This is a genomic window from Labilibaculum euxinicum, from assembly GCF_963678175.1.
GTDB lineage: Bacteria > Bacteroidota > Bacteroidia > Bacteroidales > Marinifilaceae > Labilibaculum > Labilibaculum euxinus.
In genome coordinates, this window is the sequence record NZ_OY782756.1 from 4,613,714 (window position 1) to 4,844,399 (window position 230,686).

Annotated in this window: 186 protein-coding genes, 10 tRNA genes and 2 other RNA genes (2 of these 198 cut by a window edge); 68 read left to right on the forward strand and 130 right to left on the reverse strand. The window is 36.0% G+C overall.

Annotated features, from left to right (window positions below):
* From purL (ACY0M5_RS18160) to ACY0M5_RS18175, 4 genes are all read left to right on the forward strand, one after another.
* Positions 1-874, forward strand: the end of a protein-coding gene (purL, locus tag ACY0M5_RS18160) for a phosphoribosylformylglycinamidine synthase (RefSeq protein WP_461630147.1). Its footprint begins 2,816 nt before the window's first position; 874 of the gene's 3,690 nt are visible here — the last part of the coding sequence; its start codon lies beyond the left edge, outside the window; the stop codon is at positions 872-874.
* Positions 875-993: 119 nt separating this feature from the next.
* Positions 994-1,407 (forward strand): hypothetical protein, encoded by a 414-nt coding sequence (locus tag ACY0M5_RS18165; RefSeq protein ID WP_156196339.1) that lies wholly within the window; start codon positions 994-996, stop codon positions 1,405-1,407.
* A gap of 197 nt (positions 1,408-1,604) precedes the next feature.
* Complete coding sequence (locus ACY0M5_RS18170) at positions 1,605-5,786, forward strand: PKD domain-containing protein (protein WP_461630148.1); 4,182 nt, start codon at positions 1,605-1,607, stop codon at positions 5,784-5,786.
* Positions 5,787-6,225: 439 nt separating this feature from the next.
* Positions 6,226-6,597: a hypothetical protein gene (locus ACY0M5_RS18175; RefSeq protein WP_101310568.1), complete on the forward strand. Its 372-nt coding sequence runs from the start codon at positions 6,226-6,228 to the stop codon at positions 6,595-6,597.
* A 72-nt stretch (positions 6,598-6,669) separates the two neighbouring features.
* On the opposite strand, the gene ACY0M5_RS18180 is transcribed toward ACY0M5_RS18175, so the two are convergent.
* The gene (locus tag ACY0M5_RS18180) at positions 6,670-8,481 is read right to left on the reverse strand and encodes a glycoside hydrolase family 15 protein (protein ID WP_461630149.1); all 1,812 of its coding nucleotides are present in this window, start codon (positions 8,479-8,481) and stop codon (positions 6,670-6,672) included.
* A 102-nt stretch (positions 8,482-8,583) separates the two neighbouring features.
* Between ACY0M5_RS18180 and ACY0M5_RS18185 the strand changes: the two genes are divergently transcribed.
* The 5 genes from ACY0M5_RS18185 (at position 8,584) to ACY0M5_RS18205 (ending at position 16,805) form a co-directional block, all read left to right on the forward strand.
* The gene (locus ACY0M5_RS18185) at positions 8,584-10,791 is read left to right on the forward strand and encodes a bifunctional alpha,alpha-trehalose-phosphate synthase (UDP-forming)/trehalose-phosphatase (RefSeq protein WP_461630150.1); all 2,208 of its coding nucleotides are present in this window, start codon (positions 8,584-8,586) and stop codon (positions 10,789-10,791) included.
* A gap of 182 nt (positions 10,792-10,973) precedes the next feature.
* Entirely contained in the window at positions 10,974-12,557 is a 1,584-nt protein-coding gene (nadB, locus tag ACY0M5_RS18190) for an L-aspartate oxidase (protein WP_461630151.1), read from the forward strand.
* Positions 12,558-12,567: 10 nt separating this feature from the next.
* On the forward strand, positions 12,568-13,416 hold the full coding sequence (nadC, locus tag ACY0M5_RS18195) for a carboxylating nicotinate-nucleotide diphosphorylase (protein ID WP_461630152.1): 849 nt from the start codon (positions 12,568-12,570) through the stop codon (positions 13,414-13,416).
* A gap of 584 nt (positions 13,417-14,000) precedes the next feature.
* Positions 14,001-16,133, forward strand: a complete 2,133-nt coding sequence (locus ACY0M5_RS18200) for a tetratricopeptide repeat-containing sensor histidine kinase (protein WP_461630153.1) — start codon at positions 14,001-14,003, stop codon at positions 16,131-16,133.
* A gap of 105 nt (positions 16,134-16,238) precedes the next feature.
* Positions 16,239-16,805, forward strand: a complete 567-nt coding sequence (locus tag ACY0M5_RS18205; protein WP_156196346.1) for a manganese efflux pump MntP — start codon at positions 16,239-16,241, stop codon at positions 16,803-16,805.
* On the opposite strand, the gene ACY0M5_RS18210 is transcribed toward ACY0M5_RS18205, so the two are convergent.
* Together ACY0M5_RS18210 and ACY0M5_RS18215 are read right to left on the reverse strand one after the other, a co-directional pair.
* Complete coding sequence (locus ACY0M5_RS18210; protein ID WP_156196347.1) at positions 16,802-17,350, reverse strand: FMN-binding protein; 549 nt, start codon at positions 17,348-17,350, stop codon at positions 16,802-16,804. The two genes, ACY0M5_RS18205 and ACY0M5_RS18210, sit on opposite strands and share 4 nt — an antisense overlap.
* A gap of 85 nt (positions 17,351-17,435) precedes the next feature.
* Positions 17,436-18,608, reverse strand: a complete 1,173-nt coding sequence (locus tag ACY0M5_RS18215) for a hypothetical protein (RefSeq protein WP_461630154.1) — start codon at positions 18,606-18,608, stop codon at positions 17,436-17,438.
* A gap of 240 nt (positions 18,609-18,848) precedes the next feature.
* On the opposite strand from ACY0M5_RS18215, the gene ACY0M5_RS18220 reads away from it, so the two are divergent.
* From ACY0M5_RS18220 to ACY0M5_RS18240, 5 genes are all read left to right on the forward strand, one after another.
* Positions 18,849-20,180, forward strand: coding sequence for an SO_0444 family Cu/Zn efflux transporter (locus ACY0M5_RS18220; protein ID WP_461630155.1), 1,332 nt, complete (start codon positions 18,849-18,851; stop codon positions 20,178-20,180).
* Positions 20,181-20,622: 442 nt separating this feature from the next.
* Positions 20,623-22,146, forward strand: coding sequence for an acetyl-CoA carboxylase biotin carboxylase subunit (gene accC, locus ACY0M5_RS18225; RefSeq protein WP_124991177.1), 1,524 nt, complete (start codon positions 20,623-20,625; stop codon positions 22,144-22,146).
* A 23-nt stretch (positions 22,147-22,169) separates the two neighbouring features.
* On the forward strand, positions 22,170-22,679 hold the full coding sequence (locus ACY0M5_RS18230; RefSeq protein ID WP_124991178.1) for a biotin/lipoyl-containing protein: 510 nt from the start codon (positions 22,170-22,172) through the stop codon (positions 22,677-22,679).
* Positions 22,680-22,778: 99 nt separating this feature from the next.
* Positions 22,779-24,314 carry an acyl-CoA carboxylase subunit beta gene (locus ACY0M5_RS18235; protein ID WP_461630156.1) on the forward strand — a complete coding sequence of 512 codons (1,536 nt, stop codon included), beginning with the start codon at positions 22,779-22,781 and terminating at the stop codon, positions 24,312-24,314.
* Between the two features lie 287 nt (positions 24,315-24,601).
* Positions 24,602-24,874, forward strand: a complete 273-nt coding sequence (locus tag ACY0M5_RS18240; protein ID WP_461630157.1) for a hypothetical protein — start codon at positions 24,602-24,604, stop codon at positions 24,872-24,874.
* 54 nt (positions 24,875-24,928) lie between these two features.
* Here the strand turns inward: ACY0M5_RS18240 and tilS are convergent, their stop codons facing one another.
* The 6 genes from tilS to ACY0M5_RS18270 form a co-directional block, all read right to left on the reverse strand.
* Entirely contained in the window at positions 24,929-26,251 is a 1,323-nt protein-coding gene (gene tilS / locus ACY0M5_RS18245) for a tRNA lysidine(34) synthetase TilS (RefSeq protein WP_461630158.1), read from the reverse strand.
* Between the two features lie 60 nt (positions 26,252-26,311).
* The gene (pabB, locus tag ACY0M5_RS18250) at positions 26,312-27,622 is read right to left on the reverse strand and encodes an aminodeoxychorismate synthase component I (protein WP_461630159.1); all 1,311 of its coding nucleotides are present in this window, start codon (positions 27,620-27,622) and stop codon (positions 26,312-26,314) included.
* A gap of 288 nt (positions 27,623-27,910) precedes the next feature.
* Positions 27,911-28,366 (reverse strand): cupin domain-containing protein, encoded by a 456-nt coding sequence (locus tag ACY0M5_RS18255; protein WP_124991182.1) that lies wholly within the window; start codon positions 28,364-28,366, stop codon positions 27,911-27,913.
* Positions 28,367-28,452: 86 nt separating this feature from the next.
* A complete protein-coding gene (locus tag ACY0M5_RS18260) occupies positions 28,453-28,971 on the reverse strand; it encodes a hypothetical protein (protein ID WP_124991183.1) in 519 nt (172 codons plus the stop codon).
* A gap of 57 nt (positions 28,972-29,028) precedes the next feature.
* The gene (gene dcm / locus ACY0M5_RS18265; protein ID WP_461630160.1) at positions 29,029-30,255 is read right to left on the reverse strand and encodes a DNA (cytosine-5-)-methyltransferase; all 1,227 of its coding nucleotides are present in this window, start codon (positions 30,253-30,255) and stop codon (positions 29,029-29,031) included.
* A 276-nt stretch (positions 30,256-30,531) separates the two neighbouring features.
* A complete protein-coding gene (locus ACY0M5_RS18270; protein WP_156196357.1) occupies positions 30,532-31,530 on the reverse strand; it encodes a YhdH/YhfP family quinone oxidoreductase in 999 nt (332 codons plus the stop codon).
* A gap of 136 nt (positions 31,531-31,666) precedes the next feature.
* On the opposite strand from ACY0M5_RS18270, the gene ACY0M5_RS18275 reads away from it, so the two are divergent.
* On the forward strand, positions 31,667-31,981 hold the full coding sequence (locus ACY0M5_RS18275) for a winged helix-turn-helix transcriptional regulator (RefSeq protein WP_124991186.1): 315 nt from the start codon (positions 31,667-31,669) through the stop codon (positions 31,979-31,981).
* Positions 31,982-32,027: 46 nt separating this feature from the next.
* On the opposite strand, the gene pepT is transcribed toward ACY0M5_RS18275, so the two are convergent.
* The 3 genes from pepT to proS form a co-directional block, all read right to left on the reverse strand.
* The gene (pepT, locus tag ACY0M5_RS18280) at positions 32,028-33,254 is read right to left on the reverse strand and encodes a peptidase T (protein WP_461630161.1); all 1,227 of its coding nucleotides are present in this window, start codon (positions 33,252-33,254) and stop codon (positions 32,028-32,030) included.
* 130 nt (positions 33,255-33,384) lie between these two features.
* Complete coding sequence (locus tag ACY0M5_RS18285) at positions 33,385-34,068, reverse strand: hypothetical protein (protein ID WP_461630162.1); 684 nt, start codon at positions 34,066-34,068, stop codon at positions 33,385-33,387.
* Between the two features lie 96 nt (positions 34,069-34,164).
* Complete coding sequence (gene proS / locus ACY0M5_RS18290) at positions 34,165-35,640, reverse strand: proline--tRNA ligase (protein WP_124991189.1); 1,476 nt, start codon at positions 35,638-35,640, stop codon at positions 34,165-34,167.
* A gap of 101 nt (positions 35,641-35,741) precedes the next feature.
* Here proS and ACY0M5_RS18295 point away from each other — a divergent pair, with 101 nt between their 5' ends.
* Positions 35,742-37,274, forward strand: coding sequence for a hypothetical protein (locus ACY0M5_RS18295; RefSeq protein WP_461630163.1), 1,533 nt, complete (start codon positions 35,742-35,744; stop codon positions 37,272-37,274).
* Positions 37,275-37,444: 170 nt separating this feature from the next.
* Complete coding sequence (locus ACY0M5_RS18300; RefSeq protein WP_461630164.1) at positions 37,445-38,902, forward strand: OmpP1/FadL family transporter; 1,458 nt, start codon at positions 37,445-37,447, stop codon at positions 38,900-38,902.
* Between the two features lie 112 nt (positions 38,903-39,014).
* On the opposite strand, the gene ACY0M5_RS18305 is transcribed toward ACY0M5_RS18300, so the two are convergent.
* The 10 genes from ACY0M5_RS18305 to ACY0M5_RS18350 form a co-directional block, all read right to left on the reverse strand.
* Positions 39,015-40,289, reverse strand: coding sequence for a sulfate adenylyltransferase subunit 1 (locus ACY0M5_RS18305; RefSeq protein WP_461630165.1), 1,275 nt, complete (start codon positions 40,287-40,289; stop codon positions 39,015-39,017).
* 55 nt (positions 40,290-40,344) lie between these two features.
* Positions 40,345-41,250: a sulfate adenylyltransferase subunit CysD gene (cysD, locus tag ACY0M5_RS18310; protein WP_101310541.1), complete on the reverse strand. Its 906-nt coding sequence runs from the start codon at positions 41,248-41,250 to the stop codon at positions 40,345-40,347.
* A gap of 82 nt (positions 41,251-41,332) precedes the next feature.
* The gene (gene cysC, locus ACY0M5_RS18315; protein ID WP_461630166.1) at positions 41,333-41,941 is read right to left on the reverse strand and encodes an adenylyl-sulfate kinase; all 609 of its coding nucleotides are present in this window, start codon (positions 41,939-41,941) and stop codon (positions 41,333-41,335) included.
* 173 nt (positions 41,942-42,114) lie between these two features.
* Entirely contained in the window at positions 42,115-42,954 is an 840-nt protein-coding gene (locus ACY0M5_RS18320; protein WP_461630167.1) for an enoyl-ACP reductase FabI, read from the reverse strand.
* Between the two features lie 118 nt (positions 42,955-43,072).
* Positions 43,073-44,728: a DNA repair protein RecN gene (recN, locus tag ACY0M5_RS18325; RefSeq protein WP_461630168.1), complete on the reverse strand. Its 1,656-nt coding sequence runs from the start codon at positions 44,726-44,728 to the stop codon at positions 43,073-43,075.
* A gap of 58 nt (positions 44,729-44,786) precedes the next feature.
* Positions 44,787-45,692, reverse strand: coding sequence for a type IX secretion system protein PorD (porD, locus tag ACY0M5_RS18330; protein ID WP_461630169.1), 906 nt, complete (start codon positions 45,690-45,692; stop codon positions 44,787-44,789).
* 59 nt (positions 45,693-45,751) lie between these two features.
* Entirely contained in the window at positions 45,752-46,345 is a 594-nt protein-coding gene (locus ACY0M5_RS18335; RefSeq protein ID WP_317163300.1) for a phosphopantothenoylcysteine decarboxylase, read from the reverse strand.
* Between the two features lie 53 nt (positions 46,346-46,398).
* Positions 46,399-46,956 (reverse strand): flavoprotein, encoded by a 558-nt coding sequence (locus ACY0M5_RS18340; RefSeq protein WP_225441296.1) that lies wholly within the window; start codon positions 46,954-46,956, stop codon positions 46,399-46,401.
* Between the two features lie 64 nt (positions 46,957-47,020).
* On the reverse strand, positions 47,021-47,356 hold the full coding sequence (locus ACY0M5_RS18345) for a DNA-directed RNA polymerase subunit omega (RefSeq protein WP_124991196.1): 336 nt from the start codon (positions 47,354-47,356) through the stop codon (positions 47,021-47,023).
* A 23-nt stretch (positions 47,357-47,379) separates the two neighbouring features.
* Positions 47,380-48,183, reverse strand: coding sequence for an outer membrane protein assembly factor BamD (locus ACY0M5_RS18350; protein WP_124991197.1), 804 nt, complete (start codon positions 48,181-48,183; stop codon positions 47,380-47,382).
* A 167-nt stretch (positions 48,184-48,350) separates the two neighbouring features.
* On the opposite strand from ACY0M5_RS18350, the gene ACY0M5_RS18355 reads away from it, so the two are divergent.
* A complete protein-coding gene (locus tag ACY0M5_RS18355) occupies positions 48,351-49,601 on the forward strand; it encodes an aminotransferase class I/II-fold pyridoxal phosphate-dependent enzyme (protein ID WP_461630170.1) in 1,251 nt (416 codons plus the stop codon).
* Positions 49,602-49,712: 111 nt separating this feature from the next.
* Here ACY0M5_RS18355 and trxB read toward each other — a convergent pair whose 3' ends face one another.
* Positions 49,713-50,705, reverse strand: a complete 993-nt coding sequence (gene trxB, locus ACY0M5_RS18360) for a thioredoxin-disulfide reductase (protein WP_197092578.1) — start codon at positions 50,703-50,705, stop codon at positions 49,713-49,715.
* A gap of 180 nt (positions 50,706-50,885) precedes the next feature.
* On the opposite strand from trxB, the gene ACY0M5_RS18365 reads away from it, so the two are divergent.
* Positions 50,886-50,961 (forward strand) — tRNA-Pro (locus ACY0M5_RS18365).
* An 83-nt stretch (positions 50,962-51,044) separates the two neighbouring features.
* Here ACY0M5_RS18365 and ACY0M5_RS18370 read toward each other — a convergent pair.
* The 3 genes from ACY0M5_RS18370 to hutI form a co-directional block, all read right to left on the reverse strand.
* Positions 51,045-51,302 carry a hypothetical protein gene (locus ACY0M5_RS18370; protein WP_461630171.1) on the reverse strand — a complete coding sequence of 86 codons (258 nt, stop codon included), beginning with the start codon at positions 51,300-51,302 and terminating at the stop codon, positions 51,045-51,047.
* 334 nt (positions 51,303-51,636) lie between these two features.
* Positions 51,637-53,328: a glutamate formimidoyltransferase gene (gene ftcD, locus ACY0M5_RS18375; RefSeq protein ID WP_461630172.1), complete on the reverse strand. Its 1,692-nt coding sequence runs from the start codon at positions 53,326-53,328 to the stop codon at positions 51,637-51,639.
* 331 nt (positions 53,329-53,659) lie between these two features.
* A complete protein-coding gene (hutI, locus tag ACY0M5_RS18380) occupies positions 53,660-54,913 on the reverse strand; it encodes an imidazolonepropionase (protein ID WP_461630173.1) in 1,254 nt (417 codons plus the stop codon).
* A 401-nt stretch (positions 54,914-55,314) separates the two neighbouring features.
* Here hutI and ACY0M5_RS18385 point away from each other — a divergent pair, with 401 nt between their 5' ends.
* Entirely contained in the window at positions 55,315-56,910 is a 1,596-nt protein-coding gene (locus ACY0M5_RS18385) for a YfcC family protein (protein WP_461630174.1), read from the forward strand.
* A gap of 114 nt (positions 56,911-57,024) precedes the next feature.
* Here the strand turns inward: ACY0M5_RS18385 and ACY0M5_RS18390 are convergent, their stop codons facing one another.
* The 4 genes from ACY0M5_RS18390 to ACY0M5_RS18405 all read right to left on the reverse strand — a co-directional run bounded on the left by ACY0M5_RS18390 (position 57,025) and on the right by ACY0M5_RS18405 (position 63,726).
* The gene (locus ACY0M5_RS18390) at positions 57,025-57,894 is read right to left on the reverse strand and encodes a hypothetical protein (protein ID WP_461630175.1); all 870 of its coding nucleotides are present in this window, start codon (positions 57,892-57,894) and stop codon (positions 57,025-57,027) included.
* A 14-nt stretch (positions 57,895-57,908) separates the two neighbouring features.
* Positions 57,909-59,609: a SusD/RagB family nutrient-binding outer membrane lipoprotein gene (locus ACY0M5_RS18395; protein WP_461630176.1), complete on the reverse strand. Its 1,701-nt coding sequence runs from the start codon at positions 59,607-59,609 to the stop codon at positions 57,909-57,911.
* A 12-nt stretch (positions 59,610-59,621) separates the two neighbouring features.
* Positions 59,622-62,807 (reverse strand): SusC/RagA family TonB-linked outer membrane protein, encoded by a 3,186-nt coding sequence (locus ACY0M5_RS18400; RefSeq protein WP_461630177.1) that lies wholly within the window; start codon positions 62,805-62,807, stop codon positions 59,622-59,624.
* Between the two features lie 748 nt (positions 62,808-63,555).
* The gene (locus ACY0M5_RS18405; RefSeq protein ID WP_124991204.1) at positions 63,556-63,726 is read right to left on the reverse strand and encodes a DUF362 domain-containing protein; all 171 of its coding nucleotides are present in this window, start codon (positions 63,724-63,726) and stop codon (positions 63,556-63,558) included.
* Positions 63,727-63,901: 175 nt separating this feature from the next.
* Here ACY0M5_RS18405 and zupT point away from each other — a divergent pair, with 175 nt between their 5' ends.
* Positions 63,902-64,720: a zinc transporter ZupT gene (gene zupT, locus ACY0M5_RS18410; RefSeq protein ID WP_124991205.1), complete on the forward strand. Its 819-nt coding sequence runs from the start codon at positions 63,902-63,904 to the stop codon at positions 64,718-64,720.
* Positions 64,721-64,736: 16 nt separating this feature from the next.
* Here zupT and nth read toward each other — a convergent pair whose 3' ends face one another.
* Entirely contained in the window at positions 64,737-65,399 is a 663-nt protein-coding gene (gene nth, locus ACY0M5_RS18415; RefSeq protein WP_461630178.1) for an endonuclease III, read from the reverse strand.
* A 472-nt stretch (positions 65,400-65,871) separates the two neighbouring features.
* Here nth and ACY0M5_RS18420 point away from each other — a divergent pair, with 472 nt between their 5' ends.
* The 6 genes from ACY0M5_RS18420 to nadD all read left to right on the forward strand — a co-directional run bounded on the left by ACY0M5_RS18420 (position 65,872) and on the right by nadD (position 72,440).
* A complete protein-coding gene (locus ACY0M5_RS18420) occupies positions 65,872-66,729 on the forward strand; it encodes a C1 family peptidase (protein WP_461630179.1) in 858 nt (285 codons plus the stop codon).
* 202 nt (positions 66,730-66,931) lie between these two features.
* Positions 66,932-68,794 carry an ABC-F family ATP-binding cassette domain-containing protein gene (locus tag ACY0M5_RS18425; RefSeq protein ID WP_461630180.1) on the forward strand — a complete coding sequence of 621 codons (1,863 nt, stop codon included), beginning with the start codon at positions 66,932-66,934 and terminating at the stop codon, positions 68,792-68,794.
* 53 nt (positions 68,795-68,847) lie between these two features.
* Positions 68,848-70,194 carry an MATE family efflux transporter gene (locus ACY0M5_RS18430; RefSeq protein WP_461630181.1) on the forward strand — a complete coding sequence of 449 codons (1,347 nt, stop codon included), beginning with the start codon at positions 68,848-68,850 and terminating at the stop codon, positions 70,192-70,194.
* A gap of 121 nt (positions 70,195-70,315) precedes the next feature.
* On the forward strand, positions 70,316-71,194 hold the full coding sequence (locus ACY0M5_RS18435; RefSeq protein WP_191991575.1) for a YicC/YloC family endoribonuclease: 879 nt from the start codon (positions 70,316-70,318) through the stop codon (positions 71,192-71,194).
* Between the two features lie 82 nt (positions 71,195-71,276).
* Positions 71,277-71,843 (forward strand): guanylate kinase, encoded by a 567-nt coding sequence (gene gmk / locus ACY0M5_RS18440; protein ID WP_156194353.1) that lies wholly within the window; start codon positions 71,277-71,279, stop codon positions 71,841-71,843.
* Between the two features lie 21 nt (positions 71,844-71,864).
* Entirely contained in the window at positions 71,865-72,440 is a 576-nt protein-coding gene (gene nadD / locus ACY0M5_RS18445) for a nicotinate (nicotinamide) nucleotide adenylyltransferase (RefSeq protein ID WP_124991211.1), read from the forward strand.
* Positions 72,441-72,882: 442 nt separating this feature from the next.
* Here the strand turns inward: nadD and ACY0M5_RS18450 are convergent, their stop codons facing one another.
* The 9 genes from ACY0M5_RS18450 to ACY0M5_RS18490 form a co-directional block, all read right to left on the reverse strand.
* Entirely contained in the window at positions 72,883-73,434 is a 552-nt protein-coding gene (locus ACY0M5_RS18450) for a 2-oxoacid:acceptor oxidoreductase family protein (RefSeq protein ID WP_156194352.1), read from the reverse strand.
* A 32-nt stretch (positions 73,435-73,466) separates the two neighbouring features.
* Positions 73,467-74,240 carry a thiamine pyrophosphate-dependent enzyme gene (locus tag ACY0M5_RS18455; RefSeq protein ID WP_101308729.1) on the reverse strand — a complete coding sequence of 258 codons (774 nt, stop codon included), beginning with the start codon at positions 74,238-74,240 and terminating at the stop codon, positions 73,467-73,469.
* Positions 74,241-74,243: 3 nt separating this feature from the next.
* On the reverse strand, positions 74,244-75,329 hold the full coding sequence (locus tag ACY0M5_RS18460) for a 3-methyl-2-oxobutanoate dehydrogenase subunit VorB (protein WP_101308730.1): 1,086 nt from the start codon (positions 75,327-75,329) through the stop codon (positions 74,244-74,246).
* A gap of 48 nt (positions 75,330-75,377) precedes the next feature.
* Positions 75,378-75,605, reverse strand: a complete 228-nt coding sequence (locus ACY0M5_RS18465; RefSeq protein ID WP_101308731.1) for a 4Fe-4S dicluster domain-containing protein — start codon at positions 75,603-75,605, stop codon at positions 75,378-75,380.
* 378 nt (positions 75,606-75,983) lie between these two features.
* Complete coding sequence (locus ACY0M5_RS18470; RefSeq protein WP_197092576.1) at positions 75,984-77,300, reverse strand: aminotransferase class I/II-fold pyridoxal phosphate-dependent enzyme; 1,317 nt, start codon at positions 77,298-77,300, stop codon at positions 75,984-75,986.
* Positions 77,301-77,506: 206 nt separating this feature from the next.
* Positions 77,507-78,028: a flavodoxin gene (locus tag ACY0M5_RS18475; RefSeq protein ID WP_461630182.1), complete on the reverse strand. Its 522-nt coding sequence runs from the start codon at positions 78,026-78,028 to the stop codon at positions 77,507-77,509.
* 62 nt (positions 78,029-78,090) lie between these two features.
* Complete coding sequence (locus ACY0M5_RS18480; RefSeq protein WP_461630183.1) at positions 78,091-78,783, reverse strand: hypothetical protein; 693 nt, start codon at positions 78,781-78,783, stop codon at positions 78,091-78,093.
* 51 nt (positions 78,784-78,834) lie between these two features.
* Entirely contained in the window at positions 78,835-78,984 is a 150-nt protein-coding gene (locus ACY0M5_RS18485) for a hypothetical protein (protein WP_154675792.1), read from the reverse strand.
* 38 nt (positions 78,985-79,022) lie between these two features.
* On the reverse strand, positions 79,023-81,080 hold the full coding sequence (locus tag ACY0M5_RS18490; protein WP_461630184.1) for an acetate--CoA ligase family protein: 2,058 nt from the start codon (positions 81,078-81,080) through the stop codon (positions 79,023-79,025).
* A gap of 272 nt (positions 81,081-81,352) precedes the next feature.
* Between ACY0M5_RS18490 and hydE the strand changes: the two genes are divergently transcribed.
* Positions 81,353-82,441, forward strand: a complete 1,089-nt coding sequence (gene hydE / locus ACY0M5_RS18495; RefSeq protein WP_461630185.1) for a [FeFe] hydrogenase H-cluster radical SAM maturase HydE — start codon at positions 81,353-81,355, stop codon at positions 82,439-82,441.
* Between the two features lie 135 nt (positions 82,442-82,576).
* Positions 82,577-86,374: a sensor histidine kinase gene (locus ACY0M5_RS18500; RefSeq protein ID WP_461630186.1), complete on the forward strand. Its 3,798-nt coding sequence runs from the start codon at positions 82,577-82,579 to the stop codon at positions 86,372-86,374.
* Positions 86,375-86,408: 34 nt separating this feature from the next.
* On the opposite strand, the gene ACY0M5_RS18505 is transcribed toward ACY0M5_RS18500, so the two are convergent.
* The 4 genes from ACY0M5_RS18505 to ACY0M5_RS18520 form a co-directional block, all read right to left on the reverse strand.
* Positions 86,409-86,672: a hypothetical protein gene (locus tag ACY0M5_RS18505; RefSeq protein ID WP_124991219.1), complete on the reverse strand. Its 264-nt coding sequence runs from the start codon at positions 86,670-86,672 to the stop codon at positions 86,409-86,411.
* 86 nt (positions 86,673-86,758) lie between these two features.
* Positions 86,759-88,282, reverse strand: a complete 1,524-nt coding sequence (hydG, locus tag ACY0M5_RS18510) for a [FeFe] hydrogenase H-cluster radical SAM maturase HydG (RefSeq protein WP_231610165.1) — start codon at positions 88,280-88,282, stop codon at positions 86,759-86,761.
* 114 nt (positions 88,283-88,396) lie between these two features.
* Positions 88,397-89,680: a hypothetical protein gene (locus ACY0M5_RS18515; protein ID WP_124991220.1), complete on the reverse strand. Its 1,284-nt coding sequence runs from the start codon at positions 89,678-89,680 to the stop codon at positions 88,397-88,399.
* Positions 89,681-89,714: 34 nt separating this feature from the next.
* Positions 89,715-91,151, reverse strand: coding sequence for a DUF4270 family protein (locus tag ACY0M5_RS18520; RefSeq protein WP_461630187.1), 1,437 nt, complete (start codon positions 91,149-91,151; stop codon positions 89,715-89,717).
* 278 nt (positions 91,152-91,429) lie between these two features.
* Here ACY0M5_RS18520 and ACY0M5_RS18525 point away from each other — a divergent pair, with 278 nt between their 5' ends.
* Positions 91,430-92,434 carry a Kelch repeat-containing protein gene (locus ACY0M5_RS18525; RefSeq protein ID WP_461630188.1) on the forward strand — a complete coding sequence of 335 codons (1,005 nt, stop codon included), beginning with the start codon at positions 91,430-91,432 and terminating at the stop codon, positions 92,432-92,434.
* A gap of 150 nt (positions 92,435-92,584) precedes the next feature.
* On the opposite strand, the gene ACY0M5_RS18530 is transcribed toward ACY0M5_RS18525, so the two are convergent.
* The 10 genes from ACY0M5_RS18530 to ACY0M5_RS18575 all read right to left on the reverse strand — a co-directional run bounded on the left by ACY0M5_RS18530 (position 92,585) and on the right by ACY0M5_RS18575 (position 100,964).
* The gene (locus ACY0M5_RS18530) at positions 92,585-93,064 is read right to left on the reverse strand and encodes an NADH-quinone oxidoreductase subunit NuoE family protein (RefSeq protein ID WP_101308744.1); all 480 of its coding nucleotides are present in this window, start codon (positions 93,062-93,064) and stop codon (positions 92,585-92,587) included.
* A gap of 106 nt (positions 93,065-93,170) precedes the next feature.
* Positions 93,171-94,934 carry an NADH-dependent [FeFe] hydrogenase, group A6 gene (locus ACY0M5_RS18535; RefSeq protein WP_101308866.1) on the reverse strand — a complete coding sequence of 588 codons (1,764 nt, stop codon included), beginning with the start codon at positions 94,932-94,934 and terminating at the stop codon, positions 93,171-93,173.
* A 23-nt stretch (positions 94,935-94,957) separates the two neighbouring features.
* Positions 94,958-96,751: an NADH-quinone oxidoreductase subunit NuoF gene (locus ACY0M5_RS18540; RefSeq protein ID WP_101308745.1), complete on the reverse strand. Its 1,794-nt coding sequence runs from the start codon at positions 96,749-96,751 to the stop codon at positions 94,958-94,960.
* A gap of 20 nt (positions 96,752-96,771) precedes the next feature.
* Complete coding sequence (locus ACY0M5_RS18545) at positions 96,772-97,164, reverse strand: (2Fe-2S) ferredoxin domain-containing protein (protein WP_101308746.1); 393 nt, start codon at positions 97,162-97,164, stop codon at positions 96,772-96,774.
* Positions 97,165-97,190: 26 nt separating this feature from the next.
* Positions 97,191-97,730, reverse strand: a complete 540-nt coding sequence (locus ACY0M5_RS18550; protein WP_124991225.1) for an ATP-binding protein — start codon at positions 97,728-97,730, stop codon at positions 97,191-97,193.
* The gene (locus tag ACY0M5_RS18555; RefSeq protein ID WP_461630189.1) at positions 97,727-98,473 is read right to left on the reverse strand and encodes a PHP domain-containing protein; all 747 of its coding nucleotides are present in this window, start codon (positions 98,471-98,473) and stop codon (positions 97,727-97,729) included. The genes ACY0M5_RS18550 and ACY0M5_RS18555 overlap by 4 nt, the downstream gene beginning before the upstream one ends.
* A gap of 10 nt (positions 98,474-98,483) precedes the next feature.
* A complete protein-coding gene (locus tag ACY0M5_RS18560) occupies positions 98,484-98,822 on the reverse strand; it encodes a serine kinase (protein WP_225441298.1) in 339 nt (112 codons plus the stop codon).
* Positions 98,823-100,190 (reverse strand): [Fe-Fe] hydrogenase large subunit C-terminal domain-containing protein, encoded by a 1,368-nt coding sequence (locus ACY0M5_RS18565; protein ID WP_124991227.1) that lies wholly within the window; start codon positions 100,188-100,190, stop codon positions 98,823-98,825. It lies immediately after the preceding gene.
* Between the two features lie 7 nt (positions 100,191-100,197).
* Positions 100,198-100,611 (reverse strand): ATP-binding protein, encoded by a 414-nt coding sequence (locus ACY0M5_RS18570; protein WP_124991228.1) that lies wholly within the window; start codon positions 100,609-100,611, stop codon positions 100,198-100,200.
* Positions 100,612-100,616: 5 nt separating this feature from the next.
* Entirely contained in the window at positions 100,617-100,964 is a 348-nt protein-coding gene (locus tag ACY0M5_RS18575) for a DRTGG domain-containing protein (RefSeq protein ID WP_156194338.1), read from the reverse strand.
* Between the two features lie 411 nt (positions 100,965-101,375).
* On the opposite strand from ACY0M5_RS18575, the gene ACY0M5_RS18580 reads away from it, so the two are divergent.
* Positions 101,376-102,110, forward strand: a complete 735-nt coding sequence (locus tag ACY0M5_RS18580) for an adenine nucleotide alpha hydrolase family protein (RefSeq protein ID WP_461630190.1) — start codon at positions 101,376-101,378, stop codon at positions 102,108-102,110.
* Positions 102,111-102,485: 375 nt separating this feature from the next.
* Here the strand turns inward: ACY0M5_RS18580 and ACY0M5_RS18585 are convergent, their stop codons facing one another.
* The 12 genes from ACY0M5_RS18585 to ACY0M5_RS18640 all read right to left on the reverse strand — a co-directional run bounded on the left by ACY0M5_RS18585 (position 102,486) and on the right by ACY0M5_RS18640 (position 115,433).
* Entirely contained in the window at positions 102,486-104,669 is a 2,184-nt protein-coding gene (locus ACY0M5_RS18585; protein ID WP_461630191.1) for a S46 family peptidase, read from the reverse strand.
* 45 nt (positions 104,670-104,714) lie between these two features.
* Positions 104,715-105,074: a four helix bundle protein gene (locus ACY0M5_RS18590; protein ID WP_101308754.1), complete on the reverse strand. Its 360-nt coding sequence runs from the start codon at positions 105,072-105,074 to the stop codon at positions 104,715-104,717.
* A gap of 39 nt (positions 105,075-105,113) precedes the next feature.
* Positions 105,114-105,692, reverse strand: a complete 579-nt coding sequence (locus tag ACY0M5_RS18595; RefSeq protein WP_461630192.1) for a Maf-like protein — start codon at positions 105,690-105,692, stop codon at positions 105,114-105,116.
* A 2-nt stretch (positions 105,693-105,694) separates the two neighbouring features.
* Positions 105,695-106,654, reverse strand: a complete 960-nt coding sequence (locus tag ACY0M5_RS18600) for a UbiA family prenyltransferase (protein ID WP_461630193.1) — start codon at positions 106,652-106,654, stop codon at positions 105,695-105,697.
* Between the two features lie 25 nt (positions 106,655-106,679).
* A complete protein-coding gene (locus ACY0M5_RS18605) occupies positions 106,680-107,207 on the reverse strand; it encodes a KdsC family phosphatase (RefSeq protein WP_124991232.1) in 528 nt (175 codons plus the stop codon).
* Between the two features lie 86 nt (positions 107,208-107,293).
* A complete protein-coding gene (locus ACY0M5_RS18610) occupies positions 107,294-108,070 on the reverse strand; it encodes a Rossmann-like and DUF2520 domain-containing protein (RefSeq protein WP_461630194.1) in 777 nt (258 codons plus the stop codon).
* Positions 108,071-108,080: 10 nt separating this feature from the next.
* Positions 108,081-108,581: a hypothetical protein gene (locus ACY0M5_RS18615; RefSeq protein WP_461630195.1), complete on the reverse strand. Its 501-nt coding sequence runs from the start codon at positions 108,579-108,581 to the stop codon at positions 108,081-108,083.
* A gap of 404 nt (positions 108,582-108,985) precedes the next feature.
* On the reverse strand, positions 108,986-110,200 hold the full coding sequence (locus ACY0M5_RS18620; RefSeq protein WP_461630196.1) for an OprO/OprP family phosphate-selective porin: 1,215 nt from the start codon (positions 110,198-110,200) through the stop codon (positions 108,986-108,988).
* Positions 110,201-110,359: 159 nt separating this feature from the next.
* Positions 110,360-111,388, reverse strand: coding sequence for an outer membrane beta-barrel protein (locus ACY0M5_RS18625; protein WP_461630197.1), 1,029 nt, complete (start codon positions 111,386-111,388; stop codon positions 110,360-110,362).
* Positions 111,389-111,647: 259 nt separating this feature from the next.
* On the reverse strand, positions 111,648-113,363 hold the full coding sequence (locus ACY0M5_RS18630) for an acyl-CoA dehydrogenase family protein (protein WP_124991236.1): 1,716 nt from the start codon (positions 113,361-113,363) through the stop codon (positions 111,648-111,650).
* A 65-nt stretch (positions 113,364-113,428) separates the two neighbouring features.
* Positions 113,429-114,448 (reverse strand): electron transfer flavoprotein subunit alpha/FixB family protein, encoded by a 1,020-nt coding sequence (locus ACY0M5_RS18635; RefSeq protein WP_101308763.1) that lies wholly within the window; start codon positions 114,446-114,448, stop codon positions 113,429-113,431.
* 109 nt (positions 114,449-114,557) lie between these two features.
* Positions 114,558-115,433 carry an electron transfer flavoprotein subunit beta/FixA family protein gene (locus ACY0M5_RS18640; protein ID WP_101308764.1) on the reverse strand — a complete coding sequence of 292 codons (876 nt, stop codon included), beginning with the start codon at positions 115,431-115,433 and terminating at the stop codon, positions 114,558-114,560.
* A 515-nt stretch (positions 115,434-115,948) separates the two neighbouring features.
* Here ACY0M5_RS18640 and ACY0M5_RS18645 point away from each other — a divergent pair.
* A complete protein-coding gene (locus tag ACY0M5_RS18645; protein WP_461630198.1) occupies positions 115,949-117,424 on the forward strand; it encodes a carbon starvation CstA family protein in 1,476 nt (491 codons plus the stop codon).
* A 51-nt stretch (positions 117,425-117,475) separates the two neighbouring features.
* On the opposite strand, the gene ACY0M5_RS18650 is transcribed toward ACY0M5_RS18645, so the two are convergent.
* The 22 genes from ACY0M5_RS18650 to tamL form a co-directional block, all read right to left on the reverse strand.
* Positions 117,476-117,799, reverse strand: a complete 324-nt coding sequence (locus ACY0M5_RS18650) for a DUF3467 domain-containing protein (protein ID WP_101308766.1) — start codon at positions 117,797-117,799, stop codon at positions 117,476-117,478.
* A gap of 130 nt (positions 117,800-117,929) precedes the next feature.
* Positions 117,930-122,195 (reverse strand): DNA-directed RNA polymerase subunit beta', encoded by a 4,266-nt coding sequence (rpoC, locus tag ACY0M5_RS18655; RefSeq protein WP_461630199.1) that lies wholly within the window; start codon positions 122,193-122,195, stop codon positions 117,930-117,932.
* A gap of 81 nt (positions 122,196-122,276) precedes the next feature.
* A complete protein-coding gene (gene rpoB, locus ACY0M5_RS18660; protein ID WP_124991240.1) occupies positions 122,277-126,089 on the reverse strand; it encodes a DNA-directed RNA polymerase subunit beta in 3,813 nt (1,270 codons plus the stop codon).
* Between the two features lie 106 nt (positions 126,090-126,195).
* A complete protein-coding gene (gene rplL / locus ACY0M5_RS18665) occupies positions 126,196-126,567 on the reverse strand; it encodes a 50S ribosomal protein L7/L12 (RefSeq protein ID WP_124991241.1) in 372 nt (123 codons plus the stop codon).
* Between the two features lie 37 nt (positions 126,568-126,604).
* Entirely contained in the window at positions 126,605-127,123 is a 519-nt protein-coding gene (rplJ, locus tag ACY0M5_RS18670) for a 50S ribosomal protein L10 (RefSeq protein ID WP_101308770.1), read from the reverse strand.
* 30 nt (positions 127,124-127,153) lie between these two features.
* Positions 127,154-127,849, reverse strand: coding sequence for a 50S ribosomal protein L1 (rplA, locus tag ACY0M5_RS18675; protein ID WP_124991242.1), 696 nt, complete (start codon positions 127,847-127,849; stop codon positions 127,154-127,156).
* A gap of 20 nt (positions 127,850-127,869) precedes the next feature.
* Positions 127,870-128,313: a 50S ribosomal protein L11 gene (rplK, locus tag ACY0M5_RS18680; protein ID WP_101308772.1), complete on the reverse strand. Its 444-nt coding sequence runs from the start codon at positions 128,311-128,313 to the stop codon at positions 127,870-127,872.
* A gap of 23 nt (positions 128,314-128,336) precedes the next feature.
* Complete coding sequence (gene nusG, locus ACY0M5_RS18685; RefSeq protein WP_124991243.1) at positions 128,337-128,885, reverse strand: transcription termination/antitermination protein NusG; 549 nt, start codon at positions 128,883-128,885, stop codon at positions 128,337-128,339.
* A 15-nt stretch (positions 128,886-128,900) separates the two neighbouring features.
* Positions 128,901-129,092, reverse strand: a complete 192-nt coding sequence (gene secE / locus ACY0M5_RS18690; protein WP_101308774.1) for a preprotein translocase subunit SecE — start codon at positions 129,090-129,092, stop codon at positions 128,901-128,903.
* An 18-nt stretch (positions 129,093-129,110) separates the two neighbouring features.
* A tRNA-Trp gene (locus ACY0M5_RS18695) sits at positions 129,111-129,183 on the reverse strand.
* A 49-nt stretch (positions 129,184-129,232) separates the two neighbouring features.
* Entirely contained in the window at positions 129,233-130,420 is a 1,188-nt protein-coding gene (tuf, locus tag ACY0M5_RS18700; RefSeq protein WP_124991244.1) for an elongation factor Tu, read from the reverse strand.
* Positions 130,421-130,477: 57 nt separating this feature from the next.
* A tRNA-Thr gene (locus ACY0M5_RS18705) sits at positions 130,478-130,549 on the reverse strand.
* A gap of 13 nt (positions 130,550-130,562) precedes the next feature.
* Positions 130,563-130,635: transfer RNA gene (locus ACY0M5_RS18710), tRNA-Gly, on the reverse strand.
* 35 nt (positions 130,636-130,670) lie between these two features.
* Positions 130,671-130,752 (reverse strand) — tRNA-Tyr (locus ACY0M5_RS18715).
* Between the two features lie 15 nt (positions 130,753-130,767).
* Positions 130,768-130,841: transfer RNA gene (locus ACY0M5_RS18720), tRNA-Thr, on the reverse strand.
* 104 nt (positions 130,842-130,945) lie between these two features.
* Positions 130,946-131,242, reverse strand: a complete 297-nt coding sequence (hpf, locus tag ACY0M5_RS18725; protein WP_124991245.1) for a ribosome hibernation-promoting factor, HPF/YfiA family — start codon at positions 131,240-131,242, stop codon at positions 130,946-130,948.
* Between the two features lie 19 nt (positions 131,243-131,261).
* Entirely contained in the window at positions 131,262-132,140 is an 879-nt protein-coding gene (locus tag ACY0M5_RS18730; RefSeq protein ID WP_461630200.1) for a tyrosine-type recombinase/integrase, read from the reverse strand.
* A gap of 71 nt (positions 132,141-132,211) precedes the next feature.
* The gene (rpsU, locus tag ACY0M5_RS18735; RefSeq protein WP_101263213.1) at positions 132,212-132,403 is read right to left on the reverse strand and encodes a 30S ribosomal protein S21; all 192 of its coding nucleotides are present in this window, start codon (positions 132,401-132,403) and stop codon (positions 132,212-132,214) included.
* A gap of 181 nt (positions 132,404-132,584) precedes the next feature.
* Positions 132,585-133,688, reverse strand: coding sequence for a helix-hairpin-helix domain-containing protein (locus tag ACY0M5_RS18740; protein ID WP_461630201.1), 1,104 nt, complete (start codon positions 133,686-133,688; stop codon positions 132,585-132,587).
* A 51-nt stretch (positions 133,689-133,739) separates the two neighbouring features.
* A complete protein-coding gene (locus ACY0M5_RS18745; RefSeq protein ID WP_461630202.1) occupies positions 133,740-135,107 on the reverse strand; it encodes a sodium-dependent transporter in 1,368 nt (455 codons plus the stop codon).
* Between the two features lie 152 nt (positions 135,108-135,259).
* Positions 135,260-136,336 carry a class II fructose-bisphosphate aldolase gene (fbaA, locus tag ACY0M5_RS18750; RefSeq protein WP_461630203.1) on the reverse strand — a complete coding sequence of 359 codons (1,077 nt, stop codon included), beginning with the start codon at positions 136,334-136,336 and terminating at the stop codon, positions 135,260-135,262.
* A 126-nt stretch (positions 136,337-136,462) separates the two neighbouring features.
* Positions 136,463-138,856 (reverse strand): translocation and assembly module lipoprotein TamL, encoded by a 2,394-nt coding sequence (tamL, locus tag ACY0M5_RS18755; RefSeq protein ID WP_461630204.1) that lies wholly within the window; start codon positions 138,854-138,856, stop codon positions 136,463-136,465.
* Between the two features lie 108 nt (positions 138,857-138,964).
* Between tamL and ACY0M5_RS18760 the strand changes: the two genes are divergently transcribed.
* A complete protein-coding gene (locus tag ACY0M5_RS18760; RefSeq protein WP_461630205.1) occupies positions 138,965-139,735 on the forward strand; it encodes a TrmH family RNA methyltransferase in 771 nt (256 codons plus the stop codon).
* Here the strand turns inward: ACY0M5_RS18760 and ACY0M5_RS18765 are convergent, their stop codons facing one another.
* The 4 genes from ACY0M5_RS18765 to purL (ACY0M5_RS18780) form a co-directional block, all read right to left on the reverse strand.
* Complete coding sequence (locus tag ACY0M5_RS18765; protein WP_461630206.1) at positions 139,736-141,304, reverse strand: NAD(P)/FAD-dependent oxidoreductase; 1,569 nt, start codon at positions 141,302-141,304, stop codon at positions 139,736-139,738.
* A 29-nt stretch (positions 141,305-141,333) separates the two neighbouring features.
* Positions 141,334-142,038, reverse strand: coding sequence for a type IX secretion/gliding motility protein PorT/SprT (gene porT, locus ACY0M5_RS18770; RefSeq protein WP_160463386.1), 705 nt, complete (start codon positions 142,036-142,038; stop codon positions 141,334-141,336).
* 41 nt (positions 142,039-142,079) lie between these two features.
* Positions 142,080-142,808, reverse strand: a complete 729-nt coding sequence (gene ubiE / locus ACY0M5_RS18775) for a bifunctional demethylmenaquinone methyltransferase/2-methoxy-6-polyprenyl-1,4-benzoquinol methylase UbiE (RefSeq protein ID WP_461630207.1) — start codon at positions 142,806-142,808, stop codon at positions 142,080-142,082.
* Between the two features lie 138 nt (positions 142,809-142,946).
* Positions 142,947-145,103, reverse strand: a complete 2,157-nt coding sequence (purL, locus tag ACY0M5_RS18780; protein WP_461630208.1) for a phosphoribosylformylglycinamidine synthase subunit PurL — start codon at positions 145,101-145,103, stop codon at positions 142,947-142,949.
* Between the two features lie 142 nt (positions 145,104-145,245).
* Here purL (ACY0M5_RS18780) and ACY0M5_RS18785 point away from each other — a divergent pair, with 142 nt between their 5' ends.
* Positions 145,246-146,004 (forward strand): SDR family oxidoreductase, encoded by a 759-nt coding sequence (locus tag ACY0M5_RS18785; RefSeq protein WP_461630209.1) that lies wholly within the window; start codon positions 145,246-145,248, stop codon positions 146,002-146,004.
* Between the two features lie 14 nt (positions 146,005-146,018).
* On the opposite strand, the gene ACY0M5_RS18790 is transcribed toward ACY0M5_RS18785, so the two are convergent.
* The 3 genes from ACY0M5_RS18790 to ACY0M5_RS18800 all read right to left on the reverse strand — a co-directional run bounded on the left by ACY0M5_RS18790 (position 146,019) and on the right by ACY0M5_RS18800 (position 150,686).
* Complete coding sequence (locus ACY0M5_RS18790; RefSeq protein ID WP_124991256.1) at positions 146,019-146,669, reverse strand: Rossmann-fold NAD(P)-binding domain-containing protein; 651 nt, start codon at positions 146,667-146,669, stop codon at positions 146,019-146,021.
* Between the two features lie 209 nt (positions 146,670-146,878).
* Entirely contained in the window at positions 146,879-147,487 is a 609-nt protein-coding gene (locus tag ACY0M5_RS18795) for a PdaC/SigV domain-containing protein (protein ID WP_160463387.1), read from the reverse strand.
* 256 nt (positions 147,488-147,743) lie between these two features.
* Positions 147,744-150,686: a PAS domain S-box protein gene (locus tag ACY0M5_RS18800; RefSeq protein ID WP_461630210.1), complete on the reverse strand. Its 2,943-nt coding sequence runs from the start codon at positions 150,684-150,686 to the stop codon at positions 147,744-147,746.
* Positions 150,687-150,979: 293 nt separating this feature from the next.
* Here ACY0M5_RS18800 and ACY0M5_RS18805 point away from each other — a divergent pair, with 293 nt between their 5' ends.
* Entirely contained in the window at positions 150,980-151,540 is a 561-nt protein-coding gene (locus ACY0M5_RS18805) for a hypothetical protein (RefSeq protein WP_124991259.1), read from the forward strand.
* Positions 151,541-151,551: 11 nt separating this feature from the next.
* Here the strand turns inward: ACY0M5_RS18805 and ACY0M5_RS18810 are convergent, their stop codons facing one another.
* Positions 151,552-153,294, reverse strand: a complete 1,743-nt coding sequence (locus tag ACY0M5_RS18810) for a POTRA domain-containing protein (protein ID WP_461630211.1) — start codon at positions 153,292-153,294, stop codon at positions 151,552-151,554.
* 514 nt (positions 153,295-153,808) lie between these two features.
* Between ACY0M5_RS18810 and gap the strand changes: the two genes are divergently transcribed.
* From gap to miaA, 6 genes are all read left to right on the forward strand, one after another.
* Positions 153,809-154,816 carry a type I glyceraldehyde-3-phosphate dehydrogenase gene (gene gap / locus ACY0M5_RS18815; protein ID WP_124991261.1) on the forward strand — a complete coding sequence of 336 codons (1,008 nt, stop codon included), beginning with the start codon at positions 153,809-153,811 and terminating at the stop codon, positions 154,814-154,816.
* Between the two features lie 188 nt (positions 154,817-155,004).
* Positions 155,005-157,557, forward strand: a complete 2,553-nt coding sequence (locus tag ACY0M5_RS18820; RefSeq protein ID WP_461630212.1) for a bifunctional aconitate hydratase 2/2-methylisocitrate dehydratase — start codon at positions 155,005-155,007, stop codon at positions 157,555-157,557.
* Between the two features lie 89 nt (positions 157,558-157,646).
* Positions 157,647-157,949: a DUF2752 domain-containing protein gene (locus tag ACY0M5_RS18825; protein WP_461630213.1), complete on the forward strand. Its 303-nt coding sequence runs from the start codon at positions 157,647-157,649 to the stop codon at positions 157,947-157,949.
* 443 nt (positions 157,950-158,392) lie between these two features.
* Positions 158,393-159,490 carry an acyl-CoA reductase gene (locus ACY0M5_RS18830; protein ID WP_461630214.1) on the forward strand — a complete coding sequence of 366 codons (1,098 nt, stop codon included), beginning with the start codon at positions 158,393-158,395 and terminating at the stop codon, positions 159,488-159,490.
* Positions 159,491-159,494: 4 nt separating this feature from the next.
* Positions 159,495-160,064: an IS1096 element passenger TnpR family protein gene (locus tag ACY0M5_RS18835; RefSeq protein ID WP_461630215.1), complete on the forward strand. Its 570-nt coding sequence runs from the start codon at positions 159,495-159,497 to the stop codon at positions 160,062-160,064.
* 80 nt (positions 160,065-160,144) lie between these two features.
* Positions 160,145-161,044, forward strand: a complete 900-nt coding sequence (gene miaA / locus ACY0M5_RS18840; protein ID WP_461630216.1) for a tRNA (adenosine(37)-N6)-dimethylallyltransferase MiaA — start codon at positions 160,145-160,147, stop codon at positions 161,042-161,044.
* A gap of 42 nt (positions 161,045-161,086) precedes the next feature.
* Here miaA and ACY0M5_RS18845 read toward each other — a convergent pair whose 3' ends face one another.
* Both ACY0M5_RS18845 and ACY0M5_RS18850 read right to left on the reverse strand, forming a co-directional pair.
* A complete protein-coding gene (locus ACY0M5_RS18845) occupies positions 161,087-161,764 on the reverse strand; it encodes a response regulator transcription factor (RefSeq protein ID WP_461630217.1) in 678 nt (225 codons plus the stop codon).
* Positions 161,765-161,783: 19 nt separating this feature from the next.
* The gene (locus ACY0M5_RS18850; protein ID WP_461630218.1) at positions 161,784-163,166 is read right to left on the reverse strand and encodes a sensor histidine kinase; all 1,383 of its coding nucleotides are present in this window, start codon (positions 163,164-163,166) and stop codon (positions 161,784-161,786) included.
* Positions 163,167-163,652: 486 nt separating this feature from the next.
* Between ACY0M5_RS18850 and ACY0M5_RS18855 the strand changes: the two genes are divergently transcribed.
* The 12 genes from ACY0M5_RS18855 (at position 163,653) to ACY0M5_RS18910 (ending at position 175,592) form a co-directional block, all read left to right on the forward strand.
* On the forward strand, positions 163,653-163,784 hold the full coding sequence (locus ACY0M5_RS18855) for a hypothetical protein (protein WP_461630219.1): 132 nt from the start codon (positions 163,653-163,655) through the stop codon (positions 163,782-163,784).
* 237 nt (positions 163,785-164,021) lie between these two features.
* Positions 164,022-164,186, forward strand: coding sequence for a ComC/BlpC family leader-containing pheromone/bacteriocin (locus tag ACY0M5_RS18860; protein ID WP_442913391.1), 165 nt, complete (start codon positions 164,022-164,024; stop codon positions 164,184-164,186).
* A 79-nt stretch (positions 164,187-164,265) separates the two neighbouring features.
* Positions 164,266-165,546 carry a radical SAM protein gene (locus tag ACY0M5_RS18865; protein WP_461630220.1) on the forward strand — a complete coding sequence of 427 codons (1,281 nt, stop codon included), beginning with the start codon at positions 164,266-164,268 and terminating at the stop codon, positions 165,544-165,546.
* Positions 165,547-165,552: 6 nt separating this feature from the next.
* Complete coding sequence (locus ACY0M5_RS18870; protein WP_461630221.1) at positions 165,553-167,889, forward strand: outer membrane beta-barrel family protein; 2,337 nt, start codon at positions 165,553-165,555, stop codon at positions 167,887-167,889.
* Positions 167,890-167,912: 23 nt separating this feature from the next.
* Complete coding sequence (locus ACY0M5_RS18875; RefSeq protein WP_461630222.1) at positions 167,913-168,398, forward strand: hypothetical protein; 486 nt, start codon at positions 167,913-167,915, stop codon at positions 168,396-168,398.
* A 458-nt stretch (positions 168,399-168,856) separates the two neighbouring features.
* Complete coding sequence (locus tag ACY0M5_RS18880) at positions 168,857-169,108, forward strand: hypothetical protein (protein ID WP_461630223.1); 252 nt, start codon at positions 168,857-168,859, stop codon at positions 169,106-169,108.
* A 648-nt stretch (positions 169,109-169,756) separates the two neighbouring features.
* Entirely contained in the window at positions 169,757-170,806 is a 1,050-nt protein-coding gene (locus tag ACY0M5_RS18885) for a radical SAM protein (protein ID WP_461630224.1), read from the forward strand.
* A gap of 96 nt (positions 170,807-170,902) precedes the next feature.
* Positions 170,903-172,231, forward strand: coding sequence for a S41 family peptidase (locus ACY0M5_RS18890; protein WP_461630225.1), 1,329 nt, complete (start codon positions 170,903-170,905; stop codon positions 172,229-172,231).
* 1,068 nt (positions 172,232-173,299) lie between these two features.
* Positions 173,300-173,557 carry a hypothetical protein gene (locus ACY0M5_RS18895; protein WP_461630226.1) on the forward strand — a complete coding sequence of 86 codons (258 nt, stop codon included), beginning with the start codon at positions 173,300-173,302 and terminating at the stop codon, positions 173,555-173,557.
* A complete protein-coding gene (locus ACY0M5_RS18900; RefSeq protein WP_461630227.1) occupies positions 173,523-173,696 on the forward strand; it encodes a DUF4377 domain-containing protein in 174 nt (57 codons plus the stop codon). Before ACY0M5_RS18895 ends, ACY0M5_RS18900 begins: the two co-directional genes overlap by 35 nt.
* Before the next feature lie 34 nt (positions 173,697-173,730).
* Complete coding sequence (locus ACY0M5_RS18905; protein WP_461630228.1) at positions 173,731-174,849, forward strand: M12 family metallopeptidase; 1,119 nt, start codon at positions 173,731-173,733, stop codon at positions 174,847-174,849.
* A 296-nt stretch (positions 174,850-175,145) separates the two neighbouring features.
* Positions 175,146-175,592, forward strand: coding sequence for a hypothetical protein (locus ACY0M5_RS18910; protein WP_461630229.1), 447 nt, complete (start codon positions 175,146-175,148; stop codon positions 175,590-175,592).
* 301 nt (positions 175,593-175,893) lie between these two features.
* On the opposite strand, the gene ACY0M5_RS18915 is transcribed toward ACY0M5_RS18910, so the two are convergent.
* The 4 genes from ACY0M5_RS18915 to ACY0M5_RS18930 are packed head-to-tail and all read right to left on the reverse strand — an operon-like array spanning position 175,894 to position 179,261.
* Positions 175,894-176,904: a glycosyltransferase family 2 protein gene (locus ACY0M5_RS18915; RefSeq protein WP_461630230.1), complete on the reverse strand. Its 1,011-nt coding sequence runs from the start codon at positions 176,902-176,904 to the stop codon at positions 175,894-175,896.
* 1 nt (position 176,905) lies between these two features.
* Entirely contained in the window at positions 176,906-177,682 is a 777-nt protein-coding gene (locus ACY0M5_RS18920) for a class I SAM-dependent methyltransferase (RefSeq protein ID WP_156194296.1), read from the reverse strand.
* 58 nt (positions 177,683-177,740) lie between these two features.
* Positions 177,741-178,688, reverse strand: a complete 948-nt coding sequence (locus ACY0M5_RS18925) for a glycosyltransferase family 2 protein (RefSeq protein ID WP_461630231.1) — start codon at positions 178,686-178,688, stop codon at positions 177,741-177,743.
* Positions 178,689-178,697: 9 nt separating this feature from the next.
* Positions 178,698-179,261, reverse strand: coding sequence for a DUF4199 domain-containing protein (locus tag ACY0M5_RS18930; protein ID WP_461630232.1), 564 nt, complete (start codon positions 179,259-179,261; stop codon positions 178,698-178,700).
* Between the two features lie 251 nt (positions 179,262-179,512).
* Between ACY0M5_RS18930 and ffs the strand changes: the two genes are divergently transcribed.
* The 7 genes from ffs (at position 179,513) to ACY0M5_RS18965 (ending at position 181,770) form a co-directional block, all read left to right on the forward strand.
* Positions 179,513-179,609: signal recognition particle sRNA small type (ffs, locus tag ACY0M5_RS18935), an RNA gene on the forward strand.
* Between the two features lie 30 nt (positions 179,610-179,639).
* A tRNA-Thr gene (locus ACY0M5_RS18940) sits at positions 179,640-179,716 on the forward strand.
* Positions 179,717-179,804: 88 nt separating this feature from the next.
* A tRNA-Thr gene (locus ACY0M5_RS18945) sits at positions 179,805-179,878 on the forward strand.
* A gap of 37 nt (positions 179,879-179,915) precedes the next feature.
* A tRNA-Thr gene (locus tag ACY0M5_RS18950) sits at positions 179,916-179,987 on the forward strand.
* A gap of 91 nt (positions 179,988-180,078) precedes the next feature.
* Positions 180,079-180,152 (forward strand) — tRNA-Thr (locus ACY0M5_RS18955).
* A 166-nt stretch (positions 180,153-180,318) separates the two neighbouring features.
* Positions 180,319-180,975 (forward strand): fructose-6-phosphate aldolase, encoded by a 657-nt coding sequence (gene fsa / locus ACY0M5_RS18960; protein ID WP_101308812.1) that lies wholly within the window; start codon positions 180,319-180,321, stop codon positions 180,973-180,975.
* A gap of 183 nt (positions 180,976-181,158) precedes the next feature.
* On the forward strand, positions 181,159-181,770 hold the full coding sequence (locus ACY0M5_RS18965; RefSeq protein ID WP_461630233.1) for an L-threonylcarbamoyladenylate synthase: 612 nt from the start codon (positions 181,159-181,161) through the stop codon (positions 181,768-181,770).
* Between the two features lie 556 nt (positions 181,771-182,326).
* On the opposite strand, the gene ACY0M5_RS18970 is transcribed toward ACY0M5_RS18965, so the two are convergent.
* From ACY0M5_RS18970 to ACY0M5_RS19005, 8 genes are all read right to left on the reverse strand, one after another.
* Positions 182,327-183,664 carry a TrkH family potassium uptake protein gene (locus ACY0M5_RS18970; protein WP_225441300.1) on the reverse strand — a complete coding sequence of 446 codons (1,338 nt, stop codon included), beginning with the start codon at positions 183,662-183,664 and terminating at the stop codon, positions 182,327-182,329.
* 168 nt (positions 183,665-183,832) lie between these two features.
* Complete coding sequence (locus tag ACY0M5_RS18975) at positions 183,833-185,281, reverse strand: TrkH family potassium uptake protein (RefSeq protein ID WP_124991281.1); 1,449 nt, start codon at positions 185,279-185,281, stop codon at positions 183,833-183,835.
* A gap of 110 nt (positions 185,282-185,391) precedes the next feature.
* Positions 185,392-186,732: a Trk system potassium transporter TrkA gene (gene trkA / locus ACY0M5_RS18980; RefSeq protein ID WP_461630234.1), complete on the reverse strand. Its 1,341-nt coding sequence runs from the start codon at positions 186,730-186,732 to the stop codon at positions 185,392-185,394.
* A 169-nt stretch (positions 186,733-186,901) separates the two neighbouring features.
* The gene (locus ACY0M5_RS18985) at positions 186,902-188,977 is read right to left on the reverse strand and encodes a ComEC/Rec2 family competence protein (protein WP_461630235.1); all 2,076 of its coding nucleotides are present in this window, start codon (positions 188,975-188,977) and stop codon (positions 186,902-186,904) included.
* Positions 188,978-189,105: 128 nt separating this feature from the next.
* Complete coding sequence (locus tag ACY0M5_RS18990) at positions 189,106-190,134, reverse strand: DUF6588 family protein (RefSeq protein ID WP_461630236.1); 1,029 nt, start codon at positions 190,132-190,134, stop codon at positions 189,106-189,108.
* Between the two features lie 177 nt (positions 190,135-190,311).
* Entirely contained in the window at positions 190,312-190,866 is a 555-nt protein-coding gene (gene def / locus ACY0M5_RS18995; RefSeq protein WP_124991285.1) for a peptide deformylase, read from the reverse strand.
* A gap of 37 nt (positions 190,867-190,903) precedes the next feature.
* Positions 190,904-191,326, reverse strand: coding sequence for a Holliday junction resolvase RuvX (gene ruvX, locus ACY0M5_RS19000; RefSeq protein WP_124991286.1), 423 nt, complete (start codon positions 191,324-191,326; stop codon positions 190,904-190,906).
* A gap of 207 nt (positions 191,327-191,533) precedes the next feature.
* Positions 191,534-192,307: a hypothetical protein gene (locus ACY0M5_RS19005; protein WP_461630237.1), complete on the reverse strand. Its 774-nt coding sequence runs from the start codon at positions 192,305-192,307 to the stop codon at positions 191,534-191,536.
* A gap of 151 nt (positions 192,308-192,458) precedes the next feature.
* On the opposite strand from ACY0M5_RS19005, the gene ACY0M5_RS19010 reads away from it, so the two are divergent.
* Entirely contained in the window at positions 192,459-193,742 is a 1,284-nt protein-coding gene (locus tag ACY0M5_RS19010) for an LVIVD repeat-containing protein (RefSeq protein ID WP_461630238.1), read from the forward strand.
* A gap of 272 nt (positions 193,743-194,014) precedes the next feature.
* Here ACY0M5_RS19010 and ppdK read toward each other — a convergent pair whose 3' ends face one another.
* From ppdK to rho, 5 genes are all read right to left on the reverse strand, one after another.
* A complete protein-coding gene (gene ppdK, locus ACY0M5_RS19015; protein WP_461630239.1) occupies positions 194,015-196,735 on the reverse strand; it encodes a pyruvate, phosphate dikinase in 2,721 nt (906 codons plus the stop codon).
* A gap of 320 nt (positions 196,736-197,055) precedes the next feature.
* Positions 197,056-198,069, reverse strand: coding sequence for a dihydroorotate dehydrogenase-like protein (locus tag ACY0M5_RS19020; protein WP_124991290.1), 1,014 nt, complete (start codon positions 198,067-198,069; stop codon positions 197,056-197,058).
* A 375-nt stretch (positions 198,070-198,444) separates the two neighbouring features.
* The gene (gene nifJ / locus ACY0M5_RS19025) at positions 198,445-201,984 is read right to left on the reverse strand and encodes a pyruvate:ferredoxin (flavodoxin) oxidoreductase (protein ID WP_461630240.1); all 3,540 of its coding nucleotides are present in this window, start codon (positions 201,982-201,984) and stop codon (positions 198,445-198,447) included.
* 55 nt (positions 201,985-202,039) lie between these two features.
* Positions 202,040-203,227 (reverse strand): ATP-binding protein, encoded by a 1,188-nt coding sequence (locus ACY0M5_RS19030; RefSeq protein WP_124991292.1) that lies wholly within the window; start codon positions 203,225-203,227, stop codon positions 202,040-202,042.
* Between the two features lie 283 nt (positions 203,228-203,510).
* Entirely contained in the window at positions 203,511-205,310 is a 1,800-nt protein-coding gene (gene rho, locus ACY0M5_RS19035; protein ID WP_461630241.1) for a transcription termination factor Rho, read from the reverse strand.
* Between the two features lie 315 nt (positions 205,311-205,625).
* Between rho and ACY0M5_RS19040 the strand changes: the two genes are divergently transcribed.
* Together ACY0M5_RS19040 and rpe are read left to right on the forward strand one after the other, a co-directional pair.
* Entirely contained in the window at positions 205,626-206,492 is an 867-nt protein-coding gene (locus tag ACY0M5_RS19040; protein ID WP_124991294.1) for a sigma-70 family RNA polymerase sigma factor, read from the forward strand.
* Between the two features lie 115 nt (positions 206,493-206,607).
* Positions 206,608-207,258, forward strand: a complete 651-nt coding sequence (gene rpe, locus ACY0M5_RS19045) for a ribulose-phosphate 3-epimerase (protein WP_461630242.1) — start codon at positions 206,608-206,610, stop codon at positions 207,256-207,258.
* Between the two features lie 40 nt (positions 207,259-207,298).
* Here the strand turns inward: rpe and ACY0M5_RS19050 are convergent, their stop codons facing one another.
* A complete protein-coding gene (locus tag ACY0M5_RS19050) occupies positions 207,299-208,531 on the reverse strand; it encodes an NAD(P)-dependent oxidoreductase (RefSeq protein ID WP_461630243.1) in 1,233 nt (410 codons plus the stop codon).
* Positions 208,532-208,843: 312 nt separating this feature from the next.
* Between ACY0M5_RS19050 and ssrA the strand changes: the two genes are divergently transcribed.
* From ssrA to ACY0M5_RS19075, 5 genes are all read left to right on the forward strand, one after another.
* Positions 208,844-209,245, forward strand: a transfer-messenger RNA (tmRNA) gene (ssrA, locus tag ACY0M5_RS19055).
* A gap of 182 nt (positions 209,246-209,427) precedes the next feature.
* Positions 209,428-209,808, forward strand: a complete 381-nt coding sequence (locus tag ACY0M5_RS19060) for an ISAon1 family transposase N-terminal region protein (protein ID WP_156197417.1) — start codon at positions 209,428-209,430, stop codon at positions 209,806-209,808.
* Complete coding sequence (locus ACY0M5_RS19065; protein ID WP_461629501.1) at positions 209,783-210,766, forward strand: ISAon1 family transposase; 984 nt, start codon at positions 209,783-209,785, stop codon at positions 210,764-210,766. Before ACY0M5_RS19060 ends, ACY0M5_RS19065 begins: the two co-directional genes overlap by 26 nt.
* Positions 210,767-210,995: 229 nt before the next feature.
* A complete protein-coding gene (locus tag ACY0M5_RS19070; protein ID WP_461630244.1) occupies positions 210,996-211,319 on the forward strand; it encodes a helix-turn-helix domain-containing protein in 324 nt (107 codons plus the stop codon).
* A complete protein-coding gene (locus ACY0M5_RS19075) occupies positions 211,312-212,592 on the forward strand; it encodes a type II toxin-antitoxin system HipA family toxin (RefSeq protein WP_461630245.1) in 1,281 nt (426 codons plus the stop codon). The genes ACY0M5_RS19070 and ACY0M5_RS19075 overlap by 8 nt, the downstream gene beginning before the upstream one ends.
* A 1,090-nt stretch (positions 212,593-213,682) precedes the next feature.
* Here ACY0M5_RS19075 and ACY0M5_RS19080 read toward each other — a convergent pair.
* From ACY0M5_RS19080 to ACY0M5_RS19145, 14 genes are all read right to left on the reverse strand, one after another.
* The gene (locus ACY0M5_RS19080) at positions 213,683-214,042 is read right to left on the reverse strand and encodes a DUF6334 family protein (protein WP_461630246.1); all 360 of its coding nucleotides are present in this window, start codon (positions 214,040-214,042) and stop codon (positions 213,683-213,685) included.
* A gap of 4 nt (positions 214,043-214,046) precedes the next feature.
* On the reverse strand, positions 214,047-215,168 hold the full coding sequence (locus tag ACY0M5_RS19085) for an RHS repeat domain-containing protein (RefSeq protein WP_461630247.1): 1,122 nt from the start codon (positions 215,166-215,168) through the stop codon (positions 214,047-214,049).
* 177 nt (positions 215,169-215,345) lie between these two features.
* A complete protein-coding gene (locus ACY0M5_RS19090; RefSeq protein WP_461630248.1) occupies positions 215,346-215,924 on the reverse strand; it encodes a hypothetical protein in 579 nt (192 codons plus the stop codon).
* 15 nt (positions 215,925-215,939) lie between these two features.
* Positions 215,940-219,992, reverse strand: coding sequence for a DUF6443 domain-containing protein (locus ACY0M5_RS19095; RefSeq protein ID WP_461630249.1), 4,053 nt, complete (start codon positions 219,990-219,992; stop codon positions 215,940-215,942).
* A gap of 3 nt (positions 219,993-219,995) precedes the next feature.
* Positions 219,996-223,436 carry an RHS repeat domain-containing protein gene (locus tag ACY0M5_RS19100; RefSeq protein WP_461630250.1) on the reverse strand — a complete coding sequence of 1,147 codons (3,441 nt, stop codon included), beginning with the start codon at positions 223,434-223,436 and terminating at the stop codon, positions 219,996-219,998.
* 25 nt (positions 223,437-223,461) lie between these two features.
* Positions 223,462-224,205: a hypothetical protein gene (locus ACY0M5_RS19105; protein WP_461630251.1), complete on the reverse strand. Its 744-nt coding sequence runs from the start codon at positions 224,203-224,205 to the stop codon at positions 223,462-223,464.
* A 385-nt stretch (positions 224,206-224,590) separates the two neighbouring features.
* On the reverse strand, positions 224,591-226,018 hold the full coding sequence (locus ACY0M5_RS19110) for a GspE/PulE family protein (protein WP_461630252.1): 1,428 nt from the start codon (positions 226,016-226,018) through the stop codon (positions 224,591-224,593).
* Positions 226,009-226,512, reverse strand: coding sequence for a hypothetical protein (locus tag ACY0M5_RS19115; RefSeq protein WP_461630253.1), 504 nt, complete (start codon positions 226,510-226,512; stop codon positions 226,009-226,011). Before ACY0M5_RS19115 ends, ACY0M5_RS19110 begins: the two co-directional genes overlap by 10 nt.
* Positions 226,513-226,525: 13 nt before the next feature.
* Positions 226,526-226,939 carry a type IV pilin protein gene (locus tag ACY0M5_RS19120; RefSeq protein WP_461630254.1) on the reverse strand — a complete coding sequence of 138 codons (414 nt, stop codon included), beginning with the start codon at positions 226,937-226,939 and terminating at the stop codon, positions 226,526-226,528.
* Positions 226,940-226,995: 56 nt separating this feature from the next.
* Positions 226,996-228,141 (reverse strand): type II secretion system F family protein, encoded by a 1,146-nt coding sequence (locus ACY0M5_RS19125; RefSeq protein ID WP_461630255.1) that lies wholly within the window; start codon positions 228,139-228,141, stop codon positions 226,996-226,998.
* The gene (locus ACY0M5_RS19130) at positions 228,131-228,616 is read right to left on the reverse strand and encodes a hypothetical protein (protein WP_461630256.1); all 486 of its coding nucleotides are present in this window, start codon (positions 228,614-228,616) and stop codon (positions 228,131-228,133) included. The genes ACY0M5_RS19125 and ACY0M5_RS19130 overlap by 11 nt, the downstream gene beginning before the upstream one ends.
* A complete protein-coding gene (locus ACY0M5_RS19135; protein ID WP_461630257.1) occupies positions 228,600-228,974 on the reverse strand; it encodes a prepilin-type N-terminal cleavage/methylation domain-containing protein in 375 nt (124 codons plus the stop codon). The genes ACY0M5_RS19130 and ACY0M5_RS19135 overlap by 17 nt, the downstream gene beginning before the upstream one ends.
* Positions 228,962-230,212, reverse strand: a complete 1,251-nt coding sequence (locus tag ACY0M5_RS19140; protein ID WP_461630258.1) for a hypothetical protein — start codon at positions 230,210-230,212, stop codon at positions 228,962-228,964. The genes ACY0M5_RS19135 and ACY0M5_RS19140 overlap by 13 nt, the downstream gene beginning before the upstream one ends.
* Positions 230,196-230,686, reverse strand: the 3' portion of a protein-coding gene (locus ACY0M5_RS19145) for a toxin-antitoxin system YwqK family antitoxin (protein ID WP_461630259.1). Its footprint extends 166 nt past the window's final position; 491 of the gene's 657 nt are visible here — the last part of the coding sequence; its start codon lies beyond the right edge, outside the window — the gene reads right to left on this strand; its stop codon occupies positions 230,196-230,198. The genes ACY0M5_RS19140 and ACY0M5_RS19145 overlap by 17 nt, the downstream gene beginning before the upstream one ends.

Genomic DNA, 230,686 nt, shown 5'->3' on the forward strand with positions numbered 1-230,686 from the left:
AGAATTGGCTTTGAAAAGATTCAAATCTTACAAAGAGAATGAACTGGAATTCAAATTCGATGAGAACTTCACAGGGAAATTTAAACAATTCGGAATTGATCCAAAAAGAAAAGAAAAATCAGGAGTTAAAGCCGCTATTATTCGTGAGAAAGGTGTAAACGGAGATCGTGAGATGGCCTGGATGATGCATTTGGCAGGAATGGATGTTAAGGATGTTCATATGACTGATTTGATTGCCGGACGTGAAGATTTATCGGACGTGAACATGATTGTTTTTGTTGGAGGATTCTCTAACTCAGATGTGTTGGGTTCTGCAAAAGGATGGGCCGGAGCTTTCCTTTACAATGAAAAAGCTAAAAAAGCTCTTGATAATTTCTATGCCCGAAAGGATACTTTAAGTCTTGGAGTTTGTAATGGATGTCAGTTAATTTCTGAACTGGGATTAATTTATCCTGATCATGAAAAACATCCAAAACTTCTTCATAACGAATCACACAAATTCGAATCTGGATTTGTAAGTGTATCAATTCCAGAAAATAACTCAATTATGCTTTCGTCTTTGGCCGGAAGTAAATTAGGTATTTGGGTTGCTCACGGGGAAGGTAAATTTGATTTGCCATACGGACAAGACAAGTATCAGATTCCTATGAGATACAACATTGATCAGTATCCTGCCAATCCAAACGGCTCGCCATTTGCAACAGCTGCGATATCATCAAATGATGGTCGCCATTTAGCAATGATGCCTCATCTGGAAAGAGCAACTTACCCTTGGAACTGGGCTCATTACAATGAGAACCGCATTGATGACGAAGTTTCACCATGGATTGAAGCATTTGTAAATGCGAAAAAATGGATCATGGAACACAAATAATATCAATAACTTAAATATTGAATACCTCCTTTTCAAGGGGGTATTTTTTTTGCTTAAATACAAGGTAAAAACTAATACATTTTTCATAACTTGTGACAACTAACGAAATCACAACGTATATGAAACATTTTTTACCCCTTATTGCCATTCTAGGATTAACATTAGCGTGTGCCCCACCTAATAAACTTGCTTCCACTGAAAAAACGCAAGACTCAATCCAAAAGGAAAAAAGAATCCCCGTTGAAAAACAAATTGCCCCCGGTACTTGTTCTCTTGTAATAAGTGACTTTAAATTTTTATCAGAGAACAATAAATTCCTGCTAAACGGAAAAGTGATTTCCATAAAAGCTTATGGTGCAGGCTTTACTTCGACTTTCGAGAAGGAACAAAGCATTCAAATAAAAATTACAGAACAACAATTTATTAATTTGAAATCTGCAAAAAGCATTTCTTGTTTAATATCCAGTATCGAAGGAGTACACAACACTCCCCTTTACAAACTGGTAGATTATAAATCAGAAACAAAACAATAAAATTAATTTCAATTTAGTCCTTATCTTATTCATATTGGTTCCTAGAATACAGGAGAACAGCCCCAATTGTAATTTGAAAATTGGAAATAAAAATTACTTTTCAACTAACAAATAAGTTAGGAAAACGTAATATGTCTGCTTCCTCTTTGATAAGAAAACTTAATTTGCACGTATTCGGCATTAAATAATCAAAACACATGAAATCAATTTTCACCATACTACTCGCAATAGCGATTTCTTTTCCAATACTTGCGCAAAATAAAAAACTAACAGCACAAAAGCACTCTACACTAGGAGTGAAAAATATCGTAATAACCGAAAAAACGTACAATGATTTAACCAATCCCACATTAAACAAAAGAAAGTTGGCTAAAATTGCGGACAAAGAAGCAGGAAAGCCAAAACGTGCGGATGATCCTATTGCCAGAGCCTTGTACGAAAGAAATCTACTGAAAAATCCTCTTACAGGACAGATCCCATTAAACATTAAAGAACTGGAAAAGGCATATGTCCTTTCTTCAGCCTCAGGTTTGCAAAGCAGATTAAAAACAGGAGGATTAAGCTATATCAATAGCGGACCTCGAAATGTTGGCGGAAGAACCAGAGCTTTAGCTATTGACATGAATGATGCGACAGGAAATACAATATTAGCGGGAGGAACAACCGGCGGAATGTGGAAATCAACCGATAACGGTGTTAGTTGGACCCGAACAACAAAGCTTGAAGACCACCCTAGTGTAACTTCTATTGCACAAGATCCAAACAACACTGCAATCTGGTATTATACAACCGGAGAACTAATAGGTAATTCAGCATCGGCAGGTAGTGCCCCTTACCGGGGAAACGGACTGTTTAAATCTACCGATAACGGCGACAGCTGGACATCTTTAACCTCTACTGCTTCCAACACATCTGAAATATATGATGCTTTTGATTATGCCTGGAATATTTGTATTGATCCTATCAACAGCGATGTATATGTTGCAACATCAGATGGAATTAAGCGCTCAACGGATGGAGGGACCAGCTGGACTGATGTTATCGAATCAGATTCCTATTATGAAGATATTATCTGTACTCCCAGCGGGATTAAATACGCTTCTTTAAGTGCCGATGGCACAACAAAAGGAATCTACAGATCGGTAACAGGAAATTTAAATGAATGGGAAGACATTACTCCTAGTGGATTTCCTGCAGATTATAACAGAGTGGTACTTGCACATGCACCAAGTAATACGACCAATGATATTGTTTATATTTTAGGTGAAACAATAGGAGCAGGTTTTCAGGATCACAGTTTTTGGAAATTGACTTATAATCCTGCCGCAACAACTCCGGCAACATGGGTAGACCGGTCACAAAATCTACCGGAAGGTGGCGACGGGGACACAGATGTAAATGGTTACAACTCACAGGGGTCTTACAATATGGTAATAAAAGTTGCTCCGGATAATGAAAATATGGTATTTATCGGCGGCACTAATCTGCTTCGTTCCGATGATGCTTTTGCAACAAAAGCAAGTCCTTTAAGTGTTGGGAAATCGACCGATGAATCAAAAACCTACTGGATTGGAGGCTACGCTACCGAAAATAATATTAGTCAGTATCCAAATCATCATCCGGATGTACATGCATTAGTATTTAAGAATGATAATGCAACATTACTATGCGGACACGATGGTGGAATTAGCATTACTAACAACTATAAACAAACAGACGATACATTTTCTGAAACAGCAGGAGACAAAAGCATGCCTGTTGATTGGGAATTTCTGAACAATGGCTACCTAACAACACAAGCTTATACAGTCGCTGTTGATAACGATATTAGAACAAACAAAGTATTACTTTCCGGATTTCAGGACAACGGTACCTGGCTTGCTGAAACTTCCGATCCTGATAAAGATTGGTTAGCCTGGGGGTCAGGCGACGGCAGTTACTGCAGTATTTTTAATTTAGGTACCAGTATTTACTCTTCTTCACAAAGCGGCACCACTTACCTTGAAAATAACGTAACAGATGAGGCAAGTTACTATTGGACCCGTGTTGATCCTGAGGGAGCAACCGGACAATTGTTTATCAATCCATTTGTTGAGGATGCCAACAACAGTGAAATTTTATATTATGCTGCAGGACAATACATCTGGAGAAATTCCAATATTTTTGAAATTCCAAAACTACAATCCAATGAAGCCAATATAAATTGGGAAAAACTGGAAATATCAAAAGCAAGCGGAACTGTATCGGCAATGGAATCCTCAACCTTCCCTGCTCACATTCTGTATTATGGAACATCAACAGGAAAAGTTTATAAAATTGAAAATTCGCACTCGAAATGGGCAAAAAAAAATGACATTACAGGAACAAATATGCCAGCTGGAAATGTAATTTCTATTGATGCAAACCCTTTAAATGCGAATGAAGTATTGGTCGGATTTTCCAATTACGGAATTGAAAGTATATTTAGTACTACCGATGGGGGAACCACCTGGACTCCTGTAAGTGGAAATCTGGAAGAAATAAATGGTGAGAATAATGGTCCGTCCATCCGCTCAGTAGCTTACATGGTTTCACCAACTGACACTATCTATTATGCAGGTACCAGTACCGGTTTGTACAGTACAACAAAACTTGAGGGAAGTTCTACTATCTGGACACAGCAAGCAATTAACCAAATCGGAACCAGCGTTGTTTCAATGATAAAAGCTCGCAGAGATGGATTCTTTGCTGTTGCAACTCATGGTAATGGGGTATTTACAGCTGATGATGATTTTAGCTCTGCTGCTCCTGTTGCACTAATTGGAATGACAAAAGATTCTATTCAAATAGGAGAAGCAGTTGATTTCATGAACAGAAGTATTGGCGATGGGTTTACCAAGTGGGAATGGACATTTGAAGGAGCAGAAACAACAACTTCCGCTGACGAACATCCGCGCGGAATTACTTACAACACATCCGGCGTTTATAAAGTTAGCTTAACTGCTACAAATGCTGCAGGAGAAACTACCAAGGAAATCAGTTCAGCAATAGTTGTTAAATCTGTTAAATCTAATTTTATTGCGAATACAACAAATGTTAATGTTGGAACACAAGTCTCTTTTACGAATCAAAGTACAGGCTCTGATCTAAATTATAATTGGAGTTTCCCTGGTGGAACACCAGACAATTCAACAGAACAAAATCCTGTAATTACATATAATACAGTTGGAACATTTGACGTGACGCTTACTATCAGCGATAATGAGTATAACGATACAGAAACAAAAGTTGGATACATTACAGTTCTTGATCCTGACGATTTTAATGACTCTTTACTTTACAATATTTCAGCTGAAGATGAATCAAAATTGTCCATTTATTCTTTAACTTGGGGATATACATCCGGACACAACAATTATAACATGTCTCAATTTGCTGAGAAATTTGAGATGGTTAATCCTAACTTAAACGTTGTACGAAGTATTCAGCTGAATCCGGTTTTTGTAGAAGCACAATCTTCAGATCCTAAAATTGCAATCAAAATTTGGAATGGTGAAAGCATACCCGAAACTGAAATTTATTCAAAAGAAATTGCATTTTCTGAACTGCAGGCCCGCCAGTTTAATGAAATTATTCTTGACTCTCCTATTGAAGTCAATTCCAGCTTCTTTGTTGGCTACGAAGTCTTTTATGAAAATCCTGTTGATACATTTGCTGTTTGGCATCTTCCTTTGGATGGAGATATTACTTGGGACAATTCAGCCTACCTTACCTATGAAGGTGAATGGAAAAGTTTCTCGGATGGAAGTATCTATGCTGCCAATTCAGCCTTAGCCATTAAAGCATTAGTTGGATATGAAGAAAATATTGCACCTCCATTGAAGGCTGATTTTACCGTAAACTCAACTACCACAACAACAGCAGACAATATTAGCTTTACTGATTTATCAACAGGCGCAATTGCATCATGGGAATGGAATTTTGCAGGTGGTACTGCTGACGATAATACATTGCAGAATCCTACTGTATCATATAGTGAAGCAGGGATTTATGACGTAACATTAACGGTAAACGGCACAAATGGTACATCAAATACCAATACCAAAGAAAATTATATAACCGTTGAGATGGCTACAGCAATTAATGAACTGGGCGAAGAAGTTGAAAAGCTAATGATATATCCTAACCCACTGGTGTACAAAAGTAATGTAGTCTTCCCTAACAAAACCAATCAGAAATACCGGTTGGTGGTTGTGGATGCCAGTGGCCGTGTGGTTCGGATTATTGAAAATATTACAGGAAACAACGTGATTATAAACCGGGAACAATTGAAACCCGGTGTGCATATCATCAACCTTTCGGGCGAGAAAATATACAAGGGAAAACTATTGGTGAAATAAGAAGATCAAATAGATATTTTAGTGAGAGCTTGTCGTAATTCGGCAAGCTCTTTTTTCTCCTCAGGCACCAACAAAGCTTCTTAGCTGGACACGATATACCCCTTATGACGTATTTTACATCTCCTGATATATATTTTACTATCTATATGATGAATTTTACATCATAAATCAGGTATTTTACTTACTATAAATTGTTTTTTACATCTTCTATTATCTTTTTTACCTAATCTGATAGGTAATTTACATCTCATATTATCTTTCTTACTTAAATTATTATGTTTTTTACATCATAAAGGATGTATTTTAATGACTAAACTATTGATTTTACTATCTATAAGGTTTAACTTTATACTTGTAGGAAGCATATTTGCTCTCAGGTTTACAATTTCTGTAAAACTGAATCAGGAAGAATATTAATTTTTAAACCCGCCGCATAAGCATGAACCCAAAATCAGAAAAAATCCCCTTTAGCATTCACCGAATGATTCGACAAAACTTATCGAAACGAAACCTAACGGTAAGCTGGTTAGCACGGAAAATTAATATCCGCCCTATTTCACTTCACCAACAACTGGACAGATCAACACTTCAGGTAAACAGACTATGGAGTATCTGTCAGGCTCTTGAATTAAATATTTTTCAGGAAATTGCGAATAGACTGGAGAGAGAGAATCAATCACAAAAGGCTGTAGAAAAAGGCATGGAACTATCTCAGATAGATGCAGAAGTAGATGGCCTTAAAAAAAGAATCGAGTTACTCGAAAACGAAAACAAAACCTTAAAAGAGGTAATCAGTTTACTGAAAGGTTAAATCAGAAAATAAAAACAGCACCAAATAACCGATGTCAATATGGTGCTGTTCAAACAATCATTTAAAATTTTCTTAACTACTCAACTGATCCAACAAACTATCCTCATCATCGAAAGTAGAATCTGAAAAATTTAATGCTGTTTCGATAATCGCCAAGTGGGAATAAGCCTGTGGAAAATTACCAAGCATTCGTTTCGAAACAAAATCGATATCCTCAGCAAACAAACCCAAATGATTTGAATAGGTTAATAACTTATCAAATTTCTGTTTTGCCTCCTTCTTTTTGCCAATTTTATACAAACTGTTTATCAACCAGAAAGAACAAATTGTGAAGGCTGACTTTGGCGTTCCAAAATCGTCCTTATTTTTATAACGATACATTAAACCGTCATGTTCCAATTCGTTTTGAATGGTTAGTACTGTCGATTTATACTTCTCATCTGCGGCATTGATAAAACCATAACTCTCCATTAACAATACAGATGCATCCATATCCTCAGAACCATAAAATTGGGTGAACGCCTGTTTCTTTTCACTCCAGGCCTTTTTCATGATATCTTCTTTCACCGAATGTCGAAGAATAGTCCACTTCCCCACATAATAATCGCGCTTCAAAAGAGTTGCAATTTTAACCGCCCGGTCGAAAGCCACCCAGCACATCACTTTACTAAAAGTGAAATGAAGACTTCTACCACGAATTTCCCAAATTCCCCGATCCGGCTTTTTCCAATTCTCCTCTACAACCTTCACAATGCTTCTTACAATGGTCCATAATTCCTCACTATGGTCGAGAGAATTTTCAAACATTTCGAAATGCTGATGAATCAGATCCACCAAAATTCCATAAATATCATTCTGTTTTTGCTTGTAGGCAGCATTCCCAACGCGAACCGGTTTCGACCCTTCATAACCTGCAAGGTGTTCCAACTCGAATTCCGAAAGCTTTTTCTCACCATTAATACCATACATGATCTGAATTTTCTCATTCTTCTCAGGAATAATATCCATAATAAAATTCAGGTATCGTTTTGCCACATTATAATGTCCCAATTGGGTGAGAATCTTAACAACCATAGAACCATCACGAATCCAGCAAAAACGATAATCCCAATTTCTAACTTCACCTATTGTTTCGGGTAAAGATGTTGTTAATGCAGCAAGAACGGCTCCACTTTTTTGATAACTTAACAATTTCAAAACCAATGCACTTCGATTGGATTCTTCGCTATATTTAGGCAGTACTTTGGTTTTTTCGCTCCAGTTCAGCCAATATGTTTTTGTGCGCTGCAATTTCAAATAAATTCGGTCAAGTGTTTGTTCCAGTAACTTCTGATTGTAACTAACCTCGCAAAATTCATCTTTTTCCAACTCAATGACTTCCTGATTCAATATATCAGAACCTTTAAAACTGGAATACAAATACAAAGAATCGTAATTACCTGATGTTGTATACGATTTTATAAATTTCTCACTGGACAATTTATTTTTAGTTGTATTTCGGGCATAATCCAGTTGAGGATTGTATTTAATCCGAAACTTTGGTTTTCCATAAACCAATCGAAAAAAACGAACTACATCAGGAGGCATGTAGTAATCGTTTTTTTCTGTTACATATCTGGGCATAAAATCCAAAACTTCAAAAACTCCATCTATACACTCAAATCTTGTTTTTAAAATATTTGTATTTTTTCGGTACTCCTGTGTAATATTTGTTGCACTCTCAGGTAAAATTTCAAAACTACCACCTTTACTCTTATCCAACAACTTAGCAAATGCCGAAGATGAATCAAATTGTGGCAAACACACCCAATCCAACGACCCCTTTTCCGAAACCAGTGCCGCACTTCTACAATTTCCTATTACCCCGTAATTTAAATTCTTCATAAAAAAATGCTATTTTAGAGCTTAACCATAAAAACTCCACGGAAAATAAAGATTTTCCATGACTTTAGACTGTTTTTAAACCAAAATTTAAATTTCCTTTTTATGAATCGAATTCACATTGTCTCCAACAGACTCCCTTTTAGTATTAACGTAGAAAATGACAACATCGAATTAATTCCGAGTGTTGGCGGGCTTGCAACAGGTATGAGGTCGGTTTACAAAGAATACAATGGAAAATGGATTGGCTGGCCGGGATTACCAAGCGATGATCTTGACGATCAATTAACTGCAAAAATTGAAGAAGAATTAATTAAAGAAGATTGTATATCTGTTCATCTGTCGAAACAGGAAATAGACTTGTACTATGATGGTTTTAGTAACCGGACTATTTGGCCGCTATTTCATTATTTCGCGCAATATATTGATTACGACCATGAATTATGGGACGCTTTTGTAAGCGTGAATCAAAAATTTGCTGATAAAGCACTGGAAACTATAGAGGAAGGTGACACCATTTGGATTCACGACTATCAATTATTACTGGTTCCTGAAATGATAAAATCAAAAAAACCTGGTGTTACCATTGGTTTTTTTCTCCACATCCCCTTTCCTTCTTTTGAAGTCTTTCGAATTTTGCCATGGAGAAAAGAATTGATACAAGGTATTCTGGGTGCTGATCTGATAGGCTTTCATACTTTCGATTATCAAAGACATTTTTGCAGTTCGGTGCGTCGTTTAATGGGGTACGAGATTTCATTCAACCAAATTCACATCGAAGACCGGATTATACTTGTTGATTCCTTTCCAATGGGAATTGACTACGATAAATTTAGAGATGCTGCAACTCAAACATTTCAAAAGCCGCTTCAGGAAAAATCGAAGCTTCATCGTGAGCTGGAAAAATATTTTCTGGTTTCACCTGAACGAAAGCTAATTCTCTCGATCGATCGAATGGATTACTCGAAAGGAATTCCAAACCGCTTACGGGCTTTCTCAAAATTCTTAGAAGATTATCCTGAATTTATAGGCAAAGTAACACTGATAATGCTTGCGGTACCATCCCGTGGAACCGTGGAACACTATATCAACCTTAAGAGAGAGGTGGATGAATTGGTTGGAACTGTAAATGGTAAATTCGGGAGTATTAACTACACGCCGGTTTGGTATTTTTACCGTTCGCTACCCTTCGAAAACCTGATTGAATTGTACAGTTCATGTGATGTTGCTCTGGTAACACCTGTGCGCGATGGAATGAATCTGGTTGCGAAAGAATATGTAGCATCAAGAACAAATAGAACAGGTGTTATCATTTTAAGTGAGATGGCAGGCGTTGCCAAAGAAATGGGGGAAGCTCTGATAATTAATCCCAACAATATTAATGAAATTGCAAGTGCTATTAATCAGGCCTTAATCATGCCGCTTGATGAGCAGCGGGAACGGATGATCTTTCTTCAGGATAGGATAAAACGATATGATGTTTTCAAATGGTCAAGTGAGTTTGTAAAATCTTTAGCAAAAGTTGAAAAAATACAAAACTCCTTCTATGCGAAGAAAATTAATAGTAAAATCATGGAAAATCTTAGCTCGAAATACCATTCTTCAGAAAGCAGAGCTATATTCCTTGATTACGACGGAACCTTAACCGGCTTCAGATCGAATCCAAATGATGCAAAACCGGATGAAGAGCTTCATAAAATTCTTTTCAAACTGGAAGAAGATCCTCGTAATGTAATTACAATTATAAGTGGCAGGGACAGAGATAGTCTGGAGAAATGGTTTGACGGACACAAAATCAATTTAATTGTTGAACATGGTGTTTGGCTTAGAAAAAATCAAAAAGAGTGGAAAATGCTAAGCAATGCTTCGGATATATGGAAACCAAATATTCGTCCTACTTTAGAAACCTTTGTTGACCAAACACCAGGGTCTTTTATCGAAGAAAAAAATTATTCTCTGGTTTGGCATTTCAGAAAAGCAGAACCTGAACAAGGAGAACTTAGAGCAAATGAGCTTCGGGACGAGTTAACCACAATGATCGCCAATCACAACCTCGAAATATTAGAAGGCAATAAAGTAATAGAAGTGAAAAGTGGCGGGATAAACAAAGGGATTGCCGCTATGCAATTTCTTAAAAACCAAGATTTCGATTTCGTGATGGCCATAGGAGACGACTGGACTGATGAATACATGTTCCGTGAACTTCCGGAATCGACTCATACCATAAAGGTTGGACTTAAAAACACAGCAGCAAAATACAAAGTTGAATCTGTTGCTTCAGTTCGAAAATTACTTTCGGAATTCATTAAATAATTAGAAGCTAATAGCAGGCGGTAAATGAGAATTTATCGCCTTTTTTAGCTTTTCATGTATCTTAAAAGAGCATTATCACACAAAAAATCAACGAATACTATTCCTGTTCTTTAAAATTCGTATAATTTTGCAACGAAATAAAATGAAATTCCCTAATTTCGCACGAACCAAGATTTTTAATAATGCTACACAAACAGTTCGATTATTTAGTAATCGGAAGTGGACTGGCTGGTTTATATTCAGCCTACTATGCTTCCCGCTTTGGGAAAGTTGCCATTTTAACAAAATCGAAGATTGATGTTAGCAATTCTTACTACGCACAGGGAGGCATTGCTGCTGTTACCGATCCTGAAGATTTTCCTCAATATCATTTAGAAGATACTTTAACCGCAGGTCGTGGTTTGTGTGACCTTATTCCTGTGGAAATTCTGGTTAACGAGGGGCCGGATCGTATTCAGGACATAATCGATTTGGGCATGCAATTCGATAAAGAGAACGGCAAACTGGCTTTGGGACTTGAAGGAGGGCATCACCGAAGGCGGATTCTTCATGCCGGTGGTGATTCAACAGGAAAAGAAATGACTCTTTTTTTGATTAAACAGGTAGTGAATAATCCCAATATAGAAATATTTGAAAACCATATGGTTTTTGAATTGCTTGTTGAAAATAAAATTTGTGCCGGAGCAAAAAGCTACAATATCACCAACAATACCAATCTCCTAATTGAAGCTAAGAATACAATTCTTGCTTCGGGCGGAGCTTCTGCTGTCTATCAAAGAACAACAAACCCGCACACTACGGTTGGCGATGGAATAAACCTGGCTTATAAGGCCGGTGCTACAGTAGCGGATATGGAATTCATTCAGTTTCATCCCAGTTCGTTTTATTCTAAGGAAGGATATACATTTCTGATTAGCGAAGCTGTTCGTGGTGAAGGTGCTCATCTTATAAATTCAAAAGGAGAACGGTTTATGTCGGCAATTCATCCTTTGGCCGAATTAGCTCCCCGAGATATCGTTGCCCGGTCCATTTTCAATCAGATGAAACAAAGTCAAAGCAATCATGTGATTCTTAGCCTTAAACATCTTGATGGAGAGAAAATAAAAAATCGGTTCCCGTCTATTAATAAAAATTGCGAATCTTCAGGCGTTGATATGACTCAGGAAATTCCAATTGCTCCTGCGGCGCATTATATGGTTGGAGGAATTAAAACCGGAATACACGCTGAAACCAATATATCGCGACTGTATGCCTGTGGGGAAATAGCTTCATCAGGAGTTATGGGAGCCAACAGACTTGCTTCAAACTCATTGCTTGAATGTTTGGTATTTGGTAAAAGAGCTGTCGATCATGCCAGGGAAACTACTTTGCTTACCGATCCGTTTCCCTTGAATCAGACCGAACTGCATATTAATACAGATCTGGAACAATCATTCCTAAATCATTGCAATGAGATTGCAAATGAGATGAATTTAAAGGCAGGAATAGTACGAAACCATACAGAATTGAAGGAAGTTATTTCACTTTTAGAATCAATTGAAAACAATTTCCCTTTTGAAGCTTATGAATATTACAGTGTTCGTTTGCAAAACCTTATAAAAGTATGTCATCTGCTAACCACTGCAGCATTGGCAAGACAAGAGAGTCGCGGAGGTCATTACAGAGAAGATTTCCCAAAAGAAAAATCAAGATTCCTTACCCACTCGATTCAACAAATTAATAAAGAAATTTATTTTGTTCCTGTAGATCATCGATCTCAAGATTAAATTATCAAATATGAAAGAATCAGGATTCAACGTTCAGGAAATTGAACTCATCATTAATCATGCTTTTCAGGAAGATATAGGAAGTGGTGATATTACCACAAATAATATAGTACCCGAAAATACATCCGCGACTGCAAGTATGACCGCTAAAGCTGATGGAATAGTTGCAGGTTTGGATATTGCCGAAATGGTGTTTCGTAAATTGGATGCAAATTTAAAATGGAATCCAAAAATTAAGGATGGTGACCGAGTATCAAAAGGAGACGTTATTCTTGAAATAAAAGGAACATTCAGGGCTCTTTTAACCGGCGAAAGACTAGCCTTAAATTTACTGCAAAGAATGTCGGGCATTGCTACCGAAACAGCTAAATATGTTGCCGAAGCTAAAGGGACAAAGGTGAAAATACTGGATACAAGAAAAACAGTTCCCGGCTTACGGACATTCGACAAATATGCAGTTAAAATGGGAGGAGGAACCAATCATCGCATTGGTTTATATGATATGGTAATGATTAAAGACAATCACATTAAGATTGCCGGCAGCATTACCTCCGCTGTTGAACAGGTTCGTAAAGCAATTCCTTCGGATATTAAAGTGGAGGTAGAAACAACAAACTTAGATGAAGTTAAAGAAGCTGTTACTGCAGGCGCAGATATCATCATGCTCGATAATATGAGTAATGAATTAATGAAAAAAGCTGTTGACTTCATTAATGGCAAAGCTTTGATTGAAGCATCTGGAAATATGAATTTGGAGAGGATTGCCGGAGTTTCCAAAACAGGAGTAGACTTTATTTCAATTGGTGCTCTCACCCATTCTGTAATTGCATTAGATATCAGTCAAAACATTATTCTTTAGTATTCCAAAGAAGTATTACAGGAAGAAATATTCAAAATTAAAACTAAAATTTTGAGTGTGAATATTTTTTCCTGCAAAAATATTCGAACACAATAAAGGCGCGGCAAAAAAGCAATCCATTTTTTCTTACGAATTGTGTCTGTTGTATGAGTTTGTAATTTATAATTGATCTAAATAATAAACTCTCTGCCATTCAAAATCAATTTACACATCAACAAAGGAATTCCAACTTTATTTTTTTTCTCAAAGTGCTTAAACACTACCAATTAAAGGCATAAAGTCCCTGAGCCAATTTTAACTAAATCGATCTATTAATATTGGAAATCGGTTACATATTACTCACAATCTTTATCCAATTCAAAACGCTTTTTTACAAAATAAAAACAAAGTGTCTATTACACTCTGCTTGTCATCTATCAAAATAATAATACTATTATTTCAGTCAAAATTATTCTAATTAATATTACTATATTTCGGCTCATTATTAGACAATTATGAATATGCAATACCACAAAAAACCTCAACTAAACAATTAAAACAATCCGATTTAATAATAGCATTCAAACTTAAGATCCAAAACCACAATGCAATTTCCCCTACCACTTGTTTTGCTTTTTTATATTTCGTTCTCCAACACTCTATTTGCAAATAGGGTTTCAGATGACGTAAAGAATCAGGATAGTATTAAGATAGAACGATATCTAACCAAATCAAGAACGTACTATACGGTAAAAACTGATAGTGCAATCTATTTTGCAAATAAAGCGCTGCAACTATCTCTAAAGAGTAATAACCAAAAATTGATCATCAATTCGCAGATTGAATGTTTTTACAATTATTCTGTGAACAGAGATCTGACAAATGCAAAAGAAGTCCTTGATGAAGCCAAATCAATCGCATATATAATAAATGATTCTTTAAGTATTGGCAGAGTACATTCCTGTTTAGGATACTATTATGTATTAGCCAGCAAATACGACAGTGCAATTGCCCAATACACTAAATCTCTTGAAATAAGCGAGGCAATCAAGAATAACAAAAATAAAATTAATAATCTTATCGGGCTTGGACAAGTGTACTATGAAAGAGGAGATTTTGAATTAGCACTAAGCAAATATGTAGAAGCCTTTCAATATAATAAAGTACAGGACAACAAGAATACTAAGCTTAGTATTCTCATTAGTATGGCAAATATTTATGCCGATGAACATCAAAGGGAAAAGGCAATATCCTATTACAATCAAGCTATGGAAATCGCGATAGAGCTAAAGGATGAAGACACTCTATCAGTTCTTTACAATAATTTAGCAATTATATACCAAAACGATTTAAATTTTAATAAAGCATTAAAATTTTACGAAAAAAGTCTCGCAATAAATAAGAAAGAAAATAATAAAGCAGGCGTTGCATTGTGTCTGAATAATATTGGTGAAAATTATTTTAAAATGGGGAATACAGATAAAGCAATTGTATTCCTGCGCGAATCATTATCTACCAATCGACAATTACAACTTGATACTGAGATTATTTATAATTTGGAGACCTTAATTCAAATACACCTTAGCTTAGGTAATTTCAATCAGGCATATAAATATCTTGAAGAAGGAATTTCTTTAACTAAGAAATTAAAGATAAAAGGTAAAAGAAGTGATTTATTGAAGCTCCTTGCTGAATATTACAATAAAACAGGGAAATACCAAAAAGCCTATTCCTCCATGATAGCATACAACTCTCTTAAGGATAGCATACAACAAAAATCAAGAACAGATAAGATAGTTGAACTTCAAACGCAGTTTGATTCTGAGAAAAAAGAGAAAGAGAATGAAATTTTAAGAGTGAAAAACCAATTTACTCAAGAAAAACTGGAACAAGAAAAAATGAGAGCAAAATACCTTTATATTTTCTCCTTTTTAGCGCTTGCTGTTATCCTTCTAATAATTATCCTATTTCGCTCTAAAATTAAGATAAACAACCAAATAAAGAATATAAATGGCAAATTGGAAGATTCTAATTCCAAATTAAAAATCATGAATGCTACAAAAGATAAGTTCTTTTCAATAATTGCACATGATTTAAGATCACCTTTTAACGCCATATTAGGATTTTCGGAACTGATAAAATCGGAAGTAAAGAAAGGAAAAGATTTAGAGATCATAGAAGAGTATAATGCCAATATTAATGAATCTGCAAACAGTTTATTTACACTACTTGAAAACCTTTTACAATGGGCTAATGATCAACGTGGAATCCTTGAATTTACACCAACTCAAATAGATTTATATGAATTAATTCAATCCAATCTTGCTCTTTTCAAATTAAAAGCTGCAGATAAATCAATAAAATTATTTTCAGATATACAACCCAACACGGTAGCATTTGGTGATATAAACATGGTAAACACCATAATTAGAAACCTAATTAGCAACGCATTAAAATTCACAGATGAAAATGGCGAAATATTCCTGTCTTCGGTATTAGATGGTGATTTTATTCATCTTTCGGTAAAAGATAGTGGTATCGGAATTAGTAAAAACAATCAGGACAAGCTCTTCCGATTAGATTGTAACTTTACAACTACCGGCACTAAAGAAGAAACAGGAAGCGGTCTGGGTCTTATTCTCTGTAAAGAATTTGTGAAGAGAAACGGCGGTGAAATTTGGGTTGAAAGTGAAGAAAATAAAGGAAGCAAGTTCATTTTCTCCTTAAAATCGGCTTAACTTCTTAGAATACTTTTAAATAGGAAATTTCTTTATCTGAAATTGCTTTTTTTTCGCCTCTTAAGTAGGAAGCATATATCTTTGCAGTCCTAAAATTACGATTACATGGAATTAATAAGCATATTTCTTCTTGGCCTTGGACTATCTGTAGATTCATTTGCCGCATCGGTGTGCAGTGGTTTAGCTATTAAAAAAATTCACTTTTTTCAAGCAGTTAAAATTGCTGTTTTTCTTGCTGTTTTTCAAGGAGGAATGCCAATAATTGGTTGGTATACCGGATGGGAATTAAGGGATTTAATCAAAGATTTTGATCATTGGATCGCCTTTTTTCTACTCGCAGGAATGGGTAGTAAAATGATTTATGAAAGCATAACTGCCAAAGAAAAGGATTGCTCATTTAATCCATTAAAACTGTTCGTCCTTATCGGTATTTCTGTAGCAACGAGTATAGATGCTTTGGTGGTAGGTTTAAGCCTTGCTCTTATTGATGTTGTTATTTGGTTTCCAGCAATTATAATAGGCATAATAACATTCATTGTTTCCATGCTTGGAATGTTGCTGGGTAAAAAAATTGGCAGTAAAATGAGTAAACGCTTTGAAGTAATTGGAGGCATTGTTCTAATTCTTATTGGACTAAGAATTCTGATTGAAGATTTATTTTTTCAAATCTAAATTTTCCCGTTTGCTTTCAATTCACTTAAAAGCAAGCTAACAGATTTTACTCCCTTAGCCATTGCCGGAGCTGAAATTGTGGCTCCGGAAATCCCATCAATATCTTTTCCAAATTCCATTTCCTCTCCTCTTATCTTCCCAATAAACTGCTTCAACCACGATTTAGCCATAATTTCGCCGCCATAGGAAGATCTGTAAATTAGTACCACTACTTTTTGAATTTCGAGATTTTCATTGAACAGAACCATATAATCGAAAAAATCATTCTTCCCTTTTGATGATGCAAAACAAGCAAATCCCATTAATTTATCCGCCTTCTTCAGTGTACTCAAATGTAAATCCCTTACCCCTTCACAATTAAAAGCATCCAGATTTAGATTGTCAATATCGTCCATTATCAAATCTTCAACGGGGAATATTTTTTGAACTTCTTTATCTATTTTTTTCTGTATGGATTTAGGGAATTCACTTGCATTTGCAGCAAATGTTCCATGAATCAAAACAAAAATAACTACTAGCTGAATAATATTTATCCATCTTTTCATCAACAAATCTCCTTTACTTGAAAAACCTCAAAGCACAATGGAAACCCAAAATGCCTTGAAGTAAAATATTTTAATTGTTTTAGTTCTAGAACCAAACGCCTACACCAAAATTCACAAAATTCTTTTTCTCATCATTACCGTCTTTTGACATTTGGTAATCAGCTTTTACAACAGCACCTTTTGCCAAATGATAGCTTAACCCAAAGAATACCTCTTCCCGATCGTAAGCTTTGTTTGCAACCATATTCCCAGCCGTTTTGTGATGTGTGTTATAATTTTCGTAGCGTACAAATGGAACCAAAGCCTGCTCTTTACCATCTAATAAATTATATCCTGCCTCTAAATAGTAACCTTGCATTTGCTTTCCAAGATCCTTACCTGTTTTATCATTATACGCTGCCACATCACTGATAAAAGAATGAATATACTGACCTTTTAACTGCAAAGCGTTCACCTTGTAACGAACATCCATTCCAAACATGCTTATTCCAACACGTGTTGAATCTGCAACTTCCTCAGCAAAATCATCATTCTTATCCAATCCATTAAAGGCAGATGACTGAGTTTTTCCGAAATATCCTGCCAAACCAATATTTAAGCCTTTCACTCCGTAATAATCCAATTTAGCAGATAAAGAAGGTGATGTAAATGTAGATTCAGCGCCTTTCTGACGGCCTTTTCTAAATCCATCAGAACCTCTAAGAACACCCGTACCATTGTATCCAATAAAACCATTCATTACATACAATTGATACTTTAAAGGAAATGAAGGCATACGCCCGCTAAGTCCGACCCCGATTTCGCGCCATGTAGTTGGAACAATTCTGTTATCCACACTTGGGCGCTCCACGCCGTTAAAAGTAGTTGGTTCGTGATATTCGTTTACAATACCCATTGGCACCAACATTAAACCGGCTCTCAAACTTGTGTTTGGACGAATATTATAGTTTAGAAATGCTTGCTCAACGTACAACTCTTTTATGTGTTCGTATTCAATTTCGGTAACAAACGAAGTCTTATCATTAAATTGATATCCAAAGAACAATACCATTCTATGAACATCCATATTTCCATTGTAACGGGTGTTACCACTAATTTGCTGATTGTAATGAACCTCACCATAACCTCCAATACTTAATTTCTCATCTTTAACTCTGTCCAAAATAGTTGTTCCAATACTTTTTGATTCCTGAGCATCCTGTGCTTTTGCTGCAAAAAACGCAGCAATCGCAACCACAAATAGTAATCCTTTTTTCATCAGTTTAAAACAATTAGGTTTTAGTTTTTCTGCTCGAATAACAAGCATTATTTCGACGGCTAAATTAGACTAAGTCTCAATAAGCATAAATACCTACATGTTGGTATTTTTAGACTGTCAGCTCTTTTATTACTGATATACTCTCTATATATATCCAATATTTTAATACTTTTGAGTCTGAAAAAGCTCCGGATTCGCTATTTACTTATAGCATTTCGGATACTAAAGAGAAGCTCAACTATGGAATATATCAATCAGTTTTTTATAGATTTTATAGATATCTTAAACGAGATGTCCCCCTACTTAATGCTTGGTTTTTTATTTGCAGGAATTTTGAAAGTAGCATTTCCGCAGAAATTTATCGACAAATATTTAGGTCAGAAAAACGGAAAATCCGTTCTATATGCCGCACTTCTGGGTATTCCACTTCCATTGTGCTCTTGCGGAGTTATCCCTACCGGTATTTCATTTTATAAGAGTGGCGCTTCCAAAGGTTCATCTGTATCATTTCTGATCTCAACTCCCCAAACTGGTGTAGACTCAATTTTAGTTACTTATTCCTTATTAGGCTTACCTTTTGCAATCATTCGTCCCTTTATAGCATTATTAACCGGACTGTTTGGCGGAATGCTCACCAATCATTTTGATAAAGATGAAAAAGAAATTCCCGTACAAAACACGGATTCTTGCTGCTCTACCGAAAAAGAATCGGACTGCGGATGTAATGGAAAATGCAATACAGAAACTAAAAAGAAAAAATCACCACTCTATACCATGTTCAAATATGCTTTTGTAGACTTTCTGCAGGACATTTCGAAGTGGTTAATTATTGGACTTCTTTTGGCTGCTGTAATTTCAGTACTAATTCCAGACGATTTTTTCTCTGCTTATATTGGAAATGATTTTATTGGTATGCTGGTAATTCTTGTGGCATCTATCCCTCTGTATATTTGCGCAACTTCATCGGTACCAGTGGCTGCTATCTTAATGATGAAAGGCATTTCTCCCGGTGCTGCCTTGGTATTCTTAATGGCCGGTCCGGCAACCAATGCCGCAACCATTACCGTACTAAATAAAGTTCTGGGCAAAAAAACAATGTGGTCCTACTTACTGTCAATTGTTACCGGCGCACTGCTTTTTGGACTGTTAATCGATAATGTTTTCCCCAGAGAATGGTTTACTATGGGCGCATTGCATGATCATATGGGGGCACATGAAGGACATTGGATGCTTCCCGACTGGCTAAGATGGGGAAGCAGTATTGCATTAGTTCTATTGATTATCAATGGCTATTTACAAAAATATATTTCCGGCAAAAACAAGCTTAAATCAACTGATCCTGAAATAGCTGTTAATAAAAAACTGGTAATAGTGAATGGGATGAGCTGTAATCATTGTAAAAACAGTGTGGAAAAACACATTGGAGCCATGAAAAACATTACTCTGGCAGAAGTAAATCTGGAACAAAAACTTTTGCAGTTAGAGGGAAATAATATCGATTTACAAATCATAAAAAAAGAACTGGAAAGCCTTGGTTTCGAATTTGGCGGAGAGGTGAAAAACAAAAACTAAGTCACTCTCCGGTTTCAAATATTCATTTGGCAAAAATAATATTTGTAAATACGACTTAAAAACTCCTCGTTTTCATGCATATTATTGCTTAAATTCCATAATTTCTTACAAATACAATCCTTGTTCTGCAACATAATTGGCGGTTTTCACCCATTTTACGATTTTTTTGAACTGAAATTCCCACACTGCTAAATATCACCCCTGCAAACTGCTGATCTTCAGTTGATTTAATCACGCCAAAGCATGTGTGATTTATGATCATCACATGCACACATCTTTATATTTAATTACTTGAAAACTTCGAAATTTTGATTACATTTAGATGTTCTACAACACATCCATGCTGTATATTATTCTTTTTGGAAAAATATTTTTCTAACTATCAGATGGATTAGTTGATTAAAAACAAAGCCTTTACAGGCTTTTAAACGAAGACCAAAATATGATCAAGAAGATTTCAAAAGTCCTTGTTGCAAATCGAGGAGAAATTGCTCTGCGTGTTATGCGATCATGCAGAGAATTGGGAATTCTTTCTGTTGCTGTTTACTCCGATGTCGATCGAACATCTATGCATGTGCGATATGCCGATCAGGCAATTCATATCGGAGCTGCCACATCAGCCGAAAGTTATTTAAATATTGATAAAATAATAAACGCAGCAAAACTGGTAAAGGCTGACGCTATTCATCCTGGTTATGGATTTTTAAGCGAAAATGCTGAATTCTCAAAACGCTGCGAAAAAGAAGGTATCATTTTTATAGGTCCAACTCCCGAAGTAATTGCAACAATGGGGGACAAAATTACCGCTCGACAAACCATGATTAAGAGTGGTGTTCCTGTAGTTCCGGGGACTAAAGAAAACCTAAAAGATGAATCGACAATACTTAAAACGGTTCGGGAAATTGGTTTACCGGTAATGATTAAAGCTTCAGCCGGAGGTGGTGGGAAAGGAATGCGAATGATCGACAAAGAAGAGAATATTCTGGAAGGGCTAAGAGCTGCAAAATCGGAAGCCATGGCATCATTTGGTGATGACGCTGTTTACATCGAAAAATACATTTCTTCTCCTCATCACATCGAGTTTCAGATCCTTGGTGACAAACATGGCAATGTAATTCATCTTTGCGAAAGAGAATGCTCCGTTCAAAGACGACACCAGAAGGTGGTAGAAGAAACGCCCTCACCGCTAATGACTTCTGAGTTAAGAGCTCAAATGGGAGAACATGCTGTTGCAGCTGCTAAAGCAGTTAATTATCATGGGGCAGGCACCATTGAGTTTCTGGTAGATAATGATCACAACTACTATTTCCTTGAAATGAATACTCGATTACAAGTCGAGCATCCTATCACCGAAAGGGTAACCGGATACGATCTTGTGAAACAACAAATTTTAATTGCCGAAGGACAAGAATTGAAAATGAAACAAGAAGATATTTTTCAGTTCGGACATGCAATCGAATGCAGAATTTATGCGGAAGATACCGATAATAACTTTATGCCGAGTCCGGGTGTGATTACCCACATTACCGAACCAATGGGCTTAGGAGTTAGAACCGACGGCTACGTTTATGAAGGATATGAAATTCCAATTCATTACGATCCAATGATTTCCAAACTAATTGTTTGGGCCAAAACAAGAGAGGAAGCGATCGAACGAATGCGGCGGGCACTTTTCGAATACAAAATTACCGGCGTAAAAACCTCAATCAAATATCTTGAAAAAATAATGGATTGCCCTGACTTTAGAAACGGCACCTACGATACTCACTTTATTCAAAATAACAAAGATTTTCTTCTTGCTTCTGATGAAGCGAAGCAGTCTTTTGAAGATCTGGCCATAGTTACCGCCTTTATCAATTATCACAACAAACTGAAAAACACTCAAATTTGTCCAAAATCATCACTGCAAAGCAAGTGGAAAGAATTTGGACGCAGAAGGGGAATGTTTAGAGCAAGTGAAAACTAAAGGACAAACAAAAAAATAATAAAATGGCAATTGAAATAAAATTGGGCGAACGCTTGGCAAAAGTTGAACTTTTAGCCGAAGAGGGAAATCAAATCAAAATAATGGTTGACTCAAAAGAGTACAATCTGGATATGCTGCAGGTTGAAAATGGCGTGTACTCCGTTCTATATAAAGGTCGCTCCTATAATGTGGAATTAATTGAAACTGATTCTTCAAAAAAGTATTCAGTCAACACATTTTACCATTCCTATGATGCGGAAATTATCGATGCTGAAACCAAATATCTGCAAGCAAGAAATTCGGGTAACCTTGAAGCAACAGAGAGTACAATCACCTCACCAATGCCGGGAAAAGTAGTTAAGATTCCTGTTGAATTGGGAAGCGAAGTGAAAAAGGGAGACACCGTAATTATTGTATCAGCAATGAAAATGGAGAGCGAATACAAAGCCATGAAAGATGGTATTGTAAAAGAAATCTATGTTCATGAAGAGGATATCATCGACGGAAATCAACCTTTAGTGTTTATTGACTAAGTAAAATTACGAATTAACAATTATGGGTATTAACTTATGAATTCCCCAACTTGAAAAGACATTCATAATTTATCATTCAAAATTTATAATTATAAAGAAATGTTGACACTTGAAGACAAAATTAAAAAGTTTGAAGAATTAAATAAAGCCGCCGAAGCTGGTGGCGGACAAGATAGAATTGCAAAACATCATGCTGGTGGTAAAAAAACTGCCAGAGAGAGAATCATGGATCTTATGGATCCCGAAACTTTCGTGGAAGTAGACAAAATGGTTACGCACCGTTCTACCGATTTTGGTATGGAGAAAAACAAAATACTTGGCGATGGTGTTGTTTGTGGCTATGGCAAAATCGATAGCCGTTTGGTTTATGTTTTCGCCCAGGACTTTACTGTTTTTGGTGGTTCGTTGAGTAGTGCCAACGCCGATAAAATTGTTAAAATTACAAAATTAGCCATGAAAATGGGCGCTCCTATTATTGGTTTGAATGACTCAGGAGGAGCCCGAATTCAGGAAGGCGTGCAGAGTTTAGCCGGATATGCTGATATCTTTTATCAGAATGTAAGAGGTTCCGGAGTAATACCGCAGATTTCTGCCATTATGGGTCCATGTGCAGGTGGAGCAGTCTACTCTCCTGCTCTTACCGATTTTATTATGATGGTGAAGGATACAAGTTATATGTTTGTAACCGGACCCGATGTGATAAAAACAGTTACACACGAAGAAGTTACCAAAGAAGAACTGGGTGGAGCAATAACTCACAATTCTAAAAGTGGCGTTGCTCATTTTACTGCCGATAACGACGAACAAGCCATGATGATGCTTCGTGAGCTGATTGGTTTTCTTCCGTCAAATAACATGGAAGATCCGCCAATAAAGCCTTGTACCGACAATATTCACCGCGAAGATGAGAAACTTCAGACTATGGTTCCTGTTGATCCCAACAAACCATACAACATCAAAGATATTATCGAGACAGTTATAGATGATCACAACTTTTTTGAAGTAATGCCGCTATATGCACAAAACATATGCATTGGTTTTGCCAGATTGAGCGGAAAACCCGTGGGAATTGTTGCTAATAATCCTGCTTTTATGGCTGGCGTTTTAGATATCAACAGCTCTGTTAAGGCAGCCAGGTTTGTGCGTTTCTGCGATGCTTTTAACATTCCTTTAATCACTTTCGTGGATGTGCCTGGTTTCCTTCCGGGAACTGCTCAGGAATTTGGTGGAATTATTAAACATGGCGCCAAGCTGTTATATGCTTTCGCAGAAGCTACGGTTCCAAAAATCACCTTAATCACCCGTAAAGCATACGGTGGTGCTTATGATGTAATGGCTTCGAAGCACATTGGGGCAGATATTAATTATTCCTATCCAACCGGCGAAATTGCCGTTATGGGCGCCGAAGGAGCTGTTAATATTATGCACAAAGGACTTACAGAATCGGAAAGAGCAGATGCTATTGAAGATTACCGTGATAAGTTTGCCAATCCGTACAAAGCTGCAGAATTGGGATATATTGATGAAATTATTCAACCCAAACAAACCCGCCACAAATTGGTACAGGCTTTGGATATGTGTGCAAACAAAAGCGAACAGAATCCACCGAAAAAACATGGTAACATTCCATTGTAAATTAAAATTATAAAACACTTTTAAAGAAAAGCACGGCTATTAGCTGTGCTTTCTCTTTTTAAGATTTACCCGTAAATTGAAGTAAGCACAAACTATAAAATACTAAAAAACCACCCCTATAACTTCATTATCAACAATGCAAACGATTTTTATCAATGACGAAAACAATTTCGACAAGATAAATATTGATCTATATAAATTAGAAATAAAAAGCTAACATACAAATAACTCTAATAAATGAATGATTTCGTAAATTAGATAGATATTAACTATTTAACCCGAAAGCTATGGATATTAAAAATGAAGAACTTAGAGATGCTTGTCAGGAAGCATTGGAATGTTTGAATAAACCTGGAAACGATGCATACAACGAACTTAAATCAAAATTAGAGTATGTAATTGGCAGCTACAACTTCGACAAAAATCCTGTTGGCCTTTTCGAAATTGGTAATCTTGCACTAATTGCTCTGGAAGAAATTAGTGCTGAAAAACCACGCAAAGTAAAAAAAGCATTACTCAAAAATTTAAAAGAAAGCTTACTTCAAAAAGTTGAGGCTTAAAACTAAGACTAAACAAAAGAGCTTGTTCAATAATGGACAAGTTCTTTTTAGAAGCTACTCCAACTCCAATCGATATATCTTGGTGGTGTTGCCTGTAATCTTAAATCGATCATCCATGCGGTGCCCAACAACCCATACAATTTTAGTGCCTGACAACAACAACCAGGTGTTCTCTTTCTCCTGAAGAGAGAACTTTTGATCGATAAAGAAATCGGAAATCTTCTTCTTACCCTTCATACCGATAGGATGAAAATAATCTCCTTCTTTCCATTTCCTCAACTGAAGCGGGAACTGAAGTTTATTCGCATCAAAGCAGGCAATTTTAGTGCTGTTGGGAAATTGAAATCCGGGCGTTCGATCCAAAAATGAAATCTTTAGTTCTACTGGTAATTTAAGTTTAACTTCCTCATCCGCAATTAAATATTCATTATTATTCCCTTCTGAAATCTCCGTAAGGATTAAATATTCCCGATCGCGCAACAATTGATGGCTTGCCGAATAAAACAACTTACCGGAAATTCCATGAATAGATTCCGCAATTTTGCGAACATCACGATGATGAAAGCCATATGGAGAAAGCAGTTCGTACAAATGAGACACAGGAGCCAAAAGCTCTTTCAACTTAGGAATTGAAATTAACAACTGATTCTCCCGTGTAAAAACCAAGTGCAAACGGTTCTGTTCAATTACCCTGTTGTAAATCTGTTCCACTTCACGAAAACGCTGCACATTCTCGGTCATGGTAGCGCGAATGGCCGGATTAATCTCCTCCAATACAGGCATTATCTGATGGCGGATTTTATTCCGCACATAATCGGTTTCCGCATTTGTTCTGTCCTCACGAAAATCAATAGAATTCTTTTTTGCATACTCAAGCAACTGCTTACGCGGAAATGGCAGCAGTGGACGCACAATCTTACCTAACTTCGGCTTAATTCCCGATAAACCATGAATCCCCGTCCCGCGAGCTAAATTTATCAGCACTGTTTCTGCAACATCATCAGCATGATGCCCAACAGCAATGTATTTGTATTCAGAAGCTTCTCTTACCTGTTCAAACCAATTGTAACGCAGGTCGCGAGCAGCCATTTCGATAGAAATTTTATTCTCCGCAGCATACTTTTTAGTGTCAAAATCTATCGAGTAAAACGCCAAACCTTTCTCTTTGGCCAAATTCTTCACAAACTCAAAGTCGCCATCTGATTCCTCGTCCCGCAAATGAAAATTACAATGAGCAACCCCACACTCCACTTCCATTTTGCAAAGAAGATCAAGCAAAACAACGGAATCTACTCCACCACTTACCGCAACCAAGATTTTTTCGTCGCGATAAAATAAATTTTCCTCTTCTACAAAACGAACAATTTTACGTTGCATCAAATAGTATTTAATTGTAACCAATGAGTTTTTGCTCAAAGTTTAAAGATAAAAAATCCCTTACTCTTTTAACACTTTCATAATGGCTTTTGCCTTCAACATACATTCCTCATGTTCCTTTTCAGGATTTGACTGCATGGTGATAGCCCCACCAACCATAAAAGACAGGTAATGGTTCATTGCATTATACTGAATACTTCGAATTACCACATTAAAATCAAAATCACCATCAGGAGTGACATAACCAACTGCTCCGGAAAACAGTCCTCTTTTGGTTGATTCGTATTTCTCAATCAATTTCATAGCTCTAACCTTAGGCGCACCGGTCATCGATCCCATTGGGAAAGTCTGACGAATTGCTTCTACAAAATGAACATCTTCTTTCAGCTCCGAAACTATGGTAGATATCATTTGATGAACCTGCGGAAATGTATAAATACCGCACAATTCCTCAACAATTACTGAGTCCTTTGCTGCAGTTCTCGATAAATCGTTGCGAACTAAATCCACTATCATGATGTTCTCGGCCCTCTCCTTAGCATCAGAAAATAAATTCTCTTTAATTAACTTATCTTCTTCTTCATTCGCACCTCTTTTAGCTGTTCCCTTAATGGGTTGAGATATAATTTTCCGTCCCACTTTTTTAAGATATCGTTCAGGACTTGCCGATAACAAATACTTCTCTCCCATTCGGTAAAAACATGAATATGGCGTAGGCGAAACCTTCATTAATTTTCGAAACGTTTGCCTTGGCCGGATATAAGTATCCTCCGCATAAAATTCCTGACAAAAATTGACTTCGTAAATATCGCCTATTCGGATGTGTTCTTTCAATTGCCTGATTGCTTTTAAATACTCTTCCCGGCTGATTCTGCATTTTATTTCCGCAACAGTAACCTCTTTCTCTTTTGGTACAGATATATTTTGAATATTCATGACCAAATTATAAATATCCTCTTCGGAAAATTCCTCTTCGAAATAATGAATCAATAAAGTATCCACATCCAAAAGAAACACCCAACGCGGACGAAAAAAATTCATTTGCGGCATGTCCAGTCCATCCTGATTATCTGAACTTAAATTCTCAATCTCATTTTTAAGATCATAACCCAAATAACCAAACCACCAATCTTTAGCAAAATCAATCTCAGCTTTTAGGCTATCGAAGCAATTCTGCTCCGGTTCAATAATTTGAAGGGCATCGATGCCGGCAACCAACTCGTATGTATTGTATTCCATTTTCGAATTCTCCTTCAGGTTCACTTCGTGACTGTCAAGAATACATACGCACTGAAACTTCTTGCTCCAAAAAAGCAATTGTTCTTTAAATTTTGTTGTGTCGGATATGTGGAAAGTAAGCCTTTTTCGCATGTGGCAAATTTAAAGAAAAGATGCGTAGAATCTCTTCTCTTCTACAAAATAGAAGAAATACTGCAATACGATATGAAGCGAATATTAATTTAAGGAGATCTTCCTGAAACTTAATATGATCATTTTGTTTAAATGTCTTCTCTGAAATTCAGAGAAGACATTTTTTTGTTTGGACAGCTTCTACATCTTACGTAGAAGATATTTTTTGGCTTTTTGTCCCATTATCATCAGCAATACGAAAAGTTTTCATCTCGTCATCACCAACTTTAGACAATTTCTTATTTGTTCTTATCTCCATTTTGGTTCAACAGGAACCCTTTCTCCATCGGCAACAGTATGCTCTTCCAAAGAATTTTCTTTAGACTGAATTACCATATATATCATTGTTTCGTTAGAAGAATTACGGATACCACGTTTCCCTTGCGGTGCAACCCGTATTGTACTTCCTTCTTTTATACTAAAACAATCTTCGTCCACTTGAAAAAAACCGGAGCCTTTTATGATTATATAAGTTTCTTCATTTTTTCTGTGAATGTGAAAATAAGATTGCTCAGATTGCGGTGGAAGCGAATTAAACGAAATTTCAGTGCCGGTTGCTTTAGTCGCATCTTTTAAAAAAACTTTGCCTTCTATTAAGTTTTTACTTGCAGGATGTATTAGAGAGTAATCCATTATATCTTTTAAATCACCCAAATTAACTGCACTGTAATTAGTACTTTCTGATAGCTTTTCAACTTCTTTCATTCCTATTTTTTTTGATTTACCTTCTTAATACAAACGAGTATTTTGTCAAAATATCAATTAAAGACTAAAGTAATAAGAATAACATTTTATTCCATCTTCATGATTAACTCCTCCATTGAATTGTACTCTAATAAACCTTTAAAATCAGCAAACTCAATTATTTTTGAATCCTGTTCAACAGTCATTTCATCAATCATACTCTTTGTTGCCAAACCACTTAAAAGAACACGACTATCTGTATTAACATGAACAAAAATGCAATTACTTACATGATCAGCACTGAATTTTGGTAACGAATCGCCCGCGAATAAAACTAAATTCAGAGTCTTATTTTCGAAAACATACTTTTTTCTCTTGTAATTTTTTTTAGTTCGTTTATCCCAATCAAATTTCCGCAGACCAATTATATTCTCAAAAGCATATTCTGAGAATATATCATCTCTCAACCGACTATAATATAGCTGCCCTTCCATTCTATCCCTTAATTTGCCCATATCAGACAATTCAAGATGCTTTAGTGCTATTGATTGAATATTAGCTTCTATATATTTAGGGATATTTACTCTTTTAAAATAAACTAATTGATTTAAAAGTACTTTATTCATCTTGGCAAAATTCAATATATGTATTCGTTTTCATTAATTATTTTCCTGCAAATGATATCATAAAACCATACAAATTTGCTTAGCGATTCGCTCAATTAAGCTTGTTGTAACCGAATTACCTGCCTGCATATACAAATTACTGTTCGCTAGCTTGGGCAAGATATAATCATGAACAGGATAGCCTTGAAATGCAAAGCATTCTTTTGGAGTTAGTTTTCGTATTCCAAAATCATCTTTAATAAGCGGCACATTATGTCCGCCGGTACCCATATTTGCAGTTAAGGTCGGACAAACATTATTTTTATTTTCTCTCACATAAACCCTACGCCACTGATAAACGGTGTCTTTCGAGATTATCGACCTCTCCAATTCCGGGTAATATTTATGATCCTTTTTGTAATAATAAATATCATCCTGCTTCCCTTTTTCTATAAAATCATGAATGGTCTTTGTTAATTTAATCTCTTCGGGGAATTCAAAATTCAAATAATTTTCAACCTGATTCGGATCAAAAGCTACAATAAAAATCCGCTCTCTGTTTTGAGGAACATTTGCATGTGTTGCTGTGTTTAAAACTTTGTTAAACACTTTATATCCTAACTTTTCTTCTAAAGTCTCAAGAATTACTTTAAACGTATTTCCTTTATCGTGGGAAACCAAATTTTTAACATTTTCCAGAAAAACAACCTTAGGCTGATGCCTTTCAATGATTTGTTCTACATCAAAAAATAAAGTCCCCCGGGTATCAGCAAAACCTTTTCGATTCCCGGCAATTGAAAATGCCTGACAAGGAAAGCCCGCACATAAAATATCAAATTGATCGGGAATGTAATTTTTATTTTTCTCTTTGGTTATATCTCCAAACGGTACCTCTCCAAAATTCGCACGATAAGTCTTTTTAGCATTACTACTCCACTCACTGGTATAGATACACTTCCCTCCAACATTTTGCAATGCAAGTCTAAACCCGCCAATACCGGCAAAAAGATCAATAAATTTAAACTTGTAATTTTCAGGAGTTGGGAATGGTACATTTTCAACTTCAGATAAGAGTTGTTGTAATGTATTTTCAAGCAATACTGGGGAATTATCGCTTTGCTGTTCGCATTCCAAATAATTATTTAGAGTTAACAGAGCATCCTTTTCATAGTGCTTTTTCACACCATTTTGATAATTATGCAGATAATGAGTTAAAACGGCTTTGTTTTCAGCCTCTTCAACAAGCTTTAGCTGGGATTTATCCCTCCCCAAATTATCTATACTTATTGCCTGAATTGAACTCATTCTAATTTCCTCAATAATTTAGGGGGCAAGATACAAAAAAATAGTTGCTTTCAGACTGAAAACTCTTGACTCCAATGTTTCAATCACTTGCATAATCAATACTTTTAAATGATTAACTATTTCTTTTATCTCTATTCTTCTGCTAAATATTTGACTTGTATTGCCAACAACAATACATTAAAAGCACTCTCTTACTACAGACCTCTAAGACAAATTTGCTTTTAAATCAAAAAAGGCAACCAATTGGCTGCCTTTTTTCTTTTAATATTTAAAAAACTATAGTTTCACAATAACTCTCCCGCGACTCTTCTTTGCCAACATTAAATCAATATAGGTATCCAATTCTTCTAAAGATGACTCAATAACCTGCTCTTTGTTGCTGTAAACATTCCAATCGGAAGCCAACTTGTTCCAAACTTTTTGGCGCAATTCCATTGGGCAATTCTGAGAATCAATACCAATTAAACTAATTCCGTTTAGAATGAAAGGGTAAACCGTCATTGCTAAATCTCCTGAGCCAACATTACCACAACAGGTCACATTTCCCAATGGTTTGCAAGCTTTAAGAAGTGTATGCAAAGTATTTCCACCAATAACATCAATGGCTCCAGCCCAAAGTGGTTTTAATAATGGTCTTCCCGATTGATCATCGGTAATTTCACTACTAATGCGACTAGCAACACCTAATTCGTGTAATTCATCTTCACCACCACTGTTTTCGAAAGTCGCCGCAATTACTTCAAAGCCTAAACTAACCAATATACTAATAGCAATACTACCCACTCCACCTAAGGCTCCTGTAACCACTACCGGCCCCATTTTTGGAGTTTGTCCTGCCGACAACAAGCGATACACCGATAAAGCAGCTGTAAATCCAGCAGTTCCATAAATCATAGCTTGTTTAAAGTCCAATTCTTTTGGCATTGCAACAACCCAAGATTCCGGCACCCGAATATATTCTGCAAAACCACCATCGGTATTCATGCCCAAATCGTAGCTGGTTACAATTACTTCATCGCCGGCTTTAAACCTTTCACTCGCTGAATATTCCACAACTCCTGCCGCATCAATACCCGGCGTATGCGGATATTTTCGTGTCACCCCTTTATTTCCAGATACAGAAAGTGCATCTTTAAAATTCAAAGAAGAATACTTCACTCTCACAATTACCTCTCCCTCTGGAAGATCTTCAATTTTCCTTTTTTCAATTCTTCGAATGTATTTCCCTTCTTCTTCGTAAATTCGAAGTGCTTTAAATTCTCTTTTTGTATCCATATCTTATCCTGATTTAATTCTTATCTTGTACCAAAGATACAAGCATTTTAATTACTAATCAAGAACTTACACTTTGGCAGGCTACTAACATTTTGTTCGTAATTGCTGATTATCAACGCGTAAAAACTTTTTTATTTTGAAAAAAGGAGATTGTCCAATAGATACATTTATCAATTTCGTTAAAGGAAAACGAAAAGCAACCATCATTTTGCATCTGATACAAGGAACCAAGCGGTACAATGAATTGGTGAAACTTTTGCCGGACATCAGCGACAGAATGCTTAGCAAAAACCTAAAAGAATTGGAAGAAGATGGTTTGGTGATCCGTAAGGTTTACCCTGAAGTTCCGCCTAAAGTGGAATACAGCCTTACCGATTTGGGAAAAGAGATACATCCCATTTTAAAAGCCATGTTTTTAGGTGGAAGGATGTTCGAAAAACTAATGGAATAAGAAAGGCAACCAAACGATTGCCTTTCTCTTTGTATACTTTATTCTGTTATCGTTTCGAAATTAATTCTACAATTTTCAGAATTACTTCTACCGATTTTTCCATTGATTCTACCGGGACGTATTCGAATCTTCCATGGAAATTATGTCCGCCGGCAAATATATTCGGACAAGGTAAACCCATATAGGAAAGGCGGCTTCCATCAGTTCCTCCACGAATTGGAATGATCATTGGCTCAACTCCTACCTGCTTCATTGCTTCTTCTGCAATATCAACAATGTATTTCACCGGCTCAATTTTTTCGCGCATGTTGTAATACTGATTGGTTATTTCCAGACTTACACTTCCCTCACCATATTTCTCACAAAATTCATCACAAAGAGATTGTACAAATTGTTTTCTCTCTTCATACTTCTTCATTTCAAAATCGCGGATAATGTATTGAAGATTTGAATTCTCAACATTTCCCGCCATCGAAATTAAATGGTAAAAGCCTTCGTAACCTTCTGTTTTGTCGGGCACTTCATCTACAGGTAAACGTGTAAGAAATTCATTGGCAATCAACATCGAGTTAATCATTTTGTCTTTCGCCATTCCTGGATGAACATTACGGCCCTGAAAGCTAATTTTTGCAAATGCAGCATTAAAATTCTCATACTGCAACTCACCAATTTCACCACCATCAAGCGTATAAGCAAACTCAGCTCCAAACTTCTCCACATTAAAGAAATCAGCCCCTTTTCCAATTTCTTCATCAGGCGTAAAGCCAACATGAACAGGACCGTGTTTAATTTCAGGATGTTCGGTAAGATATTCTATCGCAGTCATGATCTCTGCAACACCCGCTTTATCATCCGCCCCCAACAGCGTAATGCCATTCGTTGTTATTATCGTTTGACCTTTGTATTTTTTCAATTCCGGAAAATCAGCAACTTTCATCACTATATCCTTTTCTTCATTCAAAACAATATCTTCGCCATTGTAGTTTTCCCAAAACTGAGGCTTCACATGTTTTCCAGAAAAATCAGGACTTGTATCCATATGAGCTACAAAACCTACGGCAGGAACTTCATGATCCAAATTGGAAGGAAGAACAGCCATAATGTATCCGTTCTCGTCAAGACTGATATTTTCCAATCCCATCTCTTCCAATTCCCGGGTCAATTCTTTTGCCAAAAACATTTGTCCGGGTGTACTGGGAGTTAACCCGGTTTCGGTATCCGATTGAGTATCGAATTTTACGTATCGTATAAATTTTTCTATTAAGGCACTCATATCTGGTGTTTATATTAAAAAATGCACACATAACCACTTCCAAAAACTATTTGGTGAAGCGTTGCAATATTACTAAAATGATGTTTGAAAATGAATTTGATTCCGGTTTTCTTATTGCGAATCTTAACTATTATACATCATCGGATTTAAACTGAAAACCCAATCGTTTACCCGTTGGTATTCTTGCATTCTGAATTTTCTCGAACATCTGTCCTACTGACATGATCTTCACATTATCGTATGGAGGAACCAATAAATCGAAATTCAAAGAATAATTAATGGCAGTTTCCACAATGTTTCGCAGGTTATCATGATCGGCAGTAGAAACCGATAAATCCGTTTGCAGCAAACCCAATTGTCTTTTCCCCTCAACAATGTAGTGCTTTTCTCTGTTGATAAAAATTCGGGCAACCAAATATCCTAAATCCTCATATCGAGTATATTTAAAAGAATCGGCCAAAAAATTATAGACATTAATAATACCTGAGTAAGCATTGTCAGGATCTGTTTTCACGTAAGCTTGCTTCCACACATTATGATCTCTGTTAAATTGAAATACATTGGTATGCAAACTAAAAACTAAAATATCGGATGCAATCTTAATTTGATATTCAAATTCTCCTTTGTCCTCAAAAGAAAGAAGTACATTTTCATCGACCTCACCCAATTCTGAATTGTACTCTTCAATTAAATTTTCAACTACAGCCCGTAATTCCTCAAATATCTCCTTGGTATTTTTATAAACAACCTGCTTTAATGAAGCTTTGTCCATAATTGTTGAGAGTATAGCAGCTTTTGTGTTTAAGATATTCATTGTGTTATTGTTTAGAATTGAAAAGTAAATATACAAAAAAACAGTCATCAGATACCTGATGACTGTTTGATAATATCTACATTTAACTTTTCTTAATTAATAGGATTTTGCAAATACCACACGTTGTTTTGAAGGTTTGCCTGTTACCATACAAATCCCTTCTTCTCCATCTCCTTCGAAAGGAATACAGCGAATAGTTGCTTTTGTCTCCGTTTGAATTTTCTCTTCTGTTTCGGCTGTACCATCCCAGTGAGCAAGGAAAAATCCGGTTTTGCTTTCCAAAAGTTCCTTAAACTCTTCGTAAGTATCCACTTTAGTCGTTTTTTCTGTTCTAAAATCTAATGCTTTCTGGAAAATACTATTCTGAATTTCTTCCATTAAATTTTCAATCAAATCTTCTACACCTTCAATAGAAACTGTTTCTTTTGTTAGGGTATCACGACGGGCCAACTCGATAGTTCCATTCTCCAAATCGCGGGCACCAATTGCCAAACGAACAGGTACACCCTTTAATTCGTATTCAGCAAATTTCCATCCCGGTTTGCGATTATCGCTATCATCGAATTTAACTGAAATGCCTTTGGCTTTTAGTTTTGCTACAATAGGATTTATAGTTTCTGATATTTTTTCGAGCTCTTCAGCTTTTCGGTAGATGGGTACAATCACAACCTGAATTGGAGCCAGTTTTGGAGGCAGTACCAAGCCATTATCATCGGAGTGAGCCATAACTAAAGCACCCATTAAACGGGTTGAAACACCCCATGAAGTTGCCCAAACATAATCCTCTTTGCCTTCTTTGTTAGTAAATTTCACATCAAATGCTTTTGCAAAATTCTGTCCCAAAAAGTGAGATGTTCCAGCTTGAAGAGCTTTACCATCCTGCATTAAGGCTTCAATACAATAAGTATCCAATGCTCCTGCAAAACGCTCAGATTCTGTTTTATGTCCCTTTAACACAGGAACAGACATCCATTTCTCGGCAAATTCACCGTAAATATCAACCATTTGTTTGGTCTCGATCAATGCCTCTTCTTTAGTTGCATGTGCCGTATGGCCTTCTTGCCATAAAAATTCTGATGTACGCAAAAATAAACGGGTCCGCATTTCCCAACGCATAACATTCGCCCACTGATTACAAAGAATTGGTAAGTCGCGGTACGATTGAATCCAGTTTTTATAAGTACTCCAAATAATCGTTTCAGAAGTTGGCCGAATAATTAACTCTTCCTCCAACTTAGCATCCGGATCAACAATCACTCCTTTTCCGTTCGGATCATTTTTCAAACGGTAATGAGTTACCACTGCACATTCCTTTGCAAAACCTTCCACATGATCAGCTTCCTTACTCAAAAATGATTTAGGAATTAAAAGAGGAAAATATGCATTTTGATGACCTGTCTCCTTGAACATTTTATCCAATTGAGCCTGTATCTTTTCCCAAATAGCATAGCCATAAGGTTTAATAATCATACATCCCCTTACAGGAGAGTTTTCTGCTAAATCTGCCTTGATCACCAAGTCATTATACCATTGCGAGTAATTTTCGCTTCTACTGGTTAAAACTTTTGCCATTATATATCGTTTTGGTATGGTATTTGCTACTTTTAGGGTAGTTATAATTCCTTACAAAAGTAAAAAATAATCTTAGATAATTCATTATTGGAGGACAAGCGATGAAAACCTATTTAAAAATTCTACTCATTACAGCATTCTTTGCAACCAGTTGCTCCCCATCTTATATGGGAACAGCGGTTTACGAAGATGATTTGTATTACAATCCTAATCAGGCTCCTTTATTAGTTCAAAAAGTTGAAGCCAATTCCCCTGCTGTTCAAAAGAGCAATTCTTTAGCTCCGGCAACTGCAACACAATCATCAACAAAAACCAATCCAAACATGGAATCGGAAGCTCTTGATGATCGTAATTTTGATGCATTACAACAAAAATACACCGAAATATTAAATGATGAGTCAATTGGTAGTGTTGACACAGTGATTTACGAAGGTGATTCTGGTTATTACTTAGGTGGATTTTCTGGTTCGGAACGGGATCAGGAAGAAGCTCAACGTTTACGGGACATGTATCCTCAGGGATTTGGTTACTACGATAACAGTGGTTACAATACCGCCATGTGGCTGGCCGGAGATCCTGACTGGAATGTTTACGTTGACGGAAACAATGTATGGTGGACTCCAACATGGACAAATTACCGCTTTTACAATGGATATAATTATTCCACAATGAGATACGGTAATCTGTTTGCTTACAACTATCCATACGGAAACTATGGCTATAATTCCTATTGGGGATTTAACATGGGCTTCGGCGACAGCTGGTATTGGGATTTGAATTTCGGCTGGGGATTCTCAAATCACTACTACGGAAGCTACTATCCATACTATGGACACTATGGTTACTACGGGCATCATGGATATTATGGCCACCACGGATATCATAATTATGCCTCTTCAACTTATGATGGAAAAAGAAGATCAAATAATTATAAGGCAGGAACTGCAACTAATGCAAGTGCCTCCAGACGAACAAGCGCAAGTGCGGTATCGGCGTCAACCCGAAGGTCTGCGGCTTCAAGCACGAAAGCTGGTACTGTAAGTACAAGCAGAAGATCAACAAGCTCAGTTGCCAATGATATCAGAAGGAGTAATGCTGCAGCTCGTTACAGCTCAGGCAATGGAAATTCTTACGGAACAAGAAGAACTGTATTAAATGGCACATCAGGCAGAAGATCTACTTATGGAACTACTCCTGCAACAAGAACAAGGACAAATACCAGAAGTAATTATTCCAACGGAAATACCAATCAAAATAGAAATAGTTATTCTAATACCCGTAGAAGTTCGTCGCCAAGTTATAATAAACCACAAACGAATACACGACCTTCTTATAACCGATCTTCAAATTCGAACAAATCGAATTATTCAAAATCGTCGACAAGATCGTCTTATTCTAAAGTGAAAAATAATTCGTCCAGACCATCATACAGATCAGGTTCTTCTAGATCCAATTCCAGTTACAGTAACAGCGGAACAAGAAGATCATCAGGATCATCTGGGTCATCGGTTCGCTCTTCCAGAAGCAGCTCCGGATCATCAGGAAGTTCAATAAGATCATCAAGTGGAAGCTCTAGATCATCAAGCGGAAGTTCGAATTCAAGCAATTCGGGAAATACAAGAAGAAGAAGATAAAATATAATCACCGGAGTTTTGTTCTCCATACTCCGGTGGATATAAAAAACCAACAAAAACAAATTTACGATCACCCTAAATCTGATATAACTTTTCAGCTTACTCTCTTAATTGAATGGTTGCAACTTTTGATCAGAATAACACAAGACATTACTTTAAAATACTTTTTTATGAAACGATATACTTTTTTGCTCATCTTGTCCCTAATAGCAGGAACTTCGTATTCTCAGAGTGTAGATAATGCACTAAAATATTCGAGACAAGAATTTAACGGAACTGCGCGTTCAACCGCCATGGGCGGCGCTTTTGGCGCTTTAGGAGGCGACTTTTCAAGCCTAAGTATAAATCCTGCAGGTATTGGTGTTTACAGAAGTTCTGAATTTACATTTACTCCTTCCATTGAATATACTGAATCAAAAAACAATGGTTTTTCTGAAGATAAGTATAGTTTTACCATAGGCAATGTCGGCTACGTAGCTAGTTATGTTCCGAGAATAGCACCTGAAAAAGGATGGCAAAATTTCAACTTTGGAATTGGCTACAACCGAATTGCAAATTTCAATCGTGAAGGATATTTATTCAATTTAAATTCAGGAACTTCATTGCTTGATAAGTGGGCCGATTTGGCCGCCGGCAACTCTCCGGACAACCTGTACTCTTTTGAAGAAAAACTTGCTTACGATACGTATCTCATCAACAATGATGATGATTTAAACTATCAATCGGTACTCTTCGGAAATGATCGTATGGATCAGCAAAAACGTGTTGACGAGAAAGGATACATTGGTGAATACGTACTCTCTTTTGGTGCTAATTACGGACACAAATTGTATTTAGGAGCAACTGTTGGCATTCAAGATTTATACCACAAATCAACAACCTCTTATTCAGAATTTTCTCTTGCTGATAACATTACATCATTAAATGAATTCACCTTTAATGAATACATGACAACATCGGGTGTTGGTGTTAATTTTAAATTTGGAGCGATCTATAAAATCACAAACAGTTTAAGAGTGGGTGCGGCAATTCATACTCCTACATTTTATAATCTTGACGAAACCTATGATACATCAGTAAGTTCAGAATTTGATCCAAATATTCCTGATGCATTTCCTGAAGACGGAGATGCATATCATGCCTTCAAGTCGGAGTTTGTATCAAGAACCAGTTACGATCTTGAAACTCCGTTTAGAACAATTCTTAGTGCAGCCTACCTATTTGGCCAAAAAGGTGTACTTAGCGTTGATTACGAAATGATTGATTACTCTAATGCCGAATTTAACGACAGTGATGCAGGTGATTTAATGAACGAAAATCAAGACATTGCTAACTCGTACCGTTCAACTTCTAATTTAAGAATTGGTGCCGAATACCGCCTTACTCCTAATATAAGTATACGCGGTGGATACGCTAAAATCGGAGATCCTTACAAGAGTTTTATTGATGAAGGCTACAACACTTACTCTGCAGGTTTTGGAATTAAACAAAACAACTTCTTCTTCGATATGGCCTATCAATATAAAGAGTACGATGAAGATTTTGTTCTTTACTCAGGCAGTAATGATATAGTTAGCCTGAACAATACAAACCATCAGGTTCGAATGACCTTTGGATTCAAATTTTAAGAACACTACTACTATATCTAAAAGAGATTGCTATTATAGCAACCTCTTTTTTATTGCAAAAAAAATGGCTGAAACAATTGTCTCAGCCATCTTGTAATCCAACAATTGGATTTTATAAGATCATCCCGGCAGCAACCGTTTCATTGGTTCCTTCATCAATAAGAATAAAACTTCCCGTTAAACGGTTCTTTTTATACGAATCGAAAAACAATGGTTTGGCAACCTTAAAAGATACGCACGCAATATCATTTAACCCAACTACTTTATCATCTGTTACTTCATCCAAAGTATCAACATTAACTTTAAACTTCACATCACGAATCATACAACGGGTTTCGTTGGTAGTGTGCTTAATTGTATACTTTCCACGAGGCATCATAGCCCGTTCATTCATCCAGCAAAGCATTGCCTCAAATTCCTGACTAACATTCGGTACATTATTCGCGTCAACAATCATATCTCCTCTTGAAATATCAATATTGTCACTTAATCGTAATGTTACTGATTGAGGAGTAAAAGCAACCTCCTGTTCTCCGGTAAAAGAATCAATAGCCTCAATAGTTGTTTCAATTCCCGAAGGTAAAATCCGAACCTTATCGCCAGGATGAAAAACACCACTTGCTACCCTACCGGCATATCCACGATAATCGTGAAACTCATCAGATTGCGGACGAATTACATACTGAACAGGTAATCTTGAATCTCCATGATTACGATCATCAACGATTTTAATATTTTCCAGAAGATCCAACAATGGAGTACCGGAATACCAACCCATTTTAGTTGATGCATCCACCACATTATCACCCAATTTTGCCGAGATAGGAATAAAACGAACATCTTTAATGTTCAATTTATCAACAATCGTTTTTTGGTAATCAGCCTTAATTCTATCGTAAGTCTCTTGCGAATAGTCAACCAAATCCATTTTATTGATACACACAATAATATGTGGTATTTGCAGTAAATTGGCAATGTATGAATGACGAAGTGTCTGTTCAATTACACCATTACGTGCATCAACCAAAATTAATGCGGCATTCGCAGTAGACGCACCCGTAACCATGTTTCGGGTATACTGAATGTGTCCTGGAGTATCGGCAATAATAAACTTTCGTTTTGGTGTTGCAAAATAACGGTATGCAACATCAATGGTTATTCCTTGTTCACGTTCGGCTCTTAAACCGTCTGTTAACAAAGCGAGATCGACTTCTTCATCACCTCTTTTTTTACTGCTGATTTCGATAGCTTCCATTTGATCTTCGAAAATGGCCTTACTATCATATAATAATCTTCCAATAAGGGTACTCTTACCGTCATCAACACTTCCTGCTGTGGTGAATCGTAAAAGTTCCATATCTAAATATCCTGCTGATTTCTCTGACATAACTATATTTTTCTCTTAGCCTCCAGCTTCAAGCTTTTAGCCTCACATTCAATTTTTAAAAATATCCTTCTTTCTTACGATCTTCCATCGCAGCTTCCGACCTTCTGTCATCGGCTCTTGTTCCACGCTCGGTTGTTCTTGTAGCTGCAACTTCTTCGATAATTTCTTCTAAAGAATGTGCCTCCGATTCAACAGCTCCGGTGCAAGTAGCATCTCCAATGGTACGGAATCTAACGATTCTTTTCTCCGTCTTTTCTCCTGGACGCATTGGTATGCAATCACTCTTAGCCAAAAGAGTTCCATTTCTTTGAAACACTTCACGTTCGTGTGAAAAATACAGATTAGGAATTTCAATATTTTCAAGATAGATGTATTGCCACACATCCATTTCAGTCCAATTCGAAATAGGAAATACTCTAAAATGTTCTCCAATATGTTTCTTCCCGTTAAACAGGTTCCACAATTCAGGACGCTGATTTTTTGGATCCCACTGACCGAACTCATCTCTATGAGAGAAAAAACGTTCTTTAGCTCTTGCTTTCTCCTCATCGCGACGACCACCGCCCATTGCGCAATCTACTTTTAAATCTTCGATACCATCCAAGAGTGTAACTGTTTGCAACTTATTTCTACTGGCATTAAATCCAGTTTCTTCTGCAACTTTTCCCTGATCAATAGAATCCTGAACGTAACGCACAATAATACGGGTTCCTGTTTTCTCCATCAGCATATCTCTAAACTCGATGGTTTCTGCAAAATTATGTCCCGTATCAATATGCATCATTGGGAAAGGCACCTTTGCAGGAGCAAAAGCCTTACGAGCCAGGTGAAACATGATAATAGAATCTTTTCCTCCGGAAAATAACATGACCGGATTTTCAAATTGAGCAGCAACTTCACGAATCACAAAAATAGATTCAGCTTCCAGTTCTCTTAAATGATTAATATTGTATTCCTTCATTCGAAAATATTTTATTTGCTTTCTAACGGACTATTTATTGAAACAGTCATTTACAACAAAGTCTACTTAGTTTTCAACTTCACTAATTTCTTATTAACCGAGGTAAAATAGCTTCAATAACTTTTTCCACCGACTCCACAGGCGTCATTTCAGAGGTTTTGATTTCCAAAAAAGGATTCTCAGGTGCTTCAAAAGGTGAATCAAGGCCAGTGAAATTTTTAATTTCCCCATTTCTGGCTTTTTTATACAATCCTTTTACATCTCTCTCTTCACATACTTTATAAGATGCATTTACATACACCTCTAAAAAATCTTCTTTCCCAACTATTTCCTTTGCTACATCTCTAATGTCAATAGTAGGACTCACAAAACAATTAATTGTAATGACACCGCAATTCAGAAATAACTTAGATACCTCGGCAATTCGCCTGATATTTTCAGTCCTGTCTTCTTCCGAGAAGCCTAAATTTTTATTGATTCCTGTTCGGATGTTATCTCCATCAAGAATCTGGGTTAAAAACCCCCTTTTCTGAAGTTCCTTCTCCAATCCGATAGCAATAGTGGTTTTACCTGATCCGGAAAGTCCAGTCATCCAAATAACCTTAGAATTCTGATTTAAAATCTCCTCTTTATCTTCCCTTCCTAAAATCCGATCAAACACAGGATGGATATTTGTTGCCTTTGTGGTCATTAACTATTTTTTGTTTTGCTATTTTCTTACAATTCTGATTTTTGAAAAGTAAGGGCAAATGTACATATTATCAGTAGATTTTAAAAATCTACGCATTTTTGAATTCATGATTTTTCGCAAAAAAAAATCCGGATTTTTCAATCCGGATTCAAAAGATAATATTTAGCTTTTTATTATTCTTTACAATCGCAAGGATTAAAACTCTTATTGTATTGGCTCATAGCTCTATAACTCATGCCCATACTTGAGAAACCTCCGTCATGAAATAAATTCTGCATGGTAACTTTCTTTGTCAGATCTGAGAATAAAGTGATGCAATAATTCGCACATTCTTCAGCAGTAGCATTTCCAAGGGGCGACATTCGTTCCGAGAAATCAATTAATGAATCGAATCCTTTAACTCCGCTACCGGCAGTAGTCATTGTTGGTGATTGCGAAATAGTATTAATACGCACACTTTTTTCACGTCCATAGATGTAACCAAAACTTCTGGCGATCGATTCCAACATCGATTTAGCATCAGCCATATCGTTGTATTCGTACATTGTTCTTTGTGCTGCCGCATAAGATAAAGCAACTACAGATCCCCACTCAGCCATTGCATCAAGTTTCTTTGCAGTTTGCAATACTTTGTGAAATGAAATGGCCGAAATATCCAATGTTTTTTTCAAGTACTCGTAGTTCAATTCATCGTAAGCAAGTCCTTTACGAACATTTGGCGACATACCGATTGAATGAAGAACGAAGTCAATCTTACCACCCAAAATCTCCATTGATTTTGTAAACAACTCTTCCAAGTCCTCGGGACTTGTAGCATCAGCAGGAATTACCTGAGCATTACATTTTTTAGCCAATTCATCAATTGTACCCATTCGGATGGAAACAAGAGTATTTGTTAAAACAATCTCAGCTCCTTCTGCCACGGCAAGTTCTGCAACTTTCCATGCAATAGACATTTCATTCAAGGCACCAAAAATAATCCCTCTTTTTCCTTTTAATAAATTATACGACATACTTAGTAATTATCATTTTTTTCAGCTTCAAAGATAACACATTAAATTAAGAATGATCCTAAATAAGCTCATTAATTAAGACTGAATAAATTCTTTAATTCGATAAAATGTGAAACAATTAATTAGATAACAGCACCTTAGCATTGTCCAAAGCTGCCTGAGTGAGGTCAGCTCCGCTTAGCATTTTAGCAAGCTCTTCTATGCGGCTTTGCTGGTCGAGAAGTACAATATTTGAATAGGTTTCCAGCTCATCATCTGCCTTATAAACCTTATAATGATTTTTTCCTTTTCCTGCTATCTGAGGAAGGTGAGTAATACTGATTACCTGAATATTTTCTGCCATTTTATTCATCATAGTTCCCATTTTGGCTGCAATTTCACCGGAAACACCCGTGTCAATTTCATCAAAAACGATGGATGGCAATGCTGTCGACGAAGATATTAAATACTTGATACTCAACATGAGTCTGGACAACTCTCCCCCTGAAGCAACTCTTTGCACTTCCTCTAGCTGACCATTCTTATTGGCACTGAACAGAAAACTCAAATAATCACATCCCAAATACTGAAAATCTTCTTTAATCTGTGTAGAGATCTTAAAATTTGCGTTGGGAATTCCGAGCTGAACCAGCTGTGAAACGATTGTTTTCTCAATAGCGGGAATTACCTTTACCCTACTATCGGTAAGCTTTTTAGCTGACTTAATAACCAATTCTTCCTGCGCTTTTAATTGCATCTTCAAATCTTCAATGAAATCATCACCAGAAACAATTTTATCCACTTTTTGTATCAATTCTTCCCTGATTTGAATTAGCTCTTCAACAGAATTCACATGATGTTTCTGTTGCAGGGAATAAACAGCATCTAATTTCTGATTTAAAAATTCAATTCTTGAAGGATCCAATTCAACAGACTCATTACTTCGATCCAATTCCTGTGCAAGATCATTCAATTCGATATATGCACTCTCCAGTCGTTCAAAAAAACTTTCAGCATCCGGGAATACGTTTATGATTTGGGCTACTGCATTCCGCGCCTCTTTCAACTGCGTAACAATTGGAAATTCACCTTCCGACAGATTCTCGTACGCTTTAACCAAACCCGACTTAATCTCCTCGGCATGAGTCAGAGTTTCCAACTCAGCTTCCATTTCAATCTGTTCTCCGGCAACTAATTTTGCATCGAGCAATTGCTCCAATTGAAACTGAAAATAATCCAAATCAGCTTTTTCCTTGGCGGCCAATTCTTCTTGTTTACGCAACTCCTGCTTTAGCTTTTGGAATTTATCAAAGTACTCCTGATACTTTTTTAAGATCTCCGAATTGCCTGCATAAGTATCTACAATTCCTACCTGATATTCGAAACTTCCAATCACCAAATTCTGATTTTGGCTGTGCACATCAATCAGGCGCAAACCTAACTCTTTTAAAATTTTTACACTTACAGGCGAATCATTCACAAAAGCCCGGCTCTTACCATTAGGAAGTATTTCTCTTCGCAGCAGAGTTTCCTTTTCGTAATCCAATTCGTTGTCAGCAAAAAACTTCTCTAATTGATACCTTTCAATTGAAAATGAACTTTCGATTATGCACTTTTGTTCTTTATCCTTAAGTACATTCACCTCCGCTCTTTGACCTAAAACCAAGGATAAGGCTCCTAAAAGTATTGACTTACCAGAACCTGTTTCTCCCGTTATTACTGAGAAACCATCTGAAAATTCAATATCCAGCTTTGTAATTAAAGCATAATTCTGAATTGATATGGATTGAAGCATAGGAATCTAAAAAATGATCATGGTAACTCGGCAAAACAAGCTTATTCCTAAAATAGAATTACTTTTCTTTTTGCCCTATTATTTTATTGTATTTTGAAATATTGGCAGGATCAATTTCGCTGAGTATATTAAAAACCCTTTTCTTTTCATCTGTAAAGGATTCTGAAAAAATATTCACCAACTCATCGGCTTTTGCATCAAAAAATATTTGAAGAATAAATGATCCTGGTTTTGCTCTATATGCTTTCTGAAGTAATCGTAAACTTTCTGCTATTTCGGCTCTGGATTCAGTTAAACGCTCTGCCATATTATCCAACCCTAAACGATGGTAGCGATAAAGGCACTCTCGAACCGGGCTATAAGCATTGTTTAATATGTTCTCGACTAACCAATATCTGTTTTTCCTACTTTCGAAAGCCTTCCAACCTTTTACATTTGAATTTTGCATCTTATTTACAATCGCCTCAGCTTTTGCGTAATAAACACTCCCGCCATCCATCGAATAAGTATCGTAATCCAAACCTAAAACAATATAAGCATAGTAAGATAACAACGCAGTTAAACTGGTCGGTGCAGTTGCCTCGTTGAACTCTAAAGTTTGATACTCTACGTACTTGAACTGAACATCATCGTCCTTAAAATTTAGCAATACACTATTGTAAGAAGAATTAAATATTGGCCGGCTAACCTGAACCTGAACGGAGCCCTTAAACTCATCGGCAGATATTTGATTGGTTAAATTAATTAGAATCGTACATTCAATTCTCTCATCGTAACTATAAACATGATCTGTCCATCGCGTGGTATTCATAAACTCGTAAACCGCAGTCTGAAGCGTTCTAAATACCTGTTTATTGGTTCCCTGGATTTGCTGACTCACAATCTGAACATTACACCTTAACTCCTGAGAAAACAAAGGAATGGAGATGATAAAAGCAAATAGCAATACAATGAGTTTTCGCATAATTCGATTTCAAAAGTTAACAGCTAAAGTTAAAAATTTAAACGGAAGTGAACCAATATTTATTCTTCATAATATGCAATCAATTCATTAACGATATCTTTTGCCACCTCTGCTTTACTTTTCAACCCGAACTTTTTACACTCACCACGCTTATTTATTATTGTTATCTTATTGGTATCGTACTGAAAACCGGCACCTTTATCATTCAAAGAATTAAGAACTACGAAATCCAGATTTTTCTTCTCCAACTTCAATTTGGCATTGGTTTCTTCATCGTTTGTTTCCAACGCAAAACCGACCAAAAATTGATTTATTGTTTTAATGCTACCCAAAGATGCAGCAATATCCTTTGTGGGAGTAAGCTCTATGGTATAATTTTCCTTTCCTCTTTTCACCTTAGTATTTTCGGTTGTTACAGGTGTAAAGTCAGCCACTGCAGCGGTCATAATTCCACCATCGCAAGACGGAAATGCCCGTAACGATGCCTCGTACATTTCCCGAGCAGAAACAACATCAATACGTTTTATATTTTGATTTTGAGTACTTAAAGAGGTAGGTCCGCTTACCAAGATAACCTGAGCTCCTTGGGAAGCTAATTCTTCGGCTATTGAAAAGCCCATTTTTCCAGATGAAAAATTACCAATAAAACGCACAGGATCAATTTTTTCGTAAGTTGGTCCTGTGGTAATTAAAATCTTCTTATTGCTTAGTTTTTTTTTTTAGATTCGAAAAATTCGATAATTTTCTTAACGATAATTTCCGGTTCTTCCATTCTTCCCTTTCCGTAAAGTCCACTAGCCAACTCACCACTCGAAGGTTCTATAAACAAATCGCCGTAGGATCTTAAAATTTCCATATTTCGCAATGTGGCAGGATGCTTAAACATATCCAAATCCATTGCAGGTGTATGAATAACCGGACACTTGGCTGAAAGATAAGTTGTTAAAAGTAAATTATCACAAATACCATTTGCCATTTTAGCCATTGTATTGGCCGTAGTTGGTGCAACAATCAATAAATCTGCCCAAATACCTAGATCTACATGACTATTCCATGATCCATCATCATGCTTAAAGAAATCTGATAATACGGTATTTTTGGATAAGGTGGCCATGGTTACAGGAGAAATAAACTCCTTTGCATAGGTAGTCATGATCACTTTTACATTGGCTCCTTCTTTCACCAATAAACGCACTAAAGAAGCGGCTTTATAAGCAGCAATACTTGCGGTAACTCCAAGAATAATGTTTTTATCTTTTAACATAAATCAGACTTAAAAATAAAAAGTTCCCTTTTGCTGCAAAGGGAACTAATAAACTATTTTGTGATTAATCTTCTGCTTGTACCTCTTTTGCAGGATTTCTGTAATAGATTTCTCCATTAATAAATTCCTCAACCGCGATTAAAGATGGCTTTGGCAATCTCTCGTAATATTTAGAGATTTCAATTTGCTCGCGATTTTCAAAAACCTCTTCCAAGTTATCTGTATAAGATGCAAACTCCTGCAACTTCTTATTCAGCTCACTTTTCAGTTCAACAGCAATCTGATTAGAACGTTTTGCCATAATCACTACAGATTCGTAAACATTACCCACTTCTTCACTTAACTCAGTCATGTTACGGGTAATTGTAGAACTTGCTGCATTTGTTTTCTTGTAATCCATACTATAAAAGAATTAGATCTATTTTAAATATTCGTATTAAACTTACTCAAGTAGGCTTCTATACCTTCAATCATTTTTTCAGCACGCTTTCGATACTTACTTTCAGGGAATTCATCAACAAAAGAAAAATATTCTTCCTTTGCGAGATTGTATCTTTCTCTTTTTTTGTCTTCAACACTTAATAAGGCCAATTCATATCGAGATTCCAACAACATAAACATTAAATCTTCCCGATAAGAAGAACCAGGGTAATCTTTCAATCCATTTTGCAAGGAAACAATTGCTGCAGGAAAATGTTCTCTGTCATAATAATTTCTTGCACTTAAGAATGATTTCAGCACCAGCTTATCCTGCATCTCATCAATATAATCGTTGCACTTTGGAATTCTGGTAGAATTCGGATAGCGGTTAATGTATAATTGAAAAGCATCAATCGCATCTTTTGTTGATGTCTGATCCAACCTTGGTTTTGGTGACTCCAAATAGTAACAATATGCACTCATATACAAACTCTCTTCTGAATATGGACTATCCGGAAATGTTTTCAAGAAATTCCTGAAGAAATATCCAGCAGAAATATAATCTCCCGAACCATAAGAACAGTAAGAAATATAGTAGCTGATTGTTTCCGCTTTGCTTGTTCCCCGATAAATTGGCAATAACTCCTCAAAAAGAGTTGCAGCTTTTACATATTCCTCTGCATTATAGTATTCAACAGCCTTCTTATATTTCAAAGGATTATCGTTACTCTTTAGCAATTTCTGGTAATCGCTGCATCCACCTAAAATAAAGGCGAACAGTAAAAAAACATAAACAATTTTTCTCATAGGTATAGCTACTCTATTTTTTTGCATTTTGCAAAGATATAGTTTTCAAGCGAAAAATAGGATACTTTCCACTCATATTATACAATTCTTTATAATTTATTGCTAAAATTCCAAAAAACATTACTTTTGCACAGTTGCAATTAAAACATTTCAAAAAAGCATAGACTGTGGATATATTTGACAAAGTTACATCAAAAAGAGGAAATCTAGGGCAATACGCTAAGCAAGCTCATGGATATTTTGCATTTCCTAAATTGGAAGGTGAAATAGGATCAAGAATGAAATTTCGTGGGAAAGAAGTTTTGACATGGAGTTTGAATAACTATATCGGATTAGCAAATCACCCTGAAGTAAGAAAAGAAGATGCTGAAGCTGCTGCAAGATGGGGATTAGCCTATCCAATGGGAGCTCGTATGATGTCCGGACAAACAAGCCGTCATGAAGAGCTGGAAGCTCAACTGGCTGATTTTGTTGGAAAACCAGATGCATTTCTTTTGAATTTTGGTTACCAGGGTATGGTTTCTATTATTGATGCAATGGTTGGTCGTCATGATGTGATTGTTTATGATTCTGAATCACATGCATGTATCATGGATGGATTGAGACTTCACGTTGGAAAACGCTTCGTTTATCCTCATAACGATATGGATAATCTTCGTAAAGAATTAGACAGAGCTACCAAATGGACTGAAAAAACCGGTGGTGGAATTCTTGTAATTACTGAAGGTGTATTCGGAATGGCTGGTGACCTTGGTAAATTAGATGAAATTTGTGCTCTTAAGGATGATTTCAACTTCCGTTTACTTGTTGATGATGCTCATGGATTTGGTGTAATGGGAAAAACCGGCGCTGGTACTATTGAACATTTCGGTGTTGAAGACAAAGTAGATTTGCATTTCAGTACTTTCGCAAAAGCAATGGCCGGTATTGGTGCTTTTATCGCCTGCAGCGAAGAAGTTGGTACTTACCTTAGATACACAATGAGATCTCAGATTTTTGCGAAATCATTGCCAATGCCTATCGTAGAAGGATCTATTAAACGTTTGGAGTTACTTAAAAACTCTCCTGAATTGCGTGAGAAACTTTGGAACGTAACCAATGCTCTGCAAACTGGTTTAACTAAAGCCGGATTAAACATTGGCGTAACAGAATCTCCTGTAACACCAGTTTATTTATCTGGTAGTGTGGCTGAAGGAACTCAGGTAACTATGGATTTAAGAGAGAATTACAATATTTTCTGTTCTATCGTTGTTTACCCTGTAATTCCTAAAGGACAATTACTGCTTAGATTGATTCCTACTGCAATGCACACTATAGAAGATGTTGAGTACACTGTTAATGCATTTAAAGAGGTTGCTAAAAAATTGAAAGATGGTAAATACAGCAATGAGAAATTTGCTGATATTTTTAATCAATAGCATTCTAAACAATACAATATAAACGACATTCTTTCGAATGTCGTTTTTTTTTGCAAAAAAATTACCCGACTAACAAGTAATCGGGTAATCTATATCTAACAAAATTTGCATTTATTCTCTTTCAGAAAGAAATCTCTCAGCATCCATAGCTGCCATACATCCTGAACCTGCTGAAGTAATTGCCTGACGGTAGTGAGGATCTTTTAAATCTCCTGCTGCAAACACTCCGGGAACATTTGTTTTGGTCGAATCCGGCTCTGTCAATACATATCCTTGCTCATCAGTTTTTAAATACTTACTAAATATCTTCGAATTAGGTGTGTGCCCGATTGCGACAAAATAACCATCTATTTTGATGTCCACTTCTGTCTCATCGGCCTCTCCCATTCGCTTTATCAACTTAGCCCCCTGCACTACACCGTCGCCATAAAGCTCTTTGGTATTGTGCTCATAAAGCACTTCAATATTTTCTGTTCGGGCAACACGATCCTGCATAGCCTTAGAAGCTCTTAAATAATCTTTACGTACAATTAAATATACTTTCTTACACAAACCAGCCAGATAAGTTGCTTCTTCTGCTGCTGTATCGCCACCTCCAACTACTGCAACATCCAATCCACGGTAAAAGAAACCATCGCAGGTTGCACAAGCTGAAACTCCCGAGCCCATATATTTTTCTTCGGTTGGAAAGCCTAAATATTTAGCGGTAGCACCTGTTGCCAAAATAACAGTCTCTGCCATAATAATTTTCTTTCCATCAACAATTACCTTGTGAGGATAAGTAGAAAAATCTACTTCAGTTACTAATCCCCAACGACAATCTGTGCCAAATCTTTCCGCTTGTTTTTTTAAATCAGCCATCATAACCGGGCCGGTAACTCCATCTGCATATCCGGGGAAATTATCAACCTCTGTTGTTGTTGTCAATTGTCCTCCGGGTTGCAAACCTTCAATTAAAACAGGATTCAAATTTGCTCTTGCGGCGTAAATTGCTGCAGTATATCCGGCAGGACCAGATCCAACAATCAGACATTTTACATTTTCCATATCCCCTTCAGGTGTAGAAGGATTGGTATCCTTCAGATTCATTGACTTAAATTCCATATATATTAATTATTCTGTTTCTAAATAAGTTTTCGAGTAGCAAATCTACAAAATATCTAGATAACTACAAGTGTGTTTATTCATAGAAAAAGTAGATGTTCACATCAATTAACTCGAATCTTTCAGCTGTTTTCATTTTGACAATTCTTAGACATAAACTATATTTGTTGCCTGCAATATCGGGGCGTAGCTCAGCCAGGTTTAGAGTACGCGTCTGGGGGGCGCGGGGTCGGAAGTTCGAATCTTCTCGCCCCGACAATGTAAGATTACTTATTACCAAGCGGTTACTCCTTCAGTAACCGCTTTTATTTTGTCTTATTTTCTCTTAAATATTGCGGTTTAAGATGCTTTTTGTAGCTTTAAAAGCATAAAAACACGACAAAAACGAGACAATAAAACAGCTACACTAAAATTAAATACATAGCGAGCAAAAAACGATAACACCTCCCCAATAATTTTAGTTGTAGGACACAAAACTAAAGCTTCATTTATATCCACAATTTTTTCAATCCCTGAGAAATATTGGGATAATGGCAGAATTAAAAGAGGTTGTCCAGATGTTGAAAATATAAGATTCGCAAACAATAAACTAGCCATGATGCTTAAACAAGTTGAAAAGGTTGTGTGAGGCTTTTTTACAATCTGGATGGTAACGACAGAACAGCTTTGCTTTTATACCGAACTCAATCTTATTAATTTATTTTATAACCGTCCAACTTTTAGGGGGCACTTCAAATTGGATTGCCTGAGGTACGAAGGCTAGCCGTGGAGTTCAACGGAAAACCTGACCCGAAGGGGAACCCCCAAATAGTTGAGAATTGGTAATTAAGAATGTAATAAAATGGGTAGGATCATGCCATGGAGTGACCAAAAAAAGCAAATAAAAAAGGGACACGCCGTAACGTATCCCCCAATATGATGATGTAGTGTATTAAATTTTAGCGTTTACCATGGCTACAATCTCGTTTTCGAGAGCAATGGTCTTATCAACAATTGCCTGTCCTTTGGCGATGATATCGGCAGCCCAGGCTTTGTCCTGCAAATCGGCAGCGTTAATCTTCACATTCATGAAAGCACCCAACACACCCGAACGGGCAGCCAATGCGCCAACACCGGCATCGGTTACCGAGTTAGGATTTCCGATTTCGGCCATAGCTTTGGCAACATCCATCGATCCCAAACACAGCTCCATGGTTTGAAAAGGAACCATAGTTGCAAATTTCGTGGCCTCTTCCATGGCCTCGGCACGGGCAGTTTTCTCAGCATCGGTGCCCTTTGGCAAACGAATAGCATCCATAATTTTGTTGAAGGCGTTGGTGTCCTCATCAACCAAATGAACCAGCTTGCTGTGGTAGTATTTGCCTTGCTCAGCCCAATCGGAGAACTCTTCCCAACGATCATCCCATCCCGGCTTGTGAGCCGACAGGTTAGCCACCATTGAACCCAAAGCGGCACCCATAGCACCCATGTAGGCAGAAATTGATCCGCCACCCGGAGCCATCGATTCGGAAGCTGTTTCGTTTACAAAATCGGTTAAACTTAAGTCAACCAATTTCTTCTGATCTTTGTCTTCGAGGATGTACTCGATAATTTTTTTGTCGGCATCGAATGGGTACAACTCATCCAGTCCTAACGATTTAACTGCGATTTTAATGATTTCGCGATCGGCAATACCGGTTGAACGGCCTTGCATGCGCAGGTAATACTTACCGGCATCCAACATCGCTTTTAACGGCACAACACCTACCAACTCCGATCCTGTAACACGGATACCACGATCCTGAGCCTTAGCGCAAACCTCGTCGAATGCTTTGTGAATAGAGGTTACAGTTAGGTCGGTCATGTTCATGGAAATCTGGGCAACGCCAAATTCTTCGATAAACCATCCGATTGCCTTAGTGGCTTTAAGAGTTCCAGGAATCATTACCGGATTTCCTTTTTCATCGGTCACTATTTTTCCCGTTGCCGGATTTCCTTCGCGCAAGGTACGTCCACGCTCGCGAACATCGAATGCGATGGCATTGGCACGACGGGTTGAGGTGGTATTTAAGTTGAAATTGTAAGCAATTAGAAAATTACGCGCTCCAACAGCAGTTACTCCGCTTTTTGCAACTGCAGGTGTAAATTCGGCAGGTCCGAAATCGGGTTTCCACTGCTCGGTGCCAATTCTGTCTTTAACCGCTTCGTACTCGCCTGCACGGCAAACTGCTAAATTTTTACGTTCTGGTGTGCGTGCTGCACTTTCGTAGCAATAAACAGGAACACCTGCTTCTTCGCCAATGCGTTTTGCCAACTTGTGTGCGTACTCAACAGTCTCTTCCATACTGATGTTGGCAACTGGTACCAAGGGACAAACATCGGTAGCTCCAAAACGAGGATGAGCACCCGAGTGCTTACTCATATCGATTAACTCGGCTGCTTTTTTTACAGCCCGAAAGGCTGCTTCGCAAACCTCATCGGGCGTACCCACCATAGTTACTACGGTACGGTTGGTTGCTTTCCCAGGATCAACGTCGATTAAACGTACGCCTTCAACAGATTCAATTTCGTTGGTAATCTGCTTAATGATATTCATGTCGTTCCCTTCAGAAAAATTAGGAACACATTCGATTAGTTTTTTCATTGTTGTGATAGATATTAGACATGAGATGTGAGAAATAAGATGTGAGAAACGAGAAAACTCAATTCTTCCCCAACAAGCTCCTTAATCATAACTCTCTGTCTGGTTGTTACTGTTCGTTGTTTTTAATATTTTATTCTTGTCACCTCATCCCCCACCCCCTTCTCCTAAAGACGAAGGGGGGCTTTTCTTCATTTTTGCATTAGAGCCGGTTTACTGCTCTGTTCCCTCTTCTGCAGGAGAGGGTTAGGGTGAGATGTTTTACCTACTCTGCAATATAGAAATTGAGATAGTTTCTCTCTCATATCTCAAATCTGATATCTCGCTTCTATCCTTACAACACCTTCCCGCGTAAAATCACGACATCAATCAGGTTGCTTCCGTAGGCATAGGGCATATACTCCACCGAAGGAATTTCTTTGGTGATGTAAACATTGGCGATTTTCCCTTTGGCAATACTTCCCAATTCATCCTCAACGCCCATTGCATAAGCCGAATTTAGGGTAGTGGCATTAATAGCCTCCTGTGGCAGCATTTTATAATTGATACAGGCCAGCGACATAATAAATTTCATATTTCCCGATGGCGACGATCCAGGATTAAAATCGGATGCCAAAGCAATTGGCAATCCTGCATCCATCATTTTACGCACCGGCGAACAAACCATGTTTAGGAAAAATGCCGCTCCGGGCAATACAGTAGGCATAGTTTCCGATCCTTTTAAAGCTTCAATTTCGGCATCGCCAACAAACTCTAAATGATCCACCGAAAGTGCATTGTACTTCACTCCTACTTGAATTCCGCCTGAATAATCCAATTCGTTGGCATGAATTTTAGCCCGCATGCCATGTTTCATTCCTGCATTTAAAATCCGGTCGGTCTCTTCAACCGTAAAAAATCCTTTGTCGCAAAATACATCAATATAATCTGCTAAATCTTCAGCAGCAACCAAGGGTATCATTTCATTAATTACCATATCAACATACTCAGCTTGTCTGCCTATGTATTCAGCAGGCACAGCATGTGCTCCCAAAAAACTTGATTTGATAGTAAGCGGTGTTGATTCCTTTAAGCGCTTAATCACGCGAAGCATTTTCAATTCATCGGCAAGCGTTAAGCCATAACCACTTTTAATTTCAACAGCTCCGGTTCCCAAACTAATAATCTCGTGAATTCGCTCCATGGCCGATTCGTACAACTCCTCTTCCGTTGCTTCGTGCATCAATTTGGCCGAATTCAAAATTCCTCCGCCACGTTTGGCAATCTCTTCGTACGATAAACCTTTAATTTTATCGGAATATTCAATTTCGCGACTTCCCGCATACACCAAATGAGTATGCGAATCGCAAAAACTAGGAAAAACCATTCTTCCCGTAGCGTCATACTCCTCAATGCAATCAAAACCTTCCTTGTCATCAAAGTCAGGAATGTCTTCCATTTTACCAAAATCAGTAATTCTATCGCCTTCAATCAGCAAGTAGGCATCTTCAATGCAATTCAAATTGGCCATATCGGTTCCGGCAACCCATTTACGAGCTTCCGTATCAACCTGAACTAATGTCTTTATATTACTTATTAACAACTTCATGTTATAGATATTTGATATTAGATGTGAGACATGAGAAATCCCCATTCTCTATATTTTCTTAACTCAATATTTCTTTCCGGGCGTTTCCCTCCTTGGGTCGGGTCAGGCTTTTCTCTTCTACTCCTCGTTCTTCCCCACAAAATCCCCCACAACTCGGGGTATCTGTTTCAATCCTTAACGCACTGTATCATTGCTCAGTTGCTCAACTTCTATCTGTTGCTTTTCACAATCTAAAAAGTTGGGAAATCACAATGCAAATATTAGGGAAAAAAGAGCAAATTGCAAACCTTTTCGAGTTGCCTTTTAAAATAAATTCAAAGCTTCCATTCTCTTCATATTTTTCTATTTTTACACATTCAATTTTACAAGAACAATCAAAACTTACAACAAACCTACAAATCATGTTTAAAAAGATACCGCATACTTATGTTATTGTATTCGCTATAGTCGTTCTATCAGCCATTCTCACCTGGCTAATTCCGGGCGGAGAATTCGAACGAACTGCCGTAAATGTTAATGGAACCAACCGCGAGGTTATTGTACAGGATTCCTACCAACAAATCGAAAGCCAGGGTCAGTCATGGGAAATATTCTCTTCTTTTTTCAAAGGATTTGTTGATAAAGCCGACATCATCATGTTTATTCTCGTTATTGGCGGCGCTTTCTGGATCATGAATGCGAGCAAATCTATCGATATTGGAATCTACTCTTTTCTGGAATTCACCAAGAAACTGGAGAAAAATAAACTGATCCGAAAAATTGGGGTCAACAACATTATTCTCACGCTAATTATGCTCATATTTAGCATTTTTGGAGCTACCTTCGGCATGAGTGAGGAAACCATAGCCTTCACCATTATATTTGTACCCATGGCCATTAAAATGGGATACGATTCAATTGTAGGTGTAGCCATCTGCTTTGTTGCTGCCGGACTTGGTTTTGCCGGAGCTCTTTTAAATCCTTTCACCATTGGTATTGCACAAGGATTATCGAACTTACCATTGTTCTCGGGTATCGAGTACCGATTATTTTGTTGGGTGGTGATTAATTTTATCGGTTTTGCTTTCATCTTACGATATGCGGCCAAAGTTCGCAAAAACCCTGCAAAATCATTGGTTTACACCGATGATGAATACTGGAGAAAGCATCACGATACCGATATGGAGGCAATTAAATATTACACACCAAAATCAGCATGGCTAACCTATATCGTTCTCTTGGTTTCTATGATTGGCTTTTCCTACTACTATCCTGTCAGTACCCTGAAAATCGGAAACTCCGAAAGTACCTTTATGGTACTGCCAATTATCACAGCTCTTTTTGCCATTTCAGGAATAATGTCACTACGCAAATCGGTTCATTTTTATATCCTAAACCTACTTCTGTTCACAATTATCTTCCTGATTGTCGGCGTAATGGGCTACGGTTGGTACATCATGGAAATTGCCACCCTTTTCTTTGCTATGGGAATTTTCTCAGGTATTGCCTTCAATAACACAGCCAACGAAATTACCCACCTTTTTCTTGACGGCGCCCGTGATATTCTTTCTGCAGCCATGATTGTTGGCTTAGCAGGTGGAATCCTAATCGTTCTGAAAGAAGGTCACATCATCGATTCCATTCTTTACTACATCTCTCAATCGATGAATGATTTTGGGAAAATGGCTTCAGTAAGCATGATGTATCTAATTCAAAACCTCATCAACATCATCATTCCATCCGGTTCGGCAAAAGCAGCTCTTACCATGCCAATGATGTCGCAATTCTCCGATTTAATTGGTGTATCGCGTCAGGCAACCGTAATGGCTTTTCAATTTGGTGACGGTTTCACCAATATGATTACACCAACCTCCGGTGTTTTGATCGGTGTATTGGGTGTTGCCAAAATTCCTTACGACAAATGGGTAAAATGGATCGGCGGTTTTATGGCAATCCTGATTTTATTGGGCTTATTATTGTTGATTCCGACCGTTACTATGGAGTTAAATGGGTTTTAAGTGTAAATCAACTAAAAACTTGACTAGTCCTAAATAAAAAAAGGGTTGTTCGAAAAGAACAACCCTTTACTTAAATTACCATTAGAATTAATCTCACTTAATTCTTAATTACTACTATAGTTTAGTAAGAGTCATTTGATAAGCACCTGGTCCTCCACCACAAGCACTCTTATTATTATCTAAGAATTGAAGAGTAATTGTAGAATCATCTGTTAGATCAAATGTTGCAACATTATCAGAATCAGGACCAAATTCCCATGAAGGACCACCACAACCCAATCCAGATGAAGTTTGCAAAATAATCACTTGATCACATATTAAACTAAAATTAAATGGGATTCCATCAAAACCAAAGAAAGAAGCTTCAAATGATCTTTCTGTTGGCCCTTCCGAAACAACGGTAACCGTTTGATCTCCCCAATTTCCTGCGGGATCCGTAAGAGCGTATTGCCCTGTAAAAGGTGCCTGCAAACCACAAGCAACTGTATAATTCAATATAGCCGTGAACAATGGTGAAGTAATTACGTCATCACTGTAATTAGGTCCATCTTCCTTGTAACCCGGAATAACAGTGCCATCAGTTAATGTAAGCTCTGCAAAAAAGCTAAAAATATCTCCAGCAGTTAAATCTGTTGCATCTGCCAACTGTGGGAATAAGTCTACAATCTCATTAACCGTTAATGAAACATTCTGAGGATATGTACTTACATCAGCACTAACTGTTGCAAAGAATCTATCTCCTGCAACAGAATTATACACAACCTTTACGGTTGCAGATGCAACCGAACCTTGTTCTATGGTTAATGCAAAACCTACTTCTCCTGAAGCAGGATCGGCCTTATCGATAAAACCATCTTTTGTATCATCAATAGTGAAGTTTGGAACTGCAGAATTTTTTGCTAAATCAATCTGATCTAAATTTGAAGTAGAACAAGAAAGAAGCAGTCCAATCAAAAAAATTGATATTATATGTATTTTCTTCATAATTCTAATATTTATTAATTATCCCAAAAAATTGAATACGTCGCTTGTTGTTTCTGATCAGGCGCATTTGAGTTTGTATTAATCTCACCTGCAGGCCAATAGATAGAAATAGGATAATCTCGCCCCAAAGTTGTTTCGGAATCAAGTAATGGATCACCTTGTGCACCGTCAGAGTTTTGCCCTGCATCAATTTGGTATTCATTTGTACCATTAGGATTAGCCAAAATAGGGTATCCTGTTCTTCTAATATCATTGTACTGATCTGCAAATTTCCCAAAACTGGCAATCCACTTCTGAGTCATTATGATTTCCATTTTTTGATCATCTGTTGCAGCATCAAATAGAGCAATAACATCATCAATATAACCTGTTACCTCTGTAGTTCCAGATAATACAGGAATAGACTGAGATGATTGATTGTTTTCAGCTATATCATCTACTTTGGCAAAAGCTGCGACTATAGCTTCTCGTAGTTTAGCACTAGCATCACCCGTAACAACGCCTGCTTGTATCAATTCAGCTTCAATAAATAAGCGTTCGTAATAATTAATATATTGGAAAGGAGCAACTCCTGTACCATCGCTAGAACCCAAGTCTCCGTCTGGGCTTCCCATTCCGTCATCATAACGCCCACCACAAATATACATTCCTACCATTGTTCCTGATCCTCTTTGTCCGCTATCACGACCATCACCAATAGAACCAAATCGTATTGAAACAAAATTGGTATTAGGATCGTGATAATCAATCGGATTCTGAGCTAATTCTCCTCCAGTCAATTGATTAAACCAATAGTAAGGGATACGAGGATCTTCAACACTGGTAAAATAAGGAGTTGGATTTACTCCCATCATGATTTCATAGAACCAAGGGCTTATATACTGAGTTATCTGCCCACCTCCATATTCTGCCGCAAACAAAGGATGTCTTTCGTCTACTGGAGCTAAAGCAGATGAGTATTTAAACTCAAAATCTTCGTCTAATTTACTTATTAAATTTCCTCCTGAGATAAGCGAATTCACAGCAGTCGCATCAAACAATGCAGGATAAAGACGTACATTATTGTACATTTTCAATTTTAGTGTATTAGCTGCTTTTATCCACATTTCAACATCTCCACCATAGATCAAATCATCCTCTCCAGGAGTTTTACTATTCTCGGCTGTTTCATCGTTCAAATTTGCAATAGCTTCATCCAACAGCGCAAACAAGGATGTGTAAATTTCAACCTGATCATCAAAAGTGGGAGCTATTATAGATTCACCTAATTTATTAGCTTCTGAATAAGGTATATCTCCCCAGATGTCAACAGCCTTGCTAAAAGCATCTACTTGAATAATTTTTCCTATCCCAGCATAGATCATGTTTCGTTGATCCGTAGCAGTACTAATTAAGCTGTTCAAATTGGTATTGGTTAGGTATAAATTCGACCAAGAATTTGAAATAAAATTATTTCCAGTCGATAGACCATATTGATCTGCTTCTTCTCTAACCACTATTTGGTGTGTAAAAACTCCAAGGAAATTAGCCATCCAAAAATCTCCTGAGTTATATGTATCCGCAGCATCTTTCTGAATTTTAGAAGTCAGCTGATCCAATGGTGCAACTGTAGGATTATTAGGATCTGTGTTAATATCAAGATAGTTATTACAACCAGTCACTCCTAATAACACCCCACAAATACATATTATTATTATATTTTTATTTATTTTCATATTTTCATGTTTTTAGAAAGAAAACTTCACGTTAAACATATATCTTCTTGGATTTGGTGCCGCAGTTTGCTCAATTCCCTGTACATTAGAAGCCCCAAAACTCGATACTTCTGGATCAAAATTGGTGTATTTAGGGATATTAGGAGCAAAAAACCATAGGTTATTACCAGTAAATCCTATAGATGCTCTCGTTAAAAATGTATTGTCCAACCACTTACTAGGAAGCGTGTAATTTAAACTAAGCTCACGCAACCTATAGGTGGTTCCATCATAAATTTTCATTTCGTCAGAAGAATTAATCGCAAAAGACTCACCAAAGTACAAATTGTTCATATTTATACCTGTAGTGTTTGGGATTGAATTACCACTACCATCCAACATTGGTTCCCCGGTATTAGGATCTCCATATACTCCTGGAATAATATAATTTCCTTCTTCTCTATCTTCAGTATCTCTTGTTACCCCACGCCCCAATAAAGAAGCTATAGTGTTAGAGAATACGTCTCCTCCCTCTCTCCAATCAAAGAATACACGTAACGACAAACCTTTGTATTTGAATGTATTTGTTATACCAAGTCTGAAGTCAATATTAGGATCTCCTATCACTTCTTGCTCATTATTTCTAAGTAATTGTCCTGTTGATCTGTCGATTAGGAAGTTGCCATTGTCGTCTCTGTAATTTGAACTTCCTACAAAAACACCCAGAGGTTCTCCTTTTTTCACAAAAGCAACCTCATTAACATTAATTGCATATTGGTCAATACCTTCGATAATCTTTGTTACTTTATTTTCGTTTGTAGTAAATGAAGAAAAGATCTCCCAAGAAAAACCATTATTAATTCTTACAGGAGTTAAGCCAAGACCTATTTCAACACCTTTATTTGTCATTTCTCCGATATTGGTATAATATGTAGAAAATCCTGTAGATCTTGGAACAGTTAGAGGTACCAATATATCTGTAGTTGTTCGGTCATAATATGTAGCATCTAAAGTAATGCGACCTTCAAGAAACCTAAACTCACCACCAATTTCAAATTCTTTAGTAAATTCAGGAGACAACACTGGATTACTTAAACTAGTAGAGTTTCTTATAAGATTTACTCCAAATGCAGAAGGATCAGTTATAAATACAGCATTGTTATCGTATGGACCTAATGCACCAACTCCACCTACTTTTGACCAACCAAAACGCAATTTACCAAAATCGATAGGTGTATCACTCAAATCAAAATGGTTTGTAAATACATATGCAAGTGTAGCACCTGGATAAAAGAAATTAGTTGTTTCGTTTCCCACGCCTCCCTCAGGAAGATAAAGCGCAGAGTTCCAGTCATTTCTGCCATTTAAAGTTAAATATAGGTAATCCCTATATCCCAGAGTAGCTTGTGCGAATAAACCCATGATTCTATCACGTGTTGTATAGTCACTAGTTACTGACTGACTTTTGGTATTTCTCAATTTATAAATTCCAGGGTTGATAATTTCAGTTCCTGTTATTCTAAATACACTAACATCATTCTGACTCACATTGAGTCCTGCTGTTGCCTGAATATTAAAGTCTTCGCTTACGTCTTTATTCAGAGATAAAGTAAATGTAGACTCCAGTCTTTCGGTTACATAACTATTTTCTCTAATTTCACCAAGACCTTCTGCACCACGTGACCCTATATCCGTAACTGTTTGTTGCTCCTGAAGACTCCTGTTATAACCAGCATTTAAACCTGCAGTTAAACCAGGCAAAATCTCATATGAGGCATTCATACCTAGTACTGTACGATCAATAGTCTGATTATTCGTATTGTGCTTCCATGACCATAGTGGGTGGTCATAACCACCATTAGGTATAACAGGCTCACCATTAGCATTTTCGTAAGGCCACTCTGTCCAATTCCAGCTACGTCCTGGCCAAAGGGCACGTGCAAACGAAGAAGCTCCTCCACTTATTTGGTTATTACCAAACAATGGACCATCTTGGTCAACATGAGAAAAACTCATATTTCCTCCAACACTCAATTGTTCTGATAACTTAGCTGTTCCTCCAAGAGCAAATGATTTTCTATCAAAACCACTGTGTGGGATATAACCTTTTTGTCCTACTTCAGACATTGTAAGATTAAATGTTGAGGTTTCTCCTCCGTGAGTAATATTGACAGAGTTTTCATGAATAATACCTGTATCAAATAAATCCTTTACATTATTAGGACGAGCGACATAGGCAATATTATCTCCAAACTGGTCCGGAAAATTTGTTGTTAAATTCTCAGGCGTTGGAATAGAATCTCTCGTACTAAAGGCAGCTCCCCACGAACCATTGAAATTAGCATATTCAAAATTAGTTCCAGGTCCATACTTGTTCTGATAATCAGGAAGATTACTTGTAATCTCTTCAAATCCATAAGAAGAAGTGATATTAACACCAAAACCTTTCTTTACACCTCCAACTTTTGCAGCACCCGATTTTGTAGTAATTAATACTACTCCATTTGCAGCACGCGATCCATAAAGAGCCGATGCAGCACCACCTTTAAGCACCTGAATGCTTTTGATGTCGTTAGGGTCTACAGATGAAATACCTGAAGAAAATTGACCTCCAACGATACTTGCATCACTATCACTAGTTGCAATATTGTCATTAGAGTAAGGAACCCCATCAATCACAAACAAAGGCTGATTATCTCCTGTAAATGAGGTAGCACCTCTAATATTAATTTTACTTGCAGCTCCTGGTGCTCCTGTAGCTGATCCAATAGTCACCCCAGGGATCTTGCCTGTCATAGAGCGAAGTATATCTGGCTCTGCATTATCAAGTAGCTCTTCTTCGTCTACCAATGAAACCGAGTAACCAACTGATTCTGCTACTCGTTCAATTCCAAATGCTGTTACCACAACTTCATCCATTCCAATCGTTTCAACATCCAAAGTCACATTAATCACAGTTTGATTTCCAACGGGAATTTCCTGTGCTGTCATCCCTACAAAGCTAAACAATAAAACATCCGAAGATTCAGCATTTAAGGTATACTTACCGTCAATATCGGTACTTGTTCCTGACGTGGTTCCTTTAATAACCACGGAGACTCCAGGCATACCCAATCCATCATCGGCACTGGTGACAATACCAGTAACCTGTCTTGTTTGCGCACTAACTATCTGGATTGATAGTAATACAACACAAACAATAAGTGTCAGTTTTTTCATAAAAGAAATTTTTAGTTAGTAAAAATACATGTGGTTAACGGAGATTAATTTAACAAATTTTAACGATCTCGCGAAACTTTTCATACTTGTTAAATACTATTAATCAACGCAATACAATAAACCAACTAACTAAAACAATAATAATAATTAACAGTACAAATATTTAAAAATGTACATATACTCATATTACAAAGACATTTCAAATTTTCATAACAAAATTATACTCCAAAACAACTAATTACTATAAAAACTTATTTAGTATAAAATTCTCACTAATAATTTTTCTCATAACTACCTTATGATCAAATAAAAACACATTAACAACCTACTTTTTTAACAAAAATCACATCTTATTATTCAAAAAACACCAATTGCATTTTCTTCTCCCACTTATTTATGTGCTTTTAAGTATATAACAAAGAATATGAATAATTTACCGGCTCTTATTAATCCATCCATATTAACTTTACTCTTGAGAAATTAATAATCGATGGAGGGGTCTCGTTAGAAAAACTGTAAATATTAATCTTATCAAACTTCGCAAAACAATTGCCTCTCCTCATTTTGACAAACCATAAATGACATGTTATTCTTAAATATTCTCCAATAAATTCATAATAAAGACGCATTTAAACGAATTGAGTCCGGTAAAAAATACCGAACTCAATCACATAATTTTCTATATCCGTTCTATTTTTGGGAACCTCAGATATCATGAACTCTCTCTTTAGACAGTTTATAATGATATTTACTCCCCCTCAGAAATTGCTTCAACCGGACATACTTCTGCGCAGGCAGCACAATCAATACAAGTGTCTGGATCGATAACATAAATATCTCCTTCCGAAATTGCATCTACCGGACATTCATTTATACAAGAACCACAAGCAGTACAGTCATCTGAAATAATATAAGCCATAATTTTATTATTTAAATTAAAAGTTATTTAATCAACTCAATCTGATTTAATTAAATTTACCACTTGCCATCTCTTAAAACAAGATGTAAACATCTCAACATACTATTTAGACACATTCCAAATAATTCACTATATTTATTCCACAATATATCAATCCAAAAAAAGCAATCTACATATGGAATTTGAATTTAACACCGTTGCAATCGCATTTGGAATGACCTTATTTGCAGGTCTTGCTACCGGGATAGGTAGTACAATTGCCTTTTTTGCCAAACGTACAAACACAAAATTCCTGGCACTTTCCTTAGGGTTTTCTGCCGGCGTAATGATTTACGTATCACTTGTAGAAATATTCCAAAAAGCAAAAGATGCACTAATTCTTGATCATGGTGAGGTTACCGGCACCTGGTATACCGTCATCTCATTTTTTGGTGGAATTTTATTTATTGCAATTATCGACAAAATGATACCCTCTTTCGAGAATCCTCATGAGGTGAAAAAGATAGAAGATCTTGAAGGTGAAAAACCTGTGGACAAGAAATTAATGAGAATGGGAATGTTTTCTGCACTTGCAATTGGAATTCACAATTTCCCGGAAGGATTAGCAACATTTGCTGCCGCATTAGCAGACCCTACGATTGCAATACCAATTGCTGTTGCGATAGCGATACACAATATTCCAGAAGGAATAGCAGTGTCGGTACCTATCTATTATGCTACCGGCAGTAGAAAAAAAGCATTCTTTTACTCTTTCATTTCCGGATTAGCAGAACCTGTTGGCGCACTAATCGGATTTGTTTTAATCTATTCGTTTTTAGGCTTAAACAATACTGTTTTTGGAGTATTATTCGGTGGCGTTGCTGGGATTATGGTTTTCATTTCTTTAGACGAGTTATTACCAACAGCTGAAGAATATGGAGAACACCATATTGCAGTTTACGGCTTAATTGCTGGAATGGCGGTTATGGCATTAAGCTTACTCCTATTCTTATAACCAGACATTAAAAGCTTCAGGTTGAGGCTTTTTTATTTTTATTTTCTTCCTTCTCAAAATATTTACAATACTCTTTAATCCCACAAGTTTTACATTTTGGTTTTCTTGCTACACATACATACCTTCCGTGTAATATTAACCAATGATGAGCAGTCGCTATATATTCCTCTGGAATAAATTTCACCAATTGCTTTTCTGTTTCCAAGGGAGTTTTCGAATTTGTTGTTAAACCAATTCTTTCTGAAACCCTAAAAACATGTGTATCTACAGCCATAGCCGGCTTATCGTATACTACCGAAGCAATCACATTTGCCGTTTTCCTGCCAACCCCTGGTAATTTCTGAAGTTCCTTAATATCATCGGGAACAATTTCCTTATAATCCGCCACCAACATTTTCGCCATCCCCAGCAAATGTTTCGCTTTGTTATTTGGATAAGAGCACGAACGTATTAAATTGAAAACATCATCTTGAGTTGCGTGAGATAATTCAAAAGCAGTAGGATACTTTTCAAATAAAAACGGAGTCATCATATTAACTCTTTTATCGGTGCATTGAGCCGACAAAATAACAGCAACTAATAATTCATATGGATTTGAATAATGCAACTCTGTTTCTGCAACAGGCATATTTGCTTTAAACCATGATATTATATTCTCAAATCTATCTTTCTTTCGCATAGCTAATTTATCCTTTCTGATTAATATTCGATTAGTAAATCCATCCTACCTATTTTCAAGATAAGGGTATCAAATACAAATAGTGCTCATCTCACTTTGATCATACGAATTTAATAAAGTCAAAGAATTAAAATCCATTTGTTAATGCAAATTCTGAGATTACACAAAATTTAATGAATCTTCCTGCGAAACAAAAAGCCAATAAATGAATTCAAATCACCCATCATCACAAGACCAAATAACACCTTTACCTATGCTTAAAAAGCACTTAAAATACACAAACGCTCAAAAAACTTACACTAATATGAAATAATTCACATTTCAACACCTATAATTAGCCTTACATATAACTATTTTATTGTAAATTCACGTCAACTGAAACTATAACAAGGTATTAGACTGATACTCTTGATATTTTTACTGTTTCAATAAAACTACAAAACCATTATCACAAACTTTTAACAATTTACTTATGAAAAAGAATTTAATCAGAATCACCTTACTCTCTGTATTCGCATTGAGCTTCCTGTTTTTAACACCTTCATGTAATAGCAACGACGATTCAATTGCAAATCAAGAGCAAATCCAGGATGAAAATATCATCATAAACTCGGGTTATTTGCCACTTCCAATTGAGCAATACAATAAAATTCCCAGTGCTAAACAAATCAACACAACTAAATCATACTCACTTTCAGTAAATCTTTCCTGTCCTCCAATTCTTAATCAAGGCGGAGAAGGATCTTGCGTTTCCTGGGGGGTTGGATACGCTGGAAGAAGTATTAGCTGGCAAGCTTTATATGGTGGCTCATACAACTATAGCGTGAATATTTTCAGCCCTGAATACATTTACAATCAAATTAAAGTTACCGACTGTGCCAGTGGCTCCTACGTAACTGATGGTTTAGATTTGGTTGTAGACCAAGGAGTTTGCGTTTGGAATGATATGCCGTACACTGATATTTCCTGCGATGTATATCCGGACAATTACCAAGTATTACAAGCAGCAAATTACAAAGCAGCATGCTATAACACCGTGCCAAAAACAGTCGATGCATTTAAAGATCAACTTGCTGCAGGCAAACCAATTGTTGTTGGCGGACCTGTTTATCGTCAGTTTTACTATTTGGGCTATGATCAGATCCAAACCAAAACAGTTAGAAATTACGGCGGACATTGTTATTGTGTTGTGGGTTACGACGACAGTAAAGGTGCCTTTCTTGTAATGAATTCCTGGGGAACAAACTGGGGAACCAATGGATTTGGATGGGTTTCCTACAGCATCATGACCAAAGTATGGTCGGAAGCCTATGTATTAAACGAATTATAAAAATTGAAATTGTAGTCATTGAAACAAAGTCAGTTACATCCTGCTATTTGCATAATAGCAGGATTTTTTTTGCTCAATTAAGTTCTCTCTGCGAGTGTAATTCGCCCCCTCCTGCACAAGTTAATGCTAATTCAAGAACAGATTAGTAATGTATCAGTACTTATTCGTAAATTTGAGCTTCAAAAATTTAAGAACAGATTACATGATATCATATTTACAGGTTGAAAACCTTACCAAAAGTTACGGAGAGCTTACACTATTTGAAAACATTAGTTTTGGCGTTGGACAAGGACAAAAAATTGCATTAATTGCAAAAAATGGTACCGGAAAAACTACACTTTTAAATATTATCTCGGGACTAGACAGTCAGGATAGTGGAGATATCAGCTTTCGCAGTGATTTAAAAATAGCATATCTGGAACAAAACCCCGACCTCAACAACAGCAATACAATTCTTAATGAAGTCTTTAACTCCACCGATCCTGTTCTTTCAGTAATTCGTGACTACGAAAGGATAATCAATGAAAATGATCAGGAAGCAATGTCAGATATCATTGAAAAAATGGATCAATTCAAGGCCTGGGATTACGAAAATAAGGTAAAGCAAATCTTGTCCAAGCTAAAAATCACCAATTTCGATCAAATTATTGGCGAACTTTCCGGGGGACAGAAAAAACGGGTTGGATTAGCAAAAGTTTTAATCACTGATGCTGATTTCTTAATTCTTGATGAGCCTACCAACCACTTGGATCTGGAAATGATAGAATGGCTTGAAGAATATCTTAACAAATCGAAAGGCACATTATTGATGGTTACTCACGACAGATATTTTCTGGATCGGGTTTGTAATGAAATCATCGAAATAGAGTCCAATACCATATTCACCTACAAAGGCAACTATTCCTACTATTTAGAAAAGAGAGCTGAGAGAATTGAGAATTTAAATGCTGAAGTTGGTAAGGCTCAAAAACTAATGAAAACTGAGCAGGAATGGATACGGAGAATGCCACAAGCCCGAGGAACGAAAGCCAAGTACAGAGTTGATGCCTTTGAGGATATCAAGAAAAAAGCAAGCTCTGGATTTAAAGAAACAAAAATGGATTTAGATATTAAATCCACAAGGTTGGGAAATAAAATTCTGGAACTGGATCGTCTGTATAAAAGCTATGGCGATTTAAAAATACTGGAAGATTTCAGCTATAAATTCCAAAGGGGAGAAAAAATAGGAATTGTAGGTAAAAATGGCACGGGAAAATCAACCTTCTTAAACATGATTACCCGGAATATTGAAGCCGATTCAGGTTCAATTGAAATTGGAGAAACTGTAGTTTACGGCTACTACAAGCAAGATGGCATTACAATTAATGAGAATGAAAGAATCATTGACGTAATTAAAGAAATTGCAGAATCTATTGATTTAGGCAATGGAAAAGTGATGTCGGCCTCTCAATTTCTGGAATACTTTCTTTTTCCAACTAAAACTCAGTACAATCAGGTTGCTAAATTAAGCGGCGGTGAAAAACGACGATTGTATTTGATGACAGTCTTGATGAAAAACCCGAATTTCTTAATCCTGGATGAGCCAACCAATGATCTGGACATTATGACTTTGAATGTACTGGAAGATTATCTGCTTAGTTTTTCCGGATGTCTGATCATTGTATCTCACGACAGATACTTTATGGATAAAGTTGTGGATCAATTATTTGTATTTGAAGGCAATGGAATCATCAGGAATTTCCCGGGAAATTACACCATTTACCGTGATTCTTTAGATCAGCAAGAAAAGGAAATCAAAAAAACAGAAAAATTATCAACACCTAAAAAGGAAAAACCAAAATCGGAACCAACAAAAAAATTATCTTTTAATGAAAAAAGAGAGTTTGAGCAACTGGAAATAGATATTGAAACGTTAACATCAGAAAAAGAAGAAATAGAAATTGCTATGAGTTCAGGAAACTTATCAAACGATGAATTGATGGAAAAAGCGAGTCGTATTGAAAAAGTTATTGAATTAATTGACGAAAAAGAATTCCGATGGCTGGAATTGAGCGAACGCGCTTAACTCTCAGAACCACATAAAATCAGCAGAGCTCTACGGCTCTAACAAGAAACTTAATGAAAGATTTTACCTCAGGAAATGTTACCAAACTAATACTAAATTTCACGTTACCTATGTTGTTGGGAAATGTATTCCAACAACTCTATAACATTGTGGATAGTATTATTGTTGGGAAGGTTTTGGGCAAAGAAGCTTTGGCATCCGTTGGAGCATCATTTCCGATTATTTTCACCTTAATTGCTTTACTTATCGGAATCGGCTCCGGGTTTTCCATCGTAATTTCTCAATTTTACGGTGCAAAGGACATCAATAAAGTAAAAAGAGCAATTGATACCATGTACCTGTTTTTATTCGGTGCCGGTATTTTAGTTTCCGTGCTCGGAATCTATTTTAGTAAAGATCTTTTTCTTTTACTGCAATTACCTGTAGAACTAATACCTCAGGCAACAAGCTATTTGAATGTCTACATGGCCGGAATGATCATGTTTTTTGGCTTTAGCGGAACAAGTTCAATCCTTCGTGGACTGGGAGATTCCAAAACACCGCTTTATTTTTTAATACTGGCTTCTATCTTCAATATCATATTCGATTTGTTATTTGTAATGGTTTTTAAATGGGGAATTGCAGGAGCAGCATGGGCAACAGTATTGGCTCAAAGTGGTGCATTTATTTCCGGTATTATTTATTTAAACCGAAACCATAACATCATTAAATTTTCACTTTTCAAATTGGTTTTTGATAAGGAAATATTCATTACGAGTTTAAAAATTGGAATTCCATCGGGGATTCAGCATACTTTTGTTGCTCTTGGAATGATGGCCTTACTCGGAATTGTAAATACGTTTGGAACCGATGTAATTGCCGCCTACACAGCTGCAGGAAGAATTGACTCCTTGGCGATGATGCCGGCAATGAATTTTTCACAGGCTGTAGCTGCATTTGTTGGTCAGAATTTAGGAGCCAATAAAATTAACCGGGTTCGGCAAGGATTTAAGGTTACATTCATCATGTCAAATGTATTTTGCCTGATGATGACGGCTATAATAATCCTATTTGGCAGTCACTTAATGAAACTATTTACTACAGATGCAAATGTAATTGCTATTGGTGAAAAGTACCTGATCATAGTGAGCTCATTCTATCTTCTGTTCTCAACAATGTTCACAACCAATGGAGTTTTAAGAGGTGCCGGCGACACATTAATACCGATGTTTATCACACTCTTTTCCCTTTGGCTTATACGTATTCCCTGCGCCTATTTTCTTTCATCGCATATTGGAGAAACCGGAATTTGGTGGTCAATACCTATTGGCTGGTCAATGGGAACAATATTCTCATATCTTTACTACCGCACTGGCCGATGGAAAAAAAAATCAATTGTATCACATCAGGAATACTCATAAACAGAATCTTATCTGCGAATAATTAAATAGAATTAATAATTAATCAACTTCGAGCTTCTAAAGGATTTGATTGGTAAATTCACTTCAAACTCTTACCTTTGCCGAAATAAATAGCCCAAATATGTTAATATCGATGACAGGCTTTGGTAAAGCCATTCTTGAACTGGAAAACAAAAAGGTTTCAATCGAAATCAAATCCCTAAACAGTAAACAACTAGATATCAATACCCGAATACCAAACCTTTACAAAGAAAAGGATTTGGTGATAAGGAATGAGATTAAAAATAAGCTGGAACGAGGAAAAGTAGAACTTTCCATTTTCATTGAAAGTGTTGGTACTGACAAAGAAACAAAAATCAACAAACCTATTGTTGAAGCGTACTACAAGCAATTAAATGAGCTGGCTCAGGATCTTGGAATCGCAATAGACAAAGAGCCTATTTTGCAAACCATAGTGAAGTTGCCGGATGCTCTTAAAGTAGAATATCAAGAGCTTGACGAAGAAGAATGGAACCTGATTTTTGAAGGATTTAAAACTGCCCTTGCAGGAATTATGGATTTCCGTAATCAAGAAGGGAATGCACTTCAGGAAGATATTTTTGCCAGAATAGCAAATATCGAGAATCTTTTGACTCAAGTTCCTCAATATGAAAATGACCGAATTGAAACAGTCCGTACCCGAATTAATGATAATCTTAAAGATTTTGTTGAAAAACAGAATGTAGATAAAAACCGTTTCGAACAGGAAATCATCTACTATCTTGAAAAATTAGATATTACAGAAGAAAAAGTTCGTTTGGCTAACCATTGCAAATATTTCATAGAAACATCAAATGCAGGCAACTCTGAGGGCAAAAAACTAGGTTTTATTGCTCAGGAAATTGGACGTGAGATCAACACACTGGGTTCAAAAGCCAATGATTCCAACATCCAAAAAATTGTAATTGACATGAAAGATGAATTGGAAAAAATAAAGGAACAACTTTTAAACGTCTTGTAATTATTACAATAAATCATATTTTAGCGTAGGGTTAGTCACTCTGCGCTTTTTTATAATACTAATCTCTCTAACGCAATATCAAATGTCTGGTAAATTATTCATATTTTCCGCTCCAAGTGGATCTGGAAAAACAACAATAGTTCAACATCTGTTAAAACAGAATTTCAAATTAGAATTCTCAATATCGGCCACCAGCAGAGCCAAAAGAGCCAATGAAACAGACGGTAAAGACTATCACTTTTTATCTGTTGAAGAATTCAAAACAAGAATCGAAAATGATGAATTTCTTGAATGGGAAGAAGTTTATGAAGGTTGCTTTTACGGAACTCTTAAAAGTGAGGTTGACAAGATTAGAAAAAAAGGTAAAAACGTAATATTTGATGTTGATGTTGTGGGTGGAACAAATATCAAGAAATTTTACAAACATGAAGCATTAGCTATTTTTATTCAACCTCCGTCAATTACTGAATTGGAGAACAGATTGCGTAACAGAAATACTGATTCGGATGAAGTAATTGCCAAACGAGTTGAAAAGTTTAAATTTGAATTAGCTTTTTCCGATCAGTTTGATAAAGTAATTGTTAACGATAAACTGGAAGATGCTCTCGCTGAAGCTGAAACAGCCTTGCACAATTTTCTTAGTAAATAAGCATATCACACAAAAAAAAGGATGAAGATAGGATTGTTTTTCGGATCATTTAATCCAATACACATTGGACATCTTGCTATTGCTAATTTCATGGCAGAATACACCGATATGGAACAAATTTGGTTTGTGGTTAGTCCTCACAATCCTTTTAAAAGAAAAAACAGTCTTTTAGCCGATTACCATCGTCTTGAATTGGTAAATAGAGCCATTGAACGATATCCCAATTTAAGAGCTTCAAATATTGAATTTGGGATGCCTCAACCTTCTTTTACTATCGACACTCTTACTTATTTAAAAGAAAAGAATCCGTCTCATCAATTTTGCCTGATTATTGGTTCTGATAATTTGAAAAACTTCACAAAATGGAAGAATCATGAGTTAATTCTAAAAAATCATGATTTATTTATTTATCCTCGTCCCAATTTCAAGAGCGAAGACATTACTTTAAAAGGCAACATTCATACTGTAGATGCCCCTTTAATAGAAATCTCTTCAAGTTTCATCCGTAAAGCTGTAAAAGAGAAGAAAGAAGTTCCTTATTTTATGCCCGAAAAGGCATACAATTACCTGAAGGAGATGCATTTTTACGAAAAGTGATATAATGAAAAAAGGCTGGTCCCCACCAGCCTTTTATCTAACCCAAAATGATTTCCAATACGAAGTTTTAACCCTAAAACCATATACTATTCATAAGGAAATTCCGATACGATCATCATGCCTAACCACTACACTCCCGAATCGGAGTGCAAAGGTAAGCATTAATTTAAAATTACAAAGATATTTCAAATTAAAGTTTCAGTTATTTTTATCTCATTTTATAAAAGAAAATAACACTTCCATACATCCCCTTTATCAAATAATATTTCAACCAAAACAAAGATATTTTTATTTCGAAAGCAAATCATCAGAACATAACGAATAAGCAATTGTATACCAAATAATTATAACCTACCACTTAGTGTTTTAAAAATAAAAAAGGAGAATCCCGCTTGGAATTCTCCTTTGATTATACCTGATGTTAATATTGTTGTATTTTCTTTTATATTGTATGAACTGTCTCAACAGAATCGCTACCTTTTTGAATTGCTTCAATATTTAAAGGTATTAATTTATGATGACGCTCCGGCAAAGACTTCTCCAAACCTTTTTTAACATTTTCCAATAATACGATTGGCTTCACTTTTAGAAAGCCTCCCATAATAATCATGTTAAAAGTTTGAGGATTTCCTAATTCAGCAGCAAGAGCAGCTCCGGGAATTCTATAGATATTAATATCCTTTCTTTCCGGATGATGCGTAATACCATTTGGATCATATAATAAAGTACCACCAGGTTTCACCTCATTCACAAACTTATCCATAGATTGCTGGTTAAGAATGATTGCAGTATCAAACTTTTTCAAAACAGGTGAACTAATTCTATCGTCGCTTAAGATTACAGTTACATTTGCAGTTCCTCCACGCATTTCCGGTCCGTAAGAAGGCATCCAAGACACTTCTTGATTTTGCATGATTCCGGAATAAGCAAGAATTTTACCCATTGAAAGTACACCTTGACCACCAAATCCTGCAATTATTATTTCTTCTGTCATTTTTTTACAGTTTAATTGATTAAAAAGGATTTTTACTCATCTTTTAATGTACCCAACGGATAGTATGGAAACATGTTTTCTTTCATCCATTCGTTAGACTTAACTGGTGAAAGTTTCCATCCGGAACTACAAGTACCAACAATCTCGATAAAAGATAATCCTTTGTTTTCCCGTGTATTTTCAAAAGCTTTCTGAGCTGCTTTCTTTAATTTTCTTACTGCTCCAGGAGTTTCTGCTGATTGACGGGTTACAAAGCGTGTACCTGGTAACATGGCAATCATTTCAGTAATTTTCATTGGAAATCCTGTGACTTTACAATCACGTCCGTAAGGAGTAGTGGCAGTAACCTGACCTTCCAATGTAGTTGGAGCCATTTGACCACCAGTCATACCATAAATCGCATTATTCACGAAAAACACAACGATATTTTCACCTCGGTTACAAGCGTGAATAATCTCAGCACAACCTATAGATGCTAAATCACCGTCACCTTGATAAGTGAAAACATATTTTTCCGGCATCAAACGGGAAGTTGCTGTTGCCAATGCTGGAGCACGGCCATGAGCGGCTTGCTGCCAATCTATATCAATATAGTTGTAGGCTAAAACAGAACATCCAACAGGCGAAACACCAATTGTTTTATCCTGAATCCCCATCTCGTCAATAACCTCTGCAATTACTTTATGAATTACTCCATGAGTACATCCAGGACAGTAGTGCATTTCATTATCCAAAAGAACACTGGTTTTATTATAAACCAGATTCTCTTTGCTAATTATTTTGTTGATTTCAGTCGTTGCTGTCATAACTTATTTTCCTAAAATTTTTTGTTCCAATGCTTCAACTACTTCCTCTGGTGTAGGAATGATTCCACCATAACGTCCAAAATGCTCAACAGGCACTTTACCATTAACGGCAAGACGAACATCCTCAACCATTTGGCCTGCGCTCATCTCAACGGATAAAATTCCTTTCACATCCTTCAACATTTCCTGAATCGCTTTGGTAGGATACGGGAAGAGGGTAATCGGACGTAACAATCCAACCTTAATTCCTTTTTCTCGAGCTTGCTCTACTGCTTTTTGGCAGATACGGGCACTAGATCCATAAGCAACAAAAAGATATTCTGCATCATCACATGCAATCTTTTCGAATCTCACTTCATTTTCTTCCATTGCGCGATATTTCGCCTGCAATTTATGATTGAATATTTCCTGTTTAGCAGAATCCAAGTCAAGAGAAGTAGAGATATTACGTTCGCGATCGGCAGGTTTACCAACAGTAGCCCATGATCCTGAAATTTCTTTTATTTCCTCAGCAGTCCATCGTGGTTTGAAATCTGACAATTCAACTTTTTCCATCATCTGACCAATAACACCATCAGATAAAATCATTGCCGGATTTAAATATTTAAAGGCCAATTTAAACGAAAGATCTACAAAATCGTTCATTTCCTGCACTGATGCAGGAGCCAATACAATCAATTTATAATCACCATGACCTCCACCTTTAACAGCCTGAAAATAATCTGACTGAGCCGGCTGAATAGTACCTAAACCTGGTCCTCCACGAACGATATTAACAATCAAAGCAGGCAATTCCGCACCTGCTAAATAAGTAATCCCTTCTGCTTTTAAACTAATACCAGGACTTGATGAAGAAGTCATTACTTTTTTTCCGCATGAAGCTCCACCATAAACCATATTGATGGCCGCAACTTCACTTTCAGCTTGTAGAACCACCATCCCTGTTTCTTCCTGAGGTCTGCGGATCATTAGGGTTTCCATTATCTCGGATTGAGGAGTAATCGGGTAACCAAAATACCCATCACATCCACAGCGAATAGCTGCTTCAGCAATAACCTCATTTCCTTTCATTAAACGAACGTCTCCCATTACAAATATTTTTATAAATTTTTCAGATTTAGAATAAGGTAGCTTAGTCTAGCTTGCTTTTACTCTGTAAACGGTAATTACAGTGTCCGGACAAACTAAACCACAACTTGAACAACCAATACATGCATCAGCATTGGCCATATGTGCATAATGATAACCTTTGCCATTCACGTCGCGCGCAAGTTCAATAACCTTTGTAGGGCAGGCTACAACACATAAGCCACAACCTTTACATTTTTCGGTATCAACAACAATAGCGCCTTTGAATTTTGCCATAGCGTATTTAGAATTAAGAATTACATTTTATTTTACTTGATAAAGGTAACAAATCAAAAGCACTTTTCACCATTCTGCTTTCGATTCATTAGGGTTTTGAGAAATTTACAATCAGTCTAAATAAATATCACAACTTAAAGTAACAATTCATTTGTATTATCCAATTGTAGCTTACAAATTGAAATCTGACATAAACAATGTTATTGTTACGAGAATCAATTCTCTAACATTTAAATATACATCAAAAAAAAAGTTTCATGAATACAAATCCATAAAACTTTAAGTGCTGTTATTTTGAAATTTTAATCTGTACTTCGCACAAATTACTATCTATCAAACAAATATATTCTCCTTATTATCATCATTAGCACCAATTTGTTAAGCCAATATCTGATGGTGTTTATGAAACTCTTTTAACCGAGACTCCAATACCTTAAACTGTTTTCGGGAAACTTGCGAAACACAAGCCCTAAGTCCTTCTTTTAAACTACCTGTTTCATTCAAACAAATTGCTGAAATGCCATAATACAATAGTTTTTTATTTAAATCAGGCCCGGATAAACCCGGATAAGTAACGGTAAAATAAAATCCATCAGCCAAAGGCAAATCAATATCCCCCTCATACACCAACTCAAAGCCATTTTCTAAAAATAACTTTTTCATGATTTTGGCTCTCTCTCCATACTCCTTAACCTCTTCAATAAAATTGAATTTGCCTTCGTTAGCCGCTTTTAACATTGCTCGTAAAGCATATTGTGCAGAATGAGAAGTTCCTGATGATAAAGTATAGATAATTCTATAAATAAGAGTATAACCAAATTCATCAGCCCCAAAGCGTGGTTTTAAATTTTCGAAACGCGTGTGAAATAATTTATTTGAAATGCACAGCAATCCAATACGCTGACCAGCATAACTAAATGCTTTTGAACTGGAAATCATCAACACATAATTGTCGGTATAATTAGCAACACTTGGCTGATAAGGAGCAACGCCGGGCTGACTAAGGTCGGTTCGGAAATCCATAGCAAAGTAGGCCAAATCTTCCATAACAATTGTGTCATACTTGTTCGCCAACTCTCCTATTATTTGCAACTCATCCTCGTTAAAACAAATCCATGCAGGATTGTTTGGGTTCGAATAGATAATACCCGCGATATTTCCTTTTACCAAAAACTCTTCCAGTTTTGCTTTCAACTTATCTCCCCGATAATTGAATACATCGAAAGATTCATATTTCTGATTCATTACCTCTAACTGAGTTTTTTGAACCGGAAATCCTGGATCAATAAATAATATGGTGTCTTTTTTAGCATCACAATTACCTATGGTCATAAATGCAGCATAACCACCTTGCATTGAACCTACTGTCGGAACAATACCTTCAGGTGCAATATCAACATTCATGAAATTCTTCACAAATTTTGATGCTTCCTCTTTTAATGCTCTTACTCCTTCCAACATAGGGTAAGCAGAAGCAACGCCATCTTCCAAAGCTTGTTTTTCTGCTTCGATTCCAACTTTTGCCGGCTTAAGTCCCGGAACTCCCATCTCCATGCGAATGAACTTCTCGCCACTTTCCTCTTCAATCATATTAACAACACGAACCACATCACGAATTGTGGCATCCTCCATTTTATGAATCTCACACAAAGCAAGTTTTTGATCAACAATTTGAGAGTTTATTGGGGTTTTCATCATTTTTGGTTTAAGTATTTTATTAAAAATTAGTGTAATTTTTGACCATTGCAATTTTACGAAAATTCATTACAATTTAAAACTAATAACAATGTTATAATTACAATTCACACAAAGTAATCGTTGTCGAAATGCTGAATCGTCACAACCAACAAAAAAAAAGGCTGATCGGTAAACCGTCAGCCTAAATATTTATATTCCTCTAATTATTCAAATTCAGGAAGAATTAATTTCACCCAATTCTCTACTCTTTCTTCGGTTAAATCATCTTCAAAATCTTCATCCAAAGGTAAACCAACAAATTTGTCCTCTCTAAAAGCTCTAGAATCACCAAATTCATATCCTTCATCGCTTACCTGTCCTACAATTTCGGCTCCGGTTAATATGATACTGTCAGCCAAATCGCCCATTGAATCGACGAAAAAATCTGCATAAGCAATATGATCACCCAAACCAAAAAGAGCCACTTTTTTTCCTTTTAAATTCAGACCATTCAATTTAGGAAAGAAAATATCCCAATCGTTTCCTGAATTATCCGAAGACCAATTGTGTTTACCAAGAGTCGAAATCCCCATAATAATATTGGAATACTGAGCTACATCTTTAGCCTCACAATCCTTAACCTTATGAACAACAATTCTATCAGAACCTATTTTTTCAGCAAGCAGTTTAGCTACTCTTTCTACATTTCCACCTTCCGGGCCATAAAACAATCCAATTTTACTCATAGGATACAGTGTTTAGTGATATCAATTTTGTTTGTGTGTTTAACGTTCTTACAAAGTTAAAATTATTTGGAACTTTTCAAACTTGCAATGGCAAGTAAAACCCCTAAAACGATCCCCAATAAGGCCGCAAACAAAACCTGAAAATCAGGAGGTAATAAAAAGGTAATTGTATGGGCAGGAATCCAAAAAAAAGGAATGGTTTTTTTAAAGACAAAATTCCACTGAACATCCCAATTAAGATTGATGAAAATTCTGGAAATCTGAATTGGTCTCATAAATCCTGATAATGTTCCTCCACTATCAAGAATATGCGTGTCGGTAATTTTATGAAGTGTCATCATAACCGGTGCATAGATTAAATTAAGACAAGCAGAAGTTGCAAATGCCACCAATAATTTCACCAGAGAAAAATCGCCTTTCATTGCATCAACAGCTCCTTGAACACCCAAATAGGATAAAAAAATTGGCGTTCCTGTTGCAAAAATTACAAAAGCCAATTTAATGGTCAACCCTAAAAATCCCCAAACTATTGCTCGTGGTAATATTCCAAATCCGGTTTGATAATAATTCCCTGTTCTTAGTCTAAGTCCTATAAGTTCACCTAATGTTGCCAAAACTGCAAATTTCACAAAGCTGGTCATCATTCCATGCGCCTTATTAAAGTCGATATAGAAATCAAAAACGCTTTGAGAAATAAAAAACGGCAAAAACAAAAGAATGAAGCCAAAGGCAAAAATAATATCCTGTCTTTTCATGTATCGTTTTATTCTAAACGAATAGCATGAGAAATTCCCATGCTATCCATATTATTTATCTGTTTGTTCTGAGTATTTACTCCATCCTTTGAAAAAACCTTCCTTTACCCCATTCCATTTCACAGCAATTCCTAATAACAGGATTATCACAAAACTGATCATCAACTTCTCATTTAAACTTAGATCTTTCAACTTTCTCATCACAAAATTATAAGTTTTTATTCCGAATAAATCCGGGATTATTTTTCAATTCGAATACGTGCATCAACCGCAACTACGGCCTCTTTATTTCCTAAAAGAGGGTTTAAATCCATTTCGAAAATTTCAGGAGCAACTTTCATTAAAGCTGCTACCCTAGTAATTGCATCAGCAAATTTATCTTCATTAACGGGTTCCTGTCCTCTTACTCCTTTAATGATTCTGTAAGATTTTAATCCTTGAATCATATCATGAGCTTCTTGTTTAGCAATTGGTGCCAATGAAGCTTTCACATCTTTTAAAACTTCGATAAAGATACCTCCTAAACCAAACAACACCATGTGTCCGAATTTTTCTTCACGTTTTGCACCGATAAACACTTCGGTACCCTTTAGCATCTGTGCCAACATAACGGCATAAGTATCTTTAATCTGCATCATTCTTCTGAATTCCGAACGAACAGTTTCTTCGTCTTTCACATTCAAGGTTACACCGCCAACATCCGATTTATGAACGGGGCCAACAACCTTCATCACTAAAGGGAAACCAATTTCTTTTGCCATAGCTGCAATTTCATCTTCAGTATCGGCAACACCTTCTTTGGCTCTGTTAATTCCTGCAGCATCCAATAAATTATGCAACTGTTCGGGACTCAAATAACCATCTTCAGCTTCATCAATAATCGTACGAATAGCAAGCTTATCAATTTCCGGTATTACAATTTCTTCTGCCTGAGGTTTTGGCGTATTATAAACCTTAGCCAATGCGTCACCAAATACTACTTCATCAGGAAAATTAACTCGTCCTTTAGCAAGAAAATGCTCAATTTCATCTTTAACATTAACTATCGAAGGTAGAATTGGATAGATTGGCTTTTTACACTGCTTCATTTTCTCGTGCAAAAGATCGTAAACATCATACACTGGAAATAACCCAGGGCTGCCAAATATTACGGCCATTGCATCAACATTATCAAAGTCGTTTTCACAAGCATCAATAATATCTCCTAATTGCTGAGCGGTTCCTGTTGCCAGAAAATCAATAGGATTAGCCACCGATGATCCAGCATATAGTTTTTCAAGCAAAGCATCAGCTTTTGCCCCATCGATATGAGGAACATCCAATCCATTGTTCGAAAGTGAGTCTGTTAACATCACTGCCGGTCCTCCTGCATGAGTTATCACAGCAATATTTTTCCCTTTTAACTCAGGGTGCATAAAAATTGAGGCAACCGTTGCCAACTCATCTCTCCCCTTGCAACGAACAATACCTGCTTTTTTAAACAAGGCATCAACCGCAACATCCGGACTGGCCAGGGCACCGGTATGCGAAGAAGCTGCCCGACTTCCTGCCTCCGAACTACCCGATTTAATTGCTGCAATTTTACAACCTTTACGGATTAAAGAAGAAGCATGCTTTAAAAGCATGGCAGGCTTATCGATGTTCTCGATATATAATAATTTAACCTTACTGCTGGTTTCAGGATTAAAACTCTCATCCATATATTTAAGAATCTCTTCTACACCCATTTGAGCGGAGTTTCCTACAGAATATACACTTGAGAAAGACAATCCTTTGGGAACACCAGATTCCATAATGAAAACTGCGGTTGCTCCCGACCCTGAAATAAAGTCACATCCTTTGGAATCTAAACTTGGAATAGGCGTTGTAAAAACACCATTATAATTAGAATTTAATACGCCAACACAGTTTGGCCCAATTAAAGAACCTCCCACTGAATTAACGATCTCCACAATCTCTTTTTCCAACTTCTCACCTTCCTCGTTTTCTTCACTAAATCCGGCAGAAAGTATAATAAAAGCTCTCGTATTTTTTTCTTCAGCAAGAAATTTAATGGTTGAAGGACAAAATTTAGCAGCAATAGCTATAATTGCTAAATCAGCCTGTGGCAAATCTTTCAAATCTTTGTATGACGCAACTCCCTGAACCTCGTCCATTTTAGGATTTGAAACATAAAGATCACCTTTAAAATTACCATCAATTAAATTTTTTAAGACCTTACCTCCTGGTTTTTGTACATCATCGGAACCTCCAACAACTACAATACTTTTAGGGTTAAGTAACTGTTCGTTTATCATTTTTTGTTGTTTAGTGTTTTGCTATTTTGCGACAAATATAATAATATTCTATTCCCAAAAGAGCGATTTACCCAACAAACTGTAAGCAAAAACAAACGTTAACGTAAAAAACTGTCAATTCGCAAATTTGAGATAAGCATTTTTTTATCAATGCATTACAAAACAATTAAATTCGGAGTTTATAATGCAAATATCCATTTTGTATCATAGGGTACAAAAAGCTAAAATTTTATCTGTAATTTTACTTCCGAATTAAAAGTAACTAATTCCAAATGACTAAAAGTATTGAGCAGATCTTGCTGCAAGATCAATTCACCAAAGACGATATTATTCGATTATTACAGTCGAAAAATGAAGATGAAAAAGCATTATTTGTGAAATCATCAGAAACAAAACTAAAATATGTTGGAAGAAATGTGCACTTCCGTGGATTGGTTGAATTCTCAAATATCTGTAAAAAAGATTGCCTTTATTGTGGAATTCGTGCGAGCAACAGCGCCGTAAACAGATACGATATTGCAGACGAAGAAATACTGAAAGCAGCAAAATTTGCTTACGAAAACAAGTATGGTTCTTTAGTATTGCAATCGGGTGAAAGATCGGACCAAAAATTTATTGATCGGATTGAGAACTTATTAAAAGAGATTAAAAAAGTCAGTAATAATGAACTCGGTATTACCATCTCGATAGGAGAACAAACAAAAGAAACCTATCAAAAATGGTTTGATGCTGGTGCTCACCGTTATTTGTTGCGCATTGAATCGAGCAATAAAGAGCTCTACAATAAAATCCACCCTAACAACGAAGAACATTCGCACGAAACAAGGTTGAAATGTCTAAAATATCTTCAGGAAATTGGCTATCAAACCGGAACCGGAGTGATGATTGGAATTCCTTTTCAGACTTACGATGATTTAGCCAACGATCTGCTTTTTATGCAAAAGTTTGATATCGACATGGTTGGCATGGGACCATTTATTGAACACGATCAAACCCCAATGTATCAGTACAAAGATCAATTAATGAGCCTGAATGATAGATTCAGACTTACACTAAAAATGATTGCTGTACTTAGAATCATGATGAAGGATATTAATATTGCTTCGGCCACTGCCCTGCAGGCTATTGATCCACTGGGAAGAGAAAAAGCACTGCGAATTGGAGCCAATATTATTATGCCCAATATTACACCAACCACCGAAAGAGCAAACTATTTACTTTACCAAAACAAGCCTTGCATTGATGAAGGTGCGGATGATTGCACCAACTGCATGGAAGCCAGAATTAATATGGCAGATGGAGTTATAGGCTACGGAGAATGGGGAGATTCACAACATTTTCGAAAGCGACAAAACAAATAAAAGCGGCCTAAGTCGCTTTTTTTTTGCTCAAGAAAAACCAACAACTTACATACTCAGTTCCTGATTTTAAGCCTTTACTACCTCAAAAAAAAATTGTATCTTAACTAAGTTTCACCACATCGAAAATAAGGATACATGAGGTACTCTATTACAATTTTAATTTCCTTTTTTCTGACTTTGATCCCTAATAATCCTAGTCAGGCTCAACAATATAGTTTTAAGAATTATTCCCTTGAAGAAGGTCTGCCTCAATCTGAGGTATTCTGTTTAATTCAGGATAAAAAGGGAAACCTATGGATGGGAACAAACGGAGGAGGAATATCCCGGTTTAATGGCAAAGAATTTTTCTCCTACAACAAAACTCATGGTCTTGCCGACAACAATATAAGGGCATTGCTACAAGACACAAAAGACAATTTATGGATAGGAACCAGTATTGGCATTTCCAGTTTTAATGGTGTCTCGTTCCATAATTACGATAAAAAAGACAGTCTCCTAAACGCAATTTACTTTCAAATACTTGAAGACAACAAAGGCAGAATATGGGCTCTTGGAGCCGATCAAAACAACAGATTTTTAATGCAATACAACAATGGGCATTTCTCTGATTTTGGAGATAAGCACCCGGAATTAAATAAAAACAATCGGGTTTTATCCATTTTCATGGATAATGAAAAAACTTTATTCATCACGACCAGAAATGGGCTTTACACTTACATAGACGAAAAACTTTCCAGATCTGACTATAACAATCTGCCTGAATTTGCTGATCAAATTATTATTCCTGTACTTCAGGATGCGAGTAATCAGATTTGGTTTCGAAATTTCATTCCTGGATATGGCAATAAAATTTACAGAATTGAAAATAAAAAACCGATCCAAATTAAATTACCTGATGAAATACCCCCCTTAAACATTGGAAATATGATGCTTGATTCGAATCAAATATTATGGGTTAGTGTTGGCGGAACCGGTGTTGTTTTGGTTGATGGAGAGAAAGTGAAAATAATAGATGGCAGTCGGGGCTTAATTAATCCATTTATCAATACTATCGTTGAAGATAATTCAGGAAATATATGGCTTACAACCAATGGAAATGGTCTGGTAAAATATGGCGATAACAAGTTTCTTTCACTCAGCTTTGTTAATGATATTGGAGGAAATATTGTCAGAGCAATTTTTCAAGATTCTAAAAAAAATTACTGGTTTAGTATTGCCGGCAAAGGAGTCGTTCAATTCAGAAAAAACCACAAAAAAACTTTTACTCCGCAAGATAATCACGGTCTGCTAAACATTAGGGATTTTCATGAACTTCCCAACGGAAAATTATTAATGGCTGGCTTCAATGGCATATTCGAGTTTAACGGTTCTTCATTTAAAGAGGTTTCAGAACGCTATGGTCTTCCTATTGGTACCGGAGTAATTGACATTTTAAGTGTTGATGATGAATTATGGCTTACAACACAAGGAATGGGCGTTATTCACATCGATAAAAACAAAAAGAGAACTCAGATTTCAAATCAGAGTCATGGATTAAAGGTTGATTTTATCACCAGTGTTTATGTAGATTCCAAAAAGCGGGCCTGGTTTTGCCATTTCCAGGGCTTATCGATGTATGATGGAGAAAAAGTAATCAATTTTGATGAAACCAATGGCCTGAATTACAAATGGGTGATGCAGGTAACAGAAGATTCTTTGGGTCGAATTTGGGCTGCCACATTTAGTGGCGGCATCAATATTTGGGACGGTATCAACTGGACCTATCTAACTTCTGAAAAAGGCCTAAGCTCTAACATAGTTTACTCAATTCTTACTGATAAAGAAGGTACAGTTTGGGCCGGCGTTCAGAATGGTGTTGATAAAATAGAATACTCTAAATCTGGAGAAATATCTTCGATAAGAAACTATAATAAATATGATGGTTTTATTGGTATTGAAAACAACGGAAGTTGTAATTATATCGATGCAAATAAAAACCTTTGGTTCGGAACCATTAACGGAGCAATGATGTTCAATCCGAGTAAAGATCAGATCAACAAAATTCCACCAACCATTCAACTTACCGATATCAAACTATTTTTCAAGACGGTGAATTGGAGAGATGAAAAATACAGCAAATATCTTAGCGGTGTAAATCCATGGTTTCCTCTTCCTCAGGATTTAAAACTAACTCACGATATGAATCACCTTAGTTTTAATTTTGAAGCCCTCAGCTACAAAGCACCTGAAAAAGTAAAATATCAATGGAAATTAGAAGACCTGGATCAGGATTGGTCACCAATAAGCTCAAAAAATGAAGCTGTTTACTCTCGAATTCCTCCGGGAGATTACACTTTAAAAGTTAAGGCATCAAACAGTGATGGAGTATGGACTCCCAAAGCCTACGAATACAAATTCTCAATAAGTCCGCCATGGTGGAATACCTGGTGGGCCAGAAGCATTGGTCTTCTACTTATTGGCCTATCTATTTACCTGATTGTTAGAATTCGCATTCAAAACATTCAGCAAAAAAAGAAAGAACTGGAGAAACTAGTTAAAGAAAAAACGCAAGAGATAAGTCTTCAAAATTCAGAAATTGAATCAAAAAATAAGGTTTTACAAAACCAGAAAGATGAAATACTGACACAATCTCAACACCTTCAAAAATCCTATATGAATCTAATTCATTTGAATGATATAGGTAAAGCTGTTACAGCCAGCTTATCTGTTGAGAAAATAATTGACACGGTTTACGAGTCGGTAAATGAATTAATGGATGCTTCAATTTTTGGGATAGGTATTTACCATGCAGAGAATAATTGCCTTATTTTCCCAAGAATTAAAGAAGTGGGAAAAGATCTTGATTCGGTAGAATTTGCTCTTGAAGATGACACTCGGTTAGCTGTTTATTGTTTTAAAAACGACAAAGAATTATTCATATCTGATCTTGAAAAGGAATACCGAAAATACATTACTAAAATTATACCTATCGAAAAAACCGGTACTCCTCAATCGGTTATTTATTTGCCTTTAAAAATAAAAAACAAAATTACAGGAGTTATTACAGTTCAAAGTTTCGCTAAAAAAGCATTCCAGGAATATCATCTTTCCTTATTACAAAATATTGCAGTATATGCGAGCATCGCAATTGAGAATGCTCAATCGTATCGAAACATTGAAATTCAAAGCCGAAGATTGCAGAAAGCCAACAAGGAGGTTAAAATCAAAAAAGAGGAAATTGAACAAAAAAACAATGAACTAACAGAACTAAATAATGAGAAGAATCACTTGATTGGAATCATAGCTCATGATTTAAAAAATCCTTTAACATCAACCATTTCTATTACAGAATATTTAAAATCGCAGATGGAGGAAAGCAATCATCCTGAAAATTTAGAGAATGTCAATTTCATGCTAAAAGCCCTTCAACGCATGAATAACATGATTACTAAAATACTTGATATTGGAATGATTGAATCAAAAAATATTAATTTACAATTGGAAAAAACTAATCTTAAAAAATTAATAGAAGCTGTAAATTTCAACTTTAAAGATCATCTTAAAAGAAAACAGTTAACGCTAAAGCTTGATGTTTATGATGCCTATGCCATGGTAGACCGAAACTATATGACTCAAGTATATGAAAACTTAATTTCAAATGCGATAAAATTTTCTCCCTCTAATAAAAATATAAATATCCGAATTTGGGAAGAGGGACAAATGGTAAGATCGGTTATTAGTGATGAAGGACCGGGAATTCCAATAGAAGATCAGAAAAAACTATTTGGAAAATTCCAGATTTTAAGTACAAAACCAACTGCAGGAGAGAAATCAACCGGCCTGGGATTATCCATTGTGAAAAAATATATAGAAGCTATGAAAGGAAAAGTTTGGTGTGAGAGTGAGACTGGCAAGGGTGCTCATTTTTATATTGATCTGGAAAAAGCGAATTAAAAAAAGTCCGGCATTACCGGACTTTTTTTAATCGTTACGACTCAAACATCATATGCTGAATTTCAACTCCTTCAATCATATAAATTTCTTTTTCGAATCGTTCCATTTCTTTTTCTGATCCAATCACCTGAATCAACAGCAACCCTTGAGGATGACTCTTCCGATGTTCCACATCGAATAAACCCAAGCGGGTTTTAATAGAATCTGCATATTGAACAAGAATTTTCTGTACACAACCATCTTCTTTTTCCTTGTCGCGGATAAGAATACCAAATATCCAAATAGATGATGTTTCCATAAGAACGAATTTAGAGTTATCAGACGGATTAGTAACAAGTTACAAAAAACATCTCATCTCCAAAAATCAAAATCCTTTTCAGTTTGCTAATAATAAAGATCACGCTCACCCTGCTTAACCAGCTCTAAGCGCTTGTGCAAATCTTCAGTTTTCTGGAAATCTTTCAATTCGTCTATTTTCACATCAATTAAATCATATCCTTTCTTTTTCATTTCTGGTGTGGCATAATCCTCCAAGTACTCAGCTAAAGTTAGAATCGCATTTTGAGAACAAAACCGTTTTATAAAACCAGGAACCGAAAACTCCATAAAATGCTCCCCCGTTCTACCTTTCCGGTAACAGGCAGTACAGAATGAAGGCAAATACTTTTTCTCCAGAAGCTCATCAATCACTTCCGATAAACTACGGGGATCTCCTATTTCGAATTGTTCCTGTTCTAATTTTTGCTCTTTAGCATTATCTTCGGAATATCCTCCTAATTGAATATTAGTGCCCGCATCAATCTGAGAAACACCAAGCTTAATTACCTCTTGCCGGATTTCCTTTGATTCTCTGGCTGTAAGAATCATTCCAGTATAAGGAACTGCCAGTCTAAGAATCGCAACAAGTCTAACAAAATCCTTGTCGCTAACTTCAAATTCTGGATCAATATTAGAATCAGAAGCGGCTTTAATTCGTGGGAAAGAGATCGTGTGTGGTCCAACATTATAACAAGCCTCGAAATGATTCACATGACGAAGCAAACCCAACACTTCATATTTCCAATCATACAAGCCAAACAATGCACCAATACCAACATCATCAATTAATGCCTCCTGCGCTCTGTCAAGACCAGTTAAGCGCCAATTAAAATCTCTCTTTTTGCCACTTAAGTGATATTTAGCATATGCCTCCCGGTGATAGGTTTCCTGAAAAATCTGATAGGTTCCAATCCCAGATTCCTTAACTATTTTAAACCCTTCAATATCAAGAGGAGCTGCATTGATGTTTACTCTCCGTATTTCACCATTACCCGATTTCACATCATAGACTGTTTTTACTGAATCAGCAATAAAATCAGCATCGTACATTGGGTGTTCACCATAAACCAGAATCAGTCTTTTTTGACCAGAATCCTCTAAGGCTTTAACTTCCGCTTTAATTTGCTCGTGCGCAAGGGTTGTCCTTTTTTGTTTGATATTTGAGGCTCTAAAACCACAATATGTACAATTGTTTACACACTTATTCCCAATATACAAAGGAGCAAAAATAACGATACGGTCACCATATACCTTTTCCTTAAGTGTTCTTGCTCCAGCTTTAATCTCTTCGATTAATTTCTCATCTTCAACCTTTAACAAAACGGCAGTCTCCTGCAAGCTTAATCGATTCTTATCCAATGATTTTTGAATAATCCGACGAACATTTTCTTCGGTTGGCTGGGCTTCTTCCAAAATCTCCCAAATTTCAGATTCATCAATAAAAGGTTTCATCCTTTCATCTTTAATCCGATACTCCTGAGGTTTGTAGATCATTTTCATGTTTTGCGCTGTATTGTCACGAAAAACGGATAGTATATACGACCCTGTATTTTCATGTATTTTGTTAGTTTCCAGATCAAAATTAAACATTATTATTCTGATTCAATAATAATTTAGAGTTTAAGATTTAGTTCCTTTTCTCAATCCATAAAAAAACCCAAGGTCGTTAATACCTTGGGTTATCTATAATTTAATACATTTTTTTTATTGATACTTCCGCTTCACAAACCAAGTTTCAAACAAATTAAAATCGATTGTTACCCGCGTGTAATCTTCACGAACCATATTATTATTTAAGGTTCCTGTACTACCAAATTCTACTGCTATATTCAACATTCCTTTCTGTTGTGCCATCGGAATTCCAAGTCCCAAACTAAGCCCATAAGAGTCAATATTATTACCTCCAACTTTTATATAGCCGTTATCGTAAAATCCGCCCATCCGATAAGTCATTTTCTTTATGAATTTCCTTGCATAACCATCATTGGCATTATACTCCATTCCAAGACTAAACTTGTCACGATTAACCAGATCCGTAGCTTCATCAAAAATTCTTGTTCCACTCCATTTTTCATGAGTATAATCGCCGCCAAACCAAAGGTGTTTTCCCTTATTTAATCCAAAACCCACACCAAAACTTTCCGGAACATCAAAAGTTCCACGATCCTCATCTTCAAATCTACTTGCAGAACTATTTGAAACATAAACACTTGTAATCTTTTTAGCATCCACACTAATGTTCGGCTGATACATACCTCCAAAATTAATTTTATAATCTCCAAAGGTTCTTTCGTATTGCAAAGCCAAATTAAAATATAAGCCCTTAGATATTAATTCTGTTTTTCCACTATAAACCGTAGAAGCCCCACCTTCAATTACGACATCTTCGCTTCGGGTATTGTTTCCAAATAAATAAATACCATTTACCCCCAATGATAAATCTTTACTTAACTGAACTCCGTTCGACCACACAAACTGATTTAGCCCTCCGGTTCCTAACAGGGATCTAATCACACTTCTTGAATCTCCAAGTATTTTATCACGTTTGGTGATATCATAACCTAAACTGGAATAAGGCGAAATAGATAAAGCTGTTCCATATCTATGAGAAACTTTAAAACCAAATGCTATTCTCGACAAATTAAAATCATTAAAGTGATCACTCTTATCCCCTTGATTTAATTTGCTAAACTTAAAAGTTGTACCAATATTAAAATGGAATTTTAAGCTGTCAATACTACTCAAGGATGCCGGATTACTTAAGTTAAGAACATCACCTCTCTTATAACCATAGCTAACACCGCCCATTGCAGCACTATTTCCATTCATATTTTGCATTCGCTCACCCAATCCAAAATAAGAATAAGGAGAGCTTGTATTATTTTGAGAAAAAACATTCGAAGTTATTAGTAACAGACCTAAAATAAGCAGTGCTGTAATTTTTCCGGTAGAATTAAAAAAGTTAGTATTCATTCTTACGTTCCACATATAATTGCAATTAATATTATTCAACGTTTGGTAATTAATTTTGTACAACGTAAGTTGTTTTAAGGCGAATTCTAAAGTCAGAATCAGGATCATTTTCAATAATCATCCGATCGATTGTATTTCCAATACTTTCATAAGGAAAACCTATTAATAAAGCATCTTCATAGTCCTGACCATTAGTAAGAATATCATTAACATAGCTTGTTAAATCGATAGAATAATAAGATTCATTTTTATGTTCGGTGTAATTATTATATACAGCCCTTAAAGCCGCACCTCTTGAATCTGTTAACGCCATAACTCTATTGTTATCTCTATTTGTAACATACACACTAATCGCAGATGATGGCAACCTGAAAATGGAGTTATCAAAACTTCCCTCTAAAGGATAAAAAATCAACTCAGATTTCAACACACCACCTGTAACACCAAGGTTATTTAAATTTTCAACGTAAGGAATTTTCACTTTTGCATAAAATCCAATTCCTCCCTGAATAAATGCAAGGTCATCAGTCTCTTCCGATTTCAATTCTTCCGTTTCTTCAACAATTCGTCCCAAATCTTGAGGTGTAGAACTTTTATCGGAGACAAAATTGGAAAAATTATAATATGCTAAACCATTTTCTCCTTGTCTGGGCGCAGCTAGTATAACCGGGAAATCATGATAACCTCTATCACCTCCTTCATAAGTAAAATATAGACGTAAATTCATACCCGGAGCCCCTAATTTAAACGAAAACAATGCTGAATTCTCTGAACCTGGCTTCAAAACCATTCCATTAAAAAAATTTCTCCACTTGAAAATATTCTGTAACGTATCATCATCCGCATTAACCCGGTTTATAATATCCCAACCAAATGCATCATCTATCCTCAAACGCAAACCGTCTCTTTCCCTCTCTATCTCAGGTATCGTTTTATCACCGATTGTCTTAATTTCTACCGACTGCTTTCTAGGTTTAAGATAAAATGACGCGCTTCCAAATGCAACTTCATCATGTGCAATAGTATGATGCCCGTAGAATCCAATCTGACCATTCGGCAAATCGATTTCTTCCTTTAGTTTATGAAAGCTAATTATTTGTTCCTGTAAGGTATCTCCATAATAACGTGTATCCGGAAAACCTATAAAGACCAAAGAGTCAAATTGCAATTTTACATTTTTCTTCCCATTTGCATCAGCTCCCATTTCAAAAGCACCCCCCAACCCTAATGTAGTATAAAATTCAGAGCTAACCTCACCAAAAAATTCATCATGGTATCCTCCAAATAAAACATTACTATAACCTGAAGTTAGTAACGAATCTAATTTCACAGTTGCACTTCGCACAGTAAATGTGTCTATTAAATGCACTTCGGTCGATTTATCAATTAAATTGTCACCAATCTCGTGTTCCTGAAAAGTATCTGAATTGCAACTGGTAAAAAACCAAAGAGCAGAAACAAATAGTATACTAATAAGTTTTCTCATTTTTAATAAATACGGTTTACTAATCATATAGGAAAAAGATAAGTCATGAACAAAAAAATATGCCAACAAGTAACTATAATTGTCAGACAACCCGCAAATGTATATAAAATATCGTTATTCTAAATGTTAATTTTTCTAAACAACCTAATATTTTCAGGAACAGAAAAACAATCCTATTGAATTTTATTTATATTTGTCCTCAATACGGATGAGAATGCTTTTTTCTCTTCTTTTTTAAAGTTAAATAATTACAATATTTATTGATAAACTAATAACAAATGAAACTAAGATTACTATTTGCATTTTTCGCATTATCTCTATTTATAACCAGCTGTGGCAGCAGTGACAACCTAGATGGAAACTGGATTAAAAGCTCAACTTTTCCAGGTATTGAGCGTAGTGGAGCTGTTAGCTTTGTTATCGATAATGCTGTTTATGTTGGAACAGGTTTTAATGGTAAAGATGCATTAACTTCATTCTACAAATATACAATTGAAAGAGATTGGGAGAAAATTGCAGATTTCCCAGGTACAGCAAGAATGAAAGCTGTTGCATTTGAAGCTAACGGTAAAGGTTACGTAGGTACAGGTAGAGATGACGAAGACCAGCGGTTATCTGATTTTTATGAATATACTCCAGCTGTTGATGCTGAAGGTAACGAAATTGGAACCTGGGCTTTAGTAACAAACGAATTTCCTGGCAGTAAAAGACAAGATGCTGTAGCATTCTCAATCAATAACGTTGGATATGTTGGAACAGGGTACGGTTTCCTTGAAGGAGAAGACAGAAGCCTTCTTAAAGATTTTTACAAATTTGAGAGCGGAGTTTGGTCTAAAATTAACTTCAACGGCGAAAAATGTAAAAATACAACCAGCTTTGTTATTAATGGAAAAGCCTATATTATCTCAGGGGAAGGCAGTGCCAATGACGTATGGGAATTTGATCCGGCAGTAGGGTTTACAGCCAAAAAAAGTTTGAATAAAGATAACAAATGGGAAGATGTACAACGTTCTGAGGCTGTTTCTTTTGTGATTAACAACAAAGGTTATGTGGCTACAGGTAAAACTGGATCTTATACAAATGAGGTATGGGAATACAACCCTGCAACTGATGATTGGAACGAAAAAACATCTTTAGAATATGAAGTTGGCGTAAGAGAAGGTGCTGTTGGTTTCTCTTTAAACAACAGAGGATTTATTGTAACTGGCTACGGTAACGGTTACCTTAGCAACATGTGGGAATTCAATCCAACTATGAAAGAAACTGATGATGATAATTTCTAAATCATCTTAAAATATTTAATTTAAAAACACTGCAAAAAATGCAGTGTTTTTTTTTGCTTCAAGATCAGATATAATTTAAATTGACAATAAAAATCTGTAATAATAAAAACCTTCGACCATTGGCCGAAGGCTTAAAATTATAATCCGGTTCTATTTTTGATATTCTTTAATAATATCAGCTACGTCACCAGCAGAAACACGTCCGTAAACGCGTTCTCCGATAGTAACAACCGGTGCTAATCCACAAGCTCCTACGCAACGCAAACAGCTTATTGAGAACTTACCATCTTCGGTAGTTTCGCCAACAGGAACACTCAACTGACGTTTGAATTCTTCCAACACCTTCTCAGCACCTCTAACATAACAAGCTGTTCCCATACAAATAGAAATTGGGAATTCACCTTTGGGTACCATCGAGAAAAATGAATAGAATGTAACTACACCATACACATGAGCAACAGAAACGTTCAATTCGCGGGCAATGATTTCCTGAACTTCAGCTGGAAGATACCCAAAGGTCTCCTGAGCTTTATGAAGCACATTAATCAATTCGCTTCCTTCATTATCAAATGATTTGCAAATCTCCACAAGTTTATCCACTTTGGATTTTGCTAATTTAATTTTTGCCATAATATTTTAAAAATTTTAGATGTGAGATTTGAGATTCAGGTTTTTTCTTTTCTCTCATTACTCATCCCGATAGTTATCGGGACTATAATCTCATTTCTATTTAAAACTATTCAATCTCAACATCTTTACTCTTATCAAAGTAATGAGTATGCAATAATTTATGAGATAATTCACCGCATGGCTTACCCAGGAACTCTTCATACAATTTAATAATGTATGGATTCTCGTGAGACTTACGGATAGCTTTTCCTTCATCTTCACGATAAAGAGCTGCTGCACGTTTTTTCAAGATTGAAGAATCACCATGGTGCAATGGCTGACCACCACCACCAATACAACCTCCAGGACAAGCCATGATCTCAATTGCATGATATTGCGATTTACCATCGCGGATATCTTCAAGAAGTTTACGGGCATTCCCCAAACCATGAGCAATACCAATATTAACATCTAATCCATTAAAATCTACCGTGGCACTTCTAATACCTTCCATACCACGTAAAGCCTCGAAATTCACATTCTCTAATGTTTTTCCGGTATAAACTTCATAAGCAGTACGGGCAGCAGCCTCAATTACACCACCCGTAGCACCAAAAATTACACCTGCACCAGTAGATTCACCAAGTGGATTATCAAATTCTTCATCAGGAAGAGTTTTTAAATCCATATTAGCCTGCTTAATCAAGTTAGCCAACTCACGGGTTGATATCGAATAATTAACATCAGGATCGCCGTCAACTTTAAACTCATCACGCTGACATTCGTATTTCTTAGCCAAGCATGGCATAATAGAAACAACAATCATGTCTTCACGTTTAATTCCCATTTCTTTCGCTAAATAATTTTTAGCTATAGGGCCAAACATTTGCTGAGGAGAACGGGCTGTAGAAGGAATATCCTTCATTTCAGGAAAATGATGCTCAAAGAAGTTCACCCATCCCGGACAACAAGAGGTTAAAATTGGTAGTTTAACATCTTTATCTCCATCTAAATGTCTTTTTAAGCGATCCAATAATTCTGTTCCTTCTTCCATAATGGTAAGATCAGCAGCAAAATCGGTATCAAAAACGCTGTTAAAACCTAGCTGACGTAAAGCTGAAACCATTTTTCCGGTAACCAAAGTTCCCGGTTCCATTCCAAATTCTTCGCCAAGAGCAGCACGCACAGCAGGAGCCGTTTGAACAACAACAGTTTTCTTAGGATCTGCAAGATCTCTAATCAGCTGATTGGTATGGTCTTTTTCGGTAAGAGCTCCTGTAGGACAAACTGCAACACACTGTCCGCAGTAAGTACAGGTTGATTTCTCTAAATCCATTTCGAATGCCGGAGCAACAACAGATTGGAAACCTCTGTTTACAGCAGAAAGAGCTCCAACAGTCTGTACATCGTTACACATGGTTTCACATCTGCGACACATAATGCATTTGTCCATATCGCGAATAATCGATGGAGAATAATCAACTTTATAGGTTGATTGCTCACCTTTATAATGCAATTCACGAACACCTAATTGTTGAGCTGTTGACTGCAAATCACAGTTTCCTGATTTTGCACACACCAAACAATCGAATGGATGATCTGAAAGCATCAGCTCCATTACAGTTTTACGTGCATTTAGCACTCTCATGTTATGAGTATGAATTACCATACCCTGCTCACACTTCGAATTACAAGATGGTGCCAAATTACGACGCCCCTCTACTTCAACAACACAAATTCGACATCCGCCGGGTTTGTGTTCAATTCCCATATCACCAAGGTGCATATAGCAAAGAGTTGGGATATCAACACCTATTCCTTTGGCGGCTTCCAAAATAGTAGTTCCCTGAGGTACTTCTACTTGTTTTTTATCAATGGTTAATTTGATCATTTTTTCCATATTCAAGATCCTCCTTACTGTATGCTTATTGCATTAAACTTACACTTCTCCATACACGCACCACACTTAATACATTTCGATGCATCAATGATATGAGCTTCTTTACGTTCACCTGCGATACAATCAACAGGGCAATTACGTGAGCACAGAGTACAACCTACACACAATTCAGGATCAATTACATATTGCATTAAAGCCTTACATTGCCCTGCTGCACACTTGTGATCTTCTACGTGAGAAATATACTCGTCATAAAAATTCTCAAGTGTTGAAAGAACCGGATTTGGGGATGTTTGTCCCAATCCGCAAAGAGAAGTATCTTTAATTACAGTACTCAAATTTCTTAATAGATCCAGATCTTCTCTAGTTCCATTCCCCAGGGTGATTTTATCCAACAATTCATGAAGACGCTTGTTACCAACACGACATGGTGTACATTTACCACAAGATTCTTCAACAGTAAATTCCAAATAAAATTTAGCCATCGACACCATACAATCATCCTCATCCATAACAATCATACCACCCGATCCCATCATAGAACCTGCAGCAATCAAATTATCAAAATCGATAGGAGTATCTAAATGTTTTTCTGTTAAACATCCTCCTGAAGGACCACCTGTCTGAACAGCCTTGAATTTTTTACCATCTTTAATACCTCCGCCGATTTCGTAAATTACTTCGCGAAGAGTAGTTCCCATTGGCACTTCAATTAAACCTACATTGTTGATTTTTCCGGCCAATGCGAATACTTTGGTACCTTTTGATTTTTCACTTCCAATTTTATTGAACCAACTTGCTCCTTTGTTAATGATAACAGGAATATTTGCAAAGGTTTCAACATTATTTACATTCGTTGGTTTTCCGTTATACCCCGATTCAGCAGGAAACGGAGGTTTAACGGTAGGTTCACCACGAAGACCTTCCATCGAGTGAATCAGAGCAGTTTCTTCACCACAAACAAATGCTCCGGCTCCGTAACGCATTTCAACATCGAAATTAAATCCGGAACCTAAAATATCGTTGCCTAACAAACCGTATTCACGAGCTTGCTTAATCGCAACTTTTAATCGGGTAATCGCCAAAGGATACTCAGCACGAATATAAATCACACCTTTATCGGCTCCCATGGTGTATCCGCAAATAGCCATAGCCTCCAAAACTGAGTGCGGATCACCTTCCAGAATAGAACGATCCATAAACGCTCCGGGGTCTCCCTCGTCAGCATTACAAACTACATATTTTTGATCAGCTTCATTTTTTGCTGCAAATTCCCATTTTAAACCAGTTGGGAATCCTCCTCCTCCTCGTCCGCGTAATCCTGATTCCTTAATCTCATCGATTACCGTCTGCGGAGTCATTTCAGCCAAACACTTACCTAAGGCTGCATATCCATCTCTGGCAATGTATTCATCAACATTTTCAGGATTAATAAATCCACAATTCCGAAGCGCAATTCGAATTTGCTTTTTATAAAATCCCATGTGTTTCGAATCACTAATCGTTTCTTTATTCTCAGGATCAACATAAAGCAATCTCATCACCTTACGACCTTTAATAATATGCTCTTCAATCAGCTCTTCTGCATCTTCAGGTTTTACTTCCACATAGAAAGTATTATCCGGAAGAATTTTCACAATAGGGCCTTTTTCACAAAATCCGAAGCAACCGGTCATTACAACCTGTACTTCATCTTCAAGTCCTTTGGCTTTAATTGCATCTTGCAAATTATTTTGAATAGCCTCACTGGCAGAAGCCCGGCAGCCGGTACCTCCACAAATAAGAATATGCATTTTGTACTTTTCCATAATTGTTGTTTCGTTTAGATTTAGTCTAGAGTTTTGTAGTTTACAGGTATTATTCCGTCGACCAATTCACCATTTTTAATGTATTTTTCAACAATTTGGTCAGCTTTTTTAATATCTACATCGCCAAAAACGATGGGCTCTTTCCCAGGAATCTGAACCTCAATTGTAGGTTCTGCATAGCAATATCCCATACATCCGGTTTGGGTAACTACAGTCCGAATTCCTCTTTTTGCTGTTTCTTCAATAAGGAATTCCATTACCTCTTTAGCTCCTGAGGCAATTCCGCATGTAGCCATTGCAACTTTAATCTGCACAAGGCCTTCCGGATCGTTGCTTTTCTCCCTAAGATCCATCTTCGACTGAAGCTCTTCTTTCATTCTCTTCAGATCTGCAAGGGATTTAACTTTTGCCATAATCTCAAATTATTAAAGGTTAAAATTTATATTATTGTGTTTAGGTTCTCGTTTATTAATTCCTTCAAATACTGCATAATATTTGGATCTGTTACCGAAACATCTTCCAGTATTTCTTTTACTTCTTTTGTGTCAAAAATATATTCGCCCTTCATTGTATGATGCTTATATACAAAATCCATATTTGGATTTGCACTCACCAACAACACTATAACTCCGGCAATATCCCCGATCACGGGTCTGTCAATATTTTTATGAGAAAACAAAACCTGAAGTTCTGTTCCAACTCCCTCTTTAGAATGAATTTCCAACTTACCTCCTGTTTGCTCCGCACTTTGCTTTAACAGCGATAAACCCAATCCAACTTTACGTGTGGTTCGGGTAGTGAAAAAGGGATCCAATACTTTGCTCAGAACTTCATCCGACATTCCACATCCATCATCTTTAATTAAAATTGAATAGATGTCTTTTTCCAAATCCTCCCTGATCTCCAACTCAACATTGGACGCTTCAGCTCTCACCGAATTTTGGATGATATCCAGTATATGCAATGACAAGTCTTTCATTCCTTCTCTAATTCAATTTTCCGACCATCTTTCAAGCTCAAAGCCTTCCTTATTTCTGCAAAACTCAACTCTTCCATAAAGAAATTCGTGCAAACATTACCAATATTATCGACATAATGCGCATCGGAACTTTGGATAAAAGTATAGCCTTTCAGATATTTATTCTTACTTAAAAACTCATCTTTCGTGATATGCATTGAAATTTCCAAAGCATCCACTTTTAAATCCGGCGGCAAAAAACCCAGTTGACTAATAATACTATTTTGTGCTTTATTGATATGAGCTGGAATAAACAAACCTTGAAGTTCATGAACTTTTTGTTCCACCTCATTGATTCCCTGATTCAAGCCTGATATCAACAAATTTTCTATTTCCTGTACAATCTCTTCCTCTTCATTCACCACAACCTGATATCCAAAGTATTTTGTATCATTTGGAATCTTAGGCAAATGTTGATCAAGGTAAATTTGAAAATCAGAAAGCAAGTGCTCAGTTTCAAAAAAGCACAAACAATGAACTTCTTCTTTGGTGGTAACCTCTGCTCCCATCATCACCATAATTCCTTCTTTTTCTGCCAACTGCCTGATTAATGCTGCATGCAAGGTTGAATTGTGGTCTGTTATTCCTAAAATGTCAACACCACGTTCTTTTGCAATCCGAACGATATTCACAGGACTCATTTCCAAATCTCCACATGGAGACAGGACAGTATGAGTATGCAAATCAGCTCGAAAAACTTTCATTTCAATTCATTTACTTCTTCAACATCTCAAACAATTTCCCAGTTAATTCAAAAGCCTCCTCCTCTGATGAAAGAATAGGGATTCCCTCTAAATTACTTTGTTCAGCAGCATCAGTTTCCGGTTCGTATCCTTTCACAAGAATTATTGCCGCCAACTCCTTTAAAGAGGCAATTGCCATGATATTTTTATGAGTTTGCAAAGTAACCCAAACCTGATTTTCATCTGCGTTTCCCATCACATCACTTAAAAGATCAGAAGTATATCCTCCTTCAATTTCGCGATTCAAACCCGCAGATCCACTGCACACTTTTAATCCCAGCTTATCAACTATGTCTTGTACTTTCATCATTTAATGATCGTTTATGTTTTTCTTTTCGAATCTTTTTACCCCCCAGGTATTTTCTGAGATATCAAAAGACTCCTGAGGAGTAATCAAACCTTCTTTTGTCAGCATCTTCTGTAAAAAAACACATTGTGTCATCTTGGCTTTCCCTTGTACCACATCCTCTGCTAAAGCCTGACAACGCGGAGCACCACAAGCACCACAATCGATACTTGGTAAAACTTTTAGAATGCGATTGATCTTCTCCATTTTTTTCATCGCCTCCATCATATCAGTATCCAAACTTAAAATTGAGCGGGGTTCAATGCTCTTAATGGAAATGTTCTCCAACAAATATGGTCTATACTCTTCAATTTCCTTCGGCTCAAGTATTATCGGTTTATTGCGATGATACCAATCTGCTCTTTTCCGTAATCTCTCTATGGCTAAAAATCTATTTTCTGTAGTTAAAACACCACCTGCACAAGAATGGTCGCAAGCCCGTAGTTCCACGAAATCAACATCAGTTATCTCCTCATTTTCCAGCTTCTCCAACACCTCAATCACATTATGAATTTCATCTATAGCCAAGCATCTGCCGGAATATTGTGATGCTTCTCCATTGGTTAATGTCCAGCCAATGCTTCTTCTGGATATGTGTTTGTTCAACTCATATTTTAGCTCTTTCGATTTGTTTTGCTTAATACTGAGCAATACTTTATTGTATATGAAATCCATATTGATAACACCATCTATAAAAGATTTATCTTCACCAACAGGACTTTTCACTGCCGCTATTTTTGCCGCACATGGAGTCACGTAGAAAATCCCCACTTCATCATCACTAAACCCTTCATTTTTTAGTTTTTCACGATAAAATATTGCTGAAATATCAATAACCGGCTTTAAGTGAATAATATGCTCAACCAAGGCAGGAAACTTAACCTGAATTAAGCGAACGATTGCAGGACAAAAGCTGGAAATAAACGGACGTTCCTGATGATGCTTCTGCATGTAAGTTTTAGTAACTTCCGTAAGAATATCAGCAGTTTCGTCCACCTCATATACATGAGTAAAACCTAACTCAAGGATAACAGAGTAGATTTGCTTTTCGGAAATGTCATCAGGGAATTGCCCTAAAAGAACGGTTGGAAGAAGAGCAACCCGTTGTTTATAATGGAAAATTTGAGAAAAGTCATCCTGCTCAACGATAATTGCATTAACCGGACACGAATTTAAACACTCGCCACAATCAACACAGGCATTTTTATTAATATCAGCAATTCCATTTTTTACACGGATTGCCGAAGTTGGACACACATTCATACAATGCGTACAACCAATGCAAGCCTTCTCAACCACTTTAAGAGCATGATAAAAATGAGCCTTCTCCATCTTCTTTTTATTTCAGATAGTTAACGATTTCTAATTTTGTTCCAACATTAACTTTACTACTAATATTCATTTCATCTGAATTCTTTTTTATATTCGGCAATCCCATACCGGCACCAAAACCCATTTCCCGGACTTTAGGAGTTGCTGTTGAAAAGCCTTTTTCCATTGCCTTATCAATATCAGGTATCCCTGGTCCTTTATCTTCAATTCTCACTGCTATTTTATCCGGAAATATTTCCACAATCATGTCTCCGTCGAAAGCGTGTGCGACCACGTTTACTTCAGCCTCATACAATGAAACCACAGTTCGTTTAATTATCTTCGAATCAACATTCAACTGCTTCAATATTTTTTTCACTTCACTGGAAGCTGATCCTGCTTTAGAAAAATTGCCACCCTCAATACAAAATGTAAATACCATCCCCTTTAATATACTGGTTCTAAACCCATTTCACACAAAATAGAACATGCTTTAAACATTGAATAACTGCATTCAATCAGCGTAATATTATTCTCACAAGCCAAGTCTTTCATTTCCTGTGAGACCTTCTTATCCCTCACAAATAAAATGTAAGAAATGTCAGACATTTCCGATGTCCTAATTGTCTGAAGATTATTTAACCCTGTTATTAAGAGCAGGTTATCTGTATCTAAAGTTAGTACATCACTCATTAAGTCTGATGCAAAACCAAAACTTATGTCCTGATTCAGATCATCTTTTCCACAAATAACACTTGCATTAAGTTTATCAACCAGATCAGCCACTTTCACCATATCGCAGTACTAACTTATGTTTATCATTTATTCTATTCCGACTGTGCTAAGATAAGTATTTGAGTAGGATTAATAAATGATATATAACGGAATAGACACAAAAAAATAAAATACATATTAAATCTAAATAACTTCATAATGACAAAACAGATCTTGATAAATTTCAATTTCAACACTTCAATACAATCATAAATCAGCAAGCATTTTATGTCAATACCATTGTTCAAAATTCTTGTAGGTCTTAGAATCAAACTGACAAGTTTTTTTTGGTTATATTCGCATACAAGTGCAGAATACAAGAACTCAATTACTTATTTTTTTCTCTATTTAATGAGCATTAAGAAGCAACATATACTCGTTTTAATTCAAGATCCTGAATGCTCTGACGCCGCGATTAAACATGCTTTCACTTTGGCAAAACTTTTTAAAGCGGAAGCAGCCTTTGCTAATTTCCCTACACTAAAGGGGAAAACTCATCCCTCCATAAGTCATTATCAGATTGAAAAATTCAATCTTCAGTCAATCCCATACAAAATAATAGAACTAAAAAACAGCAAGCGGGAACCCAATCTCAGCATTCAAGAATTGGATGCAATTTTTATTGTAACACAATTCCCTATAGGATCACTAACTCATTTTCTGAACCGAAATGCCATTTTCAAATGGATACTGAAAGCAAAAATTCCCTCTATACTGGTAACAGAGCAAACAAATACAGATTGTGAATACAAGAATATAATCGTTCCCATAGATTACAAAAAAGAAAGTAAAGAGAAAATGATCTGGGCCAGTTATTTTGGAAGATTCAACAATGCAATCATTCATCTGATTGCTCCCAATGAAAAATCCGAAGCTTATCATCGCACCATAAAGGCTACATTGCTCTTCACTAAAAAAATGTTTGAACAGTTTAAGTTCGAATACAAAATTGTTAAAACGGAGTGCAAAAGCAGAAACATCAACCGGAAGGCAATTCAATTTTCAAAAAATCTAAATTCAGATTTAATTGTACTCATGTCGAATCGTAATCCTGGCTGGATTGCGTCCTGGTCCGGCCCCAGTCAGCTAAAAAGCATCCTCAAAAAAGAAGATAATCCGATCCTATTTATTAATCCATTGAAAGACTACTATTTGCCTTGTAATTAATAAAATACATTGCAGATATGCCCCTTTTATTTCATTTCCGAAACTTGAATTCTGACTAATAAAAAAGAGGCCATTTTAAAAGTACAGTATCACAATAAAATAGAACTTTTTGTTGGAGCAATCTCTTTTATTTTGTTTGTTATACTCTTGGTATTGTCACAAATATTTTTCTACTGCGACGATTATTTTTTTTCTTGCACTGCGCTCAAGTTTTCCCTTGCACCAGGCTCAAGACTTCCCTTGCACTGCGCTCAACCTCTTCCTTGTACAAGGGAAAGGGGCTCCCTAATGCAAGGAAACCCCTTTGTATTGTACAAGGAAATTCTTATAAAATAACAAGAGAAATACATTTTTCTTGTATCCCTCAGGAAATAATTACTCCACAATATTCATCTCATCCAATAAATATCCTGCTCCGGCAAATTTATCGACAAGAAATAATACGTAGCGAATATCCAGTGATACGTTTCTGCAAATCTCAGGATCGTACATTAAATCAGACATTACGCCTTCCCAAGCGCGGTCAAAATTCAAACCGATTAACTCACCATTGGCATTTAAAACCGGACTGCCCGAATTTCCTCCGGTGGTATGATTGGTTGCTGCAAAACAAACCGGCATTTCGCCCTTTGCATTTGCGTAATTTCCAAAATCTTTTGCATGATAAAGGTCTCTTAGCTTTTGAGGAACATCATAATCAAAAATCTCAGGATTGTCTTTCTCAATAATTCCATCCAATGTGGTATAATAATCGTAAGTTACAGCGTTTCGGGCTTTGTATCCTGCTACTTTTCCATAATGAACTCTGAATGTAGAGTTAGCATCAGGATAAAATGTTCTATCTTTTTGCATTTCCATTAAACCTGCCATATAGGTGCGTTGCAGCTTTGTCGTTTTTTTAATGATTTTGCTGTAAACCGGATAAATTTCCGATTCGTAAAAGAAGTAAATGCTGTTTGCTAAAACAAAAATAGGATCTTTAGTCAAACGCTTACCAAATGATAATTTATAATTATCCAGTAAATTATTCAATTTATTCTCGTCAGCAAATACCGATTTAGACATTGCTTTCTCTGCATAAGCTTCGAAATCGCCATTGTATTTCTCCCGGATATTTACGATCTCTTTAGGCAGATACTCATCGGTCAGATTCTCGCTATACATTTTCAGCAAAGCAGCCAAAAGCTTTTTATCAGTTGGATTGTTATAATTCTTGAAAAACTCTTCGCTCGACTTTTTCAATTCAGCAACAAGACCAACAAGCTGATCCTGATCTTTTTTGGCCAGACTTGCCAGTTTCTTAAATTTAACAGCAAAAGTCACAGCTTCTGAGCCACGAATACCAGCCTCAATGGCATAATCGCGGGCCAGACTAATTGGAGTCAACTCTTTGTACAAGGCTCCCATTTCTGCTACAATTCCAGCATATTTTTTCTTCAAATCGTCACTGCTATTTGCCCAGATTTCAAATTTTTCTTCCAATTCTTTTTTCTTGGCAATTGCATTCAATCGCTTTAGTCCTGTAATTTCCCCCTGCCATCTTTTCCATGAATTGGCAACACCTGCATATTTTGCTGAATATTGAATTCGAACCATTGGTGAAGCATCCATATCTGCTCTCATCAAATCCAATTTCTTTGTTCTGATTTTGATTTTATTTGGATTATCAACCTTTGTCATTAAATCCAATGCATCAGATGTTAGGTATTCTGTTGTAGTTCCCGGATATCCAAAAACCATCGTAAAATCACCTTCATGTACACCTTTAAGAGAAATTTTGAATGACTGTTTTGGTTTCATTGGAACATTCTCCTTTGAATAAGAAGCAGGCTTATTGTCTTTGTTGGCATAAATCCGAAACATCGAAAAATCACCCGTATGACGAGGCCACATCCAGTTATCTGTATCACCGCCAAATTTCCCAATTGCTGATGGAGGAGCACCTACCAAACGTACATCTTTATATATCTCATATACCGATAGAAAATATTGATTCCCATTAAAAAAGGCTTTAACACTCGCACGATAGTCCGAATCTTTTTCTGTTGCATCCTGAATTTTCTTAATATGCCTGGCAATCATTTTCTGACGAACTTCCTCCTTGGTATCATCGGTAATACTATCCAAAACCTGCTCAGTTACATCTTCCATACGAATTAAAAATGAAGCTGTTATTCCTTCATTAACTAATTCTTCGTCTTGACTCATGGCCCAAAAACCATCTTTTAAATAGTCGTGCTCTAAAGTAGAATGAGCTTGAATGGCTCCGTAACCGCAGTGATGATTTGTTACAATCAGTCCTTTATCAGAGATCAGCTCTCCGGTACAGAAGTGATGAAACGGACTTCCTTCACGTCCCAGACCAACTACTGCATCTTTCAAACATGCCTTATTAATATCATAAATATCAGCTGCAGAAAGCTTAAATCCGGCTTTTTGCATGTCTTCGATATTGTATTTTTCCAAAAGCATAGGAATCCACATCCCCTCATCTGCTTTTACCTGAGTTCCCATAAACAGTAAAACTGCCATGAGAAGTAGACTTAATTTTTTAATCATGATAAATATATTTTGTGTTGTTGTTTATTAATGACGAATTTTCAATTACGAATTACGTACCCTTATCGTTTTCTGGATGCTTCCAATTATTCTAAGCAATTCATCAGTATCACTTAGAAGACTTTGACATTCTTCTTTTGTAAGATAACCCGTATCACCAAGCAATCTGATCCAATAATGTGTTTCTCTTGCTTCTTTATACGATATTGTTAGCTTGGCAAAAAAATCTTTCTCACTTTGTCCTCCAATTGCTTCTTCAATATTAGCTCCAATTGAAGTTCCGGATCGTAACAACTGTTTGGATAATATATATTCCTTTTTTTCTTGTTGTAAATACTTACAGGTTTTCACTATTCGAACTGCAAATTGATAACTTTTTTGTTGTACGATATTATCTTTTTTCATTCGTAATTTAAATTTCGTAATTCGTAATAGTTGTGCTGTTTAAAATTTTAACAATTCCTGATACAAGCGTTGAATAGGTAAACCTACTACATTAAAATAAGATCCTTCAATGCCGTCAATCCCAATAAAACCAATCCATTCCTGAATTCCATATGCACCCGCTTTATCGAAAGGTTTGTAATTATCTATGTAATAATCAATCTCTTCTTCCGACAAGGCTTTAAAATGAACATTAGTAGTTGTAGAAAAGCTTATTTTCTTGTCTTTACTCATTAGGCAAACTCCACTTATTACCTGGTGCGATCTGCCGGACAATGCATTAAGCATTTTAACAGCATCATCTCTGTCGTTTGGTTTTCCAAGAATCCAATCATCAACACAAACAATTGTGTCTGCTGTGATCACCAACTCATTGGATTTAAAATCCGCCCCGAATGCTTTTGCTTTTAATTCGGCCAGGTAAACCGGAATTTGATCTGGTATTAATCCTTCAGGATAAATCTCCTCTACTTCTTTTGTTCTTATTTCAAAAATCAAACCCAATTCCTTCAACATTTGGTGTCTTCGAGGCGATTGAGAGGCTAATATTAATTGATAATCTTTGAGATTATTCAGCATGCTTAAAAATTTGTGTGATTGATAACATAGTTTACCACAAAAGCATAGGAAATACCAGCAAGAATGGCAAATCGTATTAGAAAAATTCCAGTCTTAAATTTGTCTCCTTCCGAAAACTGATAAACCCGATAAGCCAATAAAAATAATGGCAAAACGATCAAAATACCAAAATACCAAGGTGTAATCTGATCCATTGGAGCATTTAAAAATTGATACCAAACTCCAAAAACAGATACGGATAAAAATAGTATAAGCAGTATAATTATAATTTTAGACCACTTTAAACCAACTACAATAGGCAGGCTTTTGCGGTTAATTTCCCGATCCCCTTTTATGGAAAGTAAATCTCTGATGAATTGTGCAATTAGAACACCAACAAAGGAGAAAAAAGAAAAGGCTCCTACCCAATACAATAGATAATTAAAATTGGTTTTTGAGGCAACTAACACTTCCGCATAAGTTTTCATAAGCGGAGGAATCTCGTAAATAACAACCAAAAAAGGAATAATGGCAACAATAAAAGCAATTAAAAAGCTACCCAATAAAAAGTTATATTTGTAAGATGTTGAATAAAACCAAAGCAAGCCTCCTCCCATAAAAAAGATGAACACAAATTGCCAGTGACCAATTTTATAAGACACATACCCTCCCAGTAAAACAGATATTGCAGCAATTATCTGTTGCAGAAAAAGGGCCACTCTTCGCGTAACTTTTCTACCTACAATAACATCTTTCTTATTGATTCGATCTGCTTTCGTATCAAAATAATCATTAATAACGTAGCCTGCCGCAGCCATACAAACAGTTGCAAAAACCAATATTGCAAAATCCAAATCGGCTAATTGAAGCTTAATTCTATTAATTCCCAAAATAGGTTGAATAATAAAATAGCGCATCACATATTGGGTCAGTGCAATAATAATCAGATTGGGTAATCGGATCAATTTCAGATAACTGTTCATTGGGCTGTTTGGGTTAAGGTTGCTTTTATATACTTTGGATATTTGTATCGGCTTCGAGCCATTTACTATGTGCGCGTAATACTTGTTCAATTACGTCACGAACACAACCGTAACCGCCCTCTTTATCCGAAATATAGTTGGAAATAGCCTTTATTTGCTCCACAGCATTACACGGACAAGTCGGCACTCCGATTCTTTTCATCACCTCATAATCAGGTAAATCATCGCCCATATACATTATATGATCAGGATTCAAATCATATTTCGCAATAAAATCTTCAAAATCTTTAATCTTATTTTTCGATCCCATGTAAATGTCTGCAACTCCAAGACCTTTGTAACGTTTTTCGACAGCATCGGAAACACCACCGGTTATAATTGCAACCGGATAGCCTTTTTTTACTGCATACTGAATAGCATATCCATCTTTTGTGTTTGCCGTGCGCAACATTTCTCCCGATGAATCGATAACAATACACTCATTGGAAAGAACACCATCCACATCAAAAATGAATGCAGAAACTTTCATTAAATCTTCCTTAAAAAACGCCATTTTATTTAAAATTGAGAAACAAGATATGAGATGTGAGAAAAACATTCGATTCTACTTCCCATTTTCTTCTTCCAAATACAACAAATTTATTTCCCTTTGTGCATCTTATAGATGCTTTCGCTCACAAATCTATACAATTTTTGAAACACCGGAGAATGTTTTAGCGCCTTCTCGTGCGAATTCATTATCTCCTCATCGAAACGCACTGCAGGTCCTGTTTGTGCAGATACCGGATCTAATTGCAAAGCCTTTTGAGCTGTCTCAAGAATTAAAGGTTTTAACAATTCATAATCAACATCTTTTTCTGCCAGTAATTTTTGTCCGATGCTATACATATGATTGGTGAAATTACAAGTAAAAACCGCTGCCAAATGGAGTTGTTTCCGCTGTTCCGAATTAATTAGATGAACACTTTTTGATATCTGTCCGGCAAGCTCAATTAAATCTGTTCGTAATTTCAAACTATTTGACTCAATACAAATAGGTATGTTTGAAAATTCGACCTTACGCTCCTTCGAGAAAGTCTGCAGAGGGTAAAAAACCCCATAATTTTCAGCATAGTTCTCAAAAATATCCGCAGGTAAACTGCCCGCAGTATGAACAACATTTCCTATGGGAACCAAAATTTCATCAAATACAGACGGTAAAGCCTTATCGCTTACAGCAAAAACATACAAGTCAGCATTCTTTTCTATTTTCTTTACTGATATAGTAAACGAACAGTCCAATTTCCCGGCCAAAGCTTTCGCAGATTCAACAGTTTTACTGTAAACCTGCAAAATCTCAATTCCATGTTCATGAAGAGCAAGAGATAGCTGTGTTGCCAAATTACCTGCACCAATCATTACTACTTTTTGAATCATTTTTCTGATTTTATATTATGCCCAATTCCTCCGGTGATGCAGCAATACGTTTCAAGGGCACTTTTCCCCTGTCAATCATACCAAACAGCTTTTCACAACCATTCACTAAATCCTCATACATATCTTCGGCAACCAAAACCAGTCTATCGTTTAATTGCTCCAGGTGCTCAACTCCTTCGGGTTGATTTTTACGCGAACAAAGCAGTAACGATTTGCTTGGAACAAAAGAGTGTGTTAACTGATTGCGCAGCTTATCGTACAGCCAGTGATCATTATTCACAGCACGGTAATCGTTCCCCATTAATATATTCAAAGATTTTGAAAAACGCTTGGAGGATTGAGCTTTGGCTTTTAAAGGCTTATCATCCAGGAAACATCCCAATGCCTCTATTGCCTGCCCCATCATTATAAATGAGAAGAAATAAAATCCTTCTTTTTGCAATCGACCAATTTCATCAATGAAAATCTTGCGAATAAACAGCTTTTCTTCCTCAGCTTTTTCTTTGTCCATACGGCAAAGATATATAGATAATATGAAACGTCCATGACAAGGATATTTTCACATACAAAGAGAGATTATTCCAACATGGTAAGTCCTTCCGAAACAAATTAAAGACAGGCTATATAATACCAAATTAACATCAAAACATGCCTTATAAAATGTTTCTTTTCAGCTATATCTTCGTTAAAAAAGATGCATCGTAACATGGCTGTGCTTTACTTTTTTGCCTCGATACAGCTAAAAATTAATTCATTTTAATTAAAGTCTATTTTGAAATTAAATTGGTATGACAACCAGAAAGCAAATAAAAAACATATAAAATCTTACCAAGCTTTAACCGGATGAAGAAACAAAAAAACCTGATTGTGAATCAGGCTTATGCTTTTGTTCTTAAGAATTCGAAATAACTTTGTTTAGAATGAAAACTGCAGGCGAGTTTGAATCATATTAAAATTCTCTTCTCCATTCAATGCGTTCTCATCTAAATCAACATTCGTAAAATTTAATTTCATCAACACATTGTGATTTACATACCAAGTACATCCTAAAGAAATATCCTTTTGCTCTCCTCCCATGATATTCGAATCCGAATCATTTAAATTGGTTTTATTATAACGCGCAAGTAATTCTATAGATCCTGGCTTTGGGTTTGCCAAACGAGCAGATTTCATTTTGTACTTATAATTACCACCTTTTATGAGCCAACCCAATTGCGCATAATAACCATTTGCCTTATACTCTTCTATAAAATTATAATTTCCCCACGATTCAGGCATATCAATATTCACTTTAGTTTTAATATACTCAGCTTGTAAAACAACAGGTCCGCCAGATGTAATCAATTCAATTCCATATTTGAATTGATCCTTAGCGTGCTCAATTTCCGCATCAATAAAAGATCGTCTTTCGATATGAGTTGCACCCCTCGATTTATACTTTACAGTTTTATTATACCCACGTCCTAAATATTCATCCTCATCTGTACTGCGATAGCTACCCGAAATCCCGATATGAAAAATAGTTCCATCTTCATTTACAGGAGCAAATACGAATCTGGAAGTCAAACCAAAACCTTCATCACCTTCCGACCAATTATCCGTATCGCTTCCAAACAATCCAAGAGCCCAATAATAATTTTTGCCCCATCTGTCATACGAAACACCTAAATTTCGCCCCGGCCTGAATGCTTCAACAGTACTTGAAAAATTCATAAACTTAATTGTTTTGGAACTCTCTGTTTGTTCGATTCCAAATGGTTCCAGAAAATGTCCTGCTCTAAAAAAACTATTCGTGTTGATATTGTATTGCAGAAATACATCCTTAAGAGAAGCATTGCCTCCATCGAAACCAATGTTTATTTTTGCATCCCAGTTTTTCCAAACAGTAGCCTTAAAAAGCAAACGAGCATCCCGAATTTCACTTCCACTTCCCAAATCTGTTTTATCATCAAAATAAGCTGCAGCATCCATAAATATACGACCTCCTATTCCAAATTTAAACTGTCCGTCATCAGTGGCCATTTGTATGGATCCTTTTTCGACTCTTAACTTTAAATCATTAACATCCTGTGAAAACAAACGCCCTGAAACAAACAACAGGCAAAAAATTAATAAATAGTGTTTTTTCATTTTAGGTATTGGTAAAGATTAGTACAGTGTTTTTTCAGAATGTAAATTTAACAAATAGATTTATTAGACTAATAATAAATAATACCTGATGAGTTTAAATCAACACAAAAAAGACCACCCAAGGGCAGTCTTTCAATATCATAATATCTATCTCTTCTCTTAGAATTTGAACTCCAAATTTACATATACCATTGAGTTGTCTTCCGAAGCAGAATCCTTTTTCATAAATCCCTGATAGTTTAGAGCCATTTTAACACCTTTTACCGGCGCATACTGAACACCTGCTGTAATAGCGTTACCATTATTAGAAAGATTCCATTTTTCAGTTTCTCCCTCCAAAGTATTAGAAGTTAGGTAATCATATCTTCCAAATACTTCCCATTTCTTATCAAAAGTATAGGTTGAATAAAACGACATACCTTCTAAATCATGATTATCTGAAACCTTTGAATACTTAGTTCCATTGGTCAACAAGTTATATTCTGCAGCTAATCTAAATTTATCTGAAAATTTATATCCAATAAATGTTGCTAAAGCCGAAGCGGTAACATCTTTTTCTGTTCCTCCGGCAACTGTTGTCTTGGCTGAATTTACATCACCATATACTTTTGCAATCAAACCCTTATTCTGATAAATCAGACTTGCTCCCACTCTTTGTTTTCCATCATCGTCCTGCACTTTCTTATATCCTTCACCATTAATAACAAATGCATTTGCAGAAAAAGAATCACTTAATTTAAAATTTGCTTTAATCCCCAGGTCAGCGCTCGATCCAAAACCATATTCATCATTAAATGATTTCATGATGTAACGATATCCCCAAAAACTTTCCTGATCTGAAAACTGAACGGTACCAATCATACCTAAAGAAACTTTTACTGCTGAAGAGGCTTTCCACTCCAATTGAGCTTTCTTAAGAAATGCTGTATAATCACTACCGCCGTCATTTTTATCAACATCAAGTGTAATACTTGCCTTCAATCCTTTTGCAATATTGTAATCGTATCCGAAGTAAGCTCTTTTAATTTCGAAGCTGCTTTCTTTTTCTGTTCCTTTAGTCATATCGTAATGATAGTTAAAGAACACTTTACCATTCACTTCTCCTGATGGCGTAAAATCTGCCTTATCCTGTGCTGTGGCAGTAAATCCTAAAAATAATGCTATAGCACCAATTAATAATTTTTTCATTTGGTTTGTTTTAGTAGTATGTAATTTTTTTGCAATTAAGTCGACACATTTTCTTAATAACTGACGGCAAAACTAATTCCTTTCTAAGAAGTCACACTCTTAAATGTTTTAAATAAACGTTAATTCGGCTTAACGAAAAATTAACATGATTGAAACACTTTTGTAAATACGGGTAATTCTTTTACTTCGCGTAGATAAACACAAAAAAAACGGAAGCTCCCACTTAAGGAACTTCCGCTATCTATAATTTGTTTAGGTTTTATTTTTTGAAAATACCTAAGTCTTTCAAATCTGAATTTTGAATGTAATCAAGGTGACCAGCACAAACCGACTTACCCATTTTCACATAAACTTCACATGACTCATGGTATTTATCATCACGGGTTGTATCCAATAAAGTAAGATATCCCATTATAATATAACCAGCCATTTCAACCAAACGACGAGCATGGAAATCCATAAAATCGTTATGATCTGCTGTTGCATTAATCTCACTAACCTTGGCTACTGCCATTTCGTACTGCTCAGTCATTCCTTTAAGCATGGTTCTGATATACTCCAATTGTGGGTTTAAATCAGAAGCTTCGTAATCTTTGATCTGAGCCAGATACTGACCAGTTGTAACTCCGCGAACAGCTGCAACAACCTGCAACTGAGACGTTCCTTCATAAATATTCGTGATACGGGCATCACGCACCAAACGCTCAATTGGGTAATCTTTCATGTAACCTGAACCAGCATGAATCTGCAATGAATCGTAAGCAATTTGATTACAATACTCCGATGCAAATAATTTCAACATTGGAGTCAGTACATCAGCAATTTTTTGGTACTTCTTCATCTCATTTCTCTCATCCTTATCCAAAGACCGATCCTGAGAGATATGGTAGTAACACTTGTAAACATCAACCATACGACATGTTTCATACAACATGGAACGGGAAGCATTCAACTTCGCCTCCATATTGGTCAACATTTCGTAAACAGCTGGAAATTTAATAATTGCCTTGCCAAACTGGCGGCGTTCCTTAGCATATGCCAAACCTTCACGATATGCAGCTTCTGCAATACCTACCGATTGAGCACCAACACCTAAACGCGCGCCATTCATTAATGACATTACGTATTTGATCAATCCCATTTTACGGTCTCCTACCAATTCGGCAGGAGCATGAGTAAATACCAACTCACAAGTAGGAGATCCGATAATACCCATTTTGTGCTCGATACGACGAACTTTAACAGCCATGTGCTTTTTGTCGTAAATAAACATAGACAAACCACGACCATCATTGGTTCCTTCTTCAGAACGAGCCAAAACCAATGCAACCTCACCATCACCATTGGTAATAAATCGTTTCACACCATCTAAATACCACTGATCTTCTTTGGCATTATAAGTAGCTTTTAATTGAACAGCCTGCAAATCGGAACCTGCATCCGGCTCAGTTAAATCCATAGCTGCAGTTGCTCCTTTGGCAAAACGCGGCAAATAATTCATTTTTTGCTCTTTTGAAGCAAATTCATGAATTGTTTCAGCACAATCCTGAAGACCCCAAATATTAGCAAAACCAGCATCTGCACGAGATACCAATTCCGCAGCCATTACGTAAGGTACCAACGGGAAATTCAAACCATCATACTCACGAGGCAAACTCATTCCAATCAAACCCGCTTTTGTTAAAGCATCATGATTCTCTTGAGTTCCTCTTGCATAAATTACACGATCGTTTTCAACTCTTGGTCCTTCCTGATCAACACTTTCAGCATTTGGATCGATAATATCACCACAAATCTCACCTACAATTTCCAGTGTTCGATCGTAAGAATCCATTGCATCCTCAAAATCAAGAGGAGCATAGTCATATGTTTCTTTATCTTCGAAGTTGCGCTCTTTAAGAGCAACAATTTTTTTCATTAAAGGATGATCCAAGTGGAACTTCAAATCATCATTATCATTATAGAAATTAGCCATTTCTTTGGATGTTTTTTGTTAAAAATTAAAGCGATTAGCGAACACCATTACCTTAAATAGGTTTCTTACTTAGTGTTTTCTTTGTACTGCTTAATCATTTTTGGAATCACATCAGCAATATCACCGGTAATAATATAATCGGCGAAATTGTTTATTGGTGCATTCTTATCAGTATTAATTGCAATAACCATTGAGGATTCCTCCATACCTGCAGTATGCTGAATCTGCCCCGAAATACCGCAGGCAATATATAGTTTAGGACGAACAGTAACACCTGTTTGTCCAATTTGACGCTCATGAGATGCATAACCAGCATCAACAGCAGCACGAGAAGCACCAACTTCTGCACCAATAACATCAGCTAATTCATACAGTTTATCGAAGTTATCTTTGGAACCTACACCGTAACCACCTGCGATAATAATACCTGCATTTTTGATGTTTACTTTTGAAGCTTCCATATGACGCTCAATAACTTTCACTATAAAATCTTCAGCATTTACATACTTCTCAACATCGAGCTGTTTCACTTTTCCTTTGTAAGCATCCGAAAGAATTTCTTTCTTCATGACTCCTTCACGAACAGTAGCCATCTGCGGACGACAGTCAGGATTGACAATTGTAGCTACAATATTTCCTCCAAAAGCAGGACGAATCTGATACAATAAATCCTTATATACTTTGTTGTTCTTCTTGTCTTCATGATCACCAATAATCAAACTGGTACAATCAGCAGTTAAACCTGAATGTAGAGCTGAAGAGACACGAGGTCCCAAATCACGACCAATGCTAGTAGCACCCATCAAGGCAATCTGCGGTTTTTCTTCCCCGAATAATTTCACAATAATTGATGTGTGAGGCAATGTAGTGTAAGGATACAAACGCTTATCACTGGCAATCCAAACGGTATCCACACCATAAGGCATAATCTGCTTCTCAACACCCTTAAGGTCGGCTCCAATTACGATAGCTTCCAACTCACATTTTAAATCGTCAGCTAGTTTTCGACCTTTGGTTAAAAGTTCAAGGCTTACATCTGCAACCTGTCCCTCTTCTATTTCACAATATACAAATACGTTGTTCACGGTTTCAAATTTTTAAATTCCACTTTTACAGAGAACAGTAATCAGTAAACAGTGTACAGTGCAAAAATAACTGACGACTGGAAACCGGTAACTGTAACCTTGTTAACTGCTATCCGATGGTATGGTTAGCGATTAATTCTTTCATTAATTCACCCATATCAGCATCAGTTGGCTCAAGAACTTTAGCCTCTTTAGCTTGAAAAACTACATTTTCAATAGCTTTTACCTTTGTAGGAGATCCAGTTAAACCAAGCTCTTCTGCTTTAGTTTCGATATCGTTTACACTCCATTCGCCAATATTCAGATAAGGGCGGTTGTTATGCAACAAGATGTAATCTTCATCAGCATTCTGCATTTCGGAAACAGCTCTTGCATGCTTGTATTTCATTACATATTTAGCATTTCGCGGACGACACTCAGGAGCTGAAGCGTTTACTGTTACCACCATAGGTAAAGTTCCCTCTACAGTCTCAACACCACGCTCTAAACGGCGTTTAATTACAATTTTCCCTTTTTCTGCTGATACCACTTCTTCAGCATAAGTAATTTGAGGAAATCCCAGTTTCTCGGCTACCTGAGGACCTACCTGAGCGGTATCTCCATCGATTGCCTGACGACCTGCAATAATAATATCAATTTTACCCATTTTTTTTAGGGTACAAGAAAGAGCATAAGAAGTTGCCAATGTATCAGAACCCGCAAAAGCACGATCCGATAAAAGTATTCCATTATCAGCACCACGGTAAAGACCTTCACGAATAATCTCGGCGGCTCTGCCAGGTCCCATAGTTAAAAGTGTAATTTCTGTCCCAGGGTACTTATCTTTCAAACGCAACGCTTGCTCAAGTGCATTTAAATCTTCAGGATTGAAGATAGCTGGTAATACAGCTCTATTCACAGTTCCATCAGCTTTCATAGCATCCTTCCCAACATTTCTGGTATCGGGAACCTGCTTAGCAAGAACAACAATTTTTAATCCTTTCATTGTAATATCTATTTTAATATCTGTAACTAATTCAGATTTATACAAAAACTTATTTTCAAACTACCTATACGTAATTCTCCAAGTTAAATAAATCATTAAATCACTAATTAATATTTCCTTATTCAGGTTTGCTCCAAAATGATTGAATTTCTCAAAATCAGAGATTAGCAAATATAAAGATTAGAGTACTTAAAACAAATCTAGATTGCGAGTTACACAACAGGTGCTATTCGTCAAAAAAAAACAAGTCTTAGTGATAATTAGGATCGTCGCAACACATTGATATATTAACCATTAAGCACACATCACAAACATTACGATGACAAATAATTCAACATTTTTTTATATTTTACCAATGATAACGTTTCATTTCATTACCAATTTGAACCAAAACTCTTCGAATCCAAATTTCTTTTGTCAATCCGCCTTTCGGATATCCGGAAAAAAAAATTTACAACTTATGACTCTTTACTATCGATGAAATAGTATTTCATTTTAATTTTGTTTAAAAAAACATGATTACATTTTTAAGCGCAATCTTGGCATTAATACTTGGATACATTTTCTATGGTAAATTTATCGAACAAGTTTTCGGTGCTGATGACACAATTAAAACTCCAGCTGTTAGACTGGAAGACGGTGTTGATTTTATCCCCATGCCAACCTGGAAAATGTTTACCATTCAATTTCTAAACATTGCAGGTTTGGGACCAATTTTTGGAGCTATTTTAGGAGCCATGTATGGACCCATTGCATATATTTGGATTGTTTTAGGATGTATATTTATGGGAGCCAGCCATGATTATTTTTCAGGTATGCTTTCCATTCGAAGCGAAGGAGCCAGCCTTCCTGAGATTGTTGGTAAACATTTAGGCTCCGGCATTCAAAATTTTATACGGATTTTCACAATCTTACTACTCTTATTTGTTGGTGTGGCTTTCGTAACCGGTCCTGCAGGATTACTCACTGATTTTACCGGAGGTGGTCTAAACTGGTGGCTTTATGGAATATTCGCATATTATCTTCTTGCTACTCTACTGCCAATTAATAAAATTATCGGTAAAATTTATCCTCTTTTTGGATTCGCATTGTTGCTGATGGCAGTAAGTATAGCTGGTATAATGATTTTCAAAAGTGCAACAGGAGCTTTAATATTGAATGAGATATCATTTGGAGAATTAAAAAATCTTCATGTAAATCCCACACAGAATATACTATATCCAATGATGTTTATCGTAATTTCCTGTGGTGCCATTTCAGGATTTCATTCCACCCAATCACCAATGATGGCCCGCTGTATGAAAAAGGAAAGTTTTGGGCGACCTGTATTTTATGGAGCGATGATTGCAGAAGGAATCGTTGCTATTATTTGGGCTACTGCGGCCATGAACTTCTTTGGTAATACCGGTGAATTAAATTATACAATCTCTTCCGGCCACAATCCTGCCTGGATTGTTAATGAAATATGCAATACCTGGCTGGGAAAAACGGGAGCAATATTTGCAATTATTGGAGTAATTGCTTGCCCTATTACAACGGGTGACACCGCATTTCGAAGTGCCCGGCTTACAATAGCTGATATCTTTAACTACAATCAAAAATCGATAAAAAACAGATTATTAGTATCGATACCTCTATTCACTCTTGGATTTATACTGTCTCAACTTGAGTTTTCTACCATTTGGAAATATCTGGGTTTATCCAACCAAATTCTTTCTATGGTTATGTTATGGACAGCTGCTGTGTATTTGGCTAAAAAAAGCAAAAATCATCTACTCCTTAGTATTCCAGCCTTATTTATGACTGCAATATGCTTTACCTATTTATTAGTTGCACCAAACAAAAATGGAGGCCTTGCAATAGACTCACAATTAGGAATTCTGCTAGGAATATTCATAGCAAGTTCAATATTTATCTGGTTTCTTGTTCACAGCAATCAAAAATCAATAAAAAATAAAACAACTAGTGTTACTACAAGCCAAATCGAATGACAAAAACCGGAAAACAGCAGCTGTTTTCCGGTTCAAATTAATTTATCACTTCTAGGCCTCACCTGTAGGACCAAACCCCATAGGCATTACAGTACCTTGTGGTCCGTGGTTTTCTTCAATTTTTATCGCTCCATGAAGCGATTCAAATTTTCGAATATTATCTTGTAAAGCCAGCATCAGTCTCTTTGCATGTTCTGGTGTAAGTATAATTCGTGATTTAACATCAGCTTTTGGAATTCCAGGCATGATTCTCACAAAATCTACAACAAATTCTGAACTGGAATGAGTTATTACGGCAAGGTTTGAATAAGTTCCCTGAGCAACATCTTCCTTCAATTGAATATCTATTTGATTAGATTGTTTTTTATCGTTCATGATCGTTTTTTATAATTAAAAAATTTGTCTTCCTGCTAAATTATGAAAATATTCCCTATTCCGATTAAATAGATAAACAAAAAGGGTGTTTTCAAATTGAAAACACCCTTTATATAACTTAGAGTAACTCTTAATATTCTCTAGACTTAGAATCTAACAGTTTTTCGTATTCAGCTTTTGCGCCAACAACAATATCCCTGTACTCTCGTAAACCAGTACCTGCAGGAATAAGATGACCACAAATAACATTCTCTTTCAAACCTTCAAGATTATCAATTTTACCGCTAATTGCAGCTTCATTAAGAACTTTAGTTGTTTCCTGGAAAGAAGCAGCTGAGATAAAACTCTTAGTCTGAAGAGCAGCACGGGTAATACCTTGCAGAATCTGAGTAGAAGTTGCAGGAATTGCATCACGAGCGTCAACAAGTTTCAAATCTCTTCTTCTCAATACTGAGTTAACATCTCTCAGTTTCCTGGAAGTAACAATCATTCCTGGTTTCAATTCTTCAGAATCCCCTCCATCAACAACAACTTTCTTACCGAAAATTTCATCATTTTCTTCCATGATAGCCATTTTATCGATAATTTGTTTTTCAAGGAATCTTGTATCCCCCTGATCATCGATAATTACCTTACGCATCATCTGACGAACGATAATTTCAAAGTGCTTGTCGTTAATCTTCACACCCTGCATACGGTATACATCCTGAACTTCATTCACGATATATTCCTGTACTTTGGTTGGTCCTTTAATCGCAAGAATATCAGCAGGAGTTGTTGCACCATCAGATAATGGAGTTCCAGCTCTTACATAATCGTTCTCCTGTACAAGAATTTGTCTTGAAAGTGGTACTAAATACTTTCTAACATCTTCTCCTTTGGTTGTAACGATAACTTCACGATTACCACGCTTAATTTTTCCAAAACTAATCTCTCCGTCAACCTCTGAAACTACAGCAGGATTAGAAGGATTACGTGCCTCGAACAACTCAGTCACCCTTGGAAGTCCACCGGTGATATCACCAGCTTTACCAACAGCTCTTGGAATTTTAACCAACGACTGACCTGCCAAAACCATTTCACCTTCAGAAACAGAAACGTGAGCACCTACTGGTAAATTGTAAGATTTTAAAACATCCCCTTTGGAATTTAAAATCTTAACCCCAGGATTTTTCGTTTTATCTTTTGATTCTATTACTACTTTTTCAGCAAAACCTGTTGCCTCATCAGATTCCTGACTGAAAGTAATCCCTTCAATCAAATTATCAAATGAAACTTTTCCTGAAAACTCAGTAATGATCATTGCATTGTATGGATCCCACTCACAAAGAAGATCGTCTATCTTAACATCCTGACCATCTTTAATGTACAATTTAGATCCGTATGGTATTGTATGTGTTGTTAATGTAATATTGGTACTTCTATCAACAATACGTAATTCAGCCAAACGACCGATAACGACATCGTACTTTTTACTGTCTTCACTTTTATACTCAACAGTACGTAACTCATCAAACACAGCGTAACCATTGTATTTAGATACAACAGAATTCTCTGCGGAAGTGTTACCTGCTGTACCCCCAACGTGGAAAGTACGAAGCGTAAGCTGTGTTCCCGGTTCTCCAATAGACTGAGCTGCAATAACACCAACAGCTTCACCTTTTTGAACGGCTATACCTGTAGCTAAATTACGCCCATAACATTTCGCACATGCACCTCGTTTAGATTCACATGTTAAAACTGAACGAATCTCAACTTTTTCAATTGGAGAATTTTCAATTACTTGTGCAATCTCTTCAGTAATTTCAACGCCTGCCCCAACTATTAATTCTCCTGAAATAGGATTGAAAATATCATGAACTGTAGTCCGTCCAAGAATTCTCTCAGTTAATGAAGCTACAACTTCTTCTTGATTCATAATCGCAGAAGTAGTCAAACCACGTAAGGTTCCACAATCCTCTTCATTGATAATAACATCTTGTGCTACATCAACCAAACGACGGGTTAAGTATCCAGCATCCGCAGTTTTTAGAGCCGTATCCGCCAAACCTTTACGAGCACCGTGAGTTGAAATAAAGTACTCAAGAACTGACAAACCTTCCTTAAAGTTAGAAAGAATAGGATTTTCAATAATCTGACCTCCTGTAGCACCTGATTTTTGTGGCTTAGCCATCAATCCCCTCATACCACCAAGCTGACGAATCTGTTCTCTAGATCCACGAGCTCCTGAGTCAAGCATCATATAAACAGAGTTGAATCCCTGATTATCATCAGCCAACTGAGTCATCAAAGTTTGAGTAAGGTTCGCATTAACATGCGTCCAAATATCAATAATCTGATTGTAACGTTCATTATTCGTAATGAAACCCATGTTGTAATTACTCAACACCTCTTCTACCTGAGCATAACCATCAGCTACTAAAGCCTCTTTTTCTTCAGGTACCGTAACATCAGAAAGGTTAAATGATAATCCACCTTCAAAAGCTTTAAGATATCCCAGATCTTTAATATCATCAAGGAAGTTGGCACAAGCATGTACACCACATTTCTTGAAAATAAATCCAATAATATCTCTTAGTGCTTTTTTAGTAATCAATTGATTAATAAAACCTGCTCCAAGAGGAGTTGCTTCATTCAAAATGATTCTACCGATGGTTGTTTCAACTGTTGTATCAACTAATTCATCGTTCTCATTTAGATCTTTAACTTTTACTTTAATCTGACTGTGAAGATCAACTGCTTTTTCATTGTAAGCAATCATCGCTTCCTCTGCTGAGTAAAAACTTAATCCTTCCCCTTTACCACCTTTTCGTGCCTTGGTAATGTAATACAATCCAAGTACCATATCCTGAGATGGAACAGTTACCGGTGCACCATTAGCAGGGTTCAAAATATTGTGAGAACACAACATCAGCATTTGGGCTTCCAAAATAGCTTCATTACCTAAAGGCAAATGAACCGCCATCTGGTCACCATCAAAATCCGCATTAAAACCAGTACACGCTAAAGGATGCAAACGAATTGCTTTCCCTTCAATCAGCTTAGGCTGAAATGATTGAATACCTAAACGGTGAAGAGTAGGAGCACGGTTAAGAAGAACCGGATGCCCTTTTAGTACATTCTCCAGAATGTCCCAAACAACAGGATCTTTACGATCAACAATCTTCTTCGCCGACTTTACTGTTTTTACGATACCGCGTTCGATCAATTTTCGAATAACAAATGGCTTATAAAGCTCAGCCGCCATATCTTTAGGCAAACCGCATTCGTGCATTTTCAAATCAGGTCCTACAACAATTACCGAACGTGCAGAGTAATCTACACGCTTACCCAATAAGTTTTGACGGAAACGACCTTGCTTACCTTTCAATGAATCTGAAAGTGATTTAAGCGGACGGTTGTTTTCAGTCTTAACTGCATTTGATTTACGGGAATTATCAAATAATGAATCAACAGCTTCCTGAAGCATACGCTTCTCATTTCGAAGGATTACTTCGGGTGCCTTGATTTCAATAAGTCTTTTTAAACGATTGTTACGGATGATAACTCTTCTGTACAAATCATTCAAATCGGAAGTTGCAAAACGACCACCATCCAATGGAACCAAAGGACGCAATTCCGGTGGAATTACAGGAACAACTTTAACAATCATCCATTCAGGACGATTTACTCCTTGTGATTCACGGAAAGACTCAGTAACCTGAAGTCTTTTTAAAGCTTCATTTTTACGTTGCTGAGAAGTTTCAGTATTTGCTTTATGACGCAAATCATAAGAAAGAGCGTCTAGATCCAAACGGGCTAAAAGGCTAAATAAAGCGTTAGCACCCATTTGAGCAATGAATTTATTTGGATCATCATCATCAAGATGCTGTTGATCTGCAGGTAGTTCATCAATAATATCAAGATATTCCTCTTCTGTAAGGAAATCAAGGTATTTAATTCCGTCAGCCGCTTTAATTCCGGCATTAATTACTACGTATCTTTCGTAGTAAATAATAGAATCAAGCTTTTTAGTAGGTAAACCTAAAAGGTAACCTATTTTATTTGGCAACGACTTAAAATACCAAATGTGGGCAACAGGTACGACCAATTGAATGTGTCCCATTCGCTCACGTCTAACCTTTTTCTCGGTTACCTCAACACCACATCGGTCACAAACAATTCCTCTGTATCGGATTCGTTTGTATTTACCACAATGGCACTCATAATCTTTTACAGGACCGAAAATTCTTTCACAGAATAATCCGTCGCGTTCTGGCTTATAAGTACGATAGTTGATGGTTTCAGGCTTTAAAACTTCACCGCTGGATCTTTCTAAGATCTCTTCCGGAGAAGCGAGACTGATAGAGATTTTTGTAAAACTACTCTTTACTTTGTTATCTCTTCTGAATGCCATATGTTGAAAATTAGGAAATTAACAATTTTGTTTCAAGCAAGGCGAATGCCGGGAAACCCAACATTCGCTTTATAATAAGGCTTATACTAATTTAACGCTCAACCCTAAACCTCTTAGTTCATGTAATAATACATTAAGAGATTCCGGTATTCCAGGACTAGGCATTGGATCACCCTTAACAATAGCTTCATAAGCTTTCGCTCTACCCACTACATCATCCGACTTAACGGTAAGGATTTCCTGTAAGATATGAGCCGCACCAAAGGCCTCCAGAGCCCAAACCTCCATCTCTCCAAAACGCTGACCCCCAAACTGTGCCTTACCTCCTAGAGGTTGCTGGGTAATCAATGAATAAGGTCCGATAGAACGTGCATGCATCTTATCATCAACCATGTGACCCAGTTTCAGCATGTAAATAATACCTACTGTTGCCGGCTGGTCAAATCTAAGTCCGGTACCACCATCGTGTAAATAAGCTTTACCAAAGGCTGGAACTCCAGCTCTATCAGTATATTCAGTTATTTCATCCAGAGTTGCCCCGTCAAAAATAGGAGTAGCAAATTTCAATCCAAGTTCTTTACCTGCCCAACCTAGTACAGTTTCAAACACCTGACCAAGGTTCATACGAGATGGCACACCTAATGGATTTAAACAAATATCCACCGTAGTTCCGTCTTCAAGGAAAGGCATATCTTCTTCACGTACTACACGTGACACAATACCTTTATTTCCATGTCGACCTGCCATTTTATCACCAATTTGGAGTTTACGCTTCTTAGCTACATAAACTTTAGCCATCTGAATAATACCAGCAGGCATTTCATCTCCAATGGTAACATTATATTTCTTACGCTTATTAGCACCCTGAAGTTCTTTGTACTTAATGATGTAATTGTGCAGTAATTTCTTAATTGTATCGTTCTTATCTTTATCGGTAGTCCACTTACTAGGATTAATTTCCAGGTAGTTGATATCCATCAAAAGCTTCTGAGTAAACTTAACTCCCTTAGTAATTACATCAACATTTAAGTAATCCTTAACCCCTTGAGATGTTTTTCCATTTACCAGAACAAACAATTTATCTACCAAGCGAATTTTTAACTCATGAATCTGATTAGCAAGTTCTTCATCCAATTTAGCAATTAACGGCTTATCGGATTGTTTAGATTTACGATCTCGCATTGAACGAGAGAACAACTTCTTGTTGATAATTACACCTCGTAATGAAGGAGAAGCTTTCAATGAAGCATCTTTTACATCACCAGCCTTATCACCAAAAATAGCACGAAGTAATTTTTCTTCCGGAGAAGGGTCAGACTCACCTTTTGGAGTAATCTTACCAATTAATATATCTCCAGGCTCAACTGTAGCTCCAATACGAATCAATCCATTCTCATCAAGATTTCGTGTTGCTTCTTCACTAACATTAGGAATATCAGAGGTTAACTCTTCCATACCCCGTTTAGTATCACGAACTTCCAGTGTGTACTCATCAACGTGAACCGAAGTAAATACATCATCCTTAACAATTCGCTCCGAAATTACAATCGCATCCTCATAGTTGTAACCTTTCCAAGGCATAAATGCCACTTTAAGATTACGGCCTAAAGCAAGTTCGCCTAATTGAGTCGCATATCCCTGAGTAAGAATCTGACCAGCAACAACTCGATCGCCCTTAGCCACAATCGGCTTAAGATCCATCGTTGTTCCTTGGTTCGTTTTGCCATATTTCGGAAGTAAATAAGTTTTACTATTTCCTTCAAAACTCACAAAAACCTCTTCCTCTGAACGTTCGTAATCAATTACAATTTTTGTTGCATCAACAAATTCAATTACACCATCCCCTTCGGCACAAATCTGAGTTCTTGAATCTCTTACAAGATTCGCCTCTAAACCTGTTCCAACAATAGGTGATTCAGGATTAATAACCGGTACAGCCTGACGCATCATATTAGATCCCATCAAAGCACGGTTAGCATCATCATGCTCAAGGAATGGAATTAAAGAAGCTGCGATAGATGCAATTTGATTAGGAGCAACGTCCATCAAATTCAGCTTATGAACTTCCTCAAAAGGGAAATCACCATCCATACGGGATTTTGCTTTTGCATTAACAAAAGATCCATCATCATTTATAGGTGCATTTGCCTGAGCAATTATTAACCCTTCTTCTTCTTCCGCCGATAAATAATTTATTCCTTCAAGAGATAAATCAACCTTTCCATCTACAACCTTACGGTATGGAGTCTCAATAAATCCAAGATTATTAATCTTTGCGTAAACACACAAAGACGAAATCAGACCAATATTTGGTCCCTCAGGAGTTTCAATAGGACATAAACGTCCATAATGAGTATAGTGTACATCTCGAACCTCAAAACCTGCTCTTTCGCGGGAAAGACCACCTGGTCCAAGTGCTGACATTCTTCTTTTGTGTGTTATCTCAGCCAATGGATTCGTTTGATCCATGAATTGAGATAAAGCATTTGTTCCAAAAAAGGAATTAATTACAGAAGATAATGTTTTTGAATTAATCAAATCAATTGGAGTAAACACCTCATTGTCACGAACATTCATTCTTTCACGAATAGTACGGGCCATACGGGCTAAACCAACACCGAATTGAGTATGAAGTTGTTCTCCAACAGTACGAACACGACGATTACTAAGATGATCAATATCATCAACATCAGTACGTGCATTCAATAATTTTATTAAATACTTGATAATTTCAATAATATCCTCCTTGGTTAATACCTTAGTATCATTAGCCGTATTTAGGCCTAATTTTTTATTGATACGGTATCTACCAACGTCACCTAAATCATAACGCTTGTCAGAGAAAAATAATTTATCAATTACGTCACGGGCTGTAGCCTCATCTGGTGGCTCAGAATTCCTTAACTGACGATAAATGTGAAGAACTGCTTCTTTTTCAGAGTTACAAGGATCTTTCTGCAAAGTATTATAAATAATTGCATAATCGGCAAGATTTTGCTCCTCTTTATGCAATAAAATAGTCTTTGCACCTGACTCAAGAATTTCTTCTATATGTTCTGGTTCAAGTATGGTCTCACGATCTATAATGACCTCGTTACGTTCAATAGATACAACCTCTCCTGTATCTTCATCCACAAAGTCTTCAATCCACGACTTAAGAACACGGGCGGCAAGTTTACGACCTACAATTTTTTTGAGTCCGGTTTTAGAAACTTTAATTTCATCAGCCAGATCAAAAATTTCTAAAATTTCTTTATCACTTTCATAACCAATTGCACGTAACAATGTAGTTACAGGAAGTTTTTTCTTACGATCTATGTAAGCAAACATGACATTATTAATGTCAGTTGCAAACTCAATCCAAGAACCTTTAAATGGAATAATTCTGGCAGAATATAACTTGGTTCCGTTAGCGTGTACACTTTGTCCAAAGAACACACCAGGTGAACGGTGAAGTTGAGAAACAACAACACGTTCTGCTCCGTTAACCACGAAAGTACCCTTTTCCGTCATATAAGGAACTGTTCCAAGATATACATCCTGAATCACAGTATCAAAATCCTCATGTTCTGGATCGGTACAGTAAAGTTTTAGCTTTGCTTTTAGTGGAACACTATAAGTTAAGCCTCTTTCGATACATTCTTCGATTGCGTAGCGGGGTGGATCAACAAAATAGTCGAGAAACTCCAATACGAAATTATTTCTAGTATCAGTAATTGGGAAATTCTCACTAAATACCTTAAATAATCCTTCGTTCTTTCTTTTCTCCGGGGTAGTTTCCAGCTGAAAAAAGTCTTGAAAAGATTTTAATTGAACCTCCAAAAAATCAGGATATGCAAGCTGATTTTTATTTGAAGTAAAACTAATTCTTTGACTAATTGTATTTGAAGACATTTACTTAAAATTAATTGAACCTAAACGATAATAAACAACAAAAAGGCTTAGAGTCCCGGTTAGGAACTCTAAACCAAAATAACCCTATATATAGGTTTTAGCGCTTCTATTTAAGTTCAACTTCAGCTCCAGCTTCTTCTAATTGTGCTTTTAGTGCTTCAGCTTCTTCCTTAGAAACTTTTTCTTTCAATGGAGCTGGTGCAGCATCAACTGCAGCTTTAGCTTCTTTTAATCCAAGACCAGTTAATTCCTTAACCAATTTCACAACAGCTAGTTTAGAACCACCTGCTGATTTAAGAATTACATCGAATTCACTTTGTTCAGCAGCAGCTTCAGCACCACCTGCTGCAGGAGCAGCAACAGCAGCAGCAGCAGCTGGCTCAATTCCGTACTCATCTTTCAAAATAGTAGCTAACTCACTTACTTCCTTAACAGTCAAATTAACTAATTCTTCTGCAAACTTTTTTAAATCTGCCATTTTCCTTCAGTTTTTAAAATTTAATTTACTAAATATATTACTCTTTTTCTGAAAGTGTTTTCACAACACCAGCTAGGATATTCTTTCCTGATTCCAAGGAAGAAATAACATTCTTGATTGGAGATTGAAGCAATGCAACGATATCACCAATAAGTTCTTCTTTAGATTTGATTGAACAAAGAGCATTCAACTCATTGTCTCCAATATAAAGCGATTCTTCAACAAATGCCGCTTTCAGGATAGGTTTATCATGTCCCTTACGGAACTCTTTGATAAGCTTTGCAGGTAAATTTCCGGTTTCTGCCAACATAAGAGAAGTAGATCCCTTAAGTGCTACATTTAAACCTTCAAAATCACCTTCTGCTTTTTCCAAAGCAATTCGAAGAAGTGTATTCTTCACTACAACCAATTTTACTTCTTTTTCAAAACAAATTCTACGCAGAGAAGATGTTTTTTCTGCACTCATTCCTGAGATGTCAGTAAGATAAAAATGGTTTGAAGCGTTGATTTCCTCCGTCAAGCTATCAATAATCTGAATTTTTTGTTCCCTTTTCATGATTACTAAGGTCTTGATTAAAAATTAAAATTAGTCAAGAATAGACTTGACATCCACCTGAATACCAAGGCTCATTGTACTTGACAGGTATACACTCTTGATATAAGTTCCTTTAGCTGCAGAAGGCTTCAATTTATTGATCATGCCAACAAATTCTTTAGCATTCTCATGAATTCTATCTACATCAAAAGACACTTTACCAATGGATGAGTGAATAATACCATATTTATCGACCTTAAAATCAATCTTTCCAGCTTTCACTTCGGTAACTGCCTTAGCAATATCCATTGTTACAGTACCAGATTTAGGATTTGGCATCAAACCACGTGGCCCTAAAACTCGTCCTAAAGCACCAACTTTTGCCATAACAGTAGGCATGGTGATAATAACATCTATGTCAGTCCATCCTCCTTTGATCTTGGCAACATAATCGTCAAGGCCAACATGGTCAGCACCTGCAGCTCTGGCTTCTTCTTCCTTATCAGGAGTACAAAGAACCAGAACACGAACATTTTTACCAGTACCATGAGGAAGGGTAACAACACCACGAACCATTTGGTTAGCTTTTCTTGGGTCAACTCCTAAGCGAACATCCATATCCATTGAGGCGTCAAATTTGGTGAAAGTAATCTCCTTAACCAACTTTGCTGCTTCGTCGATAGAATATAGCTTACCAGTCTCCACTTTCTCTGAAGCTAACTTACTATTTTTTGTTAGTTTACCCATTTTACTTGCAGTATTTATAATTATTGATTAAGAGGATTATCACCACTAATAGTGACACCCATACTTCTTGCTGTTCCAGCAACCATACTCATGGCGCTTTCTAATTTAAAAGCATTCAAATCTTTCATCTTTCCTTCTGCGATCTCGCGAACTTGATCCCAGGAAATAGAACCAACCTTAACACGGTTTGATTCAGCAGAACCAGATTTTAATTTAGCAGCTTCCAGAATTTGAACAGCAACGGGAGGAGTTTTCGTAATAAATTCAAAAGAACTATCAGAATAAACTGTAATCACAACTGGAATTACTTTTCCAGCCTGATCTTGAGTTCTTGCATTGAATTGCTTACAAAAATCCATAATATTAACCCCTTTAGACCCTAATGCCGGTCCAACTGGGGGTGAAGGATTTGCAGCACCACCTTTGATCTGCAATTTTATTAATCCTGCAACTTCTTTAGCCATAGCTTTCTTTTCTAAGGATTTAATTATTCTTTTTCTACTTGCATGAAACTTAATTCAAGAGGAGTCTTTCTTCCGAAGATTTTAACCATAACTTTTAGTTTCTTCTTCTCAGCATTCACCTCTTCAATCACACCAGTAAAACCATTAAACGGTCCATCCGTTACCTTAATCATTTCTCCAACAAAATAAGGAATACTAATCTCCTCATCTTTACCGGATAATTCATCAACCTTTCCAAGAATACGATTCACTTCTGACATTCGCATTGGTGTTGGGTCGCCGCCTTTAGTATCCCCCAGGAAGCCAATCACATTCGTGATACCACGAAGGATGTGAGGAATTTCGCCAACGAGTGCTGCTTCAATAAGAATATAGCCAGGCAAGAATATTCTTTCCTTGCTGATTTTCTTACCGTTGCGCACTTGAAATACTCTTTCGGTAGGAATTAGAACCTGTGATACATACTCCTGCAGACCTAGATTAGAAATTTCACTATCAATATATTCTTTGACTTTCTTCTCTTTTCCTCCGACAGTCCTAAGAACATACCATTTTCTATCAATTTCAACCATGTTTTCTTTCAGGAATTAGTAAAACATACTGTATATAATATCCATCAAATTCTTGAACCCAAAGTCCATAGCGAAAATCGCTGTTGCAATAATAGCGGAAGCAACCATTACAACGATCGCACTACTTTGAAGTTCAGACCATGATGGCCAAGATACTTTCTGAACTAGTTCTTTATAAACTTCTTCAAAATAAATTTTTAGTTTCATAAGGCTTGTTTGTCTTTGCACGGGTGGAGAGACTCGAACTCCCGACACCTGGTTTTGGAGACCAGTGCTCTACCAACTGAGCTACACCCGTCTATATTAAGATTGATCCGGAAAAAACCAGATCAATCTCTATATATTTATTACTCTATAATTTCAGTAATCTGACCAGCACCTACAGTTCTACCACCTTCACGCATAGCAAAACGTAAACCTATAGCACAAGCAACCGGAGTGATTAATTCAACATTAATAGTAACGTTATCACCTGGCATTACCATCTCAACTCCTTCTGGAAGTGTAATCTCTCCAGTTACATCAAGAGTTCTGATATAGAACTGAGGACGATATTTATTATGGAATGGAGTGTGACGTCCACCTTCTTCTTTCTTCAATACATAAATCTCAGCTTTGATTTTTGTATGAGGAGTAATAGTTTTAGGATGACAAATAACCATACCACGTTTGATAGCAGATTTCTCAATACCTCTCAACAATAACCCTACATTATCTCCAGCTTGACCTTCATCCAAAATCTTACGAAACATCTCAACCCCAGTACAAACTGTTTTCATGCCTTCAGCACCTAAACCGATAATCTGAAGTTCTTCACCAGTCTTAACAATACCAGTTTCGATACGTCCTGTTGCAACAGTACCACGACCTGTGATAGAGAATACATCCTCGATTGGCATCAAGAAAGGTTTATCTACATCACGAGGAGGAAGTGGAATCCATGAATCAACAGCAGCCATAAGCTCAAGAATTTTATCTTCCCATTCTGGCTCACCATTCAATCCACCAAGAGCAGATCCAGCAATGATAGGAGTATTATCTCCATCAAACTCGTAAAAATCTAAAAGTTCACGAACTTCCATCTCTACTAACTCTAGCATCTCTTCATCGTCAACCATGTCAACTTTATTCAAGAAAACAACCATTTTAGGTACGTTTACCTGACGAGCCAACAAGATGTGCTCACGAGTTTGAGGCATAGGACCATCAGTTGCAGCACAAACCAAAATAGCACCATCCATTTGAGCAGCACCAGTTACCATGTTCTTTACGTAATCCGCGTGACCAGGACAGTCAACGTGAGCGTAGTGACGATTATCAGTTGAATATTCAACGTGAGCAGTATTAATAGTAATACCTCTTTCTTTTTCTTCAGGTGCGTTATCGATAGAATCGAAAGACTTTATTTCGCAATATCCTTTTTTTGCTAACACAGTTGTGATCGCTGCAGTCAAGGTTGTTTTACCGTGATCTACGTGACCAATGGTACCGATATTTACGTGTGGTTTTGACCTGTCAAAATGTTCTTTAGCCATAACTCAAAAAGTTAATTAAAATTAGACAACAATTAAAAACAATACAATATATTTCTGAGCCATTGATGAGAATTGAACTCATGACCTCTTCCTTACCAAGGAAGCGCTCTACCCCTGAGCTACAACGGCAATCACAAAAATGAGCGGGAAACGAGACTCAAACTCGCGACCCTCAGCTTGGAAGGCTGATGCTCTATCAACTGAGCTATTCCCGCAAAAAAGAAACATTACTATTCCTTCTATAATTTTGTGGGGAGAGCAGGATTCGAACCTACGAAGACGAAGTCAGCGGAGTTACAGTCCGCCCCAGTTGGCCACTTTGGTATCTCCCCCAAAAAAAATTACCGAGCCGATAGAGGGATTCGAACCCACGACCTGCTGATTACAAATCAGCTGCTCTGACCAACTGAGCTACATCGGCAACTTACAAACCATCTATTTAACAGGCATACTTTTCCCTGAAAATGGTTTGCAAATGTAAAAATATTTTAAATTTATCACAAGCTAATCGAACATTTTTTACGATTATTTTGCGCGAAGTTTTTCTTTGTGTTTCACAAGCTGACGACGAAGAGCTTCAATCACCATATCTGTAGACTCTTCAAAGCTTTGACTTTGCTTTTTCGCAAACAAATCAGCGCCTTTCAAATCTAAAATGATTTCCACAACTTTATTTTCTGTAGTAACCGACTTCTCCAAACGAAGAAAAACCTCAACCCCTACAATATCATCATCAAGCTTCATCAATTTATCCAATTTACTCTGAATAAAAGCTTCAAGCTTACTATCAGCAACAAAACCAATTGATTGAATATTTACCATACTAATACCTCCACATTTATTATGCTCTTGGATGAGCTTGTTTATATACTTTATTTAAACGCTCGAATGTAGTATGAGTATAAATTTGGGTCGCAGATAGATTGGAATGACCAAGTAATTCTTTAACCGCATTCAATTCAGCCCCGTTGTTTAGCAAATGTGTAGCGAACGTATGACGCAACACATGAGGACTTCGCTTGGCAAGCGTTGTAATCTTTGACAAGTGTTTTGTCACAATCCGATACAACAACTTTTCGTATACAGGCACCCCCTTTTTAGTTACAAAAAGAAAATCACTCCTCTCTTCAAAAGTTCTGTTTCTTTCTTCAAGATATTCATCAAGAAGCTTTTCCAGACCTTTGCTTACCGGAATGATCCTTTCCTTATTTCGTTTACCTAAGACCTTCACTAAAGAGGTTCCCCGATTAAAACTAGTAATTTTAAGATTCATCAATTCGGACAATCGCATGCCTGTCTGATAAAACATTTCAACAACTAATCTATCTCTAACCCCTTCAAACCCTTCACCAAATTCAACTTCCCGCAACAACTGCATTGCATGTTCAGCAACAAACCCAGGGAGCTTCTTCCCTTGCCGTGGCCCAACAACCCGATCCATAGGATTGGTATCAACAACAGATTCCCGCAATAAGAATTTAAAAAAGGATTTCAAAGAAGACAATTTCCTATTTACTGTCCGTGAAGAATTACCTTCATTCATCAAAAAAACGATCCATTTCCGCACACTTTTAAAATCCACATCTTTGACTTCCTCAACCTCATTTTTCGACATAAAATCAAAAAACTGAGTTAAATCGCAATCATAAGATATAATAGTATGTACCGAATATCGTTTTTCGAATTGTAAATAAGACAGAAAAGATTCCTTATAACTCATACATCCAGGATATTTACCCAACAGGATAATCCAAGATACAAAAAATTAAGATATCAAGGAATAAAAAGAAATTAATCTTCGTTCTGCTGCATGTTCTGAACGTAGATAGCATGAAGTTTCTCTACTCTTTTCTTCACAGAAGGTTTTGTATAAACCTGTCTTCCTCTTAGTTCTTTGATTACTCCAGTCTTTTCGAATTTTCTTTTGAATTTTTTCAAGGCTCTCTCAATGTTTTCGCCTTCTTTCATAGGAATAATAATCATAATTTTCTCCTTTAAATATTAATTTTTCTTACTGAGCCGCAAATTTATCAATTCATTCACTATAATTCAAATATATTCGAAGAAAAGTACACAAATTTACTTCAAATAAAGAAATTACAGTCCTAAGCGGGAGCACAAAGATAGCAAATAACCAATCCCTTCTCCACTTACAGACAACTTTCTAGTTTAATTCCAAATAAGGAGTCAATTTTAAAAATATTGAATCGGGGATTAATTTATGAGTTTGTAATTGATCAACAGAGGTAAAATTGCCATTTCTCTCCCGATAACGGATAATATCTTTTGCAGTTCGTTGATTGATATAAGGGTGTTTTCTTAATCGCAGAGCATCAAAAGAATTTATCATTAGCCTTCTGATAGAAATGGAATCGACACAAATACTGGATTCGATTCGAATCAATTTTTCTTTTGTTATACCGTAAACCTCCAGCAATTGATCTTTCGAAACAAATCCACCCAACAAATCCCGATACTTAACAATTCGCAATGAAAGTACAGAACCGATTCCCGGTAATTGCTTTAGTTGAGTCGTATCAGAACTATTAAGTTGAACAAGTATTTTATTGGAAGGAATTTCACTATTAGATTTAACAACTATCTTCACATAAGGCAGAAGTTCCACAAACTTAACAGAATCAAAACCATAAATCTTTTTTAAATCGGTTGCCTGCCTAAAATTTCCTCCGGCTGCAAGATAATTTTTAATACGAACGCTTATCCTTTTATTAACGCCTAAGCTATCCCATTCCTTCAAGGATATTACATTTGGATCAAAAGCAAATAGATGGTATTTTTTCCCAGTATTTATCGGCCTCTCTTTTTTAATATCTTCATCACCAGAAATACGAATGTAATTGCTTAATAACTCAAGGTCAGATTCATTAATTCCATAGATTTTAAGAAGATCAATTTTCGCCTTAAATTTTCCGCCTTTGTTTCTGAACTTAATTAAATTGTTGATTTGAAAAGAGGTCAAACCTAGATTGATCAGTTCTTCTTTACTCGCCTTATTGGGATCAAAGAAATCTAAACTTGCTATTTTAATTTGCTCCTTCTTATTTACCTCTTTATTTTCAATCAAAGAGATAAGACTATCAATTTGATTTTGTTTTTTTCGATCAATTACAAATTCAGAATCTTCGCCGGACTGAAAAACCAAAGGTAAAAAGTACATTGCCATCAACAAAACAACCAGTATTATTATACCATTTCTCTCTGAAGCTGAATAAGAAAAATATTCTCTAAAAATGTGTTTAAATTTCATCGGTATTGAAGTGTGTGAATAACACTTAACAATATCACATTATTATGACAATTATCCAAAATTAAACAGACCTAATCCATGTAAGAAAACTATTGCGATGGCACCTGGAGCTATAAACTTCACCAGAAATATAAATACCATAACTAACCAATTTACAATACGTGCCCCTTTCACGAACTCCTCTTCTATTTTTTTTCTTCCTAAATACCATCCCACAAATAAAGAGATAAATAATCCTCCAAGCGGAAGAAGTATATTGGCCGAAATCCAATCCAATAAATCAAAAAAGTTCAAACCAAACATTGTGTACTCTTTTAACATCCCCATTGACAAAGAGCAAAATACTCCAATAAAAGAGATCATTACAGTTGCCAAAATAGTTGAAAAATTCCGTTTCAAATTAAGTTCTTCCCGAAAATACGCCACCACAACTTCGAGTATTGATATTGACGACGTTAAAGCAGCAACTGTTAGTAAGAGAAAAAATAAAATTGCAAAGAAAAAACCACCTGGCATTTGCTGAAAAACATTGGGCAAAGTGATAAATACAAGGCCTGGACCACTACTCGGCTCAATTCCAAATGCAAATACCGCAGGAAAAATTGCTATTCCTGCTAATATTGCAATCACAGTATCAGCAATAGTAACCTGAAGAGCTGTAACAGCTATATTATTCTTATCATCAATGTAAGAGCCATAAGTTACCAGTGTTCCCATCCCCAAACTCAAAGAAAAAAACGCATGCCCCAAAGCACTCAAGATTCCATCCCCTGTCAGTTTTGAAAAATCTGGGTTAAAAAGAAACCTTAACCCTTCTGAAGCACCATCAAGGGTAACCGACCTAATACAAAGAACAATGATTATCACAACAAGAAGTGGCATCAGGAACTTAGCATATTTTTCAATTCCATCTTTTACACCAATTATAACGATGGCCATTGTCATGCCCATAAATAAAAGCTGATATAGAATTGGTGAAACAGGCCCCTCAATAAAATTCACAAACATGGACTCCATCTCATTTGGACTCTTTGCAGCGAAACTACCTGTGGCAGCCTTAACAATGTAATCAATACTCCAACCTGCAACAACCCCATAAAATGCCAAAATCATTACTGCTGCCGCAACACCAAGCATTCCTACAAGTTTCCATGGAGAATTTGGAGCTAAATACTTAAAGGCTCCGAATACATTTCGTCTGGATTTACGTCCAATTGACAATTCTGAGAGCATAACAGGCAATCCAATAAGAGCTATAAATCCTAAATACACGAATAAAAATGCAGCTCCACCATACACTCCGGTGATGTATGGAAACTTCCAGATATTTCCCAAACCAACAGCAGAGCCTGCCGCGGCCGCAATTACACCAAATTTACTTGAAAACACATCGCGGGAAGAGAGCTTATCTTTATTCATTTGTTCTTTTTAGTTGCCTGTATTTTAATTCGAGGAATTCCAAATTTGCTAAAATTAACTTCAAATTCAAAAACACGATTGATGTTTAGAATCATTGAAAACAAAAAACCCGGAAAAAATCCGGGTTTTAAATATTTTGAGAGAAGGTAATTTTAGTTACGTCCTACTCCATTTAAATCTTCGAAAGCCTTAACCAATCTATTTTTCATAGAAACCTCACCTGCACGCAACCATACACGGGGATCGTAATATTTCTTATTTGGCTTATCATCTCCTTCAGGATTTCCAATTTGACCTTGCAGATAATCGTGATTCTTAGCTTCGAAAGCACGAATTCCGTCCCAACATGCCCACTGAGTATCAGTATCGATATTCATTTTAACAACTCCGTAAGAGATTGCTTCACGAATTTCTTCAACACTTGAACCTGATCCACCATGGAAAACAAAATCAACTGTATTTTTCGCAACTCCATATTTCTCTGAAATGAAAGATTGAGAATTCAATAGTATTTTTGGAGTTAAAACTACGTTACCTGGTTTATAAACACCATGAACATTACCAAAAGAAGCAGCAATTGTAAAACGAGAAGAAACTTTTAATAAAGTTTCGTAAGCCAAAGCAACATCTGCAGGTTGTGTATACAATAATGAGTTATCCATATCTGAATTATCAACACCATCTTCTTCTCCACCAGTACAACCTAATTCAATTTCAATGGTCATACCCATTTTATTCATACGCTCTAAATACTTAGCGCAAGTACCAATATTTTCTTCCAATGGCTCTTCAGATAAATCTAACATGTGTGAGCTAAATAATGGTTTTCCTGTTTCTGCAAAAAAGGTTTCACCTGCATCCAATAATCCATCGATCCAAGGAAGTAGTTTTTTAGCCGCATGATCGGTATGCAGAATAACTGGAATACCATAATGTTCTGCTACTGCGTGAACATATTTAGCACCTGCAACAGCACCAATAACAGCTGCACCTTGTCCTTCTGCAGCAATTCCTTTTCCTGCGAAAAATGAAGCACCACCATTTGAGAACTGAATAATGATTGGGGAATTAACTTCACGCGCAGCCTCAAGAGCGGCATTGATTGAGTTGGTTCCAGTAACATTTACAGCAGGAATAGCAAATCCTTCTTCTTTAGCAATTTGAAATAATTTTTGCACGTCGTTACCAGTTACAACACCTGGCTTAACTACATCTAATACTCGTTTCATAATAATATTTTTTATCGGATAGTTCTAAATAAAATCGGCTGGGAAGTCAATTTTCCACGAAGTTAAAAAGAAATTATAGATTTTGCACTGTTTTGGATATAAGAAAATTACGCAAACGAATGCGGTTTAAAAAGGATATCCAATTCCAATATTAAAGGTAAGTTGACTAAATTTAAACCGACGGTGAGCAATAATCCACCTTTCCCCAACTCCTAAAGAAGGATCGTGTAGTTTTAAACCTAAATCAATACGGAAAAGAATAAAATTCAAATCAACACGAGTTCCAAAGCCTGTTCCTAAAGCAATTTCTTTATAAAACCTGTCAAATTTAAAATCAGCTCCAACACGATCATCTTTTTTCGAAATTGCCCAAATATTACCGGCATCTACAAATAGGGCTCCTTCCAAAACCCAGAATAATTTAAAACGATATTCCAAATTGGCTTCAAGTTTTAAATCTGCCGAATTGTTTGGATAAATTGCTGCATCATCTGAAGAATACGAGCCCGGACCTAATGAACGTACTTGCCAAGCTCTTATACCATTTGCTCCACCTGAAAAATAACTTTTCTCAAATGGTAATACCTCTAAGTTTCCATAAGGCAAACCCGCCCCAAGAAAAACCCGATAAACCATTGTATTAGCTTTATTGATATGATGACTAAACCGATATTCAATATCACTCTTTAAATATTGGGCAAATCGAATTCCAATAAAATCATAATAGGTACCTTCTATATTTCCCGAATCGTTGTAGTCATTTTTTTCAGCTTTCCCAATCAACCTATTAATTGCTTTAAGGCTATTTCCTGCCGACTCAAAATTAAATCTGAGGTAGTTATAATCCCCAGGCTTATTAATGTTCTGATCATTATATATCAATGAATACCTACTGGTAGTAATTACGTGATCTGTAAATGAATTTTTAATGTATAAATTACTTATTGATCCCAGAAAATCTTCACTTAAGTTTTTAACGTCGACAAAATTCAACTCAACCAAATTAAGTGTATGTTGTAAGTATTTTGAAGACTTCCAGACATAACCAAAACTAGCATCCGCAATGGTTCGGGTATAATCAGGGCGTTCCTGAAAATTATACGACAAAGAAAATACTGTTTTAGGATTGTAAGATTTCCTGAATTTATCAGCAGTTAACAAAGGCAATAAAAATTTCGGAATGCTCAGTTTTGATTCAACTCCGTATTCCGACGAACTAAAATTTGTTTGCTCATTAGATTTTAAGGTTTCCTTCGCTGTCGAAAATTGCAGATCAAAAATTTCTGCCCCACCAAATAAATTTTTGTGCTGGTAATTTAAATTTCCAGCAAATCCTATATTCCCGGATGAATTAGTTCCTTCCAATTCGATGGAATAAGACTGCTGATCGTGAGGAGTTAATTGGATAATGCAGTTTAAACTACCAAATTCCTCGTCATTAGATTCTGAATTCTCTTCAAATTTCACATTTAGAAACTTAAACTGACCTAAAGATTGCAGGCGGCTGTATGTTTGTTCTACTGATTTTAAATTGTAGAGTTCATTTTTACGAATCAAAATTGAAGATAAGATTACGTCAGGCTTAATTTTAATCTTTTTCCTATAAATAAAATCAACTCCCTCATGTTGAATGGTATCCAAATCCATTAAATACTTTTCATCATTCATCAACATCAATTTAGGATCGTACTCGGTAAATATTGATACTTTGTTGATTTTGTATTTTTTAACGGCCTTACCATCCTCAGGTATTTTAACCCCAACAAAAACATCCATTTTGCTGGCTTTATTAGTACTATCCATAATAAAATGAATGTACTCTCTGGAAAAATTAAAGTACCCTTGATTCTTTAACAATTTTGAAATTCTGATCCTCTCTTTATTCAAAACGTCAGAATCCACTTTATCTCCCAATTGAACATCCGAATTACTTTTATCGGAAACAATATATTTACGAATTAGAGTGGAATCAGGCATCTCTCCCTTCTCCTGAAAAGGGGAAAGAAAATTATAAGGAAGTTCATTTATTTCCCGATAAACATTCCGATAACGATAAGGTTCTTTTGATTTTATAAAATAATATACTTTGGCTTTTTTCCTTTTAAAACTTACAGAATCCCGAACTTCGGCATTGAAGTAGCCCTTTTTCTGCAAATAAATCTCCAATTGCCGCAGAGACCGCTTTGTTTGAAAATCCTCATAAATAACCGGTTCCTCACCAATTCTTCTTAACCATTTGTTAAATCCTTTCTCTTTATCCTTACCGGATAAATTATATAACCCCAAGTGGAATTTCCAAACACCTAAAATCTTTAAATTAGGAGTTTGCTTTACATTGCGCTTTAATTCATTTGTTGGAATAGACTTATCGTCAGAATTAACAACAACCTTATTCAATAGATATTCACCTTCACCAACATATTTTGTAGTAGAACAAGCACCTAATACTAAAAGCAGGCCTGCCAAAAAAAATAAAATAGGGAAATTATAACTACTTTTGTATTTCTCGTATGATTTCAAATATAATAACAGTATTATTCGGTTTAAAATACGACAAAGATACTTAACTTCAATGATATATTCTTGGCTTTAACAGCCTTTAAATGATAATTTTTCAAAATAAAAACCGTGCTATCCAAAAATCAAATCAAACTGATAACCAGCCTTCAACAGAAAAAATTCAGGGATCAGCATCAGCTTTTCGTAGCCGAAGGAAATAAATTAGTATCTGATCTTGTTGAGGCGAAAACCGAAGTTGAATTTCTTATTTACACCAAAGAATGGAAAGAATCTAATTCTATTTACAACAAAACAAAAATCAGTAATCGCATTGAAACAGATGCGACTCAAATAAAAAAAATCAGCTCTTTAAAAACTCCATCAACGGTAGTTGCTGTTTTTAAAATCCCATCTCAACTTATAAACGAAACAATCATTCAGGATTCATTGTCTCTGGTTCTTGATGATGTTCAGGATCCCGGAAATTTGGGTACCATTATAAGAATAGCCGACTGGTTTGGTATAAAACACATATTCTGTTCTCGCAACACTGTCGATCTTTACAATTCAAAAGTGATTCAAGCTACAATGGGAGCCATTTCAAATGTAAATATCATCTATACAGATCTTGAAGAATTAATTTTGAAATATAAAACACCTGATTTCCCTGTTTACGGCACCTTTCTCGAAGGAGAAATCATCTACAATTGTCAACTTCAAAAAAAGGGATTTATCATTATGGGAAATGAAGGAAAAGGTGTTTCTGAAACGATTCAAAAATTAGTAACCAACAAACTCTACATTCCTGATTTCCCAAATGGACAAGCCACTTCAGAGTCTCTTAACGTATCGGTTGCTGCCTCTATTATTTGTTCAGAATTCAGGAGACAAGAATTCTAGTTATTTATTGGGATTTTGATATCTGTCGAATGCATCGGCACATTGCTCTCCATCCATTGCAGCAGATACAATTCCTCCGGCATAACCGGCTCCTTCTCCACAAGGAAACAAGCCTTCAATTCGGATGTGCTGAAAACTTTCTCTTTCCCTGGGAATTCGCACAGGTGATGATGTTCTTGACTCTACACCCAAAATCACAGCCTCATTAGTCAGAAAACCTTTGGATTTTTGTCCAAACATTTTAAATCCCTCCTGCAAACGGAATCGAATATGCTCCGGCAACCACTTATGCATGAGAGACGATACAATTCCAGGTTGATAAGACGTTTTGGGCAAAGAACTACTCCTTTTCCCATTCACAAAATCCTTCATTCGTTGAGCAGGAGCCGTTAAATTTTCGCCACCTTCAACAAATGCTCTCTCTTCCAACTCTTCCTGAAAATACAAACCCGCTAAAGCTCCATATTGCTGATACTCTTTCAAATCCTGGGTGCGAATTTCAACAGCCATACCCGAATTTGCAAAAGCCGTGTTTCTATTCGAAGAAGACATTCCGTTGACAACCTGTTGTCTGTCTCCTGTTGCTGCAGGAACAATTACGCCTCCCGGACACATGCAAAATGAATACACACCACGGTCTTCCACCTGATGGACAAAACTGTAACTTGCTGCAGGAAGATAATCGCCTCGCCCTGCAGGATTGTGATATTGAATTTGATCAATCAACTCTTGCGAATGCTCAATTCGAACGCCCATTGCAAATGATTTAGCCTCTAACTCAATTCCCTGTTTGTGGAGCTTTCGATATACATCACGGGCAGAATGGCCTGTTGCCAGTATTACTCCCTCTCCAACAATTTCCTCACCACTTTCAGTAATAACACCACAAATTCGATCCTCATCCAAAATGTAATCGACCACCTTCGTTGAAAAATATACCTGTCCACCAGCTTTTAGAATATTTTCACGTATTCGAACAATTACCTTTGGCAGAACATCAGTACCGATGTGTGGATGTGCATCAAATAAAATGTCATCCTGAGCACCATGAAAATGCAAAACGTTCAAAATTTTCTTAAGATCTCCGCGCTTCTTGGAACGAGTATACAATTTACCGTCGGAGAATGTTCCGGCTCCTCCTTCGCCAAAACTATAATTCGAATCAGGATTTACAGTTCGAGTCCGATGTAATTCTCCCAAATCTTTCTTTCTGTCCTCAACACTTTTGCCTCTTTCCAAAACAATTGGCTGATATCCCAGTTCAATTAATCGAAGAGCAGCAAATAAACCTGCGGGTCCTGCACCAACCACAATCACTTTCTTTTCACCTGTAACATTAGGATAATCGAATGCAAATTCTTCGGATTGAGGGAATTCTTCCCCACAGGCAACACGAAACCGAAGATTAACTAAAATGTTTCTCCGACGTGCGTCAATCGATTTTCTCAGAATTTTTATTCCATGAATCTGCGAAACAGGAACACCTAATTTTTTAGCTAAGACAGGTTGGTAATATTTTTTGTCTGAAGCATCCTTCGGACTTAATACTATATCTAATTCGGTAATCATTCTAAGAAAATATTATGAGATGAAAATCCCTATTCGAAATGAAATGAAAGAGTAATAATTTTAGAATTCACTTTCCTAAAAGCATCTGTGTAAGCTTCATATCCTGGATTATCAATATCATATTCATGGTTCATAATATCCTTTAATCCGATTGCAAATTTCAACTCTGTTGCAAGCTTAAAATAGGGTAAATAAAAATCGATACCCGCTCCCAACTCTAAATACAGATCTGTATTTTTTAGCCGCACCAACATATCGTTTTCCGGATCTAAAGCATCCTGCGATTGCACATCAATTTTAAAACTTGCACCTCCAATTAAATAAGGGCGATAATTATTCAGCCGTCTGGCTCTATATTTTAGCAATAAAGGAAGATTTACTAATACAGATTCAACATTAACCTCTTCCACATCCAGATTAGAATATCTTATGGTTCTCTGTCCAAATTCCAAACCAGGCAGAAATCGCAAAGACCAATCTTCATGCAAACGCAAATCAGAAACAATTCCAACCGTAAAGCCCGGAGAAAAAACAACCTGTTCTGCACGTGCATCACCTTTTCCGGAATTATATATCGCAAAATCCATGCTGTTTACACCCAAAGTAAACCCAAAATGCAACCATTTCTGATCTATTTTTTGATAGTTTAAAATGCTCTCAGCTTTATATCTTCTCTGTGAAAAACAGGATAAAAAGCTAAGCAATAACAACAGTATAAATAGTGTTCTTTTCAAATTTCGGAATGCTTTTAAGTATAAACCTACAAAATACTCTTTTATTGTACTGGTTTGGTTCCAATGTAAATAGAGGCAATTCCAAAACTCAACTTTATTTGCTCAACTTCAACAAAACCACAGGATTTATATATTTCCAGAAAATTCTCTCCATCAGGAAAAGCTCCTACAGATTCTGGTAAGTAGGTATATGCTGAACTGTCCTTAGAAACCATTTTACCCCAGAATGGAAGTATATTAAAAAAGTAAAAATTGTAAAATTGTTTTACCGGAAAATTTTTAGGTTTTGAAAATTCAAGAACAACCACTTTTCCTCCCGGACGCACAACACGATTCATTTCTTGTAATCCTTTTTCTAAATTCTCAAAATTACGAACACCAAAAGCTACAGTTATTGCATCGAATGAGTTATCATCAAACTTAATATTTTCTGAATCTCCTTCAAATAATTCTATTTTATCCTGAAGATTTTTCTTGGCAATCTTCTCACGGCCAACCGCAAGCATTTCAGTTGAAATATCAATTCCTGTAACTTTATCAGGATTTAATTTCAAACAAGCCAAGGCAAAATCGCCTGTTCCTGTTGCAATATCCAAAAGTTGTTTAGGCTGAATCGATTGCAATAATTTAACAGCTTTCCTTCTCCAAAGCTTATCAATTCCCATGGATAAAAAATGATTTAAAAAATCATATTTCCTTGCAATATTATTAAACATCAGGGCAACCTGATCTTTTTTGCTCTTATCTAAATCTTTATAGGGATTTACCACGAATAAAAAAATCTAATGATTAAAATGTACAGCCCGCAGACCAATTAATTATAAAGGCACAAATATAGTGAATGAAAAACAAAGAACCATTACTTGATTCTTTGTTAAAAAGTTAAACACCCATATTGTTCTAAAAACTCACTTAATTGCTTTTTGTTGATATCCTTTTTTATATTCGTCAATGGAACCATATGAAATATCATCAATTCTTAATTCCCCCTTGGTAACATGACCTAAAGTAGAAAACCGAACTCCACTTTCCATCATCATGTCCACAAAACGATCTTCGTTTTCCATAGAGACAGAAACGACCACTCGCCCTTGGGCTTCTCCAAACAAGAATGCATCCTGACGTATTTCAGCAGGAGAGGTAATATCAAAACCAAATCCTAATGGCATAGATGATTCTATTAAATTAAAGAAAAGGCCGCCTCTTTCAACGGAATGAGCAGAACTAATCAATTTCTTCTCAATCAAATTGGCAACAGTCCTATTTATAGCTTTCTCTTCATCAAGATTGAAGTAAGGAACACCAACATTACACTTCTTATGAATTGAGCACAAGTATTCAGAACCCGAAATATCATTTCGGGATTCACCAACCAAAAAAATTACATCACCCTTATTTCTGTACATATACGACATGTGATTCGTCTTCGGACTAATAACACCAAGCATACCAATTATTGGGGTTGGATTTATGGCAACCCGTTTTCCAAGCACTGAGCTTTCATTATAAAAACTCACATTTCCTCCGACAACCGGAGTATCGAAAAATTCGCTGGCATTGGAAATTCCTTTAATGGTTTCTACAAATTGTGAAAAAACATTTTCTTCCAAAGGGCTGCCAAAATTCAAACAATCGTTAAGTGCCAAAGGCTTTCCCCCCGAACAAACAATACGTCTAACTGCTCTGGCAATATTAATTTGCGCACCCAAATTTGGGTTATTGAATGAATAAACTGAATTACCTGATACTGTAAAACAAAGAGCTTTACCATTTGAATTCTTCATTGATATCTGAGCATCAGACGGCGACTGGTTAGTTTCCTCTTCAAAATCAAGTTGCAAAGATTCCTTAATTATCAAATTTGGATTATTGACCATTTGATTAATCACCTTCCAGTAATTACCCGGTTCAGGAACAATCTCTAAAAAATCAACATCTTTTTCTTTGAGGATAGGATGATGCTTTCTATTTGATTGAGGAGCGCCATATCCCATTACTAAATCATGCGCATTTAATTCCGCCACTACATTTGACGCTTCAGTAAACCGAATCGTTTTATCATCAGTTATCTCTCCAATTTTACTACATGGAATCTTGGCTTTCTCAAATACACTAAAAATCAAATCCTGCTTATCTTTATCGATAACCAGCATCATTCTTTCTTGTGTTCTTGATAAAAGAACTTGTTCCAAACCTAATCCTGACTGATTAAGAGGTATTTGATTTAGATCAATATCTACGCCATGTTTTGCATGTACACTTATAGATGCTGCAGCATTAACAATGCCGGCCATATCTAAATTCTCGATACGAACAATTGCATTTTCATCATTCAGTTTAAGAATACTGTCAATTAATACACTTCCGATATCCGGATTCCCTTTTGGGATTGTGAAATTTTCATCCTGACCAAAAACACCTTCTGCACCAGTCGAATTACCAACAATCAGAATCAACTGACCCGGAATCATTTTCCTGTTAAGCAGTAATTTTTCCTTTTGAACAATACCAGCAACCAGAATATTAACAAGAGGATTCGTATCATAGCAGGAATTAAAACAAACCTCTCCTCCCATTTTTTCCATATAAAGAACGGAAGAATAATCACGAATACCCTTCACCACCTCATCCATTAACCATTTGGTTCGATCCAAAGAAGCTTCACCAAAACGCAGTGAATTTAAAATAACTATCGGTTTTGCCCCAACAGATACAATATCGCGACAAACATCACCTACACAGGTTGCGGCTCCTTGATAAGGATCTATTCCACTGGGATGATTGTGCGTTCCCATTTTAAAAACGCAATATTCCCCATTTCCAATATCAACAACCCCGACATTGGACTGGCGAGCTCCGGAGATAATATTCGTTCCTGTATTTGGTAATGAATTTATCCAATTAAAAGAACTCTTGTAAGAAACATTTTCGGACCACATTACAGAATAAATCTGTAATTCCAATAAATTAGGTAGTCGTCCAAGATTTTTAGAAATCCTTTCAAATCCCTCTTGGTCAATTCCCAAATCTTCTGCTAATTGTATCGAAACGTCCTGATTTATCATGGTAAAGAGTTTAGGTGATAATATTTAAAATTAAAAAAAATAAGATAGTAACACGAATAATCCCAGTAGTTTTTAACTTTACTACCTCGATAAAAATCATAAGATATTCTGAAGTGAAATCTCAATAAAATTTTCAAATACAATGAACAAAATTGCATTTATAACAGGAGCGACTGCAGGCATTGGTGAAGCTTGTGCTAAAAAATTAGCCAAAATAGGATTTGACTTAATTATTTCGGGACGACGAAAAGAAAATCTGGAAAAATTAAAACAAGAAATAATTGCAAATTACCACGTGAAGGTTTTAGCAATTGAATTGGATGTAAGAAATCAAAAAGAAGTTGAATCAAAGATAAACTCTTTGCCTAAGGAATGGATTAAAATTGATTTACTGCTAAACAATGCAGGATTAGCAGTTGGGGTATCTCCTGTTCAGGAAGGAATAATTGACGATTGGGAAAGAATGATTGATACCAATTTAAAAGGCCTTCTATACGTAACAAGAACAATTAGCCCTTTAATGGTTGAGAGAAAAAAAGGACAAATTATTAACATTACTTCAATAGCCGGAAAAGAAGTTTACCCGGGTGGAAATGTGTATTGCGCAACAAAACATGCGGTTGATGCCATCACAAAAGGAATGAGAATTGATTTACTACCCCACAATATTAAGGTTTCTTCTATTGCTCCGGGAATGGTTGAAACAGAGTTTTCTCTGGTGCGGTTTAAAGGTGATGAGGAAAAAGCAGAGCAGGTATATAATGGATTCACACCTCTTTATGCCGAAGATATTGCCGAAACAGTTGAGTTTATTGCCACCAGACCAGCTCACGTCAACATCAATGACATTTTGATAATGCCTGCTAACCAGGCCTCGGCAAGAGATGTTAACAGAATTTAGATATCCCGGGTTAATTATTGGTTTTTGGATATTTCTTCAGATTCAATAATACATCTGCCTAAAATATTTTTTTTAGAATTTTGATGAATTGTCTTCGCCAGTTGATCTCCGGTAACGGCTGCAATTCTTTTCAATTTACCTACAAAAAGAAAATTCAAATTTCGGCTGATCCAGGCAGCAAATGCTTCGAAAGGCCGAAATTCTTTTCTATTTCCGTAAATCACTGATGGACGATAAATAACTACTGTTTCGAAATTCAGTGAATTAATAAAACATTCAAGCTCCCCCTTCACCTTTTGATAAAAGAAAATGGATTGAGGACTTGCCCATATTGCACTTACTAAATGAAACTCTTTTATGCAATGCATCTCACAAAGTTTCGCAAAATGCGTAATGTACTCAAAGTCTACTTTTCGAAAATTATCCTTCGTTTGAGCTTTTCGAATGGTTGTTCCGAAACAACAGAAAGCAATATCGCAGCACTCAGGAATATTTTCAGATGAAAGAGCTTCAAAATCTACCTTAATTTGGATAAATTTTTCATCAACAAGGTCAATCTCACTTCGTACCAATGCACAAACCTGAGTATAATCGCTGTCCTTTACCAGAAGTTCAATTAATTTCCTTCCTGTAAAACCCGATCCTCCAATGACGAGTGCTTTCATGTGTCTAAATTTGTTTTTTATTGCCACATGGAACTTGCCAACTTAGTCCTCCTCGTGTGTGAGAAAAGTCTTCTCATGGCTCGTTTCATCTGTTTATTTTTTATGTCCACATGATCCCAAAAGCCTTAGGGATTATCATGCTGGAATAATCATCTTCCTGTTTATAAGATACTTTATGCATGGACATTCATAAAATATTTTTTCAGTGGCTATAATCTCAATAATCCGTTCTGTTTCAACTCCCATAATGGAATTTTAATCTCTGCTGTTCCACAGACATAATCTCCTAATGAGTTATCGGAAAAGGAAAATATAAAACTATCATTCTGATATGAGAAAAATTCAAAATCAGGCGTAATAGAAGGCATTTCACTAAAACACTGATCGGGATTCTCAAAATATTTAACCAACAATTTATTTAACACTTGTAATTCCTTCTTCTGTTTTAAATACAGCAAATCACTTAATTTTAATTGTTCTGCTCGCTGCACACTAAAATTAAAGCACTTGTAATAGGTTAGTCCATGAGCTCCACCTTGGTAGGAGTAAATTGTAAATCGGGCACTTATATAGTCTTTGTCAAAAACATCCAGATTGTAATCAATTTTTAATTCCCTGCCACAAGATTTTCGCTCTAATTTAAACTCACAATTCTCATTGAAATCCATTTCTTTCATAAGTGAATTCACAAAGCTCTTAATATTTGAATTAATTGAATCACATACTTTTTGGGAATTATTGCCACTATATTTTAATTCAGGGTATTTTACATTAAATAGTCCGTCTTTTATTCTCTTGGAGATTTTCCTTTCATGCACAATAAGGCTAAGATCATTTCTACAGGAATGAATCTCAATGACACATATAAGTATCAACAATGCAAATAATAGGTTCCCTCTTTTTCTCAAATCCCAACTATTCAATTAATATAATTAAGTTACACCTTTTATCCTAAAAACAAAAACACAACTCAATTACATCACCTTACTCAACATGACTAATTATTCCAAAAAGGCATTAAAAAAAGAAAAACCGTCAAGAGACGATTTTTAAATTCAAAGCAACTCTAAAGAACTATATCAATGCTTTTATTTTTTCCAGCAAAAGCTCTTTTCTTATTGGCTTTGAAATATAATCATCACAACCTTCCTCAATTGCTTTATTTTCGTCACCATCCATAGCATAAGCTGTTTGTGCAATTATTGGCAGATTAGGACTAAAACCCTTAATTTTTCTGGTAGCAATTAGTCCATCCATTACAGGCATTCGTATATCCATCAACACCAAACAGATATTAGTATTTTTCCTGCACATTTCAACAGCCTCTTCTCCATTCTCGGCTCTTACAACCTCATAACTATTTCGTTTTAATATGGCTTCTATTAGTTTGAAATTCGAAATCTCATCTTCGGCAACTAATATTAATGATGAATTTGATGTTTGCATACCATTTGTATTATTAAATTCTTTCTTAGTATCGGTTTTAGAAATTACACAATTTAATCTTAAAGTAAAAACTGATCCTACATTAGGCTCCGATTCGACCTCTATTGAGCCACCTAACATATCCATTATTTTTTTGCAAATAGCTAATCCCAGACCAGTTCCTCCAAAAGTTCTGGTGATGGAATCATCAGCTTGTCTAAACCGATCAAAAATAACATTTTTTTTATTTTCATTAATTCCAACACCACTATCCTTTATATATATGCATAACTCCTCACCATCAACCTTATATCCAAACTCAACTTGCCCTTCGTTTGTGAATTTAAATGCATTCTTTATCAAATTAGTTACAACCTGCAATAATCTCTGATAATCCGATTTAACCAATACTCTGGAAAAATTCTCATCTTTTTTAAATAGTAATCCCAAACGCTCTTTATTCTCCTGAACTCGCTTTTCCTTAGAAATTTCCTTAACATCCTCAACAAAATTGAACATGAAAAATTCCTCTTCGCTAATCTGAAAAACTTCACTTTCTATAGATGTAAAGCTTAAAATATCTTCTATAATGCCTAAAAGTTGATTGCCACTCTTATTTATTAGACCAACAAATTCAAGAATTTCAGTCATTGATAATGAATCATCACATAAATTAGAAAACCCGATCACAGCATTTAGAGGAGTTCTTAATTCATGAGACATATTTGCTAAAAACGCAGATTTTAATCGATCTGATTCTTCAGCTTTATTTTTTGATTCAAGCAATTCCTTCTCAAAATGTTTCGCGTCCGTAATATCCTCTTTTACTGCTACAATATGAGTGATTGTACCAAATTCATCTTTTATGGCAGAAAGATTGGCTCTTTCCCAAAACAATTCTTTATTTTTCTTTACATTCAAAAATTCACCATGCCACTCATCACCAGACAAAACACTATTCCACAAATCTTTATAGATTTTATCAGGAGTAATACCCGACTTAAGAATTCTGGGATTTTTGCCTATTACTTCTTTCAAACTGTAACCAGTAATATCACAAAACTTTGGATTAACATATTCGATGTCCCCCTTTAAATCAGTAATAACAATAGATGCAGGACTCTGCTGCATGGAGCGTTGCAGCATCCTCAATTTGCTATCCTTTGCTTTTTTTATTACTCCTGTGGCTAACTGAACCGAAAGAAATTCAAGTAATTTGATGCTCTCCAAATTCATTTCTGAATCTTCAACAAAACCAGCAACTCCAAAAACACCTAACACCCTCTCCTCAGCAATAAGTGGAATACCTAACCAAGTCTTTGGAATTATCTCCAAAGATAGTCTATTTGAAACAATCGCATCATTTATCTGATTTTCATTCAAATAAAGCATTCTTTTTTCTCGAATTACAACGCTGCTTAACGACTCTGAATAACGAATAGCTTTAAAGGCTTCATCATTTTCAGTAAAAGAGTTCAAAGATCTCCTGTTAGGGGCAATCAGTTCAAGAAATAATCTTCCTGCTCCAACAATCTGCACTAATTCTTCTCCTATTTTACTAATCATCTCTACAGAATTCATAGAAGAATTCAGAATTTCTGAGATGTGATGTATTATTTTTTGACTTTTCTGATTCCAAACCTGTTGAGTCAGATTTCGGTAAATTCCATAAACAGCAAGCTGATCATTATCCAAAACAATAGGTTTTCCCATTACCTGCACATGAATCTGCTTTCCTGTTTTAGTCTGACGAATTGTTGTCATGTCAACCAGTTGCCCAACAGAAGCATCTCTTGTAGCACTGGCTCCTTCGTCTTTATACCTTTCCGGAACAATCAGATCATTTATCTTTTGGGATATAATCTCCTTCTGTGTATATTCAAACAAACGAAGAAATTCCTGATTTGCCTGAATTACTTTATCTTCATTATCTAAAATAACGATTGCCTCCGGAGAGTTCTCAAATAAATTTTCAAAGAAAGTTTTTTGAACCCGAAGTTGATTTGCTGTTTCCTGATTCTTTTTGATCTCATTCTTTAAATCATAATTCATTTCGAATTGTGAAGAAATTCCTTTTACAAAACGAATGGATTTGTAAATATTCGCTTCAATTTCTTCTCTTGATAATATTTTTAGAAGCTTCGCGTCTTCTTTTTCTTCATTCGTGAGCGGAATCCCTTGTTCTATTTTTAAGGCCAAAGAATCTGTTCTTTCAATAAACTGACCATAAGCAAAATACCCTAAAATCACCTCTTTAACTTTAACAGGCACAAAAACGCCTCTGGCATGTTTCCCATAAACAAACTCAACACTCTCATCTTCTCTTACTGATTTTATTTTTTGTATATCAGCAAAAAGATTATTACTGTTCCGAGTCAGCTCACTATCCAAAAGTGTAATTGCCTTACTGTTGTTACTACGAACATATCGATTCTTAAAATCGATAAACAAACAAGGACATCCACTTAAGGACGAAAAACCATCCAAAAGAGAATCCATATTTTCAGGAATAGGAACCTCTAAAAAACAATTCAAAACACTATCAATCAATGAATTTACAGGATGATTGAGAGAGTTAATATTCTTCAGCATAGTGAAAGTTTACATTAGTAAAATGGCAGAACACAATGTTTATACTCTGGTTTTGAAGTTTGAGTTATAAAAAACACAACTTTTTTTCACTCATTCCCGGATCATCATCTATTATTGCACAGCACTGCTAAACAATAACTAACACCTTTACAAATTATTCAATTACAGCATAAAAAAAAACACGAAAATGTTATTCTATTAGAGAACAATATGTTGTTACAACACCTATTTAACTTGGTAAAATTGGCGTATCTCTTTTTTTTTAATACATTTGAAATACCTAATTTTCTTTCATGAAAAAGCTAATTGGCTTCAATATAAAACGAAATAAAAAACTATTAGTTTCAGATATCATAAAATTCTATGAAGTCCGAGGCTATACTCTTGTAGATGCCAATGCGCAAGGAATGATTTTTCACAGGGGAAGTATTGTTGGCAATCTTCTATCCCTTAATCCTATTAAATGGAAAACTATCGTTGAAATTGAGATTGTAAAAAAGGAACGTTTGGATTACAATGTTTATGCTAATTACCAGTTTAGCTCTTTCTTATTTTTTATATCTCAAGAAGAAAATGATTTTTTCAACGAAGAAATCAATGCCTTTTCGAAGGCCATTGAACAATTTGAAGTTGACGTTGAGCAACTTGAAAATTTAGCCAATAAAACTTCTAAATCGAACTTTAAATACATCGCTACATCATTTCCTATTGGAATAATAACTGCGCTGATTATTATTTTCGCAACTAATCTTTTAATTGAAGGTCAACTGCCAAACATTGCTGCTTCCTGTATTACCGGAGCTTCAATTTTAATTAGTTATTATTTATTGGTTAAAATAAACAGCAAAGCTTAAACACATATCAATTAAAAACGACTTACAAATCCAAAATGGATTTTGGCTTCCTTAAAATCAACCTTTGCATTACGTTGTTTTCCTACAGCATAATTTAAGGTGAAAATCCCCGATTTTGAAGCAAAATTTAACCCAAAGCCAATTCCCCAAGGATAATCATCAATTTTATCCTTTAAGTAATTATTACTGTAATATCCGCCATCCCAAAACAAGTAAAAACTTGAGTTTTGTTGAGGAATAAATCTCAATTCTGTAGTCATTACAGAATATTTAGAAGCTCTAAATGAGTCTTCATTAAACCCCCTTAAGGAGTTTAAACCTCCCAGCTTAAAAAGATCATTTTGAAATAAATTCTTTGAATCTTTAAGCCCGCTCTTATTTCTAAGGCGGAAACTGACTTTTTCCTGAATTGGAATGTTATATTCCAAGATCCATTCTGTATCAATTAAGTTGTCCGATAAATCGATATTATCGTATAGCTCACTTGGAATGCCGGAATTCTTTTTTGTTTTGTGTGTTCCTGCAGCAATAGAAAAATTAAGGTTCCATCCTTTTTTAGGATTAAAAGAATAATCCAAATTTTCAAAATGGTAAGCAAATCCGTACAAATAAGACTTTACATCCGCATAATCAGGAAGCACTGAAACGCTGGCCAAATGATTTGTGGTTAGCAGTGATGATGAATTTCTTTTAAAAAACAGCTTGCTGAAATTTTTACCCGACTGAGTAAACCGAAAACCCAAATCAATTGCAGTACTTAAATAAGCTGAATCTTTCTTTTGAATACCAAAACCTAAATCAATCCCCAAACCGGAAGAAAACAAGTAAGGATAAACCATTCCTAACAACAAGTTCTGACTACTTTCTTCATACTTCTGCCAATTGAAGCGAATACTTTCTCCCGCTGAAAATATATTTTCCAAAGCCAACTTAACCTCCCCGGTTAACTCCGGCTTATTATTATCCTTATTGGTTTGAAAACCAATTATTCCATCAAACTGATTGGCCGGTTCCTTTTCAAGATATGTATACAGTCTTGCTTTCCCTCTCTCAAATTCAATCTCTGACGCTTTAATTTCCTTCACAAACCCAAGATTGCCAATCTTTTCAGAAATCAATTTACTGCTGCTTTCCTTGTATGTTTTATTTGGATAAATACCCAAATATCTTTGTAAAAACTTAGGTTTTAATTTAGATGTTCCCTTTATTACAACGCTGTCCCATCGAATAAAATCATGAGGTTCAATTTCCCATTCGCCACTTACCTTTTTATTTGCAATGCTGATTCTTGATAATTTTAATGTAGCAAAAGGATATCCATTATCGCCTAAATGATTTAAAATTTCAGTCTGCAAAATTTCCAGGTCAGAGAAACAGATAAATTTTCTTCTTTTATTCACCGACCGTAAACCCAATGCTGATAAGTCCAAATTATCAATTCCACAAAAATTTATTTCCGCCCATTCATACTTCCCCCCTTGATGAATTACTGCAATAATGGTATCTCTATTAACCGAAACGGAATCGACACTGGCTTCCAGATACCCTTTCTGTTTTAATTTCGAAATTTTATTTTCGAGTCGCTTAAATGCCATTTCCTCAACAAAAAACTTCTCATAATTGTCACGAGCGTTCTTTTGTACCCCACTATTATTAATGGATGTAACAACTTTCAATACGAAAGATTTCTCTTGGGAAAAACCAAAAGAAATAAAATACGATGTGATAAATAAGCTAAGAAATAGTTTTTTCATTAAATAATTTCGATATTTCCCAAACAAAAATAATACAGAGAAGGTATAAAAGACAGTATAAATTTAACAAAACACAAATATTTACGATTTGTAGTTTCACAACATTTTTTTATATCTTTTCACGAGTTTAGAAACGAATATACTTGACCTTTAATTTTATTACCTATGAAGAAAACACTTTACGCATTAGCAGTATTATTCCTTCTTGGAATAATTTCAACATCATGCGCAGTTGATAAAAGATGTCCTGCTTATACAAAAACAAATACAAGCTGTACGAGCAAAACGGTTTAAATCAAAAAAAAATCTCACGGAATGAGATTTTTTTTTGTCCTGAAATTTCTAATTGCAATCGTTACAACACTAGATAAGGTGCTTATTTTCAGATATTAAACCTTATTTAGGTGGAAAATAAATAAATTATTTTTTTTCACTTTTTCGATACAAAATATTTTTAAAATACATACTTTTGCCGTTGAGAAACAAAGGGTTTATAAATTAAAATTTATACACAATGTCAAAGATTAAAATTGGTATCAACGGATTTGGACGTATCGGACGTTTCGTATTCCGTCAGGCAGTTGCACAAGGCAATATCGAAGTTGTTGCAATTAACGACCTTATTGATGTAGATTACATGGCTTACATGTTAAAATATGATTCTACTCATGGAAAATTCAACGGTGATGTTGAAGTAAAAAATGGTATGTTAGTAGTAAACGGAACAACTGTTCGTGTATCTGCTGAGAGAAATCCTGCTGATATTAACTGGGGTGCCGTAGGTGCTGAGTATGTAGTTGAGTCAACTGGTCTTTTCCTAACAAAAGAATCAGCTCAAGGTCACATCGATGCAGGTGCTAAAAAAGTTGTGATGTCTGCTCCTTCTAAGGATGATACTCCAATGTTCGTTATGGGTGTAAACAACAAATCATACACTAACGATATGGCTTTCGTTTCTAATGCTTCTTGTACAACTAACTGTTTAGCTCCTGTAGCTAAAGTGTTGAATGACAAATTCGGTATTATCGAAGGTTTAATGACAACTGTTCACGCTACTACTGCAACTCAAAAAACTGTTGACGGTCCTTCTGCTAAGGATTGGAGAGGTGGACGTGGAGCTGGTCAAAATATCATTCCTTCTTCTACTGGTGCGGCTAAAGCTGTAGGTGTAGTAATTCCTGAATTAAATGGTAAATTAACTGGTATGTCTTTCCGTGTTCCTACACCAGATGTATCTGTAGTTGATTTAACTGTTCGTTTGGAAAAAGGAACTACTTACGAAGCTATTTGTGCCGCAATGAAGGAAGCTTCAGAAGGCGAATTAGCTGGTGTTCTAGGTTATACTGAAGATATGGTTGTATCTAACGACTTCACCGGTGATACCAGAACTTCTATCTTCGATGCTAAAGCAGGTATCCAATTGTCTCCTAATTTCGTGAAAGTTGTTTCATGGTATGACAATGAAATGGGATATTCTACTAAAGTATGTGAATTGATTCAATATATGGATTCTGTAAAGTAATCCTTATTTAGATATAGAATTTAAAGCTCTCCTTTGGGGAGCTTTTTTATGCCCTAAAACATGATGTAAAATACAGTTTTTTCTGAATCGTGTACTCAGAAAAACCATAAGTTTGTTACGAATAAAGGAGTAATTCTCTATTCAAAATTCACAAGTTACTTTTAAAAATTAATCGTATCAACAAACTAATGATTGAAGCCTACTTAAAACACGAAGCATCCCGCGCTACCAAGGGTATCCCGGCTTTGCCATTAAATGCAGTACAAACCGCAGAACTTTGCGAATTATTACAAAATCCTATTCCCGGAAAAGAGGATTTTCTTTTGCATTTATTCAAAGAAAGAATCGCTCCCGGAGTTGATGATTCTTCAAAAGTTAAAGCCGAATTTTTAGGACAGCTTTTAAAAGACGAATTGAGTTCACCAATTATCACAAAATCTGAAGCAATTCAAATTTTAGGAACTATGATGGGTGGTTACAATGTAACCGTATTGGTTGAGGCATTAAAAGATGAATCGTTAGCTGAGGAAGCTGCCAAAGCTCTTAAAGGAATAATTCTGGTATATGATTCGTTCCAAACGATTGCCGATCTTGCAAAGAACAACACAGCTGCTAAAAGTGTGCTTGAATCATGGGCAAATGCTGAATGGTTTACAAAACGTGCTGAATTGCCGGAACAAATTAAATTGAAAGTTTATAAGGTAGAAGGTGAAATCAACACAGATGATTTCTCTCCTGCATCTCAGGCTTTTACGCGTCCTGATATTCCATTGCACGCTTTAGCTATGGGTGCCGGCCGTTTCGAAGATGGTATCGAAACTATCGCTGGATGGAGAAAAGAAGGTCACAAAGTTGCCTTTGTTGGTGATGTTGTTGGTACTGGATCTTCTCGTAAATCTGCTGCAAACTCATTACTATGGCACATAGGTGAAGATATTTATGCTGTACCTAACAAGCGTACTGCCGGTGTGGTAATTGGTGGTGCCATTGCTCCAATTTTCTACAACACAACTCAAGATTCTGGTGGATTGCCAATTATAACTGATGTTTCAACTCTTAACACAGGCGACGAAATCATCATCAACAACAAAAAAGGTGAAATTACCCGCGATGGAGAAGTGATTTGCACTTACTCCTTAGCTCCTGATACATTGACAGACGAGTACCGAGCTGGTGGTCGTATTCCTTTAATTATTGGAAAAGCATTAACTGAGAAATCACGTGCTTTATTAGGATTGCCCGCAACAGATATCTTTAAAGTTGCAAATAACCCGCAGCCAAATCCTAACCAAGGTTATACAATGGCTCAAAAAATGGTCGGAAAAGCTTGTGGTGTTGAAGGTGTATTGCCAGGATCATCATGTGCTCCAAAAATGACAACCGTAGGATCTCAGGATACTACTGGTCCTATGACCAGAGACGAGATTAAAGAATTGGCATGTTTGAAATTTGAAGCACCAATGTTCATGCAGTCTTTCTGTCATACTGCAGCTTACCCTAAAGCTACCGACGTTACAATGCACAAAAGTTTACCTAAGTTCATTTCTGAGCGTAAAGGTGTTCCTTTGAAGCAAGGTGATGGTGTAATTCACTCATGGTTGAACCGTTTATTGATTCCTGATACAGTTGGTACGGGTGGTGACTCGCATACACGTTTCCCATTGGGTATTTCTTTTCCTGCCGGTTCAGGTTTAGTTGCTTTTGCAGGAGCTTTAGGTTTTATGCCTTTGGATATGCCTGAATCTGTATTAATTAAATTTAAAGGTAAACTAAATCCAGGTATCACTTTACGTGATGCGGTAAATGCAATTCCTTATTTTGCGATTCAGAACGGACAATTAACTGTACCTAAAAAGAACAAAATCAATATATTCAACGGTAAAATTATCGAGATGGAAGGTCTTGAGGACATTACTGTTGAGCAAGCTTTCGAATTAACCGATGCAACCGCTGAGCGCTCTGCTGCGGCTGGATGTATCAAGTTATCCGAAGCTCGTGTTATCGAGTACGTGAAGTCAAATATAGCCTTGATGGAATCAATGATTAATTTGGGTTACAATGATGCAGCAACTATTCAGAACCGTATTGATGCTTGTAACGAGTGGTTGGCAAATCCTGTGTTGCTGTCAAGAGACGAAAATGCTGAATATGCAGCAACTATCGAAATCGATCTTTCAGAGATTCACGAACCTATTCTTTGCTGTCCTAACGATCCTGATGATGTAAAATTACTTTCTGATGTTCAGAACACTGAAATTCAGGATGTATTCATTGGTTCTTGTATGACAAACATTGGTCACTTCCGCGCTTGTGAAAGAGTTTGGAAAGGACATACTCCAAGCGATAAGGTGAGAACATATATTGCTCCTCCTACCCGTATGGATCAGGCTGTATTGAAAGAAGAAGCAACTTTTGCAACCTTCTCTCAATTAGGTGTTCGTATTGAAACTCCAGGATGTTCATTGTGTATGGGAAACCAACTTCGTGTTCCTGATCATGCAAATGTTTATTCAACTTCAACCCGTAACTTCAACAATCGTATGGGAACAGGTGCACAGGTTTATTTGGGCTCTGCGGAACTTGGTGCTGTTGTTTCAGTTTTGGGTAAATTACCTACTCCTGCTGAGTACATGGAAATTTACACGGAAAAGATTCAAGCGGACGAAAAGGAAATTTACAAATACATGCAGTTCGACGAAATGGATATGGAGGATGCTCTTTATCAAAGAAGAGATCTGTAATTATAAAATCTATCAGAAGGAGCCGATGTTTTAGCATCGGCTTTTTTTTGCGCCATTGTTTTTATAAATTAGACCATATCTTTAATCGAATGTGGCAAAACATCATCAATTGGCTCGAAAACAATCTGGCGACCTGTACTTTCCAGAAACACTTTGGAATTGCATGTCCTGGTTGTGGCTTGCAAACTTCTCTGCTTGCCCTGCTCAAAGGTGATATCTGGGAATCAATACATTTGTATCCTGCACTTATTCCTATGTTGAGCATGCTTTCTCTTTTACTTTTGCATTTAAAGTTCAAATTTTCATGGGGCACAGTTATTTTGAAATATCTTTTCTTTCTATCAGTACTGTTAATACTCTTCTCATACATTTATAAAATCAATTCCTATTAATAAAAATCAGTATAGAAAATAGTAATCAAACCTCAGACAATAAACAAGAAGTACTGCCTAACTCATCAACCATTTTGGTGCTTGGAATTCTCTCCGTCTTTTTATTCTGCTTTGCCGGAATTATCAGCTTAATAATGGCGATAATTGCCTTAATTTTATCGAAGCAAGCGACTAAATTGTATCAGGAAACACCTCATTTGTAAACCTCAAGCTAATGGAATAATGTTACTACTGGTAAAACATGTGCATTTATCGGACTTCTGCTTGCTATTTCCTTTCTACTATCTGTAATTATTATTCTCATAGGAGCAGGATTTGCATTAGGTTTCCTTTCCAACTTTCTATAAGAATTAAAATAGTTAAGATACTTTGATAACAATTTTTATCTTTGCGGAATAATAAATAAATCAAATTCTCCAGATATAACTTTAAAGTAAGGTTAATTGGAGATTTTTTTGAATTATACCATGAACAAAACGGAAAGAATAAGGGCATTTGTTGAGTTAGGTAATTTTCTATCTCAGTTTTCATCAAAAGATGCAAAACGTGCTGAACACAGACTAAATTCAACATATTATGACGAATTTAAAGCCTTACTTGACAGAGTCTCAAATGAGAATTTGTGGTTCACGCCACATCATGTTCATGCATCCATAAATGGTATTTACACTTTTTTAAAAGAGAAAAAACTGAATGAATGGTTAAACCGCTACTCTGTTTCTGATAAAAATACGCAAATAAAAGTTGCGGTAATTATGGCAGGAAACATACCTATGGTTGGATTTCACGACATGCTATCTGTATTAATATCAGGTCATTCTTTTATTGGAAAATTATCTTCAAAAGACAACCAATTACTTAATTTTGTCTCAAAACTACTGATTAAAATCAATTCTGAATTCGAAGAACTAATCTCATTTCAATCAGAAAGATTAAGCGGCGAAAATAAATTTGATGCAATTATAGCTACCGGAAGTAATAATTCAGCCAGATATTTCGAAGCCTATTTCAAAAAGTATGATCATATCATCCGCAGAAATAGAAATTCAGTTGCAGTACTATCAGGCAACGAAACCAATGAAGAATTGGAAGCACTTGCAAAAGATGTATTTTTATATTTTGGATTGGGATGCCGAAATGTTTCAAAGTTATATATCCCGAAAGGATATGATTTGGTACACCTTCTTGACTGCTGGAAAAATTATTCGTTTGTAAACGATCACAATAAATACGCAAACAACTACGATTATCAGCGCTCAATGTTCTTAATGAATAGAATAGAACACCTTGATACCGGTTTCGTTCTTCTAAATGAAAATACTGCAATTGCCTCTCCAATAGGAGTTGTAAACTATGAATATTATTCCGAAATTAATGATCTGAAAATCAATTTAAGCACAAATTCAGAACTTATCCAATGCATTGTTGGGAATAAAATCCCTGATGCAATTCCATTTGGGAAAGCGCAAGAACCAGAACTATGGGATTATGCTGACAATGTGGATACAATGGAGTTTCTATCACAATTAAAATCAAAATAAAACCATGATATATAAATTTAAAATAACCTCCCAAGAGGTCAAAAATTTTGTTCTTGAAATCGAAATTGATCATGAACAAACTTATTTAGAGTTCCACAATGCCATTCAGGAAACGATTGGATATGATAATTCTCAAATGGCTTCTTTTTATCAGGTTGGAGCCAATGATGAAAGAGGATTGGAAATAGCTCTTTTCGAAATGAATACCGAAGACGATGACAATTTTAATGTTGTTGCAATGGATGTTGCCATGATACGTGAATTTGTTTCCTCTGAAAGACCTGAGTTAATTTATGTTTTTGATTTCTTTTCTGATCGTTTTTTCAATGTTCAATTAATCGAAAAAGGAATTTCAAAATCCAAAACAAAATATCCTAAATGCACTCTATCTAAAGGCGATGCTCCCGAACAAATTAAGATGGATGCAGAAGATTTTGAAGGTCTTGGATTCAGCGAATTTGAATCTCAATCTGAAAAAACAAAAACTGCCGACGATTATTTGGCCGATTTCGATGACGAATTTAACGAAGGTCCTGAATTTGAAAGTCTGGATGACTACGAAGACATTCTTTAGCAGTTAGCACAAAATTAAATTTTGCGTTTAGTAAATGTAAAAGCCACAACTCATAATTTGCAATTCATAATTAACTTTAGATGTCTAAAACCCTGATTGTTTTACTGGGTCCTACAGGTGTTGGCAAAACCGATTTAAGCATTAAAATCGCGCAACATTTCAATACAGTAATCTCATCATCCGATAGCCGTCAGGTTTACCGGGAAATGAGCATTGGAACTGCAGTACCTGAAAAAGAGCAATTGGAGGCAGTAAAACATCATTTCATTCATACTCATTCCATTCACGACTATTTTAGTTCCTGGGAATGCGAACAACAGACCTTAGACTTACTGGATCATCTTTTTAAAACAAAAAATGAAGTCCTTTTAGTAGGTGGAAGTATGATGTATATCGATGCTATCTGCAATGGTATTGATGAAATTCCGACTATTGATCCGGATTTGCGCAATGAAGTTGCAGAGCGTGCCCAAAAGGAGGGAATTGAATCATTGCGCATGCAGTTAAAACAACTCGATCCGGTGTTTTACGATCAGGTAGATTTGAAAAATGCAAAAAGAGTGATTCATGCGGTTGAGGTTTGTTTAATGACTGGTAAACCCTATTCCGAACTAAGAACAAACACCCGGAAAAAGAGAGATTTTAATATTGTTAAAGTCGGCTTAAACCGGGACAGAGCAGAATTGTATGCAAGAATCAACTTACGGGTTGATTTAATGATGAAAGAAGGTTTACTTGAAGAAGCAGAAACCTTATTTGAATACCGTCATTACAACTCGCTAAACACAGTTGGCTACAAAGAACTATTTGAATATTTAGAGGGAAATATCAATCTTGATGAAGCCATTGAGTTGATCAAAAGAAATTCGAGAAGATATGCAAAACGCCAACTCTCATGGTTTAACAGAGACAAAGAAATTGAATGGTTTCATCCTGATCAGGAAAAAGAAATTATGCAATATTTAAAAAGGCAGCTTTAGTAGGAGTCAATACTAAACACGAATCATTCAGGTCTTATATCCTTAGTAATTAATCATATACCCTACTCCTCTTATGTTCCTGATTTTAAGAGAAGAATTATCTTTAAACAAATCTCTTAATTTCGATAAAATATTGTTTAAACTGGCACTGTTGTGCGTTTCCAAAGAATGATTCCATAGCTTTTCAGCAAACTGCTCTTTAGTTACTATTTCATTGGGATGCTCCATTAACACTGCCAAAGCATTCTTCTCAAACGGACTCAGTTTCTTAATTAACTGCTTCTTATAAAAAAACTTATTTGTTGATAAATTTAGCTGATAACCAGCCAATTCTATTATTTGTGGCAAGCCTGTTTTTAAAGCAAAACGTTGAATGTAAGATGCTAGTACAGGTATAGATAAAGGTTTTGTCAGGTATGCGTTCCCCCCAATGCTTATTCCCTTGGTTATAAAATCATCTTCGGTATGTGAGGATACAAACAACAGAGGGATTCGCGGGTGTTTTGCCACAATATCCTTTGCCTTTTCAATGCCATTGTCGGCTCCTATTTCCACATCTAAAATAATAATATCCGGCGCAAGAGTCTCTACAATCGAATCAATTCCCAGCAGTGTGTTTTGGAAATGCACTTTATAATTATAATCTGTCTCTAGTATGGTCGTAACAAAACTTCCTAAATTGAGATCATCATCCACAAATAATACTTTTAATTGTTCCATTTACACTTCTTTTAATAGCTTAAACAATAACTTTTTCAGGAAGAACAATCCAAAATGTACTGCCTTTTCCAAGCTTACTTTCTAATCTGATGCGCCCTTTGTGGGCTTTTACGATTTGTTGGGTAAAAGCCAAACCAATACCATGTCCTTTGCTGTTGTTATCTGCGCGGTAAAATTCCTGAAAAATTTTCCGTTGTTCTTTTTGAGGAATCCCTTTGCCCGAATCTGTAATACAGATGTGTAATTGTTTTTGTTCCCGAATGGCTTTAATTTCCAGTTTTGCAATTGCATCTGAATACTTAAAGGCATTATCCAACAAATTTCGCAAGGCTGCTTCGAAATAAAGTGGATCTACATAAATATCCAAATTTTCAGAAATGGACAACTTGCATTCAGCTTGTTTGTCTTGATAGACGACCTCAAATTCCAAGAATAAATCCCTGCACTTTTGCGCCAGATTGAATGGCGCAGCCTCCAATACAATTTTCTTTTTCTTCGCACGGAATAAGGTTAATAAAATCTCCATTTTGTGTGTCAATTTGGAGACATTACTACTTGCACTCCTGAGCTGTTGCTGTATGGCGGGCTGTTGTTCTTTGCTGGCCAGATAATCCAATAATGTATAGACATAAGATAAAGGGGTTTTTAAATCATGTACCATACCACTCACGGCTCGTTCACGCCACAACAGTTGCGCCACCTGTTTTTGCAACGCCCACAAAAGCCACAACATAAAAACAGCAACTAAAATAACAGCTAATGCTGATATGCCTATAGAATATACCATTTCCCGTAAAAAAGGAAAGGTTTTCAACTGAAAATCGGCGGTAAAAATATAGGTCTCTTTTGTGCCTAAGGGAATACGTACATGCAATGTGGAGGGTGAGTTTATACTTACTTTCCCCATCGATTTCCCCTGATGCAAACTATCAATGGACAAACCATTTTTCACGAGCTCCATACAATAAGCTCGTATCCTTCCGATTTCATGAAAATTATTTTGAAACAATGAGTCTACAATACATAGATGAAATTTTTCTTTCTCTAAACTTTTATCTGCAAATGAAGCTTCGATCAATTTTCCTAATGCAAAATCAGGCATATATTTTTTTGTGCTAATTTCAGATCTACCCAATTCAACCGAAGTATCTTTATCTGTTTCTTCATTTGCTGTTTCGTCCATTAAAACAGTAGCCATATCTGGTTTTGTAGGATTAGGAGTGCTGTATCCTTGTAAAGCATGAAAATTGATCATGCCTTGCAAGGTGCTTTCCAGCTTCGATGTAAACGTCTGTTTTTCCTGCTCCAATTGTCGCCATAGCCACAAACCCTGCGAACCAATAAGCACTACAAGCACCAGTACTGCCATTATACTGAGTCGTTTGAACAATTTACTTTTCATCTGTTAATGATTTTCTTGTTAAGGTCAGATGGAACTTATCCTATAATCATCTCCCTGCATGCAAAAAACTTTACACACGGACTTTTCACAAAATAAAGGTATATTACTTTTCATAAGAAAATCATTATTTTATCATTAGAACAATTCTAAATTGTGTTTTCAATCAAAAAAATACATTTCCTTTCTAACCAAAGCAGACCTCTTTTCCAATCAAGTTGCTATAGGAATCTAATCAGATGATTAAACAAGAACCAACACTTGCTATTTGCAATTTTCATTGGATCTCCTTGTCTCTCTTCACTATTTTATTCAATGTCTATTTTGTTTAAAAACTTATCATTTCGACTTTTTTTTGATTAGAAAACCGCCTGTTATTTGATTAGCTTTCTAATTGCAAGCAGTTAGAAAGTTAATCGTTTTTTTAGATTTTATGTTCTAATTTTAAAAGAGTTCCAAATGAATACTTCACTTAAAAAAGTAAAAATCATGAAAACGAAAAAAGACAGCAAAGTAATGGAGGTATTAAACCGAAACAAATTAGGCCAAGTAAAAGGCGGAGAAGATAGAGATTACTACACAGTTATTATTGATGGAAAAGAGGTAAGAATATATGTGTAGTAAAAAAGAATCTAACTAAACTGAGAAATTAACCCAATATAATATGACAATCTATTTTTTAGGAAAAAATAACTTAGGAAAGTAGCCGCCCCGGATTACGCATGAATATAAATCCATCCTCTACCGGAGGCGGCTATAGTAGCCATAGCTACCTGTAAGCAAGGACAAAGCTACTAGAAAGAGGTGAATTTTGCAATTGTGAAAGGAATGGACATTTAGAAAAAAAATACCAACATTATGAAATTTAAAATTTTAAACCAGCCTGAAACTCTTGATAATGAAACCCTAAGCCAAATAAAAGGAGGTGGTTGTGGATGTCAATCATGTAATCATTGTAACTGCAAAAAAAATAAAGGCGACTTAGAACCGGGAAAAGATAGTTACTCTATCTCGCTATCCTAAACAATTAAGGCTGTCAAGTTAAAAAAAAGAATCTTGGCAGCCTTACAAATCGCAAATTCTATATAAATTCACACATCTCATGATCTGGTCAAAATACAATTTTTCTTTTGAAAAAGAACAAATTACCTATTTGTACAATTCAAGGACAAATGCACTGATTTCAACAACAGAAGACGAAACTAAAATAGCTTTAGATCAAGCAAAAGACGGAAATTTATCAATGCTAGATCCCGACTCCTTAGCTTTACTAAAAAATGGTAAATTTATTTCATCTCAAGAGGATGAGGACTCCTTTTTTTACGAAAAAAAACATAACTACTATACTTCCGTTTTCTCTAAAGAAATACTAAATTTAACAATATTAACAACCCTTAACTGCAATTTTAAATGCCCTTATTGTTACGAAAAAGATACTTTAAACACCCAAAATCTATCTCCTGAAATTGAAAAAGCAATAATCTATTTAGCGAAGAAATTCCCAAACATTAATAAAATCAAAATAACATGGTATGGAGGAGAACCCCTTTTAAATTTTGATTCAATAAAGAGACTTACGTTAGAACTTGAAAAACTAAAAAAACCTATTGAACACAACATTGTGACCAATGGTTATTTATTAGATGACAGAATGTCTTTTTTTAACACACGAAACTTAGAAAGTATTCAAATAACAATAGATGGTTTAGCAGAAACTCATAATAAAAAACGAATTCTAAAAAATAATAACGGAACATTTGATAGAATACTTGCAAACATTGAAAACTTCATTAAATTAAATTCTGCATGCAAAGTATATATCCGATGCAACATTGATGAATCAAACGAAAATGAATTTAGCCAACTGTATCATTTTTTAAACAAAAAATTTAATTTTGAAAAAAGATTAATTATATACGCTGCTTTCGTCCGAAATGACAACGGCAGATGCAATAATGTTTTTATTGACAGTGATAAAGAAGCTGAATTTTTCATTCGGAATTTTAAAAAAGAGAACATTAAAAATTTAAGCTTTAAACCAAGATTAACATTAGGTGGTTGCGGAGCTAATAATCTTCTTTTCTTTGTTATCACTCCTAATGGAGATATGTATAAATGCTGGAATGACATTGGGAGATCTGATTATCAAATAGGAAATATACTTGATAATGGGATCTATCTTAACGAAATTACAGATAAATACCTTTTAGGTCCAAGTATATATACAGATCCAGAATGTAAAAACTGCTCTTTTTTTCCAATATGTAGTGGTGGTTGCTCCCATAAACGAATTCAAAACCAACTTCATAATGAGAAATACAATTTATGTACATACGCAAAAAATCATCTCGAAAAGTTTCTTGAATTAAATTACTTAAAATAATAGTTAATGTATCGGTATTTACTCACCTTATTATTTATAGTTCAAACTTTTGCCTCCTACCCCTCAAATCTGAGGGGTAAGGTTATCGATGATCAAGCTATTTCTCTAGAATACTTTACTGTTGCAATTCTACTCCCTCAGGATTCAAGTATCATAATCGGGGGAGCTTTTGTAGATGGTTATTTTGAATTTGAGGATCTTAAAGTTGACCAATGTCTTATTCAAATATCCAGCGTTGGGTACCAAACCGTAACTCAAAATATTAATTTTTCAGCAATCAATTCTATCGATATTGGAACCATTCAAATGAAAAATTTAGAATTGAATGAAATCACCGTTTTTGCCAAGCGACCAACTTTTAGGCAAGTTGAAGGTCGCTTGCTTATTGATGTAAAAGGCACTGCATTGAGTGAAGCTGGTGATCTCTTTGATGCTCTGAAAAGATCACCAGGTTTAGTAGTAGATAACAACAACAACATTACCGTATCTGGAAAAGGAACTCCCATTGTTTTTATCAACAACCGTGAAGTTCAAAACAAAGCCGAAATTGAAGCTTTGCAATCCGATGATGTTATGAGTATTGAGATTGACAGGAATCCTTCAGCTGAATACAGTGCTTCGGGAAATGCAGTTGTGAGAATCAAAACAAAAAAAATTACAAAAGACAAAGTCAACTTACAGGTATATCACCGGGATTATTTTGCCAGAAAATTAAGCACCCAAAGTGGTATACAGCTCAACAGTAAAATCAACAAAACTTCTGCGTCTATTAATTATTCATACCGAGATTTCAAATCAAAAAACTTTGAAGATGCGTACGAAATAAACACTCATAGTGAATATACAATATCTAACAATAACTCAACCATCCGAATTCCAAAAACAAAATCCCACAATATGTTTTTATCACTCAATCAGGAAATCAATAGTAAAAACAATCTCGGGTTCCAATATTCGTATATTTCTACTAACAAAAATCAGGATTCCGATTCGAAACAAACCATCAATAAAACAAATGATGGAGTTACCAATCGAAATATTTTAAAACACAGGGATGAAGATAAAAACCTGCACATTTATAATCTGAATTACCAATATGATATTGATAGTACATCTTCTTTGTCCATTATAGGTGATTACTCAAGCTCTGCAAATCATTCAACTGAAGATATCGGTGAGTCGAATATCACAAGTAATTCAAATTTGAAAAGTTTGATCGATAATCAAAATAATTACAATATATATAGTGGGAAACTAGACTATAAGATTTGTGTCTTCCAATCAATAAATTTGCAAACAGGAGTAAAAGCATCAAAAGTCACGAACAATGGTAAAGTTACTTCAGTGAATCAAATCACCGCAACAGAAAACTACCAAATTAATGATAAAATTGATGACCGTATAAGTGCTGCTTATTTCAACTTAGAATCAAAACTAAATAATTTCAAATTAGAAGCTGGATTTCGTTATGAGTATACCGACACCGAAATATCTTCAAACGAAAAAATGGTTCTCGATTCAACTTACGGGCACTGGTTTCCTTCTGTCTTAATCAACAAAGAATTTTCCGATCATGTAAATGTCACATTGAGTTATGCTAAAAAAATTGACCGACCAACTTTTAATGAATTAAGTACCGACATAACCTATTTTGATGCACTATCTTATAGTACCGGAAACCCAAAAATAAAACCAACAATCAGTCACAATCTTGACCTTAGTTTTGGTTTGTTCAAAAATCTCTCGGTTAATTTTGCTTACTCCTATGAAAAAAATGCACGCATACTAAGTGCTGTAAGCGATAATTCAAATCCAGACATTGTGAAATATACTCCGGTAAACATTAGTCAGGCGGAATACCTTAATTTGAACATCGATTATAATTATTCAGGAAAAAACCTAAACAGCACTTTTAGCTTTGGAGGGAAAAAACCATTTATAGAAATTCCATATATGAATGAACTACGAAAAATCCGAAACTCCTCGTGGTACTTTCAAACCAATAACGATTATTCAATTACATCCAGAACAAGTATTTTTGCAAATTACCTATATAATAGTAGCAGTAAAGATTTAATGACGCATTTTGAGAGTTCTTCCAAGTTGTCTGTTGGTGTAAATACTTCTTTTTTCAGTAAAAAGTTAAACGTTGCAATAATGGCGAATGATATTTTCGACACTTCCGATAATTCATGGGAAGATAAATATGGGAATATCGTTGCAGGCTCAAATCCTGATAATGATAACACATGGGTGAGATTTTCCATAAAGTATAACTTCAATAATTTTAAAGGGGGAGCTAAAAAGAAATCAGCCAGCGAAAGTGAATTAAATAGATTGTAAATGTCAACTTTAAAAAAAACACCATGAGTACATTAAAAAACCTGATCAGCACTCACTTAAGTGCAGAACAAGTAGAGGCTGTTAATACGGCTCTCGCGACTTTAGAAACAGCCTTGGCTGCTAAGGTGAGTATTCTTAGTGGAGATGAACGCCGCAAGTATGGTAGTATAAGCGAGCAAAACAAGCTGTTTGTAAATAAGGTAAACGATTATGCTATAAGTCAAACTGCCTTACGAAGTCCTGATGTTGATTGGGATGAGTTTGCCAAAGACTTTAATAGCCGTTCTGTTTTGGAAGGAACCATTGCACGTTTGCAAAATTTGCTTACAGGTATTAGTAATTCCAAAACTTTACACGACTACGACAACTACCAGGCTGCTTTAGATGATTATGCCTATACCAATTACAAAACAGGAACGTCTGCCCCTGGGTATGAAGCCAAACGCATTGAGCTGAAACAATTCTTCAGCCATACCAAAAATGTTGACGAAAAGGTAATCGTTGAATAAATAATAGCTTACCGTTCACGACAAAACTTGATTCCAAGAACTAATACAGAGAGTCTCACTAAAAGTGAGGCTCTCAGTCGGTAGAAAACTGTTTGTATTGGCTTTATAATAGGAATAGTACGGTTCAGCATCAAAGAACTCTGCTTATTTATCAAAGCGTTGGGGTTAGCTAAGGTAAATTTTGGGGTTAGGAAGCGTAATTAAGCTGTTCTGCACCCAAACAAAAGGGTAAGAGAACGTATAATTTTAGGTTTACAACCCCAAACTTATATTCTTAAATCCCAACGGAAACATGGGGAACCGAAGGGGAAACATAAGGAGGCTAAAAAGAATGATAGATATACGTAAAAATTAGGTTCGCAAACCTCAAAGATGGAGTCATAAACCCCAATGGAATAATAAATTAAGGACAAAAAGTAAATATTGAACTGGAAGGTTATCCTGCAAATAATTTTGGTTTGCTAAAAGGAGAAGTCTCTCAGGTATTCCCTACCCCATTAGAAACGAATGAAAAAAGCTATTTTATTGTAAAAGCAACATTAATCAATGGAATGAAAAGCACTCAAAACAAATGCATTCCATTTTATCCAAACCTGAAAGGGAATGCAAAAATAACAATTGGAGAACACCGTTTGCTTGAAAAATTACTTTTTCCAATTGTCAGTATTTTTAAATCAAAAGAACAGTCGCGAGAAAATCTAGAAAACTAAATTAAAAGATCTGTATCAGTCAAAAAAAACTCTTATTGTTGAATAGTCAGTATAAAAGTATACCGGTTGCCGAAAAGGTTATAGAGTAGGTGTTATTTAATAATCAAAAGAAATGAACAAAATTAATTTCTTAGAAGATCCGAAGGTTGATCAACATCAAGACAAAAGAATGTTTCCTCAGATGTTTAACCTTAGCGACACTGAGCTTTCAGATGCAAAAGGAGGAACTCAATCTCTAAATTATGATTGTGATGCCGTATGTTTACCATCAGAACATGGTGGAGGAACTTGCAGTTGCCTAAGTAATTTATGCTAAAATTTACTATTCAAATTGAAGATCGATTTCTATCGATCTTCTTTCCATCTTAATTTATAAAAATGAATTGGTCCAAATATAATTTTCTTTTTAAGTCCCGGCAATACGGATATTTAATTTATAATACACTTACAAATAGCTTCGCTGAATTAGATGAATCAACATTCAATAAATTTGAAAAGCTTCAAAATGACACCAAAACGATCAATAACTATTTTTCCCAAGAGGAAATAGAAAAGTTACAACAGGCTAAAATAATTGTAAATAATGATTACGATGAATATTTAAAAATCAAACTTAGCCGGCATATTAAAAGGTTCGACAAAAGCTTAATGACACTAACAATAGCTCCAACCTTACATTGTAATTTTGCATGCAGCTATTGTTTTGAAGACGCTCGCCCTAAAGTTTATATGACCGACCAAATCGAAAATGATATTATATCTTTTATTAAAAGACATGCTGAAGTAAAAAGACTCTCAATTACATGGTTTGGAGGGGAACCTTTATTAAGTTTCGATAGAATTGAATCATTAACAAAAAAAATAAAATTACTGGAAATAAATTACTACTCGTCAATAATAACAAATGGTTATTTATTAACTCAGGAAGTTGTTAATCAATTACATGGATTAAAAATAAGGCATGTACACGTAACAATTGATGGTCCTGAAAGCATTCATAATAAAAGAAGACCTCATATAAAAAAAACAGATTCTTTTGATGTTATATATACAAATATACTTCGGCTTAAACCATTAATACAAGCTCAAAAAATTGCTTTAACTGTCAGGGTTAATGTGGATCATACCAACGAAGATCATTATCATGAAATTTACAAAAAAATCAGAACTGACTTTACCGGTCTTGAAGTATCAATATACGCTGGTATTGTAAAGAAATCGTATGGTTCCTGTTCTTCCGTTGATGATATACTGATGGACAATCAGGAACAAGCAAACTTCAATATTGAACAATTCTCTAAATACGGAATCAAAAACTCTAATTTCTTTCCCATAAAGGTTAGCGGGGAATGTATGGCTCGTCAGCTTTATGGATATTTGATTGATGCAAGAGGAGATATTTACAAATGTTGGACAGATGTTGGTAATAAAAAGGAAGTTGTAGGAAATATTTCAAATAACAACGCCATAAACCCGACAAAACTAACTCGGTACTTAACTGGCGCAGATGTGTTTGACAAGCCAGAATGCCAGGAATGCTTCTTTTTACCAGTATGTGGAGGGGGGTGTCCGCATCTTGCTCTCAAAAAAAAGTTCGATGGTAACCCTATCGATTTGTGCCTTGTAGCAAAAGATAATTTAAGAGAGTTTCTGGAAATTTATTACGAAATTATAACTAAAAAAACAAAGACAATATAAAAACGTTTTATTTTCACACTATTCAATCTCACCTACTTAAACACCAATAATTATTGTTTAAGTAGGTACTACTCCTAATTAACCAAGCAACCTTCCATGAAAAACTTTATTCTTCTTTCATTTGTATTTCTGATTACCTACAATGCATGTAGTCAGAAATACATTCCAGACTACTTTTCAAACAGCGAAATAAAAGATGATTTTCAATTTTTAAAAGAAAAATGTACAAGTATTCATCCTAAATTCTTAGACGAAAACTTCTCAGAATCGTGGAGCAATACCTGCGACAGCATTCTAAACACTCTGCCAGACAGCATATCCATTACTGGTAGTTTTGTGTTAATGGCAAAACTTTTGTCGGGAATTGAAGACACACATACAGGATTTAATTTCCCTATTGAAGAGAGGCAAAAATACATGTCGAATGGAGGCCTTTGTATGCCATTTACAATTCTGGTTAAAGACAATAAATTATTTTTAAACCAGCACTTGAGTGAAGATCAAAATCAGCACTTGAGTGAAATTGAAATAGTATCAGTTAATTCAATAGATTCTAAAAAAATACTCTCTGATTTAAGAAGTATTGTTGGTGTTAAGAATAGGGAATGCGGAGATCATGCAGTAGAAAGATTCTTTAACATGGGCTTTTGGGTTCTTTATGGAGAATCAGAAAAATTCCATATCAAAACAGCCTCTACAGATTCAATTCTTATTATAAATGCAGTTACTAATGATCAGTATTTCTCTCGAAAAAGTCAATATCCAAATCCAAAACAAGACCAATATGAATTGGAGTTTTCCAAGAATAATCAAGTGGCACGCCTATCCATAAAGTCCTTCTTTGGTGATGATACATTCTATTCCTTTCTTTCCAACTCTTTTGATTCAATAAAACAAAAAGAATGTTCTACCTTAATTTTAGATGTGAGGAATAATCCTGGCGGAAGAAGCCGTGCCGTTGACAGTCTTCTAAATTACCTGACATATAAACCATACTGCCAATATGCATCTATTGGTATTCGTGTAAGTGATGAAATAAAAACCCTATACAAGGCAAGAAATCCACAATTGTATAATATTATAAATCATTTAAATGATGATACAATTTACAACTTAAAAGACAGCACTTTAATACATATTCCTAATCCTAAAAAATCGTTATTTAATGGAGATTTATTCGTTATAATAAATGAAAGAACAAATAGTGCCGCAGCTACATTTGCAGGAATTATAAAAGAGAACAAACTAGGTGAAATAGTAGGCAATAAACCTACAGGCGAGCACCTAAAATACTATGGTGATTATATCACTTTTAAGCTTCCTCATACAAAATTCGAGTTTTTTGTATCACCAAAGGAATTTATCCAATTTGGCGGAACCAACTACGATACCGGGGTAAAGCCTGATACCTCTGCCTTGCCTTAAATAGAATACAAATGGGAATTAGTTCAGTCTGCAGTATTCTTTCCCTTACTCGTAAAACCCCTTCCCAAACACACCAAACTCATCTTTCCTCAGTACTTTGTGTTTCCAAACGGCATCCATAAATCCGATGCCATAAGCGAACAACTAAACAAAACTTGCAGCAAGCGCTTTTATTGCAATGGCAAACTATTTGCTCTTGTGAGTACATCAGCAAACACAAGAATAGCGTACAAAAGAACTGGAAAAGCAAAAATTCTGTGGACAGCTATCACTAAAACGAATGCTCCAATTGTTGCCACAACCACTATACCTGCAAAAAAATAATCATTGCCTTGTATGTGAAAGGCTTTACACACGAACTTTTCGCAGAATAAAGGCATATTACTTTTCATAACAAAATAATTATTTCATCATTAGAACAATTCTAAATTGAATTTTCAATCCAAAAAATACATGTTTTTTTCTAATCAAAACAGCCCCTTTTCCTAATCAAATTGCAATAGGTATCTTATCCGGTGATTAGAAAAGAACCAACACTTGCTATTTGTTATTTTCAACAGCTCCCCTGTCTCTCTTCACTATTTTGTTCGACATATATTTTGTTTTAACTAATCATTTCACCTGCTTTTGATTAGAAAACAGCTTCCAATTTGCTGAGATTTCTAATCACAAGCAATTAGTAAGTTAATCGTATTTGTTGAATTTAGGTTTTAGTTTTAAAAGAAGTTTACAACGAATATTTCATAAAAAAAAGCAAAGCATTTAAGACTCTAAATCAAAATGAATTGGCACAACTTAAAAGTAGACAATAATATTATGTTGTTATAGATGGAAAAGAGGTTAGGATATATGTATAATAGAAAAGAATCTAACTAAACAGAGAAATTAACCCAGTATAATATGACAATCTACTTTTTAGGATAAAAAAATATGGAAAGAAGCCTCTGTAGGTTAACAATAAGACAAACAAAACCTCTTCAGAAAGTGACAATAGTAGTCAAAGCTATCTGAAAATAAGGGCTAAGCTACTATACAGATTTTAACCTTACATAACTAAAAAGTATTAAAATGAAAAACAAGAATAGAGATTTAAATGCTAAACGAATGCTTTCACCATTGTGCCTTGTCTTTGCCTTTATTGCAATTCTTGTCACAACAGGATGTAATAACAATAATAATTCAAACGAAAAAACGACAATAATTAATATTGAGTCTGAAACAATATTAAATGGTACCATCCCTGACTCACCTGATTTGGTAGAGTGCATGGAAGCAACCGACGAAAATACCAATGAAAAATATTATCTGGCATTACATCATAATTAAAGGATTTGAGTATGAAAAAGGATATAGATATCGACTCAAAGTCATAATAACCCAAGGAGACTCAAGACTGGATATACCAACAGAAAATTTTAAACTTATAGAAATACTATCAAAAATAAAGATTCAAACTGACAAATAACAACAATCCCTTTCCCCATTAATAAATTCATATTATGAAAAGAAACATTTTAAATTCAACTTTAATAGTAAGCTTATGCTTAGTATTATTTTCGTGTTCTCAGGAAGAAATAGATGAAACGACAAGTAAAGTAACTTATTCTCCGGAACTAATAACCCTTGAATCAGGAGTTGTCGTAGAAAAGCAAGGAGATAATTATCTTTGGGAAGGAGATATCCTATTATCTCCCATCCAATTAAAAGCATTGAATGACAGTGGAACAATATTTATTGAAGCAACAAAAAATCCGACACCAATAACTTCATTAAATCCTGTTACAAACCTACCAGGAAATTTATCTTCTGAAAATGGAGAACAGACAAAAGCTTTAGGTATATATCCTACGGCATATAATCTTTGGGCTATGGTACGTTTTACATACAATGCTAATTTAACCCCCACCCAGAAGTCTCGTATTAAAACAGCTCTTTTGGACATTGAATCAAGAACTAATATTAGATTTTACAACGCAACCGGGCAACCAACCGTTGATCCTACATATGGTTTTGCTTATCCATATGTAGACTTCAAAGCCATAGGAAATGAAGATACCAGTCAGTCATATATTGGCCGAATTGGAGGAAGACAAGAGATTAGTCTTGCTGATTTTGCTTTCTATTATTACAGTACTGGAGTTATAGAACATGAAATATTACATGCATGTGGTATGTTACACGAACAATGCCGCAAAGACAGAGACAATTATGTGACTATTAACTCATCAAATTTAACCTCAAAAGGTAAAAGTCAATTCACTAAAAGAACTACTAATTATCATATGATTGGAAGTTATGACCTTAATTCAATCATGGGTTATTCTTCAATGACATCCAGTCGGAGTGTAGTTGTAAGTACAAGTGAACCAATGTACACAAAAAAAGATGGTAGTCATATCCATCAAGGAAGTATTCCGTCTGATTTAGACAGACGTTGGGTTAATTCCTTATACTTACCCTATATTGCCCGGTCTGATGTGTACCGTGAATTAGATGCTGTTGTATATAAATCTGACAATACCGTTATGACAGCATCGGAAAGACTATCCTTGCAAGCTCAGTTAAATAATGGGGTTTCAACCCCTCCAGCGGGTGGCCGAATATCTAATGAATTTTAAGCAGGCATAATTTATTAATTTTACATATTGCCGGGAACGTTTTTGGGGGAAATGGATTTACTCCCGGCAATTTTTTTTCATCCAAATATTCCTAAAATATACAAGAAAAAACAATCTACAAAAAATCAATTTTCTGGCGAGAAGTTTGATCAAGCCCAAAACCATTTTGTAAATAAAAAAAATCTGCAAGTCGATTTCTATTACAAATTTTCTCTTTATACGTTACTTATAAACACGCAACCAATTCAATAAAATAACGTCTTAAAAAAATAAGACAAATTCTAAATTCAAAAAAAATGAAAACTTATTTGACAATTATTCTATCGCTTTTATTCCTTTCTGGATGCCTAAAAGATGACAACAACACTCCCGAAATAACTATCGATTGGGATAATTATGCGTATGCAATGAAGTGGACTGAAATTGGGAGCAAGACTGGAGAATCTGATTGGCAAAATATATCTGAGGGACAAAATTTGACCTTTTTTACTAATTCTATTGATGATGAACTTGAATTGCCCAACCATGGAATCATTCAATATAAACCAAGCGTCAATATAAATATAAAGGACAAAACGATCTATTCAAGAACAGATAGTACATTCGTACTTTATTTGTATCCAGATACAACAGAGGCCGATACAATATACCTAGCTTATGAGCTTTCGGATAGTTCGACCTTAGTGCTATCAGACACAACAGTAAGCCCTGCTACCCAAATTAAATACAGAAGAGACAATTAAAATGTACTGTCTCAATTTTTATCTCAGTGCATAATTCTGACACAAGCTACTGAATGTCCGTAAAATAAACGCAGTGAATTTATATTAATATTGAAATGATATTTTAAACCCATCGGGCAATGTGTGGGAAGACAGATACTGTAATATTATAGCCGATCAATTCCTGACCATGACAACACGTGGGTGCGGATTTAATCAAATACAATTTCAATCATTTTAAAGGAGGCCTCAAGAAAAAATCTGCCAGCGAAAGTGAGTTAAACAGACTGTAAAAGATAAGATGTTGCTCTTGTTCAAATTCCTATTCGTAAAACCCTTTCCCAAACACTCCAAATTCATCTTTCCCCAAAACTTTGTGTTTCCAAACGGCATCCAAAAATCCAATACCATATGCGAACAGCTGCACAAAACTTGCAGCAAGTGCTTTTATTGCAATGGCAAACGATTTGGTCTTTGTGAGTGCATCTGCAAACACCAGGAAAGCGTACAAAAGAACTGGAAAAGCAAAAATTCTGTGAACAGCTATTCCTAAAACTAATGCTCCAATTGTTCCGATTGCGAACAAAGATGGAAACAGAAAGAAGATCTTGAAGGTTTCCGGATAATGTTTAGAGATGATGTATCGGGTTTTTCCAAATCCGAAAACCTGCTTGTAGAATTTTTTAAAGGAGATTCTCCGCTTATGAAACACATATGCTTCGTGAACCAAACGGGTTTCAAATCCGCGTTTTATTACCTCTATAGCAAAAACCATATCTTCGCCCGGATGCATGGTAGTAACCGGAAATCCTCCGGTATCTTCATAAACTGCCTTCGAAAAGCCCAAATTAAAACTACGCGGATGAAATTTATGTACCTGCTTCTTCCCTCCCCGGATTCCACCGGTGGTGAAAAAAGAAGTCATGGCATAGGAAACTGCTTTCTGGAAATCCGAGAAATCGTCCATAGCGCCATCGGGGCCACCATAACAATCCACAAAATTGTCCGTCAGCTCTCTATGTATCGTTTCCATATAATGAGCAGGAAGGATACAATCCGAATCGAAAAACAGGTAATAATTCCCTTTTGCTCTGGCCAATCCGTAGTTACGCCCGATACTGGGGCCTTCGTTTTGTTTAAAGAAATAGGATATATTTATTCGGTCGCGGTACGTATCACAAAGCTCTTCGCTTTTTATCGATGAACCATCTTCAACAACAACCAATTCAAAATCTTTAAAAGTCTGCTCAGATAAACTATCAAGCAGTTCTTTCATCTCATCCGGACGATTGTACACCGGAATAATAATTGAAAATTTAATTTCTTCGGTCATCTTATCGTTTTTGATTGAAATAGAAAATTTCATTCATTGGCAAGCGATACTTTTCGGCCAAATCGGAAGAAATTTCTTTTGCATACTGAGATTGGGAAACAGAAAATCCCACTTTGGACAATTTATCGGCATAGTCTAATCCGTACAAACGAACATGATCTTTTTGACGGTACAGTCTCTCTCTCTCCTTCGGATCAGTAACCGTTGGATCTTCCATCGTTAGCGGATTTTTGGTGTCCATAGGAACTTGCAAAATGGCAAATCCTTCAGGTTTTAACACACGGTAAATCTCACTCATGGCTTTTGCATCATCTGTTACGTGCTCCAAAACATGGTTGCAGATCACCACATCGTATGATGCTTCGGAAAAGGGGATTTCCTGCACATCGAAATGCACATCAGCAATGGGAGATTCCAAATCAGCTGTGGTATAATCCAAATTAGGCAACTTTCTAAACCGCTTGTAAAAGCATTGTTCGGGAGCTATGTGCAGAACCTTAAGTTCCTTCGTGAAAAACTCTGTCTTTTCATTTAGATACAACCACATTAACCGATGACGTTCCAAAGAAAGGCATTTCGGACACAAAACATTATCACGCCCCGAGGCTTTAGTGTATCCGTAAGGAAGAAATTTACGAAAATGCCCGCCACATACCGGACATTCAACTTTATTTCCAATAAGAAATACGGCAAGCATACGATTTATTATCAGACTCATTCGAATCAAAATCGGACGAGGAAATATTTGCAGTAAAATTCGAATGATTCTCTTTATCATTTTTCCAGTAAACAGTTATCAGTAAACAGCTATCAGTTTTTACACATTCACTGATTATTTAAATTTCTTTTTCGATTTGGTAGGTATTGCGCTCTGATGAGCTGCGACTTACCAATTCAGCTATAAATCCGGTAAGGAACAACTGAGTTCCAATAATCATTGTTGTTAATGCAATAAAAAAGTACGGACTGTTGGTTACGCGGGGGGCTATTTCTCCTAAACTCATGCTATACAGTTTCTGAGCGCCAATCCACGCAGAAGCAAAAAAACCGACCAGAAACATTAATGTTCCCAGCAATCCAAAAAAGTGCATTGGCTTTTTACCAAACTTGCTGATAAAACTAATGGATAATAAATCGAGAAAACCATTGATGAAGCGGCTCAAACCAAACTTTGTTACACCATATTTTCTTTCCTGATGTTTAACCACTTTTTCTGTGATTTTAACAAAACCAGCTTCTTTGGCCAATATTGGAATGTATCTGTGCATTTCGCCATACACCTCAACACTTTTCACAACCTTTTTCTTATACGCTTTTAAACCGCAGTTAAAATCGTGCAGTTTAATACCAGACATGGCTCTTGCTGTTCTATTAAAAAATTTACTTGGAATTGTCTTGGAAATTGGATCGTAACGCTTCTGCTTCCATCCCGAAACCAAATCGAAACCATCTTCTTTTATCATACGGTACAGTTCCGGAATCTCATCCGGCGAATCCTGAAGATCTGCATCCATAGTTATAACAACATCGCCTTTAACAATTTCGAATCCACTAAAAAGCGCTGCCGATTTCCCGTAGTTTCGGCGGAATTTAATTCCTTTAACAGAAGAATACTTAGTTTGTAAATCCTCTATCACAGTCCAGGAAGTATCATTACTTCCATCATCAACTAAAACAACCTCATAGCTAAAACTATTTGCCTGCATCACCCGATCAATCCAGGCCAGTAATTCAGGAAGCGATTCTTCCTCATTATACAAAGGAACTACAACGGAGATATCCATATTGAAATTTTACTGATTATTCGATTCGTTAAATTTATCAATAGAGTTCTTATTAAACAAATTTCTGTTCTGACGAAAGAAAAAGGCCAAAATAAGAGAAAAAAGCAGCCCTGACAATGCTTTACTGAACCACTGTCCAAAAGCAAATAATCCAGGTGTGATATTCTTATAGATTCCCATCAGCAAATCGATATCTTTTTGCTGATATCCCATTTCATGCAGGCCCTTTTCCAGAAAAATTATAGCTTCTTTAATAATAGCCGTATCAAAAAAACTTGTTAAAACATAAATGAAAATGGAATAAAACATAGATGCAAATCCTATAATAAGGATTCCGGTTGCTAATGCCTTACCATAGCTAATTGCACCACCCAATTCATCATCGCGATATTTTTTCACGCCAAAAAAGATCCCGCTAACTATTAAAAATAGATTTATGGATCGAAGATTCGGATCAAAATTAACCGATAAATCTTTTAGGTAAACCACAAAGGCCGCTAAAATTAGTGCTCCTCCAACCAATGCCCCAAAAAGAAAAGTGTGTCTAAGTAATGAATTTTTAAAAATCTGCATGAAAGATAAATTTGTTTTTCGAGCACAAAGATATCCGTTTTTACAAGAAAGCCGTACTCAAAAAAGCTTAATTCTGATTTCAATTGCTCATTGTTTATATCCAAAATGAATGCTTCCTGAAAAAAAACATCGTTTAAAAAAAAAATTATTTCTCTGAGAATAAAACCATTGGCTATTCACCACCTAAAATTTAGATAAGAAGTTGCATAATTTGTTTGCGAGGAATCAGGATTTTTCTACTTTTGTCGTCGGGTAAGCACTATGCGACTAGCTCCTACTGAATCCCCCCAGGGTCGGAAGGCAGCAAGGGTAGGTGGTCGAAGCAGTGCGACGTAGCTGTTTACCCACTTTTTATACTTTTATTATTTGTATAAAAATGCCGATATAGCTCAGTTGGTCAGAGCAGCTGATTTGTAATCAGCAGGTCGCGGGTTCGAATCCCCCTATCGGCTCCAATAAAATTAAAAGAAAGCTTGCGGGCTTTCTTTCGTTCTTTACAAGATTATTTGAAGAGTCGTTTAGCCTTCAAAAAAGTAACAAAACGCCGATGTAGCTCAGTTGGTCAGAGCAGCTGATTTGTAATCAGCAGGTCGTGGGTTCGAATCCCTCCATCGGCTCAATTTAAGGAAGATGATCTCCTTTTATTTTGTTACTGCCGTTGTAGCTCAGGGGTAGAGCGCTTCCTTGGTAAGGAAGAGGTCATGAGTTCAATTCTCATCAATGGCTCAATTAAAACTATAAAGAAAGCTTCCGGGCTTGTTTTCGTTCTTTACAAGATTATTTGAAGGATCGTTTTACCTTCTAAAAATAACAAAACGCCGATGTAGCTCAGTTGGTCAGAGCAGCTGATTTGTAATCAGCAGGTCGTGGGTTCGAATCCCTCCATCGGCTCTTTTTTTACCCCCACCAACTTCATGTTTTTCGAATCTCTATGATGCGAAAATAGTTTCGCGTCTCTATGTTTTATTTCTTGAGTTCAAAACATATGCTATTCTTTGTATGTAAAAGAAATTAGTGTATTTTCGTTTTGAACAAATAACAAACTAAAAATCGTAAAATGAAGTTTTTTATCGACACAGCAAATCTTGATCAGATTAAAGAAGCGCAGGATTTAGGAATCCTTGACGGCGTTACCACTAACCCATCTCTTATGGCTAAGGAGGGGATTAAAGGGGAAGTAAACATCAAAAAGCACTATGTTGATATTTGCGAAATTGTAGATGGTGATGTAAGTGCTGAGGTTATTGCAACCGATTTTGAAGGAATGATTTCTGAAGGCTTGGAATTAGCCGCTCTTCATCCACAAATTGTTGTGAAAGTTCCTTGTACCAAAAATGGTATTAAAGCAGTAAAATACCTAAGCTCACAGGATATCAGAACTAACTGTACCTTGATATTCTCAGTAGGTCAGGCATTGTTGGCAGCTAAAGCGGGAGCAACATATGTATCTCCTTTTGTTGGCCGTTTAGATGATATTTGTACTGATGGTATTGACTTAATTCGTCAAATTGTAGATATGAACAGCTACTATGGTTTCGAAACTCAGGTTCTGGCTGCTTCAGTTCGTCACACCATGCACATGGTTCAATGTATCGAAGCTGGCGCTGATGTTACAACCAGTCCGCTTAGTGCCATTACAGGTCTGCTAAATCACCCTTTAACCGATAAAGGTTTGGAGCAATTCCTTGCTGATTACAACAAACTAAATGGTTAAACATTAGATGATATTATAAAAAAGGAGTGCTTCGGCACTCCTTTTTTGTTTGTATCAAATCCCAATCCGGCAGTACTCCAACCTCTTTCCTTTTCAAGCGGCAAAATAAATAGGCATCAGTACATTAGCTATTTCAAAGAATCTTTTATCTTTATCATCCGTAATAACCCAAAACCACTACAAATGCTTTTAAAATTGTATCCTGACAACCCCAACCATCGGGAATTCAGGAAAATTGCTGATATTTTAAAGGATGGCGGAATTATCATCTACCCAACTGATACCGTCTATGCCATTGGCTGTGACATAAACAATAATAAGGCCATACAGAAGATTGCTAATTTAAAAGGAGTAAATGCTGAACAAGCAAATTTTTCCTTAATATGCAGTAGTTTAAGCAACCTGTCGGAATACGCCAAAGTAGACAATACAACCTTTAAAATGATGAAGAAAAATTTACCCGGAGCCTTCACATTTATTCTACAGGCAAGTAGTAATGTTCCTAAATTATTCAAGAGTAAAAAGAAAACTGTTGGTATTCGTGTGCCTGATCATTACATTCCGATAAGTATTGTTGAGGAATTAGGGAATCCAATACTAACTACTTCAATTCATGATCCGGATGAAGTTGTTGAATACACCACCGATCCTGAATTAATTCATGAGAAATACAGCAAACAAGTTGATCTTGTTATTGATGGAGGTTACGGCAGAAACACTGCTTCTACAATTGTTGACTGTACTACTGATTCCTTTGAAATTATCCGACCAGGAATTGGTGAGTTAATACTATAAAACCAAACTTAAAAAGCAATGCCATCAACTGAATATTGACGGCATTGTTTTTAGTAATTATCTGGAAGCTGCAATCTCTGATGATCTGAGCAAACTAACGCGAAGCGCTACATGACCATCTGGCTTATTACCTATCAGTTCGGGTCTGAATCCCACTTCTTCGAGCTCTGATTTTACCAAACTTATTAACTCCGGACTTGCATTGTTAAAATGGTGAGTTGCAACAATACTTCCCTTGTTAAATTTATTTTCAAATTGCTCAAAAATTTTCCGCGTATCTGCCTGTATTTTGCCATCTCTTTCTCAATTAGATGATTGTACTCTGTAATGTTCTTCATAAATTTTTAATTGTAATGTTATTCAAAATGAATAAGACGAAATATTGATCAATATTAAACAAAACAATTGCAAAAAAACATGTTAAAGCATTCAAATTCTTACACGAACAAATGATTTTCAAACACAAAAATTACATTAACAGACTTACCAAAATAGCCCGCAACAAACATAATATATTGAGAATTGTATAACCAAAATAATTCTGCTGTTCAAATGCTTAATGTTTCCAAAAAGAAGGAGAAAATAATATTAGCACTGTAAATAATTCCAATCGACCAAGCAGCATTAAAAAGGATAAAAACCATTTTGCCAATGCAGGTAAGTGAAAGAAATTTTCCATTGGCCCAACCTCACCAAATCCAGGACCAATATTACCAAGCGTTGTTGCTACAGCACTAAATGCTGAATAAATATCAGGAGTCCATAAAGACATTAATATTGAGGAGATCATGAAAATGATAATATAAAAAACAAAAAACGCCAGAATGTTGGTAACTGTCTTTTGATCTACGACATGTCCATTGTAACGAATTGGAATTACTGCATTTGGATGCACCAAACGTTTTAGTTCGTAAAAACTGTTTTTAAAAAGCAATAAAATCCGCACTACTTTTACTCCTCCTCCTGTTGATCCGGCTGACCCTCCAACAAAGAACAATACAAAAACCAACATTCCTAAAAATGGTGTCCAAAGCAAATAATCGGCAGTTGCATAACCTGTTGTGGTTATAATTGAAACTACCGTAAACAAACTATCGCGAAATGCACGTTCGAGTCCAAAATTATCTCCTACAACCAAAACAAGTGTAATAATACCAGTAAACAACAGAACTACCAATGCGTAAAAACGAAACTCCTCATCCCTAAACACCTTTGTAGCTTTTCCCGTTACCATCGCATAAGCAAGGGTAAAGTTTGTTCCGGCAACAAACATGAAAAAGATAATAACATATTGCAGATATGGGGATGTAAAAAATCCCGCACTGGCTTGTTTGGTTGAATAACCACCTGTTGCCATAGTTGTTAACGAGTGGTTAATTGCATCAAAAAAATTCATTCCTCCAATAAAAAGCAGAATCGTTTCAGCGAAGGTAAACAGAATGTATAATCCCCATAAATTGCGAGCAGTCTCTTTAATTCTGGGAGTTAATTTATCAGGTGCAGGACCCGGGACTTCTGCGATAAACAATTCTCGTCCTCCTATCCCCAAAGTTGGAAGTATTGCAAGAAACATCACAATAATCCCCATTCCTCCCATCCATTGAGTAAGTGATCGCCAAAAAAGAATCCCGTGAGGCAATTCTTCAATATTATTAAGTATAGAAGAACCAGTAGTTGTGAAACCAGACATTGTTTCAAAAAAAGCATCGGTAACCGACGGAATAGCACCGCTAAAAAGATATGGCAAACATCCAAATATTGAAAAAACCACCCAAACAATGCTTACAATAATATAGCCTTCTCGTTTCCCAAGGTCTTTTCCAACACCTTTTGAAAGCATATAACTCATGCCGCCAACAGTAAAAGTAATCAGACCAGACTTCACGAAAGCCATACTATCAGATTCTTGATACAACAGCGAAACCAACAGTGACAGAAACAAGAAGAGGCTTTCCCCAATCAGGAGTTTACCAAGAATATTTAGTATTATTTTGTGCTTTACCACTTTGATTGCCTTAATATTTAACCAAAGATATAATTCTAAGGCTTTTTTTAATAATATCTATTGATTCTTCCAAAAAGAAGGAATAAAAATAATTAAAAAGGTGAACAACTCTAATCTACCTAATATCATTAAAAATGAAAGTATCCATTTACCTGCTTCCGGTACTGAAGCAAAATTATTCATGGGGCCAACAACTCCTAATCCAGGACCAATTCCTCCCATAGTTGTTGCCACTGCACCCATAGCCGAAATTAGATCCAAACCAATTAGTGTCATCGCAAAACAACCAATAAAAAAAACCATTATGTACAAAATAACAAAAGCCAGAATTTTAGAAATCACATCCTGTCCCACCATTTCTTTATTATAACGAACCGGTAATACTGCCGAAGGATGAATCATTCGCTTAAATTCCAGTATACTGTTTTTGAAGAGAAGTAAATGGCGAAGAATTTTAACTCCTCCCGATGTAGAACCAACACAAGCGCCTGTAAACATCAAGCCAAAAATGAGAAACACCAAATATGGATGCCATTGTGTGTAATCAGCACTTACAAAACCTGTACTTGTAATTATTGAAGTAACTTGAAATAAAGCATCACGAAATGATTTCTCGAAGGGCCCGTGATCCAAATAGACCAAGGTCAAAGTAATTATACTTGTTACCAATATAATTAAACCGGTATATACTCTAAATTCCTCATTCTTCCAGACCTTTTTCAACCTTCCTTTTATTGCAAAGTAATGAAGAGTAAAATTTACCCCGGCTAAAAACATAAATACAATAATCACATACTGGATGTAAGGAGAATAATTAGCAATACTCGAATTTTTAGTAGAAAACCCACCTGAAGCTAATGTTCCGAATGAATGACAAACAGCATCAAACAAATCCATTTCTCCAAACACCAAAAATAAGGTTTCGACTGCAACCAAAAGCATGTATATACCCCAAAGACGTTGCGCTGTTTCTTTAATACGCGGGTGTAATTTATCAGTAGTAATACCTGCGGCCTCAGCATTAAACATAGCCATTCCTCCAATTCCAAAAACGGGTAAAACAGCAACAGTCAACACCAAAATCCCCATTCCTCCCAATAAATGAGTTAAAGATCTCCAAAATAAGATGCCATGAGGTAAGGCTTCTATATCATTCACAATTGAAGCACCAGTAGTGGTAAAGCCAGATATGGTTTCAAAAAAAGCATCGGTGAAATTTGGGATATAGCCACCCAAAAGGAAAGGAAATGCTCCAAAGACAGAGAAGACAACCCAAACCAAGCTTACAACCAAAAATGCTTCCCGTTTACCAATATCTCTGCTGCAACCCCGGGTATACAGATATACAATGCCCCCAAATATAAAGCAAATACCCGCCGATTGTACAAAGTATATAAAATCACCCTCTCCATATAAAAGGGCTACTGCGGAACTAATAATCAGGAAAAAGCTTTCCACGATCATTAAAACCGACATCACATAAAAAACAAATTTCCAGTTGAGCATTTCGAACCAGCTTATTTTACAATTTCCAAAAAGGAAAAATATTGTTTAAAATTCGTTCTGTAAAAAGATAAAAAAGAGCCTGAATTTATTAAATTCGGCTCTTAGTACTATTATTTGAAGAACTTCTCAACTTTTTTAATTGCAGATGGAAGAGTAAACACAACAACCTTATCATTAGCCTGAATTTGAGTTTCACCTGTTGCAATAATACCTTCATCTTCCCTTATAATTCCACCAATATTGGCATCATCAGGAAAATCCATATCTTTTAATATACCTCTGGTAATTTTGGAACCGGGCTTAGCCACCAATTCAATAACCTCAGCCTCCGAAACAGTCAGCCATTTACAATGTTGAACATCGGCATCCATTGTAAATCGATAGATATAACTGGCAGCCAATAATTTTTTATTAATCATGGTACCAACACCAATATTATCAGCCAAATCGATATAATCAATATTTTCTACCTCCGCAATGGTTCTCTTCACCCCCATTTTTTTAGCCAACAAACAAGCTAAAATGTTCGTTTCCGAATTTCCTGTAACAGCAACGAAGGCATCCATTTTGTGAATCCCTTCTTCTTTCAGCAATTCCTTATCACGGCCATCACCGTTAATAACTAATGTATCCTGAAGTAAATCTGCAAGTTTTAAGCTTTTATCCTTATCAATTTCTATCAATTTAAGATTCATTTTCTTGCCCAGTTCCATCGCTGTTTTCTGACCAATACGACTTCCACCCAAAATCATCGCATTTTTAATTTCATATTTCTCTTTTCCGGCAAGACTCATCACCCGCTCCATTGCATCGGGTTTGCTTACCACAAAAACTAAATCGCCGCGGGAAAAACGATTGTGCCCTCTTGGGATGATCGTTACATCCTCACGTTTTATGGCAACGGCTCTAAAATCCAAATCAGCAGTCATTTCAGCAACTTCAGCCATGGTTTTATCCATAAATACTGACTTGCTGCTTATTTTTATTCCATACAAAAGAAGTTTACCTCCCGAGAACTCATACAATTGTCTTGTTCCCGATCTGGATAAATAACTAATTACCTCTTTTGAGGCCAATCGCTCCGGATAAATCAATTCATCAATTCCCAAACTTTTAAGGTATTCTTTATTTTCAGGAATCAAATATTCTTGATTATCAATACGGGCAATTGTTCGAATAGCACCCAACTTTTTAGCAAGAATAGATGACGTTATATTGGTCTCCTCTGATTGAGTTACAGCAATAAAAAGATCTGCTTTTTTGACCCGAGCTTCTTTAAGATCATTTAGTGATGAACTTGACCCTACAATGGTTAATAAATCCAGATGGGAATCAATCTCCTTTAATTTCTCTTCATCACTATCCAATAAGATAATATCATGATCTTCATTACTCAGCATTTTCGCCAAGTGTATTCCTACTGCCCCTGCGCCAGCAATTACAATCTTCATAACTTTGTTCCGTTAAATAAATGGAATTCGAAGCGGCAAATTAACACATAATCAAGCAAAATCTAAAGCTATTTGTTAAAAATTATTAATTAGCCAAGCTCTCTAAATTACCAAAAGACTTTATGAAATCAAAGAGGGAATCCGAAAGCTTTTCTTTCAATGATAAAAGTTAATTCACAGTTGACAAAACACAAAAATAAGCTTCATTATTCTGTACATCAAAAAGATTCGTTTCACCTTCATTTTCCTTTGAAAGATATCTTTTCCGGTCTCCGCTATAAATTGAAGCATCAAGTATCATTTTACAATTTGGAAATTCTTTTGTTATCATTTTTTTAGATTGCAAACCTCCCAAACGCAAAATAATATAGTCTGGCTGAATTAATTTTAATATTTTCTCCAAATTATTATCCCTTTTTCCGATTATGGCAACAACATCTTTACCCACCAACTTAATATCGATAGGTCTTAATGTATCAAAGCTTATTTTATTAATATTTTCCTTCAGAACAAAAGGTTGAATTATTCTATCACTTATTTCTGATGACATTTTCCCATCAACCAAGAACAATCCTTTGCTTCCCTCAACAAAACCAATAACACTATGCCCTTTGGAATTAAAAACCAGCATTTCATTTTTAGGAACCTGAAAAATTCGAATTGTAATTGGTAATTGAATGCCAATTAAAATAACTACAAATGCATAAACAGCTTTTTTTCGTTTAAATGACAAAAGCGCAATCAATGAAAAGAGAAGAAAATAAGTAAACAACAATTGATATTGACTTAAGGATAATTCTCTAATAACCGAACCTGGCAGAGCTTGAATTTTTACAATCAGAAAATTCATTCCTTCAACAAGATTTCGCAGTATCCACCCTAAACCTTCGGAAAGAATTCCGATTGGAGACAGAATAAGCAATAATGCAGAGAGATAAATAAGTATCCCTGCCATAGTTATTACGACATATCCGGAAAGTAAAAAGTAAGATGGAAACTGATGGAAGTAATAGACAGCCAAGGGGAATGTTCCAATTTGTGCAGCCAACGAAACCGTCGTAAGTTGCCACAACTTTTTCAAAATTGGATTTCCTATATAAAGAAGTTTATCGAACTGAGGTTGAAAAAACACAATACTTACAACAGCTAAATAGGAAAACTGAAAACCCACTGTAAACAGTAAAAAAGGATCAATTAATAGCAGAAAAAATGCCGATATAGCTAAGGAATTATAAATACTTCCGTCTCTTTTAAGTGCTTTTCCAATCACAATAAAACTAAACATGGTTGCTGATCTCATTACCGATGGGGACATTCCAGTTAAAAGTGCATAAGTCCAGAGCGTTAGTAAAAGAAGAATACCCTGCAAATAACGTCCGTATTTGAAACGAGCTAAAAATCGAATCAAATAATTCATAATCATATAAATAATCCCAACATGTAAGCCGGAAACCGCCAGAACATGCATTGCGCCGGCATCAGCCCAAGTTCTTTTAATTTCCGGATCCATTCCGGTTTTGTATCCTAATGTAAGGGCTGCCAGAATGTCAAAACTCTCATTTTGTATTCCATTTTTTCGGTAAATCGATAATAAATGATCCCTCCATTTTGAAGCCATCACTTTAATTGAAAAATCAGAAGCATTTCCTATCTGCTTCCATGATAAAGAGTCGGCGTAGGCAGAATACAAGATGTGTTGAGTTTTTAGATAAAATGCATAATCAAATTCATGCGGATTACCAGCGTTTTTTACTCTTTGAAGTTCAGTTTTTAGTACAAGCAGATCACCTATTCCAAGTTCCCTGGCCTTCGTGTCCTTTTGAAGGTAAATCATTGTTTTACCCAACACATTTTGCCACTTATCTGAAACTTTAATACTCTGAACATCCAATACAAAAGCAAAGCTCCTGCCCTTCTCTGCAGGTGTATCCAGCACCCTACCCTTTAAAATAATTTTAGATTTTGAAATGGGCAGATACATTTGGGACTGAATGTCATTGTAACGGATATTTCCAAATCCAAAACACAGAATAAATATAAAAAGCCCAAATAAACTGCGTAATGAATATGATTTACGGAGTTTCTCACTTAATGCAAAAAGAACAACTCCCAAAAGACCAAACAGAACCAAAATCCAATTTAAAATTTGAGGGATACTAACAATATCAGACAAAATAACTCCACACACCAATGGAAGTAAAAGCCGAAGAAAAGGATTTTGACGGAGCAACTCTCTAAAAGTCATTAATAATTCAATTTATGGTTAATGGAATTTAACACTAATCTTCTTAAAAAACAAAAGTCCCTGTTCACTTCACAGGAACAAGGACTTATTTATCTAATAAACAGAAAGCTGCAATACATTCAAAAAAATTATCTGAAACTGAATGCAATTCCTGCAGTAACCGTATTGTATTCTTGAAGAGTATAATCTCCGAAAATTTTAAAGAAACCCAGATTTAATCGAGTTCCAATGGTTGCTCTTACACCGCTTGCTTTAAAATCAACAGAAACCGGATCGACTAAAGTACCGGCATCGCCACTAATGTTTGTATTCACATCAGTATATTCTAATTTATATGTTCCCTTAATGTCTGCATCCATTTTTGCTGTATTGTAACCAACTGCACCATAAAACTCAATCAATTTTAAATTCACCGAAGCAATTGCCTGAATTGTATAGGCATTGGTTGTAAATTCCATCAACTGACCCTTTCCGTCAAAACCTGAATCTCCTTGAATATCATATTCTGAGGTCAGTTTTGTATAAGCGATCAGTGCGGAAACATCCACCGGAGTTTTATCAATTTTCAAGATTTTCGTTAAGCTTTTCTGAATTCCAATACCAAACATTCCAACTTCTAAGTCTGATGATCCGACTTTAGGAAGGTATCTCAATTTTAAATCGGCATCAATTCCAGGAATTCCAATACCTACCTGCAATGTAGCCGCTGGAACTGCATTCATGGGTAAATCACTGCCAATACCATCGGGAACACTAAATTCAGCAACATCAAAACTTCCATCACCTGATTCAATTCTGGCAAGCAAAGTTTCATTATTATTTCCTCCCATCAAAGTTTGAATTTGAGCAGAATTTCCCCCACTTTTCAGACTAATATTATTGTAATCACTTGCAGCAAATTGAAACACTTCGTCTTTTCCCGGAACCTTTGCCAAATTGGCAACAAAAGTGATATCAAAGCCTAATTTCTTGTGAGTTCGACCAGTTGAATACCAACCATTATTTAATCCGTACATAAAACCTTTAGCAACCGGATTCACATAATTTTCAGTCAATTTAGATGCGTCTTCTGTTCCTGCCAATAGGAATTGTTCAATATCCTGGGATTTACCTAAATATGGAACAAGAAAAATAAGTAGTAGTAATAATTTTTTCATCCTAAGAGATTTAAGTTAGTTTATCAGTCAACATCTGCTAATACGGAGGTTTCTAGTATTTGTTTAATTAAATTATAAAAATTCTGCAGCACAACACCTATTTTCAGGATTTCCCTAAAAATATAAACAAACCGTTTCCAAATAAAAAAACCCTACCGAAATGGTAAGGTTTTGAAATTATTTTGCGAGTGTAAATCGATATTTAGCTTTAAAAATCCCTTTCGATATACCTGTTAACTTTCCTTTTAAGAGCCTCTTTTTTAAAGGTGCACAATGATCTGTAAACAAGATTCCGTCCAAGTGATCGTATTCATGTTGAATAACCCGGGCTGCATATCCTGAGTACTCCTCTTCATGAAATTCCCAATTCTCATCGTAATACTCAATTTTAATGGTTTCAGGACGAATAACATCCTCATTTATGCCAGGAATACTTAAACATCCTTCAGACATAGACCATTCCTCTCCCGTACGTTCAGTAATTTTCGCATTAATGAACATTTTCTTAAAACCTTCCAATTCAGGTTCATCTTCGGCAAAAGAAGAACAGTCGAGCACAAACATTCTTATTGACCGCCCAACTTGTGGAGCTGCTAATCCAACTCCATCGGCAAAATACATGGTTTGCCACATATCATCCATAAATTTCTGCAATTCAGGATAATCCTTATCAATATCTTTAGCGACCTTCCTTAAAACAGGATGACCGTAAATGGTAATCGGTAAAATCATTCTTTTCTCTCTCTAATTATCTAAATCCAAATAAATCCTAAAACAGATTCCTTTTGGTTTCCATATACGATTGCAATATAATAGCAGCACTCACTTTATCAATCATCGCTTTATCTCTTCTTGCCTTTTTTCCTAAGCCACCATCAATCATGGTTTGAAAAGCAATTTTAGAGGTAAACCGTTCATCTACCAATTCGATTGGTATTTCGGGAAACTTCTTTTTCAATTGCCCCAAAAAAGGTTTTAGATATTTTACAGATTCACTATCCTCATTATTCATTTGCTTTGGATAGCCCACAACAATGCATTCAACCTCTTCTGTCTGAAAATATTTCTCCAAATAAGTCAATACATCTTTTGCTGCAACAGTATCCAAACCGTTTGCAATAATCTGAAATGGGTCTGTAACAGCCAGCCCAACCCTTTTCCTTCCGTAATCAATCGCTACAATTCGTGCCAAATTTCTTATTTAAACTAATTTTGAATTGCAAAGATATAAGAAACTGATTAAATTTTATCTATTTCTACAAAAATGAAGAGCAGTGAAGCTTATATAGAGAAAAAATTTACCATGCATAGAACTAAATAAAAAAAATCAGGACTCATCCTGATTTTATTTTTGAAAGTAAATACAATCTTCGAAACAATTCAAATCCAGAGTACTTTTTTAGAAAATTATACCAACATGAATAGAAAGTCGATTAATTTCCTGTTTTAAATATTCCATATCATCCGAGTAAGTATTGTGCCATTTGTGCTCCATTTTCTGATAGCGATAACCAATATTTAAAGTAAAATTAGTTTTAGAGCTATTTCCTAACACAAAACCAATTCCGGGATTAATCAACCAACCGCCCTTCGAATCGATATCTTCATTAGTAATGTAATAATAGCTTTGACCATCAATATTATCTAACGAAAAAGAATATCCCGACTGACAATACAAAAAGGCTTTAACTCCTTTAATCTTGGAATGGTATTTAACCTCTCCAAACAAAGGCATTTGTGCCTCATCATACGCTTCATAGCCACCACCTATTCCAAAAGACACTCCATTCTTAAGCAAGTAGCTTCCAGATAGTAACATACTAAAAGGAGCATTGTTTTTATTATCGTTATTTCCAACCAGTGCCCCCATACGAACTTCATAAAACATTCCCTCATTCTTCATGGGAAGACTATCCTTAGCCGTTTTTTGCATTCTTTTAGCCTCAAAGCGTATATCCGAAATATCTTCCATATCGAACTGCCAAAAATTCTTATCTCTGGTTTCCAGTTCAATAAATTGACCAGGAACTTGTCTGACAATTTTTCCTTTCAGAACATTACCATTTTTTAAGGTAACTACATCTACATTTCTCTGTGCCATTGTTCCGGTAACAGATAATATAACAAGTGCCATTATTAAAATTGGCTTAATTAATACGTTAGGAGTCTTCATAATCATGGTTTTGTTTTTTTTATTGATGATGCATCACGGTAATGGTTGCGTTGAATAAAACAATAAAAATGAAATAGAAGAACGCAACCCTCTGAATCAATTTGCATCATGAAATAAAACAAACCACTAAATCGATTTTAAATAAATTCACATGAAAACTACAAAATATTTCACCTTCCTATCGATGCTTATTTTATTATGTGCAGGAATTTGGTCTTGCGAAGATAAATTAGAGCATGAATACACAATAAATGAACCAGTCTATATGCCAACTGAGGAATTTAAGAATGCTGTTAAGACAGAAAGTGCCAAGGAAATGTTGGTTACCGGAAAAATCTATTTCTATCAGGATTATATTTTAGTAAATGAGAAATTCGAAGGAATTCATGTTATCGATAATTCAGATCCTACAAAACCAATAAACTCAAAATTCATTTCTATTCCGGGGAACATCGACATGGCCATAAAAGATGATATTCTTTATGCTGACTCCTACACCGATTTAATAGCTATAGATATCAGTGATATCAATACCATTTCAATAGAAAAACGATTCGCCGATATTTTCCCGTTTTCATTACCACCAACCGACAATAATTATCAAATTGGGCAAATTGATCCAGAAAAAGGTGTCGTAGTTGGTTGGAAAGTGAAAAGAATCAGCGAAAAGTACGTAGAGCCTAAATACTATCCTTACTATGATGATATCATGTTTTCAGAAGCATCTATGTCGAATGGTGCAAAAGCCTCCGCTGGAGGAACAGGAAAAGCAGGCTCTATGGCTAAATTCATGATAAATTCGAACACTCTTTATACGCTTGACTCCAGCTCATCGCTTCGATTGTTTGATATCTCTAATCCGGATCAAATATCGAAAAACGGCACACTAAACGTTGGCTGGGGAATGGAAACATTATTTGTCAATGAATCAAACCTATATATAGGAGCTAGAAATGGAATGTATATTTTCGATATCACAAACCCATTTGCACCACAATTCGTTTCACAATATTCTCATTTTATGAGTTGCGACCCAGTGGTGATGCACAATGATTTGGCATACATCACACTTCGTGCAGGAAATTTTTGCGGACAAAATACCAGTCAGCTGGATGTTGTCGACTTGAGTGACATTACTGCTCCCACATTGCTAAAATCATACAGTATGGAAAATCCGTACGGATTGGGTATTGATGATGATATGTTGTTTGTTTGCGACGGAACTGCCGGATTGAAAATTTACGATGCATCGGATCCCTTAAACTTAGGTTCCAATTTAGTGAAAGTGTACTCTGACATGACTCCTTATGACGTTATTCCTTTGGGTTCAATTTTAGTTTTAATATCTCCGGAAGGCTTGTTCCAATACGATTACTCGGATATCAATAACATTCAATTGCTTAGTTTTATTACTATTGCTCCAAAATTAGATTAAACCATTAACTTCAATAAACAACTAAGCTTGCTTCATTTGAGGCAAGCTTTTCTTTTTATTGATGAAACCGAGCATCTTACTTACTGATTTACACCAAATTAATATCAAAACTCATTTTACAAATCAGTTCTTTCAGAATCAACAATGGCGACTAGGTATGGCCAGAGGATGACTGGCTTGGCTTGTAAATAAATCATCACTATAAGAATACCATAAAACACGAAAGGCTGCCCCGAGGGACAGCCTTTCTATATATTGAGAATATAATTCTCTTAGTTTTGCTTCAAGTTTGCTTGAGCAGCAGCTAAACGTGCAATAGGCACACGGAAAGGAGAACAAGAAACGTAATCCATACCTACTGAGTTACAGAACTCAACAGAAGATGGCTCACCACCATGCTCACCACAAATACCTAATTTGATATCAGGACGAGTAGATTTTCCTTTTTCACAACCCATACGTACCAATTGTCCGATACCTTCTTGATCTAATACTTGGAAAGGATCATTTTTCAAGATTCCTTTTTCAATATAGATAGGTAAGAATTTACCAGCATCATCACGAGAATAACCGAATCCCATTTGAGTCAGGTCATTGGTTCCGAAAGAGAAGAATTCAGCATATTCAGCAATTGCATCCGCAGTAAGAGCAGCACGAGGAATCTCAATCATAGTACCTACTAAGAAATCCACTTTCACACCTTTCTCAGCGAAAACAGCAGCTGCAGTTTCTCTGATGATAGCTTCCTGCATTTGGAATTCTTTCAAAGTTCCGATTAATGGAACCATGATCTCTGGCTTAGGATCTTTTCCTTTAGCTTTCAAATCACAAGCAGCTTCGATAATAGCACGAGCCTGCATTTCAGTGATTTCAGGATATGTATTTCCTAAACGACAACCTCTGTGACCTAACATTGGGTTGAATTCGTGTAGAGACTCAACTTTTGCTTTCACGATAGATACATCGATACCTAATTTTTCAGCCATTTCAATTTGAGAAGCTTCATCGTTAGGAGTAAACTCGTGCAATGGTGGATCCAGTAAACGGATAGTTACACCAAAACCGTCCATAGCTCCCAAAATTCCAGAGAAATCTTCACGTTGAACAGGAAGCAATTTAGCCAAGGCAGCTTTACGACCTTCCACATTTTCTGCAAGAATCATCTCACGCATTTTCCAAATCTTATCGCCTTCGAAGAACATATGCTCTGTACGACAAAGACCAATACCTTTAGCTCCGAATTCACGGGCAGCTTTAGCATCAGCAGGAGTATCAGCGTTAGTACGAACGTACATACGAGTGTTGTTCTCTGCAACGTCCATCAATTTACCAAAATCACCATCTAATGAAGGAGTGATAGTTGCAACTTTACCTTCGTAAACTTTACCGGTAGTACCGTTCAATGAGATAAAATCACCTTCTTTAAAATCAACTCCATTGATAGTCATTGATTTTCCTGTTACCAAAACACCAGCAGCAGAAGAAATACAACATTTACCCATACCACGAGCAACAACAGCAGCGTGAGAAGTCATACCACCACGTTCTGTTAAAATACCTTCAGCAGCGTACATACCTTTCAAATCTTCTGGAGAAGTTTCGCGACGTACTAAAATTACTTTTTTACCTGCAGCAGCCCACTCTTCAGCAACTTCAGCAGAGAATACGATTTGACCAGTAGCAGCACCTGGAGAAGCTGGAAGACCTTTAGAAAGTTCTTTTGCAGCATCAATAGCTGATTGCTCAAATACAGGGTGAAGTAATTCATCCAATTTGTTAGGCTCCTGACGTAAGATTGCAGTTTTCTCATCAATCATACCTTGAGCTAACATATCAACAGCCATTTTTACCATAGCTGCACCAGTACGTTTACCATTACGTGTTTGCAACATCCAAAGTTTACCATCCTGAATGGTGAACTCCATATCCTGCATATCTGAATAATGATCTTCTAATTTTTGTTGAATTGTATTCAATTCGTTATATAATTCAGGCATAGCTTCTTCCATAGAAAGGAATTCAGCCTGACGAACTTCTTCAGAAGTACCGTTACGCTCAGCCCAACGCAATGAACCAACTTTAGTAATCTCAAGAGGAGTACGAACACCAGACACAACATCTTCACCTTGTGCATTGATCAAATACTCACCGTTGAATTGGTCTTCACCAGTAGCAGCATCACGAGAGAAACAAACTCCTGTAGCAGAAGTAACACCCATGTTACCATATACCATAGCTTGTACATTTACAGCAGTACCCCACTCAGAAGGGATGTTTTCCATTTTACGGTAAAGAATAGCTCTTTCAGTATTCCAGGAATCGAATACAGCACAAACAGAACCCCAAAGTTGATCCCAAGGATTAGTAGGGAAATCAACACCAGCGTGCTCACGAACTACTGCTTTGTAACCTTCAACAAGATTTTTAAGGTCTTCTACAGTTAATTCTGTATCAACTTTATATCCTTTAGCTGCTTTTAACTCATCCAAAACAACTTCGAATGGGTTGTGATGACCTTCTTCAGCCTCAACACCCATAACTACATCACCGTACATGTGAATGAAACGACGATATGAATCGTAAGCAAATTTTTCGTTACCTGATTTTTCAGCAACAATTTTCACGGTATCATCATTCATACCAAGGTTTAGAACAGTGTTCATCATACCTGGCATAGAAGCACGAGCACCAGAACGAACTGATACCAATAATGGAAACGAACCATCTTTAGCATCGAATTTAGCGTTCATTGCAACTTCTGTATCTTTCACAGCAGCTTCAACTTGTTCTTTAATCATTGCTACAACAGCATCTTTTCCAAGATTGTTGTAATCAGTACAAACTTCAGTAGTGATAGTGAAACCTGCAGGTACAGGAACACCAATTAGGTTCATTTCAGCAAGGTTAGCACCCTTACCTCCAAGCAAATTCTTCATGTCTGCTTTACCTTCGGCCTTACCGTCACCAAAAGTATAAACGTACTTAGTACTCATAATTATCGCTTTTTAGTTTTAATGTTATTTTCATGCAATAAATTAAAGCATTCAATAACAATTATATATTAACTTATAATCTTCAAAAACATAAATTTTCAAGACATTATTCAATAATACGCCCTGAAAATTGTACACAAAAGTAGTGTTCTTTTTTTTAAAAAGGAAGTAAAGGACTGACAATCTAACTGTCTTTTTCCAAATGATTTAGACTTTTATTTTTCAAACGTTTGCAGCACATTTATACACTCTTTTACGGAAGGTTATTCCATAAAAACAGCCGATCTTTTGATCGGCTGTTTCATCAAATTATCAAACCTTTATCTCATTGGATACTTATTAATTATTTCTTCAGGATGAAGAATAAAATCCAAATATTGTGCTCTGTAATAAATATCAGAAGCTTTTAATTCATTATCGGACAGTTTACCTCTGAATTCGTCAATGCTTTTGTATCCTTTTTTATCCATCCACTGCTCCAGTTCCGAAAGAATCTGTGCTATGTATGCAGGATCATTCTTGTACAGTGCACTCACCATCTGAACAATACAGGCACCACTCAATAACATTTGCAATACATCTTCGTAAGTGTAAATTCCATTGGTACCACACAATCCTCCGGCAATCTTCTTATACAGCAAACCAACATAACGCAATCCCAATTTATAATCCCCTTGATGACTCAAATTAAAATTAGTGACATGACGTTCTGTATGAATATCAATTTCCGGTTGAAATAAACGATTAAACAACACAAAAGCCGAAGCTCCAGCCTGATCTAAACGATTTACAAAATTCAATGTATTTGTATAGTATGGACTTAATTTGATACAAAAGGGAATTGATAATCTCTTTTTAAGAGTTTTAACAATTTCCACTTTCTCATCTTCCAATTGAGCGGCTGTTTTATCTACAGTCCCCGGCATTTGGTAAAAATTCAATTCCAAAGCATCCACACCGGCATCTTCCAATTGCTTGGCGTAATCGAACCAGGTAACATCGTAAATACAATTTAAGCTGGCAATTACAGGAATGCTAACCGCCTTTTTAACTTCAGACAACCTCATGATATGAGCCTTGGCACCAGCATGCTCAATTGCAGGGAAAATGGAGATCATCTCAGCATTTCTATCTGTGTACTCATCAAGTTCGTCGGCTAATTGCGCTCGTTCCATTTGAATTTGCTCTTCGAAAAGAGATTTGTAAACAATTGCTGCGGCTCCCGCTCTTTCCAATTCCCGGGCTCCTTCTACGGTAGCTGAAAGGGTGCATGCTCCAACAATTATGGGATTTTTAAGTTGCAATCCCATGAATTCAACGTTTAAATTTGCCATATGATTTTCGATTTTAAATTTCTGTTCTTACTAAATTTAATAAATGGACTTGATATATTCAACCAAAAATCAAATTTAATAATCTGAAAATCAATATAAAACAATTAAAAGCCCACAAATAAAGGACTTGCGAGTCTTATTAGAAATATAACTAAAAAAATCCCACCTCCTAATTATCCTCTCATTTCAATACCTACAGATTATATCAGCGGGATCGTACTAATTATAGTCTGATAATATCACACTTCTCTTTATACAATATAATTAAGCAGAAGAGGCATCAAGCAAATATTTCCATTTGCCACAATCCCCAAATACGCATAAAAAAAAGGGGCTCCAAACTGGAACCCCTTCACTATATATTCAGAATAATGTTTACTCTTCAGTATAATCCATAGAAGCCTGACGCTTATATGTTTTATATCTCCACTTAGCATTCTCTTCTGCAGCAACAAACAATTCTTTCGCTTGCTCTGGGAATGATTTCTGTAATGAAGTGTAACGAACTTCGCCCAATAGGAAATTCTGGAAATTCTCCCAAACAGGCTCTTTTGAATCAAGAGTAAATGGGTTTTTACCTTCATTTTCCAAAGCTGGATTGTTACGATACAAATGCCAGTAACCTGCCTCAACAGCTTTCTTCTCTTCAGCTTGTGATTTACCCATAGATGCTTTCAATCCGTGAGAAATACAAGGAGAATAAGCAATAATTAAAGATGGTCCTGGATAAGCTTCAGCTTCTTTAACAGCTTTCATGTATTGAGCTTGATTTGCTCCCATAGCCACCTGAGCTACGTAAACATATCCGTAAGACATTGCTATCATACCAAGATCTTTCTTTCTGATACGTTTACCTGCAGCAGCAAATTTAGCAACAGCACCAACAGGAGTTGCTTTAGAAGCTTGTCCTCCTGTGTTAGAGTAAATCTCAGTATCCATTACCAATACATTTACATCTTCACCTGAAGCCAATACGTGATCCAATCCACCGAATCCGATATCATAAGCCCAACCGTCACCACCGAAAATCCACTGAGATTTCTTAATCAGGAAGTTTTTAAGATCAAGAACTTCTTTAGCAACAGGATGAGTTTCATTTGCAAGAGCAGACTCAACTTTGGCCGAAGCTTCAATTGACAACTCACCGTTATCTTTATTCTCTAACCACTCAGTAAAAGCAGCTTTTGTTTCAGCATTTACAGCATCCATTGCAGCTTCCATACGAAGAGCAATACGGTTACGCATTTTACGTACACCTTCGTTCATACCAAAACCAAACTCAGCATTGTCTTCGAATAATGAGTTAGCCCAAGCCGGACCTTTACCACTCTTATTGTTTTTACAATATGGAGTTGCAGGAGCAGAACCACCGTAGATAGAAGAACAACCTGTTGCATTTGCAACCATCATTCTCTCACCAAACAACTGAGTGATTAATTTAATATATGGAGTCTCACCACAACCAGCACAAGCTCCGGAGAACTCGAATAATGGCTGAGCAAATTGTGAGTTTTTCACATTATTTTTAGGCAACAAATCTTTGTAACCTACTTTCTCGTCCATATAATGCCATCTTTCTTTCTCAACATCCTGAGTTTCAAGATGCTTTAAAACCAAAGCTTTTGCTTTAGGAGCAGGACAAACATCAACACAGTTACCACAACCGGTACAATCTTCAACAGCAACCTGAATTCTGAAATGTAAACCTTTCAATTCTTTACCTGTTGCAGGCTTAACAGCAGTTCCAGCAGGAGCCGCAGCTAATTCTTCTTCAGTTAAAATGAACGGACGAATAGCTGCGTGTGGACAAACGTAAGCACATTGGTTACACTGAATACAAGTTTCTTCTTGCCATTCAGGAACACTAACAGCTACACCACGCTTTTCAAACTTAGTTGTACCTGCAGGGAAAGTTCCGTCTTCACGACCCGCGAAAACAGAAACCGGAAGGTCATCACCTTTTTGAGCGTTCATTGGATCACAAACCTCAGCAATAAACTTAGGGCGATTATTCGTAGTTGCAGCTTCTTTCTCTTCAGGTAAGTTTTTCCAATCTGCAGAAACTTTAACTTCAACAACATTTTCTCCACCAGCATCAACAGCTGAGAAGTTCATGTTTACAACTTTTTCACCTTTGTTACCATACGATTTAACAATCGCTTTCTTCATCTCTTCAGCAGCCTTTTCGAAAGGAATCACATTTGTGATTTTGAAGAATGCAGCCTGCATAATAGTATTGGTACGGTTACCAAGACCAAGCTCTTCACCCAATTTAGTACCGTTAATAATGTAGAATTTAATCTCATTCTCAGCCAAGTACTTTTTCATATGATTTGGAAGATTCTTAACAGTTTCTTCTGCGTCATAAATTGAATTCAACAAGAAAGAACCACCTTTTTTCAATCCTTTTAGCACATCGTAAAGATATACGTAAGCAGGAACGTGACATGCAACGAAGTCAGGAGTAGTTACCAGATATGTTGAGCGAATTGGTTCATCACCAAAACGAAGGTGAGAAGCAGTAAATCCACCTGATTTTTTAGAATCGTAAGCAAAATATGCCTGACAATATTTATCAGTTGAACCACCAATAATTTTAATCGAGTTTTTGTTAGCACCTACAGTACCATCAGAACCCAAACCATAGAATTTCGCTTCGTAAAGAGACTCTGAATTCATCTTAACCTCTGGTAACATTGGAAGTGAAGTAAAAGTCACATCATCAACAATACCTAAAGTGAATTGATTTTTAGGTTCGTTCATTGCAAGATTTTTGTAAACTGCAACAATTTGAGATGGAGTCACCTCTTTTGAACCTAAACCATAACGTCCGCCAATCACCATTGGAGCATTCTCTCTTCCGTAGAACACTTCTCTTACATCAAGATACAAAGGATCTCCGTTAGCACCAGTTTCTTTAGTACGATCAAGTACACAAATACGTTTTACTGATTCTGGAATAACGCTTAAGAAATGCTTGGCTGAAAATGGACGGTACAAATGAACACAAACAAGACCAACTTTCTCGCCGTTTGCCATTTTATAGTCAACCGCTTCTTTAATGGTTTCGTTTACAGAACCCATTGCAATAATGATATTTTCAGCATCAGCAGCACCATAATACATGAAAGGCTTGTATTCTCTTCCTGTAATTTTAGTCATTTCCTTCATGTAGTCAGCTACAATATCCGGAACCGCATTGTAAAATGGGTTAGCAGCTTCACGAGACTGGAAGTAAACATCAGGATTCTGAGCAGTACCTCTGGTTACAGGAGATTCCGGATTCAAAGCACGATCACGGAAAGCCTGAAGAGCCTCTTGATCAACAAGATCTCTCATATCTTCCATATCAACAGCTTCAATTTTTTGAATTTCGTGAGATGTACGGAATCCATCGAAGAAGTTCATGAAAGGAACTCTTGATTTAATTGCAGTTAAGTGAGATACAGCAGAAAGATCCATTACTTCCTGAACCGAACCTGAAGCCAACATAGCGAAACCTGTCTGACGTGCAGAATATACATCAGAGTGATCACCAAAAATACTCAATGCCTGAGCAGCAAGAGCACGGGCACTAATATGAAATACACATGGCAATAATTCACCAGCGATTTTATACATGTTAGGAATCATTAACAATAATCCCTGAGATGCAGTATAAGTAGTTGTTAATGCACCAGCTTGTAATGCACCGTGAACAGCACCTGCAGCACCAGCTTCAGATTGCATTTCTACTAATTGTACTGTTTCTCCAAATAGATTTTTACGTCCTTGTGCAGCCCACTCATCAACATTCTCAGCCATTGGCGAAGATGGGGTGATTGGGTAAATACAAGAAACCTCACTAAACATATATGCTACGTGAGCGGCAGCGGCATTACCATCACAGGTAATGAATTTTTTTTCTCTTGCCATTTTACTCCTCCGATTAAATTTTATTATTTGGTATTTTATTTTTCTATCTAATTCTCTAATACAAAAAGCCGAACAACCAAAGAGGTATTTTATTTCCCTCTCCACGTTCTATCATATCGGCAGCAATAAAAAAGTCTTCTGTTCTAAACTTCGATTCAGACGTATCATCACTACCTGTAATTTCAAAATTAAATTTATCATTCACTAAAAAATGACCTCTGTCGGTACTTGTAATGCTTCTGTTAGGTCCCACCTGATTGTAAAAGAAAGTTTCCCTTAGATTACTTTCATTTACATTTTCCGGTGCAATTGCATATAATAAATTCGTATTGTGCAGATAAACTTTATTTGGTTTCTTCGACGCATCGTTAAAACTCCCCTGAGAATTCAACAAACGAATTAATCTGGCATTCTTTAAATACTTCAAATAATTCATAATTGTAGCTCTGGATGTTTCTACATCGTTTGCCAGCTTACTTACATTTGGTTGAAAAGGAACATTACAGGAAATAATATACAGAAGTTTCTTTAACTTGGACAGGTATTTTAGTTCAATTTGGTTTAAGTAAGTGATGTCAAATTCTAAAATCAAATTGATCATCTTCAAAAGATTATCCATAAAGCTTTTCTCCTCCTGATAACAAGGATAATATCCAAACCTCAGGTAATCATTAAAATAAGCTAACGGGCGAACCTTGCCAAGAATTTCTTCAACAATGCCCTCATGATTCTCTAACAGTTCTTCCAGTGTGTAGCGAGTAAATTGATTTCCCGACTCGTAATTTAAAAATTCTCTAAAAGACAAGCCATTTAGGTAATAGACATTCACACAATTTTTCAAATCTTCATTCGTCTTAATGCGAAGAATAGATGAACCGGTAAAAATAATCTTCAAATCGGGATATTGCTCGTAACAAGTTCGCAGACCTTTTGCCCATTCCGGATATTTATGAATCTGATCCAGAAGTAATATTTTACCTCCTCTTTTGTAAAATTCATCGATAAAGGGAACCAATCCTTTCTCAGTAAAAAATAAATTATTTAGGTTGATGTATAAGCAACTCTTATCGTTGGCATGATGCTCACGAATATAATCCAGTAAAAAAGTTGTTTTCCCAACTCCTCTGGATCCTTTAATGGCTATCAAGCGCTGTGACCAATCAATTTCATCAGCCAACTCACGTCTAATGGTGCCTTTCTTATGCTTCAACAAACTATTATGAGTCTGTACTAAAGTGTTCATTTTCTGTCGAATTTACTTCGCAAATTTATAGAATAAAAGCGGCATTTTGCAATCTAGAGATTACAAAAAGCTTTTCTTTTTGCTATTTATACTTATTTAAAATAAGATGCCACAAATTGATAAGTTGCTAGGAATAAGAAAACTAAGCTCAAATACATTTTTAAAACTAGTCTTATTCATTTATGAAATTTCATTGTAAATTAACACTTTAAGTTTAACACAAAAAGAAAGGGCAATGACTGATATCATTACCCTTTTATATCTTTTTAACACAAAAAGCGATTTACTTATCGTTCATTGAGATTAAAAATTCTTCGTTCGATTTTGTTTTTCTTAAGCGATCCTGCAAGAATTGCATTGCCTCAATAGAGTTCATATCTGTCAGATAGTTTCTAAGAATCCAGATGCGGTTCAATTGATTTGGATCAAGAAGCAGATCATCACGACGAGTACTTGATGCTGTAATATCAATTGCCGGGAAAATTCGTTTGTTAGATAACTTACGATCTAACTGAAGCTCCATATTACCAGTTCCTTTAAATTCTTCAAAGATAACATCATCCATTTTAGAACCTGTATCAGTTAATGCTGTTGCTAAAATTGTAAGCGATCCACCATTCTCAATATTTCTTGCCGCACCAAAGAAACGTTTTGGTTTGTGCAATGCATTAGCATCCACACCACCCGAAAGCACTTTACCTGAAGCAGGAGAAACAGTATTGTAAGCACGAGCCAATCTTGTTATTGAATCCAATAGAATTACAACATCATGACCACACTCAACCATTCGTTTTGCTTTCTCTAAAACGATATTAGCAACACGAACATGGCGTTCAGCCGGCTCATCAAAAGTAGATGAAATAACCTCAGCATTTACGCTTCGAGCCATATCGGTAACCTCTTCAGGACGCTCATCGATCAACAAAATAATCATATAAGCTTCTGGATTGTTAGCTGCAATAGCATTGGCTATCTCTTTCAAAAGAACAGTTTTACCTGTTTTTGGCTGTGCAACAATCAGTCCTCTTTGTCCTTTACCAATTGGAGCAAACATGTCAACAAGACGTGTTGACATTGAATTCATTCCTTTTCCTGTCAAATTAAATTTCTCATCCGGGAATAAAGGTGTCAAATGATCAAAAGGTACACGATCCCGTATTACCTCAGGTAGTCTGCCGTTAATCTTTGCAACTTTAATTAATGGAAAATACTTCTCACCTTCTTTCGGCGGACGAATTGTTCCATTAACAGTATCTCCGGTTTTTAAACCGAATAATTTGATTTGCGACTGCGACACATATATATCATCGGGAGAATTTAAATAATTGTAATCCGACGAACGCAGGAAACCATAGCCATCAGGCATAATTTCCAAAACACCCGAATTGTCAATTATTCCATCAAACTCAAACAATTTCTCTTTCTCACGTTTTTCAAAACGTTTTCTACTTGGATTCTCTTGTCTTTCCGTCTTCTCTGACTTCTCTGGTTTATCAGACACTTCCCGGCCTTCTGTTTTCACCAGCTCTTCAGCAACATCCGCCCCCTCAGGCTTATCCTGACGCTCTGTTCTTGGCGGTCTTGGTGGTCTAGCAGGTCTCGGTGGCCTTGCAGATCTTTCGCTTCTCTGTGCATTTTCATTTGCAACAGGAGGCGCTGAAACTGAGGTTTGTGATTGCTCTTCGATTTTCTCCTCAACAGGAGTACTTTCAGCTTTTTCAACAACCGGTCTTGTTCCTCGTATGGGTTTTTTTGGGGCGTCTTTTGGTGCTGTATCTTCTTCTTGAGTAGTCTCATTACTTACAGCATCCCTAACTGGTTGTTCCGGCTTTTTTCTTTTGTGCAGAAGCGATCTGGATCGCCCTTCATCGGCCTTACTATCTCCCATTGGACTCTTAGGTCTTTTTAGGGGAGTCTTTTTTTCTGGTGTTTTTCTTTCAGAAGCTACAATTGCCTGTTGATCAAGGATTCTGTAAATTAAATCCTGTTTCTTAAAAGACTCAATTTTTTTAACATTGAGTTCTTTAGCGATTTCTCGTAATTCAGGCACAAGCTTCTTGTTTAATTCAAGAATATCGTACATAAATGATATATTAATATTTTTCGGGTGATTTTTTTAGATAGAAATTGTTTTGAACAATTGGGAACCTGATCTTTCGACCTCTAAATGAGAAGAATTAATCTGAATTCAATTGCAATATTACGGAATTAGTTATAAATCACAAAAAAATAAATGATTTTATTATTCAAATTGATGCCTGAAGTCGCTATATAAGTTTATTAATCTCAAAATAAACCTCTTGAAAGTACCACAAATTTCTTTTTCAAAATGATTTTGCTATATTTAAATATAAACGAGAATAGTCAACTCGTATATAAATACCATTCAAAACCCACTATGAGACAGCTAAAAATTACTAAACAGGTAACCAATAGAGAAACTCCGTCACTGGACAAGTACCTTCATGAAATTGGGAAAGTCGATCTTATTTCTGCAGAGGAAGAGGTTCAACTTGCCAGAGAGATCAAAAAAGGTAATAAAAAAGCTCTGGATCGACTTATTAAATGCAATCTACGTTTTGTTGTTTCCGTATCAAAGCAATATCAAAACCAAGGCCTTAGTCTGCCCGATTTGATTAATGAAGGAAACTTAGGACTAATTAAAGCGGCTCAAAGATTTGATGAAACCAGAGGTTTTAAATTCATATCATATGCTGTTTGGTGGATTAGGCAATCCATTTTGCAGGCATTGGCCGAGCAAGCCCGAATTGTTCGCCTGCCGTTAAACAAAATTGGTTCTATTAACAAAATCAACAAAACATTCGCTCAATTGGAACAGGAGTATCAGCGGGAACCTTCACCTGAAGAGATTGCTACCATACTGGAAATGAGTCCAAAAGATGTAAAAGAAGCACTTAAGGCTTCAGGAAGACACATCTCTATGGATGCTCCTATAAACCCTGATGAAGAGAATACTCTTTACGATATATTGCTTAGCAATGATGAAATTAGTCCGGATAAAAAGCTAATTCGGGACTCACTTCGCAAAGAAATTGACCGGTCTTTATCAACACTTTCAAAAAGGGAGGCTGCGATTATTAGATTGTATTTTGGATTAAATGAAAAGCCACCATACTCTCTCGAAGAAATTGGAAAAGAATTTGGCTTAACGCGGGAACGTGTTCGCCAGATTAAAGAGAAGGCAATCAAGCGAATGAAGACAACATTTAGAAGCAAAATACTAAAAACTTATTTAGGAGAATAATATTTATTTTAGGGTGAAAAGAAAGGATAAGAACAGATGGTGAATTTTCATTTACCTCCTCTTATCCTTTTTTACTTATATTTGCGCCATATTTAAACGAAACGTAAACAACCAAATGCAAACATTAATTTCACCTTCACTGTTAGCTGCCGATTTCACAAATCTAAAGGCCGATATCGAAATGGTAAACAACAGTCAGGCCGATTGGTTTCACTTAGACATTATGGATGGGGTTTTTGTACCTAACATATCATATGGTCTGCCTGTTGTAGAGCAAATAAACAAAATTGCTGAAAAACCGTTGGATGTTCATCTGATGATTATTGATCCGGATAGATATGTTGCAGCTTTTAAAAAAGCCGGCGCTGACATTCTAACAATTCATTACGAAGCTTGCACTCATCTTCACCGTACTATTCAGAACATTCACAGTCAAGGAATGAAAGCCGGCGTATCACTAAACCCTCATACCCCGGTTTCTGTTTTAGAAGAAATTATTACTGATATTGATTTGGTTCTTTTAATGAGCGTAAATCCTGGTTTTGGCGGACAGAGTTTTATTGAGAACACTTATGCTAAAGTTGAAAAACTGGCTGAATTGATCAAAGAAAAAAATGCTTCTGTCGTAATTGAAATCGATGGAGGTGTGAATTTGGAAACAGGAAAAAAATTAGTTGAAGCCGGAGCCAATGCTTTGGTTGCCGGAAGTTTTGTTTTTGGAGCTAATGATCCAAATCAAACAATATCCGACTTAAAAAAACTATAAAATACAAAAGACCAAATGCACACACATTTGGTCTTTCTTTTTATACTTTCGCAACATCTTTCCCTTCCAAATACGCATGAAGATAAGCAAATTGAGGAGTCAGCCTGCCATCTTTTGCAATTGTTGCCCTCTCAATTATTCCATCCGAATCATCGTCTAAAAGGGCTTCATACACATTCTGATACAAAGCCTCTCCAAAATCAATTGATGAATCACGAGGTAATTCACCCGGTAAATTATCTACAGCCATAACTGTTACGTTTTTTTTATCCACGAAAGGAATTGCTTCTTCTTCGTTAAACCGATCATATCCATAAAACGACGAAGCAATTGTTGAAGCCCTCAATGTTGATGCAATTGGACCATTTAAATCACAGCTTACATCGGCAATTACCGAAATTTTAAAATCATCTTCTTTGTAATCTTCCGGAATTAGAAATTTAGGCGATTTTGGATCCCAATAATGGCAGGCAATAAATAAATCTGTCACTTTAGTAAAAGGCTTGAATGTTGATCGGTACTGTTCCGGATTCTCGTAAAAATCCTGAAGATTAAAAGCACCTCCGTCTTTACGTTCCACATAATATTCAGGATCAATCCGACAAACAACTGGTTCACTAAAACTTTCATGTAAAAATTGTTCCGGTGTAACCTCTTTCAAATTTAAAACACGTAGGGTCTGCATTGCTCCCATGGCAACACGACCACCTCCGGTAATCAATATTTTTATAGGTTTTAAACTAACTTTTTTAAGATGTAAATACATCTCCTCCATATCCTTGCAATAACTAGCTGGTGGCAAATCAAAAAAATCGGTACGCACACCGCGGGCTCTAAGTGCTTTATACGCTCCCACAACACCAGCCCAATGACCAAATGCCACAAGCCTTTGGTGCTTGTTATCCGTTAAATATTCATAATCAATAAGAGTTATATTTCTTTTAATTATTTGTTGCAGCAATTCACGATTGTAAAGCTGCTGTTTTGCTGTATGAGAAAAAAACAAATAGGTTTTATTTGGGATCAGAGTTGGAATAGAAACTTCCTTTACTCCAATCAAGATATCACAATCTCGCAAATCATCCGTTAAAAAATATCCCTGCTCCCGGTATTCCGAATCAGTAAAACAACGAATATCACTCGGCTGAATGAATATACTGACATTAGAATATTTATTGAGAATTTGTAAGCCTGTTAGCGGTGGTATCGCAACTCTTCTGTCAGGTGGATTTTTAGTTTCCCGAAGGACTCCAATTCTAATTCTTTTTTTCATACGATTCCTTATTTATATGCAAGTGTGTGATTTTATGCAGGTAATGAGTATTAAGATAATAATAAAAAGAACGATTATCCACATTCCAACCGAATTGATTTACGAACATTTCAGATATCAAACTCTTTCGTTAGCAATTCCCGAACCTATTGTTTCCCACTATACATTATAAAAAGACCGTTAAGCACTCTTTATTTGTAATTGATACTTAAAGGTCTATCGATACAAACTTAAATTTAATACATATTCTAAAAGGTTTCTATGAAAAAATCATGTAAAATGTATGAATTTTACTAATTTTACACCAATTCTGGGGCTGACGTGGATTTTGACAGCATGATGAATTAGTATGTAAGCATGTCGAGCGTTGTTATTCCAGCTCGTAAATATCGGATATCAAACTTTTTAATTGGCGAAAATAACTACGCTCTTGCTGCTTAATCGAATAAAGTAGATTAATGCTTCATCACCACTCCAGGAGTGGAGACGAGACATCCAACTTATGGTTCCACCTTGTTCCGGTAAGTAATTGGATGCTATCAATTCAGGGTTAGTCTGCTTCAGGCTTTGGGGAGCAGGCGAAATTAAAAAGATAAGATAAAGTATCGGGTGTGCTTTCCCTAACTTTGTACGAAAATCAATAAATCACTACACATGTAGAAAGCCTATTGATCGCGTGTTTGGACCAGGGTTCGATTCCCTGCAGCTCCACTGAAACAACTCAATGTTCGTGAAATAGCATCAAACCCTCTTAAACCCTTTGGTTTAAGAGGGTTTTGTTTTTACCTTCATTGTAAACAACATCAAATACTCGGATCAATTCAAAAAGTAGGATCAATTCAAAAAGTAGGTGGATCAAAAGGAATAATTTAATTTTGTTGTCTAAAATTTAGACGATGGATTCAACAAAAGATCACTACACCCTCTTACTTCAAGCAATTTTACCAGAAGAGATATTTTCCTATTTTGAGATCACTCAAGTTATTATTGATGAAAATCGATTGGATGTTCATCTGGATGAATTACATCAATTCCCAGAAGAATTTTCATCAGAAAAGCTGACTTCAAAAGGTTTTCAGTCAGCAGTGGTGATTCAAGATTACCCTATTCGGGAACGCATGGTTTACCTGCATGTTCGCAAAAGGAAGTGGCTCGTTTGTTCTACGGGTCAGATTGTAAGCAGAGATTGGGATTTGATAGCAAAGGGAGCTCGATATACAAAAGGGTTCGCTTCTTTTTTAAAAGAATTATTTGGACAAATACCCGATCAGCAGTAAAAGCCTTGAAAAACATTATCATATCAATGGGAATCAATTTTCTCAGCAATACAAAGAACACTTAAGTGATTTTAATCAATGGGATCAGAAATCTCATGCTCACAAGTGGATGGTTTTTCCTGAAAATATTGGTACTAAGCTAAGTATTGATGAAACAGCCTTAACCAATGGAGAGCTTTATACAATAATTACCAATAAAGCAGCAAAAGGCCGAAAAGGAGCATTGGTTGCCATGATTCAAGGGACTCAATCTGAAAATATCATCTCCATCTTAAAGAAGACTCCTAAGAGTATTAGAGGTTTAGTCGAAGAAGTAACTCTGGATATGGCGGGAAGCATGAATAAAATCGTACAAAGCAGTTTTCCCAAAGCAAGCAGGGTAATTGATCGTTTTCATGTTCAGAAATTGGCTTATGACGGTTTACAGCAAATGCGGATAGCTCATCATTGGGATGCTCTAAATGAAGAATCTAAAGCGATCAGAGAAGCTAATTACAGGGAAGAGAAATATCAGCCGGCCGTATTTGATAATGGGGATTCTAAAAAGCAACTTTTGGCAAGAAGCAGGTATTTACTTTTTAAATCTGCAAACAATTGGACAAGAAGTCAGAAAAAACGTGCAAAAATTTTATTTGCCCAATATCCTGATATGAAAGAAGCATACATGTTAACTCATAACCTGAGATTGATATTTACACAAACCAAAGAAAAGGGTATTGCTTATACAAAATTAGCTCATTGGTTTAGAAAGGTTGAAGAGACTGGATTTAAATCATTCAGAAGTATTAAAAACACTATCCAAGATCATTATCAAGGTATTTTAAACTACTTTGATAATCGCAGTACGAATGCTTCGGCGGAATCTTTCAATGCAAAACTGAAAGCATTCAGGGCATCACTTAGAGGGGTGAGAGATATTAACTTCTTCCTTTTTAGGGTAGCTAAAATATATGCATAAAAAAAACTTACTCCACCTTATATTTGAATTGATCCAAATACTCTGGTATTAATTGAGCCTGTCTTTAACAATCTAAATTACATTTTCAAAAAAATATTTACCGCAATAGCCATTATCGTAACCGCCGTTACGATAATTTAATTAATGCAAAGACAAATAAATGTTGCCCCCTTTTAATATTAAATAGTTTAAACAAATATCACTATATTTGTAAAAAGTATTTATCGTTATGGGGAGGGATAAAATCATATTACTACCGAAAGCAAAAGGAATCTTAATAGAATTGGGTGAGAATATAAAACTAGCTCGATTACGTAGGAAACTAAGTGCAGAACAAGTGGCTGAAAGAGCCAATATCAGCAGACCAACTCTTCTTTCAATAGAAAAGGGGGCGGCCTCTGCCAGCATGGGTGCCTACCTTCAAGTATTGCTAAGCTTAGGTTTAGAAAAAGACCTTTTATTAATTGCAAAAGATGACAAATTGGGAAGAAAACTACAGGATGCTAAATTATTGACAAAAGAAAGAGCTCCAAAGAAACCACAAGATGACTAAGAAAATCAATAAACAACAAATATTCGTATTTGCCGATTGGCTGGGTTTGGAAGCTCCTACTTTGATGGGTACTCTAAACTATGAACGTTTAAGAGGGAAGGAAATATTTTCTTTTGAATACGACAATACATGGCTAAAATCTCCACATGTTCAAATACTAGATCCAGACTTACAACTCTATTCTGGTCCTCAATATTTAAACGATGACGGCAAATCAAATTTTGGAATATTCCTGGATTCATCTCCCGACAGATGGGGGCGACTTTTAATGCGCCGAAGAGAAGCTGCTATGGCAAGAATTGAGGATAGAGCACAAAACTTACTATTCGAAACTGATTATCTTCTTGGAGTGTTTGACAAACACAGAATGGGGGCTATTCGTTTCAAAAAAGAAATTGACGGTGCTTTTCTTAATGACAATACAGAACTAGCAACTCCACCATGGACTTCTGTTAGACAGTTAGAAGAAATTAGCTTAAGGCTTGAAGAAGAAAATATCGTTGATGATCCTGAATATTTAAAATGGCTTAATATGCTAGTCGCTCCAGGTTCATCACTTGGTGGAGCTAGACCCAAAGCAGGCATTTTAGATAAAAACAACTATCCTTGGATTGCTAAATTTCCAAGTAAAAATGATTCGACCGATATAGGAGCCTGGGAAATGCTTGCTAACAAGTTAGCTCAGAAAGCAGGATTGAATGTTGCAAAAGCTATGGCTAAAAAATTCTCAAGTTCTCATCATACATTTCTTTCAAAGCGATTTGATCGTACAAGTGATGGAAAGCGCATTCACTTTGCTTCAGCAATGACACTTTTGGGCTATACTGATGGTAAAAACCACGAAGATGGTGCCAGTTATTTAGAAATTGTAGAATTCATTTCTCAATATGGTGCAAATATTAAAAGTGATTTAGAAGAACTATGGAGAAGAATCGTATTCAACATTTGCGTTTCAAATACTGATGATCATTTACGAAACCATGGTTTTATTCTAACTAATGAAGGTTGGGTACTTTCTCCTGCATATGATATAAATCCTGTTGAAACTGGATTAGGCTTATCTTTAAATATTTCGGAAGATGATAATTCTCTAGATCTTAATTTAGCAATGGAAGTTTACAAGTATTTTCGACTTACCGAAAACGAAGCTAAACAAATAATATTGGAAGTAACAAATGCAGTAAAGGCTTGGAGAGATATAGCCAACAAATACAATATTTCAAGAAACGAACAAGAAATAATGTCAAAAGCATTTGCACATGCGAATTTATAAAAATAACTTTACTTACACCCTTTATACGATACTACTCCTTATTTTGATGGAATAAATGTACCTGAAAGCTTCATTAGACTGGTCTGTGCAGAAAACCGCCTTCAATTCTCCAATAGTCGATTCGTTTTGAAATACCTTTTTCCGGTTAATTTGATCCCTGATCCGGCTATTTAAGCCGGGTGACTGTATTTTTATGAGATGAATCCGGCATTTTTGATCATGCGTCTGTCTTTTTGAGAGCTCAGCCTCTATTTTTTCTTCGGCTATTCTGGCTGCAAGGGAGAATGACCTCCCTTTTTGCCATGTGAAGCTCCAAATAAGCCAGAAAGTTCTCCCAATTTGCCAGGCCAAGCTCCCAAATAGCCAGATATCTTTTGACGAAAAGCAAGCACGCTCTCACTTAAACTTAGGCTTAGCTCTTTCCAAACAAGAACCCGTTCGCTAAAAACCAGCCAGATGTACAAAAAAGAGGAATGCGCCCTATTAAAAGAAGGAATGCCTTAGCTAATAACCAAAGTGGAATAATGCACAATTGCAAAACTGTTTATAGATTTAAGGCATAACAAAGCCCAATACGTTTTGATTCGTATTGCGCTTTGATTTTTAGCTATTACTACAAGTCATAGACTTGCGATAAAGAGATACTCTTTTAAACTCTAAAAACACCCGCTCTTCACTACGAAGTGTTATTTGTTCAATGTAATGTGTTCAGCACAAAACCAGATGATTCCACACTATGTAAATATTAACACCCGCAACAAAACAAATGGTGATTAGGTAAAGCATTAGCCGACTTAAATGAATTTTAAATCGTTTGAGGTGGGAAAATATAGATTATAAAATGATCGAGACTTTCCTTACAAAGAAAAAGTTCAAAGATTTCTTTACTGAAAATATTGCTACACTATAAAAAAACAAAAGCCTACTCACATCGCTGTAAGTAGGCTTGTATTTTTGCTTTACTGTTACACTAAGCACAAGTTGCAAACTTGCGCTATAAGTGAGTCGTTTCCAACATCTTATTTGTAGTTGCGTAATGATTTCTCATTACTCACAGCACACCTTGCACTATCGGGGGCTGCTGGGAAAATCAGCTCCAACTTTCAGAAAATCTAACATCCAACTGTGAAGCGATACTTGAAATACAAAAATTAGGCAAACACACATCCAAACCCATTACAAACAAGTCATTATATCCCATGTTATTTACACCTTTCCAAAAAGCTATTACTTTTCTACCTTTTAGTTTTTCACTCCAGTTCGGAATCACTAATTGATTTAGGTTTCTTTCATCATTTATCAATTCCATTAACAACTCATCACTATCAATATCAACAGAAATTTTCAGAATTCTTTTCTGAAAACAGATCCAAATTATTTCATAAGTTAAGCTATTTGAATCAAAAAGCTTTCCACGAATCTCTTTAACTTCCATTCCAATAATATCCATATCATCAATATTTTTGTGCCTTTTTCGCTGCTTGCTTTAATATCTTGATTGCAGTCATTGCTTCTCTATCTCCCTTGGCTGCAAGTTTTCCAACCTCAATAATCTGTTTATCATGTAGCCATTCACCAACCACTCTCAGATTCCCAGCTTTTCCTCCTCTTAAAAGCACCCCCTCTCGAAGAGTCAAATTTGAAATGTTTTTCAAATTACCTAATACCTTTGCCGCTTTACCGCTAATTTTCCCTGGTGTTGGTGCAGTTCCTGTTATAGGAGCTAAACCAATAGCCTCTCCGTCAAGATTATAACTATATCGACCAAAATTACCATTATTAAAAGCATAGTATAAAAATCCATTTGAACCTTCAAACTGACCAGCCATATCTGGAGCAAAAGGATACTTCTTAGAATTTATCTTATTAAAAAATAGATCATAACTGCCGGCAACGTTAACCTCACCTACCGTAGTTGCCATCGCTCCTCCATTTCCATCATCTTCCTGCGATGCAGCCTCCAACCCACTTTGTAGGTTTTTCATACTTCCTTTACCACTACTAATTTGGCTTAAGTATCCAATGTAAGTATAAATATCATCTCCAGTAATATTATAACTACTATCTGTCTTGACAACTTTCATCCCGTCTGGGTCAATATTACGAATAGGATCATTCAATACATAATTATATGGAGACCAAGAATCATAAGATTCAGCAAGCGGATCCGAACAATGCCACCTTCCCAAACTCGGATCATACATTCTGGCACCGTAATCCAACCAATCTGTCTCCTCCTGCATCTCTTTGCCGTTGTACAGGTATTTATTGGTAGAACCCTCACTCATATTCATAGCAAGACCAAACGGATAATAATCTGTCGATTGAATTGGATTTGTTTGGTTTTCCTGAAAGGCTACACGGGTATTCCCCAAATGATCTTTCAAATGATACTCATAAATGGCACTGCTGCCGTTTACTACAATCCGGCCTTCGTCATGAAGAATATATTTCAAAGAGCTGCCTTCGTAAACAAAGTTACCAATATAATACAAATTTTTAGTACCTATTTGGTTTCTAATTTTTATACCGCTGGCCGTATAAGCATAACCAACGGTTTTGCTGTTTACAGTCATGCTCTTTGGCAAATTCAAGAGACATTTCTTACCAATAAAAAATTCAAAGATTTCTTTAATAAAAATATTGCTACATTATAAAAATACAAAAGCCTACTCACATCTCTGTAAGTAGGCTTATATTTTAGATTACTCGCCACAAGTCAAAGGAACTTACAGCAGGTAAGAGTTTAAAATCTAATGAACCTCCATTAAATCTAACTTAGAAATTGATTCAATCTCACTTAATAATCCCCCTAACTCCTTCTTTTTAGAGTATACATAAATATAAAACCATTTTGAATATTTATAAGATCCCAACTTACCATAGAAACAACGAACTCTAAATACTCCTGATGAACTAGGTGTATAAACAATAAATGGATTAAAAGAGTAGCTATAAAAACCATTCATTTCAATAAAAATATTTCCTTTCAGGAGTGAAGTAAAATTAACATCTACTACATTGAAAGATTTTTCTAAATCATAAGGAATAAAACTTTTGTCTTTATATACCTGTAATTCATATGATACACCTTTAGATTCAATGTTATTGGAAGTAGATATCACCTTATTTAACTCAATAATTTTTTGTGTATTATTCTTAATGCAAAGATTCACCTTATATGAGTCTATATCTTTCAAATGAACTATATTTATCCCATAAAATCCAAACTTTAAATCCTCAAGGCTGTCAGATTTTAATTGAGCTTTTAATACCGTTAAACTACATATAAGCAATACACACAAGAACAGAATTCTCTTTTCTATATTCATAACCATAGTTGTTTATTATTCCTCTTCCTCCATTTGATCAACCAAAGCGTTTACTTTGTCTAATATCCATTTATACTTTGTTTGTTTCGATTCCCCAAGCTTATTAAACTTACTTATAAATGTACTATACCTACCTGGTAAAGTTGGATCTATACTTCCTATAAAACCAATATTATATGGATCTTTACCATTTTTACTCATTATATTATTAATTGTATTAGATTCATTAGGGAAATAAGAAAAATAGTGCGCTAAAACTTCTCTTTCATTAGGGTCATCCATAAAACCTAATCTTTGATCAACATGAATAAATTCATGCGCTAAGTCTAAGATAGAAACAAACAATACAAGCATTGACTTCATATCTGTTGGTATCGCATTAGTAGCTACAGATATCTCTTGTTTTCTTGGAGGAAATCCTCCTGTGGTCATACCATTTGCATCTCGCTTAATAGTTAACTTATAATTCTTTGAAATTCTCTCAAATTCATATTGATTAATTATCCACTTAACAGCTTTTTTCGGTTTTTCTCTCTGCATGTACTTAGCGTAACCAGTATAAGTTCGCATATACCTCAGACCATCATCATTAAATTTTACTCGATTAAAATGTCTATTTTGAAGCCCTCTAAAAAGGTTTTGTGCATCTATACCAGTGTATAAATCACCTCCATGTTTACCCCCTCCAGGTATAATTGCTTTTCCTTTATAGTCAATATTTGAAATTGGATCATTCAAACCATAAGAATAAGGAGAAAAAGCTTCATATAAACCAAGTAGTGGATCCATCACATGCCACCTACCGATAGCAGGATCATACATCCTGGCTCCGTAATCCAACCAATCTGTCTCTTCCTGCATCTCTTTGCCGTTGTACAGGTATTTTTGGTCTGCATCTGCTTTCGAGTTGGCCATCGCCATGCGCATTCCAAACGGATAGTAATGGTTCAATTCGGTAGCCACACTGCTTTCTCCTTCGCCTACGGCCAGGCGGGTATTGCCCAAATGATCCTTCACAAAGTATTTGTAGGTGCCGCCTGTACCATTTACCTCCAGTTTTCCTTCGCTGTTCAGGATGTATTTCAAAGAGCCGTTCTCATAAACAAAGTTAGCACAATACTGCAATAATTTGTTATCCGGCAAACGGTTTTCCAGCTTTGCTCCGGATGCAGAATATGCATAGGCTACATTTCGCACCTTGTTAAGTGCATCTTTCCTGGTGATGCTCTCCGGCAAATTCAGCAGATTATAGGCAACCAAGCTGATCTTTTTGTTGTCGTCACTTATCATGTTGCCATTGGCATCGTAAGCATACTCACTTGTGGTATTCGAGAATTCTTTGAATCCTTTTGCATCATCCTTCCCATCGTTCACATAAGTCAACTGGTTGCCGTTGTATCCGTAAGCCAGCTGGTCTATTTGTGTGCCTGCTCCATCACGGTTCAGACTCAGAATATTACCGTTTAAATCGTAGGTAATCCCGTTTACATCGTAGGTGGAAGCTGTGTTTTTCCAACCGGATAAGTTTTCTCTAAAATCGGCATTGGTAATCCTGTTTAATGCATCGTAGGTATATCCGTAGGCTTGCTGGTGGTTGGTTAAACCGCTAATGCCATTGCTCCACCATTCCATGGAGCCAATGTTGCCGTTGTACTGGTTTTGCCCGCCAAAGCTTGTTGCTCCTGCATTGTAATTCAGGGCAAAACCAAATTCATCGCTTCCTTTGCCTGCCACAGCACTTTTTTTGTGTCCGTTCATGCTGGTCAGCCAGCCTCTGATATTGTACTGATAATCTAAATTACGGCCGGCGCCTGTCAGCTTTTTGGTTTTCAGCTGTCCCAGTTCATCGTAAATCATTTCGGATATCGTCGTTTTTGCTTTGCTTACTGCTCCGGAATACTGCTGCTCCACTTTGGTCAAACGTCCGGCATGATCGTAAGTCATCCATTGGGTTTCTACAATGGTTTTACTGTTGGCTATATGCTCATGAATGCTTCGGTCAACCTTGCCTACAAAATCGTAAACATTGGTAATCCGGTCATATCCGCCTAAATAGTTGTCGCTTCTGGATTGAACCAACCGGTACTTTTTATCGTAAAAGTTAACGGTCCACAGGCCTCCGGCTTTGCCTGATGATGCATTTAGGGTTTTTGCCCACGTAGCAGTCAATTGTCCTTTTGGTTTAGTCAACAAATACGAATTTGCAATTTGGGAAGTATTATAGCTCGTCTGCGGACAATGAGTAACACTATAATCTCCATAATAATTTGCGGTTAATACATCCGCATCAGCCAGTGTTTTGGGAAATGATTTGTTGTCGTATGATTTTAATGCTGTCCCACGGCTTTCGTACATTGGGTTGGCTGTGCCAGTATAGAAAGTATTGACTTCTGTTTGAAGGTTGTCCTGATTCTTTATCGTCCCATTTGAATTCTTTGCAGGCTGATAAATTCCGGTTAGTACCGGTCGGTTCAGGCAATCGTATTTGGTTACCAGCCATTTGTTGTCTTCTCTTTGGTTTCCATCCTGTGTGGCCACCAATCGGTCTCGCTTGTCGTAAACCATGTATACAGGTTCTGCGCCGGGAAGTTTCTTCTCGATCATGCGCTTGCGCCCGTCGTACTTATAAGCATATATCAACTCATCAAATTCACTTGTAGCAGGTTCTAATGAGGTAATGGTTAAACTCTTGCTACTTGTTGCTGTAAAATTAAATCCAGGTTTTAAACTTACACTTGCTCCTTTTCCCACAATGTATTTAGAAATACCCGAATCTGGAGATGTTAAACTAACAGCACCATCAATCACTTGAGTACCTGAACCACTTGTTGAACTAGCCCCTCCATATGCAATTACCGCCTCCGGAGGCAATACATATCGCAACAAACCAAAATTATCGTACACATAGTAAGTATCTACTTTAGTAGGAGAACTTGAACTCCCCACATAGCTACGCTTTAAAACGACCTGTCCCAATTTATCTTTGAATTCTTCTGTAGTATGAAGTTTACCTTGTGACAAGGTCCAGTTTTCATCTTTTGTGATGGTTTTATACAACTGATTAATTGAATAATAATTATCACTTCTCAATTTTAAAACATCATTCTCAACCACAAAGCACTTTACTTCTGAAGCTACGTTAGCTCCATATACAATCTTAACTGTATTTCCTGAATAATCTTCGACTCCTGCTTTAGGTTGCCATACACTTCCTGGGGCGCCCTGTTCTAATACCCTATTTAATGGAGATCCATCAAACTTCTTCTCCGAAAAGGGTTTTAGATCATTTACAACTGAATTATTATTTACATTGTAAAACTTATAATGCTCACAATCAATAGTGTAATTAACATCAACACCATTAGTCCGAAATGAACCTGTTGTGCCAGAAAATGCTTCGTAAGGAAGATAGTCTCTTTTTTGTCTGCCAAATTCATCATAACAAATAGGTTGAATGAGATCTTTTTCATTTGGGCTGGCTTTCACCAGAACAGTCTGGTTCGGACGGCCCAGTCCATCAAAATACTGGACACTTGCTCCCAATTCCTTTAATGCAAGATTCTGAAGAGCAGACTCATTCTTCGCTTCTTTTACAGGTGCATAACTTGCAATATAATTCTTATCTGACAAGGATAATAAATTCGAAGTTGGAGGTGGAGTAGTAGAAAAAACTTTCGTGTAATTCAAAGACACAGTACTAATAGCCAAGGGAGGTCCTGCAATAACAAGATAACCTGATCTTATTAGTGCAACATAACCATGATCACCTATTATTCCTAAATCCAAATCGGGTAATCGAGGTGTTGAATTTATATAAGCTATATTCCCTCCCTTTAATCGACTTGATGAAAAACCTGCACTAAATCTAACTGTCAAAACATCATTTGCAATATTTATATTAACTCCACCGCCTCCTCCTAATGGTGTTTGAACGATTTCACTCCAATTAAGGTATAAAGAATAATCCTGATAAGTTGTTGCTGCTTGAATATTTAATGTCATCATAAAGAAGACAAACAAGCCAATGATATATTTTTTCATATCTAATTTTAATTTGTATGACTTCATAGCTTATTGATTTTGATAATGATAAACATTATGTTTTAAAATATTTCCATCAGCATCCTTAATGAACTTTAACCGCCCAAAATCATCATACTCGTAATAAGTCGTGATACCGTTGGAATCTGTTTGAGAGGTCATTCCCACTATTGGTTTATATGTGAATAAACTGAATGACCAATCAGACTCACTAATTTGAGTTTTCAACTTTTGATAAAAATTTTGCCAAAGTGTTTTTTGGGAAGAAGTGGTCATATCATCAACTTGCTTTAAAAGAAGATCCAAATTTGAATAGCCCAGCTGACCGAGCGCTACCTGAACGTCTGAACTTAGATTACTCTCACTTATACCTATCGCATTAATTACAACCAATTTATTATCATATCCCCATACTACAGAATTCTTTTCATTACCAGATTTGGTAAGTTCAGAAATGTTTTGCGTTAAAGGATTGTAGATAATAACTCGATCTTGAATATTTGTTTTTTTCTTGTGATCGTAAATATTAATAGCTGTTGGATTTCCATAATCGTTTAAAACTTGTTCCCAACCCGATACTTTATTACCATTCTCAAATTTTTCTACTCCTGTAGGCACAGACACAATATTTTGGGTACCCAAACTACTACTCAATGATGGATAAGAAATCTTTTCTGTAATTGTTCCTCCCTTACTCTGACTAGTTATCAACTGATTAATTTTATAATTATCCGGTGAATAGCTATAAGTCGTGGTTTCTGTAACATCATCTATCGTTACAACTTTACTTTCTAATGTTCTCCTTACTCTTTGAAAGGGATAATTTATGATTTCCCATCGCCCGACATAACTATAAAAATTTACAGTCCCCCATGTTCCTGAGCATTCTTGGCTAGGGCCTTTATAATGGTCTTTTACGAACGTGTTTAACCAAAGTAATTCATTCTCCTTATCATCATAATTATACCGATAAAATTTCACCTGCTTACCTGATATATCCAACCATGTTTCGTACTCTAATTCCCCGTTGGATAAAAAGGAAAAAGCTGGAAGTGATTTGTAAAAGCAATCTTCTTTATTCTTATAAGAATAAATGATTTCCATTTTGCCTTCTTCGCCAACATTCGTTTTTACCACTCTTGAATACCCTACATAGCTTCCTCCAGCACTCGAAGATAAGGGAATTGCACTTGATGAGGTAATTAAAGATTTTTTGTACTCCCTTGTTAACCCATCTCTTTTATCGGTATAATAGGAACATTCCATGTAATTAATTGGGGACATTAATAATCCACTTGTTCTACCATCAGAATATTCATAATTGTAATTTGTTTGACCAACGATCTCCCCGAATTCATTTTTACTCACAATAGATTTTACTCGTAAGCCACCACCATACATTTTTTGAGAAGCAGGCATAACAATTTCTTTTATTTTTTGAAAGGATACACGGCCGTGAACAAATCCACCTTCGGCAGTTTCCTGATTACCATATTCGTCTTTCATATATGCTCTCAACACATAATCCCCTGCTTGTAATGGCACTACTTCATTAATTGTAACATCGGTTTTATTTAAATTACCCATGTCAGCAGGATTAATGTACAGGCTTTTCATACTGGTTTCAACAGAACCTGTTACTTTAAAAAGTTCAACCTTGGAGCCTCTAAAATCATACAAATTTTCACCTAACATTCCAGCTGAAATACTCGCCCAGAATGTAACATTCGTGGCATTCTCCAGAGAAAAAGATTTCTCTAGAACATCACTACTCCCCCCCCAATTTCTATCCATCACATCATAGTAATAAGAGGCAAACCAATCAGGATAATAGTCGGTATTTAACAAAGTATAATAATTGGAATAACTATTAGATTCAAACTCAAAAATTGTTGATCCTTTTGTTGGATAAACAATCTCTTTAATTATTCCTGTTTTAACTGAAGTTGGATTCATTCTTCGATTTGCACCAATATATGGTTTTATGCTATTCATTATATCATAAGGCATTCCATACTTGTTTGCTCCTCGATGCAAATAATTCAAATCTGTCTTATCAGGTATTAGTGTAGAATTCCCTTCTGCATTATAAAATCCCCAATGATCTTTATCTAGAGAAGATTTAGCTGGTAATTGTACGGTCTCATCATATTTAAATTGATAAAGAGTCAGTGATTCCAATCCTGAAACTTCTTCTATATTATCAAGTTTTAATCTCTTTCCAATGACGTCAGGAGTAAAAATAGAATTATCGTTTAGGAGAGGAGACTGGTTAAAAAGCTTATTGGTAACAAATCCCTTTGTTTCACCTTCAAAATAAGAATGATTTAGATTTATCTTTTTAACGATCCTATTATTGAATTTCGACACTACTTCAATGCTACTTAATTTCCTGCCTTCTCCTGCAATATCAAGTCTACCCTCTAATAAAAACTTCACAATCTCTTTATCTGTTTCAATTTCTGTCAAATAAGGAATCTCATTTTCATATCGTTTTATGTCATAATCATATTCATTCTCATCTCCATCGTAAAGCCCTGACGACACCCTATAAATTCTTTTTTCAGAGAACTGAGGTAATAATCTAATTCTTTTATATTGATATCGAAAAACTATAACATCACCTTCAGGCAAAATAATTTGCGACAAATACCTACTAATTTCTCTAGATTCAGAATTATCAAGCCCAGTTGATCTTTCATATCCTTCAAAGACATATTTAATCCCTTTAGAATCGGTAATCGTGAATACTCCATCATGTGAAACTATTATTTTGTCATTCACTTTTCCAATAATTTCTGGACTATCAGTATATGGATTGATAACAAATTTAAATGACAAACCCGGTAGCATTACCGAATAAACATCAACTTGTCCTACACCTTGAGCCGCTTCCTGAATTACAATATTATCTTCGCTATCGGAAAAATCACCACCTACTGATGGATTTAATTGCATACAACTCCAACCAAGAGGGTAATTCTCAATTCTATTCTTTGTCCAATACTCTGATTGGTTTTCAGAAGGTGAAACATCAAAAGGGTTTTGATCATGAATCTCCCCAGAATCAACAAACTTCAACCAATTATCCCATAAATAACTATTCTTATTATAGCTATTAGGTTTTTGATCATCCCCTCCATTAATGATATGATTAATTATACCTCCAGCCATCAAATTCCACCCTAATCCAACCAATGTAGCTTCCTGATCAACACGAATACCGGTTGCATCATAAGTTAGACTAATTGGTAATGTAAAATCACGAACCTTCACATTATAAATTGGTATTGATATTTCAGGTTTCCCTGTATATGTTCCAACTGGAACTTCTCCATACCGACCCAATGAATAGGCTTCCGGAGATTTTGGATGTAATTCTGGAAAACTTGGAACATCTCCGCCCGTATCTTGTCCTAACACTTGGTACATACAAAGACAGAGTACTAGTGCACTAAATAATTTTCTCATTTTCATCAATTTATGTTCGTATTTATTATTTCTGAGTTTTTTTAATCTCTTTTTTTAATTGAATGACATATAAAGTCAATTCCTCCACCTTCTGCAGCAACAATTTATTCATCTCAGCCAGTCCCACTCCATCCTCTTTCATTTCTTTGGCTGATGGAATATCCGGTAAGTGATTGTTGGTTTGAATAAACTGCTCTACTTCTTCTAATGATTTCAACTCGTAATCTTCCTCGAAAACAAAATCGGCGGTTTGGGCTTCTACTTTTATTTCGGTGGCACGAATTGTTCCATTCACATCTAGTTTATATGCAGGAGAGGTGGTTCCTATACCGACATTAGCGTGCAAAATAGCCTCACCACTAACATTCAATTGATTCATATTCTTTCTGGTATCGCTAAATGGCGAGAGTGTACTGCAAACAATCCACCACTGCGTCCCTCTGTTTTTGTATGAATTAAAACTAGCCTCACTCAATACAACTGAACTGTATTTTGTAAAATCATTTCCGTCAAAATCTTGATAGAAATAATTACCCTTAACTGCAGCCTGCGCATGCCAACCAGAATTAATTTGATGATTTGCATTATATTCAAGCGTATTTACTCCATCCCAAGGAATCATATAAATAGAAAAATCACTTCCCGGATTTTTGGCAGCAACAATAGCAAATCCTGTTGCTCTGGCATTTTGCATCTGCTTTTCAGACAAAATCTGTCCAAAGACAGAACTGGAAAACAGTACTAAAAAGATGATTAGGTAGTTTTTCATTGCTTAACACTTTGATTATTTGAAATTTCTAATTGCTTTTTTCTTGCTGCAGGATATAGAGGGTCAAATCCTCGACCTTCTGCAACAACAGCTTGTTCATCTCAGCCAAGCCAACTCCATCTCTTCCATTTGTTTGGCTGATGGAATGTCCGTTAAGTGTTTGTTGGTTTGAATAAATTGTTCTATCCCGCCTAAAGTTGTCTTCATTCTGTTAAAAAAATGGATTACACAACTCAAGTTCTACCTCTTAATTCCCAAAACTAAGAAAAGGTAACCCAAGATTTAAATATTATTTTTCACATAAACCTACAAGCATTTAAAACAGCAGATTGGTCAATATAAATAATAAGTTATTTATATTTATTCTACATATAAAACAAACAAGTTAGATGAAAAATGGATAAACTTCTTCGATTGAAGTAAGTTGGGAAGCGAATAGATCCCAAGCGGAGTTTTTCAAAAAGCGAATTTCTTCATTGAATTGTAAATCCTCAATATTCATGGTATTTTCACGAATAAATCGGGATACTTCTTCTTCTACGGGAATTAACTCGTAAATGGCTTTACGACCTGAAAATCCTGTATAATAGCAATGTTCGCATCCAACAGGTGCTGAATGGTATTTTAATTGACTTGGTGGGATAAATCCAGGTGGAAACAATGATTTATCTACGGATTTTTTAGTCTTGCATTTAGGACATAATAAACGAATTAAACGCTGAGCCATTGATAAATTGATAGTGCCGGCTATCAGGTAAGGAGGAATATCCATATCGATTAATCGAGAAATGGTTCCCCATGCTGAATTCGTATGAATGGTTGAAAACACCAAATGACCGGTTAAGGCTGCCCGTATTGCCATTTGAGCTGTTTCTCTGTCACGAATTTCACCCAGCATAATAATATCAGGATCCTGACGAAGAAATGTCCGTAAAGCACTTGAGAAGGTTAATCCAATATCTTCTTTTAACTGTACCTGATTGATTCCTTCCAATGTATATTCTATCGGGTCTTCAATGGTTAAAATATTGCTCTCTTCTTTATTTAATAGTTGAAGAGTAGCATACAGGGTGGTTGTTTTCCCTGAACCTGTTGGTCCGCTTATTAATACTATTCCATTGGGCCGCTTAATGGAATTCATGTAAATTTTTAACTGCTCTTCGGAAAAACCAAGTTGCTCCAAAGAATGCTTGCCGGCATCTTTACTTAGTATACGCAAAACTATTTTTTCACCATTCATGGTTGGCAGTGAAGAAACTCTTATGTCAAATTCGCCAATATTTCCTTTAAAGAAAATCCGGCCATCCTGAGGCAAACGTTTTTCTGCAATATCTAAATTGGCCTGAATTTTTATTTTATTGATTAAAGCAGGGTATTCTTCACTTGATATGCGATATCGTTCAACCAACTTGCCGTCAACCCGGAATCGAATACGGGCAATCTCCTCATAAATCTCAATATGAATATCACTGGCTCCGATTCCGTATGCTTCACTAATCACTTTGGGTAAAAAATCATCGTAAGCACCTGAAAAATTTTGAGTTTTCTTCTTACTGCCAGAAGAATTCTGAGGATAATAGCGAACCAAGGCATTTTTAATCAATTCTCCTTTTACATCCCTAAATTGAATTTCACATCCAAACAGTATCTCCAACTCGGCCTGCAATTCATCTTGATCCAATTCTGATGCACAGTAAAATTCCAAGACTCCTGTTTCTACCTTGGCAGGAATAATTTGATAATGCCAGGCCTGATCACCAGTAATGGTTTGCACTAAATCTGTCGGGATCTGTAAGTTTTGATCTATATCCATTGGTAAATCCAGTATTCGTTGAAAGGGTTAAAAGAAGCAGTTAGTTGAACTGCAAAAGTAATTAGCAAACATAAGGCCTGAAATCCTGCCAAAGGAACAGTTGTTTTTCGTTTCATAAAAAACACTGAAAACAGTAATGACAACAAAAGACTTACGATAGTAAACAGAACGAAATTAAGAGGCGAAAAACAAATTCCAACAACTCCAAAAAACAATACATCTCCTAAACCTAAATAGTTCCACAAAAGTATTTTGGTATCTCTAAATCGTAAATACAAATAAGCCATTACTGTAACAATCAGAACTCCAATAATCAGAAGATTAACTCCAAAATGTACAAGCAATTGAATAAGGGGCAACATTTGCGAAAAATAAACTCCACATAAGGCAAAAGCTATTGGAAATAAGAACCAATACACCTCCCGTTGCATAACATCCTGAAAAAAAATAAGTATCAGAATACAAGAAATAGCGATAAGCAAAATAGAATCCATAATAAAGAAAGGATTAATCTTTTACGATCTCGATCAACTTCTTGTTTTGATCCATCTCCCATGTATTGAAAACTCCATCGCCATCAAAATCAACAACTGCCGTAGCTCTGGCTTTAAAACCTGATGCATTGGCTTCTATAATTTCAATTAAGAAATTTGCTGAACCGTTATCTGTTACCAATTTTTCCTGTTCAAAACCTAGTTCTTCTGCATTGGTAGAATACTTGGAATACATGTAAAAATAATTCTTCTCCAATGTATACAAATGTCCGAGTTGTGTTTGTGCCTCAACACTTTTGGCTTTGGAAATCAAAGGCATCAAATTTGGCAATGCAATCAATACCAAGATTCCAATTATTACCAAAACAACCAGCAATTCGTTTAATGTGAACGCTGAAACTTTCCTGCTAATTAGTTTATTTTTCATTGTATTAAATATAAATATTATGAATTTTACAACATCCTATTTTCTCACTTATCGTTTTACGCAAATGAATTACTCATTTGGAACATTGGCAAATACATTGCCACTAAGATTACTGCAACCAAGAGCCCTACAAAAATTATTAGAATTGGCTCCAGTAAACCGTTTAATATCCCAACCTGGTGCTGCAATTCTTCGGTATACTGCTTGCTAAGGTTATTATATATCTTATCCAATTGATTAATTTCTTCTCCTACCTTTGTAAGGGATTTTATTTTAGCATCGAAAAATGAAAAATGTTCCATTCCCTCATGCAAAGTCTTTCCGTGCAATATTTCATCTTCAAAATGCTGTAAAGCCTGTTCAAAAGGATAAAAGGAAATCATCTTTTCCATTAATCGAATCGCTCTTAAGAGCGGAATTCTAGCACTCATCAACAGTGACATCGTTTGACAGAACCGCGCCAAATATGCCTTTTTCAACATAGTCCCAATAACAGGAACTTTAATTGCAAATTGTGATGAGTATTTGCGAAACCAAGTTTTTTTCCGAATACTCATCAATCCAAAAACAATACCTGCCAACACAAGGAGACCTAACCAAAAATTTTCCTTAAATGCTTCGGATGCATTCATCACCATTTTAGTTAACATCGGCAACTCGCCATTAAAACGGCTAAAAATATCGACAAACATCGGCACGATAAAATTCATCATGAAAATAACAACCAGTAAAGCTGTAGCAATCACAATTACAGGGTAAGTGAATGTACTTATCAATTGACGACGCTGTTTTATTTTATTCGTAAAAAACAGCGCTAAATCAGTCAAAACTTCTTTTAACCGACCTGTTTCTTCCCCAATACCAATACTGTAACATTCATGTGCGGAAAATTGACCTGTTTCTCTCATTATTTCAGACAAATTCTGTCCGGCAATTAAATCTTCGTACAATCCGTTAAAAAGCTCTATTTCCTTTTTCTTTTTCTGCTCGTCGCAAATAATCTTTAAAGCGGTTCGCATATCAATACCGGCAGAAAGCAACATTCCCAAACCAGCATAAAAATCTTCTTTTTGCTTATCCTTTAACCGGTTACCCGAAAATGAAATCTCTTTGTTTAAGAAATCAAAAGTCCCTTTCTCTGACTTCTTTATTTTCTTAACTGTTTTTTTGGGTGCAGTTATTTCTTTCAGATTAATGCTCATGATTCTTCTCCTCCCAATTAAATAAGATTGCTTTCCCGTATTCCTTTCGGAACAAAAACGAATTATTCATGCCCTCTTCACCAATTTCAAAATAAAGTTCCTTTACCCACGGCAATCCATCCTCATTAATTACTCTAACATTCCTTGGTTTAAATAAAAAAGTATCCCTAACATCTCTTTTCTGCAATAGTAAGCGTTCTTCCTCCAACACACACACTCCAATTACAATACTATCTTTAAAAACCAACACTTCATCAAGCATCTGTATTGTATGAGCCTTTTGAAACCAATTTGTTAATGCTCCCTGCACCAAAAGAACTTCAGACAATTTGCCGGCATTCCTTTCCTGCATTGCTCTATATTGTTGAAAATGACGAAAGCCCAAAAGAATGATTCCAATCACCAGTACGGTAAGCACCATCACCATAATGATTTCAACCAAAGTAAATGCTGCCATTTTATTCTTCCTGAACATTAGCATCTGGCTTTAGGTTAATTAATCTCCACTTTTCAGCTAACAATCTATTTTCAGGAGTCATTGCTTTCATATATAAAATGAGTACATCCTTCTTCCCTTCCAAATTTGCAAGCTTCTCATAAATCAACATTCCATTTGCCTGAATTGTATCTTCGCGCAAAACAGGATTTGTTTCCATCATATAAACACGATTTCGCATCCAAATTAATGCTCGGGTACGATGCACAGCATTGTAATTCTTACCTGTTTTCACAACAATAGTCATGGCCATAGCCAAAACAATCATGCCGATCATTAAAGCCATAATAACTTCTATAATTGTACTTCCTTTTATGCGTTTTTTTAAAACAAGCATTCTAAAATTTGTTTTTTCGTAGAATTACCAAACCAGGAAACCCCTACATACGATGATTTTAAATCGGAAACATCCAATCGATTGTTTAACAAATGATTTTCATACAAAGCAGAAGGTGTTTTCAATAAAAAGCGATTTACATAAATGCTTCCCGCTACATCTCCTTCCATCTCAACTGTTCCATCGCAATAAACAAATCCTTCTAAACGAGTACCCTCTCCAACTTTTAGTAGAGGAGAATCTTTCTTATTCATTCCCATTACTACAATTTCGCCAGCAAAACGAACCGATTTATCAATAATCAATTTTTTCGACTCATTACTGCCATTCATATAAATGACCGATGGAAGTGAAAAATGACTGTTTTTGCCAATAAAAACAGAATCTCGGGCAAAAATCTGAACCCTGCCTTCAAATCCTTCCTCAAAAACGATTATTGGCGCTGCCAAAATACATTGATCCAGCTTTACGCCGTTTTTTACACGAATCTCTTTCTGAGATACGACTTTCACATTTCCTTTTATCGTTATATAATCCAACAAAATCAGTTCCGATGACCATAAACACAAGGACTTCTTTTTAAAAGATGCCTTCAAACTATCTACTTTTCCCCCTTCCCATAACATTACACTATCTTTCTCGAAATCCACAACAAACTGATCTTCAAAAATATCCTGATAGACTGGTTGAATGGCTGGAATAGTGGCCTCAGAACTTCTAATATCTCCTTGAACAGCCTTGGCTCGATAGTATCCTGTTCCATCCACATAGGATTTACGAATGCCCAAAGCGGGCAAATCAACCGGGCCACCCAACCATGTTTCGCCACAAACAGAAAGATATCTGTCTCGATCAGTTAAATAAAGCGATGGTCGTTCTTCATCCCATATATTATCTCCAAACAGCAGGCTTTCTTCTTTAACATGATGACGCCATGATGTTCTTAAATTTACAACTTTGTATACCCCCCAATCGAATACATTCATGTCGACAATTGACTGCGGGGATTCAAACAAATTGATCTGCTGAAGACCAAGTCTTTCACTCATTGCCGGATCATTCTTCAATAATACTTTCACAGATTCCAAATTATCAAATAATCTATCCTGTACCAAAACTTCATTTACCTGCTGATTGGAATAATGTGCACGCAACATGAACATGCCCATCAGAAAAAAAACGAGCAAAGAAAGTAATACAACAAATTGCAATGCTCCCGCTTTAATCTTTTTTGTCATCAGGTTTTATTTCGGCATTTTCCTCTTTTGTCAATTTCAACTTTATTTTAGGCTCTTTTGGTTCCCTTTTCTTTCTCTTCTCTTTTTGCTTAACAGGTTTAATTAATGGCTCTGCCGATTTTTTAATCATTTTTCCGTGACGATAGGTTTCCACAAACAGAGAGTCAGTAGTTTGAATGATCCGTTTACCATGCAATTGGTTAGACTTATAATTTGCTTTCTCCCAGGTTAGCATGGAATGATAGTTACTATCCAGTCCATCCTGCAAACCATTCTTCCATGTTGTGGCTTGTACCAATTCCCCTTTCTCATTCCAGTATTTCCAAACTCCAGCCTTCTTCCCCAAATCGTATTTCCCTTCCGAAAGCAATTGTCTATCTGCATTAAACATTTTGCATATCCCATGTAACAAAACACCTGAATAACCACCTCTATTCCTATGTATTTGATCAAATTGAAACCAATGATACACTG

Excerpts from the sequence above, each read along its gene's own strand:
- ACY0M5_RS18210 (WP_156196347.1), bottom strand. The coding sequence starts at position 17,350 with ATGAAAAGATGGATAAATATTATTCAGCTAGTAGTTATTTTTGTTTTG.
- rpoC (WP_461630199.1), bottom strand. The coding sequence starts at position 122,195 with ATGGCATTCAGAAGAGATAACAAAGTAAAGAGTAGTTTTACAAAAATC.
- gap (WP_124991261.1), top strand. The coding sequence starts at position 153,809 with ATGTCAAAGATTAAAATTGGTATCAACGGATTTGGACGTATCGGACGT.
- ACY0M5_RS18875 (WP_461630222.1), top strand. The coding sequence starts at position 167,913 with ATGAGTACATTAAAAAACCTGATCAGCACTCACTTAAGTGCAGAACAA.
- ACY0M5_RS18810 (WP_461630211.1), bottom strand. The coding sequence starts at position 153,294 with ATGAAAAAACTATTTCTTAGCTTATTTATCACATCGTATTTTATTTCT.
- rplK (WP_101308772.1), bottom strand. The coding sequence starts at position 128,313 with ATGGCTAAAGAAGTTGCAGGATTAATAAAATTGCAGATCAAAGGTGGT.
- ACY0M5_RS18475 (WP_461630182.1), bottom strand. The coding sequence starts at position 78,028 with ATGAGTAAAATTGGATTGTTTTATGGCCCGGAAGGTGGAAATGTAGAA.
- ACY0M5_RS18520 (WP_461630187.1), bottom strand. The coding sequence starts at position 91,151 with ATGAGAAAACTTATTAGTATACTATTTGTTTCTGCTCTTTGGTTTTTT.
- ACY0M5_RS18860 (WP_442913391.1), top strand. The coding sequence starts at position 164,022 with ATGAAATTTAAAATTTTAAACCAGCCTGAAACTCTTGATAATGAAACC.
- ACY0M5_RS18535 (WP_101308866.1), bottom strand. The coding sequence starts at position 94,934 with ATGATCAAATTAACCATTGATAAAAAACAAGTAGAAGTACCTCAGGGA.
- ACY0M5_RS18515 (WP_124991220.1), bottom strand. The coding sequence starts at position 89,680 with ATGTGGAACGTAAGAATGAATACTAACTTTTTTAATTCTACCGGAAAA.
- recN (WP_461630168.1), bottom strand. The coding sequence starts at position 44,728 with ATGCTTCAATCCATATCAATTCAGAATTATGCTTTAATTACAAAGCTG.
- ACY0M5_RS18170 (WP_461630148.1), top strand. The coding sequence starts at position 1,605 with ATGAAATCAATTTTCACCATACTACTCGCAATAGCGATTTCTTTTCCA.
- ACY0M5_RS18430 (WP_461630181.1), top strand. The coding sequence starts at position 68,848 with ATGAAAGATTTTACCTCAGGAAATGTTACCAAACTAATACTAAATTTC.
- ACY0M5_RS18400 (WP_461630177.1), bottom strand. The coding sequence starts at position 62,807 with ATGAAAAAACTGACACTTATTGTTTGTGTTGTATTACTATCAATCCAG.
- ACY0M5_RS19020 (WP_124991290.1), bottom strand. The coding sequence starts at position 198,069 with ATGGCAAATTTAAACGTTGAATTCATGGGATTGCAACTTAAAAATCCC.
- ACY0M5_RS18295 (WP_461630163.1), top strand. The coding sequence starts at position 35,742 with ATGAAAACCTATTTAAAAATTCTACTCATTACAGCATTCTTTGCAACC.
- ACY0M5_RS18550 (WP_124991225.1), bottom strand. The coding sequence starts at position 97,730 with ATGAAAGACTTGTCATTGCATATACTGGATATCATCCAAAATTCGGTG.
- ACY0M5_RS18575 (WP_156194338.1), bottom strand. The coding sequence starts at position 100,964 with ATGGTGAAAGTGGCTGATCTGGTTGATAAACTTAATGCAAGTGTTATT.
- cysD (WP_101310541.1), bottom strand. The coding sequence starts at position 41,250 with ATGAAGGAATACAATATTAATCATTTAAGAGAACTGGAAGCTGAATCT.
- ACY0M5_RS18570 (WP_124991228.1), bottom strand. The coding sequence starts at position 100,611 with ATGGTATTTACATTTTGTATTGAGGGTGGCAATTTTTCTAAAGCAGGA.
- ACY0M5_RS18805 (WP_124991259.1), top strand. The coding sequence starts at position 150,980 with ATGAAAAAGCTAATTGGCTTCAATATAAAACGAAATAAAAAACTATTA.
- ACY0M5_RS18525 (WP_461630188.1), top strand. The coding sequence starts at position 91,430 with ATGAAACTAAGATTACTATTTGCATTTTTCGCATTATCTCTATTTATA.
- ACY0M5_RS18985 (WP_461630235.1), bottom strand. The coding sequence starts at position 188,977 with ATGACTTTTAGAGAGTTGCTCCGTCAAAATCCTTTTCTTCGGCTTTTA.
- ACY0M5_RS18615 (WP_461630195.1), bottom strand. The coding sequence starts at position 108,581 with ATGGACAAAGAAAAAGCTGAGGAAGAAAAGCTGTTTATTCGCAAGATT.
- ACY0M5_RS19030 (WP_124991292.1), bottom strand. The coding sequence starts at position 203,227 with ATGAACACTTTAGTACAGACTCATAATAGTTTGTTGAAGCATAAGAAA.
- fsa (WP_101308812.1), top strand. The coding sequence starts at position 180,319 with ATGAAGTTTTTTATCGACACAGCAAATCTTGATCAGATTAAAGAAGCG.
- ACY0M5_RS18785 (WP_461630209.1), top strand. The coding sequence starts at position 145,246 with ATGAACAAAATTGCATTTATAACAGGAGCGACTGCAGGCATTGGTGAA.
- ACY0M5_RS18990 (WP_461630236.1), bottom strand. The coding sequence starts at position 190,134 with ATGAAAAAATTATTACTACTACTTATTTTTCTTGTTCCATATTTAGGT.
- ACY0M5_RS18180 (WP_461630149.1), bottom strand. The coding sequence starts at position 8,481 with ATGAAGAATTTAAATTACGGGGTAATAGGAAATTGTAGAAGTGCGGCA.
- ACY0M5_RS18175 (WP_101310568.1), top strand. The coding sequence starts at position 6,226 with ATGAACCCAAAATCAGAAAAAATCCCCTTTAGCATTCACCGAATGATT.
- ACY0M5_RS18855 (WP_461630219.1), top strand. The coding sequence starts at position 163,653 with ATGAAAACGAAAAAAGACAGCAAAGTAATGGAGGTATTAAACCGAAAC.
- ACY0M5_RS19070 (WP_461630244.1), top strand. The coding sequence starts at position 210,996 with ATGGGGAGGGATAAAATCATATTACTACCGAAAGCAAAAGGAATCTTA.
- ACY0M5_RS18420 (WP_461630179.1), top strand. The coding sequence starts at position 65,872 with ATGAAAAAGAATTTAATCAGAATCACCTTACTCTCTGTATTCGCATTG.
- ACY0M5_RS18820 (WP_461630212.1), top strand. The coding sequence starts at position 155,005 with ATGATTGAAGCCTACTTAAAACACGAAGCATCCCGCGCTACCAAGGGT.
- ACY0M5_RS18835 (WP_461630215.1), top strand. The coding sequence starts at position 159,495 with ATGATATATAAATTTAAAATAACCTCCCAAGAGGTCAAAAATTTTGTT.
- ACY0M5_RS18595 (WP_461630192.1), bottom strand. The coding sequence starts at position 105,692 with ATGCTGAATAATCTCAAAGATTATCAATTAATATTAGCCTCTCAATCG.
- ACY0M5_RS18460 (WP_101308730.1), bottom strand. The coding sequence starts at position 75,329 with ATGGGAGACGTTCGTTTAATGAAAGGAAATGAGGTTATTGCTGAAGCA.
- ACY0M5_RS18205 (WP_156196346.1), top strand. The coding sequence starts at position 16,239 with ATGGAATTAATAAGCATATTTCTTCTTGGCCTTGGACTATCTGTAGAT.
- ACY0M5_RS19120 (WP_461630254.1), bottom strand. The coding sequence starts at position 226,939 with ATGAAAAATAAACTAATTAGCAGGAAAGTTTCAGCGTTCACATTAAAC.
- ACY0M5_RS19125 (WP_461630255.1), bottom strand. The coding sequence starts at position 228,141 with ATGAGCATTAATCTGAAAGAAATAACTGCACCCAAAAAAACAGTTAAG.
- ACY0M5_RS18640 (WP_101308764.1), bottom strand. The coding sequence starts at position 115,433 with ATGAAAGGATTAAAAATTGTTGTTCTTGCTAAGCAGGTTCCCGATACC.
- ACY0M5_RS19080 (WP_461630246.1), bottom strand. The coding sequence starts at position 214,042 with ATGGATATTATTGGAATGGAAGTTAAAGAGATTCGTGGAAAGCTTTTT.
- cysC (WP_461630166.1), bottom strand. The coding sequence starts at position 41,941 with ATGACCACAAAGGCAACAAATATCCATCCTGTGTTTGATCGGATTTTA.
- ACY0M5_RS18650 (WP_101308766.1), bottom strand. The coding sequence starts at position 117,799 with ATGAACGATAAAAAACAATCTAATCAAATAGATATTCAATTGAAGGAA.
- hpf (WP_124991245.1), bottom strand. The coding sequence starts at position 131,242 with ATGGTAAATATTCAATCAATTGGTTTTGTTGCTGATAGTAAGCTTGAA.
- ACY0M5_RS18605 (WP_124991232.1), bottom strand. The coding sequence starts at position 107,207 with ATGGCGTTTTTTAAGGAAGATTTAATGAAAGTTTCTGCATTCATTTTT.
- ACY0M5_RS18305 (WP_461630165.1), bottom strand. The coding sequence starts at position 40,289 with ATGTCAGAGAAATCAGCAGGATATTTAGATATGGAACTTTTACGATTC.
- rplA (WP_124991242.1), bottom strand. The coding sequence starts at position 127,849 with ATGGGTAAACTAACAAAAAATAGTAAGTTAGCTTCAGAGAAAGTGGAG.
- ACY0M5_RS18565 (WP_124991227.1), bottom strand. The coding sequence starts at position 100,190 with ATGGAGAAGGCTCATTTTTATCATGCTCTTAAAGTGGTTGAGAAGGCT.
- def (WP_124991285.1), bottom strand. The coding sequence starts at position 190,866 with ATGATTTTACCGATTACCATTTACGGTCATCCTGTTTTAAGGAAGGTC.
- ACY0M5_RS18585 (WP_461630191.1), bottom strand. The coding sequence starts at position 104,669 with ATGATTAAAAAATTAAGTCTACTTCTCATGGCAGTTTTACTGTTTATG.
- ACY0M5_RS18930 (WP_461630232.1), bottom strand. The coding sequence starts at position 179,261 with ATGCAGATTTTTAAAAATTCATTACTTAGACACACTTTTCTTTTTGGG.
- ACY0M5_RS19005 (WP_461630237.1), bottom strand. The coding sequence starts at position 192,307 with ATGAAGACTCCTAACGTATTAATTAAGCCAATTTTAATAATGGCACTT.
- ACY0M5_RS18890 (WP_461630225.1), top strand. The coding sequence starts at position 170,903 with ATGAAAAACTTTATTCTTCTTTCATTTGTATTTCTGATTACCTACAAT.
- zupT (WP_124991205.1), top strand. The coding sequence starts at position 63,902 with ATGGAATTTGAATTTAACACCGTTGCAATCGCATTTGGAATGACCTTA.
- pabB (WP_461630159.1), bottom strand. The coding sequence starts at position 27,622 with ATGCGAAAAAGGCTTACTTTCCACATATCCGACACAACAAAATTTAAA.
- rplJ (WP_101308770.1), bottom strand. The coding sequence starts at position 127,123 with ATGAAAAGGGAACAAAAAATTCAGATTATTGATAGCTTGACGGAGGAA.
- trxB (WP_197092578.1), bottom strand. The coding sequence starts at position 50,705 with ATGGAATTTAAGTCAATGAATCTGAAGGATACCAATCCTTCTACACCT.
- ACY0M5_RS18800 (WP_461630210.1), bottom strand. The coding sequence starts at position 150,686 with ATGCTGAAGAATATTAACTCTCTCAATCATCCTGTAAATTCATTGATT.
- ACY0M5_RS19115 (WP_461630253.1), bottom strand. The coding sequence starts at position 226,512 with ATGGATTCTATTTTGCTTATCGCTATTTCTTGTATTCTGATACTTATT.
- ACY0M5_RS18865 (WP_461630220.1), top strand. The coding sequence starts at position 164,266 with ATGATCTGGTCAAAATACAATTTTTCTTTTGAAAAAGAACAAATTACC.
- ACY0M5_RS19040 (WP_124991294.1), top strand. The coding sequence starts at position 205,626 with ATGAGACAGCTAAAAATTACTAAACAGGTAACCAATAGAGAAACTCCG.
- hydE (WP_461630185.1), top strand. The coding sequence starts at position 81,353 with ATGACTAAAAGTATTGAGCAGATCTTGCTGCAAGATCAATTCACCAAA.
- ACY0M5_RS18765 (WP_461630206.1), bottom strand. The coding sequence starts at position 141,304 with ATGATTACCGAATTAGATATAGTATTAAGTCCGAAGGATGCTTCAGAC.
- rho (WP_461630241.1), bottom strand. The coding sequence starts at position 205,310 with ATGTACGATATTCTTGAATTAAACAAGAAGCTTGTGCCTGAATTACGA.
- ACY0M5_RS18545 (WP_101308746.1), bottom strand. The coding sequence starts at position 97,164 with ATGGCAAAAGTTAAATCCCTTGCAGATCTGAAGAGAATGAAAGAAGAG.
- rpe (WP_461630242.1), top strand. The coding sequence starts at position 206,608 with ATGCAAACATTAATTTCACCTTCACTGTTAGCTGCCGATTTCACAAAT.
- ACY0M5_RS18215 (WP_461630154.1), bottom strand. The coding sequence starts at position 18,608 with ATGAAAAAAGGATTACTATTTGTGGTTGCGATTGCTGCGTTTTTTGCA.
- ACY0M5_RS18740 (WP_461630201.1), bottom strand. The coding sequence starts at position 133,688 with ATGAAATTTAAACACATTTTTAGAGAATATTTTTCTTATTCAGCTTCA.
- fbaA (WP_461630203.1), bottom strand. The coding sequence starts at position 136,336 with ATGAAACGAGTATTAGATGTAGTTAAGCCAGGTGTTGTAACTGGTAAC.
- ACY0M5_RS18910 (WP_461630229.1), top strand. The coding sequence starts at position 175,146 with ATGAAAACTTATTTGACAATTATTCTATCGCTTTTATTCCTTTCTGGA.
- ACY0M5_RS18345 (WP_124991196.1), bottom strand. The coding sequence starts at position 47,356 with ATGGATTACAAGAAAACAAATGCAGCAAGTTCTACAATTACCCGTAAC.
- ACY0M5_RS18260 (WP_124991183.1), bottom strand. The coding sequence starts at position 28,971 with ATGAATAAAGTACTTTTAAATCAATTAGTTTATTTTAAAAGAGTAAAT.
- ACY0M5_RS19110 (WP_461630252.1), bottom strand. The coding sequence starts at position 226,018 with ATGGATATAGATCAAAACTTACAGATCCCGACAGATTTAGTGCAAACC.
- ACY0M5_RS18240 (WP_461630157.1), top strand. The coding sequence starts at position 24,602 with ATGGATATTAAAAATGAAGAACTTAGAGATGCTTGTCAGGAAGCATTG.
- ACY0M5_RS18970 (WP_225441300.1), bottom strand. The coding sequence starts at position 183,664 with ATGGCTTTCGTGAAGTCTGGTCTGATTACTTTTACTGTTGGCGGCATG.
- tilS (WP_461630158.1), bottom strand. The coding sequence starts at position 26,251 with ATGCAACGTAAAATTGTTCGTTTTGTAGAAGAGGAAAATTTATTTTAT.
- gmk (WP_156194353.1), top strand. The coding sequence starts at position 71,277 with ATGTCTGGTAAATTATTCATATTTTCCGCTCCAAGTGGATCTGGAAAA.
- ACY0M5_RS18925 (WP_461630231.1), bottom strand. The coding sequence starts at position 178,688 with ATGGATATCTCCGTTGTAGTTCCTTTGTATAATGAGGAAGAATCGCTT.
- nth (WP_461630178.1), bottom strand. The coding sequence starts at position 65,399 with ATGCGAAAGAAAGATAGATTTGAGAATATAATATCATGGTTTAAAGCA.
- ACY0M5_RS18895 (WP_461630226.1), top strand. The coding sequence starts at position 173,300 with ATGAAAAACAAGAATAGAGATTTAAATGCTAAACGAATGCTTTCACCA.
- ACY0M5_RS19010 (WP_461630238.1), top strand. The coding sequence starts at position 192,459 with ATGAAAACTACAAAATATTTCACCTTCCTATCGATGCTTATTTTATTA.
- ACY0M5_RS18285 (WP_461630162.1), bottom strand. The coding sequence starts at position 34,068 with ATGAATATCTTAAACACAAAAGCTGCTATACTCTCAACAATTATGGAC.
- ACY0M5_RS18625 (WP_461630197.1), bottom strand. The coding sequence starts at position 111,388 with ATGAAAAAATTATTAATTGGTGCTATAGCATTATTTTTAGGATTTACT.
- hydG (WP_231610165.1), bottom strand. The coding sequence starts at position 88,282 with ATGTTTAATTTTGATCTGGAAACTAACAAAATACATGAAAATACAGGG.
- ACY0M5_RS18385 (WP_461630174.1), top strand. The coding sequence starts at position 55,315 with ATGTTTAAAAAGATACCGCATACTTATGTTATTGTATTCGCTATAGTC.
- ACY0M5_RS18530 (WP_101308744.1), bottom strand. The coding sequence starts at position 93,064 with ATGGCAAAAATTAAATTAGCAAAATCCAAAGTGGATAAACTTGTGGAG.
- hutI (WP_461630173.1), bottom strand. The coding sequence starts at position 54,913 with ATGAAGTTGTTAATAAGTAATATAAAGACATTAGTTCAGGTTGATACG.
- nusG (WP_124991243.1), bottom strand. The coding sequence starts at position 128,885 with ATGGTTGAAATTGATAGAAAATGGTATGTTCTTAGGACTGTCGGAGGA.
- ACY0M5_RS18555 (WP_461630189.1), bottom strand. The coding sequence starts at position 98,473 with ATGAAAGTTTTTCGAGCTGATTTGCATACTCATACTGTCCTGTCTCCA.
- ACY0M5_RS18465 (WP_101308731.1), bottom strand. The coding sequence starts at position 75,605 with ATGGCAAAATTCAAAGGCGCTATTGTTGTTGATACCGAAAAATGTAAA.
- ACY0M5_RS18370 (WP_461630171.1), bottom strand. The coding sequence starts at position 51,302 with ATGGCTAGTTTATTGTTTGCGAATCTTATATTTTCAACATCTGGACAA.
- ACY0M5_RS18905 (WP_461630228.1), top strand. The coding sequence starts at position 173,731 with ATGAAAAGAAACATTTTAAATTCAACTTTAATAGTAAGCTTATGCTTA.
- ACY0M5_RS18870 (WP_461630221.1), top strand. The coding sequence starts at position 165,553 with ATGTATCGGTATTTACTCACCTTATTATTTATAGTTCAAACTTTTGCC.
- ACY0M5_RS18390 (WP_461630175.1), bottom strand. The coding sequence starts at position 57,894 with ATGAAGAAAATACATATAATATCAATTTTTTTGATTGGACTGCTTCTT.
- ACY0M5_RS18350 (WP_124991197.1), bottom strand. The coding sequence starts at position 48,183 with ATGAGAAAAATTGTTTATGTTTTTTTACTGTTCGCCTTTATTTTAGGT.
- purL (WP_461630208.1), bottom strand. The coding sequence starts at position 145,103 with ATGATAAATCAGGACGTTTCGATACAATTAGCAGAAGATTTGGGAATT.
- ACY0M5_RS18405 (WP_124991204.1), bottom strand. The coding sequence starts at position 63,726 with ATGGCTTATATTATTTCAGATGACTGTACTGCTTGTGGTTCTTGTATA.
- ACY0M5_RS18200 (WP_461630153.1), top strand. The coding sequence starts at position 14,001 with ATGCAATTTCCCCTACCACTTGTTTTGCTTTTTTATATTTCGTTCTCC.
- proS (WP_124991189.1), bottom strand. The coding sequence starts at position 35,640 with ATGGCAAAAGTTTTAACCAGTAGAAGCGAAAATTACTCGCAATGGTAT.
- ACY0M5_RS18485 (WP_154675792.1), bottom strand. The coding sequence starts at position 78,984 with ATGAGAAAGTTGAAAGATCTAAGTTTAAATGAGAAGTTGATGATCAGT.
- nadC (WP_461630152.1), top strand. The coding sequence starts at position 12,568 with ATGAAAGAATCAGGATTCAACGTTCAGGAAATTGAACTCATCATTAAT.
- nadB (WP_461630151.1), top strand. The coding sequence starts at position 10,974 with ATGCTACACAAACAGTTCGATTATTTAGTAATCGGAAGTGGACTGGCT.
- ACY0M5_RS18885 (WP_461630224.1), top strand. The coding sequence starts at position 169,757 with ATGACACTAACAATAGCTCCAACCTTACATTGTAATTTTGCATGCAGC.
- ACY0M5_RS18505 (WP_124991219.1), bottom strand. The coding sequence starts at position 86,672 with ATGGAAACATCATCTATTTGGATATTTGGTATTCTTATCCGCGACAAG.
- dcm (WP_461630160.1), bottom strand. The coding sequence starts at position 30,255 with ATGAGTTCAATTCAGGCAATAAGTATAGATAATTTGGGGAGGGATAAA.
- ACY0M5_RS18540 (WP_101308745.1), bottom strand. The coding sequence starts at position 96,751 with ATGGAAAAGTACAAAATGCATATTCTTATTTGTGGAGGTACCGGCTGC.
- ACY0M5_RS18425 (WP_461630180.1), top strand. The coding sequence starts at position 66,932 with ATGATATCATATTTACAGGTTGAAAACCTTACCAAAAGTTACGGAGAG.
- ACY0M5_RS18745 (WP_461630202.1), bottom strand. The coding sequence starts at position 135,107 with ATGAATAAAGATAAGCTCTCTTCCCGCGATGTGTTTTCAAGTAAATTT.
- ACY0M5_RS18600 (WP_461630193.1), bottom strand. The coding sequence starts at position 106,654 with ATGAACAGTTATCTGAAATTGATCCGATTACCCAATCTGATTATTATT.
- ACY0M5_RS18270 (WP_156196357.1), bottom strand. The coding sequence starts at position 31,530 with ATGGATACAAAAAGAGAATTTAAAGCACTTCGAATTTACGAAGAAGAA.
- ACY0M5_RS18300 (WP_461630164.1), top strand. The coding sequence starts at position 37,445 with ATGAAACGATATACTTTTTTGCTCATCTTGTCCCTAATAGCAGGAACT.
- ACY0M5_RS19050 (WP_461630243.1), bottom strand. The coding sequence starts at position 208,531 with ATGAAAAAAAGAATTAGAATTGGAGTCCTTCGGGAAACTAAAAATCCA.
- ACY0M5_RS18220 (WP_461630155.1), top strand. The coding sequence starts at position 18,849 with ATGGAATATATCAATCAGTTTTTTATAGATTTTATAGATATCTTAAAC.
- rpoB (WP_124991240.1), bottom strand. The coding sequence starts at position 126,089 with ATGTCTTCAAATACAATTAGTCAAAGAATTAGTTTTACTTCAAATAAA.
- ACY0M5_RS19075 (WP_461630245.1), top strand. The coding sequence starts at position 211,312 with ATGACTAAGAAAATCAATAAACAACAAATATTCGTATTTGCCGATTGG.
- ACY0M5_RS18975 (WP_124991281.1), bottom strand. The coding sequence starts at position 185,281 with ATGCTCAACTGGAAATTTGTTTTTTATGTGATGTCGGTTTTAATGATC.
- rplL (WP_124991241.1), bottom strand. The coding sequence starts at position 126,567 with ATGGCAGATTTAAAAAAGTTTGCAGAAGAATTAGTTAATTTGACTGTT.
- pepT (WP_461630161.1), bottom strand. The coding sequence starts at position 33,254 with ATGAGTGCCTTAATAGAAAAATTTATACGATACGTAAAATTCGATACT.
- ACY0M5_RS18850 (WP_461630218.1), bottom strand. The coding sequence starts at position 163,166 with ATGAAAAGTAAATTGTTCAAACGACTCAGTATAATGGCAGTACTGGTG.
- ACY0M5_RS18340 (WP_225441296.1), bottom strand. The coding sequence starts at position 46,956 with ATGTTAAAAGATAAAAACATTATTCTTGGAGTTACCGCAAGTATTGCT.
- nifJ (WP_461630240.1), bottom strand. The coding sequence starts at position 201,984 with ATGGCAAGAGAAAAAAAATTCATTACCTGTGATGGTAATGCCGCTGCC.
- ACY0M5_RS19090 (WP_461630248.1), bottom strand. The coding sequence starts at position 215,924 with ATGAATATAGAAAAGAGAATTCTGTTCTTGTGTGTATTGCTTATATGT.
- ACY0M5_RS18590 (WP_101308754.1), bottom strand. The coding sequence starts at position 105,074 with ATGAAAAAAGATAATATCGTACAACAAAAAAGTTATCAATTTGCAGTT.
- secE (WP_101308774.1), bottom strand. The coding sequence starts at position 129,092 with ATGAAACTAAAAATTTATTTTGAAGAAGTTTATAAAGAACTAGTTCAG.
- ACY0M5_RS18630 (WP_124991236.1), bottom strand. The coding sequence starts at position 113,363 with ATGGCTAATTTCTATAATGATAATGATGATTTGAAGTTCCACTTGGAT.
- ACY0M5_RS18730 (WP_461630200.1), bottom strand. The coding sequence starts at position 132,140 with ATGAGTTATAAGGAATCTTTTCTGTCTTATTTACAATTCGAAAAACGA.
- ACY0M5_RS18920 (WP_156194296.1), bottom strand. The coding sequence starts at position 177,682 with ATGATAAAGAGAATCATTCGAATTTTACTGCAAATATTTCCTCGTCCG.
- ACY0M5_RS19095 (WP_461630249.1), bottom strand. The coding sequence starts at position 219,992 with ATGAAGTCATACAAATTAAAATTAGATATGAAAAAATATATCATTGGC.
- ftcD (WP_461630172.1), bottom strand. The coding sequence starts at position 53,328 with ATGAAAAAACTAATCGAATGTGTTCCTAATTTTTCTGAAGGGAACGAC.
- ACY0M5_RS18450 (WP_156194352.1), bottom strand. The coding sequence starts at position 73,434 with ATGACAGAAGAAATAATAATTGCAGGATTTGGTGGTCAAGGTGTACTT.
- ACY0M5_RS18825 (WP_461630213.1), top strand. The coding sequence starts at position 157,647 with ATGTGGCAAAACATCATCAATTGGCTCGAAAACAATCTGGCGACCTGT.
- ACY0M5_RS18395 (WP_461630176.1), bottom strand. The coding sequence starts at position 59,609 with ATGAAAATAAATAAAAATATAATAATAATATGTATTTGTGGGGTGTTA.
- ACY0M5_RS19100 (WP_461630250.1), bottom strand. The coding sequence starts at position 223,436 with ATGAGAAAATTATTTAGTGCACTAGTACTCTGTCTTTGTATGTACCAA.
- ACY0M5_RS18620 (WP_461630196.1), bottom strand. The coding sequence starts at position 110,200 with ATGAAAAAACACTATTTATTAATTTTTTGCCTGTTGTTTGTTTCAGGG.
- trkA (WP_461630234.1), bottom strand. The coding sequence starts at position 186,732 with ATGAAGATTGTAATTGCTGGCGCAGGGGCAGTAGGAATACACTTGGCG.
- ACY0M5_RS18560 (WP_225441298.1), bottom strand. The coding sequence starts at position 98,822 with ATGATGAAAGTACAAGACATAGTTGATAAGCTGGGATTAAAAGTGTGC.
- porD (WP_461630169.1), bottom strand. The coding sequence starts at position 45,692 with ATGCGAAAACTCATTGTATTGCTATTTGCTTTTATCATCTCCATTCCT.
- ACY0M5_RS18235 (WP_461630156.1), top strand. The coding sequence starts at position 22,779 with ATGTTGACACTTGAAGACAAAATTAAAAAGTTTGAAGAATTAAATAAA.
- tuf (WP_124991244.1), bottom strand. The coding sequence starts at position 130,420 with ATGGCTAAAGAACATTTTGACAGGTCAAAACCACACGTAAATATCGGT.
- ACY0M5_RS18480 (WP_461630183.1), bottom strand. The coding sequence starts at position 78,783 with ATGAAAAGACAGGATATTATTTTTGCCTTTGGCTTCATTCTTTTGTTT.
- ACY0M5_RS19140 (WP_461630258.1), bottom strand. The coding sequence starts at position 230,212 with ATGACAAAAAAGATTAAAGCGGGAGCATTGCAATTTGTTGTATTACTT.
- ACY0M5_RS18900 (WP_461630227.1), top strand. The coding sequence starts at position 173,523 with ATGAAAAATATTATCTGGCATTACATCATAATTAAAGGATTTGAGTAT.
- ACY0M5_RS18610 (WP_461630194.1), bottom strand. The coding sequence starts at position 108,070 with ATGATTCAAAAAGTAGTAATGATTGGTGCAGGTAATTTGGCAACACAG.
- ACY0M5_RS19060 (WP_156197417.1), top strand. The coding sequence starts at position 209,428 with ATGGATTCAACAAAAGATCACTACACCCTCTTACTTCAAGCAATTTTA.
- ACY0M5_RS18965 (WP_461630233.1), top strand. The coding sequence starts at position 181,159 with ATGCTTTTAAAATTGTATCCTGACAACCCCAACCATCGGGAATTCAGG.
- ACY0M5_RS18500 (WP_461630186.1), top strand. The coding sequence starts at position 82,577 with ATGAGGTACTCTATTACAATTTTAATTTCCTTTTTTCTGACTTTGATC.
- ACY0M5_RS18490 (WP_461630184.1), bottom strand. The coding sequence starts at position 81,080 with ATGATAAACGAACAGTTACTTAACCCTAAAAGTATTGTAGTTGTTGGA.
- ACY0M5_RS19135 (WP_461630257.1), bottom strand. The coding sequence starts at position 228,974 with ATGCTTGTTTTAAAAAAACGCATAAAAGGAAGTACAATTATAGAAGTT.
- ACY0M5_RS18230 (WP_124991178.1), top strand. The coding sequence starts at position 22,170 with ATGGCAATTGAAATAAAATTGGGCGAACGCTTGGCAAAAGTTGAACTT.
- ACY0M5_RS18470 (WP_197092576.1), bottom strand. The coding sequence starts at position 77,300 with ATGAAAACCCCAATAAACTCTCAAATTGTTGATCAAAAACTTGCTTTG.
- ACY0M5_RS18435 (WP_191991575.1), top strand. The coding sequence starts at position 70,316 with ATGTTAATATCGATGACAGGCTTTGGTAAAGCCATTCTTGAACTGGAA.
- ACY0M5_RS18790 (WP_124991256.1), bottom strand. The coding sequence starts at position 146,669 with ATGAAAGCACTCGTCATTGGAGGATCGGGTTTTACAGGAAGGAAATTA.
- ACY0M5_RS19130 (WP_461630256.1), bottom strand. The coding sequence starts at position 228,616 with ATGTTCAGGAAGAATAAAATGGCAGCATTTACTTTGGTTGAAATCATT.
- ACY0M5_RS18915 (WP_461630230.1), bottom strand. The coding sequence starts at position 176,904 with ATGACCGAAGAAATTAAATTTTCAATTATTATTCCGGTGTACAATCGT.
- ACY0M5_RS19105 (WP_461630251.1), bottom strand. The coding sequence starts at position 224,205 with ATGAAAAACTACCTAATCATCTTTTTAGTACTGTTTTCCAGTTCTGTC.
- ACY0M5_RS18645 (WP_461630198.1), top strand. The coding sequence starts at position 115,949 with ATGATTACATTTTTAAGCGCAATCTTGGCATTAATACTTGGATACATT.
- ACY0M5_RS18165 (WP_156196339.1), top strand. The coding sequence starts at position 994 with ATGAAACATTTTTTACCCCTTATTGCCATTCTAGGATTAACATTAGCG.
- ACY0M5_RS19085 (WP_461630247.1), bottom strand. The coding sequence starts at position 215,168 with ATGACTGTAAACAGCAAAACCGTTGGTTATGCTTATACGGCCAGCGGT.
- miaA (WP_461630216.1), top strand. The coding sequence starts at position 160,145 with ATGTCTAAAACCCTGATTGTTTTACTGGGTCCTACAGGTGTTGGCAAA.
- ACY0M5_RS18320 (WP_461630167.1), bottom strand. The coding sequence starts at position 42,954 with ATGTCGTATAATTTATTAAAAGGAAAAAGAGGGATTATTTTTGGTGCC.
- rpsU (WP_101263213.1), bottom strand. The coding sequence starts at position 132,403 with ATGATTATTATTCCTATGAAAGAAGGCGAAAACATTGAGAGAGCCTTG.
- ACY0M5_RS18185 (WP_461630150.1), top strand. The coding sequence starts at position 8,584 with ATGAATCGAATTCACATTGTCTCCAACAGACTCCCTTTTAGTATTAAC.
- accC (WP_124991177.1), top strand. The coding sequence starts at position 20,623 with ATGATCAAGAAGATTTCAAAAGTCCTTGTTGCAAATCGAGGAGAAATT.
- nadD (WP_124991211.1), top strand. The coding sequence starts at position 71,865 with ATGAAGATAGGATTGTTTTTCGGATCATTTAATCCAATACACATTGGA.
- ACY0M5_RS18255 (WP_124991182.1), bottom strand. The coding sequence starts at position 28,366 with ATGAAAGAAGTTGAAAAGCTATCAGAAAGTACTAATTACAGTGCAGTT.
- ppdK (WP_461630239.1), bottom strand. The coding sequence starts at position 196,735 with ATGAGTACTAAGTACGTTTATACTTTTGGTGACGGTAAGGCCGAAGGT.
- ACY0M5_RS18455 (WP_101308729.1), bottom strand. The coding sequence starts at position 74,240 with ATGACAGCAACGACTGAAATCAACAAAATAATTAGCAAAGAGAATCTG.
- ACY0M5_RS18845 (WP_461630217.1), bottom strand. The coding sequence starts at position 161,764 with ATGGAACAATTAAAAGTATTATTTGTGGATGATGATCTCAATTTAGGA.